The 224,236-nt window shown below is 63.7% G+C and carries 217 protein-coding genes, 4 tRNA genes and 3 pseudogenes (2 of these 224 only partly in view); 133 read left to right on the top strand and 91 right to left on the bottom strand.

What is annotated here, in order from left to right:
- From istB to IAG25_RS12185, 3 genes are all read left to right on the top strand, one after another.
- On the top strand, positions 1-417 hold the 3' portion of the coding sequence (gene istB, locus IAG25_RS12195) for an IS21-like element helper ATPase IstB (RefSeq protein ID WP_187605038.1). It extends 372 nt beyond the left edge of the window; the window shows 417 of its 789 coding nt (coding positions 373-789); its start codon lies beyond the left edge, outside the window; the stop codon is at positions 415-417.
- 87 nt (positions 418-504) lie between these two features.
- Positions 505-1,650, top strand: coding sequence for an IS481 family transposase (locus tag IAG25_RS12190; protein WP_187605037.1), 1,146 nt, complete (start codon positions 505-507; stop codon positions 1,648-1,650).
- Between the two features lie 189 nt (positions 1,651-1,839).
- The gene (locus tag IAG25_RS12185) at positions 1,840-2,424 is read left to right on the top strand and encodes a GNAT family N-acetyltransferase (protein WP_187605036.1); all 585 of its coding nucleotides are present in this window, start codon (positions 1,840-1,842) and stop codon (positions 2,422-2,424) included.
- Here IAG25_RS12185 and IAG25_RS12180 read toward each other — a convergent pair.
- Positions 2,408-3,307, bottom strand: coding sequence for a LysR family transcriptional regulator (locus IAG25_RS12180; RefSeq protein ID WP_187605035.1), 900 nt, complete (start codon positions 3,305-3,307; stop codon positions 2,408-2,410). The genes IAG25_RS12185 and IAG25_RS12180 overlap by 17 nt on opposite strands.
- A gap of 108 nt (positions 3,308-3,415) precedes the next feature.
- On the opposite strand from IAG25_RS12180, the gene IAG25_RS12175 reads away from it, so the two are divergent.
- On the top strand, positions 3,416-4,249 hold the full coding sequence (locus IAG25_RS12175) for a nitrilase-related carbon-nitrogen hydrolase (protein ID WP_187605034.1): 834 nt from the start codon (positions 3,416-3,418) through the stop codon (positions 4,247-4,249).
- A gap of 81 nt (positions 4,250-4,330) precedes the next feature.
- Entirely contained in the window at positions 4,331-5,608 is a 1,278-nt protein-coding gene (locus tag IAG25_RS12170) for an amidohydrolase family protein (RefSeq protein ID WP_187605033.1), read from the top strand.
- Between the two features lie 48 nt (positions 5,609-5,656).
- Here IAG25_RS12170 and IAG25_RS12165 read toward each other — a convergent pair whose 3' ends face one another.
- The 6 genes from IAG25_RS12165 to fixL form a co-directional block, all read right to left on the bottom strand.
- The gene (locus IAG25_RS12165; RefSeq protein ID WP_187605032.1) at positions 5,657-7,768 is read right to left on the bottom strand and encodes a M3 family metallopeptidase; all 2,112 of its coding nucleotides are present in this window, start codon (positions 7,766-7,768) and stop codon (positions 5,657-5,659) included.
- A gap of 140 nt (positions 7,769-7,908) precedes the next feature.
- Complete coding sequence (folD, locus tag IAG25_RS12160; protein ID WP_187605031.1) at positions 7,909-8,763, bottom strand: bifunctional methylenetetrahydrofolate dehydrogenase/methenyltetrahydrofolate cyclohydrolase FolD; 855 nt, start codon at positions 8,761-8,763, stop codon at positions 7,909-7,911.
- A 214-nt stretch (positions 8,764-8,977) separates the two neighbouring features.
- Positions 8,978-9,880 (bottom strand): DUF2950 domain-containing protein, encoded by a 903-nt coding sequence (locus tag IAG25_RS12155; protein ID WP_255503640.1) that lies wholly within the window; start codon positions 9,878-9,880, stop codon positions 8,978-8,980.
- A 59-nt stretch (positions 9,881-9,939) separates the two neighbouring features.
- Positions 9,940-11,310, bottom strand: coding sequence for a DUF3300 domain-containing protein (locus IAG25_RS12150; protein ID WP_187605083.1), 1,371 nt, complete (start codon positions 11,308-11,310; stop codon positions 9,940-9,942).
- 436 nt (positions 11,311-11,746) lie between these two features.
- On the bottom strand, positions 11,747-12,382 hold the full coding sequence (fixJ, locus tag IAG25_RS12145; protein ID WP_014190971.1) for an oxygen response regulator transcription factor FixJ: 636 nt from the start codon (positions 12,380-12,382) through the stop codon (positions 11,747-11,749).
- Positions 12,379-14,913 carry an oxygen sensor histidine kinase FixL gene (fixL, locus tag IAG25_RS12140; protein ID WP_035506485.1) on the bottom strand — a complete coding sequence of 845 codons (2,535 nt, stop codon included), beginning with the start codon at positions 14,911-14,913 and terminating at the stop codon, positions 12,379-12,381. The genes fixJ and fixL overlap by 4 nt, the downstream gene beginning before the upstream one ends.
- Positions 14,914-15,194: 281 nt before the next feature.
- On the opposite strand from fixL, the gene aceE reads away from it, so the two are divergent.
- The 4 genes and pseudogenes from aceE (at position 15,195) to lpdA (ending at position 21,742) form a co-directional block, all read left to right on the top strand.
- Entirely contained in the window at positions 15,195-17,888 is a 2,694-nt protein-coding gene (gene aceE / locus IAG25_RS12135) for a pyruvate dehydrogenase (acetyl-transferring), homodimeric type (RefSeq protein WP_187605030.1), read from the top strand.
- Between the two features lie 80 nt (positions 17,889-17,968).
- Complete coding sequence (aceF, locus tag IAG25_RS12130) at positions 17,969-19,603, top strand: dihydrolipoyllysine-residue acetyltransferase (RefSeq protein ID WP_035506488.1); 1,635 nt, start codon at positions 17,969-17,971, stop codon at positions 19,601-19,603.
- A gap of 75 nt (positions 19,604-19,678) precedes the next feature.
- A pseudogene (locus IAG25_RS42505) lies at positions 19,679-19,843 on the top strand (biotin/lipoyl-containing protein); the annotation flags it as partial.
- 147 nt (positions 19,844-19,990) lie between these two features.
- Positions 19,991-21,742: a dihydrolipoyl dehydrogenase gene (gene lpdA / locus IAG25_RS12125; RefSeq protein ID WP_309243936.1), complete on the top strand. Its 1,752-nt coding sequence runs from the start codon at positions 19,991-19,993 to the stop codon at positions 21,740-21,742.
- Between the two features lie 162 nt (positions 21,743-21,904).
- On the opposite strand, the gene IAG25_RS12120 is transcribed toward lpdA, so the two are convergent.
- Positions 21,905-22,480, bottom strand: coding sequence for a phasin family protein (locus tag IAG25_RS12120; protein ID WP_035506491.1), 576 nt, complete (start codon positions 22,478-22,480; stop codon positions 21,905-21,907).
- 394 nt (positions 22,481-22,874) lie between these two features.
- Complete coding sequence (locus IAG25_RS42120) at positions 22,875-23,459, bottom strand: hypothetical protein (RefSeq protein ID WP_250483420.1); 585 nt, start codon at positions 23,457-23,459, stop codon at positions 22,875-22,877.
- On the opposite strand from IAG25_RS42120, the gene pbpG reads away from it, so the two are divergent.
- Complete coding sequence (pbpG, locus tag IAG25_RS12110) at positions 23,446-24,441, top strand: D-alanyl-D-alanine endopeptidase (protein ID WP_309243935.1); 996 nt, start codon at positions 23,446-23,448, stop codon at positions 24,439-24,441. The two genes, IAG25_RS42120 and pbpG, sit on opposite strands and share 14 nt — an antisense overlap.
- An 89-nt stretch (positions 24,442-24,530) precedes the next feature.
- On the opposite strand, the gene IAG25_RS12105 is transcribed toward pbpG, so the two are convergent.
- Positions 24,531-25,337: an IclR family transcriptional regulator gene (locus IAG25_RS12105; protein WP_035506496.1), complete on the bottom strand. Its 807-nt coding sequence runs from the start codon at positions 25,335-25,337 to the stop codon at positions 24,531-24,533.
- Between the two features lie 191 nt (positions 25,338-25,528).
- On the opposite strand from IAG25_RS12105, the pseudogene IAG25_RS12100 reads away from it, so the two are divergent.
- Both IAG25_RS12100 and IAG25_RS12095 read left to right on the top strand, forming a co-directional pair.
- Positions 25,529-26,262: pseudogene (locus tag IAG25_RS12100) on the top strand ((Fe-S)-binding protein).
- A 25-nt stretch (positions 26,263-26,287) separates the two neighbouring features.
- Entirely contained in the window at positions 26,288-27,700 is a 1,413-nt protein-coding gene (locus IAG25_RS12095) for a lactate utilization protein B (RefSeq protein WP_187605027.1), read from the top strand.
- A gap of 54 nt (positions 27,701-27,754) precedes the next feature.
- On the opposite strand, the gene IAG25_RS12090 is transcribed toward IAG25_RS12095, so the two are convergent.
- Positions 27,755-28,291 (bottom strand): hypothetical protein, encoded by a 537-nt coding sequence (locus tag IAG25_RS12090; protein WP_187605026.1) that lies wholly within the window; start codon positions 28,289-28,291, stop codon positions 27,755-27,757.
- 273 nt (positions 28,292-28,564) lie between these two features.
- On the opposite strand from IAG25_RS12090, the gene IAG25_RS12085 reads away from it, so the two are divergent.
- Positions 28,565-28,783 carry a hypothetical protein gene (locus tag IAG25_RS12085; protein ID WP_187605025.1) on the top strand — a complete coding sequence of 73 codons (219 nt, stop codon included), beginning with the start codon at positions 28,565-28,567 and terminating at the stop codon, positions 28,781-28,783.
- A gap of 76 nt (positions 28,784-28,859) precedes the next feature.
- Here the strand turns inward: IAG25_RS12085 and IAG25_RS12080 are convergent, their stop codons facing one another.
- Positions 28,860-30,059, bottom strand: a complete 1,200-nt coding sequence (locus IAG25_RS12080; protein WP_187605024.1) for an amino acid aminotransferase — start codon at positions 30,057-30,059, stop codon at positions 28,860-28,862.
- 343 nt (positions 30,060-30,402) lie between these two features.
- Here IAG25_RS12080 and uvrB point away from each other — a divergent pair, with 343 nt between their 5' ends.
- From uvrB to IAG25_RS12050, 6 genes are all read left to right on the top strand, one after another.
- Positions 30,403-32,499 (top strand): excinuclease ABC subunit UvrB, encoded by a 2,097-nt coding sequence (gene uvrB / locus IAG25_RS12075; protein WP_187605023.1) that lies wholly within the window; start codon positions 30,403-30,405, stop codon positions 32,497-32,499.
- A gap of 367 nt (positions 32,500-32,866) precedes the next feature.
- Entirely contained in the window at positions 32,867-33,412 is a 546-nt protein-coding gene (locus IAG25_RS12070) for an iron transporter (RefSeq protein WP_371879821.1), read from the top strand.
- A gap of 55 nt (positions 33,413-33,467) precedes the next feature.
- Positions 33,468-33,800, top strand: coding sequence for a cupredoxin domain-containing protein (locus IAG25_RS12065; protein ID WP_187605022.1), 333 nt, complete (start codon positions 33,468-33,470; stop codon positions 33,798-33,800).
- 67 nt (positions 33,801-33,867) lie between these two features.
- Positions 33,868-34,719: an FTR1 family iron permease gene (locus IAG25_RS12060; RefSeq protein WP_187605021.1), complete on the top strand. Its 852-nt coding sequence runs from the start codon at positions 33,868-33,870 to the stop codon at positions 34,717-34,719.
- Complete coding sequence (locus tag IAG25_RS12055) at positions 34,716-36,119, top strand: 4Fe-4S binding protein (RefSeq protein WP_187605020.1); 1,404 nt, start codon at positions 34,716-34,718, stop codon at positions 36,117-36,119. Before IAG25_RS12060 ends, IAG25_RS12055 begins: the two co-directional genes overlap by 4 nt.
- A gap of 38 nt (positions 36,120-36,157) precedes the next feature.
- Positions 36,158-36,571, top strand: coding sequence for a GlcG/HbpS family heme-binding protein (locus IAG25_RS12050; protein ID WP_187605019.1), 414 nt, complete (start codon positions 36,158-36,160; stop codon positions 36,569-36,571).
- 276 nt (positions 36,572-36,847) lie between these two features.
- Here the strand turns inward: IAG25_RS12050 and hemP are convergent, their stop codons facing one another.
- The 4 genes from hemP to IAG25_RS12030 form a co-directional block, all read right to left on the bottom strand.
- A complete protein-coding gene (hemP, locus tag IAG25_RS12045) occupies positions 36,848-37,096 on the bottom strand; it encodes a hemin uptake protein HemP (RefSeq protein WP_162065347.1) in 249 nt (82 codons plus the stop codon).
- Positions 37,097-37,244: 148 nt separating this feature from the next.
- Entirely contained in the window at positions 37,245-37,733 is a 489-nt protein-coding gene (locus tag IAG25_RS12040; RefSeq protein WP_187605018.1) for an SRPBCC family protein, read from the bottom strand.
- A 39-nt stretch (positions 37,734-37,772) separates the two neighbouring features.
- Positions 37,773-38,171 (bottom strand): OsmC family protein, encoded by a 399-nt coding sequence (locus tag IAG25_RS12035; protein WP_187605017.1) that lies wholly within the window; start codon positions 38,169-38,171, stop codon positions 37,773-37,775.
- Positions 38,172-38,305: 134 nt separating this feature from the next.
- Entirely contained in the window at positions 38,306-39,178 is an 873-nt protein-coding gene (locus IAG25_RS12030; RefSeq protein ID WP_187605016.1) for a pirin family protein, read from the bottom strand.
- Between the two features lie 167 nt (positions 39,179-39,345).
- Between IAG25_RS12030 and IAG25_RS12025 the strand changes: the two genes are divergently transcribed.
- Positions 39,346-40,308: a LysR family transcriptional regulator gene (locus IAG25_RS12025; protein WP_035506528.1), complete on the top strand. Its 963-nt coding sequence runs from the start codon at positions 39,346-39,348 to the stop codon at positions 40,306-40,308.
- 350 nt (positions 40,309-40,658) lie between these two features.
- On the opposite strand, the gene IAG25_RS12020 is transcribed toward IAG25_RS12025, so the two are convergent.
- From IAG25_RS12020 to IAG25_RS11980, 9 genes are all read right to left on the bottom strand, one after another.
- Positions 40,659-41,081, bottom strand: coding sequence for an ExbD/TolR family protein (locus IAG25_RS12020; protein WP_187605015.1), 423 nt, complete (start codon positions 41,079-41,081; stop codon positions 40,659-40,661).
- 16 nt (positions 41,082-41,097) lie between these two features.
- Positions 41,098-41,844 carry a MotA/TolQ/ExbB proton channel family protein gene (locus tag IAG25_RS12015; protein ID WP_035506532.1) on the bottom strand — a complete coding sequence of 249 codons (747 nt, stop codon included), beginning with the start codon at positions 41,842-41,844 and terminating at the stop codon, positions 41,098-41,100.
- Positions 41,845-41,878: 34 nt separating this feature from the next.
- Positions 41,879-42,610, bottom strand: a complete 732-nt coding sequence (locus tag IAG25_RS12010; protein ID WP_187605014.1) for an energy transducer TonB — start codon at positions 42,608-42,610, stop codon at positions 41,879-41,881.
- A gap of 327 nt (positions 42,611-42,937) precedes the next feature.
- Positions 42,938-43,174 carry a (2Fe-2S)-binding protein gene (locus IAG25_RS12005; RefSeq protein WP_035506537.1) on the bottom strand — a complete coding sequence of 79 codons (237 nt, stop codon included), beginning with the start codon at positions 43,172-43,174 and terminating at the stop codon, positions 42,938-42,940.
- A 176-nt stretch (positions 43,175-43,350) separates the two neighbouring features.
- Positions 43,351-44,232 (bottom strand): glutamate racemase, encoded by an 882-nt coding sequence (gene murI, locus IAG25_RS12000; protein ID WP_187605013.1) that lies wholly within the window; start codon positions 44,230-44,232, stop codon positions 43,351-43,353.
- A gap of 4 nt (positions 44,233-44,236) precedes the next feature.
- Complete coding sequence (bfr, locus tag IAG25_RS11995; RefSeq protein WP_035506542.1) at positions 44,237-44,713, bottom strand: bacterioferritin; 477 nt, start codon at positions 44,711-44,713, stop codon at positions 44,237-44,239.
- 205 nt (positions 44,714-44,918) lie between these two features.
- Positions 44,919-46,442 (bottom strand): fumarate hydratase, encoded by a 1,524-nt coding sequence (locus tag IAG25_RS11990; RefSeq protein WP_187605012.1) that lies wholly within the window; start codon positions 46,440-46,442, stop codon positions 44,919-44,921.
- A 50-nt stretch (positions 46,443-46,492) separates the two neighbouring features.
- A complete protein-coding gene (locus IAG25_RS11985; protein ID WP_187605011.1) occupies positions 46,493-47,080 on the bottom strand; it encodes a TIGR00645 family protein in 588 nt (195 codons plus the stop codon).
- A 192-nt stretch (positions 47,081-47,272) separates the two neighbouring features.
- Positions 47,273-48,172 carry a DMT family transporter gene (locus tag IAG25_RS11980; RefSeq protein WP_187605010.1) on the bottom strand — a complete coding sequence of 300 codons (900 nt, stop codon included), beginning with the start codon at positions 48,170-48,172 and terminating at the stop codon, positions 47,273-47,275.
- 333 nt (positions 48,173-48,505) lie between these two features.
- Between IAG25_RS11980 and acs the strand changes: the two genes are divergently transcribed.
- From acs to IAG25_RS11960, 4 genes are all read left to right on the top strand, one after another.
- On the top strand, positions 48,506-50,488 hold the full coding sequence (acs, locus tag IAG25_RS11975) for an acetate--CoA ligase (protein ID WP_187605009.1): 1,983 nt from the start codon (positions 48,506-48,508) through the stop codon (positions 50,486-50,488).
- Positions 50,489-50,565: 77 nt separating this feature from the next.
- Complete coding sequence (locus IAG25_RS11970) at positions 50,566-50,892, top strand: DUF4212 domain-containing protein (protein WP_187605008.1); 327 nt, start codon at positions 50,566-50,568, stop codon at positions 50,890-50,892.
- Positions 50,889-52,913 (top strand): sodium:solute symporter family protein, encoded by a 2,025-nt coding sequence (locus tag IAG25_RS11965; protein WP_187605007.1) that lies wholly within the window; start codon positions 50,889-50,891, stop codon positions 52,911-52,913. The genes IAG25_RS11970 and IAG25_RS11965 overlap by 4 nt, the downstream gene beginning before the upstream one ends.
- 43 nt (positions 52,914-52,956) lie before the next feature.
- Positions 52,957-53,046 (top strand) — tRNA-Ser (locus IAG25_RS11960).
- A gap of 494 nt (positions 53,047-53,540) precedes the next feature.
- Here IAG25_RS11960 and IAG25_RS11955 read toward each other — a convergent pair.
- From IAG25_RS11955 to IAG25_RS11940, 4 genes are all read right to left on the bottom strand, one after another.
- On the bottom strand, positions 53,541-53,831 hold the full coding sequence (locus IAG25_RS11955; RefSeq protein ID WP_187605006.1) for a hypothetical protein: 291 nt from the start codon (positions 53,829-53,831) through the stop codon (positions 53,541-53,543).
- 27 nt (positions 53,832-53,858) lie between these two features.
- Positions 53,859-54,041: a hypothetical protein gene (locus IAG25_RS11950; protein WP_187605005.1), complete on the bottom strand. Its 183-nt coding sequence runs from the start codon at positions 54,039-54,041 to the stop codon at positions 53,859-53,861.
- Positions 54,042-54,160: 119 nt separating this feature from the next.
- Complete coding sequence (locus IAG25_RS11945; RefSeq protein ID WP_187605004.1) at positions 54,161-54,301, bottom strand: hypothetical protein; 141 nt, start codon at positions 54,299-54,301, stop codon at positions 54,161-54,163.
- Positions 54,302-54,463: 162 nt separating this feature from the next.
- Entirely contained in the window at positions 54,464-55,402 is a 939-nt protein-coding gene (locus IAG25_RS11940; protein ID WP_255503636.1) for a CHAD domain-containing protein, read from the bottom strand.
- Positions 55,403-55,698: 296 nt separating this feature from the next.
- Here IAG25_RS11940 and IAG25_RS11935 point away from each other — a divergent pair, with 296 nt between their 5' ends.
- Positions 55,699-57,285, top strand: coding sequence for an inorganic phosphate transporter (locus IAG25_RS11935; protein WP_187605003.1), 1,587 nt, complete (start codon positions 55,699-55,701; stop codon positions 57,283-57,285).
- 11 nt (positions 57,286-57,296) lie between these two features.
- Here IAG25_RS11935 and IAG25_RS11930 read toward each other — a convergent pair whose 3' ends face one another.
- From IAG25_RS11930 to IAG25_RS11915, 4 genes are all read right to left on the bottom strand, one after another.
- Positions 57,297-57,812 (bottom strand): hypothetical protein, encoded by a 516-nt coding sequence (locus IAG25_RS11930; protein WP_187605002.1) that lies wholly within the window; start codon positions 57,810-57,812, stop codon positions 57,297-57,299.
- Positions 57,813-57,965: 153 nt separating this feature from the next.
- A complete protein-coding gene (locus IAG25_RS11925; protein ID WP_187605001.1) occupies positions 57,966-59,468 on the bottom strand; it encodes an esterase-like activity of phytase family protein in 1,503 nt (500 codons plus the stop codon).
- Positions 59,469-59,509: 41 nt separating this feature from the next.
- Positions 59,510-60,910, bottom strand: coding sequence for a glycerophosphodiester phosphodiesterase family protein (locus tag IAG25_RS11920; protein WP_187605000.1), 1,401 nt, complete (start codon positions 60,908-60,910; stop codon positions 59,510-59,512).
- Between the two features lie 174 nt (positions 60,911-61,084).
- Positions 61,085-61,360, bottom strand: coding sequence for a hypothetical protein (locus IAG25_RS11915; protein ID WP_187604999.1), 276 nt, complete (start codon positions 61,358-61,360; stop codon positions 61,085-61,087).
- Positions 61,361-61,597: 237 nt separating this feature from the next.
- Here IAG25_RS11915 and IAG25_RS11910 point away from each other — a divergent pair, with 237 nt between their 5' ends.
- Complete coding sequence (locus IAG25_RS11910; protein ID WP_187604998.1) at positions 61,598-62,170, top strand: hypothetical protein; 573 nt, start codon at positions 61,598-61,600, stop codon at positions 62,168-62,170.
- Between the two features lie 278 nt (positions 62,171-62,448).
- A complete protein-coding gene (locus IAG25_RS11905; protein WP_309243934.1) occupies positions 62,449-63,183 on the top strand; it encodes a DUF2968 domain-containing protein in 735 nt (244 codons plus the stop codon).
- A gap of 63 nt (positions 63,184-63,246) precedes the next feature.
- Here the strand turns inward: IAG25_RS11905 and IAG25_RS11900 are convergent, their stop codons facing one another.
- The gene (locus IAG25_RS11900; protein WP_309243933.1) at positions 63,247-63,558 is read right to left on the bottom strand and encodes a hypothetical protein; all 312 of its coding nucleotides are present in this window, start codon (positions 63,556-63,558) and stop codon (positions 63,247-63,249) included.
- On the opposite strand from IAG25_RS11900, the gene IAG25_RS11895 reads away from it, so the two are divergent.
- Positions 63,557-63,799 carry a hypothetical protein gene (locus IAG25_RS11895; protein WP_035503355.1) on the top strand — a complete coding sequence of 81 codons (243 nt, stop codon included), beginning with the start codon at positions 63,557-63,559 and terminating at the stop codon, positions 63,797-63,799. The two genes, IAG25_RS11900 and IAG25_RS11895, sit on opposite strands and share 2 nt — an antisense overlap.
- 57 nt (positions 63,800-63,856) lie before the next feature.
- Here IAG25_RS11895 and IAG25_RS11890 read toward each other — a convergent pair whose 3' ends face one another.
- On the bottom strand, positions 63,857-64,363 hold the full coding sequence (locus tag IAG25_RS11890) for a PRC-barrel domain-containing protein (protein WP_187604997.1): 507 nt from the start codon (positions 64,361-64,363) through the stop codon (positions 63,857-63,859).
- 110 nt (positions 64,364-64,473) lie between these two features.
- Between IAG25_RS11890 and IAG25_RS11885 the strand changes: the two genes are divergently transcribed.
- Positions 64,474-65,151: a ribonuclease HI family protein gene (locus IAG25_RS11885; protein WP_187604996.1), complete on the top strand. Its 678-nt coding sequence runs from the start codon at positions 64,474-64,476 to the stop codon at positions 65,149-65,151.
- 58 nt (positions 65,152-65,209) lie between these two features.
- On the opposite strand, the gene IAG25_RS11880 is transcribed toward IAG25_RS11885, so the two are convergent.
- Positions 65,210-65,953 carry an SDR family oxidoreductase gene (locus IAG25_RS11880; protein ID WP_187604995.1) on the bottom strand — a complete coding sequence of 248 codons (744 nt, stop codon included), beginning with the start codon at positions 65,951-65,953 and terminating at the stop codon, positions 65,210-65,212.
- 311 nt (positions 65,954-66,264) lie between these two features.
- On the opposite strand from IAG25_RS11880, the gene IAG25_RS11875 reads away from it, so the two are divergent.
- The 4 genes from IAG25_RS11875 (at position 66,265) to IAG25_RS11860 (ending at position 70,225) form a co-directional block, all read left to right on the top strand.
- The gene (locus tag IAG25_RS11875; protein ID WP_187605077.1) at positions 66,265-67,341 is read left to right on the top strand and encodes a porin; all 1,077 of its coding nucleotides are present in this window, start codon (positions 66,265-66,267) and stop codon (positions 67,339-67,341) included.
- A gap of 66 nt (positions 67,342-67,407) precedes the next feature.
- Positions 67,408-68,040 (top strand): LysE family translocator, encoded by a 633-nt coding sequence (locus IAG25_RS11870; protein WP_187604994.1) that lies wholly within the window; start codon positions 67,408-67,410, stop codon positions 68,038-68,040.
- A gap of 524 nt (positions 68,041-68,564) precedes the next feature.
- Complete coding sequence (locus IAG25_RS11865) at positions 68,565-70,109, top strand: peptide MFS transporter (RefSeq protein ID WP_187604993.1); 1,545 nt, start codon at positions 68,565-68,567, stop codon at positions 70,107-70,109.
- A gap of 39 nt (positions 70,110-70,148) precedes the next feature.
- Positions 70,149-70,225: transfer RNA gene (locus tag IAG25_RS11860), tRNA-Met, on the top strand.
- A 318-nt stretch (positions 70,226-70,543) separates the two neighbouring features.
- On the opposite strand, the gene rpsU is transcribed toward IAG25_RS11860, so the two are convergent.
- The 4 genes from rpsU to IAG25_RS11840 all read right to left on the bottom strand — a co-directional run bounded on the left by rpsU (position 70,544) and on the right by IAG25_RS11840 (position 72,442).
- Positions 70,544-70,756 carry a 30S ribosomal protein S21 gene (rpsU, locus tag IAG25_RS11855; protein WP_006999077.1) on the bottom strand — a complete coding sequence of 71 codons (213 nt, stop codon included), beginning with the start codon at positions 70,754-70,756 and terminating at the stop codon, positions 70,544-70,546.
- A 164-nt stretch (positions 70,757-70,920) separates the two neighbouring features.
- Positions 70,921-71,229 (bottom strand): 2Fe-2S iron-sulfur cluster-binding protein, encoded by a 309-nt coding sequence (locus IAG25_RS11850; RefSeq protein WP_187605076.1) that lies wholly within the window; start codon positions 71,227-71,229, stop codon positions 70,921-70,923.
- A 26-nt stretch (positions 71,230-71,255) separates the two neighbouring features.
- Positions 71,256-71,849 (bottom strand): IMPACT family protein, encoded by a 594-nt coding sequence (locus tag IAG25_RS11845; protein ID WP_187604992.1) that lies wholly within the window; start codon positions 71,847-71,849, stop codon positions 71,256-71,258.
- A 53-nt stretch (positions 71,850-71,902) separates the two neighbouring features.
- Positions 71,903-72,442: a GNAT family N-acetyltransferase gene (locus IAG25_RS11840; RefSeq protein WP_187604991.1), complete on the bottom strand. Its 540-nt coding sequence runs from the start codon at positions 72,440-72,442 to the stop codon at positions 71,903-71,905.
- Positions 72,443-72,716: 274 nt separating this feature from the next.
- Between IAG25_RS11840 and IAG25_RS11835 the strand changes: the two genes are divergently transcribed.
- From IAG25_RS11835 to IAG25_RS11775, 13 genes are all read left to right on the top strand, one after another.
- The gene (locus IAG25_RS11835) at positions 72,717-74,303 is read left to right on the top strand and encodes an EAL domain-containing protein (RefSeq protein ID WP_187604990.1); all 1,587 of its coding nucleotides are present in this window, start codon (positions 72,717-72,719) and stop codon (positions 74,301-74,303) included.
- A 49-nt stretch (positions 74,304-74,352) separates the two neighbouring features.
- Entirely contained in the window at positions 74,353-74,751 is a 399-nt protein-coding gene (locus IAG25_RS11830; protein WP_187604989.1) for a hypothetical protein, read from the top strand.
- A gap of 283 nt (positions 74,752-75,034) precedes the next feature.
- Complete coding sequence (locus IAG25_RS11825) at positions 75,035-75,724, top strand: ABC transporter permease (RefSeq protein ID WP_035503373.1); 690 nt, start codon at positions 75,035-75,037, stop codon at positions 75,722-75,724.
- Positions 75,725-75,747: 23 nt separating this feature from the next.
- A complete protein-coding gene (locus IAG25_RS11820) occupies positions 75,748-76,482 on the top strand; it encodes an ABC transporter permease (RefSeq protein WP_187604988.1) in 735 nt (244 codons plus the stop codon).
- An 18-nt stretch (positions 76,483-76,500) separates the two neighbouring features.
- On the top strand, positions 76,501-77,328 hold the full coding sequence (locus tag IAG25_RS11815; RefSeq protein WP_255503632.1) for an ABC transporter ATP-binding protein: 828 nt from the start codon (positions 76,501-76,503) through the stop codon (positions 77,326-77,328).
- A 46-nt stretch (positions 77,329-77,374) separates the two neighbouring features.
- A complete protein-coding gene (locus tag IAG25_RS11810) occupies positions 77,375-78,352 on the top strand; it encodes a GlxA family transcriptional regulator (protein ID WP_255503655.1) in 978 nt (325 codons plus the stop codon).
- A gap of 132 nt (positions 78,353-78,484) precedes the next feature.
- The gene (locus IAG25_RS11805) at positions 78,485-79,711 is read left to right on the top strand and encodes an aspartate aminotransferase family protein (protein WP_187604986.1); all 1,227 of its coding nucleotides are present in this window, start codon (positions 78,485-78,487) and stop codon (positions 79,709-79,711) included.
- A gap of 16 nt (positions 79,712-79,727) precedes the next feature.
- A complete protein-coding gene (gene aruF, locus IAG25_RS11800; RefSeq protein WP_187605074.1) occupies positions 79,728-80,774 on the top strand; it encodes an arginine/ornithine succinyltransferase subunit alpha in 1,047 nt (348 codons plus the stop codon).
- Positions 80,771-81,802, top strand: a complete 1,032-nt coding sequence (gene astA, locus IAG25_RS11795) for an arginine N-succinyltransferase (protein ID WP_187604985.1) — start codon at positions 80,771-80,773, stop codon at positions 81,800-81,802. Before aruF ends, astA begins: the two co-directional genes overlap by 4 nt.
- Positions 81,803-81,814: 12 nt before the next feature.
- Positions 81,815-83,287: a succinylglutamate-semialdehyde dehydrogenase gene (astD, locus tag IAG25_RS11790; RefSeq protein ID WP_187604984.1), complete on the top strand. Its 1,473-nt coding sequence runs from the start codon at positions 81,815-81,817 to the stop codon at positions 83,285-83,287.
- Between the two features lie 15 nt (positions 83,288-83,302).
- Positions 83,303-84,652 carry an N-succinylarginine dihydrolase gene (astB, locus tag IAG25_RS11785; protein ID WP_187604983.1) on the top strand — a complete coding sequence of 450 codons (1,350 nt, stop codon included), beginning with the start codon at positions 83,303-83,305 and terminating at the stop codon, positions 84,650-84,652.
- Positions 84,636-85,652 carry a succinylglutamate desuccinylase gene (gene astE, locus IAG25_RS11780; protein ID WP_187604982.1) on the top strand — a complete coding sequence of 339 codons (1,017 nt, stop codon included), beginning with the start codon at positions 84,636-84,638 and terminating at the stop codon, positions 85,650-85,652. The genes astB and astE overlap by 17 nt, the downstream gene beginning before the upstream one ends.
- Before the next feature lie 132 nt (positions 85,653-85,784).
- Entirely contained in the window at positions 85,785-86,600 is an 816-nt protein-coding gene (locus tag IAG25_RS11775; protein ID WP_187604981.1) for an ABC transporter substrate-binding protein, read from the top strand.
- 72 nt (positions 86,601-86,672) lie between these two features.
- On the opposite strand, the gene IAG25_RS11770 is transcribed toward IAG25_RS11775, so the two are convergent.
- From IAG25_RS11770 to IAG25_RS11745, 6 genes are all read right to left on the bottom strand, one after another.
- On the bottom strand, positions 86,673-87,065 hold the full coding sequence (locus tag IAG25_RS11770; RefSeq protein ID WP_187604980.1) for a type II toxin-antitoxin system death-on-curing family toxin: 393 nt from the start codon (positions 87,063-87,065) through the stop codon (positions 86,673-86,675).
- Entirely contained in the window at positions 87,065-87,247 is a 183-nt protein-coding gene (locus tag IAG25_RS11765) for a hypothetical protein (RefSeq protein WP_187604979.1), read from the bottom strand. The genes IAG25_RS11770 and IAG25_RS11765 overlap by 1 nt, the downstream gene beginning before the upstream one ends.
- A gap of 67 nt (positions 87,248-87,314) precedes the next feature.
- The gene (locus tag IAG25_RS11760) at positions 87,315-88,178 is read right to left on the bottom strand and encodes an efflux RND transporter periplasmic adaptor subunit (RefSeq protein WP_187604978.1); all 864 of its coding nucleotides are present in this window, start codon (positions 88,176-88,178) and stop codon (positions 87,315-87,317) included.
- 40 nt (positions 88,179-88,218) lie between these two features.
- Positions 88,219-88,422, bottom strand: coding sequence for a DUF1656 domain-containing protein (locus IAG25_RS11755; protein ID WP_035503388.1), 204 nt, complete (start codon positions 88,420-88,422; stop codon positions 88,219-88,221).
- Positions 88,409-90,586 (bottom strand): FUSC family protein, encoded by a 2,178-nt coding sequence (locus IAG25_RS11750; protein ID WP_187604977.1) that lies wholly within the window; start codon positions 90,584-90,586, stop codon positions 88,409-88,411. Before IAG25_RS11750 ends, IAG25_RS11755 begins: the two co-directional genes overlap by 14 nt.
- 2 nt (positions 90,587-90,588) lie before the next feature.
- The gene (locus tag IAG25_RS11745) at positions 90,589-92,100 is read right to left on the bottom strand and encodes an efflux transporter outer membrane subunit (protein WP_187604976.1); all 1,512 of its coding nucleotides are present in this window, start codon (positions 92,098-92,100) and stop codon (positions 90,589-90,591) included.
- A gap of 168 nt (positions 92,101-92,268) precedes the next feature.
- Between IAG25_RS11745 and IAG25_RS11740 the strand changes: the two genes are divergently transcribed.
- Positions 92,269-93,207, top strand: coding sequence for a LysR family transcriptional regulator (locus IAG25_RS11740; protein WP_187604975.1), 939 nt, complete (start codon positions 92,269-92,271; stop codon positions 93,205-93,207).
- 118 nt (positions 93,208-93,325) lie between these two features.
- A complete protein-coding gene (locus IAG25_RS11735; protein ID WP_187604974.1) occupies positions 93,326-93,514 on the top strand; it encodes a hypothetical protein in 189 nt (62 codons plus the stop codon).
- Between the two features lie 3 nt (positions 93,515-93,517).
- Here IAG25_RS11735 and IAG25_RS11730 read toward each other — a convergent pair whose 3' ends face one another.
- The 5 genes from IAG25_RS11730 to wrbA form a co-directional block, all read right to left on the bottom strand.
- Positions 93,518-94,228, bottom strand: a complete 711-nt coding sequence (locus IAG25_RS11730; RefSeq protein WP_187604973.1) for an SOS response-associated peptidase — start codon at positions 94,226-94,228, stop codon at positions 93,518-93,520.
- 54 nt (positions 94,229-94,282) lie between these two features.
- Positions 94,283-95,086 (bottom strand): metallophosphoesterase, encoded by an 804-nt coding sequence (locus IAG25_RS11725; protein WP_187604972.1) that lies wholly within the window; start codon positions 95,084-95,086, stop codon positions 94,283-94,285.
- Positions 95,083-96,537: an FAD-binding oxidoreductase gene (locus tag IAG25_RS11720; RefSeq protein WP_187604971.1), complete on the bottom strand. Its 1,455-nt coding sequence runs from the start codon at positions 96,535-96,537 to the stop codon at positions 95,083-95,085. Before IAG25_RS11720 ends, IAG25_RS11725 begins: the two co-directional genes overlap by 4 nt.
- Before the next feature lie 159 nt (positions 96,538-96,696).
- Positions 96,697-97,095 (bottom strand): DUF2069 domain-containing protein, encoded by a 399-nt coding sequence (locus IAG25_RS11715; protein ID WP_187604970.1) that lies wholly within the window; start codon positions 97,093-97,095, stop codon positions 96,697-96,699.
- An 8-nt stretch (positions 97,096-97,103) separates the two neighbouring features.
- The gene (gene wrbA / locus IAG25_RS11710; protein ID WP_187604969.1) at positions 97,104-97,724 is read right to left on the bottom strand and encodes an NAD(P)H:quinone oxidoreductase; all 621 of its coding nucleotides are present in this window, start codon (positions 97,722-97,724) and stop codon (positions 97,104-97,106) included.
- A gap of 96 nt (positions 97,725-97,820) precedes the next feature.
- On the opposite strand from wrbA, the gene IAG25_RS11705 reads away from it, so the two are divergent.
- On the top strand, positions 97,821-99,128 hold the full coding sequence (locus IAG25_RS11705) for a YihY family inner membrane protein (RefSeq protein ID WP_375336509.1): 1,308 nt from the start codon (positions 97,821-97,823) through the stop codon (positions 99,126-99,128).
- Between the two features lie 18 nt (positions 99,129-99,146).
- Here IAG25_RS11705 and IAG25_RS11700 read toward each other — a convergent pair whose 3' ends face one another.
- From IAG25_RS11700 to IAG25_RS11690, 3 genes are all read right to left on the bottom strand, one after another.
- Positions 99,147-99,467 carry an Mpo1-like protein gene (locus IAG25_RS11700; RefSeq protein WP_187604967.1) on the bottom strand — a complete coding sequence of 107 codons (321 nt, stop codon included), beginning with the start codon at positions 99,465-99,467 and terminating at the stop codon, positions 99,147-99,149.
- 145 nt (positions 99,468-99,612) lie between these two features.
- Complete coding sequence (locus IAG25_RS11695) at positions 99,613-100,455, bottom strand: alpha/beta fold hydrolase (RefSeq protein ID WP_187604966.1); 843 nt, start codon at positions 100,453-100,455, stop codon at positions 99,613-99,615.
- Positions 100,452-101,789 carry an O-acetylhomoserine aminocarboxypropyltransferase gene (locus IAG25_RS11690; RefSeq protein ID WP_187605073.1) on the bottom strand — a complete coding sequence of 446 codons (1,338 nt, stop codon included), beginning with the start codon at positions 101,787-101,789 and terminating at the stop codon, positions 100,452-100,454. The genes IAG25_RS11695 and IAG25_RS11690 overlap by 4 nt, the downstream gene beginning before the upstream one ends.
- Positions 101,790-102,031: 242 nt before the next feature.
- On the opposite strand from IAG25_RS11690, the gene IAG25_RS11685 reads away from it, so the two are divergent.
- The 3 genes from IAG25_RS11685 (at position 102,032) to aroC (ending at position 105,811) form a co-directional block, all read left to right on the top strand.
- Positions 102,032-102,484: a CBS domain-containing protein gene (locus tag IAG25_RS11685; RefSeq protein WP_187604965.1), complete on the top strand. Its 453-nt coding sequence runs from the start codon at positions 102,032-102,034 to the stop codon at positions 102,482-102,484.
- A gap of 223 nt (positions 102,485-102,707) precedes the next feature.
- Entirely contained in the window at positions 102,708-104,648 is a 1,941-nt protein-coding gene (locus tag IAG25_RS11680; RefSeq protein ID WP_187604964.1) for an MFS transporter, read from the top strand.
- Between the two features lie 56 nt (positions 104,649-104,704).
- A complete protein-coding gene (gene aroC / locus IAG25_RS11675) occupies positions 104,705-105,811 on the top strand; it encodes a chorismate synthase (protein WP_187604963.1) in 1,107 nt (368 codons plus the stop codon).
- Between the two features lie 54 nt (positions 105,812-105,865).
- On the opposite strand, the gene IAG25_RS11670 is transcribed toward aroC, so the two are convergent.
- A complete protein-coding gene (locus IAG25_RS11670; protein WP_187604962.1) occupies positions 105,866-107,539 on the bottom strand; it encodes an electron transfer flavoprotein-ubiquinone oxidoreductase in 1,674 nt (557 codons plus the stop codon).
- Between the two features lie 203 nt (positions 107,540-107,742).
- On the opposite strand from IAG25_RS11670, the gene IAG25_RS11665 reads away from it, so the two are divergent.
- Both IAG25_RS11665 and IAG25_RS11660 read left to right on the top strand, forming a co-directional pair.
- Positions 107,743-108,516 (top strand): SDR family oxidoreductase, encoded by a 774-nt coding sequence (locus IAG25_RS11665; RefSeq protein WP_035503417.1) that lies wholly within the window; start codon positions 107,743-107,745, stop codon positions 108,514-108,516.
- A gap of 27 nt (positions 108,517-108,543) precedes the next feature.
- Complete coding sequence (locus IAG25_RS11660; RefSeq protein WP_187604961.1) at positions 108,544-108,981, top strand: acyl-CoA thioesterase; 438 nt, start codon at positions 108,544-108,546, stop codon at positions 108,979-108,981.
- A 9-nt stretch (positions 108,982-108,990) separates the two neighbouring features.
- On the opposite strand, the gene IAG25_RS11655 is transcribed toward IAG25_RS11660, so the two are convergent.
- Positions 108,991-109,536: a LuxR C-terminal-related transcriptional regulator gene (locus IAG25_RS11655; protein WP_035503561.1), complete on the bottom strand. Its 546-nt coding sequence runs from the start codon at positions 109,534-109,536 to the stop codon at positions 108,991-108,993.
- A 220-nt stretch (positions 109,537-109,756) separates the two neighbouring features.
- On the opposite strand from IAG25_RS11655, the gene IAG25_RS11650 reads away from it, so the two are divergent.
- The 15 genes from IAG25_RS11650 (at position 109,757) to IAG25_RS11580 (ending at position 124,124) form a co-directional block, all read left to right on the top strand.
- Entirely contained in the window at positions 109,757-110,461 is a 705-nt protein-coding gene (locus IAG25_RS11650) for a CoA transferase subunit A (protein ID WP_035503422.1), read from the top strand.
- Positions 110,462-110,463: 2 nt separating this feature from the next.
- Entirely contained in the window at positions 110,464-111,105 is a 642-nt protein-coding gene (locus tag IAG25_RS11645; RefSeq protein WP_035503424.1) for a CoA transferase subunit B, read from the top strand.
- 216 nt (positions 111,106-111,321) lie between these two features.
- Positions 111,322-112,242, top strand: a complete 921-nt coding sequence (locus IAG25_RS11640) for an alpha/beta fold hydrolase (RefSeq protein ID WP_187604960.1) — start codon at positions 111,322-111,324, stop codon at positions 112,240-112,242.
- Positions 112,243-112,301: 59 nt separating this feature from the next.
- Positions 112,302-112,655 carry a RidA family protein gene (locus IAG25_RS11635; protein ID WP_035503429.1) on the top strand — a complete coding sequence of 118 codons (354 nt, stop codon included), beginning with the start codon at positions 112,302-112,304 and terminating at the stop codon, positions 112,653-112,655.
- Positions 112,656-112,690: 35 nt separating this feature from the next.
- Positions 112,691-114,925: a RelA/SpoT family protein gene (locus IAG25_RS11630; RefSeq protein ID WP_187604959.1), complete on the top strand. Its 2,235-nt coding sequence runs from the start codon at positions 112,691-112,693 to the stop codon at positions 114,923-114,925.
- 96 nt (positions 114,926-115,021) lie between these two features.
- A tRNA-Val gene (locus IAG25_RS11625) sits at positions 115,022-115,098 on the top strand.
- 294 nt (positions 115,099-115,392) lie between these two features.
- On the top strand, positions 115,393-117,300 hold the full coding sequence (gene thrS / locus IAG25_RS11620) for a threonine--tRNA ligase (protein ID WP_187604958.1): 1,908 nt from the start codon (positions 115,393-115,395) through the stop codon (positions 117,298-117,300).
- Positions 117,301-117,347: 47 nt separating this feature from the next.
- Complete coding sequence (gene infC / locus IAG25_RS11615; RefSeq protein WP_075583873.1) at positions 117,348-117,875, top strand: translation initiation factor IF-3; 528 nt, start codon at positions 117,348-117,350, stop codon at positions 117,873-117,875.
- A gap of 233 nt (positions 117,876-118,108) precedes the next feature.
- On the top strand, positions 118,109-118,306 hold the full coding sequence (gene rpmI, locus IAG25_RS11610; protein ID WP_006052501.1) for a 50S ribosomal protein L35: 198 nt from the start codon (positions 118,109-118,111) through the stop codon (positions 118,304-118,306).
- Between the two features lie 28 nt (positions 118,307-118,334).
- Positions 118,335-118,694, top strand: a complete 360-nt coding sequence (gene rplT / locus IAG25_RS11605) for a 50S ribosomal protein L20 (RefSeq protein ID WP_008350196.1) — start codon at positions 118,335-118,337, stop codon at positions 118,692-118,694.
- A gap of 193 nt (positions 118,695-118,887) precedes the next feature.
- Positions 118,888-119,901: a phenylalanine--tRNA ligase subunit alpha gene (gene pheS / locus IAG25_RS11600; protein ID WP_187604957.1), complete on the top strand. Its 1,014-nt coding sequence runs from the start codon at positions 118,888-118,890 to the stop codon at positions 119,899-119,901.
- 81 nt (positions 119,902-119,982) lie between these two features.
- Positions 119,983-122,415, top strand: coding sequence for a phenylalanine--tRNA ligase subunit beta (pheT, locus tag IAG25_RS11595; RefSeq protein WP_187604956.1), 2,433 nt, complete (start codon positions 119,983-119,985; stop codon positions 122,413-122,415).
- A gap of 65 nt (positions 122,416-122,480) precedes the next feature.
- Positions 122,481-122,885: an integration host factor subunit alpha gene (locus IAG25_RS11590; protein ID WP_035503442.1), complete on the top strand. Its 405-nt coding sequence runs from the start codon at positions 122,481-122,483 to the stop codon at positions 122,883-122,885.
- 86 nt (positions 122,886-122,971) lie between these two features.
- Positions 122,972-123,352, top strand: coding sequence for a MerR family transcriptional regulator (locus IAG25_RS11585; RefSeq protein ID WP_187604955.1), 381 nt, complete (start codon positions 122,972-122,974; stop codon positions 123,350-123,352).
- Between the two features lie 172 nt (positions 123,353-123,524).
- Positions 123,525-124,124 (top strand): short chain dehydrogenase, encoded by a 600-nt coding sequence (locus tag IAG25_RS11580; protein ID WP_187604954.1) that lies wholly within the window; start codon positions 123,525-123,527, stop codon positions 124,122-124,124.
- Here IAG25_RS11580 and IAG25_RS11575 read toward each other — a convergent pair.
- The 5 genes from IAG25_RS11575 to IAG25_RS11555 all read right to left on the bottom strand — a co-directional run bounded on the left by IAG25_RS11575 (position 124,114) and on the right by IAG25_RS11555 (position 126,558).
- Entirely contained in the window at positions 124,114-124,404 is a 291-nt protein-coding gene (locus tag IAG25_RS11575) for a hypothetical protein (RefSeq protein WP_187604953.1), read from the bottom strand. The genes IAG25_RS11580 and IAG25_RS11575 overlap by 11 nt on opposite strands.
- A gap of 203 nt (positions 124,405-124,607) precedes the next feature.
- A complete protein-coding gene (locus tag IAG25_RS11570; protein ID WP_187604952.1) occupies positions 124,608-124,862 on the bottom strand; it encodes a hypothetical protein in 255 nt (84 codons plus the stop codon).
- Between the two features lie 88 nt (positions 124,863-124,950).
- A tRNA-Pro gene (locus IAG25_RS11565) sits at positions 124,951-125,027 on the bottom strand.
- 89 nt (positions 125,028-125,116) lie between these two features.
- Positions 125,117-125,527, bottom strand: coding sequence for a hypothetical protein (locus IAG25_RS11560; RefSeq protein WP_187604951.1), 411 nt, complete (start codon positions 125,525-125,527; stop codon positions 125,117-125,119).
- A gap of 140 nt (positions 125,528-125,667) precedes the next feature.
- Entirely contained in the window at positions 125,668-126,558 is an 891-nt protein-coding gene (locus IAG25_RS11555; RefSeq protein WP_187604950.1) for a LysR family transcriptional regulator, read from the bottom strand.
- Positions 126,559-126,661: 103 nt separating this feature from the next.
- On the opposite strand from IAG25_RS11555, the gene IAG25_RS11550 reads away from it, so the two are divergent.
- On the top strand, positions 126,662-127,078 hold the full coding sequence (locus tag IAG25_RS11550; RefSeq protein ID WP_187604949.1) for a DoxX family protein: 417 nt from the start codon (positions 126,662-126,664) through the stop codon (positions 127,076-127,078).
- 3 nt (positions 127,079-127,081) lie between these two features.
- Here IAG25_RS11550 and IAG25_RS11545 read toward each other — a convergent pair whose 3' ends face one another.
- Both IAG25_RS11545 and IAG25_RS11540 read right to left on the bottom strand, forming a co-directional pair.
- Positions 127,082-128,005 (bottom strand): LysR family transcriptional regulator, encoded by a 924-nt coding sequence (locus tag IAG25_RS11545; protein ID WP_035503457.1) that lies wholly within the window; start codon positions 128,003-128,005, stop codon positions 127,082-127,084.
- Between the two features lie 58 nt (positions 128,006-128,063).
- Complete coding sequence (locus IAG25_RS11540) at positions 128,064-128,882, bottom strand: IclR family transcriptional regulator (RefSeq protein WP_187604948.1); 819 nt, start codon at positions 128,880-128,882, stop codon at positions 128,064-128,066.
- A gap of 229 nt (positions 128,883-129,111) precedes the next feature.
- On the opposite strand from IAG25_RS11540, the gene IAG25_RS11535 reads away from it, so the two are divergent.
- The 6 genes from IAG25_RS11535 to pcaC are packed head-to-tail and all read left to right on the top strand — an operon-like array spanning position 129,112 to position 134,259.
- On the top strand, positions 129,112-129,804 hold the full coding sequence (locus tag IAG25_RS11535) for a 3-oxoacid CoA-transferase subunit A (protein WP_035503462.1): 693 nt from the start codon (positions 129,112-129,114) through the stop codon (positions 129,802-129,804).
- 12 nt (positions 129,805-129,816) lie between these two features.
- Positions 129,817-130,473 (top strand): 3-oxoacid CoA-transferase subunit B, encoded by a 657-nt coding sequence (locus IAG25_RS11530; protein WP_187604947.1) that lies wholly within the window; start codon positions 129,817-129,819, stop codon positions 130,471-130,473.
- Between the two features lie 32 nt (positions 130,474-130,505).
- The gene (gene pcaF / locus IAG25_RS11525; RefSeq protein ID WP_187604946.1) at positions 130,506-131,708 is read left to right on the top strand and encodes a 3-oxoadipyl-CoA thiolase; all 1,203 of its coding nucleotides are present in this window, start codon (positions 130,506-130,508) and stop codon (positions 131,706-131,708) included.
- 4 nt (positions 131,709-131,712) lie between these two features.
- Positions 131,713-133,080, top strand: a complete 1,368-nt coding sequence (locus IAG25_RS11520; RefSeq protein ID WP_187604945.1) for a 3-carboxy-cis,cis-muconate cycloisomerase — start codon at positions 131,713-131,715, stop codon at positions 133,078-133,080.
- 4 nt (positions 133,081-133,084) lie between these two features.
- On the top strand, positions 133,085-133,879 hold the full coding sequence (pcaD, locus tag IAG25_RS11515; protein ID WP_187604944.1) for a 3-oxoadipate enol-lactonase: 795 nt from the start codon (positions 133,085-133,087) through the stop codon (positions 133,877-133,879).
- Positions 133,876-134,259 (top strand): 4-carboxymuconolactone decarboxylase, encoded by a 384-nt coding sequence (gene pcaC, locus IAG25_RS11510; protein WP_061160545.1) that lies wholly within the window; start codon positions 133,876-133,878, stop codon positions 134,257-134,259. The genes pcaD and pcaC overlap by 4 nt, the downstream gene beginning before the upstream one ends.
- 73 nt (positions 134,260-134,332) lie before the next feature.
- On the opposite strand, the gene IAG25_RS11505 is transcribed toward pcaC, so the two are convergent.
- The 3 genes and pseudogenes from IAG25_RS11505 to IAG25_RS11500 all read right to left on the bottom strand — a co-directional run bounded on the left by IAG25_RS11505 (position 134,333) and on the right by IAG25_RS11500 (position 136,097).
- Positions 134,333-135,424 (bottom strand): DUF3443 domain-containing protein, encoded by a 1,092-nt coding sequence (locus IAG25_RS11505; RefSeq protein WP_375336513.1) that lies wholly within the window; start codon positions 135,422-135,424, stop codon positions 134,333-134,335.
- A pseudogene (locus IAG25_RS42240) lies at positions 135,360-135,566 on the bottom strand (hypothetical protein); the annotation flags it as partial. The gene IAG25_RS11505 and the pseudogene IAG25_RS42240, both read right to left, overlap by 65 nt.
- 69 nt (positions 135,567-135,635) lie before the next feature.
- Positions 135,636-136,097, bottom strand: a complete 462-nt coding sequence (locus IAG25_RS11500) for a DUF2844 domain-containing protein (RefSeq protein ID WP_187604942.1) — start codon at positions 136,095-136,097, stop codon at positions 135,636-135,638.
- Between the two features lie 419 nt (positions 136,098-136,516).
- Between IAG25_RS11500 and bamC the strand changes: the two genes are divergently transcribed.
- Positions 136,517-137,722 carry an outer membrane protein assembly factor BamC gene (gene bamC / locus IAG25_RS11495; RefSeq protein ID WP_187604941.1) on the top strand — a complete coding sequence of 402 codons (1,206 nt, stop codon included), beginning with the start codon at positions 136,517-136,519 and terminating at the stop codon, positions 137,720-137,722.
- Positions 137,723-138,189: 467 nt separating this feature from the next.
- Complete coding sequence (locus IAG25_RS11490) at positions 138,190-138,480, top strand: putative quinol monooxygenase (RefSeq protein WP_035503481.1); 291 nt, start codon at positions 138,190-138,192, stop codon at positions 138,478-138,480.
- 15 nt (positions 138,481-138,495) lie between these two features.
- Here the strand turns inward: IAG25_RS11490 and IAG25_RS11485 are convergent, their stop codons facing one another.
- From IAG25_RS11485 to IAG25_RS11475, 3 genes are all read right to left on the bottom strand, one after another.
- The gene (locus IAG25_RS11485; RefSeq protein WP_035503563.1) at positions 138,496-138,756 is read right to left on the bottom strand and encodes a hypothetical protein; all 261 of its coding nucleotides are present in this window, start codon (positions 138,754-138,756) and stop codon (positions 138,496-138,498) included.
- A 153-nt stretch (positions 138,757-138,909) separates the two neighbouring features.
- Complete coding sequence (aceB, locus tag IAG25_RS11480; protein WP_187604940.1) at positions 138,910-140,520, bottom strand: malate synthase A; 1,611 nt, start codon at positions 140,518-140,520, stop codon at positions 138,910-138,912.
- A 71-nt stretch (positions 140,521-140,591) separates the two neighbouring features.
- Positions 140,592-141,353 (bottom strand): haloacid dehalogenase type II, encoded by a 762-nt coding sequence (locus IAG25_RS11475; protein ID WP_255503629.1) that lies wholly within the window; start codon positions 141,351-141,353, stop codon positions 140,592-140,594.
- A gap of 180 nt (positions 141,354-141,533) precedes the next feature.
- Between IAG25_RS11475 and IAG25_RS11470 the strand changes: the two genes are divergently transcribed.
- Positions 141,534-142,436: a LysR family transcriptional regulator gene (locus IAG25_RS11470; protein WP_187604938.1), complete on the top strand. Its 903-nt coding sequence runs from the start codon at positions 141,534-141,536 to the stop codon at positions 142,434-142,436.
- Positions 142,437-142,581: 145 nt separating this feature from the next.
- Positions 142,582-143,016 carry a universal stress protein gene (locus IAG25_RS11465; RefSeq protein WP_035503489.1) on the top strand — a complete coding sequence of 145 codons (435 nt, stop codon included), beginning with the start codon at positions 142,582-142,584 and terminating at the stop codon, positions 143,014-143,016.
- A 125-nt stretch (positions 143,017-143,141) separates the two neighbouring features.
- Here the strand turns inward: IAG25_RS11465 and aceA are convergent, their stop codons facing one another.
- The 3 genes from aceA to IAG25_RS11450 form a co-directional block, all read right to left on the bottom strand.
- Entirely contained in the window at positions 143,142-144,449 is a 1,308-nt protein-coding gene (aceA, locus tag IAG25_RS11460; protein WP_187604937.1) for an isocitrate lyase, read from the bottom strand.
- A gap of 377 nt (positions 144,450-144,826) precedes the next feature.
- On the bottom strand, positions 144,827-146,479 hold the full coding sequence (locus tag IAG25_RS11455; RefSeq protein WP_187604936.1) for a DEAD/DEAH box helicase: 1,653 nt from the start codon (positions 146,477-146,479) through the stop codon (positions 144,827-144,829).
- 461 nt (positions 146,480-146,940) lie between these two features.
- Positions 146,941-147,210 (bottom strand): acyl-CoA-binding protein, encoded by a 270-nt coding sequence (locus tag IAG25_RS11450; RefSeq protein WP_035503494.1) that lies wholly within the window; start codon positions 147,208-147,210, stop codon positions 146,941-146,943.
- A gap of 168 nt (positions 147,211-147,378) precedes the next feature.
- Here IAG25_RS11450 and tsaB point away from each other — a divergent pair, with 168 nt between their 5' ends.
- Genes tsaB through IAG25_RS11430 form a run of 4 tightly spaced genes read left to right on the top strand, consistent with a single transcriptional unit; the run spans position 147,379 to position 150,533 of the window.
- Positions 147,379-148,158: a tRNA (adenosine(37)-N6)-threonylcarbamoyltransferase complex dimerization subunit type 1 TsaB gene (gene tsaB / locus IAG25_RS11445; protein WP_187604935.1), complete on the top strand. Its 780-nt coding sequence runs from the start codon at positions 147,379-147,381 to the stop codon at positions 148,156-148,158.
- Positions 148,155-148,649, top strand: a complete 495-nt coding sequence (gene rimI / locus IAG25_RS11440; protein ID WP_187604934.1) for a ribosomal protein S18-alanine N-acetyltransferase — start codon at positions 148,155-148,157, stop codon at positions 148,647-148,649. Before tsaB ends, rimI begins: the two co-directional genes overlap by 4 nt.
- Positions 148,636-149,556, top strand: a complete 921-nt coding sequence (locus IAG25_RS11435; protein WP_187604933.1) for a uracil-DNA glycosylase — start codon at positions 148,636-148,638, stop codon at positions 149,554-149,556. Before rimI ends, IAG25_RS11435 begins: the two co-directional genes overlap by 14 nt.
- A complete protein-coding gene (locus tag IAG25_RS11430; protein ID WP_187604932.1) occupies positions 149,556-150,533 on the top strand; it encodes a DUF1853 family protein in 978 nt (325 codons plus the stop codon). The genes IAG25_RS11435 and IAG25_RS11430 overlap by 1 nt, the downstream gene beginning before the upstream one ends.
- Before the next feature lie 12 nt (positions 150,534-150,545).
- Here IAG25_RS11430 and thiD read toward each other — a convergent pair whose 3' ends face one another.
- The 4 genes from thiD to lplT are packed head-to-tail and all read right to left on the bottom strand — an operon-like array spanning position 150,546 to position 154,173.
- On the bottom strand, positions 150,546-151,358 hold the full coding sequence (gene thiD, locus IAG25_RS11425) for a bifunctional hydroxymethylpyrimidine kinase/phosphomethylpyrimidine kinase (RefSeq protein WP_187604931.1): 813 nt from the start codon (positions 151,356-151,358) through the stop codon (positions 150,546-150,548).
- Between the two features lie 7 nt (positions 151,359-151,365).
- Positions 151,366-152,013: a thiamine phosphate synthase gene (thiE, locus tag IAG25_RS11420; RefSeq protein WP_187604930.1), complete on the bottom strand. Its 648-nt coding sequence runs from the start codon at positions 152,011-152,013 to the stop codon at positions 151,366-151,368.
- A 2-nt stretch (positions 152,014-152,015) separates the two neighbouring features.
- A complete protein-coding gene (thiM, locus tag IAG25_RS11415) occupies positions 152,016-152,831 on the bottom strand; it encodes a hydroxyethylthiazole kinase (RefSeq protein WP_187604929.1) in 816 nt (271 codons plus the stop codon).
- A 34-nt stretch (positions 152,832-152,865) separates the two neighbouring features.
- Positions 152,866-154,173: a lysophospholipid transporter LplT gene (gene lplT, locus IAG25_RS11410; RefSeq protein WP_035503501.1), complete on the bottom strand. Its 1,308-nt coding sequence runs from the start codon at positions 154,171-154,173 to the stop codon at positions 152,866-152,868.
- A gap of 281 nt (positions 154,174-154,454) precedes the next feature.
- Between lplT and alr the strand changes: the two genes are divergently transcribed.
- The 3 genes from alr to IAG25_RS11395 all read left to right on the top strand — a co-directional run bounded on the left by alr (position 154,455) and on the right by IAG25_RS11395 (position 157,378).
- A complete protein-coding gene (gene alr / locus IAG25_RS11405) occupies positions 154,455-155,525 on the top strand; it encodes an alanine racemase (protein ID WP_187604928.1) in 1,071 nt (356 codons plus the stop codon).
- 41 nt (positions 155,526-155,566) lie between these two features.
- On the top strand, positions 155,567-156,952 hold the full coding sequence (radA, locus tag IAG25_RS11400) for a DNA repair protein RadA (RefSeq protein ID WP_187604927.1): 1,386 nt from the start codon (positions 155,567-155,569) through the stop codon (positions 156,950-156,952).
- Between the two features lie 162 nt (positions 156,953-157,114).
- Positions 157,115-157,378: a DUF2866 domain-containing protein gene (locus tag IAG25_RS11395; protein WP_187604926.1), complete on the top strand. Its 264-nt coding sequence runs from the start codon at positions 157,115-157,117 to the stop codon at positions 157,376-157,378.
- On the opposite strand, the gene IAG25_RS11390 is transcribed toward IAG25_RS11395, so the two are convergent.
- Positions 157,375-158,394, bottom strand: a complete 1,020-nt coding sequence (locus IAG25_RS11390) for a CaiB/BaiF CoA transferase family protein (protein ID WP_187604925.1) — start codon at positions 158,392-158,394, stop codon at positions 157,375-157,377. The two genes, IAG25_RS11395 and IAG25_RS11390, sit on opposite strands and share 4 nt — an antisense overlap.
- A 15-nt stretch (positions 158,395-158,409) precedes the next feature.
- Complete coding sequence (locus tag IAG25_RS11385; RefSeq protein WP_187604924.1) at positions 158,410-160,350, bottom strand: ATP-binding cassette domain-containing protein; 1,941 nt, start codon at positions 160,348-160,350, stop codon at positions 158,410-158,412.
- A gap of 158 nt (positions 160,351-160,508) precedes the next feature.
- Here IAG25_RS11385 and IAG25_RS11380 point away from each other — a divergent pair, with 158 nt between their 5' ends.
- On the top strand, positions 160,509-161,000 hold the full coding sequence (locus tag IAG25_RS11380; protein ID WP_187604923.1) for a glutathione peroxidase: 492 nt from the start codon (positions 160,509-160,511) through the stop codon (positions 160,998-161,000).
- A gap of 13 nt (positions 161,001-161,013) precedes the next feature.
- On the opposite strand, the gene cls is transcribed toward IAG25_RS11380, so the two are convergent.
- From cls to dapC, 6 genes are all read right to left on the bottom strand, one after another.
- Positions 161,014-162,504: a cardiolipin synthase gene (gene cls / locus IAG25_RS11375; protein ID WP_187604922.1), complete on the bottom strand. Its 1,491-nt coding sequence runs from the start codon at positions 162,502-162,504 to the stop codon at positions 161,014-161,016.
- Between the two features lie 122 nt (positions 162,505-162,626).
- Entirely contained in the window at positions 162,627-163,511 is an 885-nt protein-coding gene (gene prmB, locus IAG25_RS11370) for a 50S ribosomal protein L3 N(5)-glutamine methyltransferase (RefSeq protein ID WP_187604921.1), read from the bottom strand.
- Positions 163,512-163,543: 32 nt separating this feature from the next.
- A complete protein-coding gene (dapE, locus tag IAG25_RS11365; protein WP_187604920.1) occupies positions 163,544-164,680 on the bottom strand; it encodes a succinyl-diaminopimelate desuccinylase in 1,137 nt (378 codons plus the stop codon).
- 99 nt (positions 164,681-164,779) lie between these two features.
- Entirely contained in the window at positions 164,780-165,151 is a 372-nt protein-coding gene (locus IAG25_RS11360; RefSeq protein ID WP_061117578.1) for an ArsC family reductase, read from the bottom strand.
- A 2-nt stretch (positions 165,152-165,153) separates the two neighbouring features.
- Positions 165,154-165,981, bottom strand: coding sequence for a 2,3,4,5-tetrahydropyridine-2,6-dicarboxylate N-succinyltransferase (gene dapD / locus IAG25_RS11355; RefSeq protein ID WP_187604919.1), 828 nt, complete (start codon positions 165,979-165,981; stop codon positions 165,154-165,156).
- 46 nt (positions 165,982-166,027) lie between these two features.
- A complete protein-coding gene (dapC, locus tag IAG25_RS11350) occupies positions 166,028-167,245 on the bottom strand; it encodes a succinyldiaminopimelate transaminase (RefSeq protein ID WP_187604918.1) in 1,218 nt (405 codons plus the stop codon).
- Between the two features lie 193 nt (positions 167,246-167,438).
- Between dapC and IAG25_RS11345 the strand changes: the two genes are divergently transcribed.
- The 5 genes from IAG25_RS11345 (at position 167,439) to def (ending at position 176,282) form a co-directional block, all read left to right on the top strand.
- The gene (locus tag IAG25_RS11345) at positions 167,439-168,416 is read left to right on the top strand and encodes a DMT family transporter (protein ID WP_187604917.1); all 978 of its coding nucleotides are present in this window, start codon (positions 167,439-167,441) and stop codon (positions 168,414-168,416) included.
- A gap of 124 nt (positions 168,417-168,540) precedes the next feature.
- The gene (gene smc / locus IAG25_RS11340; protein ID WP_187604916.1) at positions 168,541-172,056 is read left to right on the top strand and encodes a chromosome segregation protein SMC; all 3,516 of its coding nucleotides are present in this window, start codon (positions 168,541-168,543) and stop codon (positions 172,054-172,056) included.
- Between the two features lie 177 nt (positions 172,057-172,233).
- The gene (locus IAG25_RS11335; RefSeq protein ID WP_187604915.1) at positions 172,234-173,481 is read left to right on the top strand and encodes a cell division protein ZipA C-terminal FtsZ-binding domain-containing protein; all 1,248 of its coding nucleotides are present in this window, start codon (positions 172,234-172,236) and stop codon (positions 173,479-173,481) included.
- Between the two features lie 192 nt (positions 173,482-173,673).
- Positions 173,674-175,752 carry an NAD-dependent DNA ligase LigA gene (gene ligA / locus IAG25_RS11330; protein WP_187604914.1) on the top strand — a complete coding sequence of 693 codons (2,079 nt, stop codon included), beginning with the start codon at positions 173,674-173,676 and terminating at the stop codon, positions 175,750-175,752.
- Positions 175,749-176,282, top strand: coding sequence for a peptide deformylase (gene def / locus IAG25_RS11325; RefSeq protein ID WP_187604913.1), 534 nt, complete (start codon positions 175,749-175,751; stop codon positions 176,280-176,282). The genes ligA and def overlap by 4 nt, the downstream gene beginning before the upstream one ends.
- A 61-nt stretch (positions 176,283-176,343) precedes the next feature.
- Here the strand turns inward: def and IAG25_RS11320 are convergent, their stop codons facing one another.
- The 4 genes from IAG25_RS11320 to map all read right to left on the bottom strand — a co-directional run bounded on the left by IAG25_RS11320 (position 176,344) and on the right by map (position 182,379).
- Complete coding sequence (locus IAG25_RS11320) at positions 176,344-176,580, bottom strand: hypothetical protein (protein WP_035503535.1); 237 nt, start codon at positions 176,578-176,580, stop codon at positions 176,344-176,346.
- Positions 176,581-176,838: 258 nt separating this feature from the next.
- Entirely contained in the window at positions 176,839-178,905 is a 2,067-nt protein-coding gene (locus IAG25_RS42235; protein ID WP_187604912.1) for a pseudouridine synthase, read from the bottom strand.
- 6 nt (positions 178,906-178,911) lie between these two features.
- Positions 178,912-181,497 (bottom strand): [protein-PII] uridylyltransferase, encoded by a 2,586-nt coding sequence (locus tag IAG25_RS11310; protein WP_187604911.1) that lies wholly within the window; start codon positions 181,495-181,497, stop codon positions 178,912-178,914.
- A 72-nt stretch (positions 181,498-181,569) separates the two neighbouring features.
- Positions 181,570-182,379 carry a type I methionyl aminopeptidase gene (map, locus tag IAG25_RS11305; protein ID WP_187604910.1) on the bottom strand — a complete coding sequence of 270 codons (810 nt, stop codon included), beginning with the start codon at positions 182,377-182,379 and terminating at the stop codon, positions 181,570-181,572.
- 384 nt (positions 182,380-182,763) lie between these two features.
- Between map and rpsB the strand changes: the two genes are divergently transcribed.
- From rpsB to IAG25_RS11225, 16 genes are all read left to right on the top strand, one after another.
- Entirely contained in the window at positions 182,764-183,516 is a 753-nt protein-coding gene (gene rpsB / locus IAG25_RS11300; protein WP_008350088.1) for a 30S ribosomal protein S2, read from the top strand.
- A gap of 140 nt (positions 183,517-183,656) precedes the next feature.
- On the top strand, positions 183,657-184,538 hold the full coding sequence (tsf, locus tag IAG25_RS11295) for a translation elongation factor Ts (RefSeq protein ID WP_187605072.1): 882 nt from the start codon (positions 183,657-183,659) through the stop codon (positions 184,536-184,538).
- 233 nt (positions 184,539-184,771) lie between these two features.
- The gene (gene pyrH / locus IAG25_RS11290; RefSeq protein ID WP_008350086.1) at positions 184,772-185,485 is read left to right on the top strand and encodes a UMP kinase; all 714 of its coding nucleotides are present in this window, start codon (positions 184,772-184,774) and stop codon (positions 185,483-185,485) included.
- A gap of 93 nt (positions 185,486-185,578) precedes the next feature.
- Positions 185,579-186,139, top strand: a complete 561-nt coding sequence (frr, locus tag IAG25_RS11285; protein WP_187604909.1) for a ribosome recycling factor — start codon at positions 185,579-185,581, stop codon at positions 186,137-186,139.
- Positions 186,140-186,223: 84 nt separating this feature from the next.
- Positions 186,224-187,006, top strand: coding sequence for a polyprenyl diphosphate synthase (gene uppS / locus IAG25_RS11280; protein WP_035498901.1), 783 nt, complete (start codon positions 186,224-186,226; stop codon positions 187,004-187,006).
- Positions 187,000-187,812 (top strand): phosphatidate cytidylyltransferase, encoded by an 813-nt coding sequence (locus IAG25_RS11275; protein ID WP_187604908.1) that lies wholly within the window; start codon positions 187,000-187,002, stop codon positions 187,810-187,812. Before uppS ends, IAG25_RS11275 begins: the two co-directional genes overlap by 7 nt.
- 18 nt (positions 187,813-187,830) lie before the next feature.
- Positions 187,831-189,048 carry a 1-deoxy-D-xylulose-5-phosphate reductoisomerase gene (locus IAG25_RS11270; RefSeq protein ID WP_187604907.1) on the top strand — a complete coding sequence of 406 codons (1,218 nt, stop codon included), beginning with the start codon at positions 187,831-187,833 and terminating at the stop codon, positions 189,046-189,048.
- A gap of 7 nt (positions 189,049-189,055) precedes the next feature.
- Positions 189,056-190,438 (top strand): RIP metalloprotease RseP, encoded by a 1,383-nt coding sequence (gene rseP / locus IAG25_RS11265; protein ID WP_187604906.1) that lies wholly within the window; start codon positions 189,056-189,058, stop codon positions 190,436-190,438.
- Positions 190,439-190,515: 77 nt separating this feature from the next.
- Positions 190,516-192,828, top strand: coding sequence for an outer membrane protein assembly factor BamA (gene bamA, locus IAG25_RS11260; RefSeq protein ID WP_187604905.1), 2,313 nt, complete (start codon positions 190,516-190,518; stop codon positions 192,826-192,828).
- A gap of 82 nt (positions 192,829-192,910) precedes the next feature.
- Positions 192,911-193,441 carry an OmpH family outer membrane protein gene (locus IAG25_RS11255; protein ID WP_187604904.1) on the top strand — a complete coding sequence of 177 codons (531 nt, stop codon included), beginning with the start codon at positions 192,911-192,913 and terminating at the stop codon, positions 193,439-193,441.
- Between the two features lie 28 nt (positions 193,442-193,469).
- Positions 193,470-194,561, top strand: a complete 1,092-nt coding sequence (lpxD, locus tag IAG25_RS11250; RefSeq protein WP_187605071.1) for a UDP-3-O-(3-hydroxymyristoyl)glucosamine N-acyltransferase — start codon at positions 193,470-193,472, stop codon at positions 194,559-194,561.
- A gap of 124 nt (positions 194,562-194,685) precedes the next feature.
- Entirely contained in the window at positions 194,686-195,144 is a 459-nt protein-coding gene (fabZ, locus tag IAG25_RS11245) for a 3-hydroxyacyl-ACP dehydratase FabZ (RefSeq protein WP_187604903.1), read from the top strand.
- A gap of 64 nt (positions 195,145-195,208) precedes the next feature.
- Positions 195,209-195,997 (top strand): acyl-ACP--UDP-N-acetylglucosamine O-acyltransferase, encoded by a 789-nt coding sequence (lpxA, locus tag IAG25_RS11240; protein WP_187604902.1) that lies wholly within the window; start codon positions 195,209-195,211, stop codon positions 195,995-195,997.
- 12 nt (positions 195,998-196,009) lie between these two features.
- The gene (lpxB, locus tag IAG25_RS11235; protein ID WP_187604901.1) at positions 196,010-197,176 is read left to right on the top strand and encodes a lipid-A-disaccharide synthase; all 1,167 of its coding nucleotides are present in this window, start codon (positions 196,010-196,012) and stop codon (positions 197,174-197,176) included.
- Positions 197,176-197,877 carry a ribonuclease HII gene (rnhB, locus tag IAG25_RS11230; RefSeq protein ID WP_187604900.1) on the top strand — a complete coding sequence of 234 codons (702 nt, stop codon included), beginning with the start codon at positions 197,176-197,178 and terminating at the stop codon, positions 197,875-197,877. The genes lpxB and rnhB overlap by 1 nt, the downstream gene beginning before the upstream one ends.
- A gap of 17 nt (positions 197,878-197,894) precedes the next feature.
- On the top strand, positions 197,895-198,671 hold the full coding sequence (locus IAG25_RS11225) for a TrmH family RNA methyltransferase (RefSeq protein WP_187604899.1): 777 nt from the start codon (positions 197,895-197,897) through the stop codon (positions 198,669-198,671).
- A 6-nt stretch (positions 198,672-198,677) separates the two neighbouring features.
- Here the strand turns inward: IAG25_RS11225 and ppsR are convergent, their stop codons facing one another.
- Positions 198,678-199,496: a posphoenolpyruvate synthetase regulatory kinase/phosphorylase PpsR gene (gene ppsR, locus IAG25_RS11220; protein ID WP_035498887.1), complete on the bottom strand. Its 819-nt coding sequence runs from the start codon at positions 199,494-199,496 to the stop codon at positions 198,678-198,680.
- Between the two features lie 147 nt (positions 199,497-199,643).
- Between ppsR and IAG25_RS11215 the strand changes: the two genes are divergently transcribed.
- The 4 genes from IAG25_RS11215 to IAG25_RS11200 all read left to right on the top strand — a co-directional run bounded on the left by IAG25_RS11215 (position 199,644) and on the right by IAG25_RS11200 (position 203,886).
- A complete protein-coding gene (locus IAG25_RS11215; RefSeq protein ID WP_187604898.1) occupies positions 199,644-199,940 on the top strand; it encodes a hypothetical protein in 297 nt (98 codons plus the stop codon).
- Between the two features lie 44 nt (positions 199,941-199,984).
- Positions 199,985-202,402, top strand: coding sequence for a phosphoenolpyruvate synthase (gene ppsA, locus IAG25_RS11210; protein WP_187604897.1), 2,418 nt, complete (start codon positions 199,985-199,987; stop codon positions 202,400-202,402).
- Positions 202,403-202,497: 95 nt separating this feature from the next.
- Positions 202,498-202,926 carry an NfeD family protein gene (locus IAG25_RS11205; protein WP_187604896.1) on the top strand — a complete coding sequence of 143 codons (429 nt, stop codon included), beginning with the start codon at positions 202,498-202,500 and terminating at the stop codon, positions 202,924-202,926.
- A gap of 33 nt (positions 202,927-202,959) precedes the next feature.
- Positions 202,960-203,886 carry an SPFH domain-containing protein gene (locus IAG25_RS11200; RefSeq protein WP_187604895.1) on the top strand — a complete coding sequence of 309 codons (927 nt, stop codon included), beginning with the start codon at positions 202,960-202,962 and terminating at the stop codon, positions 203,884-203,886.
- Positions 203,887-203,930: 44 nt separating this feature from the next.
- On the opposite strand, the gene smpB is transcribed toward IAG25_RS11200, so the two are convergent.
- A complete protein-coding gene (smpB, locus tag IAG25_RS11195; RefSeq protein WP_035498881.1) occupies positions 203,931-204,380 on the bottom strand; it encodes an SsrA-binding protein SmpB in 450 nt (149 codons plus the stop codon).
- Positions 204,381-204,499: 119 nt separating this feature from the next.
- Between smpB and IAG25_RS11190 the strand changes: the two genes are divergently transcribed.
- Together IAG25_RS11190 and IAG25_RS11185 are read left to right on the top strand one after the other, a co-directional pair.
- The gene (locus IAG25_RS11190) at positions 204,500-204,937 is read left to right on the top strand and encodes a type II toxin-antitoxin system RatA family toxin (protein WP_035498879.1); all 438 of its coding nucleotides are present in this window, start codon (positions 204,500-204,502) and stop codon (positions 204,935-204,937) included.
- On the top strand, positions 204,934-205,257 hold the full coding sequence (locus tag IAG25_RS11185) for an RnfH family protein (RefSeq protein ID WP_187604894.1): 324 nt from the start codon (positions 204,934-204,936) through the stop codon (positions 205,255-205,257). The genes IAG25_RS11190 and IAG25_RS11185 overlap by 4 nt, the downstream gene beginning before the upstream one ends.
- Before the next feature lie 6 nt (positions 205,258-205,263).
- Here IAG25_RS11185 and IAG25_RS11180 read toward each other — a convergent pair whose 3' ends face one another.
- The gene (locus IAG25_RS11180) at positions 205,264-206,244 is read right to left on the bottom strand and encodes a DMT family transporter (RefSeq protein WP_187604893.1); all 981 of its coding nucleotides are present in this window, start codon (positions 206,242-206,244) and stop codon (positions 205,264-205,266) included.
- Positions 206,245-206,456: 212 nt separating this feature from the next.
- On the opposite strand from IAG25_RS11180, the gene guaB reads away from it, so the two are divergent.
- From guaB to uraD, 18 genes are all read left to right on the top strand, one after another.
- Complete coding sequence (guaB, locus tag IAG25_RS11175) at positions 206,457-207,917, top strand: IMP dehydrogenase (protein WP_187604892.1); 1,461 nt, start codon at positions 206,457-206,459, stop codon at positions 207,915-207,917.
- Positions 207,918-207,932: 15 nt separating this feature from the next.
- The gene (locus IAG25_RS11170; protein ID WP_187604891.1) at positions 207,933-208,760 is read left to right on the top strand and encodes a hypothetical protein; all 828 of its coding nucleotides are present in this window, start codon (positions 207,933-207,935) and stop codon (positions 208,758-208,760) included.
- 166 nt (positions 208,761-208,926) lie between these two features.
- Positions 208,927-210,510, top strand: a complete 1,584-nt coding sequence (gene guaA, locus IAG25_RS11165) for a glutamine-hydrolyzing GMP synthase (protein ID WP_187604890.1) — start codon at positions 208,927-208,929, stop codon at positions 210,508-210,510.
- A 35-nt stretch (positions 210,511-210,545) separates the two neighbouring features.
- Positions 210,546-211,121, top strand: coding sequence for an RNA 2',3'-cyclic phosphodiesterase (gene thpR / locus IAG25_RS11160; protein WP_187604889.1), 576 nt, complete (start codon positions 210,546-210,548; stop codon positions 211,119-211,121).
- 91 nt (positions 211,122-211,212) lie between these two features.
- Positions 211,213-211,776 (top strand): D-alanyl-D-alanine dipeptidase, encoded by a 564-nt coding sequence (gene ddpX, locus IAG25_RS11155; RefSeq protein WP_035498870.1) that lies wholly within the window; start codon positions 211,213-211,215, stop codon positions 211,774-211,776.
- A gap of 50 nt (positions 211,777-211,826) precedes the next feature.
- Positions 211,827-213,395, top strand: a complete 1,569-nt coding sequence (locus tag IAG25_RS11150; protein WP_238288233.1) for an ABC transporter substrate-binding protein — start codon at positions 211,827-211,829, stop codon at positions 213,393-213,395.
- A 32-nt stretch (positions 213,396-213,427) separates the two neighbouring features.
- On the top strand, positions 213,428-214,459 hold the full coding sequence (locus tag IAG25_RS11145) for an ABC transporter permease (protein WP_187605070.1): 1,032 nt from the start codon (positions 213,428-213,430) through the stop codon (positions 214,457-214,459).
- Between the two features lie 19 nt (positions 214,460-214,478).
- The gene (gene nikC / locus IAG25_RS11140) at positions 214,479-215,390 is read left to right on the top strand and encodes a nickel transporter permease (RefSeq protein ID WP_187604887.1); all 912 of its coding nucleotides are present in this window, start codon (positions 214,479-214,481) and stop codon (positions 215,388-215,390) included.
- Between the two features lies 1 nt (position 215,391).
- Positions 215,392-216,252, top strand: a complete 861-nt coding sequence (locus IAG25_RS11135; protein ID WP_187604886.1) for an ABC transporter ATP-binding protein — start codon at positions 215,392-215,394, stop codon at positions 216,250-216,252.
- Entirely contained in the window at positions 216,249-217,007 is a 759-nt protein-coding gene (locus IAG25_RS11130; RefSeq protein WP_187604885.1) for an ABC transporter ATP-binding protein, read from the top strand. Before IAG25_RS11135 ends, IAG25_RS11130 begins: the two co-directional genes overlap by 4 nt.
- Positions 217,008-217,284: 277 nt before the next feature.
- Positions 217,285-217,677 carry a DnaJ family domain-containing protein gene (locus tag IAG25_RS11125; RefSeq protein WP_035498862.1) on the top strand — a complete coding sequence of 131 codons (393 nt, stop codon included), beginning with the start codon at positions 217,285-217,287 and terminating at the stop codon, positions 217,675-217,677.
- Between the two features lie 5 nt (positions 217,678-217,682).
- Positions 217,683-218,258 (top strand): tRNA adenosine(34) deaminase TadA, encoded by a 576-nt coding sequence (tadA, locus tag IAG25_RS11120; protein ID WP_187605069.1) that lies wholly within the window; start codon positions 217,683-217,685, stop codon positions 218,256-218,258.
- The gene (gene ldcA, locus IAG25_RS11115) at positions 218,252-219,175 is read left to right on the top strand and encodes a muramoyltetrapeptide carboxypeptidase (RefSeq protein ID WP_187605068.1); all 924 of its coding nucleotides are present in this window, start codon (positions 218,252-218,254) and stop codon (positions 219,173-219,175) included. Before tadA ends, ldcA begins: the two co-directional genes overlap by 7 nt.
- A gap of 298 nt (positions 219,176-219,473) precedes the next feature.
- Positions 219,474-220,220, top strand: a complete 747-nt coding sequence (locus IAG25_RS11110) for a GntR family transcriptional regulator (RefSeq protein ID WP_187604884.1) — start codon at positions 219,474-219,476, stop codon at positions 220,218-220,220.
- 303 nt (positions 220,221-220,523) lie between these two features.
- Positions 220,524-222,017, top strand: a complete 1,494-nt coding sequence (locus IAG25_RS11105; protein ID WP_187604883.1) for an NCS1 family nucleobase:cation symporter-1 — start codon at positions 220,524-220,526, stop codon at positions 222,015-222,017.
- A 63-nt stretch (positions 222,018-222,080) separates the two neighbouring features.
- Positions 222,081-222,815, top strand: coding sequence for an aspartate/glutamate racemase family protein (locus tag IAG25_RS11100; RefSeq protein WP_035498857.1), 735 nt, complete (start codon positions 222,081-222,083; stop codon positions 222,813-222,815).
- A 135-nt stretch (positions 222,816-222,950) separates the two neighbouring features.
- Complete coding sequence (puuE, locus tag IAG25_RS11095; protein ID WP_187604882.1) at positions 222,951-223,901, top strand: allantoinase PuuE; 951 nt, start codon at positions 222,951-222,953, stop codon at positions 223,899-223,901.
- A protein-coding gene (uraD, locus tag IAG25_RS11090) for a 2-oxo-4-hydroxy-4-carboxy-5-ureidoimidazoline decarboxylase (RefSeq protein ID WP_187604881.1) crosses the window boundary here: on the top strand, positions 223,898-224,236 show its 5' portion. Its footprint extends 186 nt past the window's final position; only the first 339 of its 525 coding nucleotides appear in the window; its start codon is at positions 223,898-223,900; its stop codon lies beyond the right edge, outside the window. Before puuE ends, uraD begins: the two co-directional genes overlap by 4 nt.

The following is a 224,236-nucleotide window of genomic DNA, read 5'->3' as shown; positions in this document are numbered from 1 at the left end:
GCGGCGCAGGCGGGCATCAAGACACGGTTCATCACGGCCGCCGACCTGATGATGCAATTGGCCGCCGCCCGGCAACAGAACCGACTGCGCGAGTTCTTCAATCGCGCGGTTATCGGGCCCAGGCTGCTGGTCGTCGATGAAATCGGCTATCTGCCGTTCGGGCGCGAGGAGGCGAATCTGTTCTTCAACGTCGTGGCCAAACGCTACGAGCGGGGTTCAATCGTCCTGACCAGCAACCTGCCATTCACGCAATGGGCGACGGCGTTCGCCGACGACCAGACGCTCACGGCAGCGATGCTCGACAGGTTGCTACATCACGCGCATATCGTGCAAATCAGTGGCGAGAGCTATCGACTGAAGGACAAGAGAAAGGCGGGACAAGCGAGCGCGCGGGCAACCACGAAAGTAGCCGCGTGATAATGGACCCAGGTGGGTCAGATTTACTTCGGCGAAACCTTCGAATGTGGGTCAGGTTTCAGTCGGCGTTGACACCTGGACCCGACCATGCCTTGGAACCCGCAGGACACCATGCAACTTCGCCTTGAATTCGTGACCCTGGCCCAGCAACAAGAGATTGCTTTCAGCGAGCTGTGCCAACGCTTTGGCATCAGCCGGCAGACCGGATACAAGTGGGTCAACCGCTATCGGGCCGGGGGCCGCGAGGCGCTGGGCGATCTCTCCCGACGGCCGCACAGCAGCCCGAATCGGACCTGCGACGAACTCGAAGCGCGGGTGCTCGAGGTGCGAAGCCAGCATCCGGCCTGGAGCGCGCACAAGATCAGCCGGCGCCTGAAGGATCAAGGCCTGCAAGGCGTGCCTTCGCACAGCACGGTCAATGTCATTTTGCAGCGCCATGGATGCATCGGCGAAAAGGCGTCGGAGGCGGCCACCGCCTGGACCCGTTTCGAGCGCGCCGAGCCGAACGAGCTATGGCAAATCGATTTCAAGGGCCACTTCGGCATGCTCGATCAAAGGCGCTGTCACCCGCTCACCGTGATCGACGATCATTCGCGCTTCAACCTCGTGCTGCAGGCGTGCTGCAGCCAGGACACCGAGACGGTGTACACGCACCTGCGAAACGCTTTCGCCTGTTACGGGCTGCCGCAACAGATCAACGCCGATAACGGCGCGCCGTGGGGCACGCCGAGCAAGCCTGGCGAATTGACCGAGTTGGCCATCCGATGCATTCGGCTGGGTATTCGTATGAGCCATAGTCGTCCCTATCACCCGCAGACCAACGGCAAGGACGAGCGCTTTCATCGCTCGCTCAAGGCCGAGGTGCTAAACCACCGCAGCTTCACCGGGCCCGATCAGGTGCAGGCTGAATTCGACCGCTGGCGGCAAAGCTATAACTTTGAGCGCCCGCACGCGGGCATCGGCATGGCGACGCCGATCTCGCGCTATCGGCCCAGTGCGCGGGCGATGCCCAGCCGCCTGCCACCGCTCGAATACGGACCGGATGATCAGGTACTGCTGGTGGGCTGGAACGGCAAGGTGACGTTTGGAAAGCACCGCTTGCGCGTATCCAGCGCACTGCACGGACTGCACATCGCGGCGCGACCGAGCAACACGATTGCCGATGCCTACGACCTCTATTTCGCGCATCACCGACTCATGACGTTTGACCCGAACCAGCCCGATACACGATGATCAAAGTGTCAACTATGTCCCCGACGAAAGTGTCAACCATGTCCCCGGTCCATACACAGCAGCAAAGAAAGTGACCCCCGCCCCGGGGAGGGGCAACACAAATAGACCGACACGAAATCAGGATTCCACAAAACCAAGCCAGCGCAGCGAATTATGATGTCGTCTGACCACAAACCTGCCATCGATCGAATGAACCCACCGACCCTGAACGGGCAGCGCGTGCAGCTTCGCCCGCTGCAACGCGATGACCGCGCCGCCTTGCTCGATGCCGCCGCCGATGGCGAGCTCTGGAGTCTCAACGTAACAGTCGTTCCGAATGAAGACACCATCGACCGCTATCTCGATACCGCGTTCGCAGGCCGCGACGCCGGCACGGTCATGCCGTTCACGATCGTGCGAACCGATGACGATCGCGTGGTCGGCAGCACGCGCTACTGGAAGATCGACCGCGTGAACCGCAAGCTCGAAATCGGCCATACGTGGCTCGCGGCATCGACGCAACGCACCGGCATCAACACCGAAGCGAAATATCTGTTGCTCGCACACGCGTTCGAAGCGATGAACTGCGTGCGCGTGCAGTTCACCACCGACGAGCTCAACGAGAAATCGCGCGCGGCGATACTCGGCATCGGCGCGAAACAGGAAGGCATCGTGCGGCACGAGCGCATCATGCCCGATGGCCGCAAGCGCAACTCGGTGCGCTTTTCGATCATCGACGACGAATGGCCCGGCGTCAAAGCGATGCTGCTCGCGAAGCTTAACCGTCGAGCGTAGCCGAAGCCTTCAGCGTCTTCACACGCGCTTTCATGAACGCGACGAAGCCGCGCGTGACGGTGTCGTCGCGTTCGGCTTGCCATGCGAGACCGACGCGCCATCGCGCAGGCTGATCGCGCAAGGTCAGCACGCGCGCATCGCGCAGCAGATATTGCGCACGCGATGGCAGGAACGCGGCGCCCACGCCGCCCGCCACGGATGCGAGCACGGACTGGATATCGTCCGCTTCCTGAATCACACGCGGCACGAAGGCATGCTCGGCGCACCAGCGATCGATCTGCGCCGCGAGACCCGGCCCGCGCGTGCGCGATAGCGCGATGAATCCCGGCTCGTTCAGCTCATTCAGGTCCGCGGGCAGACGCTTGTAGCGCGTGTGCTCGGGCACGGCGAGCGCGAGCGTTTCGTCGAGCACCGTGAATCCCGACAGCCCGGCGCTCGCGGGCATGCGCATGAATCCCACATCGAGCTTATTGGCGAGGATGCGGCGCGTCTGCTCATGCGACGAAAGATCGTGCAGCGTGATGCTCACGCCCGGATTGAGCGCGCCGAATTCCGCGATCAGCCTGGGCACATGCGTGAGCGTCGACAGGCACAGGCCGACACGCAAGAACCCGCGCGCGCCGCTCGCGGCTTCGCGTGCGCGGGCGAGCACGGTGTCGGCGTCGCGTACCAGCGATTGCGCATCGGCGATGAAGCCCGCGCCGAAGGCGGTCAGTTCCGCGCCGTGTCGCCCGCGTTCGAAGAGGCGCGCGCCGAGGCTCGCTTCGAGCGCGGCGATCTGCTTGCTGAGCGCGGGCTGGCTGAGATGCAAGGCTTCGGCTGCACGGCCGAAATGGCGCAAGTCCGCAATGGTGAGGAAGGCGCGCAGGAGTTTCAGTTCCATCGGATATTCGATTCCATTTGGCGATCGAATCGATCGAAACATTCATTTTACTTATCGATACGCGAGCGGTTCAATGAGGTCATCTACCCGTTTATTCCGGAGCCTCGCTTGGACGCCACCTCGTTTCGCATCGCTGTCAGCACGCTCGTGTCGCAAGGCGATGCCGCGCGCCATTGCGCGCTGATCGCGGACGCCGCATGTCAGGGCGTACAACTGGTGCTATTCCCACAGTTGAGCATCGGTGTGGCGGACGACGCGTCGCGTGCCGAATCGTTCGATGGCCCATCGATCCGCGCGATCGCCGCCGCCGTCGACGAAACCGGCGTCGCGGCAGGCGTCGGCTGGATCGAGCGCACCGAAGACGCACGCCTGTACGACAGCTACGCGATTCTCTTCCCCGGCGGCGCGCGCGTGCGTCATCGCAGGCTGAATCCGTCGCATCGCGGATTGCACAGCGGCGAGCGCTTCACCGTGTTCGATGCGCCGCTCGGCGCACGCATCGGCATTCTGATCGGCGATGACAACGACGTCGTCGAAAACGTGCGGATGACGGCGCTCATGGGCGCGACGTTCCTCATCGCACCGATGCGCGGCGATCGTACGCCGCGCGCGACGCTCGCCGCGCGCGCCGCCGACAACGGCATGTTCATCGCGTGCAGCCATACATCGGGCGACGAAGCGCTGATCGCAGGCCCGGACGGCCGCGTGCTCGCGCGTCGTACATCGGCGGACGGGGGTCTCATCGTCGCGGACGTGAAACCGTCGTTGGCCGAGGCCAGCGCCGGGCGTCGGGCGCTATCCGCGCGCCGTCCCGATCTCTACGAACCGCTCGCGCGACAGGGCAACGTCTATCCGCTCAGGATCGAACCGGAACGCGCAATGTCGCGCGGTTCGCTGCCGCTCAGCTTCGCGGTGGTCGGACGCCATCGCGTGCTGCGCTGAATCGAACTCCGCACGGCCTTTCTGTCCCGATACAATCGAACGGACACATCGGACGAAAAGCCTGATACGGAGGTTTCGCACATGGATTTGATCATTCGCCGCGCGGCGCTCGCGGACTCGCGCGGGCTCGTCGATATCGGTATGGAAGCGGGGCGTATCGCCGCGATCGAGCCGCATCTGGCGGCCACCGCGCGAGAGGAAATCGATGCGAACGGCTCGCTCGTCACCGCGCCTTTCGTCGATGCGCATTTCCACATGGACGCGACGCTGTCCTATGGTTTGCCGCGCGTGAACGCGTCGGGCACGCTGCTCGAAGGCATCGCGCTGTGGGGCGAACTGAAGCCCGATCTCACGCAGGAAGCGCTCGTCGGGCGCGCGTTGCAGTACTGCGACTGGGCCGTCGCGCGCGGGCTGCTCGCGATCCGCTCTCACGTCGATGTATGCGATCCGCGCCTGCTGGCCGTGGAAGCGCTCGTCGAAGTGAAACGCCGCGTGAAACCGTATCTCGATCTGCAACTCGTCGCGTTTCCGCAAGACGGCGTGTTGCGCAGCGCGGGCGCGTTCGAGAACCTGAAGCGCGCGATCGCGATGGGCGTCGATGTCGTCGGCGGCATTCCGCACTTCGAACGCACGATGGCCGACGGCGCGGCATCGGTGAAGCTCTTGTGCGAATACGCGGCGGAGCAGGGCTTGCGCGTGGACATGCACTGCGACGAATCCGACGATCCGATGTCGCGCCATATCGAAACGCTCGCGGCGGAAACGCATCGGCTCGGACTGCACGGCCGCGTGACCGGCTCGCATCTCACGTCGATGCATTCGATGGACAACTACTACGTCAGCAAGCTCATTCCGCTGATGCGCGAGGCGGGCGTCGCGGCGATTGCGAATCCGCTCATCAACATCACGCTGCAAGGGCGCTCGGACACGTATCCGAAGCGACGAGGCATGACGCGCGTGCCGGAACTGATGGCGGGCGGCATCACGGTCGCGTTCGGCCACGATTGCGTGATGGACCCGTGGTACAGCCTCGGCTCCGGCGACATGCTCGAAGTCGCGCATATGGGTTTGCACGTCGCGCAGATGACCGGTGTCGATGCGATGCGCGCGTGCTTCGATGCGGTGACGAAAAATCCGGCGCGCATTCTCGGGCTGGAAGGCTATGGCATCGAAGTGGGCTGCAACGCGGATTGCGTCGTCCTCGATGCGCGCGATCCCATCGAAGCGATTCGCCTGCGCGCGGCGCGCACGGCTGTCGTTCGACGCGGCAAAGTGGTCAGCCGAAGCCCCGCCGTGCGCGCGACGCTGGCGCTCGAAGGGCGGCCATCGGAAGTCGATTTCAGGATCGACAGGCGATAAAAAACCCGGTCCCTTGCCTGCGGACCGGGTTGTCGAGCCGGCTAAAGATCAGTGCGCCGCTTGCCCGGACATGCCGTTATGACGCAGCAATGCGTCGATGTCCGGCTCGCGTCCACGGAACGCCTTGAACGAATCCATCGCCGGGCGGCTGCCGCCCACTTCGAGAATCTCGCGGCGATAGCGCGTGCCCGTCGTCGCGTCGAGCACCGAGCCGTTGCCGGCCTTCGCGGCCTCTTCGAACGCGGCGTACGCATCGGCTGACAGCACTTCGGCCCACTTGTAGCTGTAGTAGCCCGCCGCATAGCCGCCCGCGAAGATATGGCTGAACGTGTTGGGCCAGCGCGAGAACGGCGCCTGCGGAATCACATGGAACTTCTCGTTGATCGAGCGCGCGAGATCGTTCACGTTCTGCGTCGCGTTCGCCGGATCGTAGGACGTGTGCAGCACCATGTCGAACATCGAGAAGACGATCTGGCGCAGCGTGCCGAGGCCGCTCTGGAAGTTCTTCGCGGCGAGCATCTTGTCGAACAGCTCGCGCGGCAGCGGCGCGCCGGTCTCGACATGCGCGGACATATCCGTCAGCACGTCCCACTCCCAGCAGAAGTTCTCCATGAACTGCGACGGCAGTTCGACCGCATCCCACTCCACGCCATTGATGCCCGACACGCCCAGCTCGTCGATGCGCGTCAGCATGTGATGCAGCCCGTGCCCGAACTCGTGGAACAGCGTGATGACTTCATCGTGCGTGAAGCAAGCGGGCTTGCCGCCCACGGGCGCCGAGAAGTTGCACGTGAGATAGGCGACCGGCGTCTGCACCCCGCCTTGCGTGCGCTTGTGCCGCGAGCGGGCGTCGTCCATCCAGGCGCCGCCGCGCTTGCCCTCGCGCGCGTAGAGGTCGAGATAGAACTGCGCGACGAGCGTGCCGTCCTTGTTCTCGACGCGGAAGAAGCGCACGTCCGGATTCCACACGGCGGCTTCGTCGCGGCGGATCGACACGTTGAAAAGTGTTTCGGTGACCTTGAAAAGGCCCTTCAGCACGGCTTCCTGCGGGAAGTATTGCTTCACTTCGTTCTCGGAGAACGAGTAGCGCTTCTGGCGCAGCTTCTCCGCTGCATACGCGATATCCCAGGGCTGCAGTTCGGGCATGCCGAGCTCGGTCGCGGCGAACGCGCGCAGTTCCATCCAGTCGTTTTCGGCGTAAGGGCGGGCGCGCGTGGCGAGATCTTCGAGGAACGCGATGACCTGCGCGGGCGATTCGGCCATCTTCGGCGCGAGCGACACTTCCGCGAAGTTCTGATAGCCGAGCGTCTTCGCTTCTTCCTCGCGCAGCTTCAGGTTCTCGACGACATTCGCCGTGTTGTCCCATTCGGCCTTGCCGTCGCCGTAGGTTCCGCCCAGTTCCGACGCACGCGTGACGTACGCGCGATACATCGCCTCGCGCATCGGGCGATGTTCGGCATATTGCAGCACGGGGAAATACGAAGGGAAGTGCAGGGTGAACTTCCAGCCTTCCTTGCCGTCGCGTTGCGCGGCTTCGCGGGCTGCTTCGATCACGTCGTCGGGCAGGCCGGCGAGATCGCTTTCCTTCGTGACGATGTACGCGTACGCGTTGGTCGAATCGAGCACGTGATCGGAGAACGCCTTGGAGAGCGCTGCCTGCTCCTCCTGCAACTGCGCGAAACGCGGCTTGCGATCTTCCGGCAATTCCGCGCCCGACAGGCGGAAATCGCGCAGCGAGTTCTCCAGAATCTTCTTGCGCTCGGCCGACAGACCGGCGAATTCCGGTCCTGCGGCGATCGCCTTGTACTTCTCGTAGAGCGCGAGATTCTGCCCGACGCTCGCGGAGAATTCGGTGACGCGCGGCAGGTTTTCGGCGTGCGCGGCGCGCAGTTCGGGCGTATCGGCGACGGCGTTCAGATGGCCGATGACGCCCCACGCGCGCGACAGTTTTTCCGATTCCTGCTCGACTGCCTCGACGACGTCCTTCCATGTCGCGGGCGTGTCCGGCGCGCTCGCGCGGTCGACGGCGGCTTTCGCATCGGCGAGCAGCACGTCGAGCGCGGGCGTGACGTGCGCGGGCTGAATCTCGCCGAAACGCGGAAGATCGGAAAAATCGAGCAGCGGATTGGCCGCTGCCGGGGTGGACGTGGTATCGCTCATGACTCTCCCGTTCTGATGTTGGACGAAGCCGGGAACGGGACGCGTGCCGCGCCGGCTCTCTCCGAGATTATTGGGGCGGGCGGGGCAAATTCCAATCGATTGTTTTTAAGGGGCCGATTAATGCCGCCCCGCGCCGATTTTCACGCCTGCGCCGCGCGCTCGGCCGCTTCGATCGTGTTGACGAGCAGCATCGTGATGGTCATCGGGCCGACGCCGCCCGGCACCGGCGTGATGAACCCGGCCACTTCGCTGACGCCCGCGAAATCGACGTCGCCGCACAGCTTGCCTTCGTCGTTGCGGTTCATGCCGACATCGATCACGGTCGCGCCCGGCTTCACCATGTCCGCGGTCAGGATGTTGCGGCGGCCGACCGCGGCGACGATGACATCGGCGTCGCGCGTGTGCTTCGCGAGGTCGCGCGTCTTGCTGTGGCAGATGGTGACGGTCGCGCCGGCTTCGAGCAAGAGGAGCGCCATCGGCTTGCCGACGATGTTCGAGCGCCCGATCACCACCGCGTTCGCGCCTTTGAGGCTGATGTCGTGCGCCTCGAACATCTTCATCACGCCGTAGGGCGTGCACGGGCGAAAGAGCGGCTTGCCGGTCAGGAGCGCGCCCGCGTTGGCGACGTGAAAGCCGTCGACGTCCTTCTCCGGCGCGATGGCTTCGATGACCTTGTGGCTATCGATATGCGCGGGCAGCGGCAGTTGCACGAGAATGCCGTGGATCGAAGGATCGGCGTTGAGCTTCGCGATGTGCGCGAGCAGCTCGTTTTCGGCGAGCGTCGCGGGGAAGCGGTCCATCACCGAGTGCAGGCCGTTGTCGTGGCAGGCCTTCACCTTGTTGCGCACGTAGACCTCGCTCGCGGGATTGTCGCCGACGAGCACGACGGCCAGGCCCGGCTTGTGTCCACGGGCGGTGAGTGCGGCGGCGCGCTGGGCGACATCGGCGCGAAGGGTCTTGGAAAGGGCGTTGCCGTCGATGAGTTGGGCGGTCATGGCGAATCGGATCGAGGATGGGCGAGGGCGCGCGAGGGCGTGAAGCCGACGCCGTGCCCGCCGCTTTCGTGCGGCAGCGGTGCGCGGCGCTCGCGCATGGTGCTGGGCGCCTCGTCGGCAAATGCGCGGCAAATGCGCCCCTGGGAAGGGCGAAATTATACCGCCGGGCGCTATCGCGCGTTCCGGCCCGCCATCTTCGACACCTCGCCGGGACTCACGGCGTCACCACCTTCCACGACGAATCCGGATTGAACGACCTGATCGCCGCGGCCGCGCGTGTGGACGCCGGGCCGAGATCCTTCTCGTAGATCTGCCCGTCCTGATTGACGATGAAGGTCATCACGCCGGTTTCGCCGTAGCGCGCGGGCGTCGCAATCACGCCGAAGCCATGCGTCAGCTTGCCGTCCTGCAGATAGTTCTTCGCGCCGCCCTGAGCGTTCGCGCCCTGCGCCGTCAGGATGCGGTAGTGGTAGCCGTAGTAGCCGTCCTTGTCGGTAGGCTTGTTCGGCATCGTCGCGGCGAGCGGGCCGAGCGGGCTTTCAGGATCGCCCGGCGCGGTGTGCCAGTAGAGGCCGTCGTGCTTGCCGGGCGTGCTCACGAAACGGTCGGCGTAGCGGCCGGCCGTCTTTTGATAGTCGCTTTGCGCGGCGACGACCGCGAGCGCGACCTGCATCGCCGAACGCTCGTTGCGGCCGATACGCCGCGTGAGCACTTCGTTGCGCGCGGCGGGCATGTCGAAGCGCCAGCCTTTCGCAACTTTCACGAGCGGAATCGGCAGGGTCCAGCCGCTCGTGCCCGCTTCGATATGGGCGGCCGGACGGCCATCGACCGGCTGTGTATCCTCGACGATGCGATGCTGTTGCGCCCATGCGGCGAGGTACGCGTAGATGTCCTCTTCGCCGATGCTGCCCTCGGGCACGTAGCGCCCGTGGTCCTTGCCGAGGACTTTGGAGAGCGCGGTTTCGTCGTTGGTCGCGATGGCGTCGGTGAACGCCTGCGCGGCGGCTTCCGCGGTGGGATACACGGCCTGCGCGTACGCGAACGTCGCGCCGAGCGCGAGCGACGCGGCAACAAGTGCGCGAAGCAATGGCTTCTTCGATGAGGCGAGTGTTTTCATGTCGGGCTCCTGGATCTGGCGTTCGCCGCCTGAGCGGCGTTTGACGATGGACGCGATCATCACCGGCGGAATCCTCCTCCGCCGCCGCCTCGATGGAACCCGCCGCCGCCTCCGCCGCCACCTCCGTGGAATCCGCCGCCACCGCCGCCGCCGCGTTGCACGCCGCCGCCGCCTCCGCCGCCTCCATGGAATCCGCCGCCGCCACCACCACCACCGCCGCCGCCAAGCCCGCCGCCCGCCTGACGCTCGACACCGCCGCCGCGGTTGTGCGACTGATTGGCGAACGACTCCCGGCTCGCCTGTCCGCGCTGCATGTCCTGCCGCGCACCGTTGCCGTCGCCCGCGCCGCGCAGCGCGTTATCGCGATTCACGTCCTGCGAGCGCTGCCGCAGGTCGCTGGTGTTGCGCGCATTCTCTCCGCCGCCCTGGCGGATGCTCTGCACGCGCTGGCTGGCCGGCTCGTTGAGGTTTTGCCCGGTGCGCTGCTGCAGCGTCTGGGCCGCCTGCGCGCGCCCGTCCTCGCGGCCGCGAAACTGGTTGGCGTTCGCGCCGCGATTCGCGTTGTTCAACGTGTTCTGCCGGTTCTGGACGTTGGTCCGGTTGAACTGCGGATCGTTGCGGTTCCAGCGCACGTTGTTGCTGTTCGCGTTGATGCGGTTGCTCGTGTTGATGTTGTTGTAGCGGTTCACGTTGACGTTGACATCGCCGTGACCCCAGTTGCAATTGCCCCACAGCGAATTCACGACCGCGACGCCCGCGCCGAACGCGAGGCCGCCGACGAACGCCGACGCCATCGCATATCCCGGAGGCGGCGGCACGTAGACCGGCGGATACGCCGGATAGGGCCATGTGCCGTACACGACCGTCGGGTTGTAGGTCGGCACATAGACCACTTGCGGATTGGCCGGCTCGATCTGGATCACCGTGGTGCTGGTGGTCGTGCTGCCCGGCGGCGGCGGCGCGCTCGTGACCTTCTGCTGCTCGTTCGTCTTGAGATTGCCCGCGCTTTGCGCCGCGCGCCGCAGACGTTGAACCGAGTCCATCACGTCGCTCGGCTGCGCGATGAAGGCGTTGCCGAGCTGCGTCACCCAGTCGATCTTGGAGGCCATCGTCGCGAGCGCCTGAGGGAACGCGACGAGCGATTGCACGCTCGGGTCCCACGGCTCGGATTGCACGGCCTTGACCGCGTCGTCGCCCTTGACGTTCGGATTCGCCTTCGACCACGCGGCCGCTTCGGTGATCTGCGACGGATACGTCGACGCCATCATCACCTGCGCGAGCAGCGCGTCGGGATAGAGCGCGACCGGCGCGGTCAGCGCATCGAGCTGCTGGTTCGTGAGCTTCGGTGCGGTGCTCGCGGCGTCCTGCGTCTGTGCGTGCACCGGTCCGGGATGGAGCGCCGCGAGCGGCAATGCGAGCGCTACGCTCATCGCGATGATCCGCAGCGTGCGCGCGCGATGCCCGACGACGATGTAAGGGGTTCGTTTCAAGATCAAGTCCTCCGGTGCACGCGCGATGCGCACGTTGCTTGCCGACAGGCGGCGAACTGATGCGCAGTGCTTGATGAAAGCGAAGGGAACGATGCGAGAGAGCGCGCTGGTCTCGAAGGTATCGACACCAAACGTTTGACCGTCGAGCAAGTACGTGGCAGACGCCTTGTCGCGCATGACCGTTGTCCGGTAGTGGGTCCGGCCAAATTACGGGCGGGCCGCGATGTGTGTCAACGTGATTCAGGAAATATCACGTTTCACTCTCGCCGACAACGGGGGTTTCGGAAGGGGACGGACGGCGCGATGCGGGCATCGGGCGCGCCATGAAAGCGCGGCCGGCATGGCGATGCCGGCCGCGAACGGGAGAGCGAAGCCGTTACTGCTGAGGCTTGTTCGACAGCGCGAGGCGCAGCAGATCCGCGACGGTGTTCACGGAGAGCTTCTCCATGATGTTCGCGCGATGCGCTTCCACCGTCTTGATGCTGATGCCGAGATCGTCGGCGATCTGCTTGTTCAGGCGTCCCGCGATGATGCGCTCGAGCACCTGATGCTCGCGCGCGGTCAGCTTGCCGAGACGCTCGGCGGCGGCGCGCTGCTGCTGCACGCTGGTGCTTTCGCTGCGCGCCTTCTCCAGCATGCGCTCCACGAGCTTGCGCAGCTCGGCCTCGTCGAAAGGCTTTTCGATGAAGTCCATCGCGCCTTTTTTCATCGTCGAGACGGCCATCGGCACGTCGCCGTGACCGGTCACGAAGATGATCGGCAGGAGCGAATTCTCGGCGATGAGTTTCTCCTGCAACTCCAGCCCCGTCATGCCGGCCATCCGCACGTCGAGGATCAGGCAGGAAATCGCGCCGGAGTGCGAGATCGGCAGATAGACGTCGAGAAACGATTCCGCGCTGGAGAAACACTGAACGCGATAGCCGTTTGCTTCGAGCAGCCAGCGCAAGGAATCACGCACGGCTTCGTCATCGTCGACGACGAAGACGGTTTCCTGAGTGGTGACTGTGCTCATAGTTCTCCCGTAACTGTTTGTTGTCTCGTATGTTCGTCCTGCGCATCCGTGCCGCTCGTGCCCGAGCTGCCGTCCACTGCGCCGATCGGCAGGCTGCAGTGGAAGGTCGCGCCGGTCACGTGGCCGTCCGCTTCGACGTTGTTGACGACCCAGAGGCGTCCGCGATGCGACTCGATGATCGAGCGGCAGATGTTCAGCCCCATGCCCATGCCATCGGACTTGGTGCTGTAAAACGGTTCGAAGAGGCGCTCGGCGGTTGCCTCGTCCACGCCCGGACCCTGATCGACCACGCTGATGCACACGAAGCCGCCGTCCATGCGCTGCACGACGACGCGAATCACCGGATCGATGGCGTTTGGTTTCGCATCATGCATCGCCTCGGCCGCGTTTTTCAACAGGTTGACCAACACTTGTTCGATCAAAACCGGATCGACGTAGATCACCGGCATGCGCGAGCGGATTTCGGTGACGATGCGGATCTTGCGTTTGCGCGCCTCGATTTCGGCGAGACCGACCGCGTCCGCGACGATATCCGCGACGCGCGCCGCCTGGCGCTTGGGCTCGCTGCGCTTCACGAACTCGCGGATGCGCTTGATGATCATGCCTGCGCGCACGGCTTGCTGCGCGGTCTTTTCGAGCACGGGAAGCAGCGTTTCCTGCGTCACGCGGCCGGATTTCACCAGCGCGACGCAGCCCGAACAATAGTTGTTGATCGCCGCGAGCGGCTGATTCAGCTCGTGCGCGAGCGAGGACGCCATTTCGCCCATCGTCATCAGGCGGCTCGTGAACTGGAGCTTTTCTTCCTGCTGATGCGCGAGTTCCTGCGCCTGCTTGCGCTGCGTGATGTCGGTGGCGATCTGCATCTGCGCGAGATGGCCGTCGACCCACTGGATGTACTGGCGGCGCACCTCGAACCACTTCTGGATGCCTTCGACATAGACTTCCTGCGCGTCCGCCGAGCTTTCGGTGAGCGCGGTGGCGGGCAGGCCCGCATAGGTGTCGACCATGTCGATGGTGTCCGACGAACTCTGCGAGCCGCCGTCGAACGCGGCGCCCGCGAGCTCCAGATGCCCGTCCGGACGGATGCCGAACAGATGCCGGTAATAGCGATTGGCGAAGAGCAACTCGGCTTCGTCGGCGGCGAGCACGGAGACGGCCGCGTCGAGGCTTTCGAGCACGGTGGTGAAGCGCTCGTGCGCGGCGGCGAGTTCTTCGCGGGCGCGCTTGGGCTCGGTGATGTCCGTCATCGACGACATCCAGCCGGTCTGCCGGCCCGAACTGTCGATCAGCGGCGACACGTACAGCCGCGCGTGGAAGAACGAACCGTCCTTGCGGCGCACGCGCAGTTCGAAGCCGGAAGAAGGCGCCTTGCCGCGCAGCGTCATGTCGAGCTGGCGCTGCATTTCGGGATATGCGTCGCGCGGCCAGTACGGGAACGGCGCGTTCTTGCCGACGAGATCGCTCTCGTCCCAACCCGTCATGCGGCAGAACGCGGGATTCACGTGCGTGATGCGGCCGTGCATGTCCAGCACGCGCATGCCGATCAGCACCGAGTTTTCCATCGCGCGGCGAAAAAACGCTTCGGCGTACAGCGCCTGTTGCGCCTCGAAGCGCTGGCGCGTGTGCTTCCACAGGCTCCAGAGACTCCACAGCACGAAGCACGACAAACCCGCGACGAGCCAGACGAGCGTGTTGTTGGTGAAGTTCGTGAGCTGCGGATACGAATACACGCGCACCGACAGGCCTTGTCCCGGCGGATCGAGCGGCAGGTCGTAGAACATGTCGCGCGGCAGGCGCGGGCGGCTCGACGTGGTCGCGAGCTCGCGGTTGTTCAGGTCCGTGATGGAAATCTTGTACTTCGCCGACAGTTCGCTCGGAATGTCGTGCTTCAGGACGCCTTCGATCGAGAACACCGCCGCGATCGAGCCGAGGAACTCGCGGTCGCGGAAAACCGGTGTTTGCAGGGTGATATAGCCATTGCCGAGGTCGTCGTAGAGCAACGGCGAGTAGACTTGGCGGCGGGTGGTGCGCGCTTCGTCGAATGCGGCCTGCACGGCCTCGTCCATCTGCGTGTCGTTGGGCTTCGCAAGCCGCGATCCGAGCACGGGCAGCGGCGTATTCGGCCAGCGGGGCTTATGCTCGCTCGTGTACCAGTTCATGTAGAGGATCTCGGGATGCCCCTGCATGATGTCCGTGGACGAGGTCTGGAAGGTTTGCGGGTCGCCGTGGCCGGTCGCGATGTCGCGCGCGAGCGCCTGGATCTGCTCCTGCGCGCCGGTCATCGAAAGACGGATTTGCTGCTGTGCCCACGCGACATTCCGATAGAGCGTGTCTTCCTGCTGCTGTTGCTCGCGCCGGTTCAGGCTCCAAAGGATCAGACTCATCACGACCAGGAATACCAGGATCGAAATGAGCGGCGTGAGTAAATAGGAGTTCGACCACCACGGGCCGTGGTGCCAGCGGGAGGGCGAGGCGTCGGTCGGCTTTCGCGCGACCCTCGCCGAGCGTTTGATCAGCCGTTCGGTCAACATGGAAGCGATTGTAACGCAGCGCCTGATTGTTAATCGGCGTAAAAAGACGGTAAAGAAGTATGGATTGTCGCAAAAGGAGGAGAAACATCTGAACAAAAAAGTCTTATCGGACGGTGCGTTGCAGCAATTTTTCGTATGGTGAGATTAACTCTCATGATTTGAAAAATTCCTTGCATCATGGTCTGGACCCTCTTTAGAATTGCCGGCACGCGGCCAGTGCCCGCCTTCGATCGGGCGTGCGCCGGCGGTTCTCAGAGTGTTCCTCACATCAGGAGACGAGCATGTCCGCTGTACCCGACGAAGTTCTCAAATATGTCGCCAACGCCAAGGACGACGATCCTCAGGAAACCGCCGAGTGGCTCGACGCGCTCGATGGCGTAATTTCCGCGGTCGGTCCTGATCGCGCGCACTACCTGATCGAGAAACAGATCGAATTCGCTCGCGTGCATGGCGAGCACCTGCCGTTCTCGGCGAACACGCCGTACATCAATACGATCCCCGTCGCCGCGCAGGCGAAGAATCCGGGCGATCAGGACCTCGAACACCGCATCCGCTCGTACACCCGCTGGAACGCCATCGCGATGGTGCTGCGCGCGGGCAAGGACACGAACGTCGGCGGGCACATCGCTTCGTTCGCGTCGGCCGCAACGCTCTATGACGTCGGCTTCAATCACTTCTGGCACGCGCCGTCGAAAGAACACGGCGGCGATCTCGTGTTCGTGCAGGGCCACTCGTCGCCGGGTGTGTACTCGCGCGCGTTCCTGCTCGGCCGCCTGACCGAGAAGCAACTGAACAACTTCCGTCAGGAAGTGGGCGGCGAGGGCATCTCCTCGTATCCGCACCCGTGGCTGATGCCGGACTTCTGGCAATTCCCGACCGTGTCGATGGGTCTCGGCCCGATCATGGCGATCTATCAGGCGCGCTTCATGAAGTACATGGCGGCGCGCGGCATCGCGAAAACGGACGGCCGCAAGGTCTGGGCGTTCCTCGGCGACGGCGAGACGGACGAGCCGGAATCGCTCGGCGCGATCGGCATGGCCGGCCGCGAGCGTCTGGACAACCTCGTGTTCGTCATCAACTGCAACCTGCAGCGCCTGGACGGTCCGGTGCGCGGCAACGGCAAGATCATCCAGGAACTGGAAAGCGAATTCCGCGGCGCGGGTTGGAACGTCATCAAGGTCATCTGGGGCAGCCGCTGGGACGCGCTCTTCGCGCGCGACAAGACCGGCGCGCTGATGCGCCGCATGATGGAAGTCGTCGACGGCGAGTACCAGACGTACAAGTCGGAGTCGGGCGCGTTCGTACGCGAGCACTTCTTCAACACGCCGGAACTGAAGGCGCTGGTCGCCGACTGGTCCGATGACGACATCTGGAACCTGAACCGCGGCGGACACGATCCGCACAAGATCTACGCGGCATTCGACGCCGCGACCAAGACGAAGGGCGCGCCGACCGTCATCCTCGCCAAGACCATCAAGGGCTATGGCATGGGCGAGCACGGTCAGGCGATGAACATCACGCACCAGCAGAAGAAGCTGCCGATCGACACGCTGAAGAAATTCCGCGACCAGTTCCGCCTGCCGCTCAGCGACGAGCAGATCGCCGACGTGCCGTACCTCACGTTCGAGGAAGGCTCGAAGGAACTCGAGTACATGCGTCAGAAGCGCATGGACCTGGGCGGCTATCTGCCGTCGCGTCGCGAGAAGGCGGAATCGCTGCCGGTGCCGGCGCTCTCCGCGTTCGAGCCGCTCCTGAAGGGCACGGGCGAAGGCCGCGAAATCTCCACGACGATGGCGTTCGTGCGGATCCTGAACATCCTGCTGAAGGACAAGGCGCTCGGCAAGCGCGTCGTGCCGATCGTGCCGGACGAGTCGCGTACCTTCGGCATGGAAGGTCTCTTCCGTCAGATCGGCATCTGGAATCAGGAAGGCCAGAAGTACGTGCCGGAAGACTCCGACCAGCTGATGTTCTATCGCGAATCGGAGACGGGTCAGATTCTGCAGGAAGGCATCAACGAAGCGGGTGGCATGTGTGACTGGATCGCGGCCGCGACGTCGTACTCGACGCACGGCGAGATCATGATCCCGTTCTACATCTTCTACTCGATGTTCGGCTTCCAGCGCATCGGCGATCTGGCATGGGCCGCGGGCGACATGCGTTCGCGTGGCTTCCTGCTGGGCGGCACCGCGGGTCGCACGACGCTCAACGGCGAAGGCCTGCAGCACGAAGACGGCCACTCGCTGCTGTGGGCGGCGTCGGTCCCGAACTGCGTGAGCTACGACCCGACGTTCGGCTACGAGCTCGCGGTCATCATGCAGGATGGTCTGCGCCGTATGGTCGCGGATCAGGAAGACGTGTACTACTACATCACCGTGATGAACGAGAACTACGAGCATCCGGCGATCCCGCAAGGCGATGCCGTTGCTTCGGACATCATCAAGGGCATGTACGCGTTCAAGAAGGCCGAAGGCGCGGGCAAAGCGCACGTTCAACTGATGGGCGCGGGCACGATCTTCAACGAAGTGATCGCTGCCGCCGATCTGCTGAAGAACGACTGGAACGTCACCGCCGATCTCTGGAGCGTGCCGAGCTTCACCGAACTGGCGCGCGACGGTCAGGCGTGCGAGCGCTGGAACCTGCTGCACCCGACGGAAGAGAAGCGCGTGCCGCACGTGAGCGCGCTGCTCAAGGGCGCGAAGGGCCCGGTGATCGCATCGACGGACTACATCCGTGCGCTCGTCGACCAGATCCGCGGCTATGTGCCGAACAAGTTCGTGGTGCTCGGCACCGACGGCTACGGCCGCTCGGATACGCGCGAGGCGCTGCGCCACTTCTTCGAAGTCGACCGCTACTGGGTGACGCTGGCCGCGCTGAACGCGCTGGCCGACGAAGGCACGATCGAGCGCAAGGTCGTCGCCGAGGCGATCAAGAAGTACAACCTCGACCCGTCCAAACCCAACCCGATGACCGTCTAAAGGCATCGCCCCCGTGCGTTGTGACGCGGCCTCCTTCCGAAGCGGAAGGAGGCCCGCGTGCAACCCAGGAGACACTAATAATGAGTCAAGCGATCGAAGTCAAAGTGCCGGACATCGGCGATTTCAAGGACATCCCCGTGATCGAAGTGCTGGTCAAGGTGGGTGATACGGTCGAACCCGAGCAGTCGCTCGTCACGCTCGAATCCGACAAGGCGACGATGGACGTGCCGAGTTCGGCGGCGGGAACCGTGAAGGAGGTCAAGGTCAAGGTCGGCGACAACGTGTCGGAAGGCACGCTGATCGTCGTGCTGGAAGGCGGCGCATCCGCTGCCGCGCCGGCCGCCAAGCAGGAAGCGGCTGCACCGGCACCGGCGGCGGCGCCTGCTGCGGCGCCCGCGGCGAGCGGCGGCGGTTCCATCGAAGTGAAGGTGCCGGACATCGGCGACTTCAAGGACATTCCGGTCATCGAGATCGGCGTGAAGGTCGGCGACAAGGTCGAGAAGGAACAGTCGCTCGTCACGCTCGAATCCGACAAGGCGACGATGGACGTGCCGAGCCCCGAGGCGGGCACGGTGAAGGAACTGAAGGTCAAGATCGGCGACACGGTTTCCGAAGGCACGCTGATCGTCGTGCTGGAAGGCGGCGCTGGAGCGGCTGCGCCCGCGGCGGCGCCCGCGCCCGCGAAGCCGGTCGAAGTGCCGTCCGATGCGCCCGTGAAACCCGCTCCCGCGAAAGAGGCGCCGTCCGCGCTCGCGCAGGCGCCCCTGATGCCTGCCGGCGACGGCACGCGCACGTCGAGCCACGCGTCGCCGTCGGTGCGCAAGTTCGCGCGCGACCTGGGCGTCGATGTGTCGCGCGTGCGCGGCAGCGGTCCGAAAGGCCGCATCACGCAAGGCGACATCACCGCGTTCGTCAAGGGCGTGATGTCGGGACAGGGTGCGGCGCCCGCAGCGGCTGCACCGGCTGGCGGTGGCGGCGGCGAGCTGGGTCTCCTGCCGTGGCCGAAGATCGATTTCACGAAGTTCGGGCCGATCGATCCGAAGCCGCTGTCGCGCATCAAGAAGATCTCGGGTGCGAACCTGCATCGCAACTGGGTGATGATCCCGCACGTCACGAACAACGACGAAGCCGACATCACCGAGCTCGAAGAACTGCGCGTCAAGCTGAACAAGGAACACGAAAAAGCGGGCGTGAAGTTCACGATGCTCGCGTTCGTCATCAAGGCCGTGGTCTCGGCGCTCAAGAAGTTCCCGGACTTCAACGCGAGCCTGGACGGCGACAACCTCGTGTTCAAGAAGTACTACCACATCGGTTTCGCGGCCGATACGCCGAACGGTCTCGTCGTTCCGGTGATCCGCGACGCGGACAAGAAGGGCCTCGTCGATATCGCCAAGGAAATGGCGGAGCTGTCGAAGCTCGCGCGCGACGGCAAGCTCAAGCCCGATCAGATGCAGGGCGGCTGCTTCTCGATCTCGTCGCTGGGCGGCATCGGCGGCACGCACTTCACGCCGATCATCAACGCGCCCGAAGTCGCGATTCTCGGCCTGTCGCGCGGTCAGATGAAGCCGGTGTGGGACGGCAAGCAGTTCGTGCCGCGCCTCACGCTGCCGATGTCGCTGTCGTACGACCATCGCGTCATCGACGGTGCGGCCGCTGCGCGCTTCAACGCTTATCTGTCGGCGATTCTGGGCGATTTCCGTCGCGTCATTCTCTGATCTTCGGATCTGGCCGACGGCGGGACCTCGGGGCTTTGCCCTGAGGTTCCATCCGCACATCTCTTAGGGGACAACATGAGTCTCGTCGAACTAAAAGTACCCGACATCGGCGACTTCTCCGATGTCGATGTCATCGAAGTCAATATCAAACCCGGCGACAGCATCGAAAAGGAACAGGGCGTCATCACGCTCGAAACCGACAAAGCCACGATGGAAGTGCCTGCCGATGTCGCGGGCACGATCAAGGAAGTGAAGGTCAAGCAGGGCGACAAGGTCAGCCAGGGCTCGGTCATCGCGATGGTCGAAACGCAAGGCGCAGGCGCTGCCGCGGCACCCGCTGCCGCGCCGGCTCCCGCCGCTGCGCCCGCGAAGGCCGCGGGTGGCGCCGTGCAGGACGTGAAGGTGCCGGACATCGGCGACTTCAAGGACATTCCGGTCATCGAAGTGCACGTGAAGCCGGGCGATACGGTCGAGAAGGAGCAGTCGCTCATCACGCTCGAATCCGATAAAGCCACGATGGACGTGCCTTCTCCGGCTGCGGGCACGGTCAAGGAAGTGAACGTGAAGGTCGGCGACAACGTGTCGGAAGGCACGCTCGTCCTGACGCTCGAAGGCGGCGACGCGGCTCCCGCGGCCGCGCCTCAGAAGGCCGCTCCGGCAGCCGCCGCAGCCGCTCCGGCGTCCGCGTCCGCGCCCGCGCCGCAGGCGGGCAGCTACTCCGGCGCCGCCGATGTCGAATGCGACATGCTGGTGATCGGCGCCGGCCCCGGCGGTTACTCGGCGGCGTTCCGGTCCGCCGATCTCGGCATGAAGACGGTGCTGGTCGAGCGTTATTCGACGCTGGGCGGCGTGTGTCTGAACGTCGGCTGCATTCCGTCGAAGGCGCTGCTGCACACCGCGCTCGTCATCGACGAAGCGGCGGAACTCGCGGCGCACGGCATCAGCTTCGGCGAGCCGAAAGTCGATCTGGACAAGCTGCGCGGCTTCAAGGAAGGCGTCGTCAAGAAGCTGACCGGCGGTCTCGCGGGCATGGCGAAGGCGCGCAAGGTGCAAGTGGTCACGGGCGTCGGCAGTTTCGTCGATCCGAACCATATGGAAGTGCAGGGCGCGGACGGCAGGAAGGTCGTGAAGTTCAAGCAGGCGATCATCGCGGCCGGCTCGCAAGCCGTGAAGCTGCCGTTCTTCCCGGACGATCCGCGTGTTGTCGATTCGACCGGCGCGCTCGAACTGCGTCAGCTTCCGAAGCGCATGCTCGTGGTGGGCGGCGGCATCATCGGCCTGGAAATGGCGACCGTTTATTCGACGCTTGGCTCGGACATCGATGTCGTCGAAATGCTCGATGGCCTGATGCTCGGCGCGGACCGCGATCTCGTGAAGGTTTGGGAGAAGTTCAATTCCAAGCGCTTCACGAACGTGATGCTCAAGACCAAGACGACCAAGGCCGAGGCCAAGGAAGACGGCATCTACGTGACCTTCGAAGGCGAAAAGGCCCCAAGCGAGCCGCAGCGCTACGACCTCGTTTTGCTCGCGGTCGGACGCAGCCCTAACGGCGGCAAGGTCGGCGCGGACAAGGCCGGCGTGGCGGTGACGGATCGCGGCTTCATCAACGTCGACAAACAGATGCGCACCAACGTGCCGCACATCTTCGCGATCGGTGATCTCGTCGGTCAGCCGATGCTCGCGCACAAAGCCGTGCACGAAGGCCATGTCGCGGCGGAAGCGGCGCACGGCGAGAAGGCGTATTTCGATGCGCTGCAGATTCCTTCGGTGGCGTACACCGATCCGGAAGTGGCGTGGGCCGGCAAGACGGAAGAACAGTGCAAGGCCGAAGGCATCAAGTTCGGCAAGGCCGTGTTCCCGTGGGCCGCGTCGGGCCGCGCGATCGCGAATGGCCGCGACGAGGGCTTTACCAAGCTGATCTTCGATGAAGAGACGCATCGTGTGATCGGCGGCGGTATCGTCGGTCTGAACGCGGGCGATCTGATCAGCGAAGTGTGTCTCGCGATCGAGATGGGCGCGGATGCAACCGATATCGGCAAGACGATCCATCCGCACCCGACGCTCGGCGAATCGGTCGGGATGGCCGCCGAACTGTACGAAGGCGTGTGCACGGACCTGCCGCCGCAGCGCAAGAAGTAAGCGTTCGCGCTTCGAAAGTGCAAAGGCGCGCTCCTTAACCGGAGCGCGCCTTTTTTCATTTGCAGCGCAAATGGCGGACGACAAACGACAAAAAACCCGGCACGGTGGCCGGGTTCTTCGTCATGCGTGCTGCATCAAACCGGGCAGGGCCCGGCGGCAAACTTACGCAACCGACTTCTTGGCAGCGCGGGAAGCTTGCTCGGTCGCTTGCGTAGCGGCCTTCGTCGCAGCCGTAGCGGCAGCGTTGAAGTTGCTTTCAGCGATTTCGACAGCTTGCTTCGTTGCCTTGTGAACCGTTTCGTACGTCGTGTTGGCAGCGGTGATAGCCGACTTCATCACGGCGACAGCCGTTTCCGAACCAGCCGGTGCGTTCTTCGCGACGTTGTCGACGAGCGTTTGCACCTTGCGGTTTTGCTCTTCGTACTGCGCTTCTGCGACGCGGGCGAATTCAGCTTGCGTGGCCGACGCGATTTCATACAGGTGACGGCCATACGACAGCACCTTTTCCGCGACCGGCTGCGTCAGGCTGGCTTGCAGCGCGAGCAGTTCTTGAGCGTCCTTGACCGACAGCGCGCGTTGCGCGTTTTCCTGGCTTTCGGCCAGCGTCGACTTCACGACTTGCAGGTTCAATTCGACCAGCTTCTCGACGCCTTCGAACGCCTTGTTCGTCAGACCGAACAGCGTGTCGAAGTTAGCTTTTTGTGCAGCGGCGATTTGCTCGGGGGTCAACAGCGTCATCTCAGGCTCCTGATGGCCGACCCATCAAACGCGGGTCGTGGTTTGGGTAGATCCGGCGCGATGAACCTGGCCGGCTAGGTGCAACTGCAATTGGTGCGTCGCAACATGAGGCCCATTTTAGAGATATTCCGATGGATGTCAAGCACTTTTTGTGCGCCGCACAATGAATCGAAATTGTATGTTAAACAAGGACTTAGTTGCTAAAAAAGCGTGCGAGACGGGCATCGGTGGAAACCCTGAGCATCCATACTGCACGTAGCCTTTGAGAGCGTCCGTTGCGCTTTCCCGAAGTGGATGACAACACGTCCGGATGACCATTTGATGTTGCCCGCGCGCGCGAAGTCCGAGTCTTATCGCGATGCAAAACGAGAAGTTTCCGAAGTTTGTCTTAATTTTAAGATGTTGCCGTACACCAAATTGTTGAAGAAACGTTAACATTTCGGCTGTCCGATCTGTCGCGTGTTTGTCCGCGGCATCCGACCGCCCCTCCGTCGATTCGAAGTTCTGCGTTTTGTCCGATTCGGTTCACACGTTTAACTAAAGTCGTGGAAAGTTTTGCCGATAGTGCGTTTGCCGTCGTGTAGAAAAGCGCGCTTTTGGCAGCACGGTTCCGCCGGGACGATCGTTTTTTTCCGATCGAGGCGCGCTGTTGATCGGCAATATGCAATCCAGGCTTACAACTCAGTTTAACGAGTGCCGATAAGTGCTTAATATTGCTTAAATTTCGTTGCTTCACTACACTTGGCGGTACCCTCCAGCCGCCCAACAGAACACTAATGAAAACCGAAATGTTTTCGTCGTTGAAGGTGGTGCATGGCGTGGCAGTGCGCTCGGCATTGTCCATCGCTGTCTCCATCGCAGTAGCGACGTCCTTCGCAGCGGCTCCGGCTGAAGCCCTTGCAAAGACCGCCACGGCAACCAAGACCGCAAAGAAATCCACCGCGCAAGCCGAAAAGCCTGCACGCGTGGCGAAAACCACTCTCAAGGCGCCGAAGCCCGCGAAAGCTGCCAAGGTCGCCGCCACCGATGACGACGACGATGCGCCCCGCGCGTCGCGCAAGCGTCGGGTGTCGTATCGCATGGAACCGCATGCGCGCCGCGGCGCGGTGCACGCAGTTGCGTTCCAGCCGCGTGCGACGTCGGTCGGCCAGGCCTTCGGCCTGCATGACACGCCCGACAGCCTCGCGCTGCGCTCGAGCGTTGCCTATGTCGTCGACCAGAACACGTCCGAGACGCTCTTCGACAAGAATTCGCGCGCCGTCGTGCCGATCGCGTCGATCACGAAACTCATGACGGCGATGGTCGTGCTCGACTCGCACATGCCGCTCACCGACGAGATCAGCGTCACCGACGAAGACCGCGACTACGAGAAGTTCACCGGTTCGCGCCTGGCGGTCGGTTCGGAACTGAATCGCGAGGACATGCTGCACATCGCGCTGATGGCGTCCGAGAATCGCGCAGCGGCTGCGCTGTCGCGTTATTACCCGGGCGGCCGTCCGGCGTTCATCGCCGCGATGAATGCGAAAGCGAAGTCGCTCGGCATGACCGACACGCACTTCGAGAACTCGACGGGTCTGACGAGCCAGAACGTGTCGAGCGCGCGCGACCTCGTGAAGATGGTGAACGCGGCGTATCAGTATCCGCTGATCCGCAAGTTTTCGACCGATCGCAGCTACGACGTCTTCACCGGCAAGCGCAACATTGCCTACAACAGCACGAACGCGCTGATCCGCAATGCGTCGTGGGATATTGGCTTGCAGAAGACGGGCTTCATCAACGAAGCGGGCGAATGTCTCGTGATGCAGGCGAACGTGAACGGCCGCCCGGTCGTGATCGTGCTGCTCGACTCGTACGGCAAGTACTCGCGCTTCGCCGATGCGGGCCGCCTGCGCTCGTTTCTCGATACGCTCGGCGAGCCGCACATCATGAGCGCCGATATGGGCAGCGGCGCGAATCCTTGAGCGTCTGACTTTGGCCGACTCGAGCGGCCGACTCAAAAGAAAACGGGATTCGTCGAAAGACGAATCCCGTTTTTTTCATGGAGCGCGGTTCAGCGGTGCGCGTGCGGCGCTTCGGCGGCCGCCTGTTCCGGGTGATACCCGAGCGACTGCGAGATTTCGAGCGCCGTATGGCTCAGTTGCTTGAGCCAGGCGTCCTGCAGACGATCGGCGGGCGCGGACAGCGACAGACCGGCCACGAGCCGTCCGGTGTCGTCGTAGATGCCGGCCGCGATGCAGCGCACGCCGAGTTCCAGTTCCTCGTTGTCGCGCGCGCAGGCTTGCTGGCGCACCAGCGACAGTTCGCGCTCGAGCTTCGAGAGGTCGGTGATGCTGTTCTGCGTGTGGCCGGAGAGGCCGGTGCGCATCGCGTAGGCGCGCACGCGGGTGGCTTCGTCGGCGGCGAGAAACAGCTTTCCTACCGACGTCAGGTGCAAAGGCGCACGGCCGCCGATCGCCCGCACGACCTGCATGCCCGAGCGCTCGGAATACGCGCGCTCGATATAGACGATCTCGTCGCCTTGCCGTACAGACAGATTGACGGTCTGGCCCGTCTGGCGATGCAACTCGCGCATCGGCGGCATCGCGGCCTCGCGTACCGAGAGACGCGCCTTCACGAGATTGCCGAGTTCGAGCAGCCGCATGCCGAGCCGGTAGGTGCCCGGATCGGAACGATCGACGAGACGGCACAGCACCATGTCGTTCAGGATGCGATGCGCGGTTGACGGATGCAGTTCCGTGCTCTGGGACAGCTCTTTCAGGCTGACGGGGTCAGTGTGGTCGGCGAGGGCGTCGAGAAGACGCATCATGCGCTCGATCACCTGAATGGACGTTTTGGATTCCGGGTTCGTATCGCTCATCGTGAAAAATCGGTTGATGCGTCAAACAGCGGAATGGCGATTATATCTCATAATGTGAAAAAAGCGAACGCCGGTCAAAAAGATGCCCTTCGTCAATGATGCTCGCGGACCCGCGCGAGCCCGACGGGCGGGACTTTCGCGGATAATCGTCGGTGCGTTCAATCACTTCTACAAAACAGGAAACGCCCCCAATGCGAGTCGGACTATTCGTCACGTGTCTCATCGACATGATGCGCCCTGAAATCGGCTTCTCGGTGATCAAGCTGATCGAGCGGGCGGGTTTCGAAGTCGTCGTGCCGCCTTCGCAGACGTGTTGCGGCCAGCCCGCCTACAATTCGGGCGACCGTCCGCTCGCACGCGATCTCGCCGAAAAAACGCTGCGCGAGTTCGAGCAGTTCGACTATGTCGTCGTGCCGTCGGGTTCCTGCGGCGGCATGATCCGCGCGCATTACGGCGATCTCTTTCGCGACGATCCGCAACTGATGGGCCGCTTCGCGCGCCTGCACCGCGTGTTTTCGAGCTGACGGATTTTCTCGTGAATGTCGCGAAGGCGCGCATGGAGCCCGGCGCGTTCGACGGCATGGTGACCTATCACGATTCCTGCTCGGGTTTGCGCGAACTCGGCGTGAAATCGCAGCCGCGCGAACTGCTCGCGCAGGCGGGCGTTCCGGTCACGGAGATGGCGGGCTGCGAGCATTGCTGCGGCTTCGGCGGCACCTTCGCGGTGAAGTACGGCGACATTTCGACCGCGATCGTCGATGAGAAGTGCGCGAACATCAAGGCGAGCGGGGCGGACACCGTCGTGCTCGGCGATCTCGGCTGCATGTTGAACATCGAAGGGCGCCTGCGCCGCACCGGCGATACGTCGACGCGCGTGCTGCACATCGCGCAGGTGCTTGCTGGCGACGCGCAAGGCCGCGCGTGAGCGCATCCTGAAAGAGAGACCGCACATGCAAGTCCAGACGATGCATTTCAAGGCGCGCGCTTCAGCCAAACTCGCCGACGAGCGCCTGCAACAAAATCTCACGAAGCTCTCGACCAAGTTCGTCAGCGCGCGCGCGAGCGCGGTGCGGGACATCGACTTTGAGTCGACCCGCGCGGCGCTCAAGGAGCGGCGCGATCGTGCGCTCGACAATCTCGACGTGTGGCTCGAAACCTTCGAGCGCGAAGCGACCCGGCGCGGCGCCACGGTGCTCTACGCCGAATCGACGCAGGACGCGGCGAGACTCGTCGCGGATATCGCTCGCAAGCACGACGTGAAAAAGGTCATCAAGACCAAGTCGATGGTCTCGGAAGAGATGCAGTTGAATCGCGTGCTCGGCGAGATGGGCGTGCAGTCCATTGAGACCGACCTCGGCGAATACATCCTGCAGATCAACGACAACGAGCCGCCGAGCCACATCATCGCGCCGGTCGTCCACAAGGATAAGGAACAGATCGCCGATCTCTTCGCGAAGACGCACAACAAGCCGCGCCTGACCGATATCCCCGAGATGACGCGCGAGGCGCGCGAAGTGCTGCGCCCGCATTTCATGTCGGCGGACATGGGCGTGACGGGCGGCAACTTTCTGATCGCGGAGACGGGATCGGTGGCAGTCGTCACGAACGAGGGCAACGAAGGCATGTGCACGGTGATGCCGCGCGTGCATGTCGCGGTGACGGGCATCGAAAAGGTGCTGCCGACGCTCGAGGATCTCGCGACCGCAATGCGCCTCCTGCCGCGTTCGGCGACCGGGCAGACGATCTCGAACTATTTCTCGCTGCTGACCGGGCCCCGCGCGCCGGACGAATCGGACGGGCCGGAGCACATGTATTTCGTGATCGTCGATGGCGGGCGCACCGGGCTTATCGGTGGGGAATTTCAGGAGATGCTGCGCTGTATCCGCTGCGGCGCGTGCATGAATCATTGCCCGGTCTATCAGAAGATCGGCGGACATGCATACGGCTGGGTCTATCCGGGCCCGATGGGATCGGTGTTGACGCCTGCGTATGTCGGGATCGACAAGGCGCTCGATCTGCCGCAAGCCGCGACGCTCTGCGGCGAATGCAACAGCGTGTGCCCGGTGGGCATTCCGTTGTCGGATCTACTGCGCAAATTGCGCGAAAAGCAGATGGAGCGCCGCCTGCGACCGTGGAACGAACGCGCCGCGCTCGCAGCCTGGGGCTATCTCGCGAAACGACCGACGGCGTATGCGCTCTTCACGAAGCTCGCCGTGCGTGTGCTCGAACGGATGGGTGGCAGCAAGAAAGCGATTTCGCGCTTGCCGCTTGGCGGTGGATGGACCGGTACGCGCGACATGCCCGCGCCGGTCGGGCGGACGTTCAGAGAGCTGTACAAGGCGCAGCACTCGCATCTCGGATAGAAAAAAGGCCACGGCAATGTGCCGTGGCCCGTATCGATGAGTGCGCCTTTCGCCTTATCCGCCGTAGCGTCCGAGGAAGCCGCGTGAATTTCCGCTCTCGCGGTTACCGCCATTCGTGGATGGCGGCGGGGCGCGATTCGGCCCCGGTGGTTGACCGCCGACAGCCTTAGGCATCGGCGCGCCGCTCGCCTGCGGAGGCGGAGGGGCTGGCGGACGTCCGCCGCCTGCCTGTGGCGGCGGTCCGTTCGGGTGTCCGTTCCCGCCCGCTTGCGGCGGCGGCCCGCCCGGACCACGATCGCGCGGCTGCTGGTTACCATGCCAGCCGCCGGGCGGCGGCCGGCGCCAGCCCGGACCGTCATCCCAATAGCGGCTTCGGTTCGGTCCGTAATACGCGGGCCCCGAGTAATAACCGCCACCGACGACGACGCCCGGCTGAACCACCGGCGGTCCGCCGTAGTATCCCCCGTAGCCCGGATCGTCGTAGACACCGGGATAGCCGCCGCCATAAGACGAGCCATCGGGATAAACCGCGCAGCCGCCGAGAAATGCTGCGGATGACGCGATAAGAAGACCAGCAACTGCGGATTTCATGATCTTGATAGAACCTGTCGAACCATTACTGTATGAGACAGCATCGGTGAGCGGATGTCCCCAACAACTTTGTAAGCCTTTATGACGGCAAAGCGTCATAAAGACGCGAGCGGAGGCGCGCATTCACCAGACATGCTTGTTGTCGCGAACGCAACAATCCTTTGCTTTTCAATGGCTTTTTAAGATCGGGACGATTCCGTAAAATTCGAAGTGTCCGGCAATGGGTCACTAATGCTTGTTACCCGCTGCGACATCTCGACCAAAGGCAGTCTCATGAAAAAGACAATATCGACCTACTGGCCCGTCGCCATCGTGCTTCCGATCGCGCTGGCTTTCTGCATGCACGCCGGCGAAAGCGGCAGCGCGGCCATGCGCCACGAGGAAACCAGCGTCGCCGGCGTGAGCGCGGAGCTCGCACGCGCGATTTCGCTAGGCTTCGTCGAGGACGACGACGCGACACCCGACGTGACGTCCGCGCAAAAGACACTCTGAATCGCCGGTTTCGACGCGCACAAAAAATGGCGCCCCGCGAAGGGCGCCATTTTCATTTGGAAGCTGCCGGAACGGCTTACTTCAGCACGGCCGCGACCGCGTTCGCGACGGCGTCGAGGTTGCGCGTGTTCAGCGCGGCCACGCAGATACGGCCGGTGCTCACGGCATAGATGCCGAATTCCTCACGCAGACGATCGACTTGCGCCGCCGTCAGGCCCGAGTACGAGAACATGCCGCGCTGCTTGCCGACGAACGAGAAGTCGCGATCGACGCCGCTCGCCTTCAGGCGCTCGACGAGACCGTTGCGCATCGCGCGGATGCGATCGCGCATTTCGCCCAGCTCCTGTTCCCAGGTCGCGCGCAGTTCCGGCGACGCCAGCACGGCCGCGACGATCGAGCCGCCGTGCGTCGGCGGGTTCGAATAGTTGGTGCGGATCACGCGCTTGAGTTGCGACAGCACGCGGGCCGATTCTTCCTTGCCCGTCGTGATGATCGACAGCGCGCCGACGCGCTCGCCGTACAGCGAGAACGACTTCGAGAACGACGACGAGACGAACACGTTCAGATCGGCGGCGGCGAACAGACGCACGGCGGCGGAGTCCGCGTCGATGTTGTCCGCGAAGCCCTGATACGCCATGTCGAGGAACGGAACGAGATTCTTCGCCTTCACGACTTCCACGATCTGCTTCCACTGATCGTCCGACAGATCGACGCCCGTCGGGTTATGGCAGCACGCGTGCAGCACGACGACGGTGCCCGGCGCGTAGCCGTTGAGCGCCGCGAGCATGCCGTCGAAGTTCACGCCGTGCGTGGCGGCTTCGTAGTACGGGTAGTTGACCACTTCGAAACCGGCGCCTTCGAAGAGCGCGCGGTGGTTTTCCCAGCTCGGATCGCTGATCGCGACGATCGCGTTCGGATTCAGACGCTTCAGGAAGTCCGCGCCGATCTTGAGCGCGCCCGTGCCGCCGAGCGCCTGCGCCGTCACGACGCGGCCCGCGGCGATCAGCGGCGAGTCGTCGCCGAGCAGCAGTTTCTGCACGGCCGCGTCATAGGCGGCGATGCCGTCGATCGGCAGATATCCGCGGGGCAGCGCAGCGTCGACGCGCGCTTTCTCGGCTTCGCGCACGGCGCGCAAGAGCGGAATCTTGCCTTCCTCGTTCGTGTACACGCCGACGCCCAGATTGACTTTGGTCGTGCGCGTATCGGCGTTGAAGGCTTCGTTGAGGCCCAGGATAGGGTCGCGGGGAGCGAGTTCGACGGCAGAGAAAAGAGACATGATCTATCGGCAGTGAGGGAAGGACGTGCGGCAGGATGCAAACGGATGATGTGTGGCGATAAGCGGCCCAAAACCGTTATGCCAGTCGCACATTGTAGCGAATCCGGTGTGGCTTTTCGGACGAATATGGTGCGAATGCGCGTGCTTTTCGGCCCTTTTTTATGTCGAAGCACGCGAAATCGACGATAAAAAAGGGCGCGAAGGTGCGCGCTTGAGATTGCCGATCCATGCCCAATCTGACGATGATCAGCCTCCCGAATCCCGGTCACGTCATGGCGAGCGCGCGCATTGCGTACGACGCTAGAATGCTTGTTTGCGCAGACGTTGACTCTCTCGATCTCTCATGTCCGACACTCTCATCGAATCACCCGAAGAACTGGACGAATCGAAGTTCGTCACGTTCGAAGGTTCGCCGTTCCAGCTCTACCAGCCGTATCCGCCCGCGGGCGATCAGCCCGAAGCCATTTCGACGCTCGTCGAAGGCATCGAGGACGGTCTCTCGTTCCAGACGCTGCTCGGCGTGACCGGCTCGGGCAAGACCTTCACGATGGCGAACGTGATCGCGCGCATGGGCCGCCCGGCGATCGTCTTCGCGCCGAACAAGACGCTCGCGGCGCAGCTTTACGCCGAGTTCCGCGAGTTCTTTCCGCGCAATGCCGTCGAGTACTTCGTCTCGTACTACGACTATTACCAGCCGGAAGCGTACGTGCCGCAGCGCGACCTTTTCATCGAGAAGGATTCGTCGATCAACGAGCACATCGAGCAGATGCGGCTTTCGGCCACGAAGAGCCTGCTCGAGCGGCGCGACGTCGTGATCGTCGCGACCGTGTCCGCGATCTACGGTATCGGCAATCCGTCGGAGTATCACAAGATGATTCTCACGCTGCGCACGGGCGACAAGCTCGGCCAGCGCGACGTCATCGCGCGTCTGATCGCGATGCAGTACACGCGCAACGAAGCCGATTTCCAGCGCGGCTCGTTTCGCGTGCGCGGCGACACCATCGATATTTTCCCGGCGGAGCACGCGGAAATGGCGGTGCGCGTCGAGCTTTTCGACGATGAAGTCGAATCGATGATGCTCTTCGATCCGCTCACGGGCCGCGTGCGCAACAAGATTCCGCGCTTTACCGTCTATCCGTCGTCGCACTACGTGACGCCGCGCGATACCGTGATGCGTGCGATCGAAACCATCAAGCTCGAACTGCGCGAGCGGCTCGAGTTTTTCCATGGCGGCGGCAAGCTAGTCGAAGCGCAGCGCCTCGAACAGCGCACGCGTTTCGATCTGGAAATGCTCCAGGAACTCGGCTTCTGCAAAGGCATCGAGAATTACTCGCGGCACTTTTCGGGCGCGGCGCCGGGCGAGCCGCCGCCGACGCTCGTCGACTATCTGCCGCCCGACGCGCTGATGCTGCTCGACGAATCGCACGTCTTGATCGGCCAGTTGAACGGCATGTACAACGGCGACCGCGCGCGCAAGGAAAATCTCGTCGATTACGGTTTTCGCATGCCGTCCGCGCTCGATAACCGGCCGCTCAAGTTCAACGAGTTCGAGCGCAAGATGCGTCAGGCGATCTTCGTCTCCGCGACGCCCGCCGACTACGAAAAGCAGAAGGCGGGGCAGGTGGCCGAGCAGCTCGTGCGGCCGACCGGTCTGGTCGATCCGGAAATCGAGGTGCGTCCGGCGCGCTCGCAGGTCGACGACGTGCTGTCGGAGATCAACGCGCGCGTCGCCGTGCATGAACGCGTGCTGGTCACCGTGCTCACGAAGCGCATGGCCGAGCAGCTGACCGAGTTTCTCGCCGATCACGGCGTGAAGGTGCGCTATCTGCACAGCGACATCGACACGGTCGAGCGCGTGGAAATCATCCGCGACCTGCGGCTCGGCACGTTTGACGTGCTGGTCGGCATCAACCTGCTGCGCGAGGGTCTCGATATCCCCGAAGTGTCGCTCGTCGCGATTCTCGACGCCGACAAGGAAGGCTTTCTGCGCGCCGAGCGCTCGCTGATCCAGACGATCGGCCGGGCGGCGCGTAACGTGAACGGCAAGGCGATTCTCTACGCCGACAACATGACGGACTCGATGAAACGCGCGATCGGCGAAACCGAGCGGCGCCGCGAGAAGCAGATCGCGCACAACCTGAAGATGGGCATCACGCCGCGCGGCGTCGAGAAGCGCATCAAGGACATCATCGATGGCGTCTACAACGCCGACGAAGCCCGCGCCGAACTCAAGGAAGCGCAGACGCGCGCGAAGTTCGAAGACATGTCCGAGAAGCAGATCTCGAAGGAAATCAAGCGCCTCGAGAAGCAGATGATGGATCACGCCAAGAATCTCGAATTCGAAAAGGCGGCGCAGACCCGCGACCAATTGGCGCTCCTGCGACAGCGCGTGTTCGGCGCGAACGTCGGCGATCATGTGAGCGGCATCGGCGGAAAGTAAGCTGTATGTAAGTGAAATTGCGCCGAAACGCGGAAAGCGCGGCGAACCGAATGGTTCGCCGCGCTTTTTTATTGCTTTTAGAAATCGCGCGATTCCGCGAAAAGCCTTGCGGCGCCTGGGTCTGTAAGCTCGCTCAAATTGTTGCGGGTGTCGAACGATGCTAAACTGACGAACATTGAGAATGGTTCGTATTAACGTTCACAGAGTTGTGCTACCGCGCCTCTGCGACACGGCGATGCGGACGTTCCAACGGGAGGTATTGCCCCGGCCGACTCCTCTCTTTGAGGCGTCCGGCGCGCCGGTCCGGTACTTCAGTGGCAAGGCACGCGTGGCACGCGCGCTAGTCGATAACAACAAGGAGTTTCTGATGGGTTCAACGTTGGTGCGCGGCCTCGTCGCCGCCGCAGGTCTCACGGCGATGATGGCAGCATCGGCCGCCGAATATCCGATCGGCAAGCAGCACATCGAAGGCGGCATGGAAACGGGCGCCGTGTACCTGCAGCCGATCACGATGGCGCCGGAAGGCATGATGCGCAAGGCGTCGGATTCGGACATCCACCTCGAGGCGGACATCCACGCGGTCAAGAACAACCCGACCGGTTTCGCCGAAGGCGACTGGATGCCGTATCTGAACGTCACGTATGAACTCACGAAGGTCGGTACGACGCAGACTCTCAAGGGCGACCTGATGCCGATGGTCGCGAGCGACGGCCCGCATTACGGCGACAACGTGAAGCTCTTCGGCCCGGGCAAGTATCACCTGAAGCTGCACATCTCGCCGCCTTCGCAGGAAGGTCATATGGCGTTCGGCCGTCACACCGACAAGGAAACGGGCGTGGGTCCGTGGTTCAAGCCGTTCACGATCGAATACGACTTCCCGTTCGCGGGCATCGGCAAGAAGGGCGGTTACTGATCGTCGCAGGCGCCCGGCACCCCGGACCGGGCGCGTTCATCCTCAGGAAGTACGCATGAAACTGAAAATTCAGGTGGCCGCGCTCGCGATGTCCGTGTTTGCCTCCGGGACCGCGTTCGCCGCCGACCTGCCGACGTTCAAGCTCGAAATGAACGACGGCAAGCTCAACCCGGCGCGCATCGAGGTGCCGGCGGGGCAGCGCATCAAGATCGAAGTGCACAACATCGGCAAGGGCGCCGCCGAGTTCGAAAGCGTGCAGTTGCGCAAGGAAAAAGTCCTCGCGCCGGGCGCCGAGTCGTTCGTCGTGATCGCGCCGCTGGACCCGGGCGAATACAAGTTCTTCGACGACTTTCATCAGTCCGCGCAGGGCGTGATCGTCGCGAAATAAGCGTCGTGCCGGCGCGAGGCGTCATGTCGCGCGCGGCCGATCGAAGTGCAATTGCTGGAGGTTTGGAATGGGGCAGGTACTTTTCATCGTGTGGCGGGAGAGCGTCGAGGCGTTGCTCGTCGTCGGCATTCTCTACGCGTGGCTGAAGAACGGCGATCATCAGGCGCGCCGCGGCCTGCCTTATCTGTGGGCCGGCGTCGTCATCGGCCTGGTTGCGGCGGTGGCGCTGGGCGCCGCGCTGATCGGCTTCACCGAAGTGCTGTCGGGCAATGCGCAGGATTACTTCCAGACCGCGATGGTGCTGGTCGCGTGCGTGCTGATCGTGCAGATGGTCCTGTGGATGAAGCGCCACGGCCGCACGCTCAAGCGCGACATGGAGTCGTCGCTGCAAAAGAGCACGCAGGACGGGCACTGGTGGGGCATCGCGCTGCTCGTCGCGCTCGCGATCGCGCGTGAGGGCAGCGAGACCGCCGTGTTTCTGTATGGCGTCGGCTTCGGCCAGTCGGGGCATGTCGACGTGTCGCAGTATGTCGCGATCATCATCGGCTTCGGCCTCGCGCTCCTGACGTTCTATGTGCTGCAGCTCGGCGGCAAGATCTTCTCGTGGCGCTCGTTCTTCCGCGTCACCGAGATCATGCTGCTGTTTCTCGCGGCGGGCCTGTTCGAGACCGGCGTCGACAAGCTGATCGACATGGAAGTGCTGCCGGTCATCGTCAATCAGGTGTGGAACACGTCGTGGCTGCTCGACGATTCAAGTACCTTCGGCTCGCTCGTTGCTACACTCACGGGTTATCGCGCGCATCCGGCGGGCATGAACCTCGTCGCGTATGCGCTGTACTGGATCGTCATCTATCTCCTGATGCGCCATTCGAAAAATCAGATGGCGCAAAAACAAAAGGCGGCAAGCCGTCCAGCATGAGTTCTGTGATACCTAGACCGGGCCGGCTGCAACAAGCCGGTCACTGGATGCAACGTCACGGCAGCGCGATCCGCATGATTCAGTGGGTCGTCGTTGCCGTGTACGCGTTTCTGATCGCCGTTCCCGCCGTGATGCCGCTGCCCGATGGCTCCGCGCATTTGTGGAGCAATCTCACGCTCGCCGCGCAGTTCGTGTTCTGGGGCATCTGGTGGCCGTTCGTGCTGCTGTCGATGGTCATGCTCGGCCGCGTCTGGTGCGGCGTGTTGTGTCCCGAGGGCGCGCTGTCGGAGTTCGCGAGCAAGTTCGGCCGCGGCTGGGCGATTCCGCGCTGGATGCGCTGGGGCGGCTGGCCCTTCGTCGCGTTCGGACTGACGACGATCTACGGCCAGATGGTCAGCGTCTATCAGTATCCGAAAGCGGTGTTGCTTGTGCTCGGCGGCTCGACCGTGGGCGCGATGATCATCGGCGTGCTGTATGGCCGCGAGAAGCGCGTGTGGTGCAAGTATCTGTGCCCGGTGAACGGCGTGTTCTCGCTGCTCGCGCGGCTCGCGCCGTTCCACTACAAGGTCAGCGAAGACGCCTGGCGACGCTCGTACAAAGAGGGCGAGCACGGTCATCGCGTCATTCCGATCAACTGCGCGCCGCTCGTCCCGCTGCGCAACATGAAGGGCGCCGCCGACTGCCACATGTGCGGCCGATGCAGCGGCCATCGCGATGCGATCGCCCTCACGTGGCGCTCGCCGTCGGAAGAAGTCGTGACGCTCGGCGACAAGGCCGCGAATCCGTGGGACACCGCGCTGATTCTGTATGGCCTGCTCGGTATCGCGATCGGCGCGTTCCACTGGACCGTGAGCACGTGGTTCGTCGACCTGAAGCAATATCTCGCGGCGTGGCTCATCGATCGCAACATTCTCTGGCCGCTCGATACCAACGCGCCGTGGTTCCTCTTCACGCATTATCCGGAGCAGAACGACGTCTTCTCGTGGCTCGACGGGACGATGGTGATCGGCTATATCGTCGTGACGGGGATCGTGTATGGCACCGCGTTGCTCGCGCTCCTTGCGATCGGCGCGCGCATGCTCGGCAAGATGAACGCGACGCGCCTGCATCACCTGACGCTCGCGCTGATCCCGATTGCGGGCGTCGGCGTGTTTCTCGGCCTGTCCGCGACCACGGTATCGCTCTTGCGTGCCGAGCATTTGCCGTTGTGGTGGGTGCCGGGCCTCCGCCTCGGTTTGCTCGGCGCGGCGAATCTGTGGAGCGCGTGGCTCGCGTGGCGCGTGACGCACCGCTACTCGCCGACGCTTGTTCCCCGCGTGCTCGCGATGGTATGGTTTGTCGCTGCGCTGGCCGTCGCGGACAGCGCGTGGTACCTGATGTTCTGGGGCTTCAGTCGATAAACCGTCCACGCCGTCACGCGCGGCAACGAGAGCGAGAAGTGAGAACCAAACCCGTACTGACCGATGAAGACGTGAAGGCCATGGCCGCCGCTGCGGAGGCGCATGCCAGGGAGCACAACTGGAACGTGACGATTGCGATCGTCGACGATGGCGGGCATCTGCTGCATTTGCATCGTCTGGACGGGACGGGCGCGAGCACCGTCGAAATGGCGACGGGCAAGGCGCGCACCGCCGTGCTCGGCCGCCGCGAAACCAAGGTCTACGAAGACACCATCAAGCAGGGCCGCACGGCATTCCTCAGCGCGCCCATGACGGCGATGCTCGAAGGCGGCGTGCCGATCTTCGTCGGCGCGGATATCGTCGGGGCGGTGGGCGTGTCGGGCGTGAAGTCGGATCAGGATGCGCAGATCGCGAAAGCGGGTATCGCGGCGCTGGGTATCGAGAACGTCTGAAGCTTTCGCGCGATGCGCGCAATAAAAATGGCACGTCTTCGTCACGAAGGCGTGCCATTCTGTTTCCGATGCGGCGCTCGTCGGCGCGCATCGTGAGAACCCAAGCAGGAACCAAAAAAAGCGGCTTCGCTTGCTATCGACGACTGGCTGGTATTTGCACGAAGGGGTCTAAATTCTCGCGTGCAAGTCGTCCTCGCTGGCTAAGGCCAAACACCTCTTGGCGAGGTGGTCCCCACAATACCCTGTACGTCCTGCTGTTCTTGCCTGTCTTGCGCGTTACTTCGTCAGGATCAGCTTGCCCAGACGCGTCGCGCGCAACTGATACGTCTCCCCGTTATGCACGATGCTCACGTGGCTGCGTCCCTGCAGCAGCGCGTCGCTCTTGAGCGAGCGCTCGCCGTTGCTTTCCGCTGCGTGAGCGACGTGAACCGTCGTGACGGTCGTCGCCTTCGGGCGGGTGATCGCGGCGTCGCGGACAGCCGGGCGGCGCAGCCTGAGCGTGGAGGATCGCAGCGTGTCGGTCATGTCGGAAGTGTGCGTTCGTTGATTCGATGGGTCTATAGTAAATGATAACTATTCCTATTTGCAACTAGACTTTCCGATTGAAGCGCAACTTTTGATAGCCAGGCTCGATGCGGCGGAGAAGCATTCGCCGCCGCATCGGGCGATACGCTCAATGCAGCGGACTCTCGTCCTTGCGACCGTGCACGAACTGGCGAATCAGCCGCACGGTGTCGATATCCGACTCGCGATAAGCCGACTTCACGATCTCCTGCGTCTGACGCTCGTCGGGCGTGGCGTTTTCGTTCTCCGGCAGCGTCGTGCTGTAGGTGAAGCGCAGGAATAGCTGAAGCGAGTCGGGCTGCACGATCGCCATCGTCAGCGAGCCGCCGACGTAGTCGGCAGTCGGCAGGATGTCGTAGCGCACGCTCGACCCGGGCGTCAGCGTCACGCGATCGCGCACGGTGGCCTGGCCGTAGTGCAGCTCACGCTCCATCGTGTCGCCATCGCGCGAGAGGATGTCGCAGCTATCCAGCCCCAGCACGAACAACTGCGGCTGTTCCGCGCGCAGGACGAGCCCTTCCCAAAGCTGTTCGGGCGTGAGCGAATCGACGAGCGGGTTGAGCGGATCGTTGATCTGGATCAGGTGTTCGAAATTCAAGACGACGTTTCCTTGGACGTTCGTGGTGCCCGCGATGCATCACTGCGGCGTGAGACCGGAGTCGATGCGAATCGCGCCGGACAGGACCTTGTGGATCGGGCACGCATTGGCAATTTGCAAAAGCCGTTCCCGCTGTTCATCGGACAACGCACCCTGGAGCGAGATGCGGCGATCGATGTTCGTACCTTCCGCGGTGCTTTTCATCGACAACTCGACATGGACGCCTTCCAGCGGCCATTCCTTGCGCTTCGCGTACATCTTCAGTGTGATGGACGTGCACGCGCCGAGACTCGACAGCAGCAGCGACGCCGGTTCCGGTCCCGTATCGCCGCCGCCGAGGCTTGCCGGCTCGTCGGCGATCCATGAATGCGTGCCATCTGCGAGACGGACTTGATAGTCGATATTGCCGATGTCGGCGGTCACGGAAGGTCCGGCCATGCGTTGCTCCTTGTTTTGAGAGGGACTGCAAGAATGACGAAAAACGGCGCGGCAAGAACGGTCATTGTGACGCAATGTGTCCGTTCATGCCGCACCGTCTCGTCGAATGCGCGCCGGTGCGCGGGCGAGGACGCTCAGTGCGTGATCGCGCCCATCCGGCCCGCCTGATAGTCGACCACCGCCTGACGGATCTCATCCTCCGTGTTCATCACGAACGGGCCGTAGCGCACGACCGGCTCCTTCAGCGGCACGCCGCCGATCAGCAGCAGTTCGACGGGCTCATCGCTCGCGGCGAGCACGATCGTATCGCTGTCGTCGCGAAAGATCACCATCTGCTGCGCGCGCACCGGCTGGCTTTGCGGACCGTACAGCGCGGTGCCCGACAGCGGATACGCGAACACGCGGTAATCGCGTGGCACGGTCAGCTCGATCCGCGCGCCCGGCTTCAGCGAAAAGTGCTGGTACAGAATGGGCGTGCGCGTTTCGATCGCGGCCCTCACGCCGAGCGCCTCGCCCGCGATCACCTTCACGCTGACCTTGCCGTCCTCGCTGGTCGCGACAGGAATCTCCGTCGACGGAATCTCCTGATAGTGCGGCGCGATCATCTTGTCGCGCTGCGGCAGGTTCACCCAGAGCTGCAGGCCGTGCACGCGGCCGCCACGGCGCGTGAAGTCCTCGGCCGGCATTTCGCTATGCACGACGCCCGCGCCCGCGGTCATCCATTGCACGTCGCCGGGGCGCAGCGTGCCCGAATGACCCGCCGAATCCTTGTGGCCGAACTCGCCTTCGAGCATGTATGTCACGGTTTCGAAACCGCGATGCGGGTGGTCGGGCGCGCCCTTCGCCTCGCCGGGCGCGTAATCGGCGGGGCCCATTTCGTCGAGGAGAAGGAACGGGTCGAAATCCATCAAAAGACGGGTCGGAAACGGGCGATGCACGACAAATCCGCCGCCTTCGACAGTGCGGGTCGCCGGAATGATGCGTTCGATGCTGCGGCTGGTGGACATGGTTGCCTCGTGTCGAATATGCGGAAATAGGGGGAATAGCGATAAATTTGAAACACAGGTCTATTATATGGGCCGCGTTTCGCGGTAAAAGACGCTGTGGCGCAATGGATTGTCGCGCTGGCGATAACGAACCGCGTCAACCCGAATCCATGTCTTCACGAGCGACCATGAAAGCCGACTCGCATGATCTGAACGATCTGATGTATTTCTCGCACGTCGTCGAGCACGGCGGATTTTCGGCTGCGGAGCGCGTGCTCGGCATCTCGAAGTCACGTCTGTCGCGGCGTGTGTCTGAGCTCGAAGCGTCGCTCGGCGTGCGCCTGTTGCAGCGCTCGACACGCAAGCTCGCGCTGACCGAAGCCGGACAGCTCTTCTACCAGCATTGCCAGGCGATGCTCGCGGAGGCCCAGGCGGCCGTCAACGTCGTGCAGAGCCTGCGCGATTCGCCGCGCGGCACCGTGCGCGTGAGCGTGCCCGTGACGATCGCGCAGACGTTTCTCTCGGCGGTGATGCCGGATTTCATGCATCGGTATCCGGAAGTGCGCGTCGTGCTGCGCGTGACGAATCGCGTCGTCGATCTGTTCGAGGATGCCATCGATGTCGCGCTGCGCGTGCGCTCGGAGCCGCCCGCGAGTTCGAACGTCGTCGCGCGGCCGCTGTGGCGCACGGAGCAGATGCTGGTTGCGGCGCCGTCGCTCCTGAAGTCGAACGCGCCGCCGATGACGCCCGCCGAGCTCGCCCAGTACGACACCATCGACACACCCTCAGCCGATGGCCGCCACGTCTATCGCCTGATTGCGCCGGACGGCACGCGCCACGAGTTTGAGCACGAGCCGCGGCTCGTCACGGCAGACCTGTCGATGATCCGCGAAGCCGTGATGCGCGGTGTCGGCATCGCGGCGTTGCCCGAGATGATGTACGGCGCGCCGCTGCGAACGGGGCAGCTCTCGCCGGTGATGCCGGGCTGGACGTTTCCGTCGCCGCAACTCTATGCGGTTTTTCTGTCGCGCCAGGGCATGGTCCCGGCCGTGCGCGCTTTCGTGGATTTTCTCGTCGAGTCGATAGGTAGCGGTCAGCGCTTCCCTGGAGAATGTCCTGTTCAGGAAGCGCCGGAACGGGAAACAGTTTGACCGCATCCGCGTTTGTCATTGGTTTATGACATTGAAGCGCGCGTTTGCGATGGTCAGATTCAATTGAACGTCCCTCATCGCAGCGGTATATTGAAACCTCCTTCGCTAAGGAGCTCCTTATGCGAAAACTCACGGCTGCTCTGATAGTTAGCCTGATAGGGTTGATTGCGCTGTCCGTGTCGACCACGGCTGCCGCATGTGACGGAACTTCTGGCTCTGGCTATTCGAACCCGAAGTGACCGCCTCACCCGAATGCGCCGAGTGCGCACGAAAAAAGGCCTTCATCTGACGATGAAGGCCTTTTACTTTTGAGGCTTGCGCGAGCGCTTATTTGCCGCCCGCTTGCCGCCTTATTTGCCGCTCTTGGGCTCCGTGACGAAACCGATCTTCGTCAGTCCGCCTGCCTGCGCCGCCGACATCAGATCGGCGACCTTCTCGTACGCCACCTGACGGTCCGCGCGCAGATGAATCTCCGGCTGCGGATTCTGCTGCGAGGCCTGCGCGATGCGCGCGTTGAGCGTCGCTTCGTCGATCGGTTGATCGTCCCACAGCGTCGTGCCGTCGGCCTTGATCGCGATATTCACGTGCGCGGGCTTCTCGTCCTGCGGCTGGCTGCTCGCGTGCGGCAAGTCGATCTTGACCGCGTGATGCATGGCCGGAATCGTGACGAGGAAGATGATCAGGAGAACCAGCATGACGTCGACGAGCGGCGTCATGTTGATCTCGCTCATCATGCCGTCGTCTTCGTCTCCGGCGAAAGGGCTCATGGCCATTGCGAGTCTCCCGGACTTACGACGCGCGCGTCGCGAGACGCAGGCTGTCGGTCGAGCCGTTCGTCGCGCGCTTGGTCGACGAGAGTTTCGAGCCCGTGACGAAGAATGCGTGCAGGCCGTGCGCGAAGCGGTTCAGTTTCGTGACGATGCCCTTGTTCGCGCGGGTGAGGGCGTTGTAGCCGAGCACCGCCGGAATCGCGACGAAGAGGCCGAACGCGGTCATGATGAGCGATTCGCCGACCGGACCGGCAACCTGATCGATCGAGGTCTGGCCCGTCGCGCCGATGGTCAGCAGCGCGTGATAGATGCCCCAGACCGTGCCGAACAGGCCGACGAACGGCGACGTGGAACCGATCGACGCGAGAATCGCGAGACCCGACTGCATGCGGCCGACGCCTTCGTCCATCACGTCCTTGAGGCAGCGCGTGATCCAGTCCGACACGTCCATGCGGTCGTGCAGATGCGGCTGCGTCTGGTGATGATGGTCGGCGGCTTCCTGTCCGGCGAGCGCGAGCGCGAGGAACGGGTTGTCCGCCGGGCTCGAGGACTGGCTGCCGAGCTTCTTGATGCCGTCGCTGAAGTCGTCGGAGTGCCAGAACGCCTGTTCGGCATTCTTGGTCAGGCGCTTCAGGCGCACGACATTCCACGCCTTCACAACGATCACCGTCCACGAAAGCACCGACATGATGACGAGTGCGAGCGCGATGCCCCGCGTCACGAAGTCGCCTTGCGCCCAGACGTGCGCAATCCCGTAGTTTTCCATTTTCTCTTTCCTTCCTTGTATCTAAAAAAATCGATCAGTCGTTCAGACTGAAAACGAATGGCACCGTGGCGGTCGCGCGAATCGCTTCGCCATTTTCCTTGTACGGGCTGCACGCGCTGCCGCGTACCGCTTCGAGGGCCGCGTCATCGAGCCGCGACGAACCGCTGCTCTTTTGCAGCGTGATGTTTTCGATCTTGCCCGACAGCCCCACCGTCAGACGAACGACGGCCGTGCCGGTTTCGCCGCGGCGCTTGGCCGTCGCCGGATAGTCTGGCTGCGCGATGTTACAGCTGAGGCGCGCGACATTCTTCGGCGCGGCGAGATCCATGCTCGGCTTGCCGATGGCGGGCGCGGCAGGCGGCGGTGCGGGTTGGGCAGGCGCGGGCGGCGTCGGCTCGGGCGCGGGCGCGGCGATTTGCGACGGCGCTTCGGTGACCGGCATCGGCGTGGGCTTCGGCTCGATCTTCGGTTTGACCTTCGGCTTGGGCTGCGGCTTCGGAACGGGCTGCGGGACCGGTTTGGGTGGCGGCGGCGTTTCGACGGCGACCGGCTGCGGCGCGGGTTGCGGCGTTTCGCTGATCAGTTGCGCGGTGATCGATTTGGCTTCGATCGGGCGCGGCAGCGGCTCGTGGCGCATCGTCAGCGCGACGCCCAGAAGCGCGGCGTGAATGACGACGACAGCGGCGCATGCCGCGATGACGCGCGGATTGGCGTTCGATGCTGGCGCTGTCTGAAATGCGGCGGGAGTAGTTGTCGGGGACTGCATTGTTATTGGCTGCTTGCAATACTGCGTGAATGCTTGCTGAAAACGCTGCTTTCCAACTCGAGGTCCAGCGACTGCGCAGGCACGGTGCGGAAGAAACCAGACGACGTCATTTTCGGAAAATAAGCAGGGAGATAAACAGGGTGGCCACGAAGCCGATCAGCAGTTCCATCTTTCCCTCCAGGGGTAAAGGGGTTGCGCGGCTGGCTAAAAGTGACCGGAAGTTCGAAGGTAACCTGGCTTGCTGGAAACGAGAAAACGACCCGAGGCGCCGCTGGAGAACAACGGGCGCCGCCGGTTGCGCGCGGCGCAGCGGCTGCGCGAGTTGCTTCAGGCGGCTTGACGCTCGTAGAACGTAAGCGGCGCGACATGCTCGCGATGCTCGACGCCGCAGCGCGAGGCGCAGACGCCGCTTTGTGCCATCACATCGCGAACGCTTTCCTCACACTTGCCGCAGCACAGCGCGACACCGAGCTCGAATTGCAACTCGTCGAAGGTATCCACTCCTTCGGCGATGGCGGTTCGAATCTTCCGGTCAGACACTGACTTGCAGACACAGACAATCATGATCGTTCGCAATAGTTAGCGTTAATGCGAATTATTATCATTCGGTATTGGCGCGTTTGCAAGCGAGGCTCGGTGTTTTTTGTAACAGAGCGCGCAAGTTAGCGGGGTTATTGCTAGAGAGCCTTGCCTGGCGGGGGAAAGCGCGCGGCGGGACCGGCGGCGTGCGTGAAAAACCCTCAGACGATGTCGGGTTCAGCGAGGCGCGTGCGGCGCGAAGGGATGTCGACGTGCTCGACTTTGGCGTCGAGTTGCAACAGGGCCGCGGCGAGTTGACGCTGGGAAGCGCCGTCGGCGGTGGAATAGAAGCGCGGCAGGGTGTCGGGCGGCGCGGCGAGGTTCTTCAGCGCGTGAGCGTCCAGCAGGCGATCGAGCTGGCGCGCGATGGCGACACTCGTATCGACGATCTGTAGCCGCTCCCCGGCGATATCGCGGATCGCGCGATCGAGAAAAGGGTAGTGCGTGCAGCCGAGCACGAGCGTGTCCGCGCCGGCGTCGAGCATGGGCGCGATATAGCTTTCCAGCAGCGCCATCAGCGCCGGCGACGACGTATCGCAACGCTCGACCGCCTGAACTAGCCCGTGTCCTGCCTGACAGATGAACCGGCAATCGCCCGCGTAACGGTCGAGCAGCGACTGAAAGCGCGCGGAGCGCAATGTGACGGCCGTGGCGAGCACGCCGACCACGCGCGACTCCGACACCGCCGCCGCAGGTTTCACCCCCGGCTCGACGCCGACGAGCGGAATCGGCAGACGCTCGCGCACGAGCGCGATCGACTGGGCGGTGGCCGTGTTGCACGCGACGACGAGCGCCTTCGCGCCTTGTCCGACGAGCCATTCCCCGATCGCCATCGCGCGGTCGACGATGAAGTCGTCGTCACGTTCGCCATAGGGCGCATACCGCGAATCGGCGACGTAGATCAGGCGTTCGTGCGGCAGCGTCGCGCGCACGGCACGCAGCACCGACAACCCGCCGAGGCCAGAATCGAAAATGCCGACCGGCGCGCTCGCGTCTGACGCGGCACGCTCGTTCGGCTTCAGGGAAGGCACTGCGCCGGGCACGCGATTACTCGTGATCGCCCATCATGGTTTGCTGGTAATTCTGGATGCCGACCTTGTCGATCAGATCGAGCTGCGTTTCCAGCCAGTCGATATGCTCTTCGGTGTCATGCAGGATCTTCTCGAAGATTTCGCGCGACACGAAGTCACGCACCGACTCGCAATACGCGATGGCTTCCTTGCAGGTCGACTGGGAAATCTGCTCGAGCTTCAGATCGCATTCGAGGATTTCCTTGGTTTCTTCGCCGATCAGCAACTTGTGCAAGTCCTGCAGATTCGGCAGGCCGTCGAGCATGAATACGCGCTGGATGAGCCAGTCGGCATGCTTCATTTCGCCGATCGATTCGTCGTATTCGTGCTTGTTGAGCTTCTCGAGGCCCCAGTGCTGATACATCCGGGCGTGCAGGAAGTATTGATTGATCGCAGTCAGTTCGTTCTTCAACTGCGAATTCAGATATTCGATGACTTTCGCGTCGCCTTGCATGATTTCGTGTCCTGTTCTTAACGTGGGGCTTCTGAAAAGATAAACCTTGAGCGTGACAATGCCAAGGTTGAGTAGAAATTTTTTGTTTCAGACGAAACTGAGAATGAAAACCTTTCTCGACTAGCGGCGTTCGAAAGAAAAGAGCCGGGCGGATTGCCCGGCTCCTGACAGTCTCTAGCGGTAATAAACCGCCATTAAGCAACGATCAAGCCGTCGCGACTGGAATCTTGCCGATCTTCGCCTGCCATTCGGCGGGACCGGTCTTGTGGACCGACGTGCCGCTCGAATCGACGGCAACCGTCACCGGCATGTCCTGCACGTCGAATTCGTAGATCGCTTCCATGCCGAGATCCTCGAACGCGAGCACCTTCGCCGCGCGAATCGCCTTCGACACCAGATACGCCGCGCCGCCGACCGCCATCAGATAGGCGGCCTTGTGATTCTTGATGGCCTCGATCGCGACCGGACCGCGCTCGGCCTTGCCGATCATCGAGATGAGGCCGGTTCGCGCGAGCATCATCTCGGTGAACTTGTCCATGCGCGTGGCCGTGGTCGGGCCTGCCGGTCCGACGGCTTCGTCGCGCACCGGATCGACCGGGCCCACGTAATAGATCACGCGGTTCGTGAAATCGACCGGCAGCTTTTCGCCCTTGGCGAGCATGTCGGCGATGCGCTTGTGCGCGGCGTCGCGGCCCGTCAGCATCTTGCCCGACAGGAGCAGCGTCTGCCCCGGCTTCCACGATGCGACTTCTTCCGGCGTCAGCGTGTTCAGGTCGATGCGCTTGCTGGTCTCCGTGTTCGGCGCCCAGGTGACCTTCGGCCAGGCGTCCAGCGGCGGCGCTTCGAGCTTCGCGGCGCCCGAGCCGTCGAGCGTAAAGTGCACGTGGCGCGTGGCCGCGCAGTTCGGAATGATCGCGACCGGCTTCGATGCCGCGTGCGTCGGCGCTGCCATGATCTTCACGTCGAGCACGGTCGCGAGGCCGCCGAGACCTTGCGCGCCGATACCGAGCGCGTTCACTTTCTCGTGCAGTTCCACGCGCAGCTCTTCGATCCAGTCCTGCGGTCCGCGCGCGATGACGTCCTGAATATCGATCGGGTCCATCAGCGATTCCTTCGCCATGACCATCGCCTTTTCAGCGGTGCCGCCGATGCCGATGCCGAGCATCCCCGGCGGGCACCAGCCGGCGCCCATCGTCGGCACGGTCTTCAGGATCCAGTCGACGATCGAATCCGACGGATTCAGCATCGCGAACTTCGACTTGTTCTCCGAGCCGCCGCCCTTGGCCGCGACCTGGACGTCGACCTTGTCGCCCGGCACGATCTCGTAGTGGATCACGGCCGGCGTGTTGTCCTTCGTGTTCTTGCGGCCGCCTTCGGGCGGACTCACGATCGATGCGCGCAGCACGTTGTCCGGGTTCAGGTAACCGCGGCGCACGCCTTCGTTGATCATGTCGGTGACCGACATCGTCGCACCGTCCCAGCGCACATCCATGCCGACTTTCACGAACACCGTGACGATGCCCGTGTCCTGGCAGATCGGGCGCTTGCCTTCGGCGCACATGCGGCTGTTGGTCAGAATCTGCGCGATCGCGTCCTTCGCGGCGGGGCTCTCTTCCAGCTCGTAGGCGCGGCCGAGCGCCTGAATATAGTCGAGCGGATGGTAGTAGCTGATGTACTGCAGCGAATCGGCGATGCTCTGAATCAGGTCTTCCTGCTTGATGACTGTCATGGCTTGGGCTCTGGGGGACGAAATTATTTGTGTGCGTTCTGTCGGACGCTTCAGTCGAGGGCGCTGCGGGGCGCGACGGTTTCGCTGTGAAAGTGCGTCGGATGCGTATGCGTGGTCAGCCGGTCGACATACGCCATGATGAGCGCGGAAACGAGGAAGGCGACGTGGATGATCACCTGCCACATCACTCCGTAGAACGTGTGCTGGTCGGGGTTGATGAAGGTTTTCAGCAGGTGGATCGACGAGATGCTGATGAGCGCCATCGACAGCTTCACTTTCAGCACGCCCGCGTTGACGTGATCGAGCCATTCCGGCTCGTCGGGATGGCCTTCCACGCCGAGGCGCGACACGAAGGTCTCATACCCGCCGACGATCACCATGATGAGCAGATTCGAGATCATGACCACGTCGATCAGGCCGAGGACGACGAGCATGATGTTGGTTTCGTCGAGCGTCATCGCGTGCGTGACGAGGTGCCACACTTCCTTCAGGAACAACACGACGTAGACGGCTTGCGCGACGATCAGGCCCAGATAGAGCGGGACCTGCAGCCAGCGGCTCATGAAGATGACTTTCGGCAGCACTTTCATCGAGCCGGGCTGAGAGGGCGAGGCGGAAGAATGCTTGGGAGCGGACATGGGCGGCTTTTCAGTCGAGGTGGATCGGACCGGAAATGATGACGGGCGAATATGACGAAGAAAAACGTACGATGCGCCGGCAAACGCGCGTTTGAGCGCAATTGCGGTGTCAGGAAGCCCGCTATTGTAGCGCGTCGCCGCGCGGGCCTGCCGAAAGCTTTCAGAATCCGCTGAGGAACGGCCTAGCTGTTTCTAAACACCCGTTTCCCTCGGCACGGTTCCGGTGGCGCGCGATTTGAAACTCGCGAGCGCGATGCCCGTCACGACACACGCGAGCGCGACGCCGTGCGCGAGCGTCGGCCGTTCGTCGAGGAAAGCGATGCCGTAGAGCGCCGCCGCCACCGGCAGCACGGCGCAGAAGACGCCGGCGAGACTGCCGTCGACGTGGCGGATGCCTTTCATCCACAGCCAGAACGAGAAGATGCTGGCGGAGAGCCCATACCATAGGACGAGCGCCCACGTGTCCCAGGCGACGCTGGTCCAGTCGAACTGCGCGAGCGAAGCGGCACCGACGGGCAGCATCAGCAGCAGACCGATGGCATGCGTGTACGCGCAGATGTCGATGGCGGGCAGCGTCTGCGTGAGACGGCGCGACAGGATCACATAGAGCGATTCGCAGCACACCGCGCCGAGCACCATCAGGTTGCCGGGCAAGGAGCTCGCGCCCGTGTCGCCGGCCTGAGCGACATTGATGACGAGCACGCCCGCGATCGCCAGTCCGATGGACGCGAACGCACGTCCGCCCGGCTTCTCCTTCAGGAAGATCCACGCGAAGAGCGCGACCACGGCCGGAATCGTGCTCGTGATGACGCCCGCCGCGACCGCGCTCGTGCGCGCGACGCCGCCCAGCATCAGCAACGTGAAACCAAATGTGCCGAACAATGCCTGCAGGAAAAGATTGACCCACTCGCCGCGCGCGACGCGCTTCATCTTCGACCAGCGCAACAGCGGCCAGAGCACCGCGAGCGCGATCACGAAGCGCAGCAGGGCGAAGAGCGGAACGGGAACGGAAGCGACGATCGACTTGCCGATGCCGACGTTGCTTCCGACGAGCAGCATGGAGCCGATGAGTAATAGGGCGTAGCGATTCAAGCTGGATACCGCGCGGGTAGTTCAGTTACGATTGTGGGGACGCATTGTAGAAGCCGCATGGACTCCGTGTATACCCCGTGCCCGTTGGGCCGGCCACGTAAGAAGCGGGTAAGTTCAACGGCTTATCTTGAATTCAATGCAGGATGTCATGGGCGGCCGAATGTGCCCCGACATGCTTTTCGTGCCGCCCCGGCACGGTTCAAGGAGACAAGGTTGGATACGGGAACGCCGCACGCTTCCCGCGTTCGAACCTCATAAACATGCGGTGCACGCAGCCCATTCAGCGATGCGCGCGCCGCCGGATTTTGGAAACACCATCAGGAGAGGTTGTCGATGTCTGCGATCGAATCGGTTCTTCAGGAAAAACGTGTGTTCCCGCCGTCAGCCAAGGCAACGTCGGGTGCGGCAATCTCCGGCATGGACGCCTACAAGGCGCTGGCAGCGGAAGCAGAGCGCGATTACGAGGGCTTCTGGGCGCGCGTCGCACGCGAGACGCTCACCTGGCACAAGCCGTTCACCAAGGTGCTGGATGAATCGAAAGCGCCGTTCTATACGTGGTTCGAGGACGGCGAACTCAACGCGTCGTACAACTGTCTCGACCGTCACGTCGAAGCGGGCCGCGGCAACGAGAACGCGATCATCTTCGAAGCGGACGACGGCACCGTCACCAACGTCACCTATCAGGATCTGCTCGAACGCGTCTCGCGCCTCGCCAATGCGCTCAGGAAGCGCGGCGTGAAGAAGGGCGACCGCGTCGTGATCTATCTGCCGATGTCGGTGGAAGGCGTGGTCGCGATGCAGGCGTGCGTGCGCATCGGTGCGACGCACTCGGTGGTGTTCGGCGGTTTCTCTTCGAAGTCGCTCAATGAACGTCTCGTCGATGTCGGCGCGGTCGCGCTCATCACTGCCGACGAGCAGATGCGCGGCGGCAAGGCGCTGCCATTGAAGAGCATCGCCGATGAAGCGCTCGCGGCCGGCGGCTGCGAAAAAGTGAAGGACGTCATCGTGTATCGGCGCACGGGCGGCAAGGTCGCATGGACCGAAGGCCGCGACGTGTGGCTGCACGAGATCGTCGAAAACGAATCGGCGACGTGCGAGCCGGAGTGGTTGAGCGCGGAGCATCCGCTCTTCATCCTCTATACGTCGGGCTCGACGGGCAAGCCGAAGGGCGTGCAGCACAGCACGGCGGGCATCCTGCTGTGGGCTGCGCAGACGATGAAGTGGACCTTCGACATGAAGCCGGGCGACATCTTCTGGTGCACGGCGGACATCGGCTGGATCACGGGACATAGCTATATCGCGTACGGGCCGCTCGCGATCGGCGCGACGCAAGTCATGTTCGAAGGCGTGCCGACATATCCGCACGCGGGCCGCTTCTGGGAAATGATCGACCGCCACAAGGTCACGATTTTCTACACGGCGCCCACGGCCATCCGCTCGCTCATCAAGGTATCGGAAGCGGACGAGAAGGTGCATCCGAAGAGCTACGACCTGTCGACGCTGCGCATTCTCGGCACCGTCGGCGAGCCGATCAATCCGGAAGCGTGGATGTGGTATCACGAGAACGTCGGCAAGGGCCAATGCCCGATCGTCGATACCTGGTGGCAGACGGAAACCGGCGGCCACATGATCACGCCGCTGCCGGGCGCGACGCCGCTCGTGCCGGGTTCGTGCACGCTGCCGCTGCCGGGCATCATGGCCGCGATCGTCGATGAAACCGGTCAGGACGTGCCGAACGGGCAGGGCGGCATTCTGGTCGTTAAACGTCCGTGGCCGTCGATGCTGCGCAACGTGTGGGGCGATCCGAAGCGCTATCAGACGAGCTACTTCCCCGAGGAACTCGGCGGCAAGCTGTATCTCGCCGGTGACGGCGCGGTGCGCGACAAGGAAACCGGCTACTTCACGATCATGGGCCGTATCGACGACGTGCTGAACGTCTCGGGTCACCGTCTCGGCACGATGGAAATCGAGTCGGCGCTGGTCGCCAATCCGATGGTCGCAGAAGCGGCGGTCGTCGGCCGGCCGGACGATACGACGGGTGAAGCCGTGGTCGCGTTCGTCGTGCTGAAGCGCACGCGTCCGGAAGGCGACGAAGCGAAACAGATCGCGACCGAGTTGCGCAACTGGGTCGGCAAGGAAATCGGTCCGATCGCGAAGCCGAAGGACATCCGCTTCGGCGAGAATCTGCCGAAGACGCGCTCGGGCAAGATCATGCGGCGTCTCTTGCGCTCGCTCGCGAAGGGCGAGGAAATCACGCAGGACGTCTCGACGCTCGAGAATCCCGCCATCCTCGATCAGCTCGGCGAAGCGCGCTGATCCTGCGCCGGCCGCTGCCCGATGCGGGCGCGGTCGATCCTTATTGCCGATGCCATGCGGTTTTGTTAAAAAGCCGCATGTCCGATTTCTCCAGCCCGACGCCCGCCTCACCGCCGCCCGTATCGGCGGCGATGGCGCGTGCGCATCGGCGCTACTGGCGCTTCAACCTCGCGCTGATCGCCGTGCTGATGACGATCGGCTTCATCGTCTCGTTCGGTCTGCCGCTTTTCGCGCAACGCTTCGAGCACGTACGCGTCGCGGGCTTTCCGCTGCCGTTCTACTTCGGCGCGCAGGGCGCGATTCTCGTCTACGTCGCGCTGATCCTCGTCTATATCGTGCTGATGCAAGTCGCCGACGCGCGCCTTCTGCGTGCCGCCCGGTCGGAACAGGGCGACGAAGCATGAAGCTCACGAACCGGCTGATCCTTTACTACACGCTCTACACGCTCGGCTTTCTGCTTTTCATCTTTCTGATGGAACGCATCGAGCGCACGACAGGGCCGGGCATGTGGATCGGCTATGTGTTCCTGTTCGTGCCGATCGCGGTGTATGCGGTGATCGGACTTTTGTCGCGCACGTCCGATCTCGTCGAATACTACGTGGCGGGGCGGCGCGTGCCGTCCGCGTTCAATGGCATGGCGACCGCCGCCGACTGGCTCTCGGCTGCGTCGTTCATCGGTCTCGCGGGCTCGATCTACGCGAGCGGCTACGATGGCCTCGCGTACGTGATGGGCTGGACGGGCGGCTACTGCCTCGTCGCTTTCCTGCTCGCGCCCTACGTGCGCAAGCTCGCGCGCTACACGATTCCCGATTTTCTCGGCACGCGCTTTTCCAGCAATCTGGTGCGCGCGCTCGCGGCCGTCGCGGCGATTCTCTGTTCGTTCGTGTATCTCGTCGCGCAGATTCAGGGCATCGGCCTGATCGCGTCGCGCTTCATCGGCATCGAGTTTTCGATCGGCATCTTTTGTGGCCTTGCGGGCATTCTCGTGTGCTCGTTTCTCGGCGGCATGCGCGCGGTGACATGGACGCAGGTCGCGCAATACATCATCCTGATCAGCGCGATGCTGATTCCCGTGTCGATGATCGCCCATCGCGAAGGGCTCGGCTGGTTTCCGCAATTCAACTATGGACGCGTGATGGAGCGCGTCGAAGCGCTCGAACGCGCGGTCGCCGTCTCGCCCGATGAAGCGCGCGTGCGCGCCGATTTTCAGCGTCAGGCCGCGCAGATTCAGCAGCGCATCGATGCGCTGCCGCGTTCGTTCCACGACGAGCACGCGCGCCTCGTCGCCGAGATCGCCGAATTGCGGCGGCACAACGGTCCGCTGCGCGAGATCAACGAGCGTGAGCGCGAGCTCGCGGCCTTTCCGCGCGATCCCACTGACGCGCAAGCCAAATGGTCGCGCGAACGCGATGCGTTGATCGAACGCGTCGCCGCGCCCGTGCCGATGACCGAGGCGTTCGCGCCGGGCTCTTCCGGCGACGAGAGTCCGCGCCTGCATCAGGTGAACTTTCTGTCGCTGCTCCTGTGTTTGTCGATCGGCACGGCGAGCCTGCCGCACATTCTCACGCGCTATAACACGACGACGTCGGTGTCGTCCGCGCGGCGTTCGGTCGGGTGGACGCTGTTCTTCGTCGCGCTTTTCTATTTGACGGTGCCGGTGCTCGCGGTGCTGATCAAGCACGAGATATTGACGGGACTCGTCGGTCATCGCTTCGCGGATCTGCCGCAGTGGGTCACGCAATGGCGGCGCGTGGAGCCGTATCTGATCCGCATCAGCGACGTGAACGGCGACGGCATCGTGCGCTGGGCCGGCATCCAGATGCAGCCGGACATGGTGGTGCTCGCGGCGCCCGAGATTGCCGGACTGCCGTATGTGATCTCCGGCCTGATCGCGGCGGGCGCGCTGGCTGCTGCGCTCTCGACGGCGGACGGCTTGCTGCTCACGATCGCCAATGCGCTGTCGCACGATGTGTACTACTGCATGGTCGATCGTCGCGCGTCCAGTCAGCGGCGCGTGACGATCTCCAAGATTCTGCTGCTCGGCGTCGCGTTGCTCGCGTCGTATGTGGCGTCGCTCAATGCGGGCAACATTCTGTTTCTCGTCGGCGCGGCGTTTTCTCTTGCGGCGTCGAGTCTCTTTCCAGCGCTCGTGCTCGGCGTGTTCTGGAAGCGGACGACACAGCGCGGCGTCGTCGCGGGGATGATCGCGGGGCTCGTCGTGTGCGTGTACTACATCGTGTCGACGTATCCGTTCTTCGTGCAACTGACGGGCTTCGCGGGGCCGCGCTGGTTCGGCATCGAGCCGATCAGCTCGGGCGTGTTCGGTGTGCCGGCGGGCTTCGCGGTGGCGATCGCGGTGAGTCTTGTCGATCGCAAACCGGATGCGTACACGCGGGCGCTCGTCGATTACATTCGTCATCCGTAGGGGCTGGCGCACGCGCGGGAAGTTGGTATAATCGCGGTCTTCCGGAGAGATGGATGAGTGGTTTAAGTCGCACGCCTGGAAAGCGTGTATAGGGTAAAACCTATCGGGGGTTCGAATCCCCCTCTCTCCGCCAGAATCTCAAGCCCTTGATCTTCAAGGGCTTTTTCATGCGCGATTGATATTCGATTTTGCGCATTGTCGATTAGCGTGGCGCGAAACGTCGAGCGCTGCCGTTTCGATGTTCGTGCGGTTCCGACTTCAGAACCCCGCGCACTTTCATCATTTTCCTAAGCCGTCACCGCCGTCGCGAACCGGGTTCATCGACGATTCACGCAGTCAAAATTTCGGATAACTATATAAAGCTGATCGCGCATGATCAGCAGCACGGCAAGCGCGCGTCTGAAAGAAGGGGAGAAATGGAGGCAGACAGGAATGGATGTCGTAAGAGTAGTGGGCGCCGGTATGGCTGCGCCTCTAATAATGCTCGATGAACTCTCGCACATGGCAGGGCGTAGCGGCCCATGCAACCCACCTCTTACGACATTCAGAAGGATAGTCGATACGCGCCAGAAAGGAATCGGATAAGTCGCTTTATGCGAGCAATAAACCTTTCAATTTCAAGATCGCTCAATGGCGTACCGGCTTTCGGGCGAACGCGGCGATAGGATCGTCGTCCGCCGTGGTGACCGCGGTCTGAACCGGTGCCTTATGCGCCGCCTTCCTGCTTTTCTGCGGTGCAGCAGACTTTGGCTGCGTGTGCGCGATCTCCGCGCTCGACATCCACTGCTCTGTGTATCTCGCGCTGGCGGGCGAGACGTTCGAAAAGAACGCAACGGTGACCGTCGTCAGAATAACGCTGGGTGTTCGCATGGTTGTGATGTAGTTCTGGAACGATATGGCACCGCGAAACGATGTCATTCGCGGCGTGGAGCGAGATGGAAAAGCTCAGTGCAAGGAGAGAATCGTCTGGGCGGTCAGATTCTGGATGTCGCTGCGCATCGATTCGGGATATGCGCAGATCTGTTCGAAACCAAGGCGAGCGCGACTCGCGCAATGCCCGCTGACCTGCACCGATTGCGAGAGCGTCGCGTAGCCGTTCGCATCGACGGAAATCTGCAGTTCCTTCATTTTTTTAGGCTCTTGTAAAAACAGAAGGTCCGCATTTAAGCCGCTCAAGCAGTAAAAAACGCTCGGACAAATCCGATTACCTCGGCGCGCGACGATCCTTTACCTTCGGATGCGCTCGCTCACGCAAAAAGCCGCACGAACGCGCGCCAGAAAGCGCTCCAGCGACCCTGCGTGACCGTGCGCGACGCGTCCATGTCGCGCTGCCAGGTTGCGTTTTCCTGATCGTCGCGCGCCCGCGTGACAAGTGTCCCGAAGTACATGGCGAATCCTCTCTGCGGATATCGATGACGGAAGGCGCCGCTGTGAGCGACAGCCATGCGTTCAGGATGCCGGTGCGGCCGCAATCGCAACACCCGGATGACGGCTGCCAACCGAAGGAGGGAGCGCAGATGGACGAAAGGAGGGACCGGCTTGCGCGCGCGTCAGACGGAATGAGGCAGCGAGCGCAGACGCTTGAGCGCCGCGCGCGATTCGTCGCGGGCCGTCTTGTCGAGCCAGCGCGCCGCTTCGTCGATGGCGTCCTTGTCGTTCAGCGCCCGCGCGACACGGCGCAGGACCGCCTCGCTCGCGAGCACGTCGTGGAGTCGCACGAGCGCGGCCTGTGCCGCGAGCAGATGCGTCATCGTGCGCCGATGCCCGCGTTCCAGCACCGGGGCGAACATTTCGAGCAGGCACTGCAGCTTCGTCGCCGCTTCCTCGATGCTGCGCAAGGTCTTCGCATCCACGCGCTTCATCTTCGACGCCCGATGTTCCCGCTTGCTGAGCATGTCATCGGCGAGCGAGACGCGCTGGCGTGCAAACTCTTCCAGCGTGCGATCCTCGCCGCGCGCTTCGAGACGCCGCCGCGCATCCGCGAGCGCGCGACGCAGCAATACATCGACGTGCGCCTTGCGCAGCGTCACGCAACTCGTCGCCGATGCGTCGCGACGCTCCAGCCGCAGCGTGCGCACGACCGGCCCGAGGCGCGTGCAATCCTCGTTGGCATGTGAGAGCAGATCGCACGCCGCATCGAGCTCATGCGGCTCGCCGGCGATGTCTGCGAGACGTTTGAAGCGCTTGCGCACCACGCGCGCTTCCTTCTCGTCGAGCAGCGGTTCGAACGCCCACCATATTGCGCGCAGCCGGCTCAGCGTCGAACGCAGCCGTTCCAGCAGTTCGATGTCGGTGCGCTCGGCCATCAGTTCCGTCTGCTGGAATGCTTCGCTTGCGAGCGGGGCGGTCAGCATGATGAAAGCATCGGCGACGGGCTGATCGCGGAGGGCGTACGGATCGGACACGCGCGCGCGTGACTCGCCGGAGTAAGGGCTGAGCGAACCGCTCAGGCTCTTGCGAACAAGCGCTGGGTCGAAGTTCAGTGTCATCGTCTCTCGGTATGCACTTATATCGCACGACGCTTCTTTTATATTTCGGTTTCGTTCGTGCGCCGGCAGTTTTCGCCGTCATTCGGTGGGTGTGCTGGCCGGAAACATAGACATGCAGAATGTCACTCGTATGACAGCGCGGACTTTTCCCGATGAAATCGTTCTCGCGGCGACGGCACGGCTCTCGGCTGCGCAAGGCGAAAGTTTTACGCGAGGTGTTGACACAAAAGATTCACAGTCGGCAAGGTCGGCCGAACGTATGCTTTGCACCGCTAAGGTAAACGCGCGAGGCGATCATGCCGGATGTTGCATTTCCCCAGCAAGGCGGCGTGAGCGAACGCGCGCGCCGCACCAGTCTCCTCGTTTTCCTCTTCATTCTCATCGGCGGCGTCGGTTATGTCGGATTGCATCTGGCGACCGATCTCGAGTCCGTCCGGATGAGTTCCGCACTACCTTACTTTCTGCTTGGCGTCGCGCTTCTGATCGCGCTCGGATTCGAGTTCGTCAACGGTTTTCACGACACCGCCAACGCCGTCGCAACCGTTATCTATACGCACTCGCTGACACCGAATATCGCGGTGGTCTGGTCGGGTACGTGGAATTTCATCGGCGTGCTCGTTTCGAGCGGCGCGGTCGCGTTCGGCATCCTGCAACTGCTGCCCGTCGAGCTGATTCTCCAGGTCGGCAGCAGCGCGGGCTTCGCGATGGTCTTCGCGCTGCTCATCGCCGCCATCATCTGGAATCTCGCGACGTGGTATTTCGGCCTGCCGTCGTCGAGCTCGCATACGCTGATCGGCTCGATCATCGGCGTGGGATTGATGAATCAGCTGATGCGCGGGCCGAACGGCACGAGCGGCGTCGACTGGTCACAGGCTGCCGGCGTCGGCAAGTCGCTGCTGTTTTCGCCGATCGTCGGCTTCGTCTGCTCCGCGCTGCTGCTGCTCGCTCTGAAAGCGCTCGTGCGCGTGCCGGCGCTCTACAAGGAGCCGAAGAAGAATCATCCGCCGCCATTCTGGATTCGCGCGTTGCTGATTCTGACGTGCACGGGCGTGTCGTTCGCGCACGGCTCGAACGACGGGCAAAAAGGCATGGGCCTCATCATGCTGATTCTGATCGGCACGGTGCCCACGGCTTACGCGCTCAACAAGGCGGTGAGTCCTTCGGAGACGCAGAGCTTCGTCGCCGTGGCGCACGAGGCATCCGCGACCTTCGCGAAGTATCTGAACAACGCGCCGCCTTCCACCGATGCGCGCGAGGACACGCAGTCCTATGTCCGAACCCGCCAGCTTTCACCCGCGACCTTGCCCGCGGTGAAGCAACTGACCGATATCATCGCGAACCAGGTGAGCGCGTCGGGATCGCTCGCAGCGGTGCCGAAGGACATGGTCGATAACGTGCGCAACAACATGTACCTCGTTTCCGAAGCCATCCGGCTGATGGAGAAGGCGAACACGCCCGCGTTCGCACCCGAAGATCGCAGCGTGATCGACAACTACAGGAAGCAGCTCGATCACGCGACGAAGTTCATTCCGACGTGGGTGAAAGTCGCGGTGGCGATCGCGCTCGGTCTCGGCACGATGGTCGGCTGGAAGCGCATCGTCGTGACCGTGGGCGAGAAGATCGGCAAGCAGCATCTGACGTACGGGCAGGGCGCTTCGGCCGAACTAGTCGCGATGCTGACCATCGGCGCCGCCGATGCCTATGGCCTGCCGGTCTCGACGACGCATGTGTTGTCCTCGGGCGTCGCGGGGACGATGGCCGCCAACGGCTCGGGGCTGCAATGGAATACCGTGCGCAGCCTCGTGCTCGCATGGATATTGACCTTGCCGGCCTCGATCGCGCTGGCAGCCGCTCTCTACTGGGTCTTCCGAAATCTCTTCTGAGGCCCGGACGTTCAGGCGTTCGCGGGGCGGCCGGTCTTGACCGTTTCGAGCGCCTTGATTGCCTCGACGAGACGCTTCTCGGGCGCGGCGTCGAGCATCGCGAGCGCGGCGCGCAGCAGTTCGCTCTTCTTCACGCGCACGCCGTTTTTCTGGCACTTTTCCTTGAGCGTGGCGATCTTCGCGTAGTCCGACTTGGGCATCGTGAAGCTGTCGCGCACGACCTTTTCCTTCTTCACGCGCCTGGTTTTCGCGTCGGCTCTGGGCTGGCTCTCGACGTTCTTTGCGGCCTTCTTCGCAACGGCGGCGGCTTCGACCGATGGCGTCTTCGCGGCTGGTTTCTTCGCGGTCTTCTTCGTCGTGGCCGGAGCCGCCGCCTTCGTCCGGGTCTTCGGCGTCGCGGCCGCCTTGGCTTGCGTCTTCTTGGCCACCTTGTCGTCGGCCTTCGCGGGAGCCTCGGCCTTGTCGGCGGCGCCCTTCGGGAAATGGAACGCCTTCTTGGTCGGCGCCTTGACTTGCGGTGTGCTCATCCGTTCTCTCCTCGCGTGTGTGGAGAAAACAGTATATACGGTTTATGCTCGTGCGGGCCGTGCGCGCGTTTCCCTAACGCCCGTCGCATCGACGTGACAGGCGCGCGGCGCGCGAGTTATCTACACGTTTGTCCACTGAAACTGTGGACAAGCCTACTTGCCGTGATGGTGATCTTGATCTTGATCGTGATCGTGATCGTCGCGATCATGGTCATTCCGATCGGACCGGCAAGCCTTGTCGTCGCGGCCCTGTGCGCCGGGCAGACGTTGCGCGACATAGTCCGGCAGATCGGCGGCGTCGATCGCGAAGACGAAGAACTGATTCGGATTGTCGATGCCGTTCGGATGATTCGTGTCCTTCACGGTGCCGACGAAGTCGTTGTCGTTGGCGATGAAAAGCGTGTGCTTGAGCACGCCGCCGACGCGCACGTCCGGCCCGAACGCGAGGCTTTCGAGCTTCGCGGGAATCTCCGTCGATGCGATGCCGTGCGCGTTCAACACGCTGACGACGTCGAGAAAGAGCGTCTTCGCGAGCGCGTAGGGCGCAAGGCCGCTTTCGCCGCTCGTCTGGCTCACGTCTTGCGCGCCGGCGATATCGACGCGATACACGCGCTTGATCTTCGCGGTCGAGTCGTCGCCGAGTCCCTTGCCGTCGCGTTCGTCGAGCAGAAGCTCGTGATCGTTCACCGCGACGATGTCGCTGATCGTCGGATAGTTGGGCGCATCCGCCGTGCCCATGTTGGTGAGCGGATACGCGTATTGCGTCGTCTTGCCCGTGCGCAGATCGATGCGCAGGATGCGCGTGTAGGCGCCGTTGGTGCCGCCGTCCTGCAGCAGCGGGCTTTGCATCACGCCGAAGAGCGTGTCGCCGTCCGGAGAGATCGCGAGGCCTTCCATGCCCTTGTTCGCGACGCGGCCCGACGTGTTCTCGCTGATCTCGTCGTTGCCGATCGGCGAGAGCGTCGTCACCGAGAACGACGCCGGCACGCGATAGGCCGCGATGCGCTCGCCCGTGCGCCGGTCGAATCGATAGATGTAGGGGCCGTACTCGTCGGAGATGAAGACGCTCGCGCCGTCGCGCGCCACGCGGATGCTTTCCGGATCGAAGCGCGCATCGCGCGCATTGGTGGAGGGCTTCGTCGGCGTGAAGTTGTCCGAGCGGCCCGTGAAATAGTGCGTGTGATCCGACGCGTTCAGCGCGGGCGCGCCGTTGCCGACGTTTGCGGCAGCGCCGTCGCCATAGACGAGCGGTTCACGCGCATGGAGCAGCGTCGTATCGACGAGCTTCGGATCGAGCGTGTAAGGCAGCTTGCCGCCTTGCGCGCCGGCTTCGAGGCGCAGGATCAGCGTCTGGAAGCGATTGATGTACGACGCGGTGTCGTCGATGGCCTTGTTATAAGAGATCGCGTTGGGGCCGCGGTCGGGCACGGCGACGAACGTGTCGCAGCCGGCATACGCGAGGCCCGAGCCGAGGCCGCCGAGCAGATTGCCCGGCGCGCCGTTTTCGAGCGGGGCAGCCGTCGCTTTCGAGCGATCGGCGGCGTTGCCGCTCAACTGGCCGATCGCGATGAGATCGACGCCCGCCCACGCGGACGAACACGCGACAGTCAACGCGGACAACGCAAACGACAAGGCACATGCACGAGCGCGAACCATGAAGCTCTCCTTTCGATGGATGAAGCGAAGCGTGAGCGAGCCTAGCGGCCGAGTTCGCGCAGATAAGCCGTGCGGGACGCGAAGCCGGTGTTGGCGAAATCGGTGAACACGCCGTCGACGCCGAGCCTGAAGAACTGCAGATATTCACCAGCCGGATCGCCGTTATAGCTGGCCGCGAGATACTTCTTCTCGTTGCGGAACGTGAAGACGTGCACGAAAAGCCCGGCCTTGTGCGCATCGCTGATGACGCTGGTCGGGGTTTGCGTCGCCGCCTGCGGGGTCGAGCCGGTGAACGGCGTGCCGTCGGGATTGGTGGCGGGGAAGGGCGTGATCCTGAGCGGCACGATCTGCGGTTTCCACGGACCGATGCCATCCGCGTAGGTCTTGATCTGCGCGAGTCCCGAAGGCGTGAGCATCGCGTCGAACCAGCGCGGATCGCCGGCGACGGTCCAGTCGAACGGCCGGCTGTCGGTGATTTCGTTGTAGATCACCGCGCCGGTGCGGAAATCGATGTCGTAGCCGTCGATCAGTTGCACGACCTTCGTATTCAAGCCGTGCGTGCGCATGTATTGAAGACTGCCCGGCTCGAAGCTCTGCACGAACACGGGCGCGTTCCGGGTGTTGAGGCCGTTGTCGTTCAGAATCTTGATGAGCGCGTCTTCCAGCGGATGGCTGCCCGGCGCGCCGCAGCCATTCGCGATCGCCTGGGCGTTGTTCCAGGTCGGGTTCTTCGTCTCGGGATACACGGAGATCGCGCGCCCGGTCGATGCGCTCTTCGCCTTCGCAATATCGATGATCTGCTGAAACGTGAGTATCGGAAACTTGCCGTTGAACTCGGTAGGGCGCTCGTTCGCGGCGTCGTAGGTCGTGCCGCCGAGGAGCGTGCCGAGTTCGGCGGCGGTGAAGTCGGTGATCGACCAGTCGCCCGTGTGGTCCTCGCCATCGACGACCAGCGATTTCAGCACCGACTTCGGATCGGCCGGGTTGGTCAGGTCCGTGAGATACCGCGATGGTCCCGTGTCGGGCGTGGACTGCCACTTCACGTCGACGAGCACGCCGGGCACGGTGCGCTTTCTCGCCGCCACCGAGGGATTCGTCTTCGCCACATCGGCGATATTGGTGTTATCCGAGAGCCACGGATTGTGCCGCGCGACGAGCACGCAATCCTTCGAAAGATGCAGGTCTTCTTCGAGCGCGTCGGCGCCGCTATCGGCGGCGAGTTCGTAGGACGGCTGCGTTTCTTCGGGGCGCAGGCCCGGCAATCCACGATGGCCGATGACGAGCGGCATCTGACCGTCCAGCGTTGAGAACGCGGTGGGTGTTGCGGCTGCAGGCGGAGGGGTTGAAGCGCCGTCGCCGTGACAGGCCGCGAGCGCGAATGAAAAAACGAGCGCGGCGCGCGCCGCGATGGAATGCCTACGATGCGTTCGTGCAAGCTTCATTTCGCTTCCTGTCTGCTTCGAATTGTCCCCGCGCATTATTACGAGCGGCGAGTGACGTTTGTATGACTAAGGAAGCGCCCCTTTAACTGTACGAACTATCGGCTGACTGTGGCGATTGCGGGTTACGAAAAAAACGCCGGCGCGCGGCCGGCGTCGTGGACGAAACGGAGGGAGTTACTGCTTGATGGTTCCGGTAGATTGAGAACCCTGCGACTGATTCGGTGACATGCCTTGCTCGCGCTGCTGCATGAGCGTGCCGCTGCCGGACGTGCCGGACTGTACGCCGCCTTGAGAGGCGTCGCCTGTTCGCGGAGCGGGCATCGGCTCGTTCTTGCCTGGCTGCATTTGCTGCTGGCGCTGCATCAACTGATCGCGCGACATTTCCTGCGAAAGTGCGACCGTGCTGGAGAGCGCGAGGAGCGCTCCGGCAAGCATGATGGGGGTCTTCATGTTCGTCTCCTTGAAACCGGCGCAAGTCGCGCCGCTTACAGGGTTGTCAGCATCGAACGTGCCGCACTGATGCGAATTAGGACTGTCCTTATTTATGTCTGAAGCAACGATAAACGGTCGATAAACGGATAGCATATTCGGTAGGCGATCAAGAGCGCGACTATTACAATTCGCGATCCAAACAATCTCGAATTGCCTGAATCCGACTCACAAGGGCTGAACGCCACGGAGTATTTCATGTCGATCTCACTGAACGATTTATTGGTATGGCGCGATCGTTCGCTCGAAGAGTCGGGCGAAGAAGCGCACATGCTGCAAACACTAATCGCGCGCCGGGAAGCGGAGATGCGCGCGAGCATCGCGGATTTGATCGCACTGGCCAGCCAGCGCGAAAACTGGAAACTGCAACGCTGTGCAGCGATTGCGCGGCGCGTCGAGCAAGCGCCTGTGCAGCAACTCGAATCGATTCACGAATTTTTTCAGAATCGCGCCAATGAAACGCAGCGAGTCGAAACGCCTGCGGTTTTGTCCGACTTCTTCGCCGATGACCAACAGGAACAGGATGCTCCGCGCGCGCCGGCGGAGATGCCTCAGGTGGCTAATATCAGCGTCGACGTGCCTGCGCCGATCGAAAATCTGCATGGCGTGATGCGCATGCTCGAATCGCGCGTCGCCAATACGCCGGGATACGCCTGCGGCGTACAGGGCATTAGAATCATGCGCATGGTTGCGCTGATGTCGAAAGCGCGCTCCGCCCAGATCGCGAAGATGAGAATCAGCGGGACACAAGCGTCTTATCGTCACTCCTAATGTTTCGATAATTTCAATCAGCGCGTTCTGATTTCGTCGCGTTTTATTTTGAATCCGCTTACCGCAACGGCGATCTTTCGGGTCGGTTGAAACGTCGAACGTCTAGCCTATACTTGATTCGACAGCTTATTTGACGAAGAATCAATCGACGTCGTTCGTCATGCAGAATAATCGCGTTCTGCATTCAGGAAATTCGAATAACGTATGTTGCGATCCTGTTTTCCGCAACGTCACTGCATGATCGCTGATACTGAACAAGGATCAGCCAGGGAGCCATCGTGAAAAGCCTGCTGAGCAGAAGAGGGAGCTTGCTCGACAATGCACCAACGTTTCTGCGCCAAAAAGCGCACAATCCGGTCCGTTTCGTCGAGCCTGAACTTCACGCGCAAGATGAACCGGAAGCCGACGAAGTCCCGGTAACGGCTTCTTCGACACGGGTAACGCCGCTGCGGCCCGCTGCGGTTCCGGTGCAGCAACCCTCCAAGCAAGGGCTGCAAGCCGCGCAACTCACAGAGGTCGATTGGCTCGTCCAGCAAGGCGTACTCTCGACGTTTCGCACCTTTCAGAGCTTCGGCTATTCCGCAAGTCTGCTGTTCTATCCGCGCGATCTTGTCTATTACGCTGTCCTGTATCACGAGGGCGCGATCTGGCGCGTGCTCAAGGCCGGCGACATCAGTGCAGCCGAGCCGGCATTCCGACATTACGTCGAACAGGCGATGCGCCTCGCCGACGCCGAAATGCGGCGCGCGCATCTCGAGGCGCAGAACGAACAGTTTTCGCGTCTCATCGCGGAATCGGAAGCGCAGATCGAGCGCGTGCGTGTCGACCTCGGTCGAGGCAGTGATCAGGATCAGGAGGTTGCGCTGAAACAGCAGGAAGTACGCAAGGCGCTGGCGCAACTGGAAGGGCGCCGCGCAGCCTCTCAGGCGCAACTGAGCAAACTGCGCCGCCAGCTTCATCAGCTCGAATCGACAGTGAACGAGAGCGTGCCGCACTTGCCGTCCGTCCGATGAAGTCCACGTCTATTCGTCCGAAGAAAACTTTCCGATCTCGCGTAGAATCGCCCCTTCGGGCAGCTAGTCGATTTTTTCGGCATACTTCGCACCGAACTTCGCAATATAAGTGCTGAGCCCGCGTCCGGCGCGGGCGAGCTGCTTCATTTCCTCGACACGCGCGCGACCGGGCACGCGATAGTCATACAAGTATGTCCCGCCGCTGACAAAGCGCACCTTGATGCCATCGCGCAGGATGTCGAAGGCTTCGACCCCGGAGTTGCCGGCAAGATTTCGGTAGGGTTGCATGGTGCGTTCAAGCTCGAAAATGCGCAAACGATTGCGTGTTCGAAGCTGGCCTAAAGTTTTGTCGGCCGGGACCGTTAAGGGTGTCATGGATAAAGATCAATTCCCGTTCCTCGACTCGGACGACCCGCACTTTCAGCACGCACGCGCGCTGAGCCTTTCGGTCGGAGCGATCCGACGTGCGCAGGGCAAGTGCAGTCCGAACGACTTCCCGGTCGGCTCGCTCGAATGGCACTTCGCCATCGAGGATTTCGCGGGCGATGTCCTTCGCGCGCTGATGGGCGAAACGGAAAACACCGACGTTCAAGTCGGCGAGCGTCGCCGCGACTGATCGCTCGCACGCGCTTCGCCGCATCCTGGCCGCCGTTCGGCGGCAATTCCCTTTTGGTTATAGCTTCACGCCGCCCGCTTCGGGCGCATCCACGCCGCTTGGCGGGATCGCGCCGCTCGGGCTGACGTCGCTCGCGCGATCGCTCGACCAGTAGGGCTCGCGTCCGTAATGCTGATGCACGGTGCTCGCCCAGACGCGGTCCGCCATCGACGGCCACGAATCCTTGTCGAAGCCCGGCGAGTTGCGCACCTGCTCGGCGGTCGCGTCGAGCCTGAAGCAGCGGTTGTCGGTATCGAGCGTGAGGGCGCTCCACGGCACGGCCAGCAGTTTATCGCCGATGCCGAGAAAGCCGCCGCTCGACAGCACTGCATACGCGACGCGTCCGCTCGTCACGTCGAGCATGATTTCCTTTAGCGAGCCGACGTCATGGCCGTCGCTGCTCATCACCGAATTGCCGTCGAGCGTGCTCGCCGCCATGACATCGGGTCCTGGGCCTGCGGCCGTCGCCGCGCCCTTGCCAACGATCTTCGCGCCTGCCGAAGACGGCTCCGTCGATTCAATCATGATCCGCTCCCTGACTGGTTGTGGGGATGCGTTTCAATCAGCAACGGTCATACCATGACGCGTCACGGACGTCTGCTAAGCTCGGGATTCGTTCAATCCCGCCGACACCCATGATTGCTTTCGAGGAACTGCTCGCCGTTGCGTACAAGAGGGAGCGTGTGCTGAGCCGTCGGCTCGCCAAAGGCGCGGCGATTTCCGAACACGTGGCGCTCGTCAGGACACTGGAAAAGGCGGCGGAGGGGCAATCCTTGCGCGATCTGGTCGATGCGCGCCGCGTAGCGCAAACCCGACACGCCGACGCGCTGCGTTCGCGCGAAAACCGGCGCGCCGAACGCGCGAATCGCACGAAGCGCAATACCGAGATCGAAACTCACGGATGGCGCGGCTGGTTCGACGGCTCCGCGCTGCCGAATCCGGGCCGTCTTGGGATCGGCGGCGTGCTGATCGGGCCGCTGGGAGAAACCGTCGAGATCAGCGTCACCGCGGGCATGGGCGACAGCAGCGCGGCGGAATATTTGGCGCTTATCGCCGTGCTCGAGGCGGCGGAGCGCGCAGGCGCCACGGACGCGGTGATCTACGGCGACAGCCGCGTCGTGATCGATGACGCCGGCGCGCTGGATGGCGCAGGCATCCGCTCACTCGCGCATCATGCCGCGCGCGTCCGTGCGCTCATTGCGCGGATCGGTGATGTACGGCTGCAATGGATCCCGCGTGCTCGCAACGTCCGCGCGGACGCCCTGTCGCGCGGGGCGCTCGATTCTGCGCGCGCGACGGTCGAAGCGGCCTGACGCGGCCCGCGCGAGCCATAAGGCATTCATAAGCCGCTGGCTTCAATAATTCCTTCGGTCACTTCAAATCGCGGACGTCTGCCGTTGGCGTGTCGCCGAATGCATCGCTCAACAGATAGTCGACCACTTTGCGCGCCGACTGCTCGGGTGTTGCGAGCTGGCCATCGCGTTTGAGCGCGTCGAAGCGTTCACGCAGCGGAAAGCGTTCGAGTTCCGTGCCGCGGATTTCGGCCTGCATCTCGGTATCTACGACGCCCGGCGCGACGCTGCAGATGCGCAGCGCGCGATCGCCGTCGAGCGCGACCGCGCGCGCGTGATGATCGAGCGCCGCCTTGGTCGCGCAGTAGATGCTCCAGCCGGGATAGGCGTTGCGTGCGGCGCCGCTGGAAATATGGGCGATGCGCGTATCCGTCGCCGGCGCGGTCGCCTGGACCACCGCCGCCGCGAGCATCAGCGGGGCGGCGACGTTCACGCTGACCGCCCGCGCGATGGCAGCCGGTTCCTGAACCGCGAGACTGCCGACCGGCGCCAGCATCCCGGCATTGTTGACGAGCAGCACGCGCGCCGCTCCGGAAACGAAGCCGGACAAGGCGTCGCCCGATAGCCATTCGGTGAGCTTCGTCAGATCGGCGAGATCCAGTTCGATTTCGTGCAAGCGGCCGGGATAGTGCGCGGCGAGTTCGTCGTTGCGCTTTCGGGAGATCGCGAGCACGTCGACGCCTTGCGCGAGCAGAAGCTCCGCGAGCGCCGCGCCGAGTCCGCGGGTGTGGCCAGTGAGGATGGCGCGAGTCTGATGGGACATGAGCGTGATCGGGTTGGCTGAAGTCGTCCCGATTCTACGGGCAAGCGTGGCCGCGTGTCCGCTACGCCCAGTCGTGACGATCGCGCAACATGAAAACGTGCGGAAAACGGTCGTTCGTTGGTTCCAGGACACAGCAGCGAGCGGCGGCCTTTTTCTGACTGACAAACGGCTTCACAAAATTGACAATCTTCTTCAAACAAGAATCGCCGGAGCCTTCCATGCCGAACCGCGCCAAAGCGTCCCGAGCTGTGCCGTCGATTTCCGGGGCCGGCAATGCCGTCGCGCCCGACACGCGTTCGCTGACGTTTTCGATGGCGGTATGCGCGACGCTCATCGGCTTGCCGGCGGCAGCCTGGGCGCAGAGTTCGGTACAGCTCTACGGCGAGCTCGACACCGGCCTTGCCTACACCAGCAACGTGGGCGGCCATTCGCAATATCGGCTGACGAGCGGCACCGTCGATGGCAGCTACTGGGGTTTGCAGGGCTCGGAGGATCTGGGCGGCGGCGCGCGCGCGATCTTTCGACTCGAGCGAGGCTTGTCGGTCGCGACGGGCGAAGGGCTCAACGATCATCCGGTGTATGTCGGCATCGGCTCGGATACGCTCGGGACGGTCACGTTCGGCCGCCAGTACGATTCGATTCACGATTATTTTCAGGCCTTCACGCTCACCGGCAACACGGGCGGCACCGCGTTCGCGCACGTGCTGGACAACGACAACGCCAATAACTCGTTTCTTGCCTCGAACTCCGTCAAGTACACCAGCGCGAACTACGGCGGCTTCAGCTTCGGCGGCCTCTACGCGTTCTCCAACGAAGCGGGCGCGTTTGCGGACAACCGCGCGTACAGCGTCGGGGCGAACTATGCGGCCGGCTCGTTCAATGCCGGCGCGGCCTACCTGCACAACAACGGGCGCGGCAACACGACGGGCGGCGCCTACGACTCGCTCGCGCTTCCCGGCTCGGGCAATACGGTCTTCAACGCGAACGTGCAGCAGCAGAACACGTTCGGCGTCGGCGTGAGTTACGAGCTCGGCGAATTCACCCTCGGCGGCGCGTTTTCCCGAGCGATCAACTCCGGCGTCACCGACGCCGATAGCGGCAACCTCCTGCCGTCGCTCGCGCTCAACAACTACGAGATCAACGGCATCTACAAGCTGACGCCGGCCATCCAGTTGTCGGGGATGTACGTGTACACCAACGGCGGCGGCGCGCACTGGCACGAGGGCGCGCTGCAGGTCGACTATCTGCTGTCCAAGCGCACGGATGTCTATCTCGAATCGATCTATCAGCGCGCGTCGGCGGGCGCGCCGGCGGTGATCAACACCAACGATCCGTCGAGCGGCCGCAATCAACTGATGCTGGGCACGGGCATCCGTCATCGTTTCTGAGACTTCTGAGGGCGGCGCGCGCGTGCTAACTTAGCGGTCTACTTTCCGTTGGCCAGCAGGTGTCACATGTCGCTCCAGACCTTCTCGATTTTTCTGCCCGCGTGCTTCGCCATCAACATGGCTTTCGGGCCGAACAACGTACTGTCGCTGTCGAACGGCGCGCGCGATGGCGTGCGCGCATCGGTGCTGGCGTCGTCGGGACGGATCGTCGCGTTCGCGATCATGATCGCCATCGCGGGACTGGGACTCGGCGCGCTGCTGTTGGCGTCGCAGACGCTCTTCACCGCGATCAAGCTGGCCGGCGCGGCTTATCTGGTCTGGATCGGCGTGAAACTGATGCGCTCGGGCCCGTCGCTCGTCATCGAGGAGGAGGGCGTGGCGCGCGGCCCCGTGAGCCTCGCACGGCTCACCAAACAGGAATTCTGGGTCGCCGCGGGAAATCCGAAGGCGATACTCGTGTTCACGGCATTCTTTCCGCAATTCGTCGACCGCGGCGCGTACGCGACCAGCTTCGCGATTCTCGGCGCGACTTTCCTGCTGCTCGAACTGGTGGCGATCGTCATCTATGCCGCGTTGGGCGCGCGCCTGCGTTCGCTCTCGCGCGGCGCGCGCGGCTTCACCTGGTTCAATCGCGTGAGCGGGGCGCTTATGATCGGGTTCGGCGTCATGCTGGCTTTCGTCCGCCGGCCTGCGACCTGAACCGGGGAATATCGACATTGCGTTAATCGCGCGGATTACTACATTGAGTCATGGGGAATGACGGCGCATTAAGTCTTTAGGGCTATCCCCGAGTGACCGGAAACACAAATAACAACAAAATGCGGCACTCGCGAATCGCAATAAGCTTGCGATTCGCTTAATTCAACTGACACGCACGGAAGCGATCCTTCTGCGCGTTCGGAATCCGCAACGATCGCATTCTCGCCATACGCGAGATTTCGCTCAGGAAAATGGAAGTTCAATGAAAGTTCAAAAGTCTGCACGCCTGGCGATGCCGCGTCGCGCGTCTGTCTCCCGCTCCTTCTCCGATAACGCTTTCCGCCGCATCTGTTGACCGCAAGCAGGATTTTGCCTGCAATTTGCGATAATCACGCGCTTCGTCCCCGGATAATCGCACGCGCGTAATCCGTGCAATCCGCGCGACTTGCTCGTTTCGTCATTGCTTGCGTCCGGCATCTTGAATCGCGCCGATTCGCTTATCGTTGTCTGAAGGATCTTCTCCGATGCTTAATCACTCGTCCGGCACCTCGCAGACGCGCTCGTTCACGACCGTCTTTCTCATCGAAATGTGGGAGCGCTTTGGCTATTACGGGATGGCCGCGCTGCTCGTCCTGTTCATGGTCGACAAGATCGGTTTCGCCGATGACCACGCCAACCTGACCTGGGGCGCGTTCACGGCGCTCGTGTTTTCGGCGCCGTCGATCGGTGGCTGGATCGGCGACAAGGTGCTCGGCACGCGCCGCACCATGACCGCCGGCGCGATCGTGCTCGCGCTCGGCTATCTGATGCTCGCGCTGCCCATCGACACGCTCGGATTCATGTACGCGTCGCTCGGTGTGATCGTCGTTGGCAACGGGCTTTTCAAATCGAATGCGGCGAATCTCGTGCGCCGCATCTACGAAGGCGACGACGCGCGCATCGACAGCGCGTTCACGATCTACTACATGGCGGTAAATATCGGCTCGACCTTCTCGATGCTGGCGACGCCTTGGATCAAGGATCACTGGGGCTGGCACGCCGCGTTCGCCGTGTGCTGCGGCGGCATGGTGTTTGGCTTGCTCAATTTCGCGTTGATGCGCCGCACGCTCGCGCACATCGGCTCCGCTCCGGACGATGCGCCCATTTGCTGGAAGCACGCGTTCGCGGTGGCGGCGGGCGGCATTGCGCTTGCCGGCTCGACCGTGTTCATCCTGCAGCACAAGGCGGTGGCCGTCGCGTGCGTTTATGCGGCGGGCGTCGCGATTCTCGCGATTTTCGGCTACATGCTCACGAAATGCGACCGCAGCGAGCGCGCCGGTCTTCTCGCCGCGCTGATCCTGACGCTCCAGGTCATTCTTTTCTTCGTGTTCTATCAGCAGATGTCGACGTCGCTCACGCTGTTCGCGCTGCGCAATGTCGATCCGTCGTTCTCGATCGGCGGCGCGGAACTGTTCACGTGGAGCGCGGCGCAGTTCCAGGCGCTCAACCCGATCTGGATCATGCTGCTGAGCCCGATCCTCGCGTTCGTCTACACGCGACAGGCGCGCCGCGGCCGCGATATTCCCGTGGCGGCGAAGTACGCGCTGGGCTTCGTCGTCGTGGCGATCGGCTTCTTCGTCTTCGGTCTGAGCGGACGGTACGCGGTGGAAGGGCGTGTGTCCTCGTGGTTCATGGTGGCGGGCTACGGCCTTTATTCGCTCGGTGAACTGCTCGTGTCGGGGCTCGGCCTCGCGATGATCGCGCGTTACGTTCCGGTCCGCATGAGCGGCTTCATGATGGGCGCATATTTCGTCGCGACGGGCGTGTCGCAGTATCTCGGCAGCGTCGTGGCCAACTTCGCGCGCATGCCGTCCGGGAATCTCGAGCCGCTGCAATCGCTGCCGCTTTACACGCATCTGTTTTTCGGGCTCGGCTGGCTGGCGGCGGCCGGCGCAGCGGTCGCGATGGCGCTTCTGCCCGTGCTCGGCAGACTGTCGCGAGCGCATCAGCGTGCGGTGGACCAGGCCGCCAATGTCACCTCGAAGGAGCGCGCACAGCCGGTGTCGGCGTTGAGTACAAACAACGTTTGACTTCGACGAATACTTCGGTCTATAATTTAATTCTTCAGACGCGGGGTGGAGCAGTCTGGCAGCTCGTCGGGCTCATAACCCGAAGGTCGTAGGTTCAAATCCTACCCCCGCAACCAAATCTTCAAGCAAAGAGCCCGGTTAATCCGGGCTCTTTGCTTTTCTGCGCGCGTTTTCCTCGTTTCATTTTTATATCGACAGGGCGCGCGCCCAATCTCTCAGTCAAAAAACGCCTCGCCAAGCACGAAAAGCCTGCATGAGCTTTCACTCATGCAGGCTTTGTGCGATCTTGCCAACTCGTATCGATTGGGGCGCAACTCAAAGTGCGCAAATCCGCGAGCTTTCACGCGACCTGCGCGCGAAACCGCGACCCGATCGATCTCAGGCTGCGATGCCGGTCCTCTCAGGACGGACGAGGGCGCGATGCCCCGCGTCGCTCAATAGAATTTCTTCGGCAGTTGCGCGCGACGGATCTGCTTGCGCAGGCGAGCGACAGCAGCAGCTTTCTTGCGCTTGCGCTCGGTGGTCGGCTTTTCATAGGCCATGCGCGACTTGAGCTCTTGAATCAGGCCCGTGCGTTCGACGGTACGGCGAAAACGACGCATGGCGACGTCGAAAGGCTCGTTCTCTTTCAACAGTACTTTAGTCATTGAAATCTCGGTTGATCTGGCCCTGCCAGAATTTAGGGCAAAACGCAATTGTACACTTTTTGAGAGTCGGCCTGCACGCACTTTGTACGAAAACCCGTACACGCGCACTCGGGAATCACATCGTAGGTCGTTGAATCGAGACGACAATCCCGAAATACCCGGGTTCAGAAGCCGCGCGAACGGACAGGCCGCGAATCGGGCGCAGCCTCGCGTGCGTCGGGCTGGTCGATGGTCACGTCCGATCGGGCGAGCGCGACGCAGGGCAAAATCCATCCCTCGGTCTTTTCCTCGGCGGTGAGTCCCGGCCACTCGATGCGATACGCGATCTCGCCATCGACGAGCCGGCACATGCACGCGCGGCAGGTGCCGTTGCGACACGATCGCGGCAGCGACAGACCCGCCTGCAACGCTGCTTCGAGGAGCGTGACGCCGTCCCTAACCGCGACGAAGTGCCCGCCCGGCTCGATCACCATCGCGAAGGCGCGCGGCGCGTCGTCGCTCACGCTTTCACCTCGACAGCCGCGCGGCCATTGGTGAGATCGCGCAGTTCGGCGACGGCCGGCTCGCGCGCCACGGCGGGCATGCGCACCACCAGGCGCACGCTCATCCCGTATTCGCTTTGCACGAGTTCGGCGTCGTGCTGCTCGATCCATCGGCGCACGCGCGCTTCGTCGGCGTAGTCGATTTCGATGCCGATCAACCCGCGCTCGATGCGCTCGATGCGCTCGGCCAGTTGCATCGCGCTGGCGATCGCGTCGGTATAGGCGCGCACGAGCCCGCCCGCGCCCAGCTTGATGCCGCCGTAGTAGCGCACGACGGCGGCCAGCACGCCATCGACTTCGTGATGGCGCAGCACTTCAAGAATCGGCCGGCCGGCGGTGCCGGAGGGCTCGCCGTCGTCGGACATACCCGACTGACCGCCCGCGAGCAGCGCCCAGCAGACGTGCGTCGCCGTCGGATGCTCGGCGCGCAGGCGTTCGAGTTCGCGCATGGCCTCATCGCGGTTCGCGACGGGCAGCGCGAGCGCGATGAAACGGCTCTTGCGGATGTCGATTTCGGCGCTGACGGGAGAGGCGAGGGTGTACGTGGGCAAAGCGAGAATGCGCGGAAGGCAAATGTCGAATCATAGCCGCTCGGCGCGCCCGCTTATGCGGCGGCGTCCGAGGCCGTGTTCAGCGCGCGCTGCATCAGCACCGTGTCGACCCATCGTCCGTGCTTGAAACCGACATCGCGCAAAACGCCGACATGCTCGAAGCCGAGCCGCGCGTGCAGCGCGATCGATCCGGCGTTGCCGCTGTTGCCGATCACCGCGATCATCTGCCGCCACGGTCCGCGTTCGCATCGCTCGATGAGCGCCGTGAGCAGCGCGAGGCCGATGCCGCTGCGGCCAGAACCCTCGGCGACATAGACCGAATCTTCGATCGTATGGCGGTAAGCCGAGCGTGGCCGGTAAGCCGACGCATACGCATAGCCCGCCAGCCGGCCATCGAGTTCGGCGACGAGATAGGGCAGGCCCGCCGCCGCGATCGCCGCGTGACGCGCGCGCATGTCGTCGACGGACGGGGCGATCTCCTCGAAAGTCGCGAGCGCGTGTTCGACATAGTGCGAATAGATGCGCGCGATGGCGTCGAAGTCCCCGGGCGCGGCGTCGCGCACGAGCAGACGCGGGCAATCGTGTGAGTTCATAGTTGTCGTTCGATGCAAGGAAAATCGCCGTTTCTGGTCTGGCCATTTTCGCACGGCGCACGGTCCGCAAAAAAAGGGCTCGCGGGCCGTGCGGAAGCCCACTAAAGGGGCGAGTTTTCGGGCAAAGAAACGTTGAATCGGGCGATGCGCGGCCCCTACACTAGGTCGTTTGTCCGAGACTCTCGCAAGAGCGGCGCAACACGAGCCGACGCAGTCGAGCAGGGAACGAAAAACGCGCGCGCGACGTGCCTCGCGCCGCGGTCCATAACACGCAATGAACAAAATTCAACGTGGTGCGCTGGCGGCGCTTCTGATCGTCATCGTGGTAATCGCGGCGCTTGCGCCGGCGGGGATCGGTTTTCTTTTCGCGCAGCGCAGCCAGCGGCATGACGAGGCCGAGCGCCTCAACACGGTCGCGAGAGCCGCGCTCCATCGCGCCGAAGACGTGACGCGACGTCTATCGGGCGCGCTCGGGGAGATCGGCAAGGTGGCGGCGACGCCATGCTCGCCGCCGTATCTGAAAGAGCTGCGGCGCATCGCGCTCACACACGAACAGGTGCGCGACGCCGGCGCCTACGATCACGATGGCCGCTGGCAATGCTCGTCGCTGCTCGGCGCGGTGTCGGCAGGCGTGCTCGATGGCCTCACGCTGCCGCCGCCCGACTGGCGCTCGCGCGACGGCATCATGGCGTGGTACGGCCTGTCGCGTCTGCCGGGCGGCAAGTCTTCGCTCGTGATGGGCCGAAACGGCTTCTACGTCGCCGCCGATCCTTCGCTCTATATCGATACGCTCGATGCGAACGACGAAGTCGCGAGCGGCGTCGCCGTCATCAACACGGAAGTGAGCCGCGTGATCGCGACCACGCCCGCCACCGACGCCAACGCCATCCTCGCCGTGTATCGCACCGCGGCGCCCGCGCGCGACTGCTCGCCGTACGTCGTGCGCCGTTCGGTCTCGATGCCGCTCGCGGTCGTCGTGAGCGCGCCGCATCAGACGCTGCATCAGCGCCTGCGCACGCTGCCCTGGGGCTGGCTGCTCGGCGGTGTCGTGGTGGGGCTCGCGTGCGCGAGCTGGGCGGCGTTCTTCATCGTGCGCCGGCTGTCTCCGCGCGGCCAGTTGACCGACGCGGTGCGGCGGCATCAGTTCATCGTTGCGTATCAGCCGATCGTCGATCTCGGCACGCGACGCTGCGTCGGAGCCGAAGCGCTCGTGCGCTGGAAGTATCACGATCGCATCGTGCGGCCCGATCATTTCATCCCGCTCGCGGAACATCGCGGGCTGATTCAGGCGATCACGGATCAGGTGCTCGATACGATCCTGCTGGAGCTCGGCGATTTTCTTAAGCGCTACCCGGAGTACTACGTGTCGGTGAATCTTTCCGCGCAGGATCTCACGACGCATCGCTTTCTCGACGTGCTCGGCCCGGCGATCGCGCAACAGGGCGTGCGGCCGTCGCAAATCCGCATCGAGGCGACCGAGCGCAGCTTTCTCGACGCCGAAGCCGCCAAGGAAGTCATCAGCGCGTTCCGGGACGCGGGCCACGCCGTCTATCTCGACGATTTCGGCACCGGTTATTCGAGCCTTTCGCATCTGCAGAACTTTCGCATCGACGGCCTGAAGATCGACAAGTCCTTCGTCGATACCGTCGGACAGGATGCGGCGTCGAGCAGCGTCGCGTCGCATATCATCGACATGGCCACGACGCTCGACGTTCAGGTAATCGCCGAAGGCATCGAGCACGAGGAGCAGGCCGCGTATCTGTACGCGCGCGGTGCCCAGTTCGGGCAGGGCTGGCTCTTTTCCGCGCCGCTCACCGCCGCGGAATTCATCCGTTACGCGGGCAGGACGCGCGGCGCTTGATCGATACCGAATCGTCCTCACATTAGTCGTTTCCAGACGAGGCACGACCATGAACGACCAGACAGCCACCGCTTTCCTGCGCGACGTGCGGCATCCGCTGCTCGCGCTTCATCGCAGCGTGCTCGCGCATCTGCGCGCGCGCCACGAAGCCGAGTTCGGGCCGGTGTCGCCGGGCGAATTCCTGCAGATCGTGATCAACGGTTCGGCGTATCGCTGGCTCGCGCCGCTGTCGACGCTGATCGCGGCCATCGACGACGTGCTCGACGACGACGAAGCCACCGCCGACGCGCGCATCGCGCACGCGAAGGCGGTCGCCGACATGTTCAGCGCCGGGACGCGCGATCCCGTCTTCGCGGAGCAGTTCCTGCCCTTGCTGCAGGACAGCCCGGAGATCGCCGTGGCGAACGGGCAGGTCGCGCAGCACGTGCGGAGCGTCGCGCGCGCGTGAAAGGGCGGCGCGCGGTCTATCGAAAATGCGACCTGAAAAACGCAAGTTTCGTCGGCCGCGCGTATGCGGGTTTTCCTGTCTGTCGCACGCGGGCAGCGTTGCGCGGCGGGCGCATGAGCGCGCCGCCGCTCGCGCCGTCCTGATGCTGCGTCGCAGCAAACGCACTTCCTCATCATTGAGCGATTGATCTTCGCTTGCGAGTATCGCCGCCATCGCCGGAGCGTGTCTTTCGAAGCGCGCTCCGTCTCTTTCCGATCAACACGAAAGACGTTGGAGGCGACACTTGAACCTGTACGGCTTCGGCCCGGTCCTTTGGGCGGGCGCTAAAGAAACGCTCGCGCTCGCGGTGCTGTCTCTCGCGGTATCGGTGCTGCTCGGCCTGGCCGGCGCATCGGCGAAACTTTCGCGTCACGCGCCGTTGCGCGGCATCGCGACCGCATACACGACGCTCATCCGCTCGGTGCCCGATCTCGTGCTGATGCTGCTGCTTTTCTACAGCATCCAGATCGCGGTGAACAATCTGACCGATGCCTTCGGCTGGGATCAGTTCGACATCGATCCGTTCACGGCCGGCGTGCTCACGCTCGGTTTCATCTACGGCGCGTACTTCACCGAAACCTTTCGCGGCGCCTTTCTCGCGGTGCCGCGCGGCCAACTGGAAGCGGGCAGCGCATACGGCATGAGCGGCATGCGCGTGTTCGGCCGCATCCTCTTTCCGCAGATGATGCGCTTCGCGCTGCCGGGCATCGGCAACAACTGGCAGGTGCTCGTGAAGGCGACGGCGCTCGTGTCGATCATCGGTCTCGCCGATGTCGTGAAGGCCGCGCAGGACGCGGGCAAGAGCACGTTCAACATGTTCTTCTTCATCCTGATCGCGGCGCTGATCTATCTCGCGATCACGAGCGCGTCGAATCTCGTGCTGATGGCGCTCGAGCGCCGCTATTCGATCGGCGTGCGGCACGCCGAACTCTGACCTACGCCAGCGAGCGACAAGCCATGATCCAGATCTTCGCCGAATACTGGCGTCCGTTTTTGTACTCCGACGGCATGCGCGCGTCGGGCCTCGTCGTCACCTTATGGCTGCTCGCGGCCTCGATCGTGCTCGGCTTTTGCGCGGCGGTGCCGCTCGCCTGTGCGCGCGTGTCGCGCAATCGCTGGCTCTCGACGCCGGTGCGCATCTACACGTATGTGTTTCGCGGCACGCCGCTCTACGTGCAACTGCTGCTGCTCTACACGGGCATGTACAGCCTGGAATTCGTGCGCACGCAATCCCTGCTCGAAGCGTTCTTTCGCAGCGGCTTCAATTGCGCGATTCTCGCGTTCGCACTGAACACCTGCGCCTACACGACCGAAATCTTCGCCGGCGCGATCCGCGCGATTCCCCACGGCGAAGTGGAAGCCGCGCGCGCCTACGGCATGAGCAAGTTCACGATGTATCGCCGCGTGATCCTGCCGTCGGCGCTGCGCCGCGCCTTGCCTTTGTACAGCAACGAAGTGATCCTGATGCTGCACGCGACGACCGTCGCCTTCACCGCGACCGTGCCGGATATCCTCAAGGTCGCGCGCGATGCGAATTCGGCCACCTATCAATCGTTCGAGTCGTTCGGCATCGCGGCGCTCCTGTACGTGGCGATCTCGTTCGCGCTCGTCGCGGCTTTCCGGCGCGCGGAGCAGCACTGGCTCGCGTACCTGCGGCCGGCGGGCGCGGCGCGAACGGCACGGCGCGCCTGAGCGGTAGAATTCGAACCCATGCAGCAGTCCCTGTCATCACCCGAGGAGAAAGCGTTGGAGCCAACCGCCAAAGACGTCGCGACCAAGCTCGTCGCCGAGGACATTCACAAGCGCTACGGCGACAACGAAGTGTTGAAGGGCGTCTCGCTCGCCGCCCGCGCGGGCGATGTGATCAGCATCATCGGCGCGAGCGGCTCGGGCAAGAGCACGTTTTTGCGCTGCATCAACTTTCTGGAGCGGCCGAACGCAGGACAGATCATCGTCGACGGTGAAACGGTGCGCACGAAGGCCGACCGCGCCGGCAATCTCGAAGTCGCGGATCACAAGCAGTTGCAGCGCGTGCGCACCAAGCTCGCGATGGTGTTCCAGCATTTCAATCTCTGGTCGCACATGACGGCCATCGAGAACGTGATGGAAGCGCCGATGCACGTGCTCGGCGTGTCGAAGAAGGAAGCGGAAGACCGCGCGCGCACGTATCTGGAGAAAGTGGGCCTGCCGCCGCGCGTCGAGAAGCAGTATCCGTCGCATTTGTCGGGCGGTCAGCAGCAGCGCGTCGCGATTGCGCGCGCGCTCGCGATGCACCCCGACGTCATGCTCTTCGACGAACCCACGTCTGCGCTCGATCCCGAACTCGTCGGCGAAGTGCTGAAGGTGATGCAGAAGCTCGCCGAGGAAGGCCGCACGATGATCGTCGTCACGCACGAGATGGGCTTCGCGCGCAATGTGTCGAATCACGTGATGTTCCTGCATCAGGGGCGCACGGAAGAAGAAGGCGCGCCCGCGGAAGTGCTGAGCGCGCCGAAGAGCGAGCGTCTGCGTCAGTTCCTGTCGGGCAGCCTGAAATAACGTGGCAGGCGCGCCGCTGCAGGTTGCGATCGTCGCGCTCCCGCCGATGTCGATGAGCGGCATCGGCCCGATCATCGACACACTTTCTCTCGCCAACGAGATCGACGGCCATAGTCTCTACGAATGGCGCATCTGTTCCTGGGACGGCCGGCCCGTGCCGCTTTCGGGCGGCGCGCAACTCCCGGCCGATTGCGCATTCAACGACGCGGTGCGCTGCGACTGGCTCATCGTCGTGTCGGAGCGCTATCAGCAGTTCGCCGATTACCGGCTCTTTCTCGCGAGCCTTGCGCGCGTCGCGCCGCGCACGCCGCTCGTCACCGGCATCCATCACGGCGTGTGGTGGCTCGCGATGGCGGGCCAGCTCGCGCAATATCGCGTCGCGGTCAACTGGGAGACGTATCAGCAATTCACCGAGCAGTTCGAACGCGCGATCGTCAGCCAGCAGATTTTCGAAATCGACCGCGATCGCGCCACGTGTTCCGGCGGCCAGGCGAGCATCGACTTCATGCTCGCGATGATTGCGCGCGATCACGGCCCGGATCTCGCGGAGCGCATCGCGGATTCGCTCGGCATCGGCACCTTGCGCGCGGGCACCGAGCGTCAGCGCATTCCGTTCGTCACCGCGCCCGGCGAGCGTCATCCGCGCCTGAACGATGCATTGCAACTGATGGAAGCGAACATCGAAGATCCGCTCGCCACCGATGAAATCGCGAATCTCGTCGGCATTTCGCGCCGGCAACTGGAGCGGCTCTTTCGCCAGTATCTCGGCGCGATGCCGTCGAAGTATTACCTCAATCTGCGCCTGACGAAAGCGCGCACGCAGTTGCAGCGCACGAGTAAATCGGTGGTGCAGATCAGCCTCGCGTGCGGGTTTTCATCGGCGGCGCACTTTTCCAATGCGTATCGCGACCGCTTCGGCGTGACGCCGCGCGAGGAGCGCCGCAACTGGATCGAAAAGCAGCGCGGCGGCGCCATCGACGAGCCGCGCGGCGGCGCGCTGATCGAGCCGCCCGAGCCCGCCTGAAAAGCAGCGAAAAAGCCCATCGAAGCATGTCGCGAACGCGCAAGACGGAACGCGCGCGATTGCCTAATATCGAACCTGACTGCCAAGAACCGGTGCACGACACCGATGCACGAACCTGACGAGGAGTGGCTCATGACCGACATCAATGTGAATCGCGGTACGTTCGACGAAGTAATGGTTCCGGTGTTCGCGCCGGCCAGTTTCGTGCCCGACCGGGGCCGCGGCTCGCGCGTATGGGACACCGAAGGCCGCGATTACGTCGATTTCGCCGGCGGCATCGCGGTGACGGCGCTGGGCCACGGCCATCCCGAATTGCTGAAAGTGCTGCACGAGCAGGGCGAAAAGCTCTGGCACATCGGCAACGGCTACACCAACGCGCCAGTGTTGCGCCTCGCGAAACGCCTGACCGATCTGACCTTCGCCGATCGCGCATTCTTCGCGAACTCGGGCGCGGAAGCGAACGAGGCGGCGCTGAAGCTCGCGCGCCGCTATGCAATCGACAATCACGGCGACGACAAGATCGAGATCATCTCGTTCACGCAGTCGTTCCATGGCCGCACGTTCTTCACGGTAAGCGTCGGCGGCCAGCCGAAGTACGCCGAAGGTTTCGGTCCGCAGCCGCAGGGCATCCGTCATCTGCCGTACAACGATCTGCCGAAGGCGCTCGAAGCCATCGGCTCGAAAACCTGCGCGGTGATCGTCGAGCCGGTGCAGGGCGAAGGCGGCGTGCTGCCCGCCGATCCCGCGTTCCTGAAGGGCCTGCGCGAAGCGTGCGACAAGCACGGCGCGCTGCTTATTTTCGATGAAGTGCAGACCGGCGTCGGCCGCACGGGCACGTTCTACGCGTACATGCAATACGGCGTGACGCCCGACATTCTCACGAGCGCGAAGGCGCTGGGCAACGGCTTCCCGATCGGCGTGATGCTGACGACCAACGAGATCGCCGCGCATTTCAAGGTCGGCGTGCACGGCACGACGTATGGCGGCAATCCGCTGGGCGCGTCGATCGCGGAGAAGGTCGTCGAACTCATCAGCGATCCGAAACTGCTCGAAGGCGTGAACGAGCGCAGCCGCGCGATCAAGGCGCATCTTGAGCGTCTGAACGAGCGCTTCGGCATGTTCAAGGAAATCCGCGGGCGCGGTCTTCTGATCGGCGCGGAACTGAACGACGCCTACAAGGACCGCGCGAAGGACGTGCTCAACGCGGCGGCGGCGAACGGCGTCATCATGCTGATCGCCGGGCCGAACGTGCTGCGCTTCGCACCGTCGCTCATCATGCCGATGGCCGATCTCGACGAAGGTTTCGCGCGCATCGGCAAGGCGATCGAACAGGTCGTCGGCGCCGCCGCCGTCAAGTGACCCACAGGACCCGATGATGCTATTCGTCCGTCCCGCAAGACTCTCCGATCTCGACGAGCTCGAACGGATGGCGCGCGCAGCGCTTCCCGTGCTGCACTCGCTGCCGCGCGACAGGCGCGCGCTCGAAACGCGCGTCGCGCTGTCGGAAGACTCGTTTCGCGCCGAAGTCGAATTTCCCGGCGAGGAGTTCTATCTCTTCGTGCTCGAAGATTCGCAAACGGGCAGGCTGCTCGGCACGTCGAGCATCGTCGCGTCGGCGGGCTATTCCGAGCCGTTCTACGCATTTCGCAACGACGCGCTGATCCACGCGTCGCGCGAGCTCAAGGTGAACCGCAAGATCCACGCGCTCACGATGTCGCATGAGCTGACGGGCAAGAGCCGCCTGACGGGTTTCTACATCGATCCGTCGCTGCGCGACGAAGCGAACGAAGCAGCGGCGCATCTGCTGTCGCGCGCGCGCATGATCTACATCGCCGCGAACCGCAAGCGCTTCTCGGGCGAAGTCTTTTCGCTGATGCTCGGCGTCACCGACGATGCCGGCGCGTCGCCGTTCTGGGATGCGGTCGGGCGCAAGTTCTTCGGCCGCGACTTCGAGCAGGTGGAATCGGAATCGGGCGGGCGCAGCCGCACGTTCATCGCGGAAGTGATGCCGAGCTATCCGCTCTACGTGCCTTTGCTGCCTGGCGAAGCGCAGCGCGTGCTCGGCGAGCCGAACGAAGGCACGCTGCTCGCCTACGACATTCATCTCGAAGAGGGCTTCGAGCCGGATCGTTTCGTCGATATCTTCGATGCGGGCCCGGTGCTCACGATCGCCGTCGGCAAGAGCGCATCGGCGAGTTCGAGCGAGCTGCGCACGGTGCGCGATGGCGCATCCGAAAGCGGTGCGCCGTATATCGTCGCGGCGGGCGGGGCGCATGAGTTCCGCTGCATCGTCGCCGGACTCGCGGGCACGCGCGCCGACGGCGCCGCACTGACCGCCGCCGCGTGCGCCGCGCTCGGCGTGGAGGACAAGGACACGGTGCGTTGCGTGCCGTTGCATCAGGCATCGGGAGAATTGCAATGATCGTCGTGCGTTGCACGCAGCCGGGCGATGTCGATGCGCTCGTCGCGCTCGCCCAGGAAACGGGTCCGGGACTCACCACGTTCAAGCCGGATCGCGATGCGCTGGCGGCACGCGTCGAACGTGCGCGCCGCACGCTCGACGGCGATGCGCAAGCGTTCGAAGCGGGCTATTTCTTCGTGATGGAAGACACCGCGACCGGCGATGTCGCGGGGGTGTGCGGCATCGAAAGGGAAGTCGGGCTGGAGCAGCCGTTCTACAACTATCGCGTGTCGACGGTCGTGCATGCGAGCAAGGACATGGGCGTCTGGACACGCATGTCGCTGCTCAATATCTCGCACGATCTGACCGGTTATGCGGAAGTGTGCTCGCTGTTTCTGAGCCCGCGTTACCGGACGGCCGGCGTGGGCGGTTTGCTGTCGCGTTCGCGCTTCATGTTCATCGCGCAGTTCACGGATCGCTTTCCGCAGCGTTTGTGCGCGGAATTGCGCGGCCATTTTGACGAGAACGGCGAGTCGCCGTTCTGGAACGCGGTCGGCTCGCACTTCTATCAGATCGATTTCAACGAAGCGGATTACCTGAGCTCGCACGGCAAGAAGTCGTTCGTCGCCGAGCTGATGCCGCGCTATCCGGTGTATCTCGACTTGCTGCCCGATGCCGCGCAACGCGCGGTCGGCGTCACGCACAAGGACACGACGCCCGCGCGCAAGATGCTCGAAGCGGAAGGGCTGCGTTACGAGAATCACGTCGATATCTTCGATGCGGGCCCGGTGCTCGAATGCCATACGGCCGACTTGCGCACGGTGCGCGAGAGCTTGCTGGCCCGCGTGCGCATCGGCGATCGCACGGAGACGGACAGCAACGCGAAGAGCCTCGTATCGAACACGCTGCTCGAAGACTTCCGCTGCGGCGCGACGACGGGCGCGGTCGAGAACGGCGCGTTCCTGCTGACGGCGGAAGAAGCCGCCGCATTGCGCGTGAAGGAAGGCGACCAGGTGCGCGTGCTGACGTCCTATCCGCGAGCAAAATGAATGAGAGAGAACATGGATATTTCGAACCAGTTGTATATCGGCGGCGCTTGGCAGGAAGGCAAGGGCGCGGCGTTCGCATCGCGTAATCCGGGTTCCGACGAAACCGTGTGGCAAGGCCGCAGCGCATCGGCGGAAGATGTGGATCGCGCGGTGTCGTCGGCGCGGCGCGCGTTCGCTTCGTGGTCCGCGCTTTCGTTCGATGAGCGCGTCGCGATCGCCAAACGCTTCGCCGCGTTGCTGAACGAGAACAAGGAAGCGCTCGCGAGCGCGATCGGCCGCGAAACCGGCAAGCCGCTGTGGGAAGCGCGCACGGAAGTCGCGTCGATGGCGGCAAAGGTCGATATCTCCGTACAGGCATATCACGAGCGCACCGGCGAAAAGCGCGCGCCGATGGCCGATGGCGTCGCGGTATTGCGGCATCGTCCGCACGGTGTCGTCGCCGTGTTCGGGCCATACAACTTTCCGGGGCACTTGCCGAACGGGCATATCGTGCCGGCGCTGATCGCGGGTAATGCCGTCGTGTTCAAGCCGTCGGAACTCGCGCCCGGCGTCGCGGCCGCGACGCTCGCGCTGTGGATTCAGGCCGGATTGCCCGCGGGCGTGCTCAATCTCGTGCAGGGCGAGAAGGATACCGGCGTCGCGCTCGCGAATCACCGGCAGATCGACGGGCTGTTCTTCACTGGCAGTTCGGACACGGGCACGCTGCTGCACAAGCAGTTCGGCGGCCGTCCCGAGATCGTGCTCGCGCTGGAGATGGGCGGCAACAATCCGCTCGTCGTCGCGAACGTCGAAGATATCGATGCAGCCGTGCATCACACGATCCAGTCGGCGTTTCTGTCGGCGGGGCAGCGTTGCACGTGCGCGCGCCGTCTGTTCGTTCCCGACGATGCCTTCGGCGAGCGATTCATGCAGCGCTTCACCGAGGTGAGCGCGAACATCGCTGTCGGCAAATTCGACGATCAACCGCAGCCGTACATGGGCGCCGTGATTTCGGCGCGCGCGGCGGCACGGCTCGTCGATGCGCAGACGCGTCTGATCGAAGCGGGCGCGAAGCCGGTTCTTGAAATGACACAGCGCGCGGCGCATCTCGGCTTCGTGTCGCCCGCGATTCTCGATGTAACGAACGCCCGCGACGTGCCCGACGAAGAGCACTTCGGCCCGATGGTGCAGGTCACGCGCTACAGGACTTTCGACGAAGCGATCGAGCGCGCGAACGACACCGCCTTCGGCCTTTCCGCAGGCCTGCTCGCCGACGACGAAGCCGCATGGAAGCACTTCCAGCGCACGATCCGCGCGGGCATCGTCAACTGGAACCGGCCGACCAACGGCGCATCGTCGGCGGCGCCGTTCGGCGGCATCGGACGCTCGGGCAACCAGCGGCCGAGCGCGTATTACGCGGCGGACTATTGCTCGTATCCGATGGCGTCGGTGGAAAGCGCGCAATTGCAGATGCCCGCGAGCGTATCGCCGGGACTCACGTTTTAAGTACGGGACATGACCATGCAGGCATCGAAAGCATACGAGGCGAACTTCGACGGATTGGTCGGCCCGACGCACAACTACGCGGGACTTTCGTTCGGCAATGTCGCGTCGCGCAGCAACGAAAAGTCGGTGGCGAATCCGAAGGCCGCGGCGAAGCAGGGCTTGCGCAAGATGAAGCGGCTTGCGGATCTCGGTTTTCAGCAGGGCGTGCTGCCGCCGCTGGAACGTCCGTCGATCAGGCTGTTGCGCGATGTCGGCTTTTCCGGCGACGACGCCAGCGTGATCGCGCGCGCCGCGCGTGAAGCGCCCGAACTGCTCGCCGCGGCAAGCTCCGCATCGGCGATGTGGACCGCGAACGCCGCGACCGTGAGCCCATCGGCGGACACGGAAGACGGCCGCGTGCATTTCACGCCCGCGAATCTCGCGGCCAAGCTGCATCGCGCGATCGAGCATGGCGAAACGCGCCGCTCGCTCGGCGCGATCTTCGCCGATGAAGCCCGCTTTCGCATTCATCACGCGCTGCCCGGCACGCCCGCGCTCGGCGACGAAGGCGCGGCGAACCATACGCGCTTCGCTCGTGAGTACGGCGACAAGGGCGTCGAGTTTTTCGTGTATGGCAAGAGCGAGTACGGTCAGGGTCCGCAGCCGCAGCGCTATCCCGCGCGTCAGACGCTCGAAGCGAGCCGCGCGGTCGCGCGTCTGCATGGCCTGTCCAGCGACGCAACCGTGTTCGCGCAACAATCGCCCGACGTGATCGATGCAGGCGTGTTCCATAACGACGTGATCGCGGTCGGCAATCGCACGACGCTCTTTTGTCACGAGCGCGCGTTCGTCGATCAGCACAAGGTCTATGACGAGTTGCGCACGAAGCTCGACGCGCTCGGCACGCCGTTCACCGCGCTCGAAGTGCCGGAAAGCGAAGTGAGCGTGGAAGACGCGGTCTCGTCGTATCTTTTCAACAGCCAGTTGCTGTCGAGCGCGGACGGCAGGCAACTGCTGATCGTGCCGCAGGAATGCCGCGAAAACGCGCGCGTGGCGGCTTACCTCGATTCGCTCGCGTCGCGCAAGACGCCCATCGACGAAGTGCTCGTTTTCGATTTGCGCGAGAGCATGAAGAACGGCGGCGGCCCGGCGTGTCTGCGCCTGCGTGTCGTGCTCGATGAAGCCGAGCGCGCCGCGGTCAATACGCGCGTATGGATGAACGACGCGCTTTTCACGCAGCTCGATGCGTGGATCGACCGACACTATCGCGACCGACTCGCGCCCGCCGATCTCGCCGATCCGAAGCTGCTCGCGGAATCGCGCGCGGCGCTCGACGAACTGACGACCATCCTCGGACTCGGTGCCGTCTATGACTTCCAGCGCTGATTCATCCCTGCTCGACAATTTCCTCGCTTTCACGCTCGAAGGCAGGCGTCCTGCGACAAACGGCGGAATCGCGCCGTCCGGCGTGCGCTGGACATGGCAGGGCGAAGGCGTGCTGCTGCTCGAACCCGCGCGGGAACCGGCGCACAGCGTGCTCGTATCGGCGGGCATTCATGGCGATGAAACCGCGCCGATCGAGATGCTGTCGCCGCTCGTCGCGGATATCGCGCATGGCCGCGCGCCGCTCGCCGCGCGCGTGCTGGTCGTGCTCGGCAACATCGGCGCGATGCGCGCGGGCGATCGCTATCTCGACGACGACCTCAACCGCCTGTTCAGCGGCCGTCATGCGCGTTTCGAGAAGAGCCGCGAAGCACCGCGCGCCGACGAACTGGAGCGCGCCGCGCTGGACTTCTTCGCTGCCGTTGAGCATCCGAAGTGGCACATCGATATGCACACGGCGATCCGCGCATCGGTGTTCGAGCAGTTCGCGCTGTTGCCGCACACGGGCGCGCCGCTCGCACGCGCGATGTTCGACTGGCTGCGCGATGCGCGTCTGCAAGCCGTGCTTTTGCATCGCGAGAAGGGCAATACCTTCACGCACTTCACCGCCGAGAAAGCGGGCGCGCTCGCGTGCACACTGGAGCTCGGCAAAGTGCGGCCGTTCGGGCAGAACGACCTTGCGCGCTTCGCGGCGTCGGATGCGGCCTTGCGCCGTCTGATCGCGGGCGAGGCAGCCACGGAGCAGGCGCCGTTGCGCGTGTTCACGGTCGTCGCGCAGATCGACAAGCAAAGCGAGCACTTCGTGCTGAATGTGGCGAGCGATGTGCCGAACTTCACCGCATTCTCCGCAGGCACCGAACTCGCGCGCGACGGCGACTATCGCTATCGCGTGTCGCACGATGAAGAACGCATCGTGTTTCCGAATCCGAAGGTCAAGCCGGGGCTGCGCGCTGGCCTGATGGTCGTCGACACGACCGAATCGACGCTCGCCTCTCTCGATTGAATCCGGTTCGCACGCGCTACAATCGCGCCCCGGTGTCGGGTGCGAATGGGGAATTTTGTGCCGCGTGCTTCATCGGATGTGCGAAGCCGCATCATGACACCAGAATCGAACCGCAATGGAAGGAGATGGAAGTTGAAGAAATCGTATCTGGTCGGTCGCAAGTTGGCGGCGTTCGCAGTGCTGGGCGCGACTATCGGCACGGGCGTCGCCGCGTTGAATGCGCAAGCAGCCGATAACATGAAGGAACTGCGCTTTGGCGTCGAAGCGTCTTATGCGCCGTTCGAATCGAAGTCGCCGAGCGGCGAGTTGAAGGGCTTCGATATCGACATCGGCAACGCGGTGTGCGCGAAACTGAAGATGAAGTGCGTGTGGGTCGAGAATTCGTTCGACGGCCTCATTCCCGCATTGCAGGCGCGCAAGTTCGACGGCATCAATTCGGACATGACGATCACCGACAAGCGCAAGGTCGCCATCGACTTCACGGACCCTATCTATACGATTCCCAATCAACTGATCGCGAAGAAGGGCAGCACGATCCAGCCGAGCGTCGATGGTCTGAAGGGCAAGCGCGTGGGCGTGCTGCAAGGCTCCATCCAGGAGACCTACGCGAAGGCGAAGTGGGCGCCGGCGGGCATCGATATCGAGTCGTATCAGGCGCAGGACCAGATCTATGCGGATCTCGCGTCGGGCCGTCTGGATGCGGCGTTCCAGGATGCCGAAGCGGCGTCGAAGGGATTTCTGAAGCAGCCGCAGGGCGCGGGTTTCGCGTTCGCGGGACCGGCTGTGTCGGATGACAAGCTGCTGGGTTCCGGCGTGGGCTTCGGCGTGCGCAAGAACGACAAGGCGCTGAAGGAATCGCTCAATCGCGCGTTGAAGGAACTGAAGGACGATGGGACCATCGATCGCTTCGCGCAGAAGTATTTCGATGTGAAGGTGGTGTTGAAGTAAGGCGACATGCAGGCCGGATGTGAAAAGCCCGCTCGGGGAAAGCCGGAGCGGGCTTTTATTCGTCTGGCTGGCTCAAGAGCACATGCAGATCACCGACAGGTAATCGGCCAGTTCTTCGCGCTCGATCTTCCCTTCTGCGACTTCGACCATCACTTCGACGAGATCGTCCTCGATTTCGAGCGTGGAGGAAAGGTCGTAGCCCTGGACGCTCAGATACGTCAGGGCACAGACCAGAGCCGTGCGTTTGTTCCCGTCATTGAAAACATGGCCCCGAGCGATCGCGACCGCGTACATCGCCGCAATGCCGAAGACATCGTCCAGTCCTGCGTAGTGCGCATGATTCTCGACTCGCGCGAGCACGGCCTCGACACCGCCGGGGCCCGCTTGCGCAAATCCGGGCAAACCGCCTTCGAGGTCCAAAATGTCATCGTGTACTGCAATGACATAGCGAGCGTTGAGCAGCATCAGCGCTTGGCGAGTGCCTTGATTGCGATGTTGTGCGTCTGAATGATCTTCCGCACCGCAGCCGATACACGCTCGCGCGATTCCGGCGTCGACATGTCGATGTCACGGTCGGCTTTCGGCGCGATCTTCTCGCGAGGCGGAATAGCCGAAACGGCCATCCGTCCAATCTTTTTGGGTTCCATTCGAGCTTCCTGCTTTTGCGATCGACTCGTGCATTTTAACGGCATCGCGAATGGCACGGAGAATTGCTCAACTCGACGGCGCAATCACCACCGTACAAGTCGTCCCCGCGCTCAACAGCACCCCCTCCGGCACGTCATCGATATGCAAGCGCACCGGCACGCGCTGCGCCAACCGCACCCAGTTGAACGTCGGATTCACGTCGGCGAGCAGTTCGCGGCTCTGCGGATTGTCGCGGTCATAAATCCCGCGCGAAATGCTCTCCACATGCCCCTTCAGCTCGCCGCCGCTCATCAGGCGAATCGACGCCTTGTCGCCGATGCGCACGTGCGGCAGCTTCGTTTCCTCGAAGTAGCCATACACCCAGAACGAATGGCTATCGACGATCGCGAGCTTCGCCGCGCCCGCCGTCGCATAGTCGCCGCGAAACACGTTCAGGTTCGTCACATAGCCATCCACCGGCGAAAACACCTTCGTGCGCTCGAGATTGAGCTTCGCGGCGTCGAGCGCGGCCTGCGCCTGCTGCAATTGCGCTTCGGCGGTCGATGCGGTCTGCATCGCGTTCTCGCGCGCTTCCTTCGACACGACCTGGCTGTCCATATCGGCGCGCCGCGCGGCATCCGCACGGCGCATGCGCAGTTCGGCCGCGCGCGCCGCGACAGTCGCCTGCGCCTGCTCGACCGCGATCTGATAGTGCGACGGATCGATTTCCATCAGCAGATCGCCTTTCTTCACGAGCTGGTTATCGCGAACCGGCAACTGCACGACCGCGCCCGACACATCCGGCGCGACATTGACGACATCCGCGCGCACGCGGCCATCGCGTGTCCACGGCTCGTCCATGTAATGCACCCACAGCACGCGCCCGATGATGAGCGCGACCGCGAAGATGGCGATCGTCAAAACGAGACCGATTATTTTCCGAAGAATCATGATGCAACTCTTTGTTCAGCTTGGATGAAAGTGACGCCGCTCATCGATACGCGACGAGCCCGAGCGTGCCGCAGATGCACACGAGCAGACTTGCCCGAAAGAGCGCCGGATGCCAGACCACACGATAGAGCCCCGTCAGCGAGAGCACCCGATCCACGACCCACGTGATCATCGCGCCCGCGATGAAGAGCAGCAGTATCGTCGGCACATAGGCTTCGAGGATCGCGACGTTACGCGGGAACATGGGGCGCTCCTTCGGGCGTGGGTTTTTCGGCGGGCGCAAACAGCGCGAACGGAGATTCGTGATCGAGCAGCGCGGTGCGGATGAAATGCAGATGACTCGCGATGCGCTGCAGCCGGTGTCTGTCTTCACGCGGCCGATCGGCCGACGCGAGCAGCGCTTGCGTATCGGCAATCGCACGTTCCGTCGCGGCGAGCGCGGCGTCGAAGCGCTTCGCCTGCGGCCGATCGAAGAGCCGCGCGACGGCATCGAGCGTCGCATCGACCGGGCGTCGGCATGACATCGGCTCGCGCGGCAGCGCCGCCATTTCGCGCCGCAAGTCGATCACCGCATTGCCGAATTCGAGCACGGCGAAGAGCCATTGCAGCGCGTCGCGTTGCAAATCGGCGCGGCCGTTGGCGAGCGCGTTGATCTGCGCGAGCAGATCGCGCGTGCGGCTCTCGAAGTGCGTCGTAAGACTTTCGAGCCGTCCGCGGCGCGCGTTCACGACTTCGCGCCGCAAGTCGCCGAGCAGCAGATGACGCAGCCACGGCGCATCGGTCGGCAGGAGCACGGCGAAGGCGATCGCCGCGACGATCATCGACAGCACGAGCGCGAGCGCATCGTTCATGAAGCCGGTCGGATCGTAGTGGACCAGATTGTCCGGCCCCGCAAGAAAGCAGAAGAAGATGCAATAGCCGATGCCCACGCCCGCGAGCGTGCGCCGCGTGCTCAGATACGCGCCGAGCAGCAGCGCGGGCGCGAGCGCGGCGCACATCATCGCGAAGCCGTCGATATGCGGAAACACGCCGAACACGACGATCATGCCGACCACGCTCGCGAGCATCGTGCCGATCGCCATTTGCGCCGACATGAGCGTCGGTCGCGGCGACGACGATGCCAGCGCGCACACGGCCGCGGCGTTGAGTACCATCGTGCCGCCGCTCGGCCACGCGGTTTCGATCCAGAACGCGGAGAGGATGAACATCACCACCGCGCCGCGCAGGCCCGAAATGGCCGCCGCGAGCAGGTTGGTCTTCGGCACGTAGCGCGCGATCCAGCGCTCGCGTTCGTGCGACGGCGATGTCAGCGACGCATACGTTTCGGCATACGCGAGCATGTCATCGACGAAACGGTAGAGCAGTTCCGCCGCGGTGTCGAACTCGAGCTGCGCGAAGTCCGGATTCGTTTCGAGCGATGCACGCGCCGCGCGCACGCGCTTCGGCAGCGCGGCCTTGTAATCGCGCAACTGCGCGGCGGCGTGCGCGGCATCGGCGGCGTTGCGCACCGGCTCGCCCGACAGCGACAAGAGCGGCGGCACTTCGCGAAAGAACGGTTCGAGCGCGGCGATGGTCGTCGCCGATGCGTTCTCGCGCAGCCGGTTCATCAACTGATGCAGCGCGTGAAAGCGCGTCGACGCGCTCATGAATTCGCTGTTCAGACGCGCGAGCCGCCCGCCGCGCATCCGCGATTCGGGGTTCTCGAACACGGCGACACTGCGCGCGGCCTCGAAGCCGACGATATCCGACACGAACGCGAGGTTCGTCCGCTCGATCTGCGCGCGTTCCATGTTGCCCGACAGCGCGCGGCACACGTAATCGACGAACTGCGTGAAGCGCCGGCGCACCGTCGTCTTGACCTGCTCGCCCGCATGCTGCGGAAAGATGAGCGCGCTCACCGCGCCGGAACACACGATGCCGAGTGTCACTTCGCCGACACGCGTAAGCGCCGACAGATACGCGGCCTCCGGATGCTGCGCCGCCGGAATGCCGATCAGCGCGGCCGTGTAGCCCGCGAGCACGAAGCCGTACGAGCGAAAGTTGCGGTTGCGCGCCGCGCCCGCCGTGCAGATGCCGACCCACAGCGCCGTCGCGGACAGAAACAGCACCGGCTGCTGCGAAAACAGGCTGATGAAGACCATCATCACGACGAGGCCGACCATCGTTCCGCAGAAACGATAGAAGCTCTTCGCGAGCACCATGCCGCTTTGCGGCTGCATCACGACGAACACGGTGGTCATCGCGGTGCGCGGCTGTTGCATGTCGAGGCGCATCGCGATCCACAGCGCGAGGAGCGCGGCGAGCACGGCCTTGAAGATGTAGACCCACGCGAGGCCGTCGGTGCGCGCCCAGTCGAGCAGGGCCAGCCTGAGCGACGGACGTTCGATGAGCGTAGCGGGCGTCGACATGCTCAGTTGCCCGCCTTGCTGAACGGTCCGATGTGCTTCGACGGCGCGAGCGCGGTCTGTTCCGGCCCGTTCGACGGATCATCGATGCCGCCGCCGAGCGCCGACGTGAGCGTCGCGTAGGACGCGAGCCGTTGCGCGCGCACGCGCGCCTGTCCGTCCTGCGCCTTGAGCAACTGCGTCTGCGCAATGAGCACGTTCAGGTAATCGGTGAGCCCGCGCTTGTAGCCTGCGTTCGCGAGATCGTAGTTCTTGCGCGCGGCGGCGACGGAGCGGCCGGACGCTTCGAGCTGCGTGTCGAGCGAATGCACGCGCACGACCTGATCGGCGATGTCCTTGAGCGCCGCGACGAGCGTCGCGTTGTAGTGATCGACGGCCTGATCGTATTGCGCCGATGCCGCGCCGAGCTGCGCGCGCAGGCGTCCGCCTTCGAAGATCGGCAGCGAGATCGCCGGGCCGAAGCTGTAGCCCGACGCATCGCGCGTGAGGAAGCTGAGCAGCGCGCCGCCCGCGAACGCCTGCGTCAGAGAAGCCGCGAGATTGATGTTCGGATAGAAACCGGCCTTCGCCACATCGATGCCGCGCGCCTGCGCCGCGACCAGCCAGCGCGCCGCGACGATATCGGGCCGATGCCCGACGAGTTCCGCCGGCAGCGCGGAGGGCAGGGGCAGCGGCGTCGCGAGCGAGAGCGCCGGACGCGTGAGCGCTTCGCCCGCGCCCGGACCATCGCCGGCGAGCGCGGCCAGTTGATTGCGCGCGAGCTGGATTTCTTCCTTGTAGACATCGACCTGACGCTCGTATTCGGGCAGGGGCGCTTCGGCCTGGCTCACTTCGAGCTGCGTGCCGAGGCCGCCTTTCAGACGCCGCCGCGCGAAATCCGCGATGCGCTCCTGCTGCGCGAGCGTGTCCTGCGCGATATCGAGCAGCGCGAACGACTGCGAGAAGCCGATGTAAGCACGCACGACGTTCGTCTCGAGTTCGAGTTGCGCGGCGCGCGCATCGGCGGCGCGCACATGAGCGACGTCGAGCGCGCGTTCGGCGTTGTTGTCGTCGCGATGCCAGAGATCGAGGTTGTAGGACAGCGAGAGGGCGGCGGTGTTGTCCCAGGTGGTCGTATCGGCGTACGGACCGGGGCCGTAGAAATCGTTATTGGGCCAGTTCTTGCGCGACACGCTCATCGCGCCGTCCACGTGCGGCAAGAGCTCGGAGCGCGCGACGCCCGCCTGTTGCTGCGCCTCGCGCACACGCGCGGCCGCCATCGCGAGCGTGGGACTGCCGTTGGTCGCGCGGGAAATCCAGGCGTCGAGTTGCGGGTCCTCATAGGCACGCCACCATTGCGCCTCGGGCCATTGGGCGTCGGCATTGGCGGCGCGAATGGCGCTGCCGACATCGAGCGTCGTTGCGTCCTTGAGCGAATCCTGCGGCGCGTTCTTGCCCGTGCTCGCACACCCGGCAATTGTTAATATCGCTGTAAGAACGACGGCACAAGCAGCGCTTTTGGACACGCGTCCTCGCACGATTCACTCCCAAATTCGAATTAGATTCAAGGGAGTAATTATATTTTTGCGCGGATTGTCGAATAACCCGTAAGGATGCAAAGCATTCTTACGATACTTGTGATAATCGTTGTTACGAGCCGTGCAACAATTCGATTCACGAACAGTTCTTGAAGACGGAAAAGCGCCATGGACACGCTCCAGAACATGCGCGTATTTGTGCGGGTCGTCGAAGCGGGCAGCTTCACCGCGGCCGCGCAACATCTCAATACGACGACGGCCTATGCCTCGCGGGCCGTATCGGACCTCGAAGCGCATCTGCGCGCGCGCTTGCTGAATCGCACGACGCGGCGCATCGCGCTCACCGAAGCGGGCGAGCGCTATCTGCAACGTTGCGAGCAGATTCTTGCCTATGTCGATCAGGCGGAAGCCGAAGCCGGCGACGCTCACGCGCGTCCCTCTGGCAAGCTCAAGGTGCATTCGATGACGAGCTTCGGCCAGCACTACATCGTGCCGATGATCTCGCGCTATCAGCAGCGCCATCCATCCGTGCAGGTCGATCTGACGCTCGCGCAACGTGTGCCGGACCTGCTCGACGAAGGCTATGACGTGTCCGTCGTGCTCGCGTCCGATCTGCCAGATTCCGGACTCGTGTCGGCGCGGCTCGGCTCGGTCTACAGCATTGCGTGCGCTTCGCCGGCCTATATCGAGCAGTACGGCGCGCCGCACGTGCTGTCCGATCTCGTGCGCCACACGTGCCTGCATCTGATGACGCCGGTGTTTCCGCCGGATCGCTGGGTGTTCGACGGCCCGAACGGACAGGAGACCGTGAGCCTCGGCCCGTCGACGTTCACGGTGAACGTGGCCGAAGCGATGGTCGTCGCGATCCGCGAGAGCATGGGCATCGGCGTGCTGCCGACGTCGTCCGCGCTCCCCGGCCTGCGCGCGGGCACGCTCGTGCGCGTGTTGCCGCAGTACACGATGCAGGAGTTGAACGTCTACGCGCTCTATCCGTCGCGCCAGTATCTCGACGCGAAAATCCGCACATGGGTGGAGTTTCTGCGCGAGGCGCTGCCCGATACGCTCGCGGCGGACGCGGAATCGTTGAAGGAATTCGTCGTCACCTGAAGTTACGGGCGTTCAGTTACGAAAAAAGCCGCGTCGCAACACTTGCTTACGCACGATGTGCCCGCAGCTTGGTACTTTCTGCACTGGTTCCATCGCACTTTTAATCGGGATAGGTCACATGAGTACGCCACTTCTGCTCGCACTCGCCGCGCTTCTGGTGCTGATCGCCGTTCCGGCGTCGCGCGACTTCTTCAACGCCATGCGTGGCCAGTCGGAGCGCAACGCGAAGCGGCGTCTCGTGCCGGTGCGCATCGACGACGATCGCGATGCGCGTCTACGCCGCATGCGCGACCCATACGATCGCTGAAGTTCAGAGCAGCGTTTCGAGCGGCTCGATGAGTCGCGGCTCGTCGTTGGTCGCACGATTCACATCGCTCGATACACGATGCCACACGAAGTGCGACGCCGGCACGCCGTCGGCCTTGACGAGCGCCGCGAGATCCTCGAGTGACGCGGCGGGATCGAGCCAGCGTCGCGCGACGGCGGGCGAGAACACGAGCGGCCGGCGGTCGTGCACATCGATCAGGCCTTCGTCCGCCGCAGCCGTCACGATGACGAAGCCCGCGCCGGGCGCCGCGGCGTCCTCGTCGCGCATGATGCTGGTGAGCGCAGCGAGGTACATCGGCTCGCCGTCCGCGCGCTGAATGAAATACGGCTGCTTGAAGGGCTTCGCCGCCGGATCTGCCGGGCGCGGCTCGATGCGCCATTCGAACCAGCCGTCGGCGGGCACGAGAATGCGCGCCTTCTTCCACAAGTGCTTGAAGTAGGCGCTCGTCGCCGCAGTCTCGACGCGCGCATTGATGGTCTGCGGCAACTTCTTCTGGATGGCCCACGGCGGGCAGTAGCCCCAGTGAACCGCGCGGATCGTCTCATCAGGATAGACGGCGAGCGGATGCGTGCCGGGCGAGAGGTTATAGCCGGGACGCCTGTCGGCGGCGTCCACGAGCACGAACGGATTTTTCAGATGCAGGCGCTGCGCGTAATGCATCGGTAGTCGGTACTGGCTGATTCGGCCGCACATGGCGTCCCTCCGCAAAGTCCAACACGGTTCCGTGCTTCCTGATTCGTTGCCGCGCTATATCTCGACGACCTTGTCCCATGCGAACTCGGGATTCTCCCACTCCTGGCGGCGCCGGCTGAAATAGCCGCGCGGATTGCACACGACCCGCGTGCCCTCGACGACATAGTCGAACGACGTATGCGTATGGCCGTGAATCCACAGCGATACCGGCGCACGCGCAAGCGACGGCAGGTGATTGACGAAGCCCGCCGACACGAGATCTTCCGCATAGCGCGGCGCGAGGCTCGCGCGCATCGGCGCGTGATGCGTGACGACGATGGTCTGTCCCGTGAACGGTTTCGCGAGCTCGCTTTCGAGCCATGCGCGCGCCTGTTCGTGCAACGCGAGCGAGTCGTCGGGCGCGAACTCGCGGTGCTCGCCGTCCGGCTCGGGCCACGCGAGCTGGATCAGGCCTTTGTAGTCGAGCATGACCTTCGTGCACGCCTCTTTGGCATTTTCGATGTCCGCGTCGCCGGACCCGAACAGCGCGAAGTCCGTCCAGAGCGTCGTGCCGAGCACGCGCCACGCGCCACGCCGATCCACCAGCGACGCGTTGTTCAGATAGTGCACGTTGTCGACACTGCGCGCGGCGTCCTGCATCGCCGCTTCCATCGCGCCGAATTCGGCGTCGTAGTACTCGTGATTGCCGGGCACGTAGACGATAGGGACATCGGAACCGAAATTTTCCGCGGCCCAGCGCAAACCTTCGGCGTGGTTGTGGATGTCGCCCGCCAGCACGACGAGATCGGCCTCGGCGTAGGGAATTGCCAGTGGCTCGTCGCATTCGAGATGCAGGTCCGACAGCACGCGAATCTTCATGCGATGTTCTCCTTCGCGAGCGCCGTGCTCCAGCGCACGACCTTGCCGGGATTCATCAGGTTGTCCGGATCGAGCGCGGCCTTGATCGTCTGCATGAGGCGCACTTCGACCGGCGACTTGTAGTGCATCGCTTCATCCACTTTCAACTGACCGAGGCCGTGTTCGGCGCTGATGCTGCCGCGATGCCTGTGCACCTGGTCATACACGAGCGCGTTGATCGGGGTCTGGAATTCGTCGAGGAACCGTTTCGCATCGACGCCTTCGGGCGCCTGCACGTTGTAGTGCAGATTGCCGTCGCCGAGATGGCCGAACGTCACCATGCGCACGCCGGGCACCGTGTCCGCGATGATCGCATCGGTTTCGTCGATGAAGCGGCCGATGCTCGAAATGGGCACGGCGATGTCATGCTTGATGTTCAGACCTTCCTCCGCCTGCGCAAGCGGAATATGCTCGCGCAAACTCCAGAACGCCTGCGACTGCGCGAGACTTTCCGCGACGACGGCGTTTTCCACGATGCCTTTTTCGAGCGCTTCTTCCATCAGCCGTTCGAACAACGTGCGCGCGTGCGTCTCGCTTTCGCTGTCGGAGAGTTCGAGCAGGACGGTCTGCCCGTGCGGCTCGTCGAACGGATAGCGCAATTGCGGGAAATGCTTGCCGACGAGGCGCATCGAGAAATCGGACATCAGCTCGAAGCCGGTCAGCAGCGCGCCTGCATGATGCTGCGCGAGCGAGAGGAAATCGAGCGCGGCGTGCGGCGACGCGAGCCCGGCCAGCGCCGTGACCTTCGCGACCGGCGCGGGATGCAGCTTCATGACCGCGGCCGTGATGATGCCGAGCGTGCCTTCCGCGCCGATGTAAAGATCGCGCAGATCGTAGCCGGTGTTGTCCTTGCGCAGCCCGCGCAGGCCGTCCCAGATTTCGCCCTGCGGCGTCACCACTTCGAGTCCGAGGCACAGTTCGCGCGTATTGCCGTAGCGCAGCACGCCGGTTCCGCCCGCATTCGTCGATAGATTGCCGCCGATCGTGCAACTGCCTTCGGCGGCGAGACTCAACGGAAAGAGCCGCTGCGCACTGGCGGCGCGCGCCTGGATCTCGGCGAGCACGACGCCCGCTTCGACGGTCATCGTATTGTTGTGCGGATCGACGCCGCGAATGCGATTGAGCCGCTTCAGGCTGATGACCGCCTGCACGCCGCTCGTATCGGGCGTCGCACCGCCGACGAGGCCGGTGTTGCCGCCCTGCGGCACGATCGCGATGCGATGCTCGCGTGCGAGCCGCACGACTGCCGCGACCTGCGCCGTATCGGCGGGCAGCAGCACGGCGCATGCGTTGCCGCGATAGCGCTTGCGCCAGTCGACGAGATAGGGCTCGGTATCGTGGGCGCCGGTCAGGACATTCGATGTGCCGAGAACGTCGGCGCAGGCGGCGATGAAAGCTTCAGTTGCGGTCATGGGCAGATCAACAAAATTCCGATGGAGCGTAGTGCACAGTATCGCGCAGGCAGGCGGCGCGCGATCCTCGTCCGAATGGCATAGGCCTGCGCGTCGGACGGCGTTTCGTGCTACAAAGCATCACGTCTGCAAGACGCATGCATCAAAAAAGCGGGTGATTCAGCTTTTTTTCGAACGTGCGTTCAGCCGGGCGGCACGTTTGAACGGCGCGACATACGCGAGCGCGCAGACGAAAAACGCGAGCGCGAGGAGCGCTTCGAGCCAGGCGAGCGAAGCGGAGAGACCCGCATCCGTCATGCCGCGCACGACGCCTTCGGCCAGATAGAGAAGCACGAGCATCAACGCCCATTGCAGCGTGTAGACGTTCCTGCGAGCGACGCCCGGCAGCGCGCACGCCAGCGGCAGCGCCTTCAACGCGAGCGCCCATGCGCCGGGCCGCAGCGGCGCCAGCCAGAGCTCCCAGACGAGCGTGAGCACGATCAGCGCGGCGAGGCTCGCAAGCGCGGCCAGCGCGAACGCGGCGTTCGATCGCGCGTTGATGGCGGCGGGCGCGTTCATTGGCCGGTTCATGCCGAACGGGCGCCGCGCACGAGATTGAGCGCGGTGCGCGCGAGCCGGGCCCCGAGCGCGATGGCGAGCGCCTTCTCGTCGGCGGAAATGCCGTGGCGCTGGTTTTCGTCGCCGCCCGCGCGCGCGTGGTGCGACGCGCCGTAAGGCGTGCCGCCGCTTTGCGTCGTGGTGAGCCGCGACTCGGTGTACGGGATGCCGACGATCATCATGCCGTGATGCAGGAGCGGCAGCATCATCGAGAGCAGGGTGCTTTCCTGGCCGCCGTGCAGACTGCCGGTCGACGTGAAGACGCTGGCGGGCTTGCCCGACAGTGCGCCGGAAAGCCACTGCGGCGTCGTGCCGTCGAGGAAGTATTTGAGCGACGCGGCCATGTTGCCGAAGCGCGTGGGCGAGCCAAGCGCGAGACCCGCGCATTCTTCGAGATCGCGCAACTCGGCGTAAGGCGGGCCGTCGGCGGGAATGTCGGGGTGAGTGGCTTCGCAGACGGTGGAGACCGGCGGCACCGTGCGCACGCGCGCTTGCATGCCGGGCACGCTGTCGACGCCCTGGGCGATCGCGAGCGCAAGCTCGCGGGTCGCGCCGTGGCGGCTGTAGTAGAGCACGAGGATGTCGTTCATAAGGCTTTTTTAGTGAACGGCTATTATAGGTATTGGGTGATTTTCGTGGCGAGACGCGGCGTGGAGCGTGCGGGCCGCCACGACGGGAGAATGCGTTTGCAGCACGTTTCCATCGATCTCGCGGCGGTCAAGCGCCTCGCCAGTTTTGTCGCGCGGCGCATCGGCGAAGATCGCGTCGCGCAAGTGGCGGGCAGCCTCACGTTCACGAGCGTGCTGTCGATCGTGCCGCTCGCCACCGTCGCCTTCGCGCTCTTTACTGCGTTCCCGATCTTCGGCTCTTTCCAGGCATCGTTGCAGGATTTCCTCGCGGTGCACCTGATGCCGCCGCAGATCAACGACCAGATCTTCAAGTATCTGAACCAGTTCGCGTCGAAGGCAAAGGGGCTCACGACCGTCGGCATGATCATTCTGTTCGTGACTTCCGTCATGACGATGATGACGGTCGAGTCCGCGTTCAACGTGATCTGGCGCGTGAAGAAGGCGCGTCCGTTCGCGCAGCGCGTGCTCGTCTACTGGTCGATCATCACGCTCGGGCCGATTCTCTTCGGCTGCAGCCTGTCCATCTCCTCCTATGTGTTCGCGCATTCGGTCGCGTTCGCGGGCTCGCACAACCTGATGCCGCCGATCGTCGAATGGGCGCTGACGGGCGTCTCCCTGCCGCTCACTGCGCTCGCCTTCACGATCATTTACGTGTACATGCCGAACTGCAAGGTCGAGTGGCGCGATGCGATCGTCGGCGGATTGATCGCGGCGGTCGCGTTCGAGCTCGGCAAGCGCGGCTTCGGCTATTACGTGCGGCGCATTCCGACCTATACCGCCGTCTATGGCGCGTTCGCCGCGCTGCCGGTGTTTCTGCTGTGGGTCTATCTGTGCTGGGTGTTCGCGCTCGTCGGCGCGATGGTCACGTCCGCGCTGCCCGCCATTCGCACGGGCCAGTATCATCGGCGCGATTTTCCGGGCAGCGATCTGCTCGATGCGCTCGAAATCCTCGCGCGGCTCGTCGAGGCGCGCGACGAGGGCAAACCCGGCCACACCGCCTTGCAGCTTTCCAGCATGGCGCGCTGCGATCTCGATACGTCGACGCGCCTGATCGCACGGCTCGATGCGCTCGGCTGGATCGGCCGGCTGGAGGATTCGCGCACGCCGCGTTACGTGCTGATCGCCAATCCGAGCCAGATCACGGTGACGATGCTCTTCGAGCAGTTCGTCATCGACCGCGCCGAGCTGGAATATCAACTGAAACTGGACGCGGCGCAGGTCGATTGCGCCGCCCTCATGAGCGCGCTGGAAAACGACAAGCTGGAGATCACGCTCGGTTCGCTGATCGCGGCCCGCGTGTCCGCGCTGACGAGCGCGCGCCCACGCGAGACGCCGCGCTCGTCGATGCCGGGGCAGCCCGCGTGAGCGCGTGCCGGGCGTCGATCAAAGCGAGATCTTGCCGACGCAGATGTCCTTGAACATCACCCAGTCGCCCATCAGGCTGTAGACCGGATGGCGAAACGTAGCGGGGCGGTTCTTTTCGAAAAAGAAATGGCCGATCCACGCGAAACCGTAGCCGCACACGACGGCTGCGGGCAGCCAGAGCCAGTCGCCGGTCGCGATCGTCATCGCGACGCAGCCGATCACGCCGAGCGAGCCGATGAAATGCAGCCTGCGTGAAACCAGATTTCGGTGTTCGTCGAGATAAAAGGGATAGAACTCGGCGAAGTTCGCGAAATGTTCACCGTGTGCGGTGTGCGCCATGACGGCCTCCCTGATGATGCATGCCGGTGTCGTTCGGGCGATGCGCGCCTGTCTGACGATTCACCAGCAAGAACCATTCTGCGACTGCGATGCGCGCCATGCAAGCGGTTGCGGCGAGCCTGCGCGGTCCGCCGCACGCGCGGATTCAGCCGGCCTTGCTCTCTGCTTTGACGCAGGCGAGCGCGAATGCGAACAGGGTATCCAGCGTCGCGTCGGGCTGCTCGGACATCAGCGCGTGTCCGGCGTCCAGTTCCACCGATTGCACCGTCGCGCCGGCTTTGCGCAGCGCATCGACGAGCGGCCGGGCGGCTCGCGGCGGCGTCATCATGTCACGCTTGCCGCTCACGATGCACACCGGGCAGCGCACGGCGGCCGCGCGTTCGGGCGCATCGGCGTAGGTATTGCAGGCGCTGAAATCGGTATGAAAAAGGAGCGCTTCGCCGCGCAGGCTCACGCGTTCCATGAGCCGCTGATTCACGCCCTGCAACCAGAAACCCGGCGCGGGGCTCGACGGTTTCGCGGCGATCGTCGAATGCGACCACTGATTGACCATCGCGATGGCTTCGGGCTCGTGCTCGCGCGCGGCGTCGAGCAACGTGTCGGAGACGGCCATCGGCGCGGCGGTCGCGAGCAGGGCGAGGCCCGTCGTGCGATCGGGATAGCGGCCCGCGACGTCGAGCGCGATCAGCGAACCCATGCTGTGGCCGACGAAGATCGCCTTTTGCACCTTCGCCGCGTCGAGCACGGCGATCACCCAGTCGGCGAGTTGGTTGATGGTCGGCAGCGCGGGGCCGTCGCTTCGTCCGTGACTCGGTAGATCGAGCGCCAGCACGCCGAAGCCGTGATGGGCGAAATAGCGCGTCTGCAACGCCCATACGCTGTGGTCGTGCTCGGCGCCGTGAATGAACACGATGGCCGGCCGGGCGGCGTCGAGCGGCTTGCCGCCAGTGTAGGCGTAGGCGGCGCGGCCGTGGACATCGAGGATCATGCGCGGCTCCCGAGCGGCGCGCCCGCGCCGGCGTCCTGGCCGGTTTCGGCGGCTTTCTGGGCGGCCTTCAGCCCGCGTTTAAGATCGTCGATGAGATCGTCCGGGTCTTCGAGTCCGATCGAAAGACGGATGCGCCCCGGCCCGATGCCCGCGGCTTCGAGCGCGGCGGCATCCATGCGGAAGTGCGTCGTGGAGGCAGGATGGATCACGAGCGAGCGCGCATCGCCGACGTTCGCGAGATGCGAGAACAGCGTAAGCGTTTCGATGAACTTGCGCGCCGCCGGCACGCCGCCCTTCAGATCGAAGCTGAACACCGCGCCCGCGCCGCGTGGCAGCAGCCGCCCGGCGAGCGCGTGATCGCGATGCGTCGGCAGTTCGGGATAGGCCACGCTTTCCACCGTCGACGAACTCAGCAGGAACTCGATCACCTTGCGCGTGTTCGCGACATGCCGATCCATGCGCAGCGGCAAGGTTTCGATGCCTTGAAGCAGTTGCCAGGCCGCTTGCGGATGCAGGCACGCGCCGAAATCGCGCAAGCCTTCGCGCCGGGCGCGCAACAGGAACGGTGCGACCGTGCTCTCTTCGGCGAACACCATGCCGTGAAAGCCGTCGTAGGGTTCGGTGAACTCCGGGAAGCGCCCGCTCGCGGTGAAATCGAAGGTGCCGCCATCGACGAGCACGCCCCCGATCGTCGTCCCGTGCCCGCCGAGAAACTTGGTGGCGGAGTGATAGACGAGGTCCGCGCCATGCTCGAACGGGCGCAGCAGATAGGGCGTCGTGAACGTGGAATCGACGAGCAGCGGCACCGCGTGCTCGTGCGCGATTTCCGCGACGCCCGCGATATCGAGCACGTCGAGGCCCGGATTGCCGAGCGTTTCGCCGAAGAAGAGCCGCGTGTTCGGCCGTGCGGCCGCGCGCCACGCATCGAGATCGTGCGGCGTCACGAAGGTCGTCTCGATGCCGAAGCGCCGCAGCGTGTAATGAAGCAGGTTGTGCGAGCCGCCGTAGAGCGCGCTCGACGCGACGATATGCGAGCCCGCGCCCATCAGCGTCGCGATGGCGAGATGCAGCGCGGCCTGGCCGCTCGCCGTGCCGATCGCGCCGACGCCGCCTTCGAGCGCCGCCACGCGTTCCTCGAACACCGCGACGGTCGGATTCGAGATGCGCGAGTACACGTGTCCGGAGCGCTCCATGTTGAAGAGCGCGGCGGCGTGATCGCTGTCGCGGAAGGTAAACGATGTGGTCTGATAAATCGGCGTCGCGCGCGCGCCCGTGGCGGGATCGGGCGCGGCGCCCGCGTGCAGCGCGAGCGTGTCGAAGCGGTTGGATGGCATCATAGGCGGCCGGCGCGCAAGGCGGCGCCAGCGTGCGGCGAAAAATGAGGGTCAATCATCCTAACATCGGATGCACGCGCCCAAACCTAGGGCGAACGCTTGTCAAAAAAACGCGCAAAGCCTTGTCCGTTCGGCTGATGCGGGCCATGTTCGCTTTCCTTTTGCGGGCCTTTCCGATAGCATCGACCTATGGTTTCATCACCGTTTGGGCATCTGAACAGGCATTTCGCGAGGAGACAGTCATGCGAGTCAGCGACATTCTGAAAGTGAAGGGCAACACGCTCTTTACCGTGACACCCGATACGCCGCTCTCCGACGCGATCGACACAATGGCCGCGCACGATATCGGCTCGCTCGTCGTCATGGAGTACGGCGATCTGGTCGGCATGCTGACCTTCCGCGAGATCATCCTGACCTTGCACAACAACAGCGGCTCGGTCGGCGCCACGACCATCCGCAAGATCATGGACGACCATCCGCTCACGTGCACGCCGGAAACGGACGTGAACGAGGTGCGCCGCATGATGCTCGAGCATCACGTGCGTTATCTGCCGGTCATGGAAAAGCGTCAGTTGATGGGCGTCATCTCGTTCTACGACGTGGCCAAGGCCGTCGTGGAAGAACAGGGCTTCGAGAATCGCATGTTGAAGGCGTATATCCGCGACTGGCCCGAGCAGCAGGAAGAAGTTCGCTGAGCGTCGCCGAGCGTCGATACCATGCCGCGAGGCGTCGCGCTTCGCGGCATGGTGTATCAGCCGATGCTTCGCGCAGAATTCAGCATATGCAGCGCGCCCTCATGGCGCGCTTTTTTTTGGTCTGGACTGAGGGCGAAGCCAGCCTTCGGCCCGTTTTTCGTTTCATTCGGATTCGATCGCCGTACGCTCGGGATCAACACCGAACCCAACCTGTACGCAAGACATGAGTGACAAACCGATGCGCGACTCGTCGCGCACTTCCCGACGTTCGCATGCCGAAGGCGAAGGCCAGTTCAGCCTTCTGCGCGAGCGCCGCTTCGCGCCATTCTTCTGGACGCAGTTCCTCGGCGCGATGAACGACAACATCTTCAAGGTCGGCTTCACGTCGCTCGTGACGTTCCAGGCCGCGCGCTTTTCCGGCGTCGATCCGAAGACGGCCGCGTTTCTGATTTCCGCGATCTTCATCGTGCCGTTCGTGCTGTTCTCGGCCACCTCCGGGCAGATCGCCGACAAGTACGACAAGGCCGTGCTCGCGCGTCTCGTGAAGAGCTTCGAGATCGTCGTGATGCTGATCGGCGGCGCGGGCTTCCTGTTGCACAGCGCGCCGCTTCTCTATGCGTGCACCTTTCTGATGGGCGTGCATTCCACCGTGTTCGGGCCGGTGAAGTATGCGTATCTGCCGCAGCATCTCGATTCGCACGAGCTCGTCGGCGGCAACGGGCTCGTCGAGATGGGCACGTTCGTCGCGATCCTGATCGGCACGATCATCGGCGGCGCGGCGGCGGGCGCGACGGAGCATGGCGCGATGCTGCTCGCCGTCGCGTGCATCGCGTTCGCGATCATCGGGCGGGTCGCGTCGGCGTTCGTTCCGAAGTCGGACGCTTCGCAACCGGATCTGCGCATCAACTGGAATCCGTTCTCCGAGACGTGGCGCAACCTCAAGCTCGCGAAATCCGATCGCACCGTGTTTCTGAGCCTGCTCGGGATTTCGTGGCTCTGGTTCGTCGGGGCGACCTTTCTCACGTCGTTCTTCAATTTCGCGAAGGACGTGCTGTCCGCCAATCCCGATGTCGTGACCATTCTTCTCGCGACGTTTTCCATCGGCATCGGTACGGGGTCGCTGCTGTGCGAGCGGCTTTCGAAGCGCCGCGTCGAGATCGGGCTCGTGCCGCTGGGCTCGATCGGCATCAGCGTGTTCGCGATCGATCTTTTCTTCGCGAGCCATCGCATCGCGCCCGCTGGGCACTTGCTCAACGTCGGCGAATTTTTGCTGGCGCTGCCGCACTGGCGCATTCTCGCGGACCTGTTTCTGCTCGCGATGTTCGGCGGCTTCTACAGCGTGCCGCTCTATGCGCTGATTCAGGCGCGCAGTCAGCCCACTCACCGGGCGCGCATCATCGCGGCGAACAACATCCTCAATTCGTTCTTCATGATCGTCTCCGCGCTGATGGCGCTCGCGCTGACGTCGTTCGGCGTCGGCATTCCGGGGCTTTTTCTGACCACGGCGCTGCTCAATGTCGTCGTCGCGGTCTATATCTATTCGCTCGTGCCGGAGTTCCTGCTGCGCTTCATCGCGTGGATTCTGGTGCACACGTTCTATCGCATTCGTCTCGTCGGCGCAGAGCGTATTCCGTCGCATGGCGCGGCCGTGCTCGTGTGCAATCACGTGAGTTTCGTCGATGCGGTCGTCATCATGGCCGAAAGCCCGCGGCCGATCCGCTTCGTGATGGATCACCGCATCTTTCAGACGCCGGTCGTCGGCTGGATGTTCCGTCATGTGAAGGCGATTCCGGTCGCGCCCGCGCACGAGAACGCCGACATGCTCGAACGCGCCTACGCTGCGTGCGGGCAGGCGCTGAAAGAGGGCGATCTCGTCTGCATCTTTCCCGAAGGCAAGCTCACGCGCACGGGCGAGATCAATCCGTTCAGGCACGGCATCGCGGAGATTCTGCGACGCCATCCGGCGCCCGTCGTGCCGATGGCGCTGCGCGGGCTCTGGGGCAGCGTGTTCTCGCGCCACGAAGACGCACAATGGCCACGTCCGATCCAGCGCGGTGCGATGACACGGCTGACGCTCGCGGTCGGCGAGCCGATCGCGCCGGAAGACGCGACGCCGCAGCATCTGCAGGAAGTCGTGAGCGCGCTGCGAGGCGCCAGGCGCTGAGCGCGACGGCTGGCATAATATCGGTTTCCCCGACACTTTTTTTCAGGTCGACGCTCATGTCCGGCAATACCCTTGGCACGCTCTTCACCGTCACGAATTTCGGCGAGTCGCACGGTCCGGCGATCGGCTGCGTGATCGACGGCTGCCCGCCCGGCATGGCGCTCACGGAAGCCGATATCCAGGTCGAACTCGATCGCCGCCGCCCCGGCACGTCGCGCCACGTCACGCAGCGGCAGGAGGCGGATCAGGTCGAGATTCTCTCCGGCGTGTTCGAAGGTGTGACGACCGGCACGCCCATCGCGCTCCTGATCCGCAATACCGATCAGCGCAGCAAGGATTACGGCAACATCGCGCAGACGTTCCGGCCGGGTCATGCGGACTACACCTATTGGCAGAAGTACGGCGTGCGCGACTATCGCGGCGGCGGCCGTTCGTCGGCGCGTCTGACTGCGCCGACCGTCGCCGCGGGCGCGGTCGCGAAGAAGTGGCTGCGCGAGAAGTTCGGTCTGGAAACGCGCGGCTGCATGAGCGCGCTGGGTGAAATCGAGATTCCGTTCGTCGACTGGCAGCATGTGCCGGAGAACCCGTTCTTCTCGCCGAATGCCGAGATCGTGCCGCAGCTCGAAGCGTACATGGACGGACTGCGCCGCGATGGCGATTCCGTCGGCGCGCGCATCGAAATCGTTGCGTCCGGCGTGCCCGTCGGTCTCGGGGAGCCGCTGTACGACCGGCTGGATGCGGACATCGCCCACGCGATGATGGGCCTCAATGCAGTGAAGGCGGTCGAGATCGGCGCGGGCTTTGCGAGTGTCGCGCAACGCGGTTCGCAGCACGGCGACGAGATGACGCCCGAAGGCTTCGCGGCCAACAACGCGGGCGGCATTCTCGGTGGCATTTCGAGCGGGCAGGACATCCGTGTGTCGATCGCGATCAAGCCGACGTCGAGCATTCGCACGCCGCGTCAGTCGATTGACAAGCAAGGCGCGAGCGCGACCGTCGAGACCTTCGGCCGTCACGATCCGTGCGTCGGCATTCGCGCCACGCCGATCGCCGAGGCGCTGCTCGCGCTCGTGCTGATGGATCACGCGCTGCGTCATCGCGCACAGTGTGGCGACGTGGTCGTCGAAACGCCGAGAATCGCTGCGCAAATGCCTTCGAAATAAAAAACGGGCGGCGGTTTGTAACCCGGCGCCCGTTTTCCTTCCAGCGGCCAACAATCACATGTTCGGATAGTTCGGCCCGCCGCCGCCTTCCGGCGTGACCCACACGATGTTCTGCGTCGGGTCCTTGATGTCGCAGGTCTTGCAGTGCACGCAGTTCTGCGCGTTGATCTGCAGGCGCTCGTTGCCGTCGTCGGACTTGACGAACTCGTACACCGCGGCCGGGCAGTAGCGCCCTTCCGGACCGGCATAGGTGCGCAGGTTCACGTTGACCGGCACGCTCGAATCTTTCAGCGTCAGATGCGCCGGCTGATTTTCTTCGTGATTGGTGTTCGAGATGAACACCGACGAGAGCCGATCGAACGTGAGCTTGCCATCGGGTTTCGGATAGACGATCGGCTTGCATTGCGACGCCGGCTTCAGCATCTCGTGATCCCAATGCTGATGATGCAGCGTCCACGGCACGTTGCCGCCCATCACTTTCTGCTCCAGACCGACCATGAAGGTGCCCAGATACAGGCCCTTGCTCATCCACTGCTTGAAGTTGCGCGCGCGATGCAACTCGGTCTTGAGCCAGGACGTGTCGAACGCTTCGGGGTAAGCGGTGAGTTCGTCGTTCTGACGGCCCGCCTGCACGGCTTCGAACGCGGCTTCGGCGGCCATCTTGCCCGACTTGATCGCCGCGTGACTGCCCTTGATGCGCGATGCGTTGAGGAATCCCGCGTCGTCGCCGGCGAGCGCGCCGCCGGGGAACGCGAGCTTCGGCAACGACATCAGGCCGCCAGCGGTGATCGCCCGCGCGCCGTATGACATGCGCTTGCCGCCTTCGAGGAACGGACGGATCGATGGATGCGTCTTGTAGCGCTGGAATTCCTCGAACGGCGACAGATACGGATTCGAATATCCGAGCCCGACGACGAAGCCCACCATGACCTGGTTGTTGTCCATGTGGTACAGGAACGATCCGCCGTAGGTGTCGGGATCGAGCGGCCAGCCCGCGGTGTGGATCACGAGTCCCGGCTTGTGCTTGACCGGATCGATTTCCCACAGCTCCTTGATGCCGATGCCGTACACCTGCGGATCGGAATTCTGGTTGAGTTTGAACTTTTCCATGAGCTGACGGCCGAGATGCCCGCGCGCACCTTCGCAGAAAAGCGTGTATTTCGCATGCAATTCCATGCCGAGCTGGAAATTCTCGGTCGGCTGGCCGTCCTTGCCGACGCCCATGTTGCCCGTGACGACGCCGCGCACGGACCCGTCCTCGGCGTAGAGCACTTCGGCGGCCGGGAAGCCGGGGAAAATTTCGACGCCGAGCGCTTCCGCCTGCTGGCCGAGCCAGCGCGTCACGTTGGCGAGCGAAATGACGTAGTTGCCGTGATTCTTGAAGTTGTCGGGAAGCAGCCAGTTCGGCACCTGCTTCGCGTCGTTCTGCGTCAGGAAGAGGAACCGGTCTTCCGTGACTTCGACGTCGAGCGGCGCGCCTCTTTCCTTCCAGTCGGGAATGAGTTCGGACAGGCCGCGCGGGTCCATCACCGCGCCGGACAGGATGTGCGCGCCGATCTCGGAGCCTTTCTCCAGCACGCACACGCCGATTTCGACGCCTTTTTCCTCCGCCAGTTGCTTCAACCGGATGGCCGCCGACAAACCGGCCGGCCCGCCGCCGACGATGACGACGTCGTATTCCATCGATTCGCGGGGACCGTATTGCTCGATGAGGCTCGCCGGGGTCATCAATGCTCCTATGTACCGTTAGAATGCCCTTTCGGGATCGCGTATTTTCAGGGAAGGTGAGGCGGGCTGCAACCAAAGCTCGCCAATTTAGCACGATCGTACTATTATTGAGACACCCGCGCTATTGGTGTTGACGCTAACAGCCTGCATTGGCGCATCTTGCGCGTCCGCCGAGGCTGAGCCAACCAAAATAAGGAAGCACAATGGGCCGTTCGATCAACCTGGAAGGCAAGGTCGCGCTGATCACCGGCGCGTCAAGTGGTTTGGGCAAGCGTTTCGCGCAAGTGCTGTCGCAGGCGGGCGCCAAGGTGGTGCTCGCGAGCCGCCGCACGGAGCGCCTGAAGGAACTGCGCGCCGAAATCGAGGCGTCGGGCGGCGCGGCGCATGTCGTCTCGCTCGACGTGACCGACTATCAAAGCGTGAAATCGGCGGTTGCGCATGCCGAGACGGAAGCCGGTACCATCGACATCCTGGTCAATAACTCGGGCGTGTCGACGACGCAAAAGCTGACGGACGTCTCGCCCGCGGATTTCGAGTTCGTGTTCGGCACGAACGTGCGCGGCGCGTTTTTCGTCGCGCAGGAAGTCGCGAAACGCATGATCATGCGCGGAAACGGCGCGGCCAAGCCGGCGTATCGCATCATCAACGTGGCGTCCGTGGCCGGCTTGCGCGTGTTTCCGCAAATCGGCCTCTACGCGATGAGCAAGGCCGCCGTCGTGCAGATGACGAAGGCGATGGCGCTCGAATGGGGCCGCCACGGCATCAACGTCAACGCGATCTGTCCGGGTTACATCGACACTGAAATCAATCACCATCACTGGAAGACCGAGCAGGGGCAGAAGCTCATTTCGATGCTGCCGCGCCGCCGCCTGGGCACGCCGAACGATCTCGACGGTCTCTTGCTGCTGCTCGCGGCCGACGAATCGCAGTTCATGAACGGCTCGGTGATCTCGGCGGACGATGGCTTTTCGCTCTGAACATCGCCCTTATTCTGATAGCAGGCAATGACCACGCATAACGATTTTCATACTGTATTCGAACTGTCCATGCCGATCCGCTGGGGCGACATGGACGCCTTCGGCCACGTCAACAACACCGTCTATTTCCGCTATATGGAGCAGGCGCGCATATCGTGGTTCGAAGAGATCGGCATCGCGGGCGGCAACGGCGAAGGGCACGGGCCCGTGATCGTGAACGCGTCGATGGAGTTTCTGAAGCAGCTTCACTATCCCGGCGACGTGATCGGGCGGATGTTCGTCGGCAAGCCCGGACGCAGCAGCTTCGACACGCGCTTCGAGCTCTTTCGCGCCGATGCGCCCGGCGTACTCCACGCGCGCGGCGCGGCGAAGGTCGTGTGGATCGACTATGCCGCGGGCAAGTCGGTGCCGATTCCGGATTACCTGCGGCGGACCATCGAAACGAGTTCGCCCGTCGCACTCTGATCGTGCATGTCAGGTGCCGAGCAATCGCTGTAGCAGCTCGGTGGCATTGCCCGTGTCGTACTTCCTCATGAGCCGCGCACGGTAGATATCGACCGTGCGCGGGCTGATATCGAGCACGCGTCCGATCTGCTTGCTCGTCTTGCCCGTCACCAGTTGCGCGGCGATTTCCCGTTCGCGCGGCGTCAGTTCGATCGCGACCCGCCGCGTCGCGCTCAAATCTTCGAATGTCCAGACGCCCGCCGCATGCGGCGCGGCGCGATCGAGCGCGCGTCCGGTCACGTGGCACCAGAACAGTTCGCCGTTGCTGCGCTTCATGATCCGGTCGTCGCTGTAGGTGCCTTCCTTGCTGATATGCGCGGCGATGCGCTCGCCGATGCGTGCGAATTCGTCCGGCGATGGGTACAACACCTCGAACGACTTGCCGATGAGCGCCTCGCTCACATAGCCGAAGATCGCGCAGACCTGCTCGTTGCAGTCCTCGATGATGCGCTCGCGCGAAAGCACGAGCCCGACGGGCGCGAGATGAAACGCGGTTTGATAATCCAGTGCACGCATGTGAAATCGGGCGCGCGTGCGCTTGCGTTTCGCGGCGAAAAGGCGCCGGGAACCAAACGTGCGCGGGCAAAGACTTATGTATTTTTGCGTATTGTGCCGGATCGCCGGCTCAAAGTACTCTTTCGCCATGCCAAAAAGGCCGGGCGACGCGCTAAACACAGCGCGGGCCGGCATCAAAAAGCCGATTTTCAGTTGGTTTCAACATGGAAGGGACAATCAGATGAACAAGGTCTATCCCAGCGCGAAGGATGCGCTCGCGGACATCGTCAAGGACGGGCAGACGTTTGCCGTCGGCGGTTTCGGGCTGTGCGGCATTCCCGAGGCGCTCATCGCCGCGCTGCGCGACACGGGCGTGAAGGGCATCACCTGCATCAGCAATAACGCTGGCGTCGATGGCTTCGGCCTCGGTCTGCTTCTGGAAACGCGCCAGATCAAGAAGATGATTTCGTCGTATGTCGGCGAAAACAAGGAGTTCGAGCGGCAATATCTCGCCGGCGAACTCGAACTCGAATTCACGCCGCAAGGCACGCTCGCCGAGAAGCTGCGCGCGGGCGGCGCGGGCATCCCGGCGTTCTTCACGAACACCGGTTTCGGCACCGTGATCGCCGATGGCAAGGAAACGCGCCAGTTCGGCGAGAACCACTACGTTCTCGAACATTCGCTCACGGCCGATGTCTCGCTCGTGAAAGCCTGGAAGGCCGACAAATCCGGCAACCTGATCTATCGCCGCACGGCGCGCAACTTCAACCCGAATTGCGCGATGGCCGGCAAGATCACCGTCGTCGAAGTGGAAGAGATCGTCGAGACGGGCGAACTCGATCCGGACATGATTCACACGCCCGGCATCTTCGTGCAACGCATCGTCCTGAATGCGCATCCGGAAAAGCGCATCGAACAACGCATCGTCCGCGCGAAAGGAGAGTAATCATGGCATGGACTCGAGACCAGATGGCCGCACGCGCGGCGCAGGAACTGCAGGACGGCTTCTACGTGAACCTTGGCATCGGCCTGCCGACGCTCGTCGCCAATCACGTGCCGGACGGCATGGAAGTGTGGCTGCAATCGGAAAACGGCTTGCTGGGCATCGGCCCGTCGCCGTATGAAGACGAAGTCGACGCCGACCTCATCAACGCCGGCAAGCAGACGGTGACGACGCTGCCGGGCTCGTCGATCTTTTCGTCGGCGGATTCGTTCGCGATGATCCGCGGCGGCCACATCAACCTGGCGATCCTCGGCGCGATGCAGATCAGCAAGAAGGGCGATCTGGCCAACTGGATGATCCCCGGCAAGATGATCAAGGGCATGGGCGGCGCGATGGACCTCGTCGCTGGCGTGAAGCGCGTCGTCGTGCTGATGGAGCACGTCGCGAAGGGCGATCAGCACAAGATTCTCGAAGAGTGCTCGCTGCCGCTGACGGGCGTGGGCGTCGTGAATCGCATCATCACGGATCTCGGCGTAATCGACGTCACGGACAATGGGCTGAAGGTCGTTGAACTGGCCGACGGTGTGACCGCCGAGGAAATCCAGAAGAAGACGGGCGCGCCGCTCGATGTCACGAGCGTGAAGTAACGCTGACGTGACGCAACGCCGCTCGCGCGGCGTGAGCGCGGCTCGGAAACCATCGCGGGCGGGCGAAGCTTTTGAAGCTTCGCCCGCTTTTGTTTTTTGCGCGATCGGCCTCATCTGCGGTGCGCGCGGGCAGGTCGTCCGTTTGGCCAGCGCGCGCTCGATCGGGCGTGATGCGCTTTACAATCGTTTCGACACTTGCCACGAGGAAAACTCTCCATGACCGCATCCATCGTCGTCGAAGCAGTGCATTCCGATTTGAGCGATCCGCGTCAGCGCTTCGTGCAATGCGCGAGCCAGGCGGGTCTGCATCGCATGGCCTATACGGAGTGGGGCGATCCGGCGAATCCGCGCGTGCTGCTGTGCGTGCACGGACTGACGCGTTCGGGCCGCGACTTCGACAAGCTCGCGCAGGCGTTCGCGCACGAGTATCGCGTGGTGTGTCCGGATGTGGTCGGGCGCGGCCTGTCCGACTGGCTCGCCGACTCGCGCTACTACGGCGTGCCGCAATATGTCGCCGATATGGTCACGCTGATCGCGCGCCTGAACGTGGAGACGGTGGACTGGTTCGGCACATCGATGGGCGGGCTCATCGGCATGGCGCTCGGCGGGCTGCGTAATACGCCGATCCGCAAGATGCTGCTCAACGATGTTGGGCCGCATATCGAGCCGATCGCGCTACAGCGCATCGGCGACTATCTCGGCAAGCCGGCGCGCTTCGCTTCGCTCGACGAAGGCGTGCGGCATGCGGCGGCGCTGGCGTCGTCGTTCGGGCCGCTGACGGATGCGCAATGGACGGACATCAATACGCCGCTGCTGCATGAGCGCGACGGCGCGTGGGGCTTTCGCTACGACCCGGGCATCGCGACGCCGTTCACGTCGGCGACCGAAGAGCAGAACGCGGCCGGCGAGGCATATCTGTGGAACGCGCTTGCGTCGATCAGGACGCCGGTGCTCGTCGTGCGCGGCGAGACTTCGGATTTGCTCTCGCGCGAGACGGTCGCGCAAATGGTCGAAAAAGGTCAGGCCGTGACGAGCGCCGAGATTCCGGGCGCGGGACATGCGCCGGCATTTCTTGCGGAAGATCAAATCGCTGTCGCCAGGGGGTTCTTTCTCGGGAATGGCGGCAGCGGGGCATAATATTGGGCTGAGCGTACGCTTGTGCCGGTTTTTCACCATTCATCGATCAGGAACACACAATGGCAGTCATTCGTCATCACGTCGGCCCGCGCCTTTCCGAAACGGCCATCCACAATGGCACGGTCTATCTCGCCGGCCAGATCGCCGAGGACACGGACCAGGACATCACCGGTCAGACGCGCGAAGTGCTCGGCCACATCGACCGCTTGCTCGAAGAAGCGAACAGCGACAAGTCGCATCTGCTGACGGTGCAGATCTATATCTCGGACATGATTCATTTCCCGGGCATGAACGCCGTGTGGGATTCGTGGGTCGCGGAAGGCAACACGCCGCCGCGCGCGACGGTCGAGTCGAAGCTCGCCAATCCGGCGTGCCTCGTCGAAATCGTCGTGATCGCCGCGCAACGCGACTGATTCGTCACATCGCCTGAAGCAGTGGCATTACCCGCATGACTTCGACCGCCGCCCCCGCCGAAACGCTGCCCGAGCCGTCCATCGACGACGCGCTCGCGTTCGTGCGCGAGCACGCGAAGGATGCGCGCGTCTCGACCGGCGAACTGCTCGCGGATCACGCGGCGGGCACCGCGCGGATCATGCAGACGCTCAACGTCGATTCGCACGCGATCGCCGCGGCGGCGCTGTTCGTGCTGGCGCCGCATCTCGACGATCCGGAGAAGGTCATCACCGAGCGCTTCGGTCCGGAAGTGCAGCGGCTCGTCGGCGACGTGCGCAAGCTCCTGCGGCTCGGCTCGCTCAGCTCGCGCGCGACGCTCGCGCAACTGCCCGAGAACACGCGCGATGCGCAGGCCGCGCGCCGCGCGCAGGTCGAGTCGCTGCGCAAGATGCTGCTCGCTTTCGCGCAGGACATACGCGTCGTGCTGATCAGGCTCGCGTCGCGCGTGCAGACCTTGCGCTATCACGCCGCGCACAAGACCGATCCGTCGCCGGACGTGCCGCGCGAGACGCTCGAGATCTACGCGCCGCTCGCCAATCGTCTGGGCATCTGGCAACTGAAGTGGGAACTGGAGGACTTGTCGTTCCGCTTCGAGGATCCCGTCACGTACAAGCGCATCGCGAAGCTCCTCGACGAGCGGCGCGTCGAGCGCGAGAGCTATGTGACCGAGGCGATCGCGCGCCTGCAAAAAGAGCTCGACACCGCGCACATCAAGGCGGAAGTGAGCGGTCGGCCGAAGCACATTTACAGCATCTGGAAGAAGATGCGCGGCAAGCATCTCGACTTCGCCGAACTGAACGACGTGCGCGCGTTTCGCGTGATCGTCGGCGACATCAAGGACTGCTACACCGTGCTCGGCATCGTGCACAACCTGTGGCAACCGGTGCCGCGCGAATTCGACGACTACATCTCGCGTCCCAAGCCCAACGGTTACAAGTCGCTGCATACGGTCGTGATCGGCGATGACGGGCGCGCGTTCGAAGTGCAGATCCGTACGCAGGAAATGCATCAGTTCGCCGAGTATGGCGTGGCCGCGCACTGGCGTTACAAGGAAGCGGGCGCGCGCGGCTATGCGGGGCAAGTGACGGCGAGCGAGAAATACGACGAGAAGATCGCATGGCTGCGTCAGCTTCTCGCGTGGAAGGATGACGTCGAAGGCGAGGGCCAGGGCGAGCAGCGGGGCTGGCAGCATCTGCGCGACGCCACGCTCGACGACGATCATATCTACGTGCTGACGCCGCAGGCGCGCGTGATCGCGTTGCCGCAAGGCGCGACCGCCGTCGATTTCGCGTATCACCTGCACAGCGAACTCGGCCATCGCTGTCGTGGCGCGCGCGTCGACGGCGCGATGGTGCCGCTCAACACGCCGCTGCAGAACGGGCAGACGGTCGAGATCGTCGCGGTCAAGGAAGGCGGGCCGTCGCGCGACTGGCTCAATCCTCAGCTCGGTTATCTGCATAGCGCGCGGGCGCGGCAGAAAGTGCGCTCGTGGTTCCTCGCTGCCGACGCGGCCGAGCACATCGCGGCGGGGCGGGCGATCGTCGAAAAGACCTTGCAGCGCGAAGGGAAGACGTCGGTGAGCCTCGAGCAGCTCGCGACAAAGCTCGGCTTCAAGACGCCCGAGGATCTTTACGCGGTCGTAGCCAAGGAAGAGTTCAGCCTGCGCAACATCGAGCAGGCGCTTTCCGACGCGCCGCCGCCCGAGCCCGAGCCGGAAGCGCCGGAGCAGTTCGAGAAGCGCAGCAGCGGGCAAAGCGTCGCGCACGGCGCGTCGACAGGCGTGCTCGTCGTCGGCGTGGATGCGCTTCTCACGCAACTCGCGCGCTGCTGCCGTCCGGCGCCGCCCGATTCGATCGCGGGCTTCATCACGCGCGGCAAGGGCATGTCGGTTCACCGCACCGATTGCGCGACGTTCAAGCGCATGGCTCAGCGCTCGCCCGAGCGCGTGCTGCACACGACCTGGTCCGCCGATGTGATGAACGGGCGCGGGTCGTCGGTGTATCCGGTGGATCTTTCGGTGGAATCGGCGGACCGGCAAGGGTTGCTGCGCGATATCTCCGAAGTGTTCGCGCGCGAGAAGATCAACGTGATCGGCGTGAAGAGCCAGAGCCGCAGGAATATCGCTTATATGCAGTTCACGGTGGAAGTGTCGAGCGCGGCGCAGATTCAGCGCGCCTGCACGCTGCTCGATGAAGTGCAGGGCGTGATTCGCGCGTCACGTCGCGCGTAATAGGCAGGTGTTGAACGGATCGGCGAATATTTTCGGCTTTTCTGAAGATAAGCACTTGCCAAAATCCGAAACGCTCCATATAATCTCACTTCTTTCAGGCTCGTAGCTCAGCTGGTTAGAGCACCACCTTGACATGGTGGGGGTCGTTGGTTCGAGTCCAATCGAGCCTACCAACGAAAACGAAACTCGGCGGACCCTGGTTCGCGGAATTTCAAACCGCAAGAAGCGCTCAGCGCAAAAGGCGAAAAGAAATGGCACGTCGAACGTTGACCGAAACAAATTCGGAGCGACGCTAGTCGAGGACCTATTTCGCCTTCTGCCAAATTGTTTCGCGGTATGTGTGAAAAGTGAATGCGGCCCCTCGATAGCGGGGCCGCATTTTTTTTGCCTTGCGATTTTTGAAGTGAATCGCGGGGCAATGCTTAAATCGAAATCGCTCGGCATGCGCCGGCGTCTTGGAGAACGATATGGTTTCGGTACGTTTGCCTGATGGGTCGGTCCGACAATACGACCACCCGGTGACCGTCGCGGAAGTCGCGGCATCGATCGGCGCGGGCCTTGCCAAGGCGGCGCTCGCCGGCAAGCTCAACGGCGAACTCGTCGATACCTCGTTTCTGATCGACAAGGATTCGTCGCTTGCCATCGTCACTGACAAGGATCCGGAAGGCGTCGATGTCGTGCGCCATTCCACCGCGCATTTGCTCGCTTATGCGGTGAAGGATCTGTTCCCCGAAGCGCAAGTGACCATCGGGCCGGTCATCGACAATGGCTTCTATTACGACTTCTCGTACAACCGTCCCTTCACGCCCGAAGATCTCGAGAAGATCGAAAAGCGCATGCAGGAACTGGCGAAGAAGGACGAGCCGGTGTCGCGCCGCGTCGTCTCGCGCAACGAGGCGGTGGAGTACTTCAAGAGCATCGGCGAAAACTACAAGGCCGAGATCATCCAGTCCATTCCGGAAAGCGATGAGATTCGCCTTTACGGGCACGGCAACTTCATCGATCTGTGTCGCGGCCCGCACGTGCCGTCCACCGGCAAGCTGAAGGTCTTCAAGCTGATGAAGGTCGCGGGCGCGTATTGGCGCGGCGATTCGAAGAACGAGCAATTGCAGCGTATCTACGGCACCGCGTGGACCAAAAAGGAAGACCAGGACGCTTATCTCCACATGCTCGAAGAAGCCGAGAAGCGCGATCACCGCAAGCTCGGCAAGCAACTCGACCTGTTCCATCTGCAGGACGAAGCGCCGGGCATGGTGTTCTGGCATCCGAAGGGCTGGTCACTGTGGCAGCAGGTCGAGCAGTACATGCGCCGCCGCGTGAACGATGCCGGTTACCTCGAGATCAAGACCCCGATGGTGATGGACCGTTCGCTCTGGGAAGCGTCGGGCCACTGGCAGAACTATCGTGAAAACATGTTCACGACCGAGTCGGAAAAGCGCGACTACGCGATCAAGCCGATGAACTGCCCGGGTCACGTTCAAGTGTTCAACCACGGCCTGCGTTCGTATCGCGATCTGCCGCTGCGTTACGCGGAATTCGGCTCGTGCCATCGCAACGAGCCGTCGGGCGCGCTGCATGGGCTGATGCGAGTGCGCGGCTTCGTCCAGGACGATGCGCACATCTTCTGTACCGAAAATCAGTTCATCGCGGAATCGATCGCCTTCAACACGCTCGCGATGAGCGTGTACAAGGATTTCGGGTTCGATCACATCGACATCAAGCTGTCGCTGCGCCCCGAGCAGCGCGCGGGCACCGATGAAATCTGGGATCGCGCGGAGCAGGGCTTGCGCCAGGCGCTGACCGCTTGCGGTCTGCAGTGGGAAGAACTCGCCGGCGAAGGCGCGTTTTACGGTCCGAAGATCGAGTACCACATCAAGGACGCGCTCGGCCGCTCGTGGCAATGCGGCACGCTGCAGCTCGACATGGTGCTGCCGGAGCGTCTCGGCGCCGAATATGTCGCGGAAGACAACAGCCGCCGCCGTCCGGTGATGCTGCACCGGGCAATCGTCGGATCAATGGAGCGATTTCTCGGCATTCTTATCGAGCACCACGCGGGAGCAATGCCGCCGTGGCTCGCCCCGACCCAGGCTGTTGTGCTGAATATTGCCGAAAGTCAGGCTGAATATGCGGGTAATCTGGCCCAATCGTTGCAAAAACAAGGGCTTAGAGTAGAGTCCGATTTGCGCAACGAGAAGATTAGCTATAAAATACGCGAGCACACGCTGCAAAAGGTGCCGTATTTGCTGGTCGTCGGCGACAAAGAGCGTGATGCGCAAACCGTGGCCGTGCGTGCTCGTGGCGGTGTCGATCTGGGCGTGATGCCAGTCGACGCATTCCTCGAACGTCTGCACCAGGAAGTGCGGGCGTTCAAGTAAGTCACTCGCAGCGCGGCTTGTTTTTTCATTTTTAGAGGAAACGTAACATCGCTACTGATAAGTCGTCACATCGCATCAACGGTGAAATTACCGCGCCGGAAGTGCGCTTGGTCGGAGTGGACAACGAGCCGCTCGGAATCGTGAAGCTGGCCGAAGCTTTCCGTCAATCGGAACAGCTCGACGTGGATCTCGTCGAAATCGCGCCGCAGGCGTCACCGCCTGTCTGCCGTTTGATGGACTACGGCAAGTTCAAGTATTCGGAAGCGAAGAAGCAACACGAAGCGAAGTTGAAGCAGAAGATCGTGCAGGTGAAGGAAGTCAAATTCCGCCCCGGCACGGACGACGGTGACTACAACGTCAAGCTGCGCAACCTTACGCGCTTCCTCGAAGACGGCGACAAGACGAAGATCACGTTGCGTTTCCGCGGCCGTGAAATGGCGCACCAGGAAATCGGCATGCGCATGCTCGAGCGACTGAAGTCCGATCTGGACGAATTCGGTCAGGTCGAACAGATGCCGAAGATGGAAGGGCGCCAGATGATCATGGTGCTTGCCCCGAAGAAAAAGGGTAAGTAAGCACGAGCGGTAGGACGATGGATCGCGCGCCGTCGCAAGGCGGCTGGCGCGGCATTGTCGGAAGTTTCAGGGCGTTGCCGCTTCGGCGGCGGCGCTCATGAAAGGCGGCGGTTCTTCACTGAGCCGCTCGCACATAAGTGGAGCGTGGGTTTCGAAGGGCGGGAAGGGGTTCGCAGGCAGTATCGGCGAATCAGCCGCACACCCATGACCATCTAATAAACTGGAGTTGTTTCATGCCGAAGATGAAGACCAAGAAGAGTGCTGCAAAGCGCTTCGTGGTGCGTCCGGGCGGTACCGTCAAGCGCGGTCAGGCCTTCAAGCGCCACATTCTTACCAAGAAAACCACCAAGAACAAACGCCATCTGCGTGGCTCCACGGCTGTTCATGATTCCGATCTGAACTCCGTCCGCGCAATGCTGCCGTTCGCCTAACCTCAACTTAAACTCATAGGAGCGCAACATGCCTCGAGTAAAACGTGGGGTTACCGCACGGGCCCGTCACAAGAAGATCATCCGTCTGGCCAAGGGTTACCGCGGCCGTCGCAATAACGTCTATCGCATCGCCAAGCAGGCGGTCATGCGCGCAGGGCAGTACGCCTACCGCGATCGCCGCAACAAGAAGCGTGTGTTCCGCGCACTGTGGATCACGCGTATCAACGCGGCGGTGCGTCAGCACGACATGACCTACAGCGTGTTCATCAACGGCCTGAAGAAGGCGTCGATCGAACTCGACCGCAAGGTTCTGGCTGACATGGCTGTGTTCGACAAGGCTGCTTTTGCTGCGATCGTGAAGCAGGTGAAAGCCGCCGTTGCAGCCTAATTGCGAAATTAGTACTGCGTGGTTCGCCTCTTCGTCGCCGGGTTGTTGACGGCGGCGGGAAGGCAGAAAACGGGGCTCTCACCGAGCCCCGTTTTTGTTGGTCGGACGGTTTTGCACATCGCATGCGAGTCTGCAGGCGTGGATGAGCAAAACCGAACCTCAGTTTGAACTTCGACGTTAAAAGATGGGATCAATGGATCTGGACCAGATTGTCGCCGACGCTAAAAGCGCCTTTGAACACGCCACCGATACCACCACGCTCGAAAACGAGAAGGCCCGGTTTCTCGGCAAGTCCGGTGCGCTGACCGAATTGCTGAAGGGTTTGGGCAAGCTCGATCCGGAAGCGAAGAAGAGCGAAGGCGCGCGTATCAATCAGGCAAAGCAGCAGGTCGAAGCCGCGCTCAACGCGCGCCGTCAGGCGCTCGCGGACGCGTTGCTGAACCAGCGTCTCGCGGCGGAAGCCATCGACGTTACGCTGCCGGGGCGCGGCGCGGGCGCGGGCACGCTGCACCCGGTGATGCGCACGTGGGAGCGCGTGGAGCAGGTGTTCCGCACGATAGGCTTCGACGTCGCCGATGGTCCCGAGATCGAAACCGACTGGTACAACTTCACCGCGCTGAACAGCCCGGAGAACCATCCGGCGCGCTCGATGCAGGACACGTTCTACGTCGACGCCAATGACGCCGATGGCCGGCCGCTCCTGCTTCGCACGCACACGAGCCCGATGCAGGTGCGCTACGCGCGCATGAACAAGCCGCCCATCAAAGTGATCGTGCCGGGCCGCACGTATCGGGTCGATAGCGACGCCACGCACTCGCCGATGTTCAATCAGGTCGAAGGCCTGTGGATCGAAGAGAACATCAGCTTCGCGGATCTGAAGGGCGTCTACAGCGACTTCCTGAAGAAGTTTTTCGAGCGCGACGACATTCTCGTGCGCTTCCGTCCGTCGTACTTTCCGTTCACGGAACCGTCCGCCGAGATCGACATGATGTTCGAGCATGGCAAGAACGCGGGCAAATGGCTGGAAATCTCCGGCTCGGGTCAGGTGCACCCGACCGTCATTCGCAACATGGGCCTCGATCCTGAGCGCTATATCGGTTTCGCGTTCGGCAGCGGGCTCGAACGCCTGACGATGCTGCGCTACGGCGTGCAGGATCTGCGTCTGTTCTTCGAGAACGATTTGCGTTTCCTGCGCCAGTTCGCGTAAAGCGGCGGCCTTGCCTGCGACGTTCGGCGCGCCAAAGCGAGCAGCCGAACGAGACTCCAAACATTTCGAACGTAGACACACATGCAATTCCCAGAATCCTGGCTCCGCAGTTTCGTCGATCCCAAGCTCTCCACTGACGAACTCGCGCACGCGCTGACGATGGCCGGTCTCGAAGTCGAAGACCTGCGTCCGGTCGCGCCGCCGACCACGAAGATCGTCGTCGGGCAGGTGCTCGAAGTCGCCAAGCATCCGAATGCCGACAAGCTCAATGTCTGTCAGGTCGATGCCGGCACGGGCGAGCAGTTGAACATCGTGTGCGGCGCGCCGAATGTGTCGCCGGGCATCAAGGTGCCGGTGGCGCTCATCGGCGCGGTGCTGCCGCCAGCGGAGGCGGGCGGCGAGCCGTTCGCGATCAAGCCGACGAAGCTGCGCGGTGTCGATAGCCAGGGCATGTTGTGCTCGGCGCGCGAGCTGAAACTCTCGGAAGATCACAGCGGTCTGCTGATCCTGTCCGCCGATGCGAAGGTCGGTCAGGACATCCGCGAGGCGCTCAACCTCGACGACACCGTGTTAGAGATCAAACTCACGCCGAACAAGGCGGATTGTCTGTCGGTGTTCGGCGTCGCGCGCGAGACCGCCGCGATCACCGGCGCGCCGCTCAAGCAACTGGACATGCCCGCGGTCGAAACGAAGCTCGACGATAAGCTGCCCGTGAAGATCATGGCGCCCGATCTGTGCGGCCGCTTTTCCGGCCGTGTGATCCGTGGCGTGAACGCGCACGCGAAAACGCCGCAATGGATGGTCGAGCGTCTCGAGCGCGCGGGTCAGCGCAGCATTTCCGCGCTCGTCGATATCTCGAATTACGTGATGCTCGAACTCGGCCGCCCGTCGCACGTGTTCGATCTCGACAAGATCCACGGCGCGATGGAAGTGCGCTGGGGCAAGAAGGGCGAGTCGTTGAAGCTGCTCAACGGCAACACCATCGAGGTCGATGAAACGGTCGGCGTGATCGCGGACGATCACCATCTCGAAAGCCTGGCCGGCATCATGGGCGGCGATAGCACCGCCGTGTCGCTCGACACGACCAACATCTATCTCGAAGCCGCGTTCTGGTGGCCGGACTCGATTCGCGGCCGCGCGCGCAAGTACAACTTCTCGACCGACGCGGCGCATCGCTTCGAGCGCGGCGTGGATTACTCGACGACCGTCGAGCACATCGAACGCATCTCGCGCCTGATCCTCGACATCTGCGGTGGCGAGGCCGGCCCGGTCGACGATCAGATCGTCAACGTGCCCGAGCGCAATCCGGTATCGATGCGCGTGTCGCGCGCGCATCGCATCATCGGCGTTGAGATTGGTGCCGAAGAGATCGCGCAGATTTTCACGCGCCTGAACCTCGCGTTCGAGCGCGACGGCGATACCTTCAAGGTCACGCCGCCGCCGTACCGCTTCGATATCGAGATCGAGGAAGACCTGATCGAAGAGGTCGCGCGCATTTACGGCTTCGAGAAGATTCCGGCGCGTCCGCCGGTCGCGCGCAGCGAGATGCGCATCACGAACGAGACGAAGCGCTCGATCCACACGCTGCGCCATGAAGTGGCCGCGCGCGACTACTCGGAGACGGTGAACTTCAGTTTCGTCGATGCCGAGTGGGAGAAGGACTTCGCCGGCAACGACAACCCGATCAGGCTGCTCAACCCGATCGCGAGCCAGCTTTCGGTCATGCGCACGACGACGTTCGGCAGCCTGATCGAAGTGCTGCGCCATAACCTGAACCGTCGCGCGGACCGCATTCGCGTGTTCGAGGCAGGTCGTGTATTTCATCGCGATGCATCGGTGAAGGCGGGCGAACTCGCGGTCGAAGGCTTCGCGCAACCGAAGATGATCGGCGGCCTCGCGTATGGTCCGGTGATCGAGGAGCAGTGGGGCGCGGCTTCGCGCAACGTCGACTTCTTCGACGTGAAGGGCGACGTCGAAGCGCTCTTTGCGCCGGTCGCGCCGCGCTTCGTGAAGGCGGAGCATCCGGCGCTGCATCCGGGCCGCAGCGCGCGTATCGAAGTGGCTGGGCGCGCGGTCGGCTGGATCGGCGAACTGCATCCGCGCTGGCTGCAAAAGTACGATTTGCCGAACGCGCCGATCCTCTTCGAAATCGATGCCGACGCGCTGATGGATCGTGCGCTGCCGGCGCCGTCCGAGGTGTCGAAATTTCCGCCCGTGCGGCGCGATATCGCGATTGTCGTGGATCAACACGTGCCGGTTCAGGCGCTTCTCGACGAGCTCGAAAACGCCCGCTCGGAGGCCGCTTGCAGACACGTCACAAGGGTTGCGCTTTTCGATGAATTTCGTCCAAAATCAAATACTTCCGGCGGCTTGGGAGCACATGAGAAAAGTCTTGCCTTCCGTGTAACGTTGCAAGATACTGGCGGCACGCTTCAGGACGAAACGGTCGATACGGCTATCAAAACGCTGGTGGATCGCCTGGCTCGAGTACACGGCGCGCGGTTACGCGGATAGCCTGCAGTTGGCCCTTTCCGTCTCAATCGCCAAGTCTTCAATGTGGCAAGCGCCGGTCTACCGATATGAACCAAATGAACTCGAGTGATTTCGAAGCCCTTCTTTCGGCGCAGCGTAGCGCCATGACCCGAGATACCCCGACCACGAGCGCGCCCGGCGACACGCCGACGCTCACCAAAGCCGAACTGGCCGAGATGCTGTTCGATCACGTCGGTCTGAACAAGCGCGAAGCCAAGGACATGGTCGAAGCCTTCTTCGAAGTCATTCGCGATGCGCTGGAGAGCGGCGAGAGCGTCAAGCTCTCCGGCTTCGGCAACTTCCAGCTGCGCGACAAGCCTCAGCGTCCGGGCCGCAACCCGAAGACGGGCGAGGCCATCCCTATCGCCGCGCGGCGGGTCGTCACGTTTCATGCAAGTCAGAAGCTGAAGGCGCTGGTCGAAACGGGAGCGGAGACCGATCTCACTCGCTGATGTCCCGGCGGCGCGCGGAGACTCGCGCCGCGCTGCATGACCACCGCGCTTCAATCGACATCACTTATAACGATGGTTGATCGACGATGGAAAAAGTCGTCTTGCCTCCGATCCCCGCCAAGCGTTACTTCACGATTGGCGAAGTCAGCGAGTTGTGCGGCGTCAAGCCTCACGTGCTGCGCTATTGGGAACAGGAGTTCACGCAACTGAGACCGGTCAAGCGGCGGGGCAATCGACGCTACTATCAGCATCACGAAGTCTTGCTGATCCGGCGCATCCGCGACCTGCTGTACGAACAGGGTTTCACGATCAACGGTGCGCGCAACCGGCTCGATTCACAAGGGCGCGCGATCGGCGACGAAGCCGAGATGGACGACGCCCAGGCGTCGGCGCAAGCGCAACCGGGCGTCGATGTCGATCAGCTTCGCAAGGATATTCTTCAGGTGATCGATCTCCTGGGCGGATGAGTGCCGCCGTGATCCGCATCCAAAATGCCGCGATTCGTCGTGGCATTTTTTTCGTCTCTACGACGCGCACTGCACGCCGCCGGCGACGGCAGTAGCATGGTTGCTTGCTTGTTCCTCGTCGCCGCGCCGGGCGTGGGCGCTGCGGCTTTATCACATCGATTCAGGAGGGCTTATGCGAGTGTTGCTCGTTGGCGCAACTGGGATGTTGGGCACGGAGATCAAACGGATTCTCGAGCCCGCGCACGAAGTGATCACCGCGAGCCGCAAGGGCTCGGACGTAGCCGTCGATTTGTCGGACAAGGCGAGCATCGTCGCGATGTACGAGAAGGTCGGGAAGGTGGGCGCTGTCGTGTGTGTCGGCGGCGCTGCGAAGTTCGCGCCGCTCGATGCGCTCGCCGATGACGACTATGCCTTCAGCCTCGCGAACAAACTCATGGGGCAGGTGAATCTCGTGCGCTGCGCGATCGGTCATGTCGATGAAGGTGGTTCCGTCACGCTGACGAGCGGCACGCTCGCTCAAGATCCGATGGTCGGCAGCGCGGCGGTGAGCCTCGTGAATGCGGGCGTCGAAGGATTCGCGCGCGCGGCCGCGCTCGAGTTGCAGGGCAAGTTGCGCGTGAACGTCGTGAGTCCGGGCTGGGTCTCGGAAACGTTGGCGTCGATGGGAAAGGATGGGTCGCAAGGCATCGCGGCCGCGGAAGTGGCGAAGGTGTACAAGCGCGCCGTCGACGAGACCATGACCGGGCAGACGCTGCCCGCGGCTAAGACTTGATGCCCGCGCGAAAGCGCCGCTTCGGGCCTGCCGCCGTTTCGGAACGGGTGACCGGCATCTTCACGTTGATCGACCAATAGACGATGCTTGGCCCGACGCCCCACGGCGGATAGATGCGCCAGTCGTCGGTGCCGTGGTGGAAGAAGTAGAGCGCGAAGCATCGGCCGGGCGTGGTCGCACTCACGCACACATAGCGGCTGCCGCCGGGATAGATGCGCCCGAAGCGCGTGACGCGCGCGCGGCTCGCCGGATCGAACCATCGGGCGACTTCCGCGTGCAAGGCGGAACAGGTTCGACCAGATCGGATACACCGCTGTTGGGCGGTCGCTAGGACAGACAAAGGCATGGCGCGCCGTTCCTTATATATCACCTTAAGACTAAGGCTTAAATCACTGACATACAAGTGTTTTTTCGGCTTTTACGTCTGAGTAAAGGGGCGCTGGGCGTCTGTATTGCGGCCGCGTTCGGTCACCGCGAACGGCGTCAGATGCTCATGCCCATCATGGCGGTCGCGTTGGTCAGGGTTTCCTCTTCGGCGCGGATCCTGAGCATGGCGTCTGCCAGGCGATAGTAGAGTTGCGCGCGCTGTTCGAGAAGCTCGGGTGGCGCGTCGATGGGAAGGCTGTCGCTGGCCATTGCGCCCGCCAGCGCCTGCCCCGCGAAGTAGTCTCGCAGTGACATGCCGTAGTTGCTGTTGCCGGGAAAAGCGCGCGGGTTGTTGAGCTTGTTATATGCCATTGTTCGTGCTCGTCTTCATCGATACGACGGCCTGTGATCGGCCAAAGAAAAAAGGCTCTCCGGCGAAAGCCGGAGAGCCTTTGATTTCTGGTCGGGGCGAGAGGATTTGAACCTCCGACCACCTGCACCCCATGCAGGTACGCTACCAGGCTGCGCTACGCCCCGAAAGAGCAAAAGTATATCAGAGAGAAACGAATAGTAGAACTGCTCCGAACAATTTCGCTGTTGCACTCACCAAATTCACTCGCTGCGCGTCAAAGCGTCAACTCGGATTGCGTGTAAGGCGAAGTTTGAATCTGCACCGCGCCTTCGCGCTCCGTTTCGCTCCGGCCGTGGGCATTCGCGCGCGCGAAGCGCTGACGCCGACGAAACCTCAACGCCATCAGCAGCGATATCGCGCACGGAACCAGATACGTGACGATCCGCTCGCTCCACGCGATCCTCGATCCGAGGCTGTCGTATTTCGTGCGCTCATGGAAGCCCGCGGATGCAAACACCATCGTCAGCGTGAAATCCAGAAGCATCGCCAATACGCAAAGAGCCAGAAAGAGCAGTGCGCCGTTCCATTTCAGCGCGCCGAGGCTCGCGTTCACGGCGCGGCAGATAAAGAGCGCCAGGCCAAGCAAGGTCAGACTGAAGGTCAGGGGAAGCCAAGGGAAATCCATATCGCGCGTGCCTCGCTTTCGGGTAACAGGGACGATCCCGGCGGCGCAAGATGTAATTTCCTGTCGCGTCTCGAGCGCCGATCCGGAAGCGGCGCGATATTCACACGCGAGACTCATCGATAAAATAAGAGTAATCCTAATTAAATTGGCCGATCGGCCAACGACTCCGACAGGAAGTCGATGAAGGTCCGCACCTTTGTCGTCATGTATTTTCGGCTCGTGTACACCGCGTACACCGACGGCGCGAACGCCGTATAGCTCGGCAGCACGCGCACGAGCGAGCCCGACGCCAGCTCGGGTTCGACGATCCACGCCGGAAAATACGCGAGACCAAGTCCGGCGCGCACGAGCTGCAGCGCCATCGACGTATCGTTCGTCTTGAGCACAGCCTGATTCTTCACGGTGAACACGCCGTCCGGCCCCGTCAGCGTCACTGAGTCGACGTTCGTGTACGTCGGCAACACAAAGCGATGGCGCGCGACCTCGTCCGGATGGCGCAGCTTGCCGTGCTGTTCGAGATAGGCGCGCGAGCCGGCGAGCACGAAGGGCATCTTGCACAGCGGCCGCACGATCAGCGAGGGCGACGGCTCGGACGTCGCGCGGATCGCCATGTCGTAGCCTTCCTCGACCAGATCGACGAAGCGGTTCTCCAGCCGCAGATCGACGAGCACGCTCGGATAGCGCGCCTGATATGCGACGAGCAGATCGGCGAATGTGCGATTGGCGAACCAGCCCGGCGCGGTGACCTTGAGCACGCCTTGCGGCTGCGCGGTCTGCACGCCGACCGCGGCTTCCGCCGCCTGCAGGATGTCGAGCGCCTCGCTGCACTGCTCGTAGTAGACGTTGCCGGCTTCCGTGAGGCTCAGATGGCGCGTCGTGCGGTTCAGGAGGCGCACGCCCAATTGACGCTCCAGATTGGCGACGTGCTTGCTCGTCATGGCGGTGGAGATGTCGAGCCGCTCCGCGGCTTTCACGAAACTTCCCGCGTCGACGACTTCGCGAAATACGCGCAGGCTGGTCAAAGCATCCATCGATCATTTCCTGTGCGGAAACAAAACGCCAATATTAGCCGGATTTATCGACGGGCGGTGTCTGCCTAGACTTAGGGCAATCCACCTTCATAGGACTATTCCGATGTCTACGACTCAAGTTCGCTCAGCCTCGCCCAGCGTGCCGGCGCTAGCCAGCTACGCGCACGCGCTGTTGCGCATCGTCGCTTCGTATCTGTTGCTCACGCACGCGAGCGCCAAACTGTTTCACGTTCCGCATATCGCGATGTTCGACGGCCTGCCACTCTTCTCCCTGCTCGGCGCGGCGGGCGTCATCGAACTGGTTGGCGGCGTGCTCGTGCTGATCGGCTTGTTTACGCGCGCAGCGGCCTTCGTGCTGTCGGGAGAACTGGCGTTCGCATATTTCATCGGACATGCACCGAATGGGCATTTCCTTCTGCCGCTCCTGAATCAGGGCGAGCCGGCCGTGCTGCTGTCGTTCATCTTTCTGTTCATCGCGGCGGCTGGACCGGGCGCGTGGAGCATCGACAACCGGCGTTAAAGGCTACTTGGGCCACTCGTCGAGTTCGTCGTTGAAGAGCGACGCGACGATCCGGCGCAGCCACATCGTGCGCGCGTCGTTGTGGAACTTGCGATGCCAGTGCTGCTTCAGATCGAAGCGCGGCAGCGCGAGCGGTGGCTCGGCGAGCGTGATCGACGCATGCTCGGCGACATACGCGAAGCCGATCGCATGCGGCACCGTCGCGATCAGATCGGTGCGCGACAGGATGAACGGCAGGCTCATGAAGTGCGGCGTCTCGAGCACCGCGCGGCGCCGCACGCGTTCCCTGTCGAGAAAATTCTCCAGAATCTCCTGGCTGCGGCCTTCGGCGCGCACGACCGCGTGGCCGGACTGCATGAAGCGCTCGAGCGTAAGCGGCTCGCTCGCGAACGGATGATCTCGCCGCATCAGACAGATGAAGCGATGCGAGAAGAGCCGCTGCTGAAAGAAGTTGTTGCCGCGCAGGTCCGGAAAATAGCCGACCGCCAGATCGATGTCGCCCGTTTCGAGTCCGCGCTCGACATCGCCGTGCGACACCGACACGGAGCGCAGGTTCGCATTCGGCGCTTCCTTCGCGAACGCCTGCAGGAGCCGCGGCAGAAAGACGATTTCGCCGACATCGGACAGCGCGATCGAGAAAGTGTCCGTACTCGCCGACGCATCGAAGTGCTGCCGGTCGAGCAGGCCGCGCTCGATGCACGCCAGCGCCTCGCGCGCCGCGGGCACGAGCGCGATCGTGCGCGGCGTCGGTTCCATGCCGCGCGAGGTGCGCACGAAGAGCGGATCGTTGAAGTGCTCGCGCAGGCGCGCGAGCGCCGTCGATACACGCGGCTGGCTCACGCCGAGCCGTTCGGCCGCGCGGCTCACGTTGCGCGTCTCCTCGATGGCGACGAGGTACGGAATCAGATTCAGATCGAGGTCGTTCATGGCGTGATGCTCCGCCAACGATGTTGGCGCGCGGCATTCTCCACGTCAACGCGCGTCATCAGCCGCGCCGCGCGACCATGTCCGACACGCGCTGCGCCGCTTCCTGCAGCGGCTCCAGAAACGCCTTCACCATCTGCTTCGCGTTCTTGCGCTGGGCGTTCCCGCTGATGTTCAGCGCCGCGATCACGCGTCCCTGCCGGTCGCGGATCGGCGCGGACATCGAAATCAGTCCTTCCTCCAGTTCCTGATCGACGATCGCCCAGCCTTGACGGCGCACGACGGCGATCGCTTCCTTCAACGCGTCGCGGTCGATGATCGTGCGCGGCGTGCGCGCGACGAGCGAGCTCGCATCGAGTACTTCGTCGAGTCGCGCATCGTCGAGCGCGGCGAGCAGCACGCGGCCCATCGACGTGCAGAACGCGGGCAGGCGGCTGCCGATCGACAGATTCTGCGTGATGATCTTGTGCGTCGGCACGCGCAGCACATAGACGATCTCCGCGCCGTTCAGCACCGCCGCCGAACAGCTTTCGTGAACTTGCTCGACGAGGTCTTCCATTACCGGCTCGGCGAGATTCCAGAAGGGCATCGAAGTCAGGTACGCGAACCCGAGATCGAGAATCTTCGGCGTAAGTTGAAAGAGACGCCCGTCGGCCTCGACGTAGCCGAGCGCCTGCAGCGTCAGAAGAATGCGGCGTGCGCCCGCACGGGTAAGGCCGGTCGCGGCGGCGACATCGGTCAGTGTCTGAGCGGAGCGGTTCGCATCGAACGATCGGATCACCGCGAGCCCGCGCGCGAAAGACTGGACGTATGCATCACCGGGGCGCGCTTGGGCGTCTTGCGGCTCGGCGTCCGGATTGAGCGTGGCTGAATTCTTCATAAGGCTCTCAGGAAAGAGGCGGACGGTCGGCGACTCCGTGAAAACCCGAGGTTTGCAGATGCTTCGTTGACACGACAACGAACGCAGGACTAACATGCCGATGTTCGCTAAACGAATCCATGTTCGCATAACGAACATTTCGAAGCAAGTCTGATTACCAACTGGTAAACCCGAATTCGGGAAGCGCGATCGCGGATCGGCAGTCCCGAAACAGGAGAAGGAACGGCACATGATCAACAAGATTTTCGATTCGCTCGCCTCGGCCGTGACCGACGTCCACGACGGCGCGACCATCATGATCGGCGGTTTCGGCACGGCGGGCATGCCGTCCGAGCTGATCGACGCGCTCATCGAGCAGGGCGCGCGCGAGCTCACGATCGTCAACAACAACGCCGGCAACGGCGACACGGGCCTGGCCGCGCTGCTCAAGGCCAAGCGCGTGCGCAAGATCATCTGCTCGTTCCCGCGTCAGACGGATTCATATGTGTTCGACGCGCTCTATCGCGCGGGGGAAATCGAACTGGAACTGGTGCCGCAGGGCAATCTGGCCGAGCGCATCCGTGCCGCGGGCGCGGGCATCGGCGGCTTTTTCACGCCGACCGGCTACGGCACGAAGCTCGCGGAAGGCAAGGAAACACGCGTGATCGACGGCAAGCACTATGTGCTCGAAGCGCCGCTGCACGCGGATTTCGCGCTCGTGAAAGCATTCAAGGGCGACCGCTGGGGCAATCTGGTCTATCGTAAAACTGCGCGCAACTTCGGCCCGATCATGGCGAGCGCCGCGAAAACGGCGATCGCGCAGGTGTCGAAGGTCGTGGCGCTCGGCGAGCTGGACCCCGAAAACATCGTGACGCCGGGCATCTTCGTGCAGCGCGTCGTGGAAGTGCCGCAAGCCGTGCATCAAGCCGAACTCGCAGCTTAAGGACGAAAAGCCATGAAGAAACTCACTCGTGACGAAATGGCCAAGCGCGTGGCCGCGGATATTCCCGAAGGCGCCTACGTGAATCTGGGCATCGGCGTGCCGACGCTCGTCGCCAATCATCTCGCGGCGGATCGCGAAATCTTCCTGCACAGCGAAAACGGCCTGCTCGGCATGGGCCCGGCGCCCGCTGCGGGCTCCGAAGACGACGAGCTCATCAACGCTGGCAAGCAGCACGTGACGTTGCTCACGGGCGGCGCGTATTTCCATCACGCGGACTCCTTCGCGATGATGCGCGGCGGCCATCTCGACTTCTGTGTGCTCGGCGCGTTCCAGGTATCGGCGACGGGCGATCTCGCGAACTGGCACACCGGCGCGCCCGACGCGATTCCGGCCGTCGGCGGCGCGATGGATCTGGCAATCGGCGCAAAGCAGGTCTATGTGATGATGGAACTGCTCACGAAGCAGGGCGAAAGCAAGCTGGTCGCGCAGTGTTCGTATCCGGTGACGGGCGTGCAGTGTGTGGACCGCGTGTACACCGACCTCGCCGTGTTCGACGTGACGCCGGAAGGCTTCGTCGTGCGCGAGATCGTGGAAGGCCTGTCGTTCGAAGAATTGCAGAAGCTGGCCAAGGTGCCGCTTCAATACGCGCCGCTGACCGAAGCCGCTTGAGCCTGAGAGACATAAGAGAACTGGAGCAACTGATGAAAGAAGCTTTCGTATGTGATGCCATCCGCACGCCGATCGGCCGTTACGGCGGTTCGCTGTCCTCCGTGCGCGCCGATGATCTGGGCGCCGTGCCGCTGCGCGCGCTCGTCGAGCGCAACAAGGAAGTGGACTGGGAAGCCGTCGAGGAAGTGATCTACGGCTGCGCGAATCAGGCGGGCGAAGACAATCGCAACGTCGCGCGCATGTCGGCGCTGCTCGCGGGCTTGCCGATCAGCACGCCGGGCTCGACGGTGAACCGCCTGTGCGGTTCGGGCATGGACGCGATCGGCGTCGCGGCGCGCGCGATCAAGGCGGGCGAGACGAGCCTGATGATCGCGGGCGGCGTCGAAAGCATGAGCCGCGCGCCGTTCGTCATGGGCAAGGCGACGAGCGCATTCTCGCGTTCCGCCGAGATCCACGATACGACCATCGGCTGGCGTTTCATCAATCCGCTGATGAAGAAGCAATACGGCGTCGATTCGATGCCCGAGACCGCCGAGAACGTCGCGGACGATTACAAGATCAGCCGCGCCGATCAGGACGCGTTCGCCTTGCGCAGCCAGCAGAAGGCGGCGCGCGCGCAGAAAGACGGCACGCTGGCGCAGGAAATCGTCGCCGTGACGATTCCGCAGAAAAAGGGCGATGCGCTCATCGTCGATAAGGACGAGCATCCGCGTGAAACGAGTCTAGAAGCGCTCGCGAAGCTGAAGGGCGTCGTGCGTCCGGACGGCAGCGTGACCGCGGGCAATGCCTCGGGCGTGAACGACGGCGCGGTCGCGATGCTGATCGCCGACGAAGAAAGCGCGAAGCGCCACGGCCTCACGCCGCGCGCGCGCATTCTCGGCCTCGCCACCGCGGGTGTGCCGCCGCGCGTGATGGGCATCGGTCCGGGTCCGGCATCGCAGAAGCTGCTTGCGCGTCTTGGCATGACCATCGACCAGATGGATGTGATCGAGCTGAACGAAGCGTTCGCGTCGCAAGGGCTGGCTACGCTGCGCATGCTCGGCGTCGCCGACGACGATCCCCGCGTGAACCCGAACGGCGGCGCGATCGCGCTCGGCCATCCGCTCGGCGCATCGGGCGCGCGCCTCGTCACGACCGCGAGCTATCAGCTTCATCGCACCGGCGGCCGCTTCGCGCTGTGCACGATGTGCATCGGCGTGGGCCAGGGTATCGCGATGATCATCGAGCGCGTCTGACCCGATGTTCGCATCCACGGGACGTCTCACCGATCTCGTTTGCGGCAACGCCGCCGCTAACGAAATCTGGTCGCCGCGCGCGACCGTGCAGGCGATGCTCGACGTCGAAGCCGCGCTCGCGCGCGCTTCGGCGCTGCATGGCGTGATTCCTTCGGGCGCGGTCGAGTCGATCGTCGCCGCATGCAACGCGGACAACATCGACGCGAACGCGTTGATGACCGGCGCGCAAGCGGGCGGCAACCTCGCGATTCCGCTCGTCAAGCAACTGACGGCCGTCGTGAAGGCGAGCGATGCCGACGCCGCGAAGTATGTGCACTGGGGCGCGACGAGTCAGGACATCATCGATACGGGCGTCGTGCTGCAATTGCGCGCGGCGCTCGATCTGCTCGATGCCGATTTGCTTGCACTTTCCGATGCGCTCGTCATCCAGGCTCAAGCGCACAAAAAGACGCCGATGATCGGCCGCACCTGGCTTCAGCAGGCGCTGCCGATCACGCTGGGCCTGAAGTTCGCGCAATGGCTCGATGCGGTGACGCGCCATCGTGAGCGTCTTGGCGAGTTGCGTTCACGCTCGCTGGTGCTGCAATTCGGCGGCGCGGCGGGCACGCTCGCGAGTCTGCGCGACAAGGCGCTGCCGGTCGCGGCATCGCTGGCTGAAGATCTGAATTTGACGCTGCCCGCGCTGCCGTGGCACACGCAGCGCGACCGCATCGCTGAAAGCGCGTCGTTCTTCGGTATGTTGACGGGTACGCTCGGCAAAATCGCGCGCGACATCTCGCTCATGATGCAGACCGAAGTCGGCGAAGTCGCGGAACCCGCTGCGGCAGGCAAGGGCGGTTCATCGACGATGCCGCACAAGCGCAATCCCGTCGGCTGCGCCGCGGTGCTCACCGCCGCGACGCGCGCGCCGAATCTCGTCGCGACGATCTTCGCGGGCATGGTTCAGGAGCACGAACGCGCACTGGGCGGCTGGCAGGCCGAATGGGAAGCGCTGCCCGATCTCGCACGTCTGACGGCAGGCGCGCTCGCGAACATCGTGGGCATCGTTCCGTCGATGGAAGTCAACGTCGAACGTCTCGCGCACAATCTCGATGTGACGAACGGCCTCGTGCTCGGCGAAGCGGTGATGCTCGCGCTCGGCGACGCCATCGGCAGGCTCGATGCGCACAAGCTCGTCGAAGGCGCATCGAAGGCGTCGGTCGCGAACGGCACGTCGCTCTTCGACGAGCTCGCCGCGAACGAAACCGTCACGCGCCATCTGTCGCAAGATCAACTGAAGCAATTGCTCGATCCGGCGAATTACGTCGGTCAGGCGCAGGCGTTCGTCGCCGCCGCCATTGCGAGCGCCAACTCGAAAAAACAGGAGCAGTAAAAACATGCCTCTTGCCGAAGTGAACGGAACGCGGATTCACTATCGCATCGATGTCACGGCGGGCGACAACGCGCCGTGGCTCGTGCTGTCGAATTCGCTCGGCGCCGATGTCTCGATGTGGACGCCGAACATCGAAGCCTTCGCGAAGCATTACCGCGTGGTGCGTTACGACACGCGCGGCCACGGCCATTCCGATGTGCCGCCGGGGCCGTACACGATCGATCAACTGATCGGCGATGTGATCGGGCTGATGGATCATCTGAAAATCGAGCGCGCGAATTACTGCGGCCTGTCGATGGGCGGGCTGACCGGCATCGGTCTTGCCGCGCGTCATCCGGAGCGCTTCTCGCGCGTCGTGCTGTCGAACACCGCCGCGCTGATCGGCTCGGACGCGGTGTGGACGCCGCGCGCCGTGAAAGCGCGCGAGCCGGGCGGCATGCCCGCGCTGACCGACGCCGTGATCGCACGCTGGTTCACCGCGCCGTTCATCGAGCGCGAGCAACTCGAACTCGCGAATATCCGCGACGTGTTTCGCCACACCTCGGGCGACGGTTACGCGTCGAACTGCGAGGCGATCCGCGACGCCGATCTGCGCGACGAAGCCAAAACGATCACGCTGCCGGTGCTCGTGATCGCGGGCACGCACGATCTGTCGACGACGGCCGAGCAGGGCCGCGAACTCGCGGGTTACATCGCAGGATCGCGTTATCTCGAACTGGACGCGGCGCATCTGTCGAACATCGAAAAGCGCGACGACTACACGCGCGCCGTCCTCGATTTCATCGGAGAACAACAATGACCGACGACGAACGCTACGAAGCCGGGATGAAGGTGCGCCGCGCGGTGCTGTCCGATGCGCACGTGGACCGCTCGCTTGCGAATCGCACGGAGCTGACGACCGAGTTCCAGAATTTCATCACGCGCTATGCATGGGGCGAGATCTGGACGCGCGACGGCCTGCCGCGTCACACGCGCAGCCTTCTCACGATTGCGATGATGGTCGCGCTGAACCGCAGCGAGGAACTCGCGTTGCACTTGCGCGCGGCGAAGAACAACGGCGTGACGCAGGACGAGATCAAGGAAGTGCTGTTGCAGACGGCGGTCTACTGCGGCGTGCCGGCGGCCAATTCGGCATTCCACCTCGCGCAAAAGATCTTCGACGAGGAAAGCAAGGCGTAGTCACGCAACGCGTTCGACACGTTCGACAGAAAGCCGTCTCCACGCAACCGGAGACGGCTTTTCGTTTCCGGAATCAGAACGCGTAATACAGTCCCGGTCCCGCGGGCGTCGCGCGTCCTTCGAGCGCGGTGAACACGCGGCGTCCGTAGAAGAACGGCAAGCCCCAGTCGAAGAAGCCGCTCGCCGCGCCAGCGAGATTGTCGAAGGCGAAGTTGCCCGTACCGAACAACGCCGTCGATTGCGCGACCGTGAAGCTCACCGCGCTTTGCGCGCCGCTCGACGAGCGGATGGTCGCCGCGATCGTCTGCGGTGAGGACGGGCAGTACCACACGCCGCATCGGGCCAGTGTCGTCGAAGGGAAGAAGACGCCGTTCGATCCGCTGTCGATGAAGCTCGATCCGTACTGGCTGCCGCCGAAATCCGTCGTGACATAGCCGGACACGGAGCTCGACTTGAGGACCGTCGCCGAGCCGAGCAGATTGTTCGATTGCGAGCCGATGCCGAACGTCATCGTTCCGGTCACGGTGGCCGCGCCGCTGTCCGGTACGTCGGGAAGCTCGATCAGCACGCCGTTGTTGTCGGTGGCGAAGTTGGCGACCGGATTCGTCACCTGCTGCGCGACGGCCAGCGTGCTCGCGACGCAGTTGCTCGAGATGCAACTGTAGTACCAGCGCGGCAACGCGGACATCGCGCATCCGGCGCCGCAATCGGCGGTGAAGGGCCCGACGCCGAGTATGCCGTTGCCGCGCAAGGACGACGCGGAGAGCATCGGCAGGCCGGACTGGCTGCAATCCTGCGGGGCGCCGGATGCGGCGCTATCGGCGATCAACTGGACGGATGTGGAGCGCGCGACCTGGCCGGCGAGCCGGACATCGGCCGTACGCACCGCGCCCCACGTATAGCCGGAACCGAACACCGCGCATTCCGCGACGATCGCGCTTTGATTGCCGCCTGCGACGAGCGGCAACGCGATCGACGGGCTGAGCGCCGATGCAAGCACGCGCAGGCCATGCGAGCCGGTATCGACCTGAATGTTATCGATGGTCTGACAGGTGTTCGTGCCAGGCACGCAGATCGTCACGCTGGTTTGCAGCATGTTGCGCGTGTTGGTGGGCGTGCTGGTGACGCGGATCGTCTGGACGTTGGGCGTCGTCGATTGCGGCACGCTCGTGTTCGCGGACGAAGTCGATGGCGCGCTTGCGGGCACGGCGGCGCTCGCTGTGTTCGGCGCGCTCGTTGTCGCTGGCGCGCTTGCCTGCTGGGGCGGCGCGGCGGAACTGCCGTCCGAGCCGCCGCCGCCGCCGCAGCCGTGAAGCAGGACGCAGAGCGCGAGCAGGGGCATCGAGAGAAGGGCGCGAGTGTTCATCGTCGGCTCCTCACTGGATGTCGGTCGACATCACGCCCGGCGGCAGGTCGCTCGCGAGCCATGCGCGTCCGCTGAACTCGCGCAGCCGCACACGATTTTCGACGACGAGATCGCCTTGCTCGACGCGCGTCGCATGCAGGCCGGCATCGCCCACCGACGCATTCGCGCCTTGACGGAAAGTCTCGAAGTACGCGCCGAGCAGCGAGTGGATGTCCGGCATGGCCGGCCCGCGCCAGGAAACCGCGTACACCGCGCCACTCGAATCGACATACTCACGCACGACGATGCCTTGCGCGTCGATCGTTTCGCGATATTGCACGAATGCGTCCTGCGCCTTCTGCGCGACATCGCCGCCCGACGCTCCGGCGGCGCGCCCGGTCGCGCCGAGTTGCGCGAAGGCGGGCGCGGTCGCGCTGCTCGCGAGGATCGTCAGCCCCGCGATCACGTAGTGAGGAATTCTGATCTTTCTCATGTGCTTTCTCTCCGTTAATTAGGACTCTTCTTATTTTCTGGAAGAGATTTTAGAGATAAGCACGACGAGGCGATACGGGGCGACAGGCACAAGCAAACTGATCGATTCCGCAAGCCGAACCGATGAAACTTCATAAGAATCATTATGTTGCAAACGGCGACAGGTGGAATTGCCGTTTTTTGTGATTGTCATAAATTGTCAATTCGATGCGGAGCGACTTAAATACGAGATGGAAATGCGCTATTTAGCTGCTTTCGATCCGCATTCAGCGGCGAAGAGCAACTACTAAAACGTGCATGCTCTAAATGCCCGCCAGAGGCCGCCCGGTCCTCTTTTTTTCACGGCGCGGCGCCGGACCGGTAAAATGCTGGGTTGATCCACGGAAGAACGCCCGTGGCGTAGCGGAAGGACTTCTCCAAATGACAGATTTTCGTGTAACCAAGCGCATCACTGCGCTTTTCGCGGTGGCCGGAATCGTGGCGGGATGTGGCTCGTCCAATCCCAACGCATTCAACTACAAGAGCGATCAGCGTTCGAAACAGGTGTCTCTCGCCGTTCCGCCGAATCTGCTCGATGAAGCGGCCGACCAGCGCTCGCTGCCGCCGCAGGGCGGTCAGACGTCGCTGTCCGAGCTCCAGCAAGTCCAGAAAGTCGCACCGAACGCGCCCACGGTGGTTCCGCCGGTGTCGGGCATGCACGTTCAACGCGACGGCACCGAGCGCTGGCTCGTCGTCGATGGCAAGACGCCCGATCAGGTGTGGCCGCAGGTCCGCCGCTTCTGGCAGGAGCAGGGCTTCCTGCTCGTCGTCGATCAGCGCGACAAGGGTGTGATGGAAACGGACTGGAACGAAACCCATCCGCAGATTTCGGACGGCCTGATCCGCGACACGCTCTCCAAGGCAACGGGCAATTCGTATGTCACGGCTGAGCGCAACAAATACCGCACGCGCCTCGAAACGGCGCCGAGCGGCGGCACCTACGTGTTCATCAGTCAGAAGGGCATGCGCGAGGCGCTGACCGGCGTGAACAACGATTCGAGCCAGTGGCAGGCGCGCCCGAACGATCCGGCGCTCGAAAACGAATACCTGAAGCGTCTGATGTCCTCGCTCGCGATGGCCGACCAACGGGCGGCTTCGGGCGGCGCGACGCCGCTCGACACGCTGGCGCCGGCCGGTGCGGCGGGTGCCGCGAAGGGCGGCGATTCGAAGGCCGCGTCGGTTGCGGCGCAGAACGCCACGAACGCGGGCAACTCGCCGATCCGCAACGAAGTCGTGCCTGAGGCCACGTCGTCGCAACTGACGTTGCCGGAAGCGTATGACCGCGCGTGGTTGCGCGTGGGCATCGCGCTCGATCGCGCCAACTTCACGGTGGACGACCGCGACCGCAGCAAGGGTGTCTACTTCGTGCGCTATGTCGATCCGACGGACAAGACATCGGCGGAGCAGGGCTTCTGGAGCCAGGTGTTCCACGGTCGCAAGGAAATGAAGGCGAAGCAATATCAGGTCAACGTGCGCGCCGTCACCGAGCAGCAGACGCGCGTGGCGATCGTCGACGACAAGGGGGATCTCGATTCATCCCCGCAGGCGCGCCAGATCATGGCGTTGCTCGCCGACCAGATCAGCTGATCGTTTTCCAAGCTCGATCGCCCGAAAAACCGCCTCGTTTACGAGGCGGTTTTTTTATGACCTCCGACGCCGCCCCATCCGCGCAAACGATTTATTCAGCATGCATAGAAATGCGAGCGTCGGGTAAGAATTGCGCAGACAATTCTTTCTATCGGGAAATGTGCGCAAAAGCTTATAGAAATGAACGCGTGGACAGTACATTGCATCAATGGCGTAATTCACCCGCCCGAAGCTCTTCGAAAGCACGCTCATCAGGCGTGTCGCACCGTACAAACAGACGATTGGTTCGCTACGCGCGAACCCCGATGGCCCCGTCGCCTATCCTCGTAGGGCGACGGTTTTTGCCCGCGTTTCGCTTGGAACGCGGGCTTTTTCTTTTGACACGCCAATCGGGTGTTTTCGGCGATGTCCGTCGCGCGCGTTTATGCTCCTGATTTCATCGTTTCAACGAAAACAGGAGAACACTTATGTCGGAAGTTGCCGTCGTCGCTATTTTCGTCGCCAAGCCGGGCAAGGAAGAGGAACTGAGGCAGGTGCTCGAAGCCAACGTCGAGCCGACGCGCAAGGAGCCGGGCGCGCTGCAGTACGACTTGCACCGCGACATCAAGGAGCCGCGGCGCTTCATCTTCGTCGAACGCTGGGAGAGCGAAGCCGCGCTCGCGAAGCACGGCGAATCGGCGCATATTCAGGCGTTTCGCGCCAAAGCGCCGGATCTATACGAGCACGGCGAGGTCCGTGTCGCGAGCAAGATCGTCTGACGGCGAAGGCCGTCTTCAGTGCGTTTCGTGCGGCACGTCGAGGATGAGGATGATGGTCCAGTCGGCGTCGCCGTCGTGATGATACTGGCGCTCCGCGACGATGAACGGCTGCTGCTTGCCGCTCGGCCCGAGGAAAAGCACGTCGCCTTCCATCGGCAGACATTCGACCGGCGGCAGCGCCAGATACGAGTCCTTGTTCACGTTGCGCGGCATCAGTTTTTCGATCTTGCGCGATGCCGCTTCGGTCCATTCGATATCGAGCTGGATATTGCTCATGCTGTCGTTCGCACGGTGAGTGCGCTCCACGGTTGAATCGTTGAAAAGACGATGCGCAATGTAGCACACGCCGTGCTCGATCCATGAGGCGCGCCAAACGGAAAAACGGCCCTGGGGCCGTTTTTCCGTCATGCGTCAGAACCCGCGAAACGCTCAGATTTCCTCGTACAGCGGCAGCGTCAGAAACTCGGTGAATTGCGACGATGTCGACATTTCCTCGAAGATCTTCGCGGCGCGCTCGTAAGGCTTCGTGTCCGCGCCCGATGCGCTGACAGCCTGCTTCACCTTCTCCAGTTCGTCGATGGTGATGTCGCGCACCATCGCGGCCGTTACCTTGCGGCCGTCGTCGAGCTTGCCCTTCGGCGAGCGGATCCATTGCCACACTTGCGAGCGCGAAATCTCCGCCGTCGCGGCATCTTCCATCAAGTTGTGGATCGGCACGCAGCCATTGCCCGCGAGCCACGAACCGAGATAGTGGACGCCGACGTTCACATTGTTGCGCAGGCCCGCTTCGGTGATCGGCTCTTCCGGACGGAAATCGAGCAGATCGTGCGCGGTGACCTGCACGTCGGTGCGCTGCTTTTCGATCTGATTCGGCTTGTCGCCGAGCACCTTCACGAACTCTTCCATCGCCACCGGTACGAGCCCCGGATGCGCGACCCAGCCGCCGTCGTAGCCGTCGGTCGCGTCGCGCGCCTTGTCGGAGCGCACGCCGCCCATCGCCTTGTCGTTCGCCGCCGGATCGTTCTTGATCGGAATCAGCGCGGACATGCCGCCGATCGCCGGCGCGTTGCGCTTGTGGCAGGTCTTCAGCAGTTCGAGCGCGTAGGCGCGCATGAACGGCGAGGTCATCGTGATCTTCGTGCGATCGGCGAGGCAGAAGTTCGTGTCGTTCTTGAACTTCTTGATCGCAGAGAAGATGTAATCCCAGCGGCCCGCATTCAGTCCGGAGCTATGCTCGCGCAGTTCGTACAGGATCTCGTCCATCTCGAAAGCCGCAAGAATCGTTTCGACGAGCACCGTCGCGCGAATCGTGCCGCGCGCAATGCCGACGCCTTCCTGCGCCGCGACGAAGATGTCGTTCCACAGGCGCGCTTCGAGATGACTTTCCATCTTCGGCAGATAGAAGTAGGGGCCGCTGCCGCGCGCGATCAGTTCCTTCGCGTTGTGAAAGAGGAAGAGCGCGAAATCGAAGATCCCGCCCGACACGCGCTGACCATCGACGCTCACGTGCTTTTCATCGAGATGCCAGCCGCGCGGACGCACGATCAGCGTCGCGATCGTATCGTTGAGCTTGTACGACTTGCCGTTCTGCTCCAGCGAAATCGTGCGGCGCACGGCTTCCTTCAGGTTCAACTGGCCGACGATCTGGTTGTCCCAGTTCGGCGCGTTCGAATCCTCGAAGTCGGTCATGTACGAATCCGCGCCGGAGTTGAGCGCGTTGATGATCATCTTGCGCTCGACCGGACCCGTGATCTCTACGCGCCGGCGTTGCAGATCCTTCGGCAGCGGCGCGACTTTCCAGTCGCCTTCGCGGATCGATTTCGTTTCTTCGAGGAAGCCGGGGCGCTCGCCCGCGTCGAGGCGTTTGGTGCGTTCGACGCGCGCCGCGAGCAGTTGCTGGCGGCGCGGCTCGAACTGGCGATGCAGCGAAGCGACGAACGCCAGCGCCTCGGGCGTCAGGATGGTCTCGTAGCCGGGCTTGATGTCGGCTGAGATTGCCATGCCTTTCGGAAGCGAAAGCGGATTCGATGGATGCGTCATGGTTTTCTCCTTGGTCGGTCAGACGGTTTTGCTAGTGGTTGTGCTTGAAACAATGAAAAGGCAGCCGGCGGCTAAGTGCCGGGCGGCCGGCGTGCGCTGCCTGACTTGCGGCTCTTCGATGCGGCGGCCGCGCGCGCAGCGCCGCCTTCGACGAAAGCGATGAGTTCGGCCATGCCGCGGCCGCTGCCGTGCGGCGTGACGCCGAGTTCCTCGAACGGCAGCGCGGCGCGGTTGATCCAGAAGGTCGTGTAGCCGAACCATGTCGCGCCGGCGACGTTCCAGCCATTGCTCGACGCGAACACGATGTCGCGCGCAGCGGCGCCGAAGGCGCGCGTGCCGAGTTCGTATGCGGCGGCGGCGGGCTTGTAGGCGCGCGCCGAATCGGCCGACAGCACGTGATCGAAAAGCCCGCTCATGCCGGCGCTTTTCACCGCGACGTCGAGCATCGGCGGATTGCCGTTCGAGAGAATCGCAAGCGGCATCGCGAGGCCGTCGCGCAACGATCTGAGCGCGGGCACGGTGTCGGGAAAGGCGGAAAGGCACGCGTATTCGTCCATCAGCCGCTTCTCGGCGGCGCTCGTCAGCGCGTCGGCGAGTTTCAGACGCGCGGCGGCGTGGCGCAGCGCATCGATCGTGATCTTCCAGAAAGGCTCGTAATGCGCGCCCGCCGGATCGGCGAGCGTGCGCAGTTGCGTGTATTCGATCTGCTTGCGACGCCAGAGCTTCGAGAGCGCGTCGCCCTGGCCGGGAAAAAGCTGCTCGGCGGCCGCGACGACCGAATGGACGTCGAAGAGCGTGCCGTAAGCGTCGAAGATGACTGCTCGGGGAAGCATGGAGGATTCGAAGGACGATGCGGGTGTCGTTATGGCCGACATAGCCGTGCGCTCCGTTTAGAGGTCGGAATCGATTGTATTCGTGATCTGAGTGATGGAAAAAGCACCGCAGCATCACTTGATCTTTTACTTTTGCTTATCTAATCTGAGCGTGCGTACCCTTATTGACGACGAACACGCATGGATCGATTCAAGCAGATTGAGACCTTCGCCTCGGTTGCCGCGAAGGGCAGCCTCTCGGCGGCGGCGCAGGCGGAGGGCATCGCGCCGGCTGTCATCGGGCGCAGGCTCGATGCGCTCGAAGAGCGGCTCGGCGTAAAGCTGCTCGTGCGTACCACGCGCAGAATCACGCTCACTTTCGAAGGCTCGGCGTTTCTCGAGGACTGCCAGCGCATCATCAACGACATGCAGAGCGCGGAGGCGAGCGTCTCGGCGGGCGGCGTGAAGGCGAGCGGGCATTTGCGCGTATCGGCGCCGGCGGGCTTCGGGCGACGTCACGTCGCGTCGCTCGTGCCGAAGTTCACGACGCTGCATCCGGATGTGTCCGTCAGTCTCGATCTGACCGACCGCATGGTCGATCTCGTCAACGAAGGCTTCGACTGCGCGGTGCGTCTGGGCGAACTGCCGGATTCGTCTCTCGTGTCGCTGAAACTCGGAGAGAACCGGCGCGTGTGCGTCGCATCGCCCGACTATCTCGCCAAGCGCGGCGAGCCCGCCGATCTCGCCGCGCTCGCCCATCACAACTGCCTCGCGCTCGGCGCGTCGGCGAATCAGCAGCGCGGCTGGGTATTCGAGCAGGACGGCAAGGTCGTGACGATCAAGGTTTCCGGCACGATGGAGTGCTCGGACGGCGCGGTGCTGCACGAATGGTGTCTCGAAGGCCGCGGCCTCGCGTGGCGCTCGTGGTGGGAAGTGGGCGAGGACATCGGCGCGGGGCGTCTCATGAGCGTGCTCGATGCGTTCGCTGCGCCGCCGATCGGCATTCATGCGGTATTTCCGCAGAGAAGGCATTTGCCGTTGCGTGTGCGATTGTTTCTCGATCTGCTCAAACATACGTATAACGCGACGGGGTATTGGGGGTGAGTCCCTGGAGAAACTTCGGATTCCTATGCGGGCGCAGAGCGACGGCCCGAAGCGGCGCTTCGCCGCGCACTTTCATCGAAACTTTCTCCGCTTCCATCCCCGTTACTACAATACAACCACGCACCTACACGTGACGGGGGACGCCATGTTCAAACACATACTCGTGCCGACCGACGGCTCCGAGCTATCGCAAAAGGCCATCGACGGCGCGATCGATCTCGCGCAATCCGTTGGCGCGCGCATCACGGCTTACGCGTGCCTGCCGCAATATCCGTATTCGCCTTTCGCCGATGTCGCCGTCGAGCCGCCCGACGACTTCCACGCACGCGCCGAAAACGAAGCGCGTGAGCACCTGCGCGCGGTCGAGCGCGCCGCCGAGAGCGCCGGCGTGGCCTGCACGAGCGTGACGAGCATCGATGCCGCGCCGTATATCGGCATCATCGAGGCAGCCGAGCAAAACGGCTGCGACGTGATTCTGATGGCATCGCACGGCCGCCGTGGACTCGGAAGCCTGCTTATCGGCAGTGAAACGCAGCGCGTGCTGACGCATACGAAGATTCCGGTCATCGTGTACCGCTGATGCTCAAACGAAAAGCGCACGCGATGCGCTTTCGTTTGAGCGTCGGGCCGTGGCGCATTGCTGCATGCGCCACGGCCGATGCTTCTTTTCACCGCTCTCCCTGATTCAACCTGCCTGATGCGGTATTACGCGACCTTCTTGTCGAAGAACTGCTCATCTTCGGTCGATCCGTGCAGCGCAGTCGTCGATGCGTCGCGCTCGACCGTCTGCGTCACGGCGTCGAAGTAGCCCGTGCCCACTTCGCGCTGATGCTTCACCGCCGTGAAGCCCTTGTCGGCGGCGGCGAATTCGGCCTGCTGCAACTCGACGAACGCGCTCATCTGCGAACGGGCGTAGCCGTGCGCGAGGTTGAACATCGAGTAGTTCAGCGCGTGGAAGCCCGCGAGCGTGATGAACTGGAACTTGTAGCCCATCGCGCCCAGTTCGCGCTGGAACTTGGCGATGGTCGCGTCGTCCAGATTCTTCTTCCAGTTGAACGACGGCGAGCAGTTGTACGACAGCATCTTGTCCGGGAACTGCTTGTGGATGGCTTCAGCAAACTTCTTCGCGTATTCGAGATCCGGCTTGCCGGTTTCGCACCACACGAGATCCGCGTACGGCGCGTAGGCGAGGCCGCGCGAAACCGCCTGCGCGAGACCCGGCTTCGTGCGGAAGAAGCCTTCCACGGTGCGCTCGCCGGTGAGGAACGGCTTGTCGTTGTCGTCGATGTCGGACGTGACGAGATCGGCGGCTTCGGCATCGGTGCGCGCGATGAGCAGCGTCGGCACGCCGCACACGTCCGCAGCGAGGCGCGCGGCCGACAGCTTCGCGACGTTCTCGCGCGTCGGCACGAGCACCTTGCCGCCCATGTGGCCGCACTTCTTGACCGATGCCAGTTGATCTTCGAAGTGCACGCCCGCCGCGCCGGCTTCGATCATCGCCTTCATCAGTTCGAACGCGTTGAGCACGCCGCCGAAGCCCGCTTCGGCATCGGCCACGATCGGCGCGAAGTAGTCGATATAGCCTTCGTCGCCCGGATTCTTGCCTTCCGACCATTGAATCTGATCGGCGCGCGTGAGTGTGTTGTTGATGCGCTTCACGACGAGCGGCACGGAGTTCGCCGGATACAGCGACTGGTCCGGATACATTTCGCCCGCGACGTTGGCGTCGCCGGCCACCTGCCAGCCCGACAGATAGATCGCCTTGAGGCCGGCCTTGACCTGCTGCATCGCCTGATTGCCGGTCAGCGCGCCGAGCGCGTTGACGAACGGCTCATCGTGAATCGACGCCCACAGCCTCTCGGCGCCGCGGCGTGCGAGCGTGTGTTCCGGCTGTACCGAGCCGCGCAGACGCACGACGTCATCCGCCGAGTAGCCGCGCTTGATGCCCTTCCAGCGCGGATCGGATTCCCATTGCTGCTGGAGTTGCTGAGCCTGTTGTTGGCGTGAGGTCATGGCGTTTCTCCTCGAGACTGGACTGATGTTCCTGAATGGCTTGAGCTGCGATGCGCCTGGGTGGGCGGCCTACGTTTGCTCAACTCTTATATAAGAGTCTAGGCAAACGACGATCTGCGAAACACCCCTCGGAAGGAGATTTGCGCATTATTTTTATCGCAATAAATCAATCAGATACGATCGACATACCGTATTGCGGAACGATGTTTTCTATCTTGCAACGGACGAGTTTGTGCCGCGCAGCACATCTTTTGCGACACAAAAGAACATTGCACATTGTGAAATATGGCGACGGGACGAAAAAAAAACCGATGCACAAGGCATCGGTTTTTTATCGAATCAGAGAACGGTGATCGAGACCGCTCCCTGAAAGCCGCTTAGCTGCCGCGGCGCGGGGCGCGCGGGCCGTCGTTGCGGCGTGCGCTGTAGCCGTCGCGCGAGCCGAAGCCGCCTTCGCCACGGTTGCCGCCGCGATAACCGCCGTCGCTGTTGCCACCGCGATAGCCGCCTTCGCTGTTGCCGCCACGATAGCCGCCGCCGTCACGCGAACCTGCGTTCGATTTGTTGCCATAGCCGCCCGCGTTGCCCGGACCGAAGCCCCGGCCGCTGCTGCTACCGCCGCCGTTGCCGCCGAAACGACGACCACCGCCGCCGTTGCCGCCCGGACGGCCACGACCGCCGCCGCCACCGAAACCACCCTTCGGCGGCGCCCTGCGCGGCTCGAAGCCCGCAACGACGTTCACCGGCAGCGGCGTGCGCACGAAGCGCTCGATGCGCTTCAACGCGCCCATTTCGGCGTAATGCACGAGGCTCACCGCCGTGCCGCTACGGCCGGCACGACCGGTACGGCCGATACGGTGCACGTAGTCTTCCGCGAACTTCGGCAGGTCGTAGTTGAAGACGTGCGTGATGCCGGGAATGTCGATGCCGCGCGCCGCGACATCCGTCGCGACCAGCACGCGCACACGACGCTCGCGCAACGCACGGATCGTGCGATTGCGCGCGCCTTGCGGCAGATCGCCGTGCAGCGCGGCGGATTCGAAGCCCGCGTCGGCGAGACGATTGGCGATGAGATCGGCGTCGCTCTTCGTCGCCGTGAAGACGATCGCCTGATCGAGACCGGAGTCGCGCAACAGGTGGTCGAGCAGACGATCCTTGTGATCGCGGTCATCCACATAATGCACGGCCTGCGCGATGTTGCCGTTCGCTTCGAGCTTCTGCACGATCTCGATGCGCTCCGGATCTTTCAACAGACGCCCGGTCAGCGACGTGATCTTGCTGTCGATGGTCGCGGAGAAGAGCAGCGTCTGGCGCGAGGCCGGCGTCGCGTCGACGATACGCTCGATGTCTTCGATGAAGCCCATGTCGAGCATGCGGTCGGCTTCGTCGAGCACGAGCATGTCCAGGTTCGACAGATCGATACGGCCGCGTTCGAGGTGATCGATAAGACGTCCGGGCGTCGCGACGAGAATCTCGGGGTTCTTGGCGAGCAGCATCAATTGCTGACCGTAAGCGACACCGCCGAGAATGCTGACGGTGCGCAGACGGCGCAGGTGCTTGCCGTACGTGGTCGCGGCGGTGGAAACCTGCATCGCGAGTTCGCGTGTCGGCGTGAGCACGAGCAGGCGCGGACGCGCGACCGGTTGCGGACGGCGGCCACGTGCGGCATTCGCATCACGCGGCTCGCGCGGCTGCTGCGCTTCCTGCTTTTGCAGTTGCGAGAATTTTTCGATGGCCGGCAGCATGAACGCCGCCGTCTTGCCCGAACCGGTCGGGCTGGAAACGAGCAGGTCGCGGCCGGCGAGCGCTGCGGGAATCGCGCGCTGCTGAACGGGCGTCGGGTTCTGGTAGCCCGCGGCGGTCAGCGCGGACACGATATCGGCGCAAAGGCCGAGCGATTCGAAACTGGGGCCGGCGGGCTTTTCTGCCTGCGCTGCGGGTGCGTCGGTGGCCGGGATGTCGGCGGTGGGGGCGATGCCAATGTTTGCTGCGAGATTGTCCAACGGGCTAGCGGTGAAGCTCGAAGTCATGTCGATCCTTGAAACGAGGAATAAGGCGTCGGCGCCAATCGGCATACCCAAGTCGTTGGATTCAGCGAGCGAAGAAACAGCGAGCAAATCGAAAAACGGGGGCTGCTCGCGCGAACGTGCGGCGAGCATGTTTTGTTAGAAGCTGTATCGGATACGGCAGGCTCTATCGTTCGAACATGAACGACGGGCGCTGACGTCAGCCTGATGCATGACGGGCCGCGAAACATACTGCGCGCAATAAAACCGCGCAACGGCCTAGCAGGGAGGGGACAGTTTCTAAACTGGATTGGGGCGAAACGCTACGAAGCGCCTTGCTGCGCGAGGCTTTGCCGAAGAAGCAGGCAACCCGCAGTCGAGCGCTAGCCGCAAGTATATCTGAATTTGCTGCACCGCGCCACATTTTGAAGCGTGGCCGCGCCATCGCAGGGCATCGAGGGCGCGGCGTGTCATCCGGAAGAGCGTCAGGCCGCTTCGCCTCGCTTGAGCGACTCGACGAGTTCCACGTAGCGCGCTTTCGCATCGTCGGCAGGGGTGCCTTCGAGCGCGGCCCACGCTTCGTATTTGTACTTGCCGGCGATGTCCGTGAAACCCGGCTTGTCGCCTTGCACATCGCCTACGCTCGCCTGCTTGAACAGCGCGTAGAGACGCAACAGCGTGAGATTGCCGGGACGCTCGGGCAACTGGGTCACGTCGGTCTGGGCGGCAGCGAATTGCTGATCGATGTCGGTCATGCGTTCTCCGTTCTTATCGAGATAGGACCGGACGATCTTAGCAAGCGAGGCGGGCGAGACAGGTCGAGGCTTTCCTCCAACCGAGGATGCCTACCAGACGCGATCCGGATCGCGCCGCCTGTGCGGATGGCGCGAATGCGGCGCATGTCCCGCATTACAATACCGGCTATGACACGCACCGTTTTGCTCGCCCTCGATACGTCGACAGAGTTTTGCTCCGTCGCGCTCCTGCTCGCCGACACCGCTTCCGCCGCCGTTCAACCTGCCGTCGCACCGCAATATTCAAGCGGCGACACGCGCGTCTGGTTTCGCCACGAGGCGACCGGCGCCGTTTCGAGCACACGTCTTTTGCCCGCCGTGCGCGAGCTATTCGATGACGCCGGCCTCGCGCTCGCTGATTGCGCCGCGATCGCATTCGGTGCGGGCCCCGGCTCGTTCACTGGCCTGCGCACCGCGACGGGCGTCGCGCAAGGGCTGGCGTTTGGCCTGAGCGTGCCGGTCGTGCCGGTGAGCACGCTGCTCGCCTGCGCGGAAGGCGTGCGGCTGAACGATCCGTCGGTCCCGCCGCGCGTACTCGCGGCGCTCGATGCCCGCATGGACGAGGTGTACTGGGCCGACTTCGAATTCGATGCCGTCGCAGGCGATTGGCGCACGCTGCACGGCGCCGCACTCGATGCACCCGGCGCGCTCCCGCTGCCTGACGTGCCGTTCACGCTCGCCGGCAATGCAGCGGCGGCGTTCGGCGATCGCCTGCCGGCGGTGGCCGCCGCCGCGCGTGTCGATCGTGAGGCGTTACCGCATGCTTTGCCGCTCGCGCTCATCGGCTTGCGTGCGTTGCGGGCGGGTCGCACGGTCGCGCCCGAGCACGCCGCGCCGGAATACGTGCGCGACAAGGTCGCCCAGACGACGGCGGAGCGCATGCGGGCTCGCGAGGAGGCGATTCGGTGAGCGGGGTGCTGCTGGCCGATCGGTATCTCACGCCGATGACCGAAGCCGACCTCGACGAAGTCGCCGCGGTCGAAAAGCTCGCCTACGAGTTTCCCTGGAGCCGCGGCAATTTCCAGGATTCGCTGCGTAACGGCTATTACGGCGTGTGTTTGCGCCATGTGACCGGCACGCTCATCGGTTATTGCGTGCTGATGCCTGTCGTCGACGAGATGCATCTGCTCAATCTGTGCGTCGCGCCGGCGGCGCAGCGCGCGGGCGCGGGACTCACGCTGCTGCGCGAAGCGGTGCGCATCACGCGCACGGAGAAGCTCGAAGGCGTGCTGCTCGAAGTGCGGCCGTCCAATCCACGCGCGATCCAGCTATACGAGCGCTTCGGCTTCACGGCTATCGGACGCCGCAAGAACTATTACCCCGCGCGGCATCGCTCGCGCGAGGACGCAATCGTCATGCGTCTGTCGTTTTCGAAGGAGAGTGCGCATGGCGCTCGATGAATCGTTGATTGAAGAACTGGGGATCGGGCCGGTCTGGGTGCGGCGGGGTGTCGTCTCCGTGGCGCCTGTCGAGGCGGTTGAGTCGGTTGAATCCGTTGAATCCGTTGAATCCGCCGCGCCGGAGCCGGAAGCGCCCGCGCCCGTCGAAATGCGGCAAGCGCCGAAGCCCGCCGAGCCGTCGTCGCCCGTCGTCGTGCAGCCGGAATCCGACGTACCGCCGCTGGACGCCTACGACGATCTTCCCTGGACCGACGACGCGCCCGCGCACGCCGAAGCCGCCGCCGTCGAAGCACCGAGCGACGTCCACACGCTCGACTGGGATGCGCTCGCCGAACGCGTCGCGAACTGCGAGCGCTGCCGGCTGTGCGAGCGCCGCACGAACACGGTCTTCGGCGTCGGCGATCGCGAAGCGGACTGGATGCTGATCGGCGAAGCGCCGGGCGAGAACGAGGACAAGCAGGGCGAACCGTTCGTCGGCCAGGCCGGCAAGCTGCTCGACAACATGCTGCGCGCGCTCACGCTGTCGCGTCAGTCGAACGTCTATATCGCGAACGTGATCAAGTGCCGCCCGCCCGGCAACCGCAATCCCGAACTCGATGAAGTCGCGCGCTGCGAGCCGTATCTGCAACGGCAGGTCGAGCTCGTGAAGCCGAAGGTCATCGTCGCGATGGGGCGCTTCGCCGCGCAAAGTCTCCTTAAGAACGAGGCCAGCATCGCGTCGATGCGCGGACGCGTGCACGAGTACCGCGGCGTGCCGGTCATCGTCACGTATCACCCGGCCTATCTGTTGCGCAGCCTTCAGGACAAGTCGAAGGCGTGGGCCGATCTCTGCCTCGCGCGCAACACGTATCGCGAGGCGCTCGCCGCGCTCGGCGTCGAGCAAGGAGCGCAGAAGGGCGGCGTCTGATGGCCACGCAGGCGAGCGAGCTCACGCGACTCGTCGATCGTTTCGACGACGTCACGGTCCGCGATCTCGCCTGGCTGCTTTTTGCGCCCGATCTATTGCGCGAGAGCGACGTGCCTCTCGCGCATCCGCTCGCCTCGACACAAGAGCGCGACGCAACGCTCGACTGGCTCGCGACGCTCGATGCCGCGCCGCAGCCGCTCCACGATCACGCGCGCGATCCCAAGCTCACGCGCCTCGGCATCTACGCCGAGAGCCTCATCCGATTCTTCCTCTCGCACGGACCGGCGGCGCGCCTCGTCGCGGCGAACGTGCCTTTGCGACGCCAGCGGCGCACCATCGGCGAATGCGATTTTCTGCTCGAATCGGCGAACGGCGTCCGGCTGCACTGGGAACTGGCGGTGAAGTTCTACCTGCATATCGGCGATGCCGATGCAGCCAGTGCCGTGCGTCTGTCCGACTATGTCGGCCCGAATCTCCAGGACCGCTTCGATCTGAAGCACGCGCGGCTCGTCACGCATCAGCTCGCCATGACCTCGCGCGCGGAATTCGCCGCGCTCGGCTTCGAAGGGCCGTGGCGTGCGCAGTTGTTCATCAAGGGGCGGCTCTTCTATCACGGCGTCGGCGACGCGCATGTCGAGCCGGCGCCCGAGATCGGCGCGAGTCATTTGCGCGGATGGTGGCTGACGGCGTCGGAATGGCGCGAGGCGCGGGCGAACGTATCGGACGATGCGCGCGCGTGGGTCGTGCAGCCGCGCATGGCGTGGCTCGCGTCGCGGCGTCTCGATGCGGCCGCCGCCGCGACGCTGATCGCGGAATCGGATGCGATCCGCGCGCGTCTGGAAACGACCATCGCGCCGACGATGATCGCGGCTTATGCGCGTGACGACGCGGGGAAATGGATCGAGGAATCGCGCGGTTTCATCGTGCCGGACGACTGGCCCGCGCGTGCGCGCGAGTTCGCCGCATCGGCGCCCTGATTGCCGCGCCGATTACCACCAGCGATAGAAGTGATGCACCGGACCGACGCCGTGACCGACGTCGAGCCGCACGCTCGCCTCGATCGCGCCGGTCAGATAGCGCTTTGCTTCGGCCGTCGCGCTCGCGAGATCACCGGTTTGCGGGATCAGCGCGGCGATCGCCGACGACAACGTGCAGCCCGTGCCGTGCGTATTCTTGAGCGGCACGCGCGCGCCGCCGAGCCTGAGCGAACCGCTCGCCTCGATGAGCCAGTCGGGACTGTCGGATGACGCGAGATGGCCGCCCTTCATCAGCACGGCCTGCGCGCCGAGCGCGCGCAATGCGTCGCCCTGACGGACCATCGCGTCTTCATCGACGGCGCTTTCGACGCCGAGCAGCGCGGCCGCTTCCGGCAGATTCGGCGTGACGAGCGTCGCGAGCGGCAGCAGTTCGTCGCGCAGCGCGGCGACCGCGTCCGGCGCGAGCAGCGCGTGATTGCTCTTCGAGATCATCACGGTATCGAGCACAACATGCTTGGGCCGATGACGCTTCAGCGCATCGGCGACCGCGCGTACGATGCCCGCGTTCGCCAGCATGCCGATCTTCACGGCATCGATGCGAATGTCGTCGAACACAGCGTCGAGTTGCGCGGTGATGAACGCCGGTTCCGGCGCATGGACCGCCGTGACGCCGCGCGTGTTCTGCGCGGTAAGCGCCGTGACGACGCTCGCGCCGTACGCGCCGAGCGCGGAGAAGGCCTTCAGATCGGCCTGGATGCCCGCGCCGCCGCCCGAGTCGGAGCCTGCGATCGTGAGCACGTTGGGAATGGTTTTCGTGGCGGACATATCGAGATCAGATTCGGGCGCGCAGGACGGTGGCACGCAATGCCGCGGCGGCTTCGCGCGGGTCGGCGGCCTTGCAGATGGCCGAGACCACGGCGAGACCGGCGGGCTTCGCGCGCATCACGTCGGCGGCGTTATGCGCCTGGATGCCGCCGATCGCCACGGTCGGCAAGCGCGCGGCGGCGCAGATTTCAGCGAGGCCGTCGATGCCACAAGGCGTGGAGGCGTCGGTTTTCGTCGGCGTCGCGTACACCGGTCCCGCGCCGAGATAGTCGATGACGCCCGCGAGCTTTTGCGCGTCCGCGGTTTCATCGAGATTCGATACCGACAAACCGATTAGCGCATCCGGCCCGAGCAACCGACGCGCGGCATCGGCGGGAAGATCGCGTTGCCCGATATGCACGCCATCGGCGCCGACGGCCAGCGCGACATCGACATGATCGTTGATGACGAACGGCACGTTGTGCGCGCGCGTGATCGGCAACACCGCGCGCGCGAGGTCGAACCACGCGCGCTTGTGCCATTCGGGTGCGCGCAGTTGCACGATGGTCGCGCCGCCTTCGAGCGCGGCGCGCGCGACGGCGATCGTGGCATCGTGGCCGCCGCACTGCACGGGATCGAGCACGAGATAGAGCGAGAGATCGAACGAAGCGCGCATGATCATCCGGAAACGATATCGCGCTGCACGAGCGTTTTCTCGAACGCTTCGGCATCGAGCGAGGCGAGCCGGTCCAGATACGCGACGGCAAAGCTGCCGGGCAGGGCCGCGTCGCGCGCGGCGAGTTCGCCCGCGATGGTCGAATACGCGATCGCGGCGACCGTCGCGGCCCAGAACTCGTCGCGATCCGATGCCGTGCCGACGAACGCCGCGACCGTCGCGGAGAGCGCGCAGCCGACGCCCGTCACGCGCGTCATCAGCGGCGAGCCGTTCGACAGCGCGATCACGCGGCGGCCATCGGTCACGTAATCGGTCTGGCCCGTCACCGCGACCACGGCCTGCGTCTTCAGCGCGAGGACTTGCGCGGCATCGAGCGCGGCATCGGTGGCGGCGGTGCTGTCGACACCGCGCCCGCTCGCGGCGCCGCCCGACAGGCTGATGATCTCCGACGCGTTGCCGCGAATCACCGCGGGCTTCGAATCGAGCAGATCGAGCGCGAACTCCGTGCGGAACGCGAGCGGACCGACCGCGACCGGATCGAGCACCCACGGCTTGCCCGCGCCGTTGGCGGCCTCGACGGCGGCGCGGATCGCGCGGCTCTGCGGCACGTCGAGCGTGCCGAGATTGACCGACAGCGCATTGGCGATGGGCGCGAACTCGCCGACTTCCTCGCGCGCGACAACCATTGCCGGCGCGGCGCCGATCGCGAGCAGCACGTTCGCGGTGAAGTTCGTGACGACGAGATTCGTCAGGCAGTGCACGAGCGGCGCGCGTTCGCGCACGCGATTGACGAACGAGAAGAGGTCGGCGGCGAGCATGATGGAGTCGATCGAAATGAAGGCGCGCGACGTCTCAGTGCCGCGCTTCGCCGATCAGCGCGACCGAATCGAACGCGCGCTGATTGGCCTGATGCCGCCGCATCACGAAGTACATCATCAGGCAGACGAACGAGCCGAACAGCACGATGACGAACTGGATCGGCATGTCGAGCCACACGAGCACCGCGTAGAGGCACAGCATGACGAGCACCGAGAGGTTCTCGTTGAAGTTCTGCACGGCGATGGAATGTCCGGCGGAAAGCAGCACGTGTCCGCGATGCTGGAGCAGCGCGTTCATCGGCACGACGAAAAAGCCCGACAGGCCGCCGACGATCATCAGGAACAGATACGCGACGAGCAGATAGCCGGGGAAGTGCATCTTGCCGAAGTAGATGCCCCAATGCGCGGGAAAGAGGTGGCGCGTGTAGAAGGCCATCAGCATGACGGCGAGGCCCATGATGATGCCCACAGGCAGCACGCTCAACGAGCGCTTGAGCGGCACGCGCGCGGCCGCGAGCACCGCGCCCACCGCGACGCCGACCGCGATCACCGCCTGCAGGATCGCCGCCTGGGAAAGCGTCATGCCGAGCGACACTTCGGCCCATTTCAGCACGATGAATTGCAGCGTCGCGCCCGCGCCCCAGAAGAGCGTCGTGACGGCGAGCGAGATCTGGCCGAGCTTGTCGCGCCACAGCACGAGAAAACAGTCGGCGAAATCGGTGATGAGCTTGAGCGGCCGCGTTTCCTGCTTCGGATAGCGTGCGCCGGTGTCGGGAATGCGCAGGTTGAACATCGCGGCGACGATGTACATCAGCACGATCACGAGCATCGCGGCTTCGGCGGGCGTGTGGATGCGCGGAATGTTCAGCGACAACAGGTGACTCGCGATATGCGGGCTGATGAGCGCGCCGCCCATCACGGTGCCGAGAATGATCGAGCCGACGGTCGTGCCTTCGATCCAGCCGTTCGCGGCGACGAGTCGGTCGGCTGGCAGGAGTTCGGTGAGAATGCCGTACTTCGCCGGCGAATACGCGGCGGCGCCGAAGCCGACGATGCCATACGCGAGCAGCGGATGCGCGCCGAAGAGCATGGTCAGGCAACCGACGACCTTGATCGTGTTGGTCACGAACATCACGTGGCCCTTGGGCCGGGAATCCGCGAAAGCACCGACGAAAGCCGCGAGAATCACATACGACAGGACGAAGAACAGCTTGAGCAACGGCGTCATCCAGTTCGGCGCGTGAAGGTCTTTCAGCAGTGCAATGGCAGCGATCAGTAGAGCGTTGTCGGCCAGCGAAGAGAAAAACTGCGCGGCCATGATGGTGTAAAAACCTTTTTTCATCTGATCCGAAGCTTTCCTCACTGCGGGTGATCCGCCCCGGGCGCCTGTCATGCGCTCGGGCTTATGCCTTTCGAAATGGGTTGTGCGCACGGCTTTATAACACGAAAATAGGCGCATTCTGACTAGCAGTAATCTCGATCGCGCGAGAAATGACACGTTCGTGCCTGAGATTCCTCATAAGATACTGATTCGCAAGGTGTCCCGGTCGGAGCAGCGCGACGCGTCCCGCTGTCGTATGCTCACCTTTTGGACCGCACTCACTGCAATTCCACCAAACGCTCATGCCTCGCCCCCTTTCTGCAACGATCCACACCGCCGCACTCGCCAACAACCTCGCCATTGCACGCAAGTACGCGCCGAAATCCAAGATCTGGGCCGTCGTCAAGGCCAATGCGTATGGCCACGGACTCGCGCGAGCGTTCCCCGGCTTGCGCGCAACAGACGGCTTTGGCCTTCTCGACCTCGAAGAAGCCGCGAAGTTGCGTGAATTGGGCTGGGCGGGACCGATTCTTTTGCTGGAAGGCTTTTTCCGGCCGACCGACATCGACGTGATCGACCGCTACAGCCTGACTACGGCCGTGCACTGCGACGAGCAGTTGCGCATGCTGGAAATGGCGCGCCTCTCGAAGCCCATCAACATCCAGCTGAAGATGAACAGCGGCATGAACCGCCTCGGCTACACGCCGGAAAAGTTCCGTACCGCGTGGGAGCGGGCGCGCGCCGTGCAGGGCATCGGTCAGATCACGCTCATGACCCATTTTTCCGATGCCGACGCCCCGCGCGGCATCGCGCATCAACTCGAGGCGTTCGAGCGCGGCGCGGAAGGCATTTCGGGCGCGCGCAGCCTCGCCAATTCGGCGGCGGTGCTGTGGCACCCGGGCGCGCATGTCGACTGGGTGCGGCCGGGCATCATGCTGTACGGCGCGTCACCGTCGGGCGTGACCGCCGATATCGCCGGCACCGGGCTCAAGCCCGCGATGACGTTCCAGTCCGAGCTGATCGCCGTGCAGACGGTCGATGCGGGAAGCAGCATCGGCTATGGCTCGACGTATACGGCGGGCACATCGATGCGCGTCGGCGTGGTCGCGTGCGGCTACGCGGACGGCTATCCGCGCGTGGCGCCGGAAGGCACGCCGGTGATCGTCGATGGCGTGAGGACGAAACTCGTCGGCCGCGTATCGATGGACATGCTGACCGTCGACCTCACGCCGTGCCCGGGTGCGGGCATCGGTTCGCGCGTCGAACTGTGGGGCGCGAATCTGCCGATTGACGACGTCGCCAGCGCGGCGGGCACCATCGGCTATGAACTCATGTGCGCGATCGCGCAGCGCGTGCCGGTGCGCGCGGAATAACTCTTTCAGCGTCAACGACGCAATTCGAAGCAAGGCTCTGTGTGGCGAAAGCAGCAAAAGCAAAAACGCTCTATACGTGTAGCGAATGCGGCGGACAGTCGCCGAAATGGACGGGCCAGTGCGCCGCGTGCGGGGCGTGGAACACGCTGGTGGAATCGGTGGAGCAAGCGGCGTCGGCGCATCGCTTTCAGGCGCTCGCGAAGAGTTCGCCTGTGCGCAAGCTCGCTGAAATCGAGGCGTCGGACGTGCCGCGCTTCACGACCGGCGTCGGCGAGTTCGACCGCGTTCTGGGCGGCGGTCTGGTGCCGGGCGGCGTGGTGCTGATCGGCGGCGATCCGGGCATCGGCAAATCGACGCTGCTGTTGCAATCGCTCGCGGAAATCGCCCGCGAGCGCCCCGCGCTCTACGTGAGCGGCGAGGAATCCGGCGCGCAGATCGCGTTGCGCGCGCAGCGGCTCGGGTTGATCGGCGAAGCGAGCGCGGTCGGCGATCTTGGATTGCTGGCGGAAATCCAGCTCGAAAAAATTCAGGCGACCATCGACGAGCAACGGCCCGAAGTCGCGGTGATCGACTCCATTCAGACCATCTACTCGGAAGCGCTGACGTCCGCGCCCGGCTCGGTCGCGCAGGTGCGCGAGTGCGCGGCGCAACTGACGCGCATCGCCAAGCAGACGGGCACGTCGATCATCATGGTCGGGCACGTGACGAAGGAGGGCAGTCTCGCGGGGCCGCGCGTGCTCGAACATATCGTCGATACCGTGCTGTATTTCGAGGGCGACACGCATTCGTCGTTCAGGCTCGTGCGCGCGTTCAAGAATCGCTTCGGCGCGGTCAACGAGCTCGGCGTCTTCGCGATGACGGAGAAGGGCTTGCGCGGCGTGGCGAATCCGTCGGCGCTGTTCCTGTCGCAACACGAGCAGAGCGTGCCGGGTTCGTGCGTGCTCGTGACCCAGGAAGGCTCGCGGCCGCTTCTGGTCGAGGTGCAGGCGCTCGTCGATACGGCGCACGTGCCCAATCCGCGCCGGCTCGCGGTCGGTCTGGAGCAGAACCGGCTCGCGCTGTTGCTGGCCGTGTTGCACAGGCACGCGGGCATCGCGTGTTTCGATCAGGACGTGTTCCTGAACGCGGTCGGCGGCGTGAAGATCACCGAGCCCGCCGCCGATCTGGCCGTGCTGCTCGCCATTCACTCGTCGATGCGCAACAAGCCGCTGCCCAAGGGCCTCATCACGTTCGGCGAAGTGGGGCTGGCCGGTGAAATCCGGCCCTCGCCGCGCGGTCAGGATCGTCTGAAGGAAGCCGCCAAGCTCGGCTTCTCGATTGCGCTGATTCCGAAGGCGAACGCGCCGAAACAGGCGATCGACGGCCTGAAGGTGATCGCGGTGGACCGCATCGAGGAAGCAATCGACCGCGTTCGCGATCTCGAATGACGAAGTGATCGGGCCCTTCGTAACGGGGCGTAAGAATCTGGTTGCTCTATGTAACCCAAGCGAGGCGCGGTTTTTCTATCCTTACGGGGCTACGGACCTGGCCAACTTTGCTCGAGGCAGTTCAAAAGGCGAAGGGGCTGGAAGGATCGAGAGGACCACGCATTGAAACACTCAAAATCAACCCGGCTGAAGCCCGCGTTCCATCTGCGCGGATGCCGCGTCTCGGCGCCGCTTCAGCAGCCTTGGGGCAGCGGTTGCCGGATCGTCGAATGGATCGACGAGCAAGGGCAGATCTCGCGCCGCGTCGTCGCGGCCGATATCACCGAGGATCAGGTCGTCGCGACCATTCGCCAGCATGTGACGGGCCGCAAGCACGTGCTCGTCGACGACGAGCACCAGCCGCGCCAGGTTCTGCCCCGGCGTTAGGCTTCCCGAAAGAGCGGATGCGCTGCCGCTTCGGCGGGCGTGAGCACGGGCGCAACGCAGCAGTCGAGCGGTTCCAGCAGCGTCATCCATTCGTCGCGCGTGCGCTCACGAAAGCGCGCGGCAAGCTGCGCCGACAATTCCGCCGCGTCCGCTCCGCCGATCGCCTGTCCGAGACTCCAGTGCCGCGTCGCCCAGTCGGGACGGCCGAGCGCCTCGCACAAGGTCTGCCAGAACTTCAGTTCCAGTGCGCCGACCGCGACGAAGCGGTCATCGCGCGTGCGATACACGTCGTAGCAGGGCACGCCGCCGTTCAGGAGGCCTGCTCCGGCCCGCGTCCCCGCTTCGTTGGCATTGGCGAGCGCGATATGCGCCATCACGTTGTGCGCGTGCGTCGCGTGCGTCATCGAGACATTCAGGCAGCGGCCTTCGCCGCCGCGTGCGACATGCCACGCCGCCGCGAGTATTTCCATGACGGCCGAGAGCGCGCCGCCGAGCAGATCCGCCAACTGAAAGTTCGGCGCGACAGGCGTGCCGTCACGCGTCGCGAGCTGATCGAGCACGCCCGCATACGCGATGTAGTTCAGGTCGTGACCGGCCTTGTGCGCAAACGGGCCGTCGCTGCCGAAGCCCGTGATCGCGCAGTAGACGATCTTCGGATTCGCGTCGCGCAACACGTCATAGCCGACGCCCAGCCGCGCCATCACCGAAGGGCGGAAGCTTTCGACCAGAACATCCGCGTCGCGCGCGAGCTCGATCAGCTTCGCGCGGCCTTCGTCCGTTTTGAGATCGAGCGTGAGTTGCCGCTTGCCGCGATTGACGATGCGATAGAACGCGCTCGGCGTGTCGTTTTGCCGGTCGGCTTCGGTTTGCAGCATCGTGCGCGCGTAGTCGCCTTCGCCGGGCGGCTCGATCTTGAGCACGTCGGCGCCGAGCTCGGCGAGCCGCAAGGTGGCGACGGGACCCGGGAGAAGCCGCGTCAGATCGAGCACGCGCAGGCCGGTAAGAGAAGGCGTCAAGTCGTCGATCTCCGGTTATGAGCCGATCTGCTCCAGTTCCTCGTGCGTTTCGAGCCACTCCATTTCGAGCGTTTCGAGGCGCGCATTGACTTCGCCCTGACGGCGGATCGTCTCGGTGAGTTTCGTTTTCATCGCGGCTTCGTAACTCGCGGGCTCGGCGACGAACGCATCGAGCTGCGTCTTCTCCGCGTTGAGCTTTTCCATCTCCTTCTCGATCTTCGCGATGCGCGATTGCAGCGGCTTCCTCAGATGCGCAAACTTTTGCCGCTCCTGAGCTTCCTGCCGGCGCTGCTCCTTGCGATTGAGCCCGCTGTCCTGCGCGTCGCCCGCTGCCGCGCCGCCCGCTTCCTTCGCCGCCGCGCGCGTCTCGGCGGCGTGTTGCAGGAGCCAGTCGCGGTAATCGTCGAGATCGCCGTCGAAAGGATTCAGACGATGCTTCGCGACGAGCATGAAGGTATCGGTGGTCGCGCGCAGCAGATGCCGGTCGTGCGACACGAGAATCAGCGTGCCCTCGAACTGCGCGAGCGCCATGGTCAGCGCGTGGCGCGTTTCGAGGTCGAGGTGGTTGGTCGGCTCGTCGAGCAGCAGCAGATTCGGCTTCTGCCAGATGATGAGCGCCAGCGCGAGCCGCGCCTTCTCGCCGCCCGAGAAGGGCGCGATTTTCGCCGTCGCCATCTCGCCGGAAAAGTTGAAGCTGCCGAGGAAATCGCGCAGTTCCTGCTCGCGCGTGTCGGGCGCGAGGCGCGCGAGATGCTGAATCGCGGAATCGTCGGGGCGCAGGGTTTCGAGCTGATGCTGCGCGAAATAGCCGATTTGCAGGCCTTTGCCCTGTCGCACGTCGCCGGAAAGCGGTTCGAGCGTCTGCGCGAGCGTCTTGATGAGCGTGGACTTGCCCTGGCCGTTCGCGCCGAGCAAGCCGATGCGCTGGCCGTTCTGGATCGACAGCGTCACGCCCTCGACGATCGGAATCTCGCCGCCCGCGTCGTTGTGATAGCCGCAGCGCACGCTCTCCATGACCATCATCGGATTGGGCGCGGCATCGGGCTCGCGGAATTCGAACGTGAAGGGCGAACTCGCATGCGCGGGCGCGATGAGCTCCATCTTCTCCAGCGCCTTCACGCGGCTTTGCGCCTGCTTCGCCTTGGTTGCCTTGGCCTTGAAACGGTTGATAAAGCTTTGCAGATGCTCGACGGTCTTCTGCTGCTTTTCATACGCGCTTTGCTGCAACGCGATCTGCTGCGCGCGCAGCACTTCGAACTGGCTGTAGTTGCCGCCGTAACGCTTCACCTGACGATTCTCCAGATGCAGCGTGACATTGCAGACCGAATCGAGAAACTCGCGGTCGTGCGATATGACGACGAGCGTGCCCGGATAGCGCCCGAGCCAGTCTTCCAGCCAGACGATGGCGTCCAGGTCAAGGTGGTTGGTCGGTTCGTCGAGGAGCAGCAGGTCGGACGGGCACATCAGCGCCTGCGCGAGATTCAGCCGCATGCGCCAGCCGCCCGAGAAGCTCGTTACCGGCTCTCGCGTCTGCTCGAGCGTGAAGCCGAGGCCGAGCAGAAGCGTTTCGGCGCGCGCGGGCGCGGTGTAGCCGTCGGCGTCGGCGAAGGCGGCGTGGGCTTCGGCTTCGGCGGCGCCTTCGTGCGCGGCTGAGGCCGCCGCGATACGCGCCTCGATGTCGCGCAGATGCGTGTCGCCGTCGAGCGTGTAATCGAGCGCGCTGCGGACCACCGCGGGCGTTTCCTGCGCGACATGCGCGATGCGCCACGACGGCGGCATCGAAAAATCGCCGCCGTCCGCGTGCAGCTCGCCGCGCAGCACGGAAAAGAGCGTGGACTTGCCCGCGCCGTTCGCGCCGACGAGACCGGCTTTCTCGCCCGGGTTGAGCGTGAAGCTCGTGTCTTCGAAGAGCGGCTTGGTGCCGCGGGACAAGCTGAACTGATTGAAACGGATCACGTCGGAGGGGCGGCGAAGGGGCGCGGCTTTTGAGGGAAAGCGCTATTTTAGACCGGACCGCCTGCGAGGCAGGGGTCGGCCGTTCGGCCAATGGCAGACGAACGCGCGCCGGGTTAGCATCGCCTATCTCTCATCGACTTCATTTCGCGGAGCACGCCATGAGCGCAGCCAACGAAGGCATCTACGGCTTCACGGCCGAAACACTCGACGGCTCGACCGTCGGTCTCGACACCTACCGCGACAAGGTGCTGCTCATCGTGAATACGGCGAGCGAATGCGGTTTCACGCCGCAGTACAAGGGTTTGCAGGAGATCTACCAGCAATTCTCGGCGCGCGGTTTCGAGGTTCTCGGTTTCCCGTGCAACCAGTTCGGCAAGCAGGAACCGGGCGACGCCGGGCAGATCGGCGCTTTCTGCGAGAAGAACTACGGCGTCACGTTTCCGATGTTCGCCAAGATCGAGGTGAACGGCGCGAACGCGCATCCGCTCTACAAATACCTGAAGGACAAGGAGCCGGGCCTGCTCGGCATCGAGGCGATCAAATGGAACTTCACGAAGTTTCTCGTCGATCGCAAGGGAAGTGTCATCAAGCGTTATGCGCCGCAAACGAAACCGGAGTCGATCACCGAGGACATCGAGAAGCTGCTCTGAGCGTCGGGCGCGCTCACAGGATCGGCGAGAAAAGGCGCGCAACGTGCATCGCCATGCGCCGCCAGAACGCCTTGCCGCGATAGTCGTCGCTGTCGATCTCGAAGGATTCCGCGAAGTCCGCGAGCAGCATCGATTCGACCTGGCTCGCGAACGCGCGATCGACCGTCAGCACCGTGATCTCGAAGTTCAGGCGAAACGACCGGTTGTCGAGATTCGCGCTGCCGATCGAAGCGGCGATGTCGTCGACGAGCACGACCTTCTGATGCAGAAAGCCCGGCTGGTAGCGAAAGATGCGCACGCCCGCCTGGACGAGATCGTACGCATAAAGCCGTGACGCCGCGAACACCACGCGATGATCGCGCCGGCTCGGAATCAGGATGCGCACGTCCACGCCGCGCATCACCGCGAGCCTCAACGCCGAGAACACGGCTTCGTCGGGAATCAGATAGGGCGACGTGATCCAGATACGTTCGCGGGCCGCGTTGATCGCCTCGACGAAAAAGAGCGAGCAGGTTTCCTGTTTGTCGGCGGGGCCGCTCGACAGCACCATGCAGTGCATGTTTCCGTCCGAATGCGGCGCGGGGCCGAGTTCGGGCAAGCGCTGCGTCGCCCAGTACCAGTCTTCGGTGAACACGAACTGGATGCTCGCGACCGCCGGACCGCGCACTTCCACGTGCGTGTCCCGCCACGGCGAAAGCCGCGGATTGCCGCCGAGATATTCGACGCCCACGTTATGCCCGCCGACGAACGCGCACTTGCCGTCGACCACGACGATCTTCCGATGATTGCGGAAGTTGATCTGAAAGCGATGCACGAACTTGCGCGTGGCCGCGAACGGATGCGCCTCGACGCCGCCCGCGCGCAACGCGTTCACGTAGCGATGCGGCAGGTCGAAGCTGCCGATGCTGTCGTAAAGGAAGTACACGCGCACGCCCGCCTGGGCCTTTTTGATGAGCGCGTCCTTGAGTTTGTCGCCGAGTTCGTCGGCGCGCACGATGAAGAACTGCACGACGACATAGCGTTCTGCCGCGGCGATCGCTTCGAGGATCGCGTTGAAGGTGGCGTCGCCATTGATAAGCACGCGCGCCGAGTTGCCGCGCAGGAACGGCATGCCGGAGAGCCGCTGCAACGTGCGGATAGTCGGATTGCCGAGATAGGCCGCCGGTCCCGGCGCGATCTCGCCGCGCGCGCCGCTGGCATCGACGAGCGCTGCCGTTTCGGGCGCATCGCTGCGTGCGCCCGAGTCCCATTCAGCGGGTTTCGAGCGGCTGCGCAGGATTTCGATTTCCAGCCGCCGCTCGTCGATATAGCCCGCGAACTTGCTGCGGCCGAGAAAGAGGTAGGGAATCAGCGTGAAGTAAGGCATCGCGACGAGCGACACCGCCCACGCCACCGCGCCTTGCGACGTGCGAGTGTTGATGACGGCATGGATCGCGGCGATCACGCCGAGGACATGCGCGGCCATCACGAGCGTGCCGAGGTGTAGCCAGTCGGATGCTTGCATAGGCGCGAGAGGGAGCGAAGTGCTTCGCTAATGGCGATTTGCCATCTTACCCAACCCTTCCGCGCGAAGTGTTGGCGAACGTTGCCGCGTGCGTCGCCGCAACGTTCTGTCAGGCAGAGGGTTTACGCCGGGAGATCGGCGGCCTGGATCAGGAACACGTTGTCGTCGCCGGCGCTGGTCGAGAGCCAGACGAGATCGAGGCCGCCGAGTGCGGCTTCGACGTTCGGCCGCTCGTTGCCGATTTCGACGACGAGCACGCCGTCCTCGGTCAGCCAGTTGCGCGCGTCGCGCACGATGCGCCGCACGACGTCCATGCCGTCCGCGCCGCCCGCGAGCGCGAGTTCGGGCTCGTGGCGGTACTCTTCCGGCAGCGCCTGCATCGCCTGTGCGTTGACGTAGGGCGGGTTGGTGATGATCACCTCGTAGCGCGCGGACGGCAGCGGCGCGTACAGGTCGCCTTCGTAGAGACTCACGCGCTCGCCGAGTCCGTATTCGTCGACGTTGCGGCGCGCGACCGCGATCGCATCGGCGGAGATGTCGACGGCATCGACATCGGCGTTCTCGAAGGCCTGCGCCGCGAGAATCGCAAGACACCCCGAGCCGGTGCACAGTTCGAGCACGCGCGTGACCTGATCCGGATCGGCGACATACGGCTGCAAGCCGTCCTGCAGCAGTTCGCCGATGAACGAGCGCGGCACGATCACGCGCTCGTCGACATAGAAGCGGCGGCCGTGCATCCAGGCTTCCTGCGTGATGTACGCGGCGGGAATGCGTTCCTTCGCGCGGCGCTCGATCACTTTCATGACGGCGTCGATTTCCTCGTCGAGCAGGCGCGCGTCGAGGAACGGGTCGAGCGTGTCGAGCGGCAGATGCAGCGTATGCAGGATCAGATACGCGGCTTCGTCGTAGGCATTGGCCGAGCCGTGGCCGAACGACAGGCCTGCTTCGGTGAAGCGCGAGACGCCGAAGCGCAGCAGGTCGCGCACGGTGGTGAAGGGCAGCGCCATCGAAGGCTCCTTTTTATTGTGTGAGATTGAATTCAGGCAATCAGTGCTTCGAGCACGCGCCGGTACACGTTCTTCAACGGCTCGATGAAGCGCACTTCGACATGCTCGTCGATCTTGTGAATCGTGCCGTTGGGCGGGCCGAACTCCACGACCTGATCGCAGATGCGCGCGATGAAGCGTCCATCGGAGGTGCCGCCCGTGGTAGACAGTTCGGTGCGCACGCCGGTTTCATCGGCGATGGCTTTTTCGAGCGCCTCCGACAGCGCGCCGCGCGGCGTGAGAAAGGGCAGGCCGCTCACGATCCATGTCAGATCGTAGTTGAGGCCGTGCCGGTCGAGAATCGCGTGCACGCGGCTTTGCAGGCTTTCGACCGTGCTCGCCGTCGAGAAGCGGAAGTTGAACATCAGTTCGGCGTGGCCGGGAATGATGTTGGTCGCGCCGGTGCCGGAGTGCAGGTTCGACACTTGCCAGGTGGTCGGCGGGAAGTATTCGTTGCCGTCGTCCCAGCGCTCGGCGACGAGTTCTGCGAGCGCGGGCGCGAGCAGATGCACCGGATTCTTAGCGAGATGCGGATACGCAATGTGTCCCTGCACGCCCTTGACGACGAGCTTGCCCGTCATCGAGCCGCGCCGGCCGTTCTTGACCATGTCGCCGAGCGTGGCGTTCGATGTCGGCTCGCCGACGATGCAGTAGTCGAGCCGTATGCCGCGCGCCTGCAACGCTTCGACGACCTTGATCGTGCCGTCGGTCGCGGGGCCTTCTTCATCGCTCGTGATGAGAAACGCGAGCGTGCCGCGATGCTCCGGATGCTTTGCGACGAACTCTTCGCTCGACACGACGAACGCCGCGAGCGACGCCTTCATGTCCGCCGCGCCACGGCCGAAAAGCTTGCCGTCGCGGTGAGTGGGCGTGAAGGGCGGCGAGGTCCATTGTTCGAGCGGGCCGGTCGGCACGACATCGGTGTGGCCGGCGAACGCGAGCAATCTGGCCGAAGCGTCCGTCCCGCGCTTCACGGCCCACAGGTTGGTGACGCCGCCCGATTCGATCGTTTCACATTCGAAGCCGATCGCCGCAAGCCGCTCGATCATGAGCGCCTGACAAGCCTGATCGTCGGGCGTGACGGATGCGCGTTCGATCAGCGCTTCGGTGAGGGAGAGGGTGCCGGACATGGTCGTATTGAATCGATACGATAAAAAAATGCCGGCGCGCAGGCCGGCACTCGTAGCAATCTTGCGATGACCGTCGAGTTCACAGTCATCGCGTTCACTTCAGGCGAAGAGCGTTTCGTACTGCTCGGCGGAAAATCCGAGCGTCTTCACGCGCCCGTTCACGACGACGACCGGCCGCTTGATGATCGACGGCTTGTGGATCATCAGCGCGATCGCGCCGCCGGTCGTATCGGCTTCGGCCTTGTGCACGTCGGACAAGCCGCGCCACGTCGTGCCGCGCTTGTTGATGAGCTGGTCGAGCGGCACGTCCTTCAGCCAGTCCTGGATCAGCGCGTTCGACACGCCAGCCTTCTTGAAGTCGTGAAACTCGAACGGCACGCCGTGCTCTTCCAGCCACACGCGCGCTTTCTTCACGGTGTCGCAATTCGGGATGCCGTAGACGACCGTGGTCGGGGTCGAGCCGCGCGCCACGATCAGTCGCCTCGCAGCAGTTCGTTCAGGCCGACCTTCGCGCGCGTCTTGGCATCGACCTTCTTGACGATCACCGCGCAGTACAGGCTGTGCGAGCCGTCCTTCGAAGGCAGATTGCCCGCCACGACGACCGAGCCCGCCGGAATGCGGCCGTAGCTGACTTCGCCGGTTTCGCGGTCGTAGATCTTGGTCGACTGGCCGAGATACACGCCCATCGAAATGACGGAATTTTCTTCGACGATCACGCCTTCCACCACTTCCGAACGCGCGCCGATGAAGCAGTTGTCCTCGATGATGACCGGGTTCGCCTGCAGCGGCTCCAGCACGCCGCCGATGCCCACGCCGCCCGACAGATGCACGTTCTTGCCGATCTGCGCGCACGAGCCGACGGTGGCCCATGTGTCCACCATCGTGCCTTCATCGACATACGCGCCGATGTTCGTGTACGACGGCATCAGCACGACGTTCTTCGCGATGAACGAGCCGCGGCGCGCGATGGCCGGCGGCACGACGCGAAAGCCGCCCGCCGCGAAGTCTTCGGCCGTGTAGCTGGCGAACTTCGAGGGCACCTTGTCGTAGAACTGGGAGTAGCCGCCCGCGGGCATCGGCGCGTTGTCTTCCAGGCGGAACGACAGCAGCACGGCTTTCTTCAGCCACTGATTCACGATCCAGTCGCCGTCGCGCTTCTCGGCAACGCGCATCTGGCCTTTGTCGAGCTGCTCGATGGCGTGCGCGACGGCTTCGCGGACTTCGGCGGGCGCGGCCTTGGGCGACAGCTCGGCGCGGTTTTCCCAGGCGGTATCGATGATGCTCTGAAGTTGTTGCGACATAGTGGTATCAAGGATGGAGGATTGGACCGGCTGCGCTCAACGTAAGTCAGGACTTGAGCGAGCGGCAGAATTCGACGATGCGGCGGGCTCCTTCGACACATTCCGCGGTTTCGGCCACGAGCGCGATACGCACGAAACCTTCACCGGGATTCGTACCGTGCGCGGAGCGAGCGAGAAAAGAGCCCGGCAGAACCGTCACATTATAGTCGGCGTACAGGCGCGCCGCGAACTCGGTATCCGTGAGCCCGGTGCCCGAAACGTTCGCCCAGAGGTAGAACGCGGCGTCGGGCAGGCGCACGTCGAGTACGTCGGCGAGCATCGGCGTGACTGTCTGGAATTTTTTCAGATACTTCGCGCGGTTGTCGCGCACGTGCGTTTCATCCTGCCACGCGACGACGCTCGCGCGTTGAAATACCGTCGACAGCGCCGCGCCGTGATACGTGCGATAGAGCAGGAAATCCTTCAGGACCGACGCATCGCCCGCGACGAAACCCGAGCGCATGCCGGGCACGTTCGAGCGCTTCGACAGGCTCGACAACATGACGAGGCGATCGAAACAGCGATCGAGCAGCCGCGCCGCTTCGAGGCCGCCGAGCGGCGGATGGCCTTCGTCGAAATAGATTTCCGAATAGCACTCGTCCGACGCGATCACGAAGCCGTGTTTGTCCGACAGCGCGAAAAGCTCGCGCCAGTTGTCGAGCGTGAGCACCGCGCCCGTCGGATTGCCCGGCGAGCATACGTACAGCAGTTGCGTGCGCGCCCAGATGTGATCGGGCACCGCGGAATAGTCGCACGCGAAGTTGCGCGCCGGATCGCTGTTCAAGAAGTACGGCTCGGCGCCCGCGAGCAAGGCCGCGCCTTCGTAGATTTGATAGAACGGGTTCGGACAGAGTACGATGGGCGGTTCGGCGGCGCTGGCCGTGCGGCTGTCGATCACGGTCTGCGCGAGCGCGAAGAGCGCTTCTCGCGAGCCGGACACGGGCAGCACCTGCGTCGCCGCATCGATCGATGCGAGGCCGTAGCGCTGCATCACCCACGCCGCGATCGCCGCGCGCAACGGCTCGCTGCCGAGCGTCGCCGGGTACGACGCGAGGCCGTCGAGCGAATCGATCACGGCGTCGCGGATCAGCGCGGGCGTCGGATGCTTCGGCTCGCCGATGCCGAAGCTGATCGGCGTGAATCCCGCGCGCGGCTCGATGCCCTTGAAGAGCGCGCGAAGCTTTTCGAACGGATAAGGCTGAAGTTTCTTGAGAAGTGGATTCACGGCGTGACCGGTAAGCAGTGAGCGATGCGCGCGAGGCAAATAGCGCCTGCGAGCGCGGCATCGGAAGACATCGAACGGACGCGAAGCAAGCCTGGGATTATAGCGCGCGGCCTTGGCCCGGAAACGGACAGCGGCGCGCGACACGAAGGACGACAGTACGAATGACCGTAACAAAAACAGATGAGGCGCTGGCATGACCCGCGGCCTCAGCAATGCATGGCCGACGCTCGCGATCATGCTGGGCGCGTCGGTGTGGGGTCTCGTCTGGTATCCGATGCGCATGCTCGCCGCGATGGGCCTCTCCGGCACGGCCGCCAGCGCGACGACGAGCGCCGCCGCGTGCGTCTTCGTGCTGCTCGCGAAACGCCGCTCGATCAGCACGCTCTCCTGGCACTGGCTGCTGGTCGCGCTCGGCGTGGCGGCGGGCGTGACCAATATCGGTTTCGTGTGGGGCGCGATCCACGGCCAGGTGATGCGCGTGCTGCTGCTCTTCTATCTGACGCCCGCGTGGACCGCGATCTTCGCGCACTTCATCCTCAAGGAGCGCCTGACCCGCGCCGATGCGGCGCTCTCGCTGCTTTCGCTGGCGGGCGCCGTGACGATGCTGTGGTCGCCCGAGCTCGGCATGCCGCTGCCCGCCGATCTCGCGGAATGGGCCGGTCTCATGGGCGGCATGGGCTTCGCAATGAGCAACGTGCTCGTCGTCAAGGTCACGCGCACCTTGCCCGCGATGAAGCCCGAGATGCGCACGGCCGTGATCTTCGGCGGCGCGGCGCTGATCGCGTCGCTCGTCACGTGTTTCGAGCCGATGCCCGCGCCGCCCGCCGCCGCGCTGTTGCCCACCGTGACGCTGATCGTGATCGGGCTGGGCGTCGTGCTCGCGGGCAACAACATGATCGTGCAGATCGGGCTCGCGCGCGTGCCGGCCAATCGCGCGTCGATCATCATGCTCTTCGAGCTCGTCGTCACCGCGCTCTCGGCGTGGCTCTTCGCAGGCGAAGTGCCCGGCCCGCGCGAATGGGCGGGCGGCGCGTGCATCGTCGTGGCGTGCGTGCTGTCGGCATGGGTGCATCGGCAGGGCGGGCAGCGCTCGTCTCCCGCGTCCGAAGCGCCCGAGATCGCCAAAGACGCGCCGGAAAGCAAAAAGAAATCGACTCGCGCGATGGTATGATGGTGTCCGCTTCGCCGGGACACGCATGTGTTGTCGCGCTGCGTGACCGAATGCGATCGACGCGCCGCAATGCGGTTCGTCTGCCATCTATCCTCCGTCATCAATTCCAAACAGCGATATCGCCGTGCGTCTGACCTCGATAAAACTCGCTGGCTTCAAGTCCTTCGTCGATCCCACGCATTTCCAGGTCCCCGGCCAGCTCGTCGGCGTGGTCGGACCGAATGGCTGTGGCAAGTCCAACATCATCGATGCCGTGCGCTGGGTGCTCGGCGAATCGCGCGCCTCCGAGCTGCGCGGCGAATCGATGCAGGACGTGATCTTCAACGGATCGACGGCGCGCAAGCCCGGTAGCCGGGCGAGCGTCGAACTCATTTTCGATAACGCCGACGGCCGCGCCGCCGGTCAGTGGAGCAGCTACGGCGAAATCGCCGTGAAGCGCGTGCTGACGCGCGACGGCACCTCCAGCTACTACATCAACAATCTGCCCGCGCGCCGCCGCGACATTCAGGACATCTTCCTCGGCACGGGTCTCGGCCCGCGCGCCTACGCGATCATCGGGCAGGGCATGATCTCGCGCATCATCGAGGCGAAGCCGGAAGAGCTGCGCGTGTTTCTCGAAGAAGCAGCTGGCGTGTCGAAATACAAGGAGCGCCGTCGCGAGACCGAGAACCGTCTGCATGACACGCGCGAGAATCTGACGCGCGTCGAGGACATCGTCCGCGAGCTTTCGAACAATCTCGAGAAGCTCGAAGCGCAGGCGGTCGTCGCGACCAAGTACAAGGAGCTGCAGGCCGAGGGCGAAGAGAAGCAACGCCTGCTGTGGCTGCTGCGCAAGAAGGAAGCGGGCAACGAAGCCGAGCGCCAGCAACGCGCGATTCGCGAGGCGCAGGTCGAGCTCGAAGCGCAGACCGCGCGCCTGCGTGAAGTCGAAGCGCAACTGGAAACGCTGCGTGTCGCGCACTACAGCGCGAGCGACACGATGCAAGGCGCGCAAGGCTCGCTCTACGAAGCGAATGCCGAAGTGAGTCGGCTCGAAGCGGAGATCCGCTTCATCGTCGAGTCGCGCAATCGCGTGCAGGCGCAGATCGCCGCGCTTACCGCGCAGCGCGAGCAATGGCAGGTGCAGGCGCAGAAGGCGCACGACGAAATCGACACCGCCACCGAAGCGCTCGCCGAAGGCGAGGAAAAAGCCGCGATCGCCGCGGATACCGCCGCCGCGAAGCATGACGCGCTGCCCGCGCTCGAAGCCCGCTGGCGCGACGCGCAGGCGCAACTGAACGAAGAGCGTGCGGGCATCGCGCGCGCGGAACAGGCGCTCAAGCTCGAAGCGGCGCATCAGCGCAATGCGGATCAGCAGCTTCAGCAATTGCAGCAGCGTCAGGAGCGGCTCAAGAGCGAAGCGAAAGGGCTGGACGCGCCCGATGAAGCGCATCTCGAAGAGTTGCGCATGCAGCTTGCCGAGAACGAAGAGGTTCTCGCCGAAGCGCAAGCGCGCCTCGCCGATGCTCAGGAAACGGCGCCGCGTCTGGACGCCGAACGCCGCGAAGCGCAAGAGCGCGTGCAGAAGGAAAGCGCGCAGATTCATCAGCTCGAAGCACGCCTCGCCGCGTTGAAGCAGCTTCAGGAAAGCGTTCAGACCGAAGGCAAGATCCAGCCGTGGCTCGACAAGCACGAGCTCGGCGCGCTGCCGCGTCTGTGGAAAAAGCTGCACGTCGAGACCGGCTGGGAAGCGGCGCTCGAATCCGTGCTGCGCGAGCGCCTCGCCGCGCTGGAAGTATCGAATCTGGATTGGGTCAAGGCGTTCGCCACCGATGCGCCGCCCGCCAAGCTCGCGTTCTATTCGCCGCCCGCCGCGGGCAAGCCGGTTCAGACGCCCGATGGCTTGCGCCCGCTGCTGTCGCTCGTGCGCATCGACGATCCGGGTCTGCGCGCCGTGCTCAACGAATGGCTCGCCACGACTTTCATCGTCGACGATCTCGCGCAGGCGCTGGCTTCGCGCAATCAGTTGCCGGAGGGCGCCGCGTTCGTCGTGAAGGCGGGACACATCGTGACGCGCGTGGGCGTGCAGCTCTACGCGCCGGATTCCGAACAGGCAGGCATGCTTGCGCGGGCCCAGGAAATCGAGAATCTCACGAAGCAGGTGCGCGCGCAGGCGCTCCTGTCCGACGAAGCGAAGGCCAACGCCGTGCGTGCCGATGCCGCGCACACGCAAGGCTCGCAAACGCTCGCCGAGGCGCGCGCCGCCGCGGAGCGCGCGACGCAGCGTGTTCACGCATTGCAGCTCGACGTGCTGAAGCTCGCGCAGGCGCACGAACGCTACACGCAGCGCAATACGCAGATCGGTGAGGAACTGGAAGAGATCGCCGCGCAGGTCGAAGAGCAGCGTGCGTTGCGCGCCGAATCGGAAGCCGCGTTCGAGCGTCACGATGGCGAGATCGCGCAATTGCAGGCGCGTTTCGAAGACAACCAGCTCGCGTTCGAATCGCTCGACGAAGAACTGACGAACGCGCGTCACGAGCTGCGCGAACTGGAGCGCGCCGCGAGCGACGCGAGCTTCGCCGTGCGCGGCCTGTCCGCGAAGATCGACGAGTACAGGCGCAACATCGACACGGCGCACGATCAGAGCGAGCGCATCGCGGGCGCGCTGGAAGATGCCCGCGCCGAGCTCGAAACCATCAACGAGCAGACTGCGCAAACCGGTCTGCACGACGCACTCGAAGTGCGCGCGGCGCGCGAGGAATCCCTGCATGCGGCGCGCGTCGAACTGGACGATCTCACTGCACGTCTGCGTCAGGCCGACGAGCAGCGTCTCATGGCCGAACGCTCGCTGCAGCCGCTGCGCGACAAGATCAACGAATTGCAATTGAAGGAGCAGGCCGCGCGTATCAGCGGCGAGCAGTTCGTCGAGCAACTGCAGGCGGCGGGCGTCGATGAAGCCGAGCTCGCCGAGAAGCTCACGCCGGACATGAAGCCGTCGTATCTGCAAGGCGAAGTCACGCGCCTGAACAACGCGATCACGGCGCTCGGCCCGGTCAACATGGCCGCGCTCGAAGAGCTCACGACGGCGACCGAGCGCAAGCACTTCCTCGATGCGCAATCGGCGGATCTCAACAACGCCATCGGCACGCTGGAAGACGCGATCCAGCGAATCGACCAGGAAACGCGCGCGCTGCTGCAAGGCACGTTCGACGAGGTGAACCGTCACTTCGGCGAACTGTTCCCGCGTCTCTTTGGCGGCGGGCAGGCGAAGCTCATCATGACCGGCGACGAAATCCTCGACGCCGGCGTGCAGGTGATGGCGCAGCCGCCCGGCAAGAAGAATTCGACGATTCACCTGCTCTCGGGCGGCGAGAAGGCGCTCACCGCGACCGCGCTCGTGTTCGCGATGTTCCAGTTGAACCCGGCGCCGTTCTGTCTGCTCGACGAGGTGGACGCGCCGCTCGACGACGCGAACACGGAGCGCTTCGCGAACCTCGTGCGCGCGATGGCGGCCAAGACGCAGTTCCTGTTCATTTCGCACAACAAGATTGCGATGGAAATGGCGCAGCAACTGATCGGTGTGACGATGCAGGAGCAGGGCGTGTCGCGCATCGTCGCGGTGGACATGGAAGCCGCGGCGGGTTTCGCGCAGAACGGCTGAAGCATCGCGGTTCGCAAAAGTTTCGATTGATCGAAGGGCCGGACGGTGATCCGGCGGCGTGCGTCAAGGCGCGGAGTGGCGCGCATCGGCCAGGCGGCGGCGAAGAGCCGGAACGCGGCGCGATGCGTGCGACAGATCGCGCGGCGCTTCGTAACCTAAAAGGATGATGGAGCCTGCATGGACGAGTTGACACTCGGTTTGATTGGAGCCGGAGCCGTGGTGGTGGGCGGCGTGGTCGTGTACAACGCGTGGCAGAGCGCGAAGGTGCGTCGCAAGATGCCGCGTCCGATGCCCGATGATGCGGCCGATGCGCTCGCGCGCCAGGACGCCGACGACGAACAGCCGTTCATCGAGCCCGTGCGCCAGTCGCGGCGCGAGCCGGTCGCGGGCGATGTCGATAGCGCCGACGATCAGCCGCGCGATACGCGGATGGAACCGAGCTTCGGCGGCGCGAATCCGCCGCCGGTCGCACCTGCGGATACCGCCGTCGATCTCCAGGCCGAGGCGACGTCCGCCAATGGCGCCGCGCAGGAAACCGAAATCGACAATGAGGATGAACGCACCGAACCGGTGATGCCCGCCGCCACCACGATTTCGTCGGCGCCGCCGGCGGTCGTGGATCGGCGCATCGACTGCGTGGTGCCGATTCGCCTCGCCGCGCCGGTCCCGGGCGATCGCGTGATTCCGCTCGCGCAGCGTCTGCGCCGGGCGGGCACGAAGCCCGTCACGATCGAAGGCAAGGCCGAGGGCGAGGCAGCGTGGGAATTGCCGCGCAACGGCATGCGCTACGACGAGCTGCGCGCGGCCGCGCAACTCGCGAACCGCAGCGGCCCGCTCAACGAACTAGAATTCTCCGAGTTCGTGACGGGCGTGCAGCGCCTCGCCGATGCCATCGACGGCGCGCCCGAATTTCCCGACATGATGGAGACCGTCGGCATGGCGCGTGAGCTCGATGCGTTCGCCGCGCAGTGCGACGCGCAACTCTCGATCAACATCCTCTCCGACGGCGCGCCGTGGTCCGCGAACTACGTGCAGGCGGTGGCGTCGCAGGACGGCCTGCTGCTGTCGCGCGACGGCACGCGTTTCGTGAAGCTCGACGCGAAGCAAAATCCCGTCTTCATGCTCCAGTTCGGCGACACCAACTTCCTGCGCGACGACCTTACCTATAAGGGCGGCCAGATGATCACGCTGGTGCTCGACGTGCCTGTCGCCGACGAGGACATCCTGCCGTTCCGCCTGATGTGCGATTACGCGAAGTCGCTGTCGGAGCGCATCGGCGCGCGTGTCGTCGACGATCAGCGGCGGCCGCTGCCCGAATCCGCGCTGCTCGCCATCGAAAAGCAGTTGATGACGCTTTATGCGAAGCTGGAGCAGGCGGGCATGCCGGCCGGCTCGCCTGCAACGCGACGTCTTTTCAGCCAGTAAGCGTTCGATGCGCGCGGCTCGCAACGCGCGCTTGCCGCAAGAGAAACGCGCCCCGGCCGGGGCGCTTTTCTTTGCGTGCGCGCCGCCGCACCGACGCCCGCACTTAGGCCATTCGGCCGATGCCACGATTTACCGATCTTCTGAGACAATCGAACGGTCGGTTGACTGACTTATCCACTTTCCCGAAGCCGCATGTCCCGAAAAACAAAAGCCGAGTCCGCCGCTGCCGCCACGTCGGGAGCTGCCGTTCCAAGCGCCGATCGTCCGGCCGAGCGCGCGGCGTGGCTGCGCTCGGAGCTGGAGCGCGCGAACTACGCGTACTACGTGCTGGATCAGCCGGATCTGCCCGACGCCGAATACGACACGCTCTTCAAGGAGCTTCAGGGCATCGAGGCCGATCACCCGGATCTCGTCACGCCGGATTCGCCGACGCAGCGCGTGGGCGGCGAAGTGGCCGAGGGCTTCACGCCGGTCGTCCACGACGTGCCGATGCTCTCGCTCAACAACGGTTTCGCGGACGAGGACATCGTCGCGTTCGACAAGCGCGTGTCCGACGCACTGGGCCACACGCCCGTCGAATATGCATGCGAGCTGAAGTTCGACGGCCTCGCCATTTCCCTGCGTTTCGATGACGGCCATTTCGTGCAGGCCGCGACGCGCGGCGACGGCGCGACCGGCGAGGACGTCACCGCGAACGTGCGCACCATCCGCTCCATTCCGCTCACGCTGAAAGGCAAGAATGTGCCGAAGCGGCTCGACGTGCGCGGCGAGGTGCTGATGTTCAAGCGCGACTTCGAGCGTCTGAATGCGCGTCAGCGCGACGCGGGACAGCGCGAATTCGCGAATCCGCGCAACGCGGCGGCGGGCGGCTTGCGCCAGCTCGACTCGAAGATGACCGCGCAACGCTCGCTGTCGTTCTTCGCTTACGGCATCGGCGTGCTGGAAGGCGCCGAGATGCCGGCCACGCACGCTGCGCTGCTCGACTGGTACAAGGAACTGGGCTTGCCGGTGAACGCGGAGCGCGCGGTGGTCGAAGGCGCCGAGGGCTTGCTCGGCTTCTTCGGCAAGATCGGCGAGAAGCGCGACAAGCTGCCGTATGACATCGACGGCGTCGTCTACAAGGTCGATCGCCGCGACGAGCAGGACAAGCTCGGCTTCGTGTCGCGTGCGCCGCGCTTTGCGCTCGCGCACAAGTTCCCGGCGCAGGAAGCATTGACGGAATTGCTCGCCATCGACGTGCAGGTCGGCCGCACCGGCGCGATCACGCCGGTCGCGCGTCTCGCGCCTGTGTTCGTCGGCGGCGCGACGGTCACCAACGCGACGTTGCACAACGAGGATGAAGTCCGGCGCAAGGACATCCGTATCGGCGATACGGTCACGGTGCGGCGCGCGGGCGACGTGATTCCCGAAGTGGTCGGCGCGATTCTCGATCGCCGTCCCGACGATGCGCGCGAATTCGTGATGCCGACGGAATGCCCCGTCTGCGGCTCGAAGATCGAGCGCCTGCCGGACGAGGCGATCGCGCGCTGCACGGGCGGGCTCTTCTGTCCGGCGCAACGCAAGCAGGCGCTCTGGCACTTCGCACAGCGCCGCGCGCTCGACATCGATGGGCTGGGCGAGAAGATCATCGATCAACTGGTCGAGCAGAACCTCGTGCGCACGCCGGCGGATCTTTTCAGTCTCGGCTTCTCGACGCTTGCCGCGCTCGACCGCTTCGCGGACAAGTCGGCGCAGAACCTGATCGATTCGCTGGAGAAAGCGAGCAAGACCACGCTCGCGCGCTTCATCTATGCGCTCGGCATCCGGCATGTGGGCGAATCGACGGCGAAGGATCTGGCCAAGCACTTCGGCTCGCTGGATCCGATCATGGCGGCATCCGTCGAAGAGTTGCTAGAAGTCAATGATGTCGGCCCGATCGTTGCGGAAGCGATTCACAACTTCTTCAGCGAAGAACACAACCAGCATGTGATCGAGCAGTTGCGCGTGAAGGTGTCGTGGCCGGAAGGACCGCCTGCGCCGAAGGCGCCGCAAGGCGTGCTGGCCGGCAAGACCGTCGTGCTGACGGGCACGCTGCCCACGCTCGCGCGCGAGGAAGCGAAGGAGATGCTGGAGGCGGCCGGGGCGAAGGTGGCCGGCTCGGTATCGAAGAAGACTGACTACGTCGTGGCGGGTGCGGAAGCGGGCAGCAAGCTCGCGAAAGCAGAGGAACTCGGTGTCCCCGTTCTCGACGAAGACGGCATGCGTAGGCTTTTGGAAGGAGTCACTCCATGATTCGCGAAATCCTGAAGATGGGCGATCCGCGGCTTTTGCGTATCGCGCAACCGGTCGAGCATTTCGACACCCCCGAACTGCACGCGCTCGTGCAGGACATGTTCGACACGATGCGCGACGCCAACGGCGCGGGACTCGCCGCGCCGCAGATCGGCGTCGATCTGCAGGTGGTGATCTTCGGCTTCGGACATAACGAGCGTTATCCGGACGCGCCGTCGGTGCCGGAGACGGTGCTCATCAATCCGATCATCACGCCGAACGGGCACGACATGGAGGAAGGCTGGGAAGGGTGCCTGTCCGTGCCGGGCTTGCGCGGCGCGGTGCAGCGCTTTTCGATGATCCGCTACCAGGGCTTCGATCAGTACGGCAACGCCATCGAGCGGCTGGCCGAGGGCTTTCACGCGCGCGTCGTGCAGCACGAGTGCGACCATCTGATCGGTAAGCTCTACCCGATGCGCATCACCGACTTCTCGAAGTTCGGCTTCACGGAAGTGCTCTTTCCGGGGCTCGACCCGGCGCGCGACGACTGACGCCGCGCGCTTCGGACCGTACGGAATCACGCAAAGGGCCGCTTCGGCAGAAGCGGCCTTTTTACGCCAGTGTTTTCGAGCTGCCGCTGATTTCCGGCTGGCGGAATACGGCGACGTGCTCCGGATTCGCGGATGCCTGGAGGCGTCCATCGGGCAGGCGGGCGATGACCATTTCTCCGATGCCGGGGCTCATCACGACGACTTCGTCGCGCAGGGCGAGCAGGGCTTCGAGCCGTCGTCGGCCGCTCACGATCTCCAGACCGGTTCCTGTCTCACGAACGATGATCTCAACTGACATGGCGATTCTCCATCATTGCCGTTCAATGCTGCTGATCCTGCTTCCGTCCATCTGAGCGGGGGCCGCGTGGCGCGCATCCGCATGACAGGTGTAACGGATCGATGATTCATTTTCTTTAGTCAAAAAACGGCTGAAAACGAAAAGGCACGATCGGGACTGCATCGTGCCTATTTTTTTGCGGGAACGTCGTTTTTTTGCGACGCAACAGACGCGCGCACGCACGTTCGAACGAAGGTGCGTGCGGACCGTGCGGCTCGCCTAGAACATCTCGTTCGGGCCGAGATAGCGCCACTGGCCGGCCGGCAAGTCGCCGAGCGTCACGCGGCCCATGCGAATGCGCTTCAGGCCGACGACATCCAGCCCGACCAGTTCGCACATCCGGCGAATCTGCCGCTTCTTGCCTTCGCGCAGCACGAAGCGGAGCTGCTCGCCGTTCTGCCAGCTCACCTGCGCAGTCTTGAGCGGCACGCCGTCGAGTTCGAGGCCGTGACGGAGCAGCGCGAGTTTCTCGGCGGGCAGTTGCTGGTCGACATCGACCGTGTGCTCACCGAGGCGCACGCGCACGAGGTATTCCTTGTCGACTTCCGAATGGCCGCCGATCAATTGCTTCGCGATGCGGCCGTCCTGAGTCAGCACGAGAAGCCCGGTGGAATCGATGTCGAGACGGCCCGCAGGCGCGAGCGTGCGCAAATGTCCCGGCGCGAAACGTATGCCCGAGCGATCCTCGTTCCAGTGATTGCCCGGGTTGATGAGCGTGACCGCGGGCTCGTAGCCGTCTTCCGCCTGACCCGATACATAGCCGACCGGCTTGTGCAGCAGGATCGTGACCAGTTGCGACTGCGCCGAACGCGCCGCGGGCAGGATTTCGACGTTCTGCGTCGGACGGATACGCGTGCCGAGCGTGTCGATGACTTCGCCGTCGACGAGCACCCAGCCTTTCTCGATCCATTCGTCGGCTTCGCGCCGCGAGCAGAGGCCGAGTTCCGACATCACTTTGGAGAGGCGCACGAGGCCGTCGTTGTGGTCGCGATGCTTCGGCGCGGATTCCGCGGCGGGTGCGGGCGGCTTGCGCGCTTCGATACGATCATCGCGTTTGGCGAACGGCCGATCGTCGTCGCGGCGTGCGGGACGCGTGCCCGGCGCGCGGTCCTCGCGCGATTTGAACGGGCGATCTTCCGTTGATCGGCGCGGGCCGCGATCGCCGAACGCGGGGCGTGAATCGTCGCCGCGTGGTTTGAATGTGCGACGCTCGTCGCCGCTCGCTTGCGGACGGCCTTCGAACGATTTGCGCGGACCGCGATCGCCGAATGCAGGACGTGAATCATCGCCGCGCGGTTTGAACGGGCGGCGTTCATCGCCACCGGCAGGACGCTCGCCGCGCGCCGGCGGACGACCTTCGCGACCGCGATCGCCGAATGCAGGACGTGAATCATCGCCACGCGGCTTGAACGGGCGACGCTCGTCGCCACCGGCTGGGCGCTCGCCGCGCGCAGGCGGACGGCCTTCGAACGACTTGCGCGGACCGCGATCGCCAAACGCAGGACGTGAATCGTCACCACGCGGCTTGAACGGACGACGTTCATCACCACCGGCAGGACGCTCGCCACGCGCAGGCGGACGGCCTTCGAACGATTTACGCGGACCGCGATCGCCGAATGCAGGACGCGAATCGTCGCCACGCGGCTTGAACGGGCGGCGTTCGTCGCCACCGGCTGGGCGCTCGCCGCGCGCAGGCGGACGGCCTTCGCGACCACGCTCGCCAAACGCAGGACGTGAATCGTCACCACGCGGTTTGAACGTGCGACGTTCGTCACCCCCGGCAGGGCGCTCGCCGCGCGCAGGCGGCCGGCCTTCGAACGATTTGCGCGGACCGCGATCGCCAAACGCGGGACGTGAATCGTCACCACGCGGCTTGAACGGCCGACGCTCGTCACCACCAGCAGGACGCTCGCCACGCGCGGGCGGCCGGCCTTCGAACGACTTGCGCGGACCGCGATCGCCAAAAGCAGGACGCGAATCGTCACCACGCGGCTTGAACGGGCGACGTTCATCACCCCCAGCAGGACGCTCGCCACGCGCAGGCGGACGGCCTTCGAACGATTTACGCGGACCGCGATCGCCAAAAGCAGGACGCGAATCGTCACCGCGCGGCTTGGACGCGCGCGCTTCGCGCTTGTCGGTCGCGGGCGGGGTCGCGCGCTTGGGACGTGCCTCGTCCGGCGACGGCGCGCGAACAGGCTTGCGCCCGGTGACCGTGCCGGTTCGAACCGGTGAACGCGTCGCCGAAGTGGGACGCGGATGTTTGGCTGTCAGTTTGACGCGCATAAAGTCTCAGGCTGCGATCGCGCGCAGCAGCTCGGTTTCCACCTGGATCTGGGTGCGGTTGTTCGACAGGCTCTTGCCGTCGAGCAGGAACACGTCCTCGACACGTTCGCCGAGCGTGTTGATCCGCGCCGCCTGCACGCCGATCCGGTGTTGCGCCAGAACGCGCGCGATCGAATAAAGAAGGCCCTGCCGGTCGTTGGCCGACACGGACAGGATGTAGTACTGGCCGCGATCGTCGGGACGCAGGTCCACGCGCGGTGTGATCGGAAACGTGCGCACGAGCCGCGATACGCGGCCCTTCGACGGTTCCGGGAGTATGCGCTCATCCGCGAGCAGCGCGGCCAGTTGCTGCTCGACGAGGTTGGCGATGTCGCGATAACTCCCGTCGTGATCCGGATGCGCGACGAGAAAGTTATCGAGTGCGTAGCCGTGGCGGGTCGTCGTCACGCGCGCATCGAGCACGGAGAGACCGTTCTTGTCGAAATACGCGCAGATGCCGGCGAAGAGATCGGGCCGATCCTTCACGTACACGAGCACCTGCAACGCCGCGCCGATGGGCGAGGGCCGCGCGCGCACGATCGGCTCGTCACTCTCCACGTGACGGTAAAGCACGCGCGTCTGCCACGCGATATCGGCCGGATCGTGGCGCAGGAAATAGCCGACGTCGAGCTGATCCCACAGGCGCTTTTGCGCGTGCTCCGGCACGGTTTCCAGCCGCAGCAGCGCGAGCGCCGCTTCCTGCCGCGACTTGAGCTCCGAATGCGCATCCGGCTGCGCGCCGCCGAGCACGGCCTGCGTCGCACGGAACAGGTCTTCGAGAAGCTTGCCTTTCCAGTTGTTCCAGACTTTCGGACTCGTGCCGCGGATATCGGCGACGGTCAAAAGATAAAGCGCGGTGAGCCGCCGCTCCGTCTTCACCACCGACGCGAATTGCTTGATGACTTCCGGATCGCTCGTGTCCTGCTTCTGCGCGACCTGGCTCATCGTCAGATGCTGCTGCACGAGCCAGATCACGAGCTCGGTATCTTCGGCGCCGATATCGTGCTCGCGGCAGAAACGCCGGGCGTCGGCCATGCCGAGCGTGGAATGATCGCCGCCGCGGCCCTTCGCGATATCGTGGAATAGAGCCGCGACATATAGCACCCACGGACGCTCGAAGTTGCCCATCAGCTGGCTGCAGAACGGATACTCGTGCGCATGCTCGGCGATCGCGAAACGCCGCAGGTTGCGCAGCACCATCAGGATGTGCTGATCGACGGTGTAGACGTGATAGAGATCATGCTGCATCTGCCCGACGATGCGCCGGAAGTTCAGCAGATAGCGCCCGAGCACGCTCGTCTGGTTCATCAAACGGAACGCATGCGTGATGCCTTCGGGCTGCTTGAGAATCTCCATGAACAGCCGGCGATTCTCCGGATCGCGCCGCCAGTCGCGGTCCATCAGATCGCGTGCGTTATAGATCGCCCGCAGCGTGCGCGCGGAAAATCCCTTGATGCCGCGCGTCTGTTCGTACAGCAGGAACGCTTCGAGAATCGCGTGCGGCTCGCGCTCGAACACATCGTCGCGGGCGATTTCCAGCATGCCCTGCTTCTCGACGAAGCGCCCGGAAACGACCCGCGTGATGCCGCTCGTCGACGGGAAAAGCTGTGCCTCGACGTTCTGGATCAGGATGGTGGCGAGCTGCGTGACCGCCTTCGCCGCCCAGTAGTAGCGGCGCATCAGCTGCTCGCTCGCGCGCTTGGCGGTGGTCGCCTCGAAGCCGAAGCTCTCCGCGAGCGGCGTCTGCAGATCGAAGACGAGAATGTCCTGACGGCGCTTCGCGATCACGTGCAGCCGCGCGCGCAGCGCCTTCAGAAAGCCTTCGTTGCGGCGCAGTTCGCGCGCTTCGCGTTCGGTGATGAGCTCGCGCGCATCGAGTTCGCGCCAGCTGCTGCCGAAGCCCGCCGCGCGCGCGATCCACAGAATCAGTTGCAGATCGCGCAGGCCGCCGGGGCTTTCCTTGATGTTCGGCTCGAGGCTGTAGGGCGTGTCCTGAAACTTCGCGTGCCGCTGGCGCATTTCCAGCACTTTCGCCTGGAAGAACGCACGCGGATCGAGTGTTTCGCGATAGCGCGCCGAAAAGCGCTGAAACAGGGACATGTCGCCGCAAATGCGCCGCGCTTCGAGCAGCGACGTCTGCACGGTGATGTCGTTGCCGGCCTCGGCGATGCATTGCTCGACCGAGCGCACGCTGCTGCCGATATCGAGTCCCAGATCCCACGCCATCCCGATGAAACGCTCGACGCGGCCGTTCAGCTCCGCATCGCCGTGTTGCGGCGATGCATCGGGAAGAAGCACGAGGATATCGACGTCGGAATAGGGCGCGAGCTCGCCGCGCCCGTAACCGCCGACCGCGACGAGCGCGGCGCTCTCGGGCATGTCGCAAGCGGCCCACGCGCCTTTGAGGGCGTCGTCGGTGGCGCGGGCGAGCGCGTGCATCAGCGGCTCGACGTTCGACGCCGCCCCGAAGCGTTCGATGAGCGCCGCCTTCGCCGCCTTGTAGGCGGCGCGCAAGGTTTCACAGGGCGTGGCGACAGCGGCGATTACGCTCATGAATGGAAAGTGGCGAGGACGGCGGAAGGATGCGCCCGCGTGCATGCGCGGCGGGCGCCGGGAGAGACGAAATCAGGCGGTCGCGGCGATCAGTTGCGAGGGCGCCTGCGTGCCGGCCGAAACGGTCAGCACGTCATAGCCCGTCGGCGTGACGAGCACCGTGTGCTCCCATTGCGCCGAGAGGCTGCGGTCGCGCGTCTTGACGGTCCACTGGTCCGGCATCGTGCGGATTTCGCGGCGGCCGGCGTTGATCATCGGCTCGACGGTGAAAATCATGCCGGCCTGCAGTTCGATGCCCGTGCCTGCACGGCCGTAGTGCAGCACCTGCGGCTCTTCGTGGAACACTTGTCCGATGCCGTGGCCGCAGTATTCCCGCACGACGCTGTAGCCTTGCGCTTCGGCGTGCTTCTGGATCGCCGCGCCGATGTCGCCAAGATGCGCGCCGGGGCGCACCTGTTCGATGCCGAGCCACATGCAGTCGAACGTGGTCTGAACGAGGCGCTTCGCCAGGATCGACCCTTCGCCGACGATGAACATGCGGCTCGTGTCGCCGAAATAGCCGTTCTTGATGACGGTGACGTCGATATTCAGCGCGTCGCCGTTCTTCAGCACCTTTTCGCCGGGGATGCCGTGGCAGATCACATCGTTCACAGAGATGCAGGTGGCCTTCGGGTACGGCGGATAGCCGGGCGGCTGATAATTGAGCGGTGCGGGAACGGTGCCCTGTTCCTTCACCATATATTCGTGACAGAGGCGATCGAGCTCTTCGGTCGTCACGCCGGGAGCGATATGCGGCGTGATGAAATCGAGCACTTCGCTGGCGAGCCGGCAGGCGACGCGCATCTGCGCGATATCGTGTTCGTTTTTCAGCGTAATGGACATGACTTGGCCCGAAATGCGTGTGTGCGGCAGTGAGCCGCGAAAGCGGCATTATCGCACCTTAAGAAATGCGCCGCACCCGGATCGTTTGGACCGGACGGGGCTAGGGCGCTAAGGTTGATGCAAAGACGCGCAGTTCCGGATCGGTCGTGCGGCTTGAGCCGACCAATCCTCACATGCTATACTCGAAGGCTAAGTCGTAATCCATATTGCCGTCACGATGTCGTATGACAATCCGGGCGTGAAATAGCGGAATGCGGCTTGGAAACTTGTTTCAAGTCGATACGCAAGCCGGCGCACCCAGGGTGTCCGGCGCCCGGTTAAGCGAAAACAACCAGGCGCGGGATGCGGCAGCCGGCTTAAGACCTAACCCTCGCGGAGAATTTCATGGCAGTCACGATGCGTCAAATGCTGGAAGCCGGTGTCCACTTCGGTCACCAAACGCGCTTCTGGAACCCCAAGATGGCCCCGTACATCTTCGGTCATCGCAACAAGATTCACATCATCAACCTCGAAAAGACCCTGCCGCTCTACAACGACGCGCTGAAGTATGTGCGCCAGTTGGCAGCGAACCGCGGCACGATCCTTTTCGTCGGCACGAAGCGCCAGTCGCGCGACACCATCGCTCAGGAAGCAGCGCGCGCCGGTATGCCGTTCGTCAACGCCCGCTGGCTCGGCGGCATGATGACCAACTTCAAGACGCTGAAGGTTTCGATCAAGCGCCTGAAGGACATGGAAGCGGCGCTGGAATCGGGTGAAACCGAGCGCATGAGCAAGAAGGAAGCGCTTCTGTTCGAACGCGAAATGGTCAAGCTGCAAAAGTCCATCGGCGGCGTGAAGGACATGGGCGGCATCCCTGATGCAATGTTCGTGATCGACGTCGGCTACCACAAGATTGCCGTGACCGAAGCGAAGAAGCTCGGCATTCCGGTCATCGCCGTGGTCGATACGAACCACTCGCCGGAAGGCATCGACTACGTGATCCCGGGCAACGACGACGCCTCCAAGGCAGTCGCGCTGTACGCTCAGGGCGTTGCCGACGCGATCCTCGAAGGCCGCGCGAACGCGGTGAACGACGTTGTCCAGGCCGTCCGTAACGGCGAAGGCGACGAGTTCGTCGAGGTCAACGCAGAGGCGTAATCGAGCCCTGCGGCCGACAAAAAAGGGGGCTTTGCGAAAGGCCCCTTTTTTTTAGTCGAAGCGATAGAAATGCCTATTTTCCTGCCGTGGGCGCGATGTAAAGCCGGCGGCACGTATCAAACAGACTCAAGGAGCGAATGATGGCGGCAATTACCGCAAGCATGGTGGCAGAACTGCGCGCAAAGACCGACGCGCCGATGATGGAATGCAAGAAGGCGCTGACGGAAGCCGACGGCGACATGGCGCGCGCGGAAGAACTGCTGCGCGTGAAGCTCGGCAACAAGGCGAGCAAGGCGGCATCGCGCGTGACGGCTGAAGGCATCGTGACGGCGCACGTCGAAGGCGGCGTGGGCGCGCTCGTCGAACTGAACTGCGAAACCGACTTCGTTGCGAAGAACGACGACTTCCTGGCCTTCGGCAAGACGATCGCCGAACTGGTCGCCAAGAACAACCCGGCCGACGTGGCAGCGCTGTCGGCGCTGCCGCTCGAAAGCTCGACGGTCGACGCCGTGCGTCTCGCGCTCGTCGGCAAGATCGGCGAAAACCTGTCGATCCGCCGCTTCGTGCGTTTCGAGTCGGCCAACAAGGTCGCGTCGTACCTGCACGGCACGCGTATCGGCGTGCTGGTCGAATTCACGGGCGCTGACGACCAGATCGGCAAGGACGTCGCGATGCACGTCGCCGCGATGAAGCCGGTTTCGCTGTCGTCGGACGAAGTGCCGGCCGATCTGATCGCCAAGGAGCGCAGCATCGCCGAGCAGAAGGCCGCTGAATCGGGCAAGCCGGCCGAGATCGTCGCGAAGATGGTCGACGGCTCGGTCCAGAAGTACCTGAAGGAAGTGTCGCTGCTGAATCAGCCGTTCGTGAAGAACGACAAGCAGACGATCGAACAGATGCTCAAGGCAGGCAACGCATCGGTGCAGAAGTTCGCGCTGTTCGTCGTGGGCGAGGGCATCGAAAAGCGCCAGGACGACTTCGCAGCCGAAGTCGCTGCGCAAGTCGCAGCGGCCAAGCAGTCCTAAGGCTCGCTTAAGGCGCGTGTGCTGTGATAGCGCGCCGAGTTCGCGGTACCCGCGGCGGAACATTCCGCCGCACGCATTCAGCGATCGGATCGCACAAGCAGCGGGCGCGTTAGGCTAGGGATAACCCTGATCTACCGCGCCCGCCGCCCGATCCGGCCCGCTTGCGGTAAGTAATGTTTCACCCCTACAGTTCTACGTTGTTGCAACCCTCCTCGGCGCGATCGGAACCTCATATGCCCACAGCCTACAAACGCGTACTCCTCAAACTCTCCGGCGAAGCCCTCATGGGCGACGATGCTTTCGGCATCAATCGCGCAACGATCGAAAGGATGGTGGCGGATGTCGCGGAGGTGGTGCGGATCGGGACGCAGCTTGCCGTCGTCATCGGCGGCGGCAATATCTTCCGTGGTGTGGCGGGCGGCGCGGCCGGCATGGACCGCGCGACGGCCGACTACATGGGCATGCTCGCCACGATGATGAACGCGCTCGCGCTCCAGGACGCCATGCGCCACGCGGGCATCGAAGCGCGCGTGCAGTCGGCGCTGCGCATGGATCAGGTGGTCGAGCCCTACATCCGTCCGCGCGCGATTCGCCAGCTCGAAGAGGGCAAGGTCGTGATTTTCGCGGCCGGCACGGGCAACCCGTTCTTTACGACGGACACGGCGGCCGCGCTGCGCGGCTCGGAAATCGGCGCCGAAGTGGTGCTGAAAGCGACGAAAGTCGATGGCGTATACTCCGCCGACCCGAAGAAGGACCCGCACGCGACGCGCTACAGCACGATCAGCTTCGACGAGGCCATCGGCAAGAACCTTCAGGTGATGGACGCCACTGCGTTCGCGCTGTGCCGCGACCAGAAGCTGCCGATTCGCGTGTTCTCGATCACGAAGCCGGGCGCGTTGAAGCGCATCGTGCAGGGCGACGACGAAGGGACCCTCGTCCACGTGTAAACTCTCGCGGTATCAGGCGCTGCGCGGCTGGCGGGGAGCCCCGCGCGTGATGCGCCGCTTTTCGCCAGTAAAACCCAGGTTTGGAGGTTCAAAATGAGTGTGGCTGACATCAAAAAAGGCGTCGACCAGAAGATGCAGCGGTCGATCGAAGCGTTCAAGGCCGATCTCGCCAAGATTCGCACGGGTCGCGCCCACACGGGGCTGCTCGACCACATCCAGGTTGATTACTACGGCTCGAACGTGCCCATCTCCCAGGTCGCGAACATGACGCTCGTCGATGCGCGCACGATCGGCGTGCAGCCGTGGGAAAAGAAGATGGTTCCGGTGATCGAGAAAGCGATCCGCGAATCGGATCTCGGCCTGAACCCGGCTACGCAGGGCGACCTGATCCGCGTGCCGATGCCCGCGCTCACCGAAGAGCGCCGCCGCGAACTCACGAAGGTCGTGAAGAGCGAAGGCGAAACGGCGAAGGTCGCCGTGCGCAACCTGCGCCGCGACGCGAACGATCACCTGAAGAAATCCGTGAAGGACAAGGAGATTTCGGAAGACGACGAGCGCCGTGCGAGCGACGAAGTGCAGAAGCTCACCGACAAGTTCGTCGCCGAGATCGACAAGCTCGTTCAGACCAAAGAATCCGAAATCATGACGGTGTGAGGCCGTAGAAACGGTCCTGCCAGCCCTGGGCGTGTATATATCCGGGCTGGCTTTCACTCTTTCAGATTCCCAGATTCAGCGGCCATGACCTATACCAGCTCTACCGTTACCGTGCCCGATGTCGCGGCTGTCCCGCGCCACGTCGCGATCATCATGGACGGCAATGGCCGATGGGCGACCGAGCGCCGCCTGCCGCGCGTCGCCGGTCATACGCGCGGCGTCGATGCGGTTCGTGCGACCGTCGAAAGCTGCGCGCGGCGCGGCGTCGAATTCGTCACGCTCTTTGCGTTCAGCTCCGAAAACTGGCGCCGTCCGACCGACGAAGTGTCGTTCCTGATGCGCCTGTTCGTCACCGCGCTCGAGCGCGAAATCGGCAAGCTGCACGCGAACGGCATCCGCCTGCGCGTCGTCGGCGACATCAGCATGTTCGACGACCGCATCCGCGCGCTGATTCAACGCGCCGAGACCAAGACGGCCCGCAACACCCGCCTCACGCTGACCATCGCCGCCAACTACGGCGGTCGCTGGGACATCATGCAGGCGACGAAGAAACTCATCGCCGAATCCCTGGAGACGGGCACGCCCGCGCGCGTGGACGACGAGTCGTTCGCCGCGCATCTCGCGATGGCCTATGCGCCGGAGCCGGATCTCTTCATCCGCACGGGCGGCGAGCAGCGCATCAGCAATTTCCTGCTGTGGCAGCTCGCGTACACCGAGTTTTATTTCACCGATATCTACTGGCCCGACTTCGACGCCGACGCGCTCGATCGCGCGATCGCTTCCTACGGCGACCGCGAGCGCCGCTTCGGGCGCACGAGCGCGCAACTCGCTTCCCAATCGCAGAAGGCCGACACCCTTTCATGCTAAGAACCCGTGTCATCACGGCAATCGTCCTGCTCGCGGTACTGGTGCCGATCACGCTGTTCGCGCCGATCGGCGCATTCGGAGCGCTCATCGGTTTCGTCGTGGTGTTCGCGGCCTGGGAATGGGGACGTCTCCTCAAGCTGAACGGGGCGGGGCCGGTTGCCTACGCGCTCGTCGCGGGGCTCGCGCTCATTTTCAGCACGTTTCTCGGGATCAAGTCCACGCCGTTGTACCAGATGGCCGCGATTTTCTGGGTGCTGGCCGGTCCTTACGCCTTGCTGCGCAAGCCCGCGCTGGCCGCCCACACGTGGCGCGCGTTCCTGCTTTTCGCGGGAATCGTCGTGTTTCTGGCGTGCTGGCATGCCGTCGTCGATGCGCGCACGCGGGGCGTGGCATTCGTGCTATCGCTTCTTCTAGTAGTCTGGCTGGCTGACATAGGCGCATACTTCGCCGGAAAAGCGCTCGGCCGCCACAAACTCGCTCCGTCGATCAGCCCGGGCAAAACCTGGGAGGGCGCCATCGGTGGGTGGCTCGCCGTCATCGTCATCGGCGCGCTCGCCGCTGCCACCGGCTTTTATGCGCCTACCGTATTCACGGCCTTCGTCGGGCATCTCGGCTGGGATCGCTCGTTCGTCGCGCTTTCCGTGCTGGTCGCGTTCAGCGTGGTCGGCGATCTGTTCGAGTCGCTGTTGAAGCGCCAGGCCGGCGTCAAGGACTCGAGCGGCCTCTTGCCGGGTCACGGCGGCGTCCTCGACCGCATCGACGCATTGTTGCCTGTATTGCCGATCGCATTGCTCATGCTTGGCTAATCGGCTAGAGAAGAATTTATGCAAAAACGTCTCACATTGCTCGGCTCCACGGGCTCGATCGGCGACAGCACGCTCGACGTCGTGGCAAGGCACCCGGACCGCTTTTCGGTCTACGCGCTCACCGCTCACCGCAACGGCGACAAACTCGTCGCCCAGTGCCTGAAATTCCAGCCCGAGGTGGCGGTCGTCGGCGATGCCGAAACGGCCGCGCGCGTCGCGTCGGCATTGCGCGCGCAGGGCTGCAAGACCGAAGTGACGCACGGTACGGAGGCGCTCGTCGAGGTCGCACGCGCGACGCAGTGCGACACGGTCGTCGCGGCCATCGTAGGCGCGGCGGGCCTCGCGCCCACACTCGCCGCCGCGCGCGCCGGCAAGCGCATCCTGCTCGCGAACAAGGAAGCGCTCGTGATGTCCGGCCAGATTTTCATGGACGCAGTGCGCGACAACGGCGCGATTCTGCTGCCGGTCGACAGCGAGCACAACGCCGTGTTCCAGTGCCTGCCGCCTTGCGCGGACAAGGAAGCGCAACTGCATGGCGGCGTGTCGAAGATCATCCTGACGGCGTCGGGCGGTCCGTTCCGCACGCGCGAACCGGCGACGCTCACCAACGTCACGCCCGAGGAAGCCGTCAAGCATCCGAACTGGGCGATGGGCCGCAAGATCTCCGTCGATTCCGCGACGATGATGAACAAGGGCCTTGAAGTGATCGAGGCGCACTGGCTCTTCAATCTGCCGGGCTCGCGCATCGAGGTGCTGATCCATCCGCAGAGCGTGATTCATTCGATGGTGTCCTACGCCGACGGCTCGGTCCTCGCGCAACTCGGCAACCCCGACATGCGCACGCCCATCGCGCACGCGCTGGCGTATCCTGACCGTGTGGACTCGGGCGTGGCGCCGCTGGATCTCGCGCAGATCGCGACCCTCACGTTCGAAAAGCCCGATTTCGCGCGCTTCCCGTGCCTCGCGCTGGCCATCCAGGCGCTCGAAGCCGGCGGCATCGCGAGCGCCGCGTTGAACGCGGCCAATGAAATCGCCGTGGAAGCGTTTCTGGAGCGCCGCATCGGCTTCATGGCGATCGGCGGCGTGGTCGAGCGCGTGCTGAACGACCTGCCGAACACGAGCGCCGCGACGCTTGCGGACGTTCTCGCCGCCGATGCGACCGCGCGCCGCCTCGCATCCCGTTTCGTCGCTGAGCTCACCGCGAGCGCGCCGGGCGCCGAACCCATCGCCCATTGAGGCCGTCATGAACTTTTTGACCGAAATCGTCGCCTTCGTCGTTGCGATAGGCGTACTCGTCGTCGTCCACGAATTCGGTCACTACAGTGTCGCGCGACTGTGCGGCGTGAAAGTGCTGCGTTTCTCGGTCGGCTTCGGCAAGCCGCTCGTCCAGTGGGTCAGCAAGAAGACGGGCGTTCAATGGACGATCGCCGCGCTGCCGCTCGGCGGCTACGTGAAGATGCTCGACGAGCGCGAGGTCGATCCCGATAGCGGCACGACGATTCCCGCCGAGGACTTGCCGCGCGCTTTCAACCGCCAGAGCGTTGCCAAGCGGATTGCCATCGTGGCGGCGGGCCCCATCGCCAACTTCCTGCTCGCGATCGCGCTCTTTTCCGCCGTGTTCGCCGGCGGCGTGACCGAACCCGCCGCGATCGTCTCGCAGCCCGCGCCCGACACGGCAGCGGCGCACGCGGGTTTCGAAGGCGGCGAGACGGTTCTCTCGATGCGCGACGCGCAGGGCGGCGAGACGCATCCGATCCGTTCCTGGTCCGATTTGCGCTGGAAGCTGCTCGACGCGTCGTTCGATCATCGTCGCATCGTGCTGACGGCGAAGACGCACGACGGCACCTTCGACTTCCCGGTGACGGTCGCGGGAATCACCGACGAGCAAGCCGATCAGGACTTCATGGACAAGCTCGGCTTCGCGCCGGGCGGCGGCACGTTGACGGTCGCGGGCGTCGAGGCGGGGAGCGCGGCGCAGAAGAGCGGGCTGAAGGCGGGCGACATGCTGCGCGCGATCGATGGCCGCAGCGTCGACAACGCGACGTCCTTCATCGATTACGTGAAAGCACATGGCGCGAAGCCCGTCACGCTCGTGATCGAGCGCAACGGCAAGCGCGAGTCCGTGCAGATCGTGCCCGACCTCAAGCACGATGCATCGACGGGCAAGGAGATCGGCCGCATCGGCGCCGCGCTCGCGAATCAGCTGCCGACCGTGGACGTGCGCTACGGGCCGCTCGAAAGCCTGCGCCTCGGCGTGAACCGGACGTGGGACATCAGCATCTACTCGCTGCGCATGTTCGGGCGGATGATCGTCGGCGAGGCTTCGCTCAAGAATCTCTCGGGACCGGTCACCATTGCCGACTATGCGGGCAAGAGCGCAAGGCTCGGCGTGGCGGCCTTTGTTTCGTTTCTCGCCCTCGTCAGCATCAGTCTCGGAGTGTTGAACTTGTTACCGATTCCGGTATTGGACGGTGGGCATCTGTTATATTATTTGGTTGAGGCTGTTACCGGCAAAGCCGTATCCGATCGCTGGCAGCTGGTTCTGCAAAGGGCGGGCCTGGTCTGCATCGTCGCACTGTCGATGATCGCGCTGTTCAACGACCTCGCTCGTCTGATTCGTTTTTGATCCACTTTGACAATTTCTGGCGGCGCGTTTCGAGCGACCGCCGGAACGAATGCAGCTTTAAATACTGGGGAAGCACGTTGTTCAAACCTCATCGCTTTGTTCCTAAGACGGCTGTGGCCGCGGCACTCGCCGCAACGGGTATGGCGGCACACGCCACCACGCCGTTCGTCGTGCAGGATATTCGGATCGACGGTCTCCAACGCATCGAGCCGGGCTCCGTGTTCGCTTATCTGCCGATCAAGCAAGGCGACACCTTCACCGACGACAAGGCCTCCGAAGCGATTCGCGCACTCTACGCGACGGGCTTCTTCAATGACGTTCAGATCGCCACCGAAGGCAACGTGGTGGTCGTGCAGGTGCAGGAGCGCCCGGCCATCTCGGCCATCGATTTCGCGGGCCTGCACGAGTTCGACAAGGACAATCTCACGAAGGCGCTGCGCTCGGTCGGTCTGTCGCAAGGCCGCTCCTACGACAAGGCGCTCGTCGACAAGGCGGAGCAGGAGCTCAAGCGCCAGTATCTGACGCGCGGCTACTACGCGGCGGAAGTCACGACCACCGTGACGCCTGTCGACCGCAACCGCGTCGCCATTCTGTTTTCCGTCGCGGAAGGTCCGAGCGCGAAGATCCGCCAGATCAACTTCGTCGGCAACAAGGCGGTGAGTTCGGGCACGCTGCTCGGCGAAATGCAGCTCTCCACGCCGAACTGGTTCTCGTGGTACACGAAGAGCGATCTCTACGCGAAGGAAAAGCTCACGGGCGACCTCGAGAACGTGCGCTCATACTACCTGAACCGCGGTTACCTCGAGTTCAGCATCGATTCCACGCAGGTGTCGATCTCGCCGGACAAGAAGGACATGTATCTGACGATCGCCGTGCATGAAGGCGAGCCGTACAAGATCAGCAGCATCAAGCTCTCGGGCAATCTGCTCGACCGCGAAGCCGAGCTCAACAAGCTCATCAAGATCAAACCGGGCGAGCGCTTCTCCGCGGAGAAACTGCAGGCGACGACCAAGGCCATCGTCGACAAGCTCGGCGAATACGGCTACGCGTTCGCGCAGGTCAACGCGCAGCCGCAGATCGATCAGTCGAACCACACCGTGGCGCTCACGCTGCAAGTCGACCCGAGCCGCCGCGTGTACGTGCGGCGCGTGAACATCGTCGGCAATACGCGCACGCGCGACGAAGTGGTCCGTCGTGAAATGCGCCAGCTCGAAAGCTCGTGGTTCGATTCGAGCCGCCTCGCATTGTCGAAGGACCGGGTCAACCGTCTCGGCTACTTCACCGACGTGGACGTCACCACGACGCCCGTGGAAGGCACGAACGACCAGGTCGACGTGGACGTGAAGGTCGCGGAAAAGCCGACCGGCGCGATCACGCTGGGCGCGGGTTTCTCGTCGACGGACAAGGTGGTGCTGTCGGCGGGCGTGTCGCAGGACAACGTGTTCGGCTCGGGCACGAGTCTCGCGGTCAACGTGAACACCGCGAAGACGTACCGCACGCTGACCGTGACGCAGGTCGATCCGTACTTCACGATCGACGGCATCAAACGGATCACCGACGCGTACTACCGCACGTATCAGCCGCTGTACTACTCGACCGATTCGAGCTTCAAGATCATCACGATGGGTGCGGACACCAAGTTCGGCATCCCGTTCTCCGAGCAGGACACGGTGTTCTTCGGCGTCGGCGCCGAACAGAACACGATGGACGTGGACTCGAACACGCCGCAGTCCTACATCAACTACGTGAACGAGTTCGGCCGCGTGGTGAACAACTATCCGCTGACGATGGGCTGGTCGCGCGACAATCGCGACAGCGCGCTCGTCCCGAGCCGCGGCTACTACATCCAGTCGAACGCGGAATACGGCACGCCGCTCGGCAACACGACCTACGCGAAATTCGACGCGCAGTTCCAGTATTACTACTCGTTCGCTCGCGGCTTCGTGCTCGGCTTCAACCTGCAGGGCGGTTACGGCAAGGGCCTGCAAGGTCAGACGTACCCGATCTTCAAGAACTACTATGCGGGTGGTATCGGTTCGGTGCGCGGCTACTCGCCGAGCTCGCTGGGTCCGCGCGACGCGAAGACGAACGACCCGATCGGCGGCTCGCGCATGGCGGTCGGCAACATCGAGCTGACGTTCCCGCTTCCGGGCACGGGCTACGACCGCACGCTGCGCGTCTTCACCTTCCTCGATGCCGGTAACGTCTGGGGCGACCCGAACCAGGGCGGCACGAGCGGCGGTGCGAACGGCTTGCGCTACGGCTACGGTGTGGGTCTCGCGTGGATCTCGCCGATCGGCCCGCTCAAGCTGAGCCTTGGCTTCCCGCTGCAGAAGCACGAAGGCGACCAGTATCAGAAGTTCCAGTTCCAGATCGGTACGGCCTTCTGAACGGTATGCCGACTGTCACGAACTTCATTCATTCAGACGTAACGTGAGGAACACTTTGGGAACCGGTAAGCATTCGAAACATATGGCGCTGGCGCTTGCGTTGTCGATGGTTCTCGGCCTGGGCACGGCGATGTCCGCCAGTGCTCAGGAAGCGCGCATCGCTGCGGTCAATTCGGACCGCATCCTGCGCGAATCTGCAGCGGCGAAAGCCGCTCAGTCGAAGCTCGAGCAGGAATTCTCCAAACGCGACAAGGCGCTGCAGGACATGGCGCAGCGTCTGAAGGCGATGTCGGACAACATCGATAAAAACGGTTCCTCGATGTCGCCGACAGACCGCGCTGCACGCCAGCGCGACCTCGCGCAACTCGACGCGGACTTCCAGCGCAAGCAGCGCGAGTTCCGCGAGGACCTGAACCAGCGCCGCAACGAGGAACTCGCGGCGGTGCTGGATCGCGCGAACAAGGTGATCAAGCAGATCGCCGAGCAGCAGCACTACGATCTGATCGTGCAGGAGGCGGTGTACGTGAGTCCGCGCATCGACATCACGGATCAGGTGCTGAAGGCGCTGGCCGCGGGCGCGACCGGCACGGGTTCGCTCACGAGCCCGAACTGACGAGGACTGAGACGAGATGGCATCAGGCATGGCGATCACGCTCGACGAACTGGTGAAGCGCTTCGGCGGCGAGGTGGTCGGTGACGGCGCGCACGCGGTCGGGAGTCTCGCACCTCTCGACAAGGCTGGCTCGGCACAGCTCGCGTTTCTCGCGAATCAGAAGTATCTGCCGCAGGTCGAGACGACGCGCGCCGGCGCGGTGCTGATTTCCCCGGCCGATCTCGAGAAGGTGACGAATCGCGCGGGCAGTAATTTCATCGTCACGCCGAACCCCTACGCTTATTTCGCGCGCGTGGCGCAGGCGTTCATCGATCTGGCGACGCCCAAGGCCAGGCCGGGCGTGCATCCCAGCGCCTATGTCGATCCGAACGCGAAGGTCGCGGCGAGCGCCGTGATCGGACCGCACGTGACGGTGGAGGCGGGCGCCGTCATCGGCGAGCGCGTGAAGCTGGATGCGGGCGTGGTCGTCGGCCGGGGCGTGAAGCTCGGCGACGACGTGCATCTGTATCCCAACGTCACCGTCTATCACGGCTGCAAGTTCGGCGCGCGCGTGATCGTGCACGCGGGCGCGGTGATCGGCGCGGACGGCTTCGGCTTCGCGCCGGATTTCGTCGGCGAGGGCGATGCGCGCACCGGCAGCTGGGTCAAGATTCCGCAGGTCGGCGCGGTGGATATCGCAGACGACGTGGAAATCGGTGCGAACACGACCATCGATCGCGGCGCGATGGCGGACACCATCATCGAGGAATGCGTGAAGATCGACAACCTCGTGCAGATCGGTCACAACTGCCGCATCGGCGCGTACACGGTGATCGCCGGCTGCGCGGGCATCGCGGGCAGCACGAACATCGGCAAGCATTGCATGATCGGCGGGGCGGTCGGTATCGCGGGCCATGTGACGCTCGCGGACTATGTGATTGTCACGGCGCAATCCGGCGTCTCGAAATCGCTTCTGAAGCCGGGCATGTACACGAGCGCGTTTCCGGCCGTGCCGCACGGCGACTGGAACAAGAGCGCGGCCATCATGCGCAATCTGGACAAGCTGCGCGATCGCATCAAGTCGCTGGAAACGGCGCTCGCCGATACGGCCAAGCGTGGCGATACGAGCGGCGACGAATAGGCAAGACCTCGCGCAGAGCGGGCTCATCCAAGCCGCCGAAGCGCCAAGAGCAATTCCGGGCGGGCGTCCGATACGGCCCGCCATCCAAATTTCCGCGCCTGACGCGCGCGTGAGCAGAACGACCATGAGCACAGAAAAAATCAATCTCGACATCCACAAGATCCTCACGCTGCTGCCGCATCGCTACCCGATCCTGCTCGTGGACCGCGTGCTCGAACTCGAGCCGCACAAGAGCATCAAAGCGTTGAAGAACGTGACGATCAACGAGCCGTACTTCCAGGGCCACTTCCCGACGCGGCCGGTGATGCCGGGCGTGCTGATCCTCGAAGCGCTCGCGCAGACCGCGGCGCTCCTGACCTTCGCGGAAGAGCCGCACGATCCGAGCAACACGCTCTATTACTTCGTCGGCATCGACGGTGCGCGCTTCAAGCGCGTGGTGGAACCGGGGGATCAGTTGATCCTCAACGTCCACTTCGAGCGGTACATGCGAGGCATCTGGAAGTTCAAGGCGCGCGCCGAGGTCGATGGCGCGACCGCGGCCGAAGCCGAGCTCATGTGTACCGTCAAGAGCACGGACGCCTGAGCGCAACTGCGTTCACTCCGCGTTCATCGTAACAAGCAGCACGAACAGCATAGGCGAAATGCGCATGAGCAAGATTCACCCAACCGCGATCATCGAGCCGGGCGCCCAGCTCGACGAATCCGTCGAGATCGGGCCGTACGCGATCGTCGGTTCGCACGTCGTGATCGGCGCGGGCACGACCGTCGGCTCGCACAGCGTGATCGAAGGCCACACGACGATCGGCCGCGACAATAGCATCGGCCATTACGCATCGATCGGCGGCCGTCCGCAGGACATGAAGTACAAGGGCGAGCCGACGCGCCTCGAAATCGGCGACCGCAACACCATCCGCGAATTCACGACGCTGCACACGGGCACGGCGCAGGATCAGGGCTTGACGTCGATCGGCAGCGATTGCTGGATCATGGCGTACGTGCACGTCGGCCACGACTGCCGGCTCGGCGACAACGTCATCATGTCGAGCAACGCGCAACTGGCCGGGCACGTGTTCGTCGGCGATCACGCGATCATCGGCGGGATGTCGGGCGTGCATCAGTTCGTGCGCATCGGCGCGCATTCGATGCTCGGCGGCGCCTCGGCGCTCGTGCAGGACGTGCCGCCCTTCGTCATCGCGGCCGGCAACAAAGCTGAGCCGCACGGCATCAACGTCGAAGGACTGCGCCGCCGCGGCTTCACGCCCGAGGCAATCTCGGCGCTGCGTTCGGCGTATCGCATCGTCTACAAGAGCGGTCTGTCGCTCGAAGAGGCGAAGGTGCAGTTGAAGGAACTGAGCACGGCAGGCGGCGAGGGCGACGAACCCGTCACGGCATTTTCCGATTTCATCGCGGCGTCGCAGCGCGGCATCATCCGCTAGACACGCCGCCCGATGACCCTGATCACCAACCCGCCACGCATCGCGATGGTCGCGGGCGAGCCCTCTGGCGACCTGCTCGCGGCTTCGCTGCTCAAGGGCCTCACGCAAACCCTGCCGGAAGGCACGCGTTATAGCGGCATCGGCGGCCCGCGCATGACAGCCGAAGGCTTCGAAGCGCACTGGCCGATGGACAAGCTGACCGTGCGCGGCTATGTCGAAGCGCTGAAACACATCCCCGAAATTCTCGGCATCCGCAACGAGATCAAGCGTCAGTTGCTCGCGGAGCCGCCGTCGGTGTTCATCGGCGTGGACGCGCCGGATTTCAATTTCGGCCTCGAACAGCCGCTGCGCGAAGCAGGCATTCCGACCGTGCATTTCGTGTGTCCGTCGATCTGGGCGTGGCGCGGCGGCCGCATCAAGAAGATCGTGAAAGCGGTCGATCAGATGCTGTGCGTGTTTCCGTTCGAGACCGCGCTGCTGGCGAAGGCGGGCGTCGAGGCGAGCTACGTCGGCCATCCGCTCGCCGACGAAATTCCGCTCGAACCCGACGTCATGGGCGCGCGCCGCGAACTCGGCATCGCGCAGGGCGGGCCGGTGATCGCCGTGCTGCCGGGCAGCCGCCGCTCGGAAATTTCGCTGATCGGTCCGACCTTCTTCGATGCAATGGAGCTGATGCAGCGTCGCGAGCCCGGCGTGCGCTTCTTGATGCCCGCGGCGAATCCGGCGTTGCGCGAGTTGCTTCAGCCGCTCGTGGACGCGCATCCGAAACTTTCGCTGACGATCACCGATGGCCGCGCGCAAACCGCGATGACCGCCGCCGACGCGATCCTCGTGAAAAGCGGCACGGTGACGCTGGAAGCGGCGCTGCTCAAGAAGCCGATGGTCATCTCGTACAAGGTGCCCTGGCTGACGGGCCAGATCATGAAGCGGCAGGGTTATCTGCCGTATGTCGGTTTGCCGAACATCCTGGCGGGCCGTTTCGTCGTGCCGGAAATCCTTCAGCACTTCGCGACGCCCGAGGCGCTCGCCGACGCAACGCTGAAACAGTTGAACGACGACGCCAACCGCCGTACCCTGACGGAAATCTTCACCGACATGCACATCGCGCTGCGCCAGAACACGTCGCAGAAGGCGGCCGAGGCGGTCGCGCGAGTGCTCGAAACGCGGAGACCGCGATAATGGCGGCGAAACCCTCGGCTCAGGCGGGACTCGATTTCAGTTCACCTTTCGACATCATCTGCGGTGTCGATGAGGCGGGGCGCGGTCCGCTGGCCGGTCCGGTCGTGGCGGCGGCCGTGATTTTCGATCCTGCGAAGCCGCGCATCAACGGTCTCGACGATTCCAAAGTGCTGACCGCCAAAAGGCGCGAGGAGCTCTACGAGAAGATCGTCGATCGCGCGCTCGCGTTTTGCATCGCGTCGGCGAGCGTCGAGGAAATCGACACGATCAACATCCTGCACGCGAGCATGCTCGCGATGAAGCGCGCGGTGGAAGGCCTTTCGGTCGCGCCGACGCTCGTCAAGGTCGACGGCAATCGCTGCCCGACGCTGTCGATTCGCGCCGAAGCCGTGATCGGCGGCGATGCGCTCATCAAGCAGATTTCGGCGGCATCGATTCTCGCGAAGGTCACGCGAGATCGCATGCTGGTCGAGCTTCACGAAACCTTTCCGGTGTACGGCTTCGATGCGCATGCCGGCTACGGCACGCCGCAGCATCTCAGGGCGCTGCGCGAGCATGGCCCGTGCGAGCATCATCGGCGTTCGTTCGCGCCGGTGCGCGAGGCGCATATCCGCTTCGGCTCGGTGCTGCCCGAGCTCGCGCCGGAAGTGCTTCAGGTCGCCGCGGCGCTCGAAGACGACCCTGATTCGCTCGCTTTCTGAGCGGCACTCAATCCAACGTGAAATCCATCACTTCGCGGGACAATCCGCTCTATAAGCGCATCAAGGCGCTGGCCGGCTCGACCGCGCAGCAGCGTCGCAGCGGCCATGCGCTGCTCGAAGGCCTGCATCTGGCGTCGGCCTATCTCGATGCAGCCGGCCAGCCCGAAACGTGCGTGGTCACCGAAGGTGCGCTCACGCATGAGGAAGCCCGCGACATCGTCGCGCGTATCGAGGAAAAGCGTGTCGTCGTGTTGCCGGACGCGCTCTTCGGACAGCTTTCGAGCGTCGTGCACGGCGTCGGCATGCTGTTGCTCGTCGAGAAAATCGATGCCGAACTACCCGCGCGCGTCGCCGAAACCTGCGTGATCCTCGACGGCATCCAGGACGCGGGCAACGTCGGCTCGATTCTGCGCAGCGCGGCGGCGGCGGGCATCACGCGTGTGTTTTGCGCGCCGGGCACCGCGTACGCGTGGTCATCGAAAGTACTGCGCTCGGGCATGGGCGCGCACTTCCTGCTGGATATTTTCGAAGACGTGGATTCCGCGGAGCTGATCGCGCGGCTCGATGCGCCCGTGACCATCACCGATTCGCACGGCGCGGTCGCGCTCTACGATTGCGATCTGTCGGGCGCGCTGGCGTGGGTATTCGGCAATGAGGGCGCGGGCGTGTCGCAGGTCTGGCGCGATGCCGTGACGCATCGCGTGACCATTCCGCAGCCGGGCGGGATGGAGTCGCTCAACGTGGCGGCCGCGGCGGCGATCTGTCTTTTCGAGCAGTGCCGCCAGCAGCGCTGAGCATAATCAGTAATACGACGGCCGTTCCGGCTTGATTTCCTGCAGGATCGTCGTGGCGATTTCCTCGATCGACTTGTGCGTCGACGAAAGCCACTTGACGCCCTCGCGCTTCATCATCATTTCCGCTTCGTTGATCTCGTAGCGGCAGTTCTCCAGCGCCGCGTACTTGCTGCCCGGGCGACGCTCGTTGCGAATTTCCGCGAGCCGCTGCGCATCGATCGAAAGGCCGAACATCTTCGCCCGATGTTCGAGCAAAGGCGTAGGCAGCTTGCCGCGCTCGAAGTCTTCGGGAATCAGCGGATAGTTCGCGGCCTTCACGCCATATTGCATCGCCAGATAGAGGCTCGTCGGCGTTTTGCCGCTGCGCGATACGCCGACCAGAATGACATCGGCATCGGCGAGGTTGCGGTTGGACTGGCCGTCGTCGTGCGCGAGCGAGAAGTTGATCGCCTCGATGCGATTCTTGTATTCCTCGGTGTCGGCATTCTGGTGGACGCGGCCCATCGCGTGCGTCGACTTCATTTCCAGTTCGTGTTCGAGCGGCTCGATGAAGGTCTGGAACATGTCGAGGACGAGCGCGTTGCAGCCCTTGACGACTTCGTTCGACGCGCTGTCGACGAGCGTGGTAAAGACGATCGGACGGCGGCCATCGAGGTCCACAACCTCGTTGATCTTTTCCACCGTCGCGTACGCCTTGTCGATCGAATCGACGAACGGCACGCGCACGAGCCGGAATTTTTGATCGAACTGGGCGAGGATCGAATGCGCGAAGGTTTCGGCAGTGATCCCGGTCCCGTCGGAAACGATGAATACGGAAGGCGGCATCGGCAAAAGACCAAATGGGGAACGAGTTTGGGCGGGCGCGCTCAAACGGTAACACGCGAAATAGACCGCGGGAACGCCCTGCACGGCTCACGAAAGCGCCTGTGTTACATTGTTTGCCCAGCGGTGTGCGCCGGCGAACCGAGCGGCGTGAAAGACTTCGATTTTGCCGTGGAATTACTGTCTCTGCCGAAACAAATTAAGAATCGGCACGGTAGAATAGCGGCAACCTGTTCGATAAGCAATTGCGGACAAATTGATTCGGATTTTCGTCAAATCGCGGTGGGTTCGTCGGTTTTGGCAGCAAAAACCTACGATTTCGAGCAGATTTCAGACGTCCCGCTTCTTTTTGCAACGCGCCCGGCTCCGGTGACGCGCTCCCCGATGGTTTATCAAACAGGTTGTACGAGATGCGGCCGCGCTTCCAATGAGCGCCGCTGCATATGAGCCCACTCGTGCGATCGTGAATTCCATCCACCTTAGGGGCTTGTATGACTAACGCAGTTAATGTTGCGAAAGATGTCGCAAAGGATCAGGCGTATGTAGTTCCATTCGAGCAGTTGCGAATGACCGACGTGGAAATCGTCGGTGGCAAGAATGCGTCGCTCGGCGAAATGATCAGCCAGCTTTCCGAAGCGGGCGTTCGTGTGCCGACGGGCTTTGCCACAACTGCGCTCGCATTCCGCGACTTCCTCCAGCACAACGACCTGACCGAGCGCATCGCCAAGCGTCTCGAAACGCTCGACGTCGACGACGTGAAATCCCTTGCCGAAGCGGGCAAGGAAATCCGCCAGTGGATCGTCGACGCGCCGATGCAGCCGCGTCTCGAAGACGAAATCCGCCGCGGTTTCGAAGTGCTTCAGAACAGCTCGCCCGAAGAGCTTTCGTTCGCCGTGCGCTCGTCGGCGACCGCCGAGGACTTGCCGGACGCATCGTTCGCGGGCCAGCAGGAAAGCTATCTGAACGTGGTCGGCATCGAGGACGTGCTCGATCGCATGAAGCACGTGTTCGCGTCGCTCTACAACGACCGCGCCATCTCCTATCGCGTCCACAAGGGCTTCACGCATGCCGAAGTCGCGTTGTCGGCGGGCGTGCAGCGCATGGTCCGCTCGGACGTCGGCGCGGCGGGCGTGATGTTCACCATCGACACCGAATCGGGCTTCAAGGAAACCGTGTTCATCACGTCGAGCTACGGCCTCGGCGAGACGGTCGTGCAGGGCGCGGTGAATCCGGACGAGTTCCACGTCTTCAAGACCACGCTGGAACAGGGCAAGTACCCGATCATCCGTCGCTCGATCGGCTCGAAGCTCATCAAGATGGAGTTCACGAAGCCGGGCGAGCCGGGCCGCGTGAAGACCGTCGACGTGCCGCACGAGCAGCGCAACCGCTTCTCGATTACCGACGAAGACGTGATCGAACTCGCGAAGTACGCGGTGATCATCGAGAAACACTACGAGCGTCCGATGGACATCGAGTGGGGCAAGGACGGCCGCGACGGCAAGATCTTCATTCTCCAGGCGCGCCCTGAGACGGTGAAGAGCCAGGCGTCCGGCAAGGCCGAGATGCGCTTCAAGCTGAAGGGCCAGTCGAACGTGCTGGCGACGGGCCGGGCCATCGGCCAGAAGATCGGCGCGGGCCCCGTGCGCGTGATTCACGATCCGTCGGAAATGGAACGCGTGCAGCCGGGCGACGTGCTCGTCGCCGACATGACCGACCCGAACTGGGAGCCGGTGATGAAGCGCGCATCGGCCATCGTGACGAACCGCGGCGGACGTACGTGCCACGCGGCGATCATCGCGCGTGAGCTGGGCGTGCCGGCGGTGGTCGGCTGCGGCGACGCCACCGACGTGCTGAAGGAGGGCGCGCTCGTCACGGTATCGTGCGCGGAAGGCGACGAAGGCAAGATCTACGACGGCCTGCTCGAAACCGAAGTCACGGAAGTGCAGCGCGGCGAGTTGCCGAAGATTCCGGTCAAGATCATGATGAACGTCGGCAATCCGCAGCTTGCGTTCGACTTCGCGCAGTTGCCGAACGCGGGCGTGGGTCTGGCGCGGCTCGAGTTCATCATCAACAACAACATCGGCGTGCATCCGAAGGCGATTCTGGAGTACCCGAACGTCGACGCCGATCTGAAGAAGGCAGTCGAGAGCGTCGCGCGCGGTCATGCGTCGCCGCGTGCGTTCTACGTCGACAAGCTGACGGAAGGCATCGCCACGATCGCGGCCGCGTTCTATCCGAAGCCCGTCATCGTGCGTCTGTCGGACTTCAAGTCGAACGAGTACAAGAAGCTTATCGGCGGTTCGCGCTACGAGCCGGATGAAGAAAACCCGATGCTCGGTTTCCGCGGCGCGTCGCGCTATATCGCGGAAGACTTCGCCGAAGCATTCCACATGGAATGCATCGCGCTGAAGAAGGTGCGCGAGGAAATGGGTCTGGACAACGTGCAGATCATGGTGCCGTTCGTGCGCACGCTGAACCAGGCGGATCGCGTGATCGAACTGCTGAAGAAGTTCGGTCTCGAGCGCGGCAAGAACGATCTGAAGCTCGTGATGATGTGCGAGGTGCCGTCCAACGCGATTCTCGCGGAGCAGTTCCTGGAGCGCTTCGACGGCTTCTCGATCGGCTCGAACGATCTGACGCAGCTCACGCTCGGCCTTGATCGCGACTCCGGCATGGAACTGCTCGCGGCGGACTTCGACGAGCGCGACGAAGCGGTGCTGTTCATGCTCAAGCGCGCGATCGAAACGTGTCTGCGGCTGAACAAGTACGTCGGCATCTGCGGACAGGGGCCGTCCGATCATCCGGACCTCGCGGAGTGGCTCGCGAAGGAAGGCATCGAATCGATGTCGCTGAATCCGGACACGATCATCGAGACATGGCAGCAACTGGCGAAGACCTTGTCAAAATAAGTCAGCAGCGCCTTTCCGGTTGCTTTCGGAAAGGCGCGAGCGTGCTATAAAAACACCCCGGACTTCTCCGGGGTGTTTTCGTTTGGAGACCGGCGATGCTAACGAGTGGACTGATTTGGTGGGTCGCGGCGGGCGCGCTGATCGTCGCGGAGCTGTTCACCGGCACGTTCTATCTGCTCATGATCGCGCTGGGCATGATCGCGGGCGGCATCGCTTATGTGTCCGGCGCGCTGCCGCATGTGCAGATGGGCGCGGCGGCCGTCATTGCACTGATCGCCGTCGTGGTTTTGCGGCGCTCGCGCTTCGGTAGCTGGAAGGGGCGCGACGCATCGCGGGATGCGGCCGTGAATCTCGATATCGGCGCGACGCTGGAAGTGGATCAATGGCGCGATGGCCACGCGCGCGCAATGTATCGCGGCGCGCAGTGGGACGTCGAACTCGCGCCGGGCGAAACCGAAGGCGCGCGGTACTACCGCATCACGGCGCTGGACGGGAACCGGCTGATCGTCGCGGCCAAACGCTAGACACGCTCGCTCACTATAAGAAGGAGTCACACAATGTATTTCGCGCTCATCGTGCTCATCATCGCCATCGTGATCGTGGTGAACACGGTCAAGATCGTTCCTCAACAGCATGCCTGGGTGCTGGAGCGATTCGGCCGCTATCACGCGACGCTCACGCCGGGTCTGAACATCGTGCTGCCGTTCGTCGATCGCATCGCCTACAAGCACATGCTGAAGGAGATTCCGCTCGAAGTGCCGAGCCAGGTGTGCATCACGCGGGACAACACGCAGTTGCAGGTAGACGGCGTGCTGTACTTTCAGGTGACGGACGCGATGAAGGCGTCGTACGGTTCGAGCAACTTCGTGTTCGCGATCACGCAGTTGTCGCAGACGACCTTGCGTTCGGTCATCGGCAAGCTGGAGCTCGACAAGACGTTCGAGGAGCGCGACTTCATCAACCAGAGCATCGTGAATGCGCTCGACGAAGCCGCGTCGAACTGGGGCGTGAAAGTGCTCCGTTACGAGATCAAGGATCTGACGCCGCCAAAGGAAATCCTTCACGCGATGCAGGCGCAGATCACCGCCGAGCGCGAAAAGCGCGCGCTGATCGCCGCATCCGAAGGCCGCAAGCAGGAGCAGATCAATCTGGCCGCCGGCGCGCGTGAAGCCGCGATCCAGAAGTCCGAGGGCGAGCGTCAGGCGGCGATCAATCAGGCGCAGGGCGCGGCGTCGGCGATTCTCGCGGTGGCCGAGGCGAACGCGCAAGCCATTCAGAAAGTCGGCACGGCGATTCAGACGACGGGCGGCATGGAAGCGGTGAACCTGAAGATCGCGGAGCAGTATGTCGGCGCGTTCGGCAATATTGCGAAGACGGGCAACACGCTGATCGTGCCGGGCAACCTGTCCGATATGAGTTCGATGATCGCGTCGGCGTTGACCATCGTGAGAGGCGAGGGCGGCGGCGTCATCAAGAAGAGCTGACGCGCGGCAAAAGCAAACGGGGCGCTCAAGGCGCCCCGATTCGTTTAACGCGAAGCCGTGCGCATCAGGCGCCCGCGCTCGCGTTCCCAGTCGCGCTTCTTTTCGGTCTCGCGCTTGTCGTGCAGCTTCTTGCCCTTCGCGAGCCCGATCTCGCACTTCACGCGGCCGTCCTTGTAATGGAAGTTGAGCGGCACGAGCGTATGTCCACGTTGCTCGACCTTGCCGATGAGCTTGTCGATCTGGTCGCGATGCAGCAGCAGTTTGCGCGTGCGCACCGGATCCAGGTTGGCGAACTTCGATGCCTCGGGCAGCGGGCTGATATGCGTGCCGATCAGAAAGAGCTCGCCGTGCTTGATCACGACATAGCCTTCCTTGATTTGCGCTCGGCCCGCGCGCAGCGCCTTGACTTCCCAGCCTTCGAGCACGAGACCGGCCTCGTAGCGCTCTTCGACGAAGTAATCGAAGAAGGCTTTTCTGTTGTCGATGATGCTCATGAATGGAAAGTGCCCAACTCGTTTAAAATCACGATTTTAGCAGCGTGCCGTCCGGCAGACGAACTCCGGCCGTGTTCTCTTGCGCGTTGCAGCCCAATTCAGCCACCGCTGCGCCCTATATGGCAGACGTCCAGAAAACCGTATTGATCCGCCATTCGGCGGAAGAAATGTTCGACCTCGTCACCGATGTCGCCGACTACCCCAATTTCCTGCCCTGGTGCGGTGGCGTCGAAATCGGCCGCCAGGATGAAAACGGCATGGAAGCGAAGATCGACATCAGCTTCAAGGGCATCAAGCAGCACTTCGCGACGCGCAACACGCAGAAGCGTCCGACCACCATCGATATGGAGTTCCTGAGCGGCCCTTTCAAGAAGTTCACCGGTTACTGGCGCTTCACGCCGCTGCGCGCGGACGCGTGCAAGATCGAATTCGCGCTGCACTACGAATTCTCCAATGTGATTCTGGAGAAACTCATCGGGCCGGTCTTCAGCCATATCGCCAACACGTTCGTCGATTCCTTCGTGAAGCGCGCGGACCAGCGCTACGGCAAGCGATGATGCATATCGACGTCTGCTACGGCCTGCCCGATCGCGCGTTTCTGAAGCGTGTCGAGTTGCGCGAGGGCGCGACGGTGCGCGATGCAATCGACGCGAGCGGCGTGCTGCTCGTCCATCGCGATATCGATCTGTCGACGCAAAAGGTCGGCGTGTTCGGCAAGGCGAAGGCGCTTGACGCGGCGCTCGCCGACTTCGATCGCGTGGAGATTTATCGGCCGTTGAAAGTCGATCCGAAGGCCGCGCGCCAGCGTCGCGTCGACAAGGCGCGCAAGGCTGGTTCGATCGAAGGGCGCAAGTGGCACTCGAAGGATTCGCGCTGAGCCGTTTCAATGCGCGGGCGCTTCCTTCGCGCCCGCCGGCGCGGGCTCCAGCGTGTGTTGTCTGACCGACCAGAGTACGCCCACAAGCAGCAGCACGATCGCGAGCACTTCCGGCGTACGCGGCCAGCGGCCGTCGTAGACGAAAGCGTAGAGCAACGCGAAGAGCGTTTCGAAGACGATCATCTGACCTGCGAGCGTGAGCGGCAGGCGTTTCGCCGCCGCATTCCACAGCATGTTGCCGAGCCACGAACCGCCGGTCGCCAGCGCGAAACACACGATCCAGAACACGTGCCAGCGCGCGGCCGGCACGCTCGCCTGAACCGTGCCCGCGGGCAGCATCCAGACGACGGCGCCGAGCACGAGGCCCAGGAGGCCCGTCACGATGCCCCAGAGCACGGACCACTCGTTACCGTCGAAGTGGCGATTTGCTTGCAGATAGCGTGCGTTGACGACCGCGTACCACGTCCACGATGCGAGCGCGCCGAGGGCGCACGCGAGACCGGTCAAGCGCGTGAGCACGCTCGCCGCATGCTCGCTACCGCTCGACGACGACACCACGTCGCTGAACACGTCCAGGTTGATGCACGCGATGCCGGCCAGCACGAGCAGCAAAGGTCCGACGAGCCGCCTGAGATCGATTGCGCCGTGGTCGCGCCGTCCGGCGAGCGTGACCGTGACGGGCAGAATCCCGACGATCAGCGACGAAGGCGCGACGCCCACCAGTTGCACCGCGCTCGCGAGCAGCATGTAGTAGAGCAGGTTGCCGACCAGCGCCAGCTTCACGAGCGCGATGAAATCGGCGCGCGTGAGTTTGGCGAAGAGCCTGCGGGCGAACGGCAGCGCGACCGCGAGCGACACGGCGCCGTACATCAGATAGCGTCCGACGCTCAGCGCGAGCGGCGAAAAATCCGGCAGGAGCCGGGGCGCGAGAAAGATGAAGCCCCAGATCGCTCCCGCTGACATTCCGTACATCACACCGCGCTGCATTGCCCGACTCCCTGTCGTTATTTCATCTGACGGCACGAAGCGTAGCCCTGGCCCCGGCCGGCCGTCTTGTCGAAAACTGCATATGCGCGAGCACCCGACACGCGGGCGCGGACGGCCCGGATTTTGCGGCCGAACGGCCTAAGCTGCTGTTCGGGCAGTGAAAATGCAGGGAACTATCGGTATAATCTGCTTTTGCGCCCATAGGATTTGCCATGCGTCTGATCCAGAAAGCACTCACGTTCGATGACGTGCTCCTCGTGCCCGCGTTTTCCAGCGTTCTCCCGCGCGACACCAGCCTGAAATCACAGCTGACCCGCAATATTTCCCTGAACATGCCTCTCGTGTCCGCCGCCATGGACACGGTCACCGAAGGCCGGCTCGCCATCGCGATGGCGCAGATGGGCGGCATCGGCATCGTTCACAAGAATCTCACTGCCAAGGAGCAGGCCCGCGAAGTCGCGAAAGTGAAGCGCTTCGAGTCGGGCGTCGTGCGCGATCCGATCACAATTCCGCCGCAGATGCGCGTGCGCGACGTCATTGCGCTGACGCAGCAGCATGGCATTTCGGGCTTCCCGGTGGTCGAGGGCGCGCAACTCATCGGCATCGTCACGAATCGCGACCTGCGTTTCGAAGAACGTCTCGATGAGCCGGTGCGCAACATCATGACCCCGCGCGAGCGTCTCGTGACGGTCAAGGAAGGCACGTCGCTCGCCGAAGCGAAGGCGTTGATGCACGGCCATCGCCTGGAACGCGTGCTGGTCGTCAACGATGCGTTCGAACTGCGCGGCCTGATGACCGTGAAAGACATCACCAAGCAGACAGAAAACCCGGACGCCTGCAAGGACGAAGACGGCAAGCTGCGTGTGGGCGCGGCGGTGGGCGTCGGTCCGGATAACGAAGAGCGCGTCGACCTGCTGGCGCAGGCGGGCGTCGACGTGATCGTCGTCGATACCGCGCACGGTCACAGCCAGGGCGTGCTCGAACGCGTGCGTTGGGTCAAGCAGAATTACCCGCACGTTCAGGTCATCGGCGGCAATATCGCGACGGCGGCGGCGGCGAAGTCGCTCGTCGAATACGGTGCGGACGCGGTGAAGGTCGGTATCGGCCCGGGCTCGATCTGCACGACGCGTATCGTCGCGGGTGTCGGCGTGCCGCAGATCACGGCGATCGCCAACGTCTCCGAAGCGCTGCGCGGCACCGGCGTGCCGGTCGTCGCCGACGGCGGCGTGCGCTTCTCGGGCGACGTCTCGAAGGCGCTCGCGGCAGGCGCGAACGTCGTCATGATGGGCAGCATGCTCGCGGGCACGGAAGAATCGCCGGGCGACGTGTTCCTGTATCAGGGCCGTCAGTACAAGTCGTACCGCGGCATGGGATCGGTCGGCGCGATGAAGGACGGCGCGGCGGACCGCTACTTCCAGGACAACTCGGCGAACATCGACAAGCTCGTGCCCGAAGGCATCGAAGGCCGTGTAGCCTACAAGGGCTCGGTCAACGCGATCCTGTTCCAGATCGTCGGCGGGGTGCGCGCGAGCATGGGCTATTGCGGTTGCCGCACGATCAACGAAATGCACGAGAAGGCGGAATTCGTGCAGATCACGGCGGCCGGCATGCGCGAGTCGCATGTGCACGACGTGCAGATCACGAAGGAAGCACCCAACTATCACGTCGACTAATCGCGCGGAGCGATCATGAAACCGTTGCTGCGGGTCGTGCTCGTCATCAATGCCCTGATTTTTCTGGCGTTCGGCCTGCTGTTTCTGCTGACGCCGTGGGCTGGCTTGTACAGCGCGCTGCAACTGGATTCGATCCGTGTGCAGCCGGTGTTCGCCGGGCAACTGCTCGGCATCGCGCTCATCGGGCTGTCGTGGCTCGCGTTTCATGCTTCCGTCGATGGCGCATTGACGGCCCGGGCCGCCCGCGTCTCGGGTCACGTGCAGTGGCTCTCGGGCGTCGTGGTGCTGGTCTGGTTGCTCGGGCTGCACGCGCCGCAGGTCGATGGCTTCGGGCAGATCAGCGCGGCGGTGGTCGGCGCCGTGCTGCTCGTACTCGGTTTGGGCAGCGTGAGGCTGTCGTCGGCGGTGCGGCGACGCGAGCGCGCGGCGCTGGCGGGCGCTGTGTCCGCCCAGCGGGCGGAGAAGAAGGCGGCGCAAAAGCGCGAGGATGTTCGCACGAGCGCCACGGTGCCTTCGGCGCGCGTCGAGCCGATCGATACCGCGGTGCGTCCCGCGGCGCGCGCACCGCAAGCTACGGCCATCGATCCGGTTTCGGGCCGTACGATCGATTCAAGCGGGCGTCCGCTCGATCCGGCTTCGCCGATCTCATCCGCGTCGGTACGCGCGCATCCGGACGGCGCCGTCGATCCCGTCACGGGCGGCACGCTCGATCCGGTGACGGGCCGCGCGGTCGATCCGGTCACCGGCAAGCGCATCGAGCCCGTGATCAGCGGCGAGATCGATCCGGCGACGGGCCGAAGAGCCGATCCGCTCGCGCCCGACGCGAGCCACGCACCACGTTGAGGGCGCGAAGCGCATGCCGCAAGCCACGCGAGCGCAGCATCGGAAACACGCAGGACAAGCACGGTCGGCCATTGCGCCGGCCGTCGATTTATTTGCAGGCGGGCCGCGCGACGTCGCGTCCCGGCCGCACAGACATTATTCGTTCACTTAGCCTTTGGCCGCAGCCATGCACGACAAAATCCTGATTCTCGATTTCGGCTCCCAAGTCACCCAGCTGATCGCACGGCGCATCCGCGAGTCGCATGTCTACTCGGAGATCCATCCGTACGACGTCGATGAGACCTTCATCCGCGAATTCGCGCCGAAGGGCATCATCCTGTCGGGCGGCCCGAACTCCGTCACCGAGGCGAAGTCGCCGCGCGCGCCGCAGATCGTCTTCGATCTCGGCGTGCCGGTGCTCGGCATCTGTTACGGCATGCAGACGATGGCCGATCAGCTCGGCGGCAAGGTCGAACTGGGCAACGTGCGCGAATTCGGCTATGCGGAAGTACAGGCGCTGAATCACACGGGTTTTCTGGAAGGCATCGAGGACTTCAAGAGCGGCAAGGACGAGTCGATGCTCAAGGTGTGGATGAGCCACGGCGACAAAGTGGTCGACTTGCCGGCGGGCTTCAAGCTGATGGCCTCGACGCCGTCGTGCCCGATCGCCGCGATGGCCGACGACGACCGTCGCTTCTACGGCCTGCAATGGCATCCGGAAGTCACGCACACGGTGCAGGGCCGCGCGATGCTCGACCGTTTCGTGCTGGAACTGTGCGGCGCGCAGGCGGACTGGGAGATGGGCCATTACATCGACGAAGCCGTGGAGAAGATCCGCGCGCAGGTCGGCAACGAGCATGTGATTCTCGGTTTGTCGGGCGGCGTCGATTCGTCGGTGGCGGCGGCGCTCTTGCATCGCGCGATCGGCGACCAGTTGACGTGCGTGTTCGTCGATCACGGCTTGCTGCGTCAGAACGAGGCGGAGCAGGTGATGTCGACGTTCGCGGATCATCTCGGCGTGAAAGTGATTCACGTCGACGCGAGTGCGGAATTTCTGCAGAAGCTCGCGGGCGTGACCGATCCGGAAGCGAAGCGCAAGATCATCGGCGCGGAGTTCGTCGAGGTGTTCCACAAGGAATCGGACAAGCTCACCGATGCGAAGTGGCTCGCGCAGGGCACGATCTATCCGGACGTGATCGAATCGGCGGGCAAGGGCAAGAAGGGCGCGCACACCATCAAGAGCCACCACAATGTCGGCGGCTTGCCGGAGACGCTGAATCTCAAGCTGCTCGAACCGTTGCGCGAACTCTTCAAGGACGAAGTGCGCGAGCTCGGCGTGAAGCTCGGTTTGCCCCACGCGATGGTGTATCGACATCCGTTCCCGGGGCCGGGTCTCGGCGTGCGGATTCTCGGCGAAGTGAAGCGCGAATTTGCGGATCTGCTGCGTCGCGCGGATGCGATTTTCATCGAGACGCTGCGCAACACCATCGACAAGGAAACGGGCAAGTCGTGGTATGACCTCACGAGCCAGGCGTTTGCGGTGTTTCTGCCGGTGAAGAGCGTCGGCGTGATGGGCGATGGCCGCACTTATGAGTATGTCGTCGCGCTGCGCGCCGTGCAGACGCTTGACTTCATGACGGCGCATTGGGCGCATCTGCCGCATGAGTTGCTGGGGCATGTGAGCAATCGCATCATTAATGAGGTTCGCGGGATCAATCGGGTGGTGTATGACATCTCGGGGAAGCCGCCTGCGACGATTGAGTGGGAGTGAGCGTCGTCGCTTCACATTGATCGCGAGCCGGGCGCATGGATGACCACGCACCCGACCGCACGCCGAGCGAGCCACTCACCGACTCGCTCTTCTTCGCGCTCTATCCCGACGCAGCCGCCGCCACCCGAATCACCGAACTGGCGGCTCGTCTGCGCATCGACCACAAGCTGAAGGCGAGGCCGATTCCCTCCGATCGCCTTCACGTCACGCTGCATTATCTCGGCGCCTTCCCTGGCGTCCCCGCCGATGTCCTCAAGCAAGCACACACCGCGGCTTCGCAAATCACATCGCCGCCCGTCGAACTGACACTCGACCGCATCGAAAGCTTCTCCGGCCGCCGCGCGAAACGCCCGCTCGTTCTCTCAGGCGACGTCACCGCGCCACTCGACGCCCTCGAACAAACCCTCGGCGCAGCGCTCGCAACCGCCGGCATCGCTGTAAAACGCCATCCCCGCTTCACGCCCCACGTAACCTTGCTCTACGACGAGCACCGCATCGCGCGCCGGCCCGTCGAGCCCATCGCATGGACCGCGCGCGAGTTGGTGCTCGTGCGCAGCCTGCTCGGCCGATCGCAATACGAAGTCCTCGCGCGCTGGCCGCTCGTATCGTGAGCCGTCGGAACCACCCAAAATAAAGGGTTTCGCGGATTTTTCTAACGCGTTAAGGTTCGTGTATCGGAATAAATCGATACGAAGCGCTTACATGACCCGGTCCCGTCTCCTGCACATCACGCCCGAAACGCACAACGTCCAGATCGATCTCGTCTACGCCACCGATCGCAATTTCACCGGCAAGCCGATCTACAAGGCGCAGCACTGCCTGCTGCTGGAACCCGCGGAAGCCGCGTTACGCAAAGCCGTCGATATCGCGCGGAGCATCGGCATGACGCTGCGAATCTTCGACGCCTATCGTCCGCCGCAAGCGCAAAAAGTGCTGTGGGACTTTCTGCCCGATCCGACCTTCATCGCCGAACTCGGCCGCGGCTCGAACCATAGCCGCGGCACGGCAGTGGACCTGACGCTCGTCGATCGCGACGGCAACGAGCTCGACATGGGTACCGGATTCGACGCGATGGTCGTCGAATCCGAGCATTTCCACTTCGGCCTGCCGGAGCACATCCAGCGGAACCGAACGCTGTTGCTCGGCGTGATGCACGGCGCGGGCTTCACGCACATCAAAAGCGAGTGGTGGCATTACGAATTGCCAGGCTCGCGCGAACTTGCTCTGATCGACAACGAAGAAAGCGGCCCGCTGCGGCTGATGTGAACCCGAAACCAACAGGACGACATCACATGAAAAAGGCATTGGCAGCGGTCATGCTCGCCTCGGCGCTGACGGCATTCACCGGCTTGCAGAACGTGCAGGCGGCCACGCCGAAGGACATGTTCGTCATGGCGACGCTGCTCGATGAATTCACCTCGCTCGATCCCGGCGAAATCTACGAGCTGGTGCCGGAAGAATATGTCGCGAACACGTATGACCGGCTGGTGCGTGTCGATCTGAAGGATCCGTCGAAATTCAATGGCGATGTCGCCGAGTCCTGGACCGTGAGCCAGGACGGCCTCACGTTCACGTTCAAGATTCGCCCGGGCCTCAAGTTCCACTCCGGCAATCCGCTGACAGCCGACGACGTCGCCTGGTCGATCCAGCGCACCGCGCTGCTCGACAAGGGCGCGGCGGCCGTGCTCGCGGGCATCGGCCTGAACAAGGCGAACGCGCTGCAGAACGTGAAGAAAGTGGACGATACGACCGTCTCCATCACGACCGATCAACGTTACGCGCCGACGTTCGTGCTCAACGTGCTCGGCTCGTGGCCGGCGTCGGTGGTGGATCGCAAGCTCGTCGAATCGCACGCGAAGGGCAGCGACTACGGCAACGAGTGGCTCAAGACCAATGAAGCAGGCTCGGGCGCGTACAAGCTCGTGAAGTGGACCGCGAACGACAGCATCGTGCTGCAGCGCTTCGAGGGCTATCGCATCCCGCTCGCGATGAAGCGCATCGTGCTGCGTCACGTGACCGAGGCGGCGAGCCAGCGCCTCATGATCCAGAACGGCGACATCGACGTCGCGCGCGATCTGAGCCCCGACGATCTCGACACGCTCTCGAAGAGCGGCGTCATCAAGGCGACGGCCGTGCCGCAGGCGACGCTCATGTATCTCGGCCTCAACAACAAGAACCCGAATCTCGCGAAGCCCGAGGTCTGGGAAGCGATGAAGTGGCTGATCGACTATCAGGGCATCCAGAAGAACGTGATCCGCACGACCTACAAGGTCCACGAGACGTTTCTGCCCGAAGGCTTTCTCGGCGCGCTGAACGAGAACCCGTATCACCAGGACGTCGCGAAGGCGAAGGCGCTGCTCGCCAAGGCCGGTCTCGCCAACGGCTTCACCGTGAAGATGGACGTGCGCAACGACTATCCGTACAGCGAGATCGCGCAGGCCGTGCAGGCGAATCTCGCGCTCGCCAACATCAAGGTTCAGCTCATGCCGAGCGACAACAAGCAGACGCTCGGACGCTATCGGGCGCGCGCGCATGACATCTATATCGGCGAGTGGTCGGCGGATTACATCGATCCGCACAGCAACGCGCAGGGTTTCGTCTGGAACCCGGACAACTCGGATGCATCGAGCTACAAGATGCTCGCGTGGCGCAACGCATGGGACATTCCGCAACTGACCAAGGAAACCAACGCGGCGCTGGCCGAAAGCGATACGAAAAAACGCGCGCAGCTCTACGAGAAAATGCAGCGTGAAGTGCTCGCGAAATCGCCGTTCGTGATCATGTTCCAGAAGGTGTCGCAGGTCGCGGCGCGTCCCGGCGTGACCGGTCTCGAAGTCGGGCCGATCAACGATCTCGTGTCCTACCGCAACATCAAGAAGCAGTGAGCGCGGTCACGTTCATCGAGCGCGTGCGTGCGATGAGCGCGCATCGGGGCGGTGTGCGCATCGGGCTTGCGCTCGCGCACTGGATCGCGATGCTCGTCATCACGTTCACGGGCCTGCTCGCGATTACATTCTTCATCGGCCGCAAGATTCCGATCGATCCTGTGCTCGCGATTCTCGGCGATCGCGCGTCCGCGAGCGCGTATGCCGCCGCTCGCTTGAGACTCGGACTCGACAAGCCGCTCATCGATCAGTTCGTGATCTACGCGCGCGACGTGCTGCACGGCAATCTCGGCGTCTCGCTGCTGACGGCCAATCCGGTGATCGACGACATCAAGCGCGTCTTTCCCGCGACGCTCGAACTCGCGACGCTCTCGACGTTCATCGGCATCGCGATCGGCGTGCCGCTCGGCGTCGCGGCGGCGGTGAAGCACAATCGCATCGTCGATCACATCGCGCGCGTGATCGGGCTCGCGGGCAGTTCGGTGCCCGTGTTCTGGCTCGCGCTGATGGGCCTCCTGCTGTTCTATGCGCGGCTGCACTGGGTGTCGGGGCCGGGGCGCATCGATCCCGTGTATGACGGCATGGTCGATACGCGCACGGGCAGCCTTCTCATCGATTCGATCATGGCCGGCGAATGGGACGTTTTCAGGAACGCGTTCTCGCATATCGCGCTTCCGGCGAGCGTGCTGGCTTTTTATTCGATCGCGTATCTGTCGCGCATGACGCGCTCGTTCATGCTCGAACAACTGAGCCAGGAATACGTGACGACCGCGCGCGCCAAAGGTCTGCCCGAGCGCCGCGTGATCTGGCGGCATGCGTTCGGCAATATCGCGGTGCCGCTCCTGACGGTGATCGCGCTCGCATACAGCTATCTGCTCGAAGGCTCCGTGCTGACCGAAATCGTGTTCGCGTGGCCGGGCATCGGCTCGTATCTGACGGGCGCGCTGCTCAACGCCGACATGAACGCCGTGCTCGGCAGCACGCTCGTGATCGGCGCGACGTTCATCGCGCTCAATCTCCTGACCGACGCGCTCTATCGCGTGTTCGACCCACGCACGCGCTGACATGGAGGATTTTGCCCAGATGAAACCGGCGCGAACGAGCTTGCGCACGTGGCTTCTCACCGACACGCCCGCGTCCCCGCGCCAGGCTGCGCTCGGCCGGGCTTACCGGCGCTGGCGGCGATTCTCGTCGAATCCGCTGAGCATGCTCGGACTCGCGATTCTGCTGCTGCTCATCGTGGTCGCGGCAATCGGACCGATGCTCGTCGCGCAGGACCCGTTGCAGCAAGTGCTCGCCGAGCGTCTCACGCCGCCCGGCGCGGCGCACTGGTTCGGCACGGATCAGCTCGGCCGCGACATCCTCTCGCGGCTCGTGTACGGCTCGCGTCTCACGCTGGCGATTGCCATGCTCGTCGTCGTGCTCGTCGTGCCGGTCGGCCTTGCGATCGGCACGGTGGCGGGCTACTGCGGCGGCATCGTCGATACGGCGCTGATGCGCGTGACCGATGTCGCGCTCGCGTTCCCGAAGATCGTGCTCGCTCTCGCGTTCGCCGCGGCGCTCGGGCCGGGCGTGCTCAACGCGGTGATCGCGCTATCGATCACCGCATGGCCGCCGTACGCGCGTCTCGCGCGCGCGGAATCGCTGCGGCTCGCGCGGGCCGATTACATCCACGCGGCGCGTCTGCAAGGCGCATCGCATCCGCGCATTCTGCTGCGCTATATCGTGCCGCTGTGTTCGTCGTCAGTGATCGTGCGCGCGACGCTCGACATGGCCGGCATCATTCTCGCCGTCGCGGGTCTCGGGTTTCTCGGACTGGGCGCGCAGCCGCCGAGCCCGGAATGGGGCTACATGGTGGCGTCGGGCCGCAATGTGCTGCTTGATGCATGGTGGGTCGCGACGATCCCCGGTCTCGCGATTCTCGCGGTGAGCCTCGCGTTCAACCTGCTCGGCGACGGCCTGCGCGACGTCTTCGATCCGCGTCACGGAGGCTAACGTGTCCGACGTGCTGGCGCAGATCGACGGCCTCGAAGTGGCCTTCGCGGGCCACGACGGCGCGCTCGTGCCCGCGGTGCGCGGCGTGTCGCTGACGGTGCGGCGGGGCGAGCGGCTGGGGATCGTCGGGGAATCGGGTTCGGGCAAATCGCTGACGGGGCGCGCGCTGCTCGGGCTGCTGCCGCCCGAGGCGAGATGGTCGGCGAAGGGGCTGCGCTTCGAAGACCGGGACCTGCTCGCGATGCGCCCGCAAGAGCGCCGGCGCCTGTGCGGCACACGCATGAGCATGATCCTCCAAGACCCGAAGTTTTCGCTCAATCCGGTGATGACCGTCGCGCAGCAGATGCGCGAAACCTTCGTGCGGCAAGGCGTGCGAGAGAGCCGGCGTGCGCTGCGCGAACGCATCGTCGCGGCGCTGGAGGCGGTGCATATCCGCGATCCGCAGCGCGTCGCCGATGCTTATCCGCATGAACTCTCAGGCGGCATGGGCCAGCGCGTGATGATCGCGATGATGGTCTCCGCCGGTCCGCGCCTCCTGATCGCCGACGAACCCACGAGCGCGCTCGACGTGCTCGTGTCGATGCAGGTGCTCGCCGTGCTCGACGAGATGATCGAGCGCCACGACACCGGGCTCGTGTTTATCAGCCACGATCTGCCGCTCGTGATGTCGTTTTGCGATCGCGTCGCGGTGATGTATGGCGGACGCGTCGTCGAGACATGCGCGGCGCGCGATCTCGTGCACGCGACGCATCCGTACACGCGCGGGCTGCTCGAAGCGAATCCGCCGCTCGACAATCCGCCCGACGAATTGTCGACCTTGCGCCGCGACCCGGCGTGGCTCGACGAAGGGACGACGCGATGATCGACATCGAGCGCGCGCACATCCGCTTCAAGACGAAGACCGGCCACGTCGATGCCGTGCGCGACGTTTCCTTGCGCGTGGAGGAGGGCGAAGTCTTCGGGCTGGTCGGCGAATCGGGCAGCGGCAAGTCCACCTTGCTGCGCGCGCTCGCCGGACTGACGCCGCTCGCGGACGGCAGCATACGCATTGGTTCGCGTCCCGTGAGGCGCGATGTGCAGATGGTGTTCCAGGATCCGTATGGCGCGCTGCATCCGCGCTTCACCGTCGATAAGACCTTGCGCGAGCCGCTCGCGATCAACGGCATCGGCGACGAAGATAGGCGCATTCTCGATGCGCTCGCTGAAGTCGGCCTCGGCCCGGCGTTCCGCTTTCGCTATCCGCATCAGTTGTCGGGCGGGCAGCGCCAGCGCGTGTCGATCGCGCGGGCGCTGATCGTCGAGCCACGCGTCCTGCTGCTCGACGAGCCGACTTCCGCGCTCGACGTCTCCGTGCAGGCCGAGATTCTGAATTTGCTGCGACGTCTGCATCGCGAGCGCAAGCTGACGATGATCCTCGTGAGCCATAACCTCGCGGTGATCGGCTTTCTCTGTCAGCGCGTCGCGGTGATGCGCAATGGCGAGATCGTCGAGCAACTGGGCGTGGAAGCGGTGCGCTCGCGCAACGTCGAGCACGAATACACGCGACGGCTGCTGCTCGCGACGCAAGGCTACACGCGCGAAAGCGCGACGCGTCTGGAGCGCGGGTCAGGCGGTTAGTCATCGTACAAGCACAGTTGCCGTGAGGCAGTCAATGCATGTTGCGCAAACGACGCATACGAACCGCAATAAGCCCGGTATACGGCGACGCGCCGCGAACAGGCGCGTGATGCGCGAAAACCTCTCGGCGGGCGCTGATAGAATAGGACTTGGATTGTCGAGACGTGCCGAACAACGCGCGAGCGTGGTTTTCCGGCTGCCTTCCGACTTCGAGCTAACCAACGGAAATCGTGACAGACCGCGCCCGTTCGCGGGTGAAAGCCGGTCGTAATCCCCGATGAAATTGCTAGATGCTTTGGTCGAACAGCGGATCAACGAAGCCGCTACGCGTGGCGAGTTCAACAACTTGCCGGGCGCGGGCGCTCCGCTCCACTTCGACGACGACGTCCTCGTTCCCGAGGAAGTGCGCGTCGCCAATCGAATCCTCAAGAATGCGGGCTTCGTCCCGCCCGCCGTCGAACAGCTTCGCGCGCTGCGTGGGCTACAGGAAGAGTTCGACAAGGTAACGGACCCCGCGGCCCGTTGCCAGTTGCAAGCGCGGATGCTCGCGCTCGACATGGCGCTCGAATCGCTGCGTGGCGGCGGTTGCGTGCCGCACGAGTACCGTCGGCGCATCGCCGAGCGGCTCTCCGAGCGCGCACAGTCGCGCGTGGCGGTGGAAGCCAAGTGACCGGGATGCCGGACGCGCCCGATCCCGCGCCGAACGCTTCCATCGCAGATCCATCCAGCGAACGCGATCGCCGCTTCATGGCGCTCGCGCAACGCGCCGCCGACGAAGCCCGTGCCGCGGGCGAAGTCCCTGTAGGCGCGGTGATCGTGCTCGGCGACGAAGTCATCGCCACCGGCTTCAATCATCCGATTCGCGGCCACGATCCGTCCGCGCATGCCGAAATGGCCGCGCTGCGCGCCGCCGCCCAGAAACTCCAGAACTACCGTTTGCCGGGCTGTGAACTCTATGTGACGCTCGAGCCGTGCCTGATGTGCGCGGGCGCGATCATGCACGCGCGGATCGCGCGCGTCGTCTATGGCGCGACGGACCCGAAAACGGGCGCGTGCGGCAGTGTCGTCGACATGTTCGCGAATGCGCAGCTCAATCACCACACCACGGTGACGGGCGGCGTTCTCGCCGACGAATGCGGGCACGCGCTCAAGAATTTCTTCGCCGAGCGGCGTCGCCTGGCGCGTGAAGAGCGCGATGCGCGTCGGGCGCGTGAAGCCGGCTCAATAACGAATCCAACGACAATATCGTGAAATCACGCACCATCGACCTCGTCGCGCCGTCTGGCTATCCGCACGATCCGGCGGCTGTTGAGCGCGCGCTCGGGCGATTGCGCAGGGAAGGGCATCGCCTCGAAAACGTCGATGCGACGCGGCGGCGTTTCCAGCGCTTCGGCGGCACCGACGCCGAGCGCGCGGCCGATCTCAACCGCCTCGCGGACGCATCGCGACCGTTGCCAGACATCGTACTTGCGGTGCGCGGCGGCTATGGCGCATCGCGCATCCTGCACGGACTCGACTATCTCGGCTTGCGCAGACTCGCCGATCAGCCGGTCGCGATCGTCGGCCACAGCGATTTCACGGCGATCCAGTGCGCGCTCTTCGCGCACGCTGGCGTGAAAAGCTTCGGCGGACCCATGTTCGCGGGCGATTTCGGCGCCGAACAGACGAGTTCGTTCACGATGCAGCACTTCTGGAACGCGATCTCCCATTCGAGCTTCACCGTAACGAGCAAAACGCCGCAGCGTCAGACCGTGGATGCGACCGGCATGCTGTGGGGCGGCAATCTCGCGATTCTGGCGTCGCTCGTCGGCACGCCGTATATGCCGCCGATCGAAGGCGGGATTCTCTACATCGAAGATGTGAACGAGCATCCGTTCCGGATCGAGCGGATGATTTATCAGTTGCATCAGTCGGGCATGCTCGGCCGTCAGCAGGCGATCGTGATGGGCGAATTCTCGGGCGGCCGGCTTTCGGATTACGACAACGGCTATTCGCTCGACGCGATGATCGAGCAGGTCAGATCCGTGATCGGCATTCCGGTGGTGACGGGATTGCAGTTCGGACATGTGGAGAATCTTCTGACGCTTCCTTTCGGTGCAACGGCTCACCTCGTGGCGACCGAGCGCGGGTTCACGTTGAAGCTGTCCGACTATCCGCATCTGGGTTGACGCGGGTAGAACAGGGCGCTCCACCGAGCGCCTTATTTTTGACCTTAATAAGCAACTAACGGTCTTGTTTTGCGCCATCCAGGGTTCAGGCGTGCACAAAAGACGACCGATAGATTGTCGACAAAAAAGTGCTAGCAATGCTGACAAAAACTTGGTGAATTCGCTAAGATCCCCGTCCGTATTGAAGTAGAGCCGGATTCGATACGGGAGAAAACACCTTGAGGCACCAAATCTCAAAATGAATTGTTGACAATCTTTATGTCGATTCTAAGATGCTTAACATGCAAGCGAGCACATCATGTCCGACACCAACCGTAGTGCTGAATCGAATGCTTCACCGGCCGCGCCGAACGGGGCGAATGCCGAGTCGATCGCCGAAAATATCCGCGCCGCGATCCTCGAGCATCGCCTTGCGCCTGGCGCGAAGCTGACCGAAGCGCAGTTGTGCGAGGTGTTCGCGGTGAAGCGCGGCACGGTCCGTCAGGCGCTTGCGCAACTGTCGAACGAGCGGCTCGTCGATCTGGAGCCGAATCGCGGCGCGTTTGTCGCTAGCCCGTCGCTGCAGGAAGTGCATGAAGTGTTCGAGATGCGCCGCATCATCGAGCTGGCGGTGGTGGAGCGGATCGCGCAGGGCCACGGCATGCGCCGGCTGAAGTCGATCAGCGCCACCATCGGCAAAGAGCGCCGCGCATTCGAGAGTCACGACTTCTCCTCGTGGATCCGGCTTTCCGGCGAGTTCCACACTGAGCTCGCGGCGCTGACCGGCAATACAGTGTTGTGCGAATGTCTGTCGGGGCTCGTCGCGCGCTCGACGCTGATCTCGGCGTTGTACGAATCGCTCGGAAAGAGCTCGTGCTCGTTCGAGGATCACGAAGAGATTCTCGCCGCGCTCGATGCCGGCGACGCCACGAAAGCGGCCGTCCTGATGGCGCAGCATCTGCGCGATGTCGAGTTGAAGATGCTGGAGCGGCCGGCACGCGGCGCGGTCGATCTGAAGGAAGTATTCACGAGGCCCGCCGAGCGCGAAAGGGCGCTCGATACGTAGGCGGCAGTGACGAGGCAGATCGGAGAATCTGCCATCGACTGAATATAGCAGGACTAAATAATTGGAGACCGTGCCCCGCGCGCCGCGCCGGGCACGCGGAGAGTCGCACGCGCAAAAAATCCGCAGCGTGGGCCGCATCGAACAGGACGCTCGTGTGAGCGTGAAATGAAAGTCGCCGCAGGGCGAAAACGCAAATCCGAAGAATGCCGCGCTGGTTCGATATCAGCGAAGGCATCAGATCGAAGCTCGTCACATCAGCATTTGCATCTTTTCACTACGCAAGCAGCCAATGAAGGAGACGTCATGGCCCAGTTCAGTGCACCCGGCAGCTCAGCCCTGCCGCAATACGAAGAGCAGACAGCAGGACACGATCCGAATCTGCCCGCAGGTTACAGCGATCGCCTTTACAACGAGGACCTCGCGCCGCTCAAGAACCAGACCTGGGGCGCGTACAACATCTTCGCGTTCTGGATGTCGGACGTGCATAGCGTCGGCGGTTATGTGTTCGCCGGGAGTCTTTTCGCACTCGGCCTGACGAGCTGGCAAGTGCTGGTGTCATTGCTGATCGGCATCGGGCTGGTGAACGCGCTGTGCAACATGATCGCGAAGCCGAGCCAGGTGGCCGGCGTGCCGTATCCGGTCGCGTGCCGCGCCACCTTCGGCGTGCTCGGCGCGAACATTCCGGCCGTGATTCGCGGGCTCATCGCGGTCGCGTGGTACGGGATTCAGACGTACCTGGCTTCGAGCGCGCTCGTCATCGTCGTGCTGAAGTTCGTGCCGTCGCTGATGCCTTACGCCGATGTGCACAAGTACGGCTTCGTCGGGCTCTCGGCGCTCGGCTGGGCGGGCTTCATGCTGCTCTGGGTGCTGCAGGCCATCGTGTTCTGGCGCGGCATGGAGATGATCAAGAAGTTCATCGACTTCGCCGGTCCCGCCGTCTATGTCGTGATGTTCATGCTCGCCGGCTATATGGTGTGGCGCGCGGGCATCAAGAACATCGGCCTGAATCTGGGCGGCGTGAAGTATCACGGCATGGAAGTGATTCCCGTGATGATTACCGCGATCTCGCTCGTCGTGTCGTACTTCTCCGGCCCGATGCTCAACTTCGGCGACTTCTCGCGCTACTGCAAGAGCTTCCGCAGCGTGAAGCGCGGCAACTTCTGGGGTCTGCCGGTCAACTTCCTGGCGTTCTCGCTGGTGACCGTCATCACGACCGCGGCGACGCTGCCCGTGTTCGGTCAGCTGATCACCGATCCGGTTGAAACCGTCGGCCGCATCGATCATCCGACCGCCGTGATTCTCGGCGCGCTGACCTTCACGATCGCGACCATCGGCATCAACATCGTGGCCAACTTCGTGTCGCCGGCCTTCGATTTCTCCAACGTCGCGCCGAAGCTCATCAGCTGGCGTATGGGCGGCATGATGGCCGCGACCGCGTCGATCTTCATCACGCCGTGGAACCTGTTCAACAACCCGGCCGTGATCCACTACACGCTGGATATTCTCGGCAGCTTCATCGGACCGTTGTACGGCGTGCTGATCCTCGACTTCTATCTCGTGAAGCGCGGCAAGCTGGTCGTGGACGATCTCTACTCGGTGTCCGAGGAAGGCAAGTACTGGTACACGAAGGGCGTGAACCGCCGTGCGGTGATGGCGCTCCTGCCGGCCGCCGTGATCGCGATTCTCTGCGTGATGCTGCCGTCGCTCGAAGGCGCCGCGAATTTCTCATGGTTCATCGGTGCGGGACTGGCTGCGGTGTTTTACTTCTTCCTCGCCGATCGCAAGCGCCCGGTGTGAAGCTTGACCTATAACGAACGATAGAACCTGAGAGAACCTTCCAAAGCAGTGTGGAGAACAGCAATGCGCATCAAACTGATCAACCCGAACACGACGCAACGCATGACCGACTCGATGGGCCGCTGCGCCCGCGAGGTCGCCGCGCCCGGCACGGAGATCGTCGCCGTCAGCCCGACGATGGGCCCGGCGTCCATCGAAGGCTACTACGACGAGGCGATCGCGTCGCTCGGGCTTCTGGCCGAAGTGGAGGCCGGAGAAAAGCAGGGTTTCGACGGCTACGTGATCGCCTGCTTCGGCGATCCGGCCCTTTACGCCGCGCGTGAGTTGGCGCGCGGTCCGGTGATCGGCATCGCGGAAGCGGCGATGCACGCGGCGAGCGTGATCGCGCCGGGCTTTTCCGTCGTGACCACGTTGCAGCGCACGGTCGGCATGGCCTGGCATCTGGCGGAGCGCTACGGCATGACGCGCTTCTGCAAAAACGTGCGCGCAACCGACGTCCCCGTGCTCGAACTCGACGTGCCGGGCTCGCCCGCGCGTCAGACGATCATCGACGAATGCCGGCGCGCGCTCGACGAGGACGGTTCCGACGCGATCGTCCTCGGCTGCGCGGGCATGGCTGAGTTCTGCCGCGAGGTGGAAGACGCGATCGGCGCGCCGGTGGTGGAGGGGGTGACGGCCGCGGTGAAATGGGCGGAAGCGCTGATCGCGCTGAAGCTCCACACCGCGAAACGCGGCGATTATGCGCGTCCGCTCGCGAAACGCTATGACGGCGTGCTGTCGGATTTCAGCCCGCGCTGATGGCGTTTCGGACCGACACATACGGACGACGTGACCCGGAATATCTGACCTGATGTATGGGCGGGCCCGGGTCTTTTAGCTACACTGAATCGTCGACAATCCCGCTTTTTTCAACGCTTGAGTTCAACGCCTGCCATGTCACTCGATCCGAAATACCCACGCGACCTGATCGGCTACGGCCGCCACCCGGTGCAGGCGAACTGGCCGGGACGCGCGCGCGTCGCCGTGCAGTTCGTGCTCAATTACGAAGAGGGCGGCGAGAATTGCGTGCTGCACGGCGATCCGGGCTCGGAGCAGTTTCTGTCGGAAATCGTGGGCGCGGCGGCGTATCCCTCGCGGCACATGAGCATGGAGTCGATTTACGAGTACGGCTCGCGTGCAGGCGTGTGGCGCATCCTGCGCGAATTCGAAAAGCGCGGCATGCCGCTGACGATTTTCGGCGTCGGCATGGCGATCGAGCGGCATCCGGAACTGGCGAAGGCGTTCGTCGAACTGGGGCATGAAATCGCGTGTCACGGGTATCGCTGGATTCACTATCAGGACATGTCGCCGGAGCGCGAGGCGGAGCACATGCGGCTCGGCATGGAAGCGATCGAGCGCGTCACGGGCGTGCGGCCGCTCGGCTGGTACACCGGACGCGACAGTCCCAACACGCATCGGCTGGTCGCGGAATACGGCGGCTTTCTTTACGACTCGGACAACTACGGCGACGACCTGCCGTTCTGGACCGAAGTGGAGGTGACGGGCGGCGGGAAGAAGCCGCATCTGATCGTGCCGTACACGCTCGACACGAACGACATGCGCTTCGCGACGCCCCAGGGTTTCAACACGGGCGAACACTTCTTCACGTATCTGAAAGACGCGTTCGACGTGCTCTACGAAGAAGGCGACGAAGCGCCGAAGATGCTGTCCATCGGCATGCACTGCCGCCTGCTCGGACGTCCCGGGCGTTTCCGCGGCCTGCAGAAATTCCTCGATCACATCGAGAAGCACGATCGCGTGTGGGTCACGCGGCGTGTCGACATCGCGCGTCACTGGCGCGAGCAACATCCTTTCGAGAAAACCAACAACGGGACGGCGGCATGAAGGCGATGCAATACACACTCGACCAACTCAATACCATGCCCGCCGACACGTTCGTGACGGTGCTCGCGGGCATCTTTGAACATTCGCCGTGGGTGCCGGAAGCGGCGGCGCGACAGCGTCCGTTCAAGGACATCGACACGCTGCACACGGCGATGTCGCATATCGTCGAAACCGCGGGCGAAGAGAAGCAGCTTGCGCTCATCAACGCGCACCCGGAACTCGCGGGCAAGGCGGCGGTGCGCGGCGAACTGACGGCCGAATCGACGCGCGAGCAAAGCGGCGCGGGCCTCGATCTCTGCACGCAGGAAGAGTTCGACAGGCTGCAATCGCTCAAC

It is taken from the genome of Caballeronia sp. EK (assembly GCF_014384845.1).
In the GTDB taxonomy this organism is placed as follows: Bacteria; Pseudomonadota; Gammaproteobacteria; order Burkholderiales; family Burkholderiaceae; genus Caballeronia; species Caballeronia jiangsuensis.
This window is presented reverse-complemented; position numbering and strand designations above follow the sequence as displayed.

What these genes read in the sequence shown, in the direction of transcription:
- lpxD (WP_187605071.1), top strand. Translation starts at nt 193,470, where the DNA reads ATGGCGATCACGCTCGACGAACTGGTGAAGCGCTTCGGCGGCGAGGTG.
- IAG25_RS12185 (WP_187605036.1), top strand. Translation starts at nt 1,840, where the DNA reads ATGAACCCACCGACCCTGAACGGGCAGCGCGTGCAGCTTCGCCCGCTG.
- IAG25_RS11680 (WP_187604964.1), top strand. Translation starts at nt 102,708, where the DNA reads ATGAGTGACAAACCGATGCGCGACTCGTCGCGCACTTCCCGACGTTCG.
- pyrH (WP_008350086.1), top strand. Translation starts at nt 184,772, where the DNA reads ATGCCCACAGCCTACAAACGCGTACTCCTCAAACTCTCCGGCGAAGCC.
- IAG25_RS12020 (WP_187605015.1), bottom strand. Translation starts at nt 41,081, where the DNA reads ATGGCCATGAGCCCTTTCGCCGGAGACGAAGACGACGGCATGATGAGC.
- thpR (WP_187604889.1), top strand. Translation starts at nt 210,546, where the DNA reads ATGGATGACCACGCACCCGACCGCACGCCGAGCGAGCCACTCACCGAC.
- IAG25_RS11640 (WP_187604960.1), top strand. Translation starts at nt 111,322, where the DNA reads ATGACCGCATCCATCGTCGTCGAAGCAGTGCATTCCGATTTGAGCGAT.
- IAG25_RS12170 (WP_187605033.1), top strand. Translation starts at nt 4,331, where the DNA reads ATGGATTTGATCATTCGCCGCGCGGCGCTCGCGGACTCGCGCGGGCTC.
- IAG25_RS12010 (WP_187605014.1), bottom strand. Translation starts at nt 42,610, where the DNA reads ATGCAGTCCCCGACAACTACTCCCGCCGCATTTCAGACAGCGCCAGCA.
- def (WP_187604913.1), top strand. Translation starts at nt 175,749, where the DNA reads ATGATTCGCGAAATCCTGAAGATGGGCGATCCGCGGCTTTTGCGTATC.
- hemP (WP_162065347.1), bottom strand. Translation starts at nt 37,096, where the DNA reads ATGACCGACACGCTGCGATCCTCCACGCTCAGGCTGCGCCGCCCGGCT.
- IAG25_RS11310 (WP_187604911.1), bottom strand. Translation starts at nt 181,497, where the DNA reads ATGAGCGTAATCGCCGCTGTCGCCACGCCCTGTGAAACCTTGCGCGCC.
- folD (WP_187605031.1), bottom strand. Translation starts at nt 8,763, where the DNA reads ATGACCGCCCAACTCATCGACGGCAACGCCCTTTCCAAGACCCTTCGC.
- rpsU (WP_006999077.1), bottom strand. Translation starts at nt 70,756, where the DNA reads ATGACTAAAGTACTGTTGAAAGAGAACGAGCCTTTCGACGTCGCCATG.
- IAG25_RS11435 (WP_187604933.1), top strand. Translation starts at nt 148,636, where the DNA reads ATGGCGCTCGATGAATCGTTGATTGAAGAACTGGGGATCGGGCCGGTC.
- IAG25_RS11900 (WP_309243933.1), bottom strand. Translation starts at nt 63,558, where the DNA reads ATGACACCCTTAACGGTCCCGGCCGACAAAACTTTAGGCCAGCTTCGA.
- IAG25_RS12035 (WP_187605017.1), bottom strand. Translation starts at nt 38,171, where the DNA reads ATGGCCGGACCTTCCGTGACCGCCGACATCGGCAATATCGACTATCAA.
- IAG25_RS11190 (WP_035498879.1), top strand. Translation starts at nt 204,500, where the DNA reads ATGGCAGACGTCCAGAAAACCGTATTGATCCGCCATTCGGCGGAAGAA.
- aruF (WP_187605074.1), top strand. Translation starts at nt 79,728, where the DNA reads ATGCTATTCGTCCGTCCCGCAAGACTCTCCGATCTCGACGAGCTCGAA.
- IAG25_RS11455 (WP_187604936.1), bottom strand. Translation starts at nt 146,479, where the DNA reads ATGACTTCGAGCTTCACCGCTAGCCCGTTGGACAATCTCGCAGCAAAC.
- IAG25_RS11490 (WP_035503481.1), top strand. Translation starts at nt 138,190, where the DNA reads ATGTCGGAAGTTGCCGTCGTCGCTATTTTCGTCGCCAAGCCGGGCAAG.
- IAG25_RS11465 (WP_035503489.1), top strand. Translation starts at nt 142,582, where the DNA reads ATGTTCAAACACATACTCGTGCCGACCGACGGCTCCGAGCTATCGCAA.
- IAG25_RS11580 (WP_187604954.1), top strand. Translation starts at nt 123,525, where the DNA reads ATGCGAGTGTTGCTCGTTGGCGCAACTGGGATGTTGGGCACGGAGATC.
- IAG25_RS11850 (WP_187605076.1), bottom strand. Translation starts at nt 71,229, where the DNA reads ATGGTGATCGAGCCGGGCGGGCACTTCGTCGCGGTTAGGGACGGCGTC.
- IAG25_RS11895 (WP_035503355.1), top strand. Translation starts at nt 63,557, where the DNA reads ATGGATAAAGATCAATTCCCGTTCCTCGACTCGGACGACCCGCACTTT.
- IAG25_RS11835 (WP_187604990.1), top strand. Translation starts at nt 72,717, where the DNA reads ATGAACAAAATTCAACGTGGTGCGCTGGCGGCGCTTCTGATCGTCATC.
- IAG25_RS11170 (WP_187604891.1), top strand. Translation starts at nt 207,933, where the DNA reads ATGAAACCGTTGCTGCGGGTCGTGCTCGTCATCAATGCCCTGATTTTT.
- bfr (WP_035506542.1), bottom strand. Translation starts at nt 44,713, where the DNA reads ATGCAAGGCGACGCGAAAGTCATCGAATATCTGAATTCGCAGTTGAAG.
- IAG25_RS11965 (WP_187605007.1), top strand. Translation starts at nt 50,889, where the DNA reads ATGAAGCTCACGAACCGGCTGATCCTTTACTACACGCTCTACACGCTC.
- aceE (WP_187605030.1), top strand. Translation starts at nt 15,195, where the DNA reads ATGTCCGCTGTACCCGACGAAGTTCTCAAATATGTCGCCAACGCCAAG.
- IAG25_RS11765 (WP_187604979.1), bottom strand. Translation starts at nt 87,247, where the DNA reads ATGGAACCCAAAAAGATTGGACGGATGGCCGTTTCGGCTATTCCGCCT.
- aceA (WP_187604937.1), bottom strand. Translation starts at nt 144,449, where the DNA reads ATGACCTCACGCCAACAACAGGCTCAGCAACTCCAGCAGCAATGGGAA.
- rplT (WP_008350196.1), top strand. Translation starts at nt 118,335, where the DNA reads ATGCCTCGAGTAAAACGTGGGGTTACCGCACGGGCCCGTCACAAGAAG.
- IAG25_RS12015 (WP_035506532.1), bottom strand. Translation starts at nt 41,844, where the DNA reads ATGGAAAACTACGGGATTGCGCACGTCTGGGCGCAAGGCGACTTCGTG.
- IAG25_RS11180 (WP_187604893.1), bottom strand. Translation starts at nt 206,244, where the DNA reads ATGCAGCGCGGTGTGATGTACGGAATGTCAGCGGGAGCGATCTGGGGC.
- IAG25_RS11945 (WP_187605004.1), bottom strand. Translation starts at nt 54,301, where the DNA reads ATGTACTTCGGGACACTTGTCACGCGGGCGCGCGACGATCAGGAAAAC.
- IAG25_RS11725 (WP_187604972.1), bottom strand. Translation starts at nt 95,086, where the DNA reads ATGAAGATTCGCGTGCTGTCGGACCTGCATCTCGAATGCGACGAGCCA.
- IAG25_RS12065 (WP_187605022.1), top strand. Translation starts at nt 33,468, where the DNA reads ATGAAACTGAAAATTCAGGTGGCCGCGCTCGCGATGTCCGTGTTTGCC.
- astA (WP_187604985.1), top strand. Translation starts at nt 80,771, where the DNA reads ATGATCGTCGTGCGTTGCACGCAGCCGGGCGATGTCGATGCGCTCGTC.
- IAG25_RS11630 (WP_187604959.1), top strand. Translation starts at nt 112,691, where the DNA reads ATGACTTCGACCGCCGCCCCCGCCGAAACGCTGCCCGAGCCGTCCATC.
- pheT (WP_187604956.1), top strand. Translation starts at nt 119,983, where the DNA reads ATGCAATTCCCAGAATCCTGGCTCCGCAGTTTCGTCGATCCCAAGCTC.
- IAG25_RS11910 (WP_187604998.1), top strand. Translation starts at nt 61,598, where the DNA reads ATGTCGATCTCACTGAACGATTTATTGGTATGGCGCGATCGTTCGCTC.
- IAG25_RS11990 (WP_187605012.1), bottom strand. Translation starts at nt 46,442, where the DNA reads ATGACAGTCATCAAGCAGGAAGACCTGATTCAGAGCATCGCCGATTCG.
- aroC (WP_187604963.1), top strand. Translation starts at nt 104,705, where the DNA reads ATGTCCGGCAATACCCTTGGCACGCTCTTCACCGTCACGAATTTCGGC.
- rpsB (WP_008350088.1), top strand. Translation starts at nt 182,764, where the DNA reads ATGGCAGTCACGATGCGTCAAATGCTGGAAGCCGGTGTCCACTTCGGT.
- IAG25_RS11695 (WP_187604966.1), bottom strand. Translation starts at nt 100,455, where the DNA reads ATGATCCTCGATGTCCACGGCCGCGCCGCCTACGCCTACACTGGCGGC.
- nikC (WP_187604887.1), top strand. Translation starts at nt 214,479, where the DNA reads ATGAAACCGGCGCGAACGAGCTTGCGCACGTGGCTTCTCACCGACACG.
- IAG25_RS12080 (WP_187605024.1), bottom strand. Translation starts at nt 30,059, where the DNA reads ATGTCTCTTTTCTCTGCCGTCGAACTCGCTCCCCGCGACCCTATCCTG.
- IAG25_RS11335 (WP_187604915.1), top strand. Translation starts at nt 172,234, where the DNA reads ATGGACGAGTTGACACTCGGTTTGATTGGAGCCGGAGCCGTGGTGGTG.
- puuE (WP_187604882.1), top strand. Translation starts at nt 222,951, where the DNA reads ATGTCACTCGATCCGAAATACCCACGCGACCTGATCGGCTACGGCCGC.
- IAG25_RS12095 (WP_187605027.1), top strand. Translation starts at nt 26,288, where the DNA reads ATGCAAGTCCAGACGATGCATTTCAAGGCGCGCGCTTCAGCCAAACTC.
- IAG25_RS11935 (WP_187605003.1), top strand. Translation starts at nt 55,699, where the DNA reads ATGCCGGATGTTGCATTTCCCCAGCAAGGCGGCGTGAGCGAACGCGCG.
- pcaD (WP_187604944.1), top strand. Translation starts at nt 133,085, where the DNA reads ATGCCTCTTGCCGAAGTGAACGGAACGCGGATTCACTATCGCATCGAT.
- IAG25_RS11665 (WP_035503417.1), top strand. Translation starts at nt 107,743, where the DNA reads ATGGGCCGTTCGATCAACCTGGAAGGCAAGGTCGCGCTGATCACCGGC.
- IAG25_RS11655 (WP_035503561.1), bottom strand. Translation starts at nt 109,536, where the DNA reads ATGCGTGCACTGGATTATCAAACCGCGTTTCATCTCGCGCCCGTCGGG.
- IAG25_RS12150 (WP_187605083.1), bottom strand. Translation starts at nt 11,310, where the DNA reads ATGAGCGTAGCGCTCGCATTGCCGCTCGCGGCGCTCCATCCCGGACCG.
- IAG25_RS11700 (WP_187604967.1), bottom strand. Translation starts at nt 99,467, where the DNA reads ATGGCGCACACCGCACACGGTGAACATTTCGCGAACTTCGCCGAGTTC.
- rseP (WP_187604906.1), top strand. Translation starts at nt 189,056, where the DNA reads ATGAACTTTTTGACCGAAATCGTCGCCTTCGTCGTTGCGATAGGCGTA.
- IAG25_RS11500 (WP_187604942.1), bottom strand. Translation starts at nt 136,097, where the DNA reads ATGAGAAAGATCAGAATTCCTCACTACGTGATCGCGGGGCTGACGATC.
- IAG25_RS11950 (WP_187605005.1), bottom strand. Translation starts at nt 54,041, where the DNA reads ATGAAGGAACTGCAGATTTCCGTCGATGCGAACGGCTACGCGACGCTC.
- fixL (WP_035506485.1), bottom strand. Translation starts at nt 14,913, where the DNA reads ATGTTGACCGAACGGCTGATCAAACGCTCGGCGAGGGTCGCGCGAAAG.
- IAG25_RS11755 (WP_035503388.1), bottom strand. Translation starts at nt 88,422, where the DNA reads ATGTTCCCGCGTAACGTCGCGATCCTCGAAGCCTATGTGCCGACGATA.
- uvrB (WP_187605023.1), top strand. Translation starts at nt 30,403, where the DNA reads ATGTCCGACACTCTCATCGAATCACCCGAAGAACTGGACGAATCGAAG.
- IAG25_RS12165 (WP_187605032.1), bottom strand. Translation starts at nt 7,768, where the DNA reads ATGAGCGATACCACGTCCACCCCGGCAGCGGCCAATCCGCTGCTCGAT.
- IAG25_RS11200 (WP_187604895.1), top strand. Translation starts at nt 202,960, where the DNA reads ATGTATTTCGCGCTCATCGTGCTCATCATCGCCATCGTGATCGTGGTG.
- thiE (WP_187604930.1), bottom strand. Translation starts at nt 152,013, where the DNA reads ATGCGCGCTTCGTTCGATCTCTCGCTCTATCTCGTGCTCGATCCCGTG.
- IAG25_RS11930 (WP_187605002.1), bottom strand. Translation starts at nt 57,812, where the DNA reads ATGAGCACACCGCAAGTCAAGGCGCCGACCAAGAAGGCGTTCCATTTC.
- rnhB (WP_187604900.1), top strand. Translation starts at nt 197,176, where the DNA reads ATGGCGGCGAAACCCTCGGCTCAGGCGGGACTCGATTTCAGTTCACCT.
- IAG25_RS11955 (WP_187605006.1), bottom strand. Translation starts at nt 53,831, where the DNA reads ATGACATCGTTTCGCGGTGCCATATCGTTCCAGAACTACATCACAACC.
- IAG25_RS11645 (WP_035503424.1), top strand. Translation starts at nt 110,464, where the DNA reads ATGGCATGGACTCGAGACCAGATGGCCGCACGCGCGGCGCAGGAACTG.
- IAG25_RS11535 (WP_035503462.1), top strand. Translation starts at nt 129,112, where the DNA reads ATGATCAACAAGATTTTCGATTCGCTCGCCTCGGCCGTGACCGACGTC.
- frr (WP_187604909.1), top strand. Translation starts at nt 185,579, where the DNA reads ATGAGTGTGGCTGACATCAAAAAAGGCGTCGACCAGAAGATGCAGCGG.
- IAG25_RS11740 (WP_187604975.1), top strand. Translation starts at nt 92,269, where the DNA reads ATGGACACGCTCCAGAACATGCGCGTATTTGTGCGGGTCGTCGAAGCG.
- lplT (WP_035503501.1), bottom strand. Translation starts at nt 154,173, where the DNA reads ATGAAAAAAGGTTTTTACACCATCATGGCCGCGCAGTTTTTCTCTTCG.
- IAG25_RS11925 (WP_187605001.1), bottom strand. Translation starts at nt 59,468, where the DNA reads ATGGTTCGCGCTCGTGCATGTGCCTTGTCGTTTGCGTTGTCCGCGTTG.
- ppsR (WP_035498887.1), bottom strand. Translation starts at nt 199,496, where the DNA reads ATGCCGCCTTCCGTATTCATCGTTTCCGACGGGACCGGGATCACTGCC.
- astB (WP_187604983.1), top strand. Translation starts at nt 83,303, where the DNA reads ATGCAGGCATCGAAAGCATACGAGGCGAACTTCGACGGATTGGTCGGC.
- IAG25_RS11270 (WP_187604907.1), top strand. Translation starts at nt 187,831, where the DNA reads ATGCAAAAACGTCTCACATTGCTCGGCTCCACGGGCTCGATCGGCGAC.
- IAG25_RS42235 (WP_187604912.1), bottom strand. Translation starts at nt 178,905, where the DNA reads ATGCGCGTCAAACTGACAGCCAAACATCCGCGTCCCACTTCGGCGACG.
- alr (WP_187604928.1), top strand. Translation starts at nt 154,455, where the DNA reads ATGCCTCGCCCCCTTTCTGCAACGATCCACACCGCCGCACTCGCCAAC.
- IAG25_RS11560 (WP_187604951.1), bottom strand. Translation starts at nt 125,527, where the DNA reads ATGGATTTCCCTTGGCTTCCCCTGACCTTCAGTCTGACCTTGCTTGGC.
- IAG25_RS11275 (WP_187604908.1), top strand. Translation starts at nt 187,000, where the DNA reads ATGCTAAGAACCCGTGTCATCACGGCAATCGTCCTGCTCGCGGTACTG.
- IAG25_RS11585 (WP_187604955.1), top strand. Translation starts at nt 122,972, where the DNA reads ATGGAAAAAGTCGTCTTGCCTCCGATCCCCGCCAAGCGTTACTTCACG.
- aceB (WP_187604940.1), bottom strand. Translation starts at nt 140,520, where the DNA reads ATGACGCATCCATCGAATCCGCTTTCGCTTCCGAAAGGCATGGCAATC.
- lpxA (WP_187604902.1), top strand. Translation starts at nt 195,209, where the DNA reads ATGAGCAAGATTCACCCAACCGCGATCATCGAGCCGGGCGCCCAGCTC.
- IAG25_RS11570 (WP_187604952.1), bottom strand. Translation starts at nt 124,862, where the DNA reads ATGGCATATAACAAGCTCAACAACCCGCGCGCTTTTCCCGGCAACAGC.
- pheS (WP_187604957.1), top strand. Translation starts at nt 118,888, where the DNA reads ATGGATCTGGACCAGATTGTCGCCGACGCTAAAAGCGCCTTTGAACAC.
- tsaB (WP_187604935.1), top strand. Translation starts at nt 147,379, where the DNA reads ATGACACGCACCGTTTTGCTCGCCCTCGATACGTCGACAGAGTTTTGC.
- IAG25_RS11885 (WP_187604996.1), top strand. Translation starts at nt 64,474, where the DNA reads ATGATTGCTTTCGAGGAACTGCTCGCCGTTGCGTACAAGAGGGAGCGT.
- IAG25_RS11715 (WP_187604970.1), bottom strand. Translation starts at nt 97,095, where the DNA reads ATGAACGCGCCCGCCGCCATCAACGCGCGATCGAACGCCGCGTTCGCG.
- IAG25_RS11130 (WP_187604885.1), top strand. Translation starts at nt 216,249, where the DNA reads ATGATCGACATCGAGCGCGCGCACATCCGCTTCAAGACGAAGACCGGC.
- IAG25_RS11125 (WP_035498862.1), top strand. Translation starts at nt 217,285, where the DNA reads ATGAAATTGCTAGATGCTTTGGTCGAACAGCGGATCAACGAAGCCGCT.
- IAG25_RS11815 (WP_255503632.1), top strand. Translation starts at nt 76,501, where the DNA reads ATGCAGCAGTCCCTGTCATCACCCGAGGAGAAAGCGTTGGAGCCAACC.
- IAG25_RS11880 (WP_187604995.1), bottom strand. Translation starts at nt 65,953, where the DNA reads ATGTCCCATCAGACTCGCGCCATCCTCACTGGCCACACCCGCGGACTC.
- IAG25_RS11205 (WP_187604896.1), top strand. Translation starts at nt 202,498, where the DNA reads ATGCTAACGAGTGGACTGATTTGGTGGGTCGCGGCGGGCGCGCTGATC.
- IAG25_RS11770 (WP_187604980.1), bottom strand. Translation starts at nt 87,065, where the DNA reads ATGCTGCTCAACGCTCGCTATGTCATTGCAGTACACGATGACATTTTG.
- smpB (WP_035498881.1), bottom strand. Translation starts at nt 204,380, where the DNA reads ATGAGCATCATCGACAACAGAAAAGCCTTCTTCGATTACTTCGTCGAA.
- thrS (WP_187604958.1), top strand. Translation starts at nt 115,393, where the DNA reads ATGGTTTCGGTACGTTTGCCTGATGGGTCGGTCCGACAATACGACCAC.
- ligA (WP_187604914.1), top strand. Translation starts at nt 173,674, where the DNA reads ATGTCCCGAAAAACAAAAGCCGAGTCCGCCGCTGCCGCCACGTCGGGA.
- IAG25_RS11890 (WP_187604997.1), bottom strand. Translation starts at nt 64,363, where the DNA reads ATGATTGAATCGACGGAGCCGTCTTCGGCAGGCGCGAAGATCGTTGGC.
- cls (WP_187604922.1), bottom strand. Translation starts at nt 162,504, where the DNA reads ATGCAAGCATCCGACTGGCTACACCTCGGCACGCTCGTGATGGCCGCG.
- IAG25_RS12105 (WP_035506496.1), bottom strand. Translation starts at nt 25,337, where the DNA reads ATGAGCGATACGAACCCGGAATCCAAAACGTCCATTCAGGTGATCGAG.
- pcaF (WP_187604946.1), top strand. Translation starts at nt 130,506, where the DNA reads ATGAAAGAAGCTTTCGTATGTGATGCCATCCGCACGCCGATCGGCCGT.
- acs (WP_187605009.1), top strand. Translation starts at nt 48,506, where the DNA reads ATGTCTGCGATCGAATCGGTTCTTCAGGAAAAACGTGTGTTCCCGCCG.
- IAG25_RS11345 (WP_187604917.1), top strand. Translation starts at nt 167,439, where the DNA reads ATGACCCGCGGCCTCAGCAATGCATGGCCGACGCTCGCGATCATGCTG.
- map (WP_187604910.1), bottom strand. Translation starts at nt 182,379, where the DNA reads ATGTCCATTACGCTGAAAAACGAACACGATATCGCGCAGATGCGCGTC.
- IAG25_RS11670 (WP_187604962.1), bottom strand. Translation starts at nt 107,539, where the DNA reads ATGACCCCGGCGAGCCTCATCGAGCAATACGGTCCCCGCGAATCGATG.
- IAG25_RS11380 (WP_187604923.1), top strand. Translation starts at nt 160,509, where the DNA reads ATGAGCGCAGCCAACGAAGGCATCTACGGCTTCACGGCCGAAACACTC.
- thiM (WP_187604929.1), bottom strand. Translation starts at nt 152,831, where the DNA reads ATGCTCGCCGCCGACCTCTTCTCGTTCGTCAATCGCGTGCGCGAACGC.
- IAG25_RS11255 (WP_187604904.1), top strand. Translation starts at nt 192,911, where the DNA reads ATGGCGCTGGCGCTTGCGTTGTCGATGGTTCTCGGCCTGGGCACGGCG.
- IAG25_RS11660 (WP_187604961.1), top strand. Translation starts at nt 108,544, where the DNA reads ATGACCACGCATAACGATTTTCATACTGTATTCGAACTGTCCATGCCG.
- guaB (WP_187604892.1), top strand. Translation starts at nt 206,457, where the DNA reads ATGCGTCTGATCCAGAAAGCACTCACGTTCGATGACGTGCTCCTCGTG.
- IAG25_RS12090 (WP_187605026.1), bottom strand. Translation starts at nt 28,291, where the DNA reads ATGAAATCCGCAGTTGCTGGTCTTCTTATCGCGTCATCCGCAGCATTT.
- IAG25_RS11450 (WP_035503494.1), bottom strand. Translation starts at nt 147,210, where the DNA reads ATGACCGACATCGATCAGCAATTCGCTGCCGCCCAGACCGACGTGACC.
- lpxB (WP_187604901.1), top strand. Translation starts at nt 196,010, where the DNA reads ATGACCCTGATCACCAACCCGCCACGCATCGCGATGGTCGCGGGCGAG.
- IAG25_RS11820 (WP_187604988.1), top strand. Translation starts at nt 75,748, where the DNA reads ATGATCCAGATCTTCGCCGAATACTGGCGTCCGTTTTTGTACTCCGAC.
- IAG25_RS12055 (WP_187605020.1), top strand. Translation starts at nt 34,716, where the DNA reads ATGAGTTCTGTGATACCTAGACCGGGCCGGCTGCAACAAGCCGGTCAC.
- IAG25_RS11555 (WP_187604950.1), bottom strand. Translation starts at nt 126,558, where the DNA reads ATGGATGCTTTGACCAGCCTGCGCGTATTTCGCGAAGTCGTCGACGCG.
- IAG25_RS11550 (WP_187604949.1), top strand. Translation starts at nt 126,662, where the DNA reads ATGTCTACGACTCAAGTTCGCTCAGCCTCGCCCAGCGTGCCGGCGCTA.
- IAG25_RS11320 (WP_035503535.1), bottom strand. Translation starts at nt 176,580, where the DNA reads ATGTCAGTTGAGATCATCGTTCGTGAGACAGGAACCGGTCTGGAGATC.
- IAG25_RS11145 (WP_187605070.1), top strand. Translation starts at nt 213,428, where the DNA reads ATGAGCGCGCATCGGGGCGGTGTGCGCATCGGGCTTGCGCTCGCGCAC.
- IAG25_RS11110 (WP_187604884.1), top strand. Translation starts at nt 219,474, where the DNA reads ATGTCCGACACCAACCGTAGTGCTGAATCGAATGCTTCACCGGCCGCG.
- IAG25_RS12030 (WP_187605016.1), bottom strand. Translation starts at nt 39,178, where the DNA reads ATGTCCACCAGCCGCAGCATCGAACGCATCATTCCGGCGACCCGCACT.
- ddpX (WP_035498870.1), top strand. Translation starts at nt 211,213, where the DNA reads ATGACCCGGTCCCGTCTCCTGCACATCACGCCCGAAACGCACAACGTC.
- IAG25_RS11100 (WP_035498857.1), top strand. Translation starts at nt 222,081, where the DNA reads ATGCGCATCAAACTGATCAACCCGAACACGACGCAACGCATGACCGAC.
- IAG25_RS11540 (WP_187604948.1), bottom strand. Translation starts at nt 128,882, where the DNA reads ATGAAGAATTCAGCCACGCTCAATCCGGACGCCGAGCCGCAAGACGCC.
- uppS (WP_035498901.1), top strand. Translation starts at nt 186,224, where the DNA reads ATGACCTATACCAGCTCTACCGTTACCGTGCCCGATGTCGCGGCTGTC.
- IAG25_RS11735 (WP_187604974.1), top strand. Translation starts at nt 93,326, where the DNA reads ATGAGTACGCCACTTCTGCTCGCACTCGCCGCGCTTCTGGTGCTGATC.
- IAG25_RS11810 (WP_255503655.1), top strand. Translation starts at nt 77,375, where the DNA reads ATGTCGATGAGCGGCATCGGCCCGATCATCGACACACTTTCTCTCGCC.
- IAG25_RS12180 (WP_187605035.1), bottom strand. Translation starts at nt 3,307, where the DNA reads ATGGAACTGAAACTCCTGCGCGCCTTCCTCACCATTGCGGACTTGCGC.
- dapE (WP_187604920.1), bottom strand. Translation starts at nt 164,680, where the DNA reads ATGTCCGGCACCCTCTCCCTCACCGAAGCGCTGATCGAACGCGCATCC.
- fabZ (WP_187604903.1), top strand. Translation starts at nt 194,686, where the DNA reads ATGAGCACAGAAAAAATCAATCTCGACATCCACAAGATCCTCACGCTG.
- IAG25_RS12190 (WP_187605037.1), top strand. Translation starts at nt 505, where the DNA reads ATGCCTTGGAACCCGCAGGACACCATGCAACTTCGCCTTGAATTCGTG.
- IAG25_RS12155 (WP_255503640.1), bottom strand. Translation starts at nt 9,880, where the DNA reads ATGAAAACACTCGCCTCATCGAAGAAGCCATTGCTTCGCGCACTTGTT.
- IAG25_RS12005 (WP_035506537.1), bottom strand. Translation starts at nt 43,174, where the DNA reads ATGATTGTCTGTGTCTGCAAGTCAGTGTCTGACCGGAAGATTCGAACC.
- astD (WP_187604984.1), top strand. Translation starts at nt 81,815, where the DNA reads ATGGATATTTCGAACCAGTTGTATATCGGCGGCGCTTGGCAGGAAGGC.
- IAG25_RS11475 (WP_255503629.1), bottom strand. Translation starts at nt 141,353, where the DNA reads ATGCTTCCCCGAGCAGTCATCTTCGACGCTTACGGCACGCTCTTCGAC.
- IAG25_RS11750 (WP_187604977.1), bottom strand. Translation starts at nt 90,586, where the DNA reads ATGTCGACGCCCGCTACGCTCATCGAACGTCCGTCGCTCAGGCTGGCC.
- IAG25_RS11840 (WP_187604991.1), bottom strand. Translation starts at nt 72,442, where the DNA reads ATGAACTCACACGATTGCCCGCGTCTGCTCGTGCGCGACGCCGCGCCC.
- IAG25_RS11635 (WP_035503429.1), top strand. Translation starts at nt 112,302, where the DNA reads ATGGCAGTCATTCGTCATCACGTCGGCCCGCGCCTTTCCGAAACGGCC.
- IAG25_RS11720 (WP_187604971.1), bottom strand. Translation starts at nt 96,537, where the DNA reads ATGACCGCAACTGAAGCTTTCATCGCCGCCTGCGCCGACGTTCTCGGC.
- IAG25_RS12070 (WP_371879821.1), top strand. Translation starts at nt 32,867, where the DNA reads ATGGGTTCAACGTTGGTGCGCGGCCTCGTCGCCGCCGCAGGTCTCACG.
- IAG25_RS11760 (WP_187604978.1), bottom strand. Translation starts at nt 88,178, where the DNA reads ATGATTCTTCGGAAAATAATCGGTCTCGTTTTGACGATCGCCATCTTC.
- IAG25_RS11485 (WP_035503563.1), bottom strand. Translation starts at nt 138,756, where the DNA reads ATGAGCAATATCCAGCTCGATATCGAATGGACCGAAGCGGCATCGCGC.
- IAG25_RS11650 (WP_035503422.1), top strand. Translation starts at nt 109,757, where the DNA reads ATGAACAAGGTCTATCCCAGCGCGAAGGATGCGCTCGCGGACATCGTC.
- prmB (WP_187604921.1), bottom strand. Translation starts at nt 163,511, where the DNA reads ATGGCGCTGCCCTTCACCACCGTGCGCGACCTGCTGCGCTTCGGCGTC.
- IAG25_RS11830 (WP_187604989.1), top strand. Translation starts at nt 74,353, where the DNA reads ATGAACGACCAGACAGCCACCGCTTTCCTGCGCGACGTGCGGCATCCG.
- rpmI (WP_006052501.1), top strand. Translation starts at nt 118,109, where the DNA reads ATGCCGAAGATGAAGACCAAGAAGAGTGCTGCAAAGCGCTTCGTGGTG.
- IAG25_RS11150 (WP_238288233.1), top strand. Translation starts at nt 211,827, where the DNA reads ATGCTCGCCTCGGCGCTGACGGCATTCACCGGCTTGCAGAACGTGCAG.
- dapD (WP_187604919.1), bottom strand. Translation starts at nt 165,981, where the DNA reads ATGTCGCAACAACTTCAGAGCATCATCGATACCGCCTGGGAAAACCGC.
- tadA (WP_187605069.1), top strand. Translation starts at nt 217,683, where the DNA reads ATGCCGGACGCGCCCGATCCCGCGCCGAACGCTTCCATCGCAGATCCA.
- IAG25_RS11870 (WP_187604994.1), top strand. Translation starts at nt 67,408, where the DNA reads ATGTCGCTCCAGACCTTCTCGATTTTTCTGCCCGCGTGCTTCGCCATC.
- IAG25_RS11805 (WP_187604986.1), top strand. Translation starts at nt 78,485, where the DNA reads ATGACCGACATCAATGTGAATCGCGGTACGTTCGACGAAGTAATGGTT.
- IAG25_RS11730 (WP_187604973.1), bottom strand. Translation starts at nt 94,228, where the DNA reads ATGTGCGGCCGAATCAGCCAGTACCGACTACCGATGCATTACGCGCAG.
- IAG25_RS11185 (WP_187604894.1), top strand. Translation starts at nt 204,934, where the DNA reads ATGATGCATATCGACGTCTGCTACGGCCTGCCCGATCGCGCGTTTCTG.
- IAG25_RS11685 (WP_187604965.1), top strand. Translation starts at nt 102,032, where the DNA reads ATGCGAGTCAGCGACATTCTGAAAGTGAAGGGCAACACGCTCTTTACC.
- IAG25_RS11545 (WP_035503457.1), bottom strand. Translation starts at nt 128,005, where the DNA reads ATGAACGACCTCGATCTGAATCTGATTCCGTACCTCGTCGCCATCGAG.
- IAG25_RS11915 (WP_187604999.1), bottom strand. Translation starts at nt 61,360, where the DNA reads ATGAAGACCCCCATCATGCTTGCCGGAGCGCTCCTCGCGCTCTCCAGC.
- aceF (WP_035506488.1), top strand. Translation starts at nt 17,969, where the DNA reads ATGAGTCAAGCGATCGAAGTCAAAGTGCCGGACATCGGCGATTTCAAG.
- wrbA (WP_187604969.1), bottom strand. Translation starts at nt 97,724, where the DNA reads ATGAACGACATCCTCGTGCTCTACTACAGCCGCCACGGCGCGACCCGC.
- IAG25_RS12085 (WP_187605025.1), top strand. Translation starts at nt 28,565, where the DNA reads ATGAAAAAGACAATATCGACCTACTGGCCCGTCGCCATCGTGCTTCCG.
- IAG25_RS11690 (WP_187605073.1), bottom strand. Translation starts at nt 101,789, where the DNA reads ATGCCATCCAACCGCTTCGACACGCTCGCGCTGCACGCGGGCGCCGCG.
- astE (WP_187604982.1), top strand. Translation starts at nt 84,636, where the DNA reads ATGACTTCCAGCGCTGATTCATCCCTGCTCGACAATTTCCTCGCTTTC.
- IAG25_RS11590 (WP_035503442.1), top strand. Translation starts at nt 122,481, where the DNA reads ATGAACCAAATGAACTCGAGTGATTTCGAAGCCCTTCTTTCGGCGCAG.
- guaA (WP_187604890.1), top strand. Translation starts at nt 208,927, where the DNA reads ATGCACGACAAAATCCTGATTCTCGATTTCGGCTCCCAAGTCACCCAG.
- fixJ (WP_014190971.1), bottom strand. Translation starts at nt 12,382, where the DNA reads ATGAGCACAGTCACCACTCAGGAAACCGTCTTCGTCGTCGACGATGAC.
- bamC (WP_187604941.1), top strand. Translation starts at nt 136,517, where the DNA reads ATGACAGATTTTCGTGTAACCAAGCGCATCACTGCGCTTTTCGCGGTG.
- IAG25_RS12060 (WP_187605021.1), top strand. Translation starts at nt 33,868, where the DNA reads ATGGGGCAGGTACTTTTCATCGTGTGGCGGGAGAGCGTCGAGGCGTTG.
- IAG25_RS11470 (WP_187604938.1), top strand. Translation starts at nt 141,534, where the DNA reads ATGGATCGATTCAAGCAGATTGAGACCTTCGCCTCGGTTGCCGCGAAG.
- IAG25_RS11920 (WP_187605000.1), bottom strand. Translation starts at nt 60,910, where the DNA reads ATGAAGCTTGCACGAACGCATCGTAGGCATTCCATCGCGGCGCGCGCC.
- IAG25_RS11940 (WP_255503636.1), bottom strand. Translation starts at nt 55,402, where the DNA reads ATGACACTGAACTTCGACCCAGCGCTTGTTCGCAAGAGCCTGAGCGGT.
- IAG25_RS12025 (WP_035506528.1), top strand. Translation starts at nt 39,346, where the DNA reads ATGAAAGCCGACTCGCATGATCTGAACGATCTGATGTATTTCTCGCAC.
- IAG25_RS11105 (WP_187604883.1), top strand. Translation starts at nt 220,524, where the DNA reads ATGGCCCAGTTCAGTGCACCCGGCAGCTCAGCCCTGCCGCAATACGAA.
- IAG25_RS12120 (WP_035506491.1), bottom strand. Translation starts at nt 22,480, where the DNA reads ATGACGCTGTTGACCCCCGAGCAAATCGCCGCTGCACAAAAAGCTAAC.
- IAG25_RS11520 (WP_187604945.1), top strand. Translation starts at nt 131,713, where the DNA reads ATGTTCGCATCCACGGGACGTCTCACCGATCTCGTTTGCGGCAACGCC.
- thiD (WP_187604931.1), bottom strand. Translation starts at nt 151,358, where the DNA reads ATGTCCGCCACGAAAACCATTCCCAACGTGCTCACGATCGCAGGCTCC.
- IAG25_RS11875 (WP_187605077.1), top strand. Translation starts at nt 66,265, where the DNA reads ATGGCGGTATGCGCGACGCTCATCGGCTTGCCGGCGGCAGCCTGGGCG.
- IAG25_RS11985 (WP_187605011.1), bottom strand. Translation starts at nt 47,080, where the DNA reads ATGTCCGCTCCCAAGCATTCTTCCGCCTCGCCCTCTCAGCCCGGCTCG.
- IAG25_RS11865 (WP_187604993.1), top strand. Translation starts at nt 68,565, where the DNA reads ATGCTTAATCACTCGTCCGGCACCTCGCAGACGCGCTCGTTCACGACC.
- IAG25_RS11970 (WP_187605008.1), top strand. Translation starts at nt 50,566, where the DNA reads ATGTCCGATTTCTCCAGCCCGACGCCCGCCTCACCGCCGCCCGTATCG.
- ppsA (WP_187604897.1), top strand. Translation starts at nt 199,985, where the DNA reads ATGACTAACGCAGTTAATGTTGCGAAAGATGTCGCAAAGGATCAGGCG.
- IAG25_RS11430 (WP_187604932.1), top strand. Translation starts at nt 149,556, where the DNA reads ATGGCCACGCAGGCGAGCGAGCTCACGCGACTCGTCGATCGTTTCGAC.
- tsf (WP_187605072.1), top strand. Translation starts at nt 183,657, where the DNA reads ATGGCGGCAATTACCGCAAGCATGGTGGCAGAACTGCGCGCAAAGACC.
- pcaC (WP_061160545.1), top strand. Translation starts at nt 133,876, where the DNA reads ATGACCGACGACGAACGCTACGAAGCCGGGATGAAGGTGCGCCGCGCG.
- IAG25_RS11530 (WP_187604947.1), top strand. Translation starts at nt 129,817, where the DNA reads ATGAAGAAACTCACTCGTGACGAAATGGCCAAGCGCGTGGCCGCGGAT.